182 protein-coding genes, 4 tRNA genes and 2 pseudogenes (1 of these 188 running past the window's edge) are annotated in these 198,000 nt (G+C 57.1%); 133 read left to right on the top strand and 55 right to left on the bottom strand.

All coding sequences use genetic code 11. The annotated features are described in order from the left end of the window. Positions 1–139: 139 nt before the first annotated feature. From LKR43_RS07030 to rpoD, 6 genes are all read right to left on the bottom strand, one after another. Positions 140–568 (bottom strand): very short patch repair endonuclease, encoded by a 429-nt coding sequence (locus tag LKR43_RS07030; RefSeq protein ID WP_255675995.1) that lies wholly within the window; start codon positions 566–568, stop codon positions 140–142. 61 nt (positions 569–629) lie between these two features. After that, positions 630–2,426 carry an AIPR family protein gene (locus LKR43_RS07025; RefSeq protein ID WP_227683311.1) on the bottom strand — a complete coding sequence of 599 codons (1,797 nt, stop codon included), beginning with the start codon at positions 2,424–2,426 and terminating at the stop codon, positions 630–632. A gap of 2 nt (positions 2,427–2,428) precedes the next feature. Then, on the bottom strand, positions 2,429–3,451 hold the full coding sequence (locus tag LKR43_RS07020) for a PD-(D/E)XK motif protein (RefSeq protein ID WP_227683309.1): 1,023 nt from the start codon (positions 3,449–3,451) through the stop codon (positions 2,429–2,431). After that, entirely contained in the window at positions 3,435–6,293 is a 2,859-nt protein-coding gene (locus LKR43_RS07015) for a Z1 domain-containing protein (protein ID WP_227683308.1), read from the bottom strand. Before LKR43_RS07015 ends, LKR43_RS07020 begins: the two co-directional genes overlap by 17 nt. A gap of 3 nt (positions 6,294–6,296) precedes the next feature. Continuing rightward, positions 6,297–7,763, bottom strand: coding sequence for an ATP-binding protein (locus LKR43_RS07010; RefSeq protein ID WP_227683307.1), 1,467 nt, complete (start codon positions 7,761–7,763; stop codon positions 6,297–6,299). Positions 7,764–7,831: 68 nt separating this feature from the next. Beyond that, positions 7,832–10,447, bottom strand: coding sequence for an RNA polymerase sigma factor RpoD (gene rpoD / locus LKR43_RS07005; protein WP_227683306.1), 2,616 nt, complete (start codon positions 10,445–10,447; stop codon positions 7,832–7,834). 323 nt (positions 10,448–10,770) lie between these two features. On the opposite strand from rpoD, the gene LKR43_RS07000 reads away from it, so the two are divergent. Then, positions 10,771–12,348 (top strand): DNA cytosine methyltransferase, encoded by a 1,578-nt coding sequence (locus LKR43_RS07000; protein WP_227683305.1) that lies wholly within the window; start codon positions 10,771–10,773, stop codon positions 12,346–12,348. Between the two features lie 108 nt (positions 12,349–12,456). Here LKR43_RS07000 and gyrB read toward each other — a convergent pair whose 3' ends face one another. The 3 genes from gyrB to dnaA form a co-directional block, all read right to left on the bottom strand. Further along, complete coding sequence (gene gyrB, locus LKR43_RS06995; protein ID WP_227683303.1) at positions 12,457–14,907, bottom strand: DNA topoisomerase (ATP-hydrolyzing) subunit B; 2,451 nt, start codon at positions 14,905–14,907, stop codon at positions 12,457–12,459. Positions 14,908–15,000: 93 nt separating this feature from the next. Then, positions 15,001–16,110: a DNA polymerase III subunit beta gene (gene dnaN, locus LKR43_RS06990; protein ID WP_227683302.1), complete on the bottom strand. Its 1,110-nt coding sequence runs from the start codon at positions 16,108–16,110 to the stop codon at positions 15,001–15,003. 2 nt (positions 16,111–16,112) lie between these two features. Further along, positions 16,113–17,522: a chromosomal replication initiator protein DnaA gene (gene dnaA / locus LKR43_RS06985; protein ID WP_227683300.1), complete on the bottom strand. Its 1,410-nt coding sequence runs from the start codon at positions 17,520–17,522 to the stop codon at positions 16,113–16,115. Positions 17,523–17,746: 224 nt separating this feature from the next. On the opposite strand from dnaA, the gene rpmH reads away from it, so the two are divergent. The 10 genes from rpmH (at position 17,747) to LKR43_RS06935 (ending at position 26,782) form a co-directional block, all read left to right on the top strand. Further along, positions 17,747–17,881 carry a 50S ribosomal protein L34 gene (gene rpmH / locus LKR43_RS06980; protein ID WP_013744005.1) on the top strand — a complete coding sequence of 45 codons (135 nt, stop codon included), beginning with the start codon at positions 17,747–17,749 and terminating at the stop codon, positions 17,879–17,881. Positions 17,882–17,913: 32 nt separating this feature from the next. Next, positions 17,914–18,300 (top strand): ribonuclease P protein component, encoded by a 387-nt coding sequence (locus tag LKR43_RS06975; protein ID WP_227683299.1) that lies wholly within the window; start codon positions 17,914–17,916, stop codon positions 18,298–18,300. Next, positions 18,297–18,536, top strand: coding sequence for a membrane protein insertion efficiency factor YidD (gene yidD / locus LKR43_RS06970; protein ID WP_227683297.1), 240 nt, complete (start codon positions 18,297–18,299; stop codon positions 18,534–18,536). The genes LKR43_RS06975 and yidD overlap by 4 nt, the downstream gene beginning before the upstream one ends. Before the next feature lie 122 nt (positions 18,537–18,658). Next, positions 18,659–20,356: a membrane protein insertase YidC gene (gene yidC, locus LKR43_RS06965; protein WP_227683295.1), complete on the top strand. Its 1,698-nt coding sequence runs from the start codon at positions 18,659–18,661 to the stop codon at positions 20,354–20,356. Positions 20,357–20,528: 172 nt separating this feature from the next. Next, the gene (locus LKR43_RS06960; RefSeq protein ID WP_227683293.1) at positions 20,529–21,731 is read left to right on the top strand and encodes an ABC transporter substrate-binding protein; all 1,203 of its coding nucleotides are present in this window, start codon (positions 20,529–20,531) and stop codon (positions 21,729–21,731) included. A gap of 52 nt (positions 21,732–21,783) precedes the next feature. Next, complete coding sequence (locus tag LKR43_RS06955; RefSeq protein ID WP_227683292.1) at positions 21,784–22,707, top strand: branched-chain amino acid ABC transporter permease; 924 nt, start codon at positions 21,784–21,786, stop codon at positions 22,705–22,707. Positions 22,708–22,721: 14 nt separating this feature from the next. Beyond that, positions 22,722–23,720, top strand: a complete 999-nt coding sequence (locus tag LKR43_RS06950; protein ID WP_227683290.1) for a branched-chain amino acid ABC transporter permease — start codon at positions 22,722–22,724, stop codon at positions 23,718–23,720. Then, the gene (locus LKR43_RS06945; protein WP_227683288.1) at positions 23,717–24,460 is read left to right on the top strand and encodes an ABC transporter ATP-binding protein; all 744 of its coding nucleotides are present in this window, start codon (positions 23,717–23,719) and stop codon (positions 24,458–24,460) included. Before LKR43_RS06950 ends, LKR43_RS06945 begins: the two co-directional genes overlap by 4 nt. Then, a complete protein-coding gene (locus tag LKR43_RS06940) occupies positions 24,457–25,170 on the top strand; it encodes an ABC transporter ATP-binding protein (RefSeq protein WP_227683287.1) in 714 nt (237 codons plus the stop codon). The genes LKR43_RS06945 and LKR43_RS06940 overlap by 4 nt, the downstream gene beginning before the upstream one ends. Before the next feature lie 172 nt (positions 25,171–25,342). Continuing rightward, positions 25,343–26,782, top strand: coding sequence for a catalase (locus LKR43_RS06935; RefSeq protein WP_227683286.1), 1,440 nt, complete (start codon positions 25,343–25,345; stop codon positions 26,780–26,782). A gap of 25 nt (positions 26,783–26,807) precedes the next feature. On the opposite strand, the gene LKR43_RS06930 is transcribed toward LKR43_RS06935, so the two are convergent. From LKR43_RS06930 to LKR43_RS06915, 4 genes are all read right to left on the bottom strand, one after another. Then, a complete protein-coding gene (locus LKR43_RS06930; RefSeq protein WP_227683285.1) occupies positions 26,808–27,743 on the bottom strand; it encodes a succinylglutamate desuccinylase/aspartoacylase family protein in 936 nt (311 codons plus the stop codon). Between the two features lie 29 nt (positions 27,744–27,772). Continuing rightward, complete coding sequence (locus tag LKR43_RS06925) at positions 27,773–28,759, bottom strand: tripartite tricarboxylate transporter substrate binding protein (protein WP_227683284.1); 987 nt, start codon at positions 28,757–28,759, stop codon at positions 27,773–27,775. A 129-nt stretch (positions 28,760–28,888) separates the two neighbouring features. Beyond that, positions 28,889–29,797: a LysR family transcriptional regulator gene (locus LKR43_RS06920; protein ID WP_227683283.1), complete on the bottom strand. Its 909-nt coding sequence runs from the start codon at positions 29,795–29,797 to the stop codon at positions 28,889–28,891. A gap of 24 nt (positions 29,798–29,821) precedes the next feature. Beyond that, positions 29,822–30,118: a YciI family protein gene (locus tag LKR43_RS06915; protein ID WP_227683281.1), complete on the bottom strand. Its 297-nt coding sequence runs from the start codon at positions 30,116–30,118 to the stop codon at positions 29,822–29,824. Positions 30,119–30,198: 80 nt separating this feature from the next. On the opposite strand from LKR43_RS06915, the gene mnmE reads away from it, so the two are divergent. Beyond that, positions 30,199–31,563 (top strand): tRNA uridine-5-carboxymethylaminomethyl(34) synthesis GTPase MnmE, encoded by a 1,365-nt coding sequence (gene mnmE, locus LKR43_RS06910; RefSeq protein WP_370632077.1) that lies wholly within the window; start codon positions 30,199–30,201, stop codon positions 31,561–31,563. Between the two features lie 93 nt (positions 31,564–31,656). Then, complete coding sequence (locus LKR43_RS06905) at positions 31,657–32,700, top strand: virulence RhuM family protein (protein WP_227683279.1); 1,044 nt, start codon at positions 31,657–31,659, stop codon at positions 32,698–32,700. 31 nt (positions 32,701–32,731) lie between these two features. On the opposite strand, the gene LKR43_RS16195 is transcribed toward LKR43_RS06905, so the two are convergent. Further along, positions 32,732–32,866 (bottom strand): hypothetical protein, encoded by a 135-nt coding sequence (locus LKR43_RS16195; protein WP_255675984.1) that lies wholly within the window; start codon positions 32,864–32,866, stop codon positions 32,732–32,734. Between the two features lie 174 nt (positions 32,867–33,040). Between LKR43_RS16195 and LKR43_RS06900 the strand changes: the two genes are divergently transcribed. After that, complete coding sequence (locus LKR43_RS06900; protein WP_370632076.1) at positions 33,041–33,829, top strand: haloacid dehalogenase type II; 789 nt, start codon at positions 33,041–33,043, stop codon at positions 33,827–33,829. A 13-nt stretch (positions 33,830–33,842) separates the two neighbouring features. Here LKR43_RS06900 and LKR43_RS06895 read toward each other — a convergent pair whose 3' ends face one another. Continuing rightward, on the bottom strand, positions 33,843–34,472 hold the full coding sequence (locus LKR43_RS06895; protein ID WP_227683277.1) for a pyridoxamine 5'-phosphate oxidase family protein: 630 nt from the start codon (positions 34,470–34,472) through the stop codon (positions 33,843–33,845). Positions 34,473–34,663: 191 nt separating this feature from the next. Here LKR43_RS06895 and LKR43_RS06890 point away from each other — a divergent pair, with 191 nt between their 5' ends. The 4 genes from LKR43_RS06890 to LKR43_RS06875 all read left to right on the top strand — a co-directional run bounded on the left by LKR43_RS06890 (position 34,664) and on the right by LKR43_RS06875 (position 39,204). Further along, entirely contained in the window at positions 34,664–35,716 is a 1,053-nt protein-coding gene (locus LKR43_RS06890) for an ABC transporter ATP-binding protein (protein ID WP_227683276.1), read from the top strand. 13 nt (positions 35,717–35,729) lie between these two features. Continuing rightward, on the top strand, positions 35,730–37,436 hold the full coding sequence (locus tag LKR43_RS06885) for an iron ABC transporter permease (protein WP_227683275.1): 1,707 nt from the start codon (positions 35,730–35,732) through the stop codon (positions 37,434–37,436). A 25-nt stretch (positions 37,437–37,461) separates the two neighbouring features. Further along, positions 37,462–38,466, top strand: coding sequence for an extracellular solute-binding protein (locus tag LKR43_RS06880; RefSeq protein WP_227683273.1), 1,005 nt, complete (start codon positions 37,462–37,464; stop codon positions 38,464–38,466). A 195-nt stretch (positions 38,467–38,661) separates the two neighbouring features. Beyond that, positions 38,662–39,204, top strand: a complete 543-nt coding sequence (locus tag LKR43_RS06875) for a ferritin-like domain-containing protein (RefSeq protein ID WP_227683271.1) — start codon at positions 38,662–38,664, stop codon at positions 39,202–39,204. 86 nt (positions 39,205–39,290) lie between these two features. Here the strand turns inward: LKR43_RS06875 and LKR43_RS06870 are convergent, their stop codons facing one another. Then, positions 39,291–39,608: a type II toxin-antitoxin system RelE/ParE family toxin gene (locus LKR43_RS06870; RefSeq protein WP_227683269.1), complete on the bottom strand. Its 318-nt coding sequence runs from the start codon at positions 39,606–39,608 to the stop codon at positions 39,291–39,293. 308 nt (positions 39,609–39,916) lie between these two features. Here LKR43_RS06870 and LKR43_RS06865 point away from each other — a divergent pair, with 308 nt between their 5' ends. Further along, entirely contained in the window at positions 39,917–40,195 is a 279-nt protein-coding gene (locus tag LKR43_RS06865) for a hypothetical protein (protein WP_227683267.1), read from the top strand. 243 nt (positions 40,196–40,438) lie between these two features. Here the strand turns inward: LKR43_RS06865 and LKR43_RS06860 are convergent, their stop codons facing one another. Continuing rightward, the gene (locus LKR43_RS06860; protein WP_227683265.1) at positions 40,439–41,608 is read right to left on the bottom strand and encodes a methionine aminotransferase; all 1,170 of its coding nucleotides are present in this window, start codon (positions 41,606–41,608) and stop codon (positions 40,439–40,441) included. A 294-nt stretch (positions 41,609–41,902) separates the two neighbouring features. On the opposite strand from LKR43_RS06860, the gene LKR43_RS06855 reads away from it, so the two are divergent. The 19 genes from LKR43_RS06855 to rpoC all read left to right on the top strand — a co-directional run bounded on the left by LKR43_RS06855 (position 41,903) and on the right by rpoC (position 62,268). Further along, positions 41,903–42,109, top strand: a complete 207-nt coding sequence (locus tag LKR43_RS06855; protein WP_227683264.1) for a cold-shock protein — start codon at positions 41,903–41,905, stop codon at positions 42,107–42,109. A gap of 485 nt (positions 42,110–42,594) precedes the next feature. Continuing rightward, entirely contained in the window at positions 42,595–44,511 is a 1,917-nt protein-coding gene (mnmG, locus tag LKR43_RS06850) for a tRNA uridine-5-carboxymethylaminomethyl(34) synthesis enzyme MnmG (RefSeq protein WP_227683333.1), read from the top strand. Beyond that, entirely contained in the window at positions 44,511–45,182 is a 672-nt protein-coding gene (rsmG, locus tag LKR43_RS06845; protein ID WP_227683263.1) for a 16S rRNA (guanine(527)-N(7))-methyltransferase RsmG, read from the top strand. Before mnmG ends, rsmG begins: the two co-directional genes overlap by 1 nt. Positions 45,183–45,190: 8 nt before the next feature. Beyond that, positions 45,191–45,997 (top strand): ParA family protein, encoded by an 807-nt coding sequence (locus tag LKR43_RS06840; protein WP_227683262.1) that lies wholly within the window; start codon positions 45,191–45,193, stop codon positions 45,995–45,997. A gap of 22 nt (positions 45,998–46,019) precedes the next feature. Then, a complete protein-coding gene (locus LKR43_RS06835; RefSeq protein ID WP_227683261.1) occupies positions 46,020–46,937 on the top strand; it encodes a ParB/RepB/Spo0J family partition protein in 918 nt (305 codons plus the stop codon). 179 nt (positions 46,938–47,116) lie between these two features. Next, positions 47,117–48,427 (top strand): short-chain fatty acid transporter, encoded by a 1,311-nt coding sequence (locus LKR43_RS06830; RefSeq protein WP_227683260.1) that lies wholly within the window; start codon positions 47,117–47,119, stop codon positions 48,425–48,427. A 121-nt stretch (positions 48,428–48,548) separates the two neighbouring features. Further along, a tRNA-Tyr gene (locus tag LKR43_RS06825) sits at positions 48,549–48,635 on the top strand. 113 nt (positions 48,636–48,748) lie between these two features. Continuing rightward, positions 48,749–48,822 (top strand) — tRNA-Gly (locus tag LKR43_RS06820). A 50-nt stretch (positions 48,823–48,872) separates the two neighbouring features. Then, a tRNA-Thr gene (locus LKR43_RS06815) sits at positions 48,873–48,947 on the top strand. 48 nt (positions 48,948–48,995) lie between these two features. Continuing rightward, entirely contained in the window at positions 48,996–50,189 is a 1,194-nt protein-coding gene (tuf, locus tag LKR43_RS06810) for an elongation factor Tu (protein WP_227683234.1), read from the top strand. 87 nt (positions 50,190–50,276) lie between these two features. Next, positions 50,277–50,352, top strand: a tRNA-Trp gene (locus tag LKR43_RS06805). Between the two features lie 45 nt (positions 50,353–50,397). After that, positions 50,398–50,778, top strand: coding sequence for a preprotein translocase subunit SecE (gene secE, locus LKR43_RS06800; protein WP_227683258.1), 381 nt, complete (start codon positions 50,398–50,400; stop codon positions 50,776–50,778). A gap of 9 nt (positions 50,779–50,787) precedes the next feature. Beyond that, positions 50,788–51,321, top strand: coding sequence for a transcription termination/antitermination protein NusG (gene nusG / locus LKR43_RS06795; protein WP_227683257.1), 534 nt, complete (start codon positions 50,788–50,790; stop codon positions 51,319–51,321). A 67-nt stretch (positions 51,322–51,388) separates the two neighbouring features. Then, a complete protein-coding gene (gene rplK, locus LKR43_RS06790; protein ID WP_227683256.1) occupies positions 51,389–51,820 on the top strand; it encodes a 50S ribosomal protein L11 in 432 nt (143 codons plus the stop codon). 2 nt (positions 51,821–51,822) lie between these two features. Continuing rightward, the gene (gene rplA / locus LKR43_RS06785) at positions 51,823–52,518 is read left to right on the top strand and encodes a 50S ribosomal protein L1 (protein WP_227683255.1); all 696 of its coding nucleotides are present in this window, start codon (positions 51,823–51,825) and stop codon (positions 52,516–52,518) included. Between the two features lie 249 nt (positions 52,519–52,767). Continuing rightward, positions 52,768–53,292, top strand: coding sequence for a 50S ribosomal protein L10 (rplJ, locus tag LKR43_RS06780; RefSeq protein ID WP_227683254.1), 525 nt, complete (start codon positions 52,768–52,770; stop codon positions 53,290–53,292). A 72-nt stretch (positions 53,293–53,364) separates the two neighbouring features. Next, positions 53,365–53,748 (top strand): 50S ribosomal protein L7/L12, encoded by a 384-nt coding sequence (rplL, locus tag LKR43_RS06775; RefSeq protein WP_227683253.1) that lies wholly within the window; start codon positions 53,365–53,367, stop codon positions 53,746–53,748. A 160-nt stretch (positions 53,749–53,908) separates the two neighbouring features. Continuing rightward, positions 53,909–58,021, top strand: a complete 4,113-nt coding sequence (gene rpoB / locus LKR43_RS06770) for a DNA-directed RNA polymerase subunit beta (protein WP_227683252.1) — start codon at positions 53,909–53,911, stop codon at positions 58,019–58,021. Continuing rightward, positions 58,021–62,268 carry a DNA-directed RNA polymerase subunit beta' gene (gene rpoC / locus LKR43_RS06765; RefSeq protein WP_227683251.1) on the top strand — a complete coding sequence of 1,416 codons (4,248 nt, stop codon included), beginning with the start codon at positions 58,021–58,023 and terminating at the stop codon, positions 62,266–62,268. The genes rpoB and rpoC overlap by 1 nt, the downstream gene beginning before the upstream one ends. A 93-nt stretch (positions 62,269–62,361) precedes the next feature. Here rpoC and LKR43_RS06760 read toward each other — a convergent pair whose 3' ends face one another. The 4 genes from LKR43_RS06760 to LKR43_RS06745 form a co-directional block, all read right to left on the bottom strand. Continuing rightward, positions 62,362–64,293: a CHASE2 and HATPase_c domain-containing protein gene (locus tag LKR43_RS06760; protein WP_227683249.1), complete on the bottom strand. Its 1,932-nt coding sequence runs from the start codon at positions 64,291–64,293 to the stop codon at positions 62,362–62,364. A gap of 22 nt (positions 64,294–64,315) precedes the next feature. Further along, entirely contained in the window at positions 64,316–65,422 is a 1,107-nt protein-coding gene (locus LKR43_RS06755) for a FecR domain-containing protein (RefSeq protein ID WP_227683248.1), read from the bottom strand. Continuing rightward, positions 65,419–66,123 (bottom strand): response regulator transcription factor, encoded by a 705-nt coding sequence (locus tag LKR43_RS06750; protein ID WP_227683247.1) that lies wholly within the window; start codon positions 66,121–66,123, stop codon positions 65,419–65,421. Before LKR43_RS06750 ends, LKR43_RS06755 begins: the two co-directional genes overlap by 4 nt. A gap of 82 nt (positions 66,124–66,205) precedes the next feature. Then, positions 66,206–67,147 carry a LysR substrate-binding domain-containing protein gene (locus LKR43_RS06745; RefSeq protein WP_227683246.1) on the bottom strand — a complete coding sequence of 314 codons (942 nt, stop codon included), beginning with the start codon at positions 67,145–67,147 and terminating at the stop codon, positions 66,206–66,208. A gap of 168 nt (positions 67,148–67,315) precedes the next feature. Between LKR43_RS06745 and LKR43_RS06740 the strand changes: the two genes are divergently transcribed. The 10 genes from LKR43_RS06740 (at position 67,316) to rpsJ (ending at position 76,863) form a co-directional block, all read left to right on the top strand. Beyond that, positions 67,316–68,464 carry a muconate/chloromuconate family cycloisomerase gene (locus LKR43_RS06740; RefSeq protein WP_305080622.1) on the top strand — a complete coding sequence of 383 codons (1,149 nt, stop codon included), beginning with the start codon at positions 67,316–67,318 and terminating at the stop codon, positions 68,462–68,464. Positions 68,465–68,609: 145 nt separating this feature from the next. After that, on the top strand, positions 68,610–69,638 hold the full coding sequence (locus LKR43_RS06735) for a tripartite tricarboxylate transporter substrate binding protein (RefSeq protein WP_227683245.1): 1,029 nt from the start codon (positions 68,610–68,612) through the stop codon (positions 69,636–69,638). Positions 69,639–69,738: 100 nt separating this feature from the next. Continuing rightward, complete coding sequence (gene catA / locus LKR43_RS06730; RefSeq protein ID WP_227683244.1) at positions 69,739–70,677, top strand: catechol 1,2-dioxygenase; 939 nt, start codon at positions 69,739–69,741, stop codon at positions 70,675–70,677. 14 nt (positions 70,678–70,691) lie between these two features. Next, positions 70,692–71,495 (top strand): 3-oxoadipate enol-lactonase, encoded by an 804-nt coding sequence (gene pcaD, locus LKR43_RS06725; RefSeq protein ID WP_227683242.1) that lies wholly within the window; start codon positions 70,692–70,694, stop codon positions 71,493–71,495. A 53-nt stretch (positions 71,496–71,548) separates the two neighbouring features. Beyond that, positions 71,549–71,824 (top strand): muconolactone Delta-isomerase, encoded by a 276-nt coding sequence (catC, locus tag LKR43_RS06720; protein WP_227683240.1) that lies wholly within the window; start codon positions 71,549–71,551, stop codon positions 71,822–71,824. A gap of 296 nt (positions 71,825–72,120) precedes the next feature. After that, a complete protein-coding gene (rpsL, locus tag LKR43_RS06715) occupies positions 72,121–72,498 on the top strand; it encodes a 30S ribosomal protein S12 (protein WP_041682771.1) in 378 nt (125 codons plus the stop codon). 137 nt (positions 72,499–72,635) lie between these two features. Beyond that, positions 72,636–73,106, top strand: coding sequence for a 30S ribosomal protein S7 (rpsG, locus tag LKR43_RS06710; protein WP_227683238.1), 471 nt, complete (start codon positions 72,636–72,638; stop codon positions 73,104–73,106). Between the two features lie 15 nt (positions 73,107–73,121). Continuing rightward, positions 73,122–75,224, top strand: a complete 2,103-nt coding sequence (fusA, locus tag LKR43_RS06705; RefSeq protein ID WP_227683236.1) for an elongation factor G — start codon at positions 73,122–73,124, stop codon at positions 75,222–75,224. 74 nt (positions 75,225–75,298) lie between these two features. Then, a complete protein-coding gene (tuf, locus tag LKR43_RS06700) occupies positions 75,299–76,492 on the top strand; it encodes an elongation factor Tu (protein WP_227683234.1) in 1,194 nt (397 codons plus the stop codon). Positions 76,493–76,551: 59 nt separating this feature from the next. Continuing rightward, entirely contained in the window at positions 76,552–76,863 is a 312-nt protein-coding gene (gene rpsJ / locus LKR43_RS06695) for a 30S ribosomal protein S10 (RefSeq protein WP_013743964.1), read from the top strand. Between the two features lie 81 nt (positions 76,864–76,944). Here rpsJ and LKR43_RS06690 read toward each other — a convergent pair whose 3' ends face one another. Continuing rightward, complete coding sequence (locus LKR43_RS06690) at positions 76,945–78,141, bottom strand: MFS transporter (RefSeq protein WP_227683233.1); 1,197 nt, start codon at positions 78,139–78,141, stop codon at positions 76,945–76,947. Positions 78,142–78,309: 168 nt separating this feature from the next. On the opposite strand from LKR43_RS06690, the pseudogene LKR43_RS16295 reads away from it, so the two are divergent. The 13 genes and pseudogenes from LKR43_RS16295 to rpsQ form a co-directional block, all read left to right on the top strand. Then, positions 78,310–79,260, top strand: a pseudogene (locus LKR43_RS16295) (ABC transporter substrate-binding protein); the annotation flags it as partial. A 150-nt stretch (positions 79,261–79,410) separates the two neighbouring features. Then, positions 79,411–80,274: an ABC transporter permease gene (locus tag LKR43_RS16290; protein WP_370632080.1), complete on the top strand. Its 864-nt coding sequence runs from the start codon at positions 79,411–79,413 to the stop codon at positions 80,272–80,274. Continuing rightward, the gene (locus LKR43_RS06680; RefSeq protein ID WP_227683231.1) at positions 80,274–81,101 is read left to right on the top strand and encodes a betaine/proline/choline family ABC transporter ATP-binding protein; all 828 of its coding nucleotides are present in this window, start codon (positions 80,274–80,276) and stop codon (positions 81,099–81,101) included. The genes LKR43_RS16290 and LKR43_RS06680 overlap by 1 nt, the downstream gene beginning before the upstream one ends. A 312-nt stretch (positions 81,102–81,413) precedes the next feature. Continuing rightward, entirely contained in the window at positions 81,414–82,103 is a 690-nt protein-coding gene (rplC, locus tag LKR43_RS06675) for a 50S ribosomal protein L3 (RefSeq protein WP_227683230.1), read from the top strand. Between the two features lie 2 nt (positions 82,104–82,105). Continuing rightward, positions 82,106–82,726 carry a 50S ribosomal protein L4 gene (gene rplD, locus LKR43_RS06670; RefSeq protein WP_227683229.1) on the top strand — a complete coding sequence of 207 codons (621 nt, stop codon included), beginning with the start codon at positions 82,106–82,108 and terminating at the stop codon, positions 82,724–82,726. After that, the gene (gene rplW / locus LKR43_RS06665) at positions 82,723–83,019 is read left to right on the top strand and encodes a 50S ribosomal protein L23 (RefSeq protein ID WP_180030374.1); all 297 of its coding nucleotides are present in this window, start codon (positions 82,723–82,725) and stop codon (positions 83,017–83,019) included. Before rplD ends, rplW begins: the two co-directional genes overlap by 4 nt. After that, positions 83,019–83,846, top strand: a complete 828-nt coding sequence (rplB, locus tag LKR43_RS06660) for a 50S ribosomal protein L2 (protein WP_227683228.1) — start codon at positions 83,019–83,021, stop codon at positions 83,844–83,846. The genes rplW and rplB overlap by 1 nt, the downstream gene beginning before the upstream one ends. 12 nt (positions 83,847–83,858) lie before the next feature. After that, complete coding sequence (gene rpsS, locus LKR43_RS06655; RefSeq protein WP_013743956.1) at positions 83,859–84,134, top strand: 30S ribosomal protein S19; 276 nt, start codon at positions 83,859–83,861, stop codon at positions 84,132–84,134. Positions 84,135–84,137: 3 nt separating this feature from the next. Continuing rightward, on the top strand, positions 84,138–84,467 hold the full coding sequence (gene rplV, locus LKR43_RS06650; protein WP_227683226.1) for a 50S ribosomal protein L22: 330 nt from the start codon (positions 84,138–84,140) through the stop codon (positions 84,465–84,467). A gap of 9 nt (positions 84,468–84,476) precedes the next feature. Then, positions 84,477–85,283 carry a 30S ribosomal protein S3 gene (rpsC, locus tag LKR43_RS06645; RefSeq protein ID WP_227683224.1) on the top strand — a complete coding sequence of 269 codons (807 nt, stop codon included), beginning with the start codon at positions 84,477–84,479 and terminating at the stop codon, positions 85,281–85,283. Between the two features lie 2 nt (positions 85,284–85,285). Beyond that, positions 85,286–85,702: a 50S ribosomal protein L16 gene (gene rplP, locus LKR43_RS06640; RefSeq protein ID WP_180030370.1), complete on the top strand. Its 417-nt coding sequence runs from the start codon at positions 85,286–85,288 to the stop codon at positions 85,700–85,702. Between the two features lie 9 nt (positions 85,703–85,711). Further along, complete coding sequence (rpmC, locus tag LKR43_RS06635) at positions 85,712–85,903, top strand: 50S ribosomal protein L29 (RefSeq protein WP_227683222.1); 192 nt, start codon at positions 85,712–85,714, stop codon at positions 85,901–85,903. A gap of 1 nt (position 85,904) precedes the next feature. Continuing rightward, entirely contained in the window at positions 85,905–86,186 is a 282-nt protein-coding gene (gene rpsQ, locus LKR43_RS06630; RefSeq protein WP_227683221.1) for a 30S ribosomal protein S17, read from the top strand. A gap of 94 nt (positions 86,187–86,280) precedes the next feature. Here rpsQ and LKR43_RS06625 read toward each other — a convergent pair whose 3' ends face one another. The 3 genes from LKR43_RS06625 to LKR43_RS06615 form a co-directional block, all read right to left on the bottom strand. Further along, entirely contained in the window at positions 86,281–87,960 is a 1,680-nt protein-coding gene (locus LKR43_RS06625) for an AMP-binding protein (RefSeq protein WP_227683220.1), read from the bottom strand. 106 nt (positions 87,961–88,066) lie between these two features. Then, on the bottom strand, positions 88,067–89,383 hold the full coding sequence (locus tag LKR43_RS06620) for an OmpP1/FadL family transporter (RefSeq protein WP_370632075.1): 1,317 nt from the start codon (positions 89,381–89,383) through the stop codon (positions 88,067–88,069). Between the two features lie 62 nt (positions 89,384–89,445). Next, a complete protein-coding gene (locus LKR43_RS06615) occupies positions 89,446–90,873 on the bottom strand; it encodes an NAD-dependent succinate-semialdehyde dehydrogenase (RefSeq protein ID WP_227683219.1) in 1,428 nt (475 codons plus the stop codon). 609 nt (positions 90,874–91,482) lie between these two features. On the opposite strand from LKR43_RS06615, the gene galU reads away from it, so the two are divergent. The 29 genes from galU (at position 91,483) to dsbD (ending at position 118,061) form a co-directional block, all read left to right on the top strand. Then, the gene (gene galU / locus LKR43_RS06610) at positions 91,483–92,319 is read left to right on the top strand and encodes a UTP--glucose-1-phosphate uridylyltransferase GalU (protein WP_227683218.1); all 837 of its coding nucleotides are present in this window, start codon (positions 91,483–91,485) and stop codon (positions 92,317–92,319) included. A 47-nt stretch (positions 92,320–92,366) separates the two neighbouring features. Continuing rightward, complete coding sequence (gene bcsD / locus LKR43_RS06605; protein WP_227683216.1) at positions 92,367–92,822, top strand: cellulose biosynthesis protein BcsD; 456 nt, start codon at positions 92,367–92,369, stop codon at positions 92,820–92,822. 48 nt (positions 92,823–92,870) lie between these two features. Then, positions 92,871–93,350, top strand: coding sequence for a BcsR/BcsP family cellulose biosynthesis protein (gene bcsR / locus LKR43_RS06600; RefSeq protein ID WP_227683214.1), 480 nt, complete (start codon positions 92,871–92,873; stop codon positions 93,348–93,350). Next, the gene (bcsQ, locus tag LKR43_RS06595; protein WP_227683212.1) at positions 93,347–94,102 is read left to right on the top strand and encodes a cellulose biosynthesis protein BcsQ; all 756 of its coding nucleotides are present in this window, start codon (positions 93,347–93,349) and stop codon (positions 94,100–94,102) included. The genes bcsR and bcsQ overlap by 4 nt, the downstream gene beginning before the upstream one ends. Positions 94,103–94,115: 13 nt before the next feature. Continuing rightward, on the top strand, positions 94,116–96,326 hold the full coding sequence (gene bcsA, locus LKR43_RS06590; protein ID WP_227683210.1) for a UDP-forming cellulose synthase catalytic subunit: 2,211 nt from the start codon (positions 94,116–94,118) through the stop codon (positions 96,324–96,326). Further along, the gene (gene bcsB, locus LKR43_RS06585) at positions 96,326–98,572 is read left to right on the top strand and encodes a cellulose biosynthesis cyclic di-GMP-binding regulatory protein BcsB (RefSeq protein WP_227683327.1); all 2,247 of its coding nucleotides are present in this window, start codon (positions 96,326–96,328) and stop codon (positions 98,570–98,572) included. The genes bcsA and bcsB (LKR43_RS06585) overlap by 1 nt, the downstream gene beginning before the upstream one ends. Before the next feature lie 28 nt (positions 98,573–98,600). Further along, entirely contained in the window at positions 98,601–100,913 is a 2,313-nt protein-coding gene (bcsB, locus tag LKR43_RS06580) for a cellulose biosynthesis cyclic di-GMP-binding regulatory protein BcsB (protein WP_227683209.1), read from the top strand. Then, positions 100,910–102,088, top strand: coding sequence for a cellulose synthase complex periplasmic endoglucanase BcsZ (gene bcsZ, locus LKR43_RS06575; protein ID WP_227683208.1), 1,179 nt, complete (start codon positions 100,910–100,912; stop codon positions 102,086–102,088). The genes bcsB (LKR43_RS06580) and bcsZ overlap by 4 nt, the downstream gene beginning before the upstream one ends. Next, on the top strand, positions 102,064–106,209 hold the full coding sequence (locus LKR43_RS06570) for a cellulose biosynthesis protein BcsC (protein ID WP_227683207.1): 4,146 nt from the start codon (positions 102,064–102,066) through the stop codon (positions 106,207–106,209). The genes bcsZ and LKR43_RS06570 overlap by 25 nt, the downstream gene beginning before the upstream one ends. Before the next feature lie 404 nt (positions 106,210–106,613). Further along, positions 106,614–106,982, top strand: coding sequence for a 50S ribosomal protein L14 (gene rplN / locus LKR43_RS06565; RefSeq protein ID WP_130010320.1), 369 nt, complete (start codon positions 106,614–106,616; stop codon positions 106,980–106,982). A 10-nt stretch (positions 106,983–106,992) separates the two neighbouring features. Next, a complete protein-coding gene (rplX, locus tag LKR43_RS06560) occupies positions 106,993–107,313 on the top strand; it encodes a 50S ribosomal protein L24 (RefSeq protein WP_227683206.1) in 321 nt (106 codons plus the stop codon). Between the two features lie 12 nt (positions 107,314–107,325). Next, a complete protein-coding gene (gene rplE, locus LKR43_RS06555) occupies positions 107,326–107,865 on the top strand; it encodes a 50S ribosomal protein L5 (RefSeq protein WP_227683205.1) in 540 nt (179 codons plus the stop codon). A gap of 11 nt (positions 107,866–107,876) precedes the next feature. Next, positions 107,877–108,182: a 30S ribosomal protein S14 gene (rpsN, locus tag LKR43_RS06550; protein WP_227683204.1), complete on the top strand. Its 306-nt coding sequence runs from the start codon at positions 107,877–107,879 to the stop codon at positions 108,180–108,182. Between the two features lie 11 nt (positions 108,183–108,193). After that, positions 108,194–108,589 carry a 30S ribosomal protein S8 gene (gene rpsH / locus LKR43_RS06545; protein ID WP_227683202.1) on the top strand — a complete coding sequence of 132 codons (396 nt, stop codon included), beginning with the start codon at positions 108,194–108,196 and terminating at the stop codon, positions 108,587–108,589. Positions 108,590–108,599: 10 nt separating this feature from the next. Continuing rightward, on the top strand, positions 108,600–109,133 hold the full coding sequence (rplF, locus tag LKR43_RS06540; RefSeq protein WP_227683200.1) for a 50S ribosomal protein L6: 534 nt from the start codon (positions 108,600–108,602) through the stop codon (positions 109,131–109,133). A gap of 21 nt (positions 109,134–109,154) precedes the next feature. Beyond that, positions 109,155–109,520, top strand: a complete 366-nt coding sequence (rplR, locus tag LKR43_RS06535) for a 50S ribosomal protein L18 (RefSeq protein WP_227683199.1) — start codon at positions 109,155–109,157, stop codon at positions 109,518–109,520. 15 nt (positions 109,521–109,535) lie between these two features. Beyond that, entirely contained in the window at positions 109,536–110,057 is a 522-nt protein-coding gene (gene rpsE / locus LKR43_RS06530) for a 30S ribosomal protein S5 (RefSeq protein ID WP_227683198.1), read from the top strand. A gap of 3 nt (positions 110,058–110,060) precedes the next feature. Further along, on the top strand, positions 110,061–110,246 hold the full coding sequence (gene rpmD / locus LKR43_RS06525) for a 50S ribosomal protein L30 (RefSeq protein ID WP_227683197.1): 186 nt from the start codon (positions 110,061–110,063) through the stop codon (positions 110,244–110,246). Between the two features lie 11 nt (positions 110,247–110,257). After that, positions 110,258–110,698, top strand: coding sequence for a 50S ribosomal protein L15 (gene rplO / locus LKR43_RS06520; protein WP_227683196.1), 441 nt, complete (start codon positions 110,258–110,260; stop codon positions 110,696–110,698). Positions 110,699–110,707: 9 nt separating this feature from the next. Next, positions 110,708–112,033, top strand: a complete 1,326-nt coding sequence (secY, locus tag LKR43_RS06515; RefSeq protein WP_227683195.1) for a preprotein translocase subunit SecY — start codon at positions 110,708–110,710, stop codon at positions 112,031–112,033. A 6-nt stretch (positions 112,034–112,039) separates the two neighbouring features. Then, positions 112,040–112,258, top strand: a complete 219-nt coding sequence (infA, locus tag LKR43_RS06510; RefSeq protein ID WP_227683194.1) for a translation initiation factor IF-1 — start codon at positions 112,040–112,042, stop codon at positions 112,256–112,258. A gap of 31 nt (positions 112,259–112,289) precedes the next feature. Next, positions 112,290–112,403, top strand: a complete 114-nt coding sequence (rpmJ, locus tag LKR43_RS06505) for a 50S ribosomal protein L36 (protein WP_003805360.1) — start codon at positions 112,290–112,292, stop codon at positions 112,401–112,403. Between the two features lie 32 nt (positions 112,404–112,435). Beyond that, positions 112,436–112,801, top strand: coding sequence for a 30S ribosomal protein S13 (gene rpsM / locus LKR43_RS06500; protein WP_013743935.1), 366 nt, complete (start codon positions 112,436–112,438; stop codon positions 112,799–112,801). Positions 112,802–112,815: 14 nt separating this feature from the next. Continuing rightward, positions 112,816–113,217 carry a 30S ribosomal protein S11 gene (rpsK, locus tag LKR43_RS06495; RefSeq protein ID WP_013743934.1) on the top strand — a complete coding sequence of 134 codons (402 nt, stop codon included), beginning with the start codon at positions 112,816–112,818 and terminating at the stop codon, positions 113,215–113,217. 11 nt (positions 113,218–113,228) lie between these two features. Beyond that, positions 113,229–113,852 (top strand): 30S ribosomal protein S4, encoded by a 624-nt coding sequence (gene rpsD, locus LKR43_RS06490; protein ID WP_227683192.1) that lies wholly within the window; start codon positions 113,229–113,231, stop codon positions 113,850–113,852. A gap of 156 nt (positions 113,853–114,008) precedes the next feature. Then, positions 114,009–114,998 carry a DNA-directed RNA polymerase subunit alpha gene (gene rpoA / locus LKR43_RS06485; protein WP_227683190.1) on the top strand — a complete coding sequence of 330 codons (990 nt, stop codon included), beginning with the start codon at positions 114,009–114,011 and terminating at the stop codon, positions 114,996–114,998. Positions 114,999–115,157: 159 nt separating this feature from the next. Further along, entirely contained in the window at positions 115,158–115,541 is a 384-nt protein-coding gene (gene rplQ / locus LKR43_RS06480; RefSeq protein ID WP_227683188.1) for a 50S ribosomal protein L17, read from the top strand. A 146-nt stretch (positions 115,542–115,687) separates the two neighbouring features. Then, entirely contained in the window at positions 115,688–116,026 is a 339-nt protein-coding gene (gene cutA / locus LKR43_RS06475) for a divalent-cation tolerance protein CutA (RefSeq protein WP_227683186.1), read from the top strand. Positions 116,027–116,099: 73 nt separating this feature from the next. Continuing rightward, entirely contained in the window at positions 116,100–118,061 is a 1,962-nt protein-coding gene (dsbD, locus tag LKR43_RS06470; RefSeq protein ID WP_370632079.1) for a protein-disulfide reductase DsbD, read from the top strand. 908 nt (positions 118,062–118,969) lie between these two features. Here dsbD and LKR43_RS06465 read toward each other — a convergent pair. The 3 genes from LKR43_RS06465 to yihA all read right to left on the bottom strand — a co-directional run bounded on the left by LKR43_RS06465 (position 118,970) and on the right by yihA (position 120,904). Continuing rightward, positions 118,970–119,176, bottom strand: coding sequence for a dodecin (locus tag LKR43_RS06465; protein ID WP_227683183.1), 207 nt, complete (start codon positions 119,174–119,176; stop codon positions 118,970–118,972). Positions 119,177–119,270: 94 nt separating this feature from the next. Then, on the bottom strand, positions 119,271–120,284 hold the full coding sequence (gene hemB / locus LKR43_RS06460; RefSeq protein WP_227683182.1) for a porphobilinogen synthase: 1,014 nt from the start codon (positions 120,282–120,284) through the stop codon (positions 119,271–119,273). Beyond that, positions 120,281–120,904: a ribosome biogenesis GTP-binding protein YihA/YsxC gene (gene yihA, locus LKR43_RS06455; RefSeq protein ID WP_227683180.1), complete on the bottom strand. Its 624-nt coding sequence runs from the start codon at positions 120,902–120,904 to the stop codon at positions 120,281–120,283. Before yihA ends, hemB begins: the two co-directional genes overlap by 4 nt. 153 nt (positions 120,905–121,057) lie before the next feature. Here yihA and LKR43_RS06450 point away from each other — a divergent pair, with 153 nt between their 5' ends. The 3 genes from LKR43_RS06450 (at position 121,058) to ccsB (ending at position 125,275) form a co-directional block, all read left to right on the top strand. After that, positions 121,058–121,759, top strand: coding sequence for a c-type cytochrome (locus LKR43_RS06450; RefSeq protein ID WP_227683326.1), 702 nt, complete (start codon positions 121,058–121,060; stop codon positions 121,757–121,759). Between the two features lie 81 nt (positions 121,760–121,840). Next, complete coding sequence (locus LKR43_RS06445) at positions 121,841–123,904, top strand: cytochrome c biogenesis protein ResB (protein WP_227683178.1); 2,064 nt, start codon at positions 121,841–121,843, stop codon at positions 123,902–123,904. A gap of 12 nt (positions 123,905–123,916) precedes the next feature. Continuing rightward, on the top strand, positions 123,917–125,275 hold the full coding sequence (ccsB, locus tag LKR43_RS06440) for a c-type cytochrome biogenesis protein CcsB (protein ID WP_227683176.1): 1,359 nt from the start codon (positions 123,917–123,919) through the stop codon (positions 125,273–125,275). A gap of 54 nt (positions 125,276–125,329) precedes the next feature. Here the strand turns inward: ccsB and lysA are convergent, their stop codons facing one another. From lysA to LKR43_RS06425, 3 genes are read right to left on the bottom strand one after another with little or no spacing between them, the layout of a single operon-like run. Next, positions 125,330–126,592, bottom strand: coding sequence for a diaminopimelate decarboxylase (gene lysA, locus LKR43_RS06435; RefSeq protein WP_227683175.1), 1,263 nt, complete (start codon positions 126,590–126,592; stop codon positions 125,330–125,332). A gap of 51 nt (positions 126,593–126,643) precedes the next feature. Beyond that, a complete protein-coding gene (locus tag LKR43_RS06430; protein WP_227683173.1) occupies positions 126,644–126,874 on the bottom strand; it encodes a lipoprotein in 231 nt (76 codons plus the stop codon). A 10-nt stretch (positions 126,875–126,884) separates the two neighbouring features. Beyond that, complete coding sequence (locus LKR43_RS06425) at positions 126,885–129,314, bottom strand: penicillin-binding protein 1A (protein ID WP_227683172.1); 2,430 nt, start codon at positions 129,312–129,314, stop codon at positions 126,885–126,887. 115 nt (positions 129,315–129,429) lie between these two features. Between LKR43_RS06425 and LKR43_RS06420 the strand changes: the two genes are divergently transcribed. Genes LKR43_RS06420 through LKR43_RS06410 form a run of 3 tightly spaced genes read left to right on the top strand, consistent with a single transcriptional unit; the run spans position 129,430 to position 132,247 of the window. Then, a complete protein-coding gene (locus LKR43_RS06420) occupies positions 129,430–130,026 on the top strand; it encodes a shikimate kinase (RefSeq protein ID WP_255675982.1) in 597 nt (198 codons plus the stop codon). Next, positions 130,023–131,111 carry a 3-dehydroquinate synthase gene (gene aroB / locus LKR43_RS06415; RefSeq protein ID WP_227683171.1) on the top strand — a complete coding sequence of 363 codons (1,089 nt, stop codon included), beginning with the start codon at positions 130,023–130,025 and terminating at the stop codon, positions 131,109–131,111. The genes LKR43_RS06420 and aroB overlap by 4 nt, the downstream gene beginning before the upstream one ends. 8 nt (positions 131,112–131,119) lie before the next feature. Continuing rightward, positions 131,120–132,247: a deoxyguanosinetriphosphate triphosphohydrolase gene (locus tag LKR43_RS06410; RefSeq protein ID WP_227683170.1), complete on the top strand. Its 1,128-nt coding sequence runs from the start codon at positions 131,120–131,122 to the stop codon at positions 132,245–132,247. A gap of 24 nt (positions 132,248–132,271) precedes the next feature. On the opposite strand, the gene uvrA is transcribed toward LKR43_RS06410, so the two are convergent. Next, positions 132,272–135,118 carry an excinuclease ABC subunit UvrA gene (gene uvrA, locus LKR43_RS06405; protein ID WP_227683169.1) on the bottom strand — a complete coding sequence of 949 codons (2,847 nt, stop codon included), beginning with the start codon at positions 135,116–135,118 and terminating at the stop codon, positions 132,272–132,274. Between the two features lie 159 nt (positions 135,119–135,277). Here uvrA and LKR43_RS06400 point away from each other — a divergent pair, with 159 nt between their 5' ends. Both LKR43_RS06400 and ssb read left to right on the top strand, forming a co-directional pair. Then, positions 135,278–136,486 (top strand): MFS transporter, encoded by a 1,209-nt coding sequence (locus LKR43_RS06400; RefSeq protein WP_227683168.1) that lies wholly within the window; start codon positions 135,278–135,280, stop codon positions 136,484–136,486. A gap of 154 nt (positions 136,487–136,640) precedes the next feature. Beyond that, positions 136,641–137,126 (top strand): single-stranded DNA-binding protein, encoded by a 486-nt coding sequence (gene ssb, locus LKR43_RS06395; protein ID WP_227683166.1) that lies wholly within the window; start codon positions 136,641–136,643, stop codon positions 137,124–137,126. A 9-nt stretch (positions 137,127–137,135) separates the two neighbouring features. Here ssb and LKR43_RS06390 read toward each other — a convergent pair whose 3' ends face one another. Beyond that, complete coding sequence (locus LKR43_RS06390) at positions 137,136–138,758, bottom strand: MFS transporter (RefSeq protein ID WP_227683165.1); 1,623 nt, start codon at positions 138,756–138,758, stop codon at positions 137,136–137,138. 55 nt (positions 138,759–138,813) lie between these two features. Next, the gene (locus LKR43_RS06385) at positions 138,814–139,737 is read right to left on the bottom strand and encodes a LysR family transcriptional regulator (RefSeq protein WP_227683164.1); all 924 of its coding nucleotides are present in this window, start codon (positions 139,735–139,737) and stop codon (positions 138,814–138,816) included. Between the two features lie 117 nt (positions 139,738–139,854). On the opposite strand from LKR43_RS06385, the gene LKR43_RS06380 reads away from it, so the two are divergent. The 6 genes from LKR43_RS06380 to LKR43_RS06355 are packed head-to-tail and all read left to right on the top strand — an operon-like array spanning position 139,855 to position 144,748. Beyond that, on the top strand, positions 139,855–140,853 hold the full coding sequence (locus LKR43_RS06380) for a D-cysteine desulfhydrase (RefSeq protein ID WP_227683163.1): 999 nt from the start codon (positions 139,855–139,857) through the stop codon (positions 140,851–140,853). A 30-nt stretch (positions 140,854–140,883) separates the two neighbouring features. Next, positions 140,884–141,783, top strand: a complete 900-nt coding sequence (locus tag LKR43_RS06375) for an amino acid ABC transporter substrate-binding protein (protein WP_227683162.1) — start codon at positions 140,884–140,886, stop codon at positions 141,781–141,783. A gap of 13 nt (positions 141,784–141,796) precedes the next feature. Then, a complete protein-coding gene (locus LKR43_RS06370) occupies positions 141,797–142,552 on the top strand; it encodes an amino acid ABC transporter permease (protein ID WP_227683160.1) in 756 nt (251 codons plus the stop codon). Further along, entirely contained in the window at positions 142,549–143,238 is a 690-nt protein-coding gene (locus tag LKR43_RS06365; RefSeq protein ID WP_227683159.1) for an amino acid ABC transporter permease, read from the top strand. Before LKR43_RS06370 ends, LKR43_RS06365 begins: the two co-directional genes overlap by 4 nt. A 26-nt stretch (positions 143,239–143,264) precedes the next feature. Next, a complete protein-coding gene (locus LKR43_RS06360) occupies positions 143,265–143,999 on the top strand; it encodes an amino acid ABC transporter ATP-binding protein (RefSeq protein ID WP_227683158.1) in 735 nt (244 codons plus the stop codon). A gap of 26 nt (positions 144,000–144,025) precedes the next feature. Then, positions 144,026–144,748, top strand: a complete 723-nt coding sequence (locus LKR43_RS06355; protein WP_227683157.1) for an aspartate/glutamate racemase family protein — start codon at positions 144,026–144,028, stop codon at positions 144,746–144,748. Here LKR43_RS06355 and LKR43_RS06350 read toward each other — a convergent pair. Further along, on the bottom strand, positions 144,725–145,357 hold the full coding sequence (locus tag LKR43_RS06350; protein WP_227683156.1) for a 2OG-Fe(II) oxygenase: 633 nt from the start codon (positions 145,355–145,357) through the stop codon (positions 144,725–144,727). The two genes, LKR43_RS06355 and LKR43_RS06350, sit on opposite strands and share 24 nt — an antisense overlap. Positions 145,358–145,564: 207 nt before the next feature. Between LKR43_RS06350 and LKR43_RS06345 the strand changes: the two genes are divergently transcribed. The 12 genes from LKR43_RS06345 (at position 145,565) to fghA (ending at position 157,562) form a co-directional block, all read left to right on the top strand. Continuing rightward, a complete protein-coding gene (locus tag LKR43_RS06345; protein WP_227683155.1) occupies positions 145,565–146,623 on the top strand; it encodes an aromatic ring-hydroxylating dioxygenase subunit alpha in 1,059 nt (352 codons plus the stop codon). Between the two features lie 12 nt (positions 146,624–146,635). Beyond that, entirely contained in the window at positions 146,636–146,758 is a 123-nt protein-coding gene (locus tag LKR43_RS16190; RefSeq protein ID WP_255675981.1) for a hypothetical protein, read from the top strand. A 109-nt stretch (positions 146,759–146,867) separates the two neighbouring features. Beyond that, positions 146,868–148,064 (top strand): PLP-dependent aminotransferase family protein, encoded by a 1,197-nt coding sequence (locus LKR43_RS06340; RefSeq protein ID WP_227683154.1) that lies wholly within the window; start codon positions 146,868–146,870, stop codon positions 148,062–148,064. Next, positions 148,065–149,006: a 4-hydroxybenzoate octaprenyltransferase gene (gene ubiA / locus LKR43_RS06335; RefSeq protein WP_227683152.1), complete on the top strand. Its 942-nt coding sequence runs from the start codon at positions 148,065–148,067 to the stop codon at positions 149,004–149,006. Positions 149,007–149,039: 33 nt separating this feature from the next. After that, a complete protein-coding gene (locus LKR43_RS06330; RefSeq protein WP_227683151.1) occupies positions 149,040–150,320 on the top strand; it encodes a putative Na+/H+ antiporter in 1,281 nt (426 codons plus the stop codon). A 179-nt stretch (positions 150,321–150,499) separates the two neighbouring features. Then, complete coding sequence (locus tag LKR43_RS06325) at positions 150,500–150,757, top strand: FmdB family zinc ribbon protein (protein ID WP_227683150.1); 258 nt, start codon at positions 150,500–150,502, stop codon at positions 150,755–150,757. Between the two features lie 20 nt (positions 150,758–150,777). Further along, on the top strand, positions 150,778–151,470 hold the full coding sequence (locus tag LKR43_RS06320; protein ID WP_227683149.1) for a DUF502 domain-containing protein: 693 nt from the start codon (positions 150,778–150,780) through the stop codon (positions 151,468–151,470). Positions 151,471–151,507: 37 nt separating this feature from the next. Further along, complete coding sequence (gene aspS / locus LKR43_RS06315; protein ID WP_227683148.1) at positions 151,508–153,298, top strand: aspartate--tRNA ligase; 1,791 nt, start codon at positions 151,508–151,510, stop codon at positions 153,296–153,298. Between the two features lie 50 nt (positions 153,299–153,348). Then, on the top strand, positions 153,349–154,203 hold the full coding sequence (locus tag LKR43_RS06310; RefSeq protein WP_227683147.1) for an endonuclease/exonuclease/phosphatase family protein: 855 nt from the start codon (positions 153,349–153,351) through the stop codon (positions 154,201–154,203). A gap of 6 nt (positions 154,204–154,209) precedes the next feature. Next, positions 154,210–155,439 carry a cardiolipin synthase ClsB gene (gene clsB, locus LKR43_RS06305; RefSeq protein ID WP_227683145.1) on the top strand — a complete coding sequence of 410 codons (1,230 nt, stop codon included), beginning with the start codon at positions 154,210–154,212 and terminating at the stop codon, positions 155,437–155,439. 147 nt (positions 155,440–155,586) lie between these two features. After that, complete coding sequence (locus LKR43_RS06300; protein WP_227683143.1) at positions 155,587–156,693, top strand: S-(hydroxymethyl)glutathione dehydrogenase/class III alcohol dehydrogenase; 1,107 nt, start codon at positions 155,587–155,589, stop codon at positions 156,691–156,693. Further along, the gene (gene fghA, locus LKR43_RS06295) at positions 156,693–157,562 is read left to right on the top strand and encodes an S-formylglutathione hydrolase (RefSeq protein WP_227683141.1); all 870 of its coding nucleotides are present in this window, start codon (positions 156,693–156,695) and stop codon (positions 157,560–157,562) included. Before LKR43_RS06300 ends, fghA begins: the two co-directional genes overlap by 1 nt. Here fghA and LKR43_RS06290 read toward each other — a convergent pair whose 3' ends face one another. Then, entirely contained in the window at positions 157,563–158,720 is a 1,158-nt protein-coding gene (locus tag LKR43_RS06290; RefSeq protein ID WP_227683139.1) for an ABC transporter substrate-binding protein, read from the bottom strand. 167 nt (positions 158,721–158,887) lie between these two features. On the opposite strand from LKR43_RS06290, the gene rpoH reads away from it, so the two are divergent. Together rpoH and LKR43_RS06280 are read left to right on the top strand one after the other, a co-directional pair. Then, complete coding sequence (gene rpoH, locus LKR43_RS06285; RefSeq protein WP_227683137.1) at positions 158,888–159,769, top strand: RNA polymerase sigma factor RpoH; 882 nt, start codon at positions 158,888–158,890, stop codon at positions 159,767–159,769. 287 nt (positions 159,770–160,056) lie between these two features. Continuing rightward, positions 160,057–162,585 (top strand): cation:proton antiporter, encoded by a 2,529-nt coding sequence (locus LKR43_RS06280; RefSeq protein ID WP_227683135.1) that lies wholly within the window; start codon positions 160,057–160,059, stop codon positions 162,583–162,585. Positions 162,586–162,593: 8 nt separating this feature from the next. Here the strand turns inward: LKR43_RS06280 and LKR43_RS06275 are convergent, their stop codons facing one another. From LKR43_RS06275 to LKR43_RS06255, 5 genes are read right to left on the bottom strand one after another with little or no spacing between them, the layout of a single operon-like run. Next, on the bottom strand, positions 162,594–163,196 hold the full coding sequence (locus LKR43_RS06275) for an SCO family protein (RefSeq protein WP_227683134.1): 603 nt from the start codon (positions 163,194–163,196) through the stop codon (positions 162,594–162,596). A gap of 20 nt (positions 163,197–163,216) precedes the next feature. Then, on the bottom strand, positions 163,217–164,107 hold the full coding sequence (gene cyoE / locus LKR43_RS06270) for a heme o synthase (RefSeq protein WP_227683133.1): 891 nt from the start codon (positions 164,105–164,107) through the stop codon (positions 163,217–163,219). Continuing rightward, on the bottom strand, positions 164,104–165,132 hold the full coding sequence (locus LKR43_RS06265; RefSeq protein WP_227683132.1) for a heme A synthase: 1,029 nt from the start codon (positions 165,130–165,132) through the stop codon (positions 164,104–164,106). Before LKR43_RS06265 ends, cyoE begins: the two co-directional genes overlap by 4 nt. Before the next feature lie 4 nt (positions 165,133–165,136). Further along, entirely contained in the window at positions 165,137–165,730 is a 594-nt protein-coding gene (locus LKR43_RS06260; RefSeq protein ID WP_227683324.1) for a hypothetical protein, read from the bottom strand. Positions 165,731–165,790: 60 nt separating this feature from the next. Continuing rightward, complete coding sequence (locus LKR43_RS06255) at positions 165,791–166,585, bottom strand: SURF1 family protein (protein WP_227683131.1); 795 nt, start codon at positions 166,583–166,585, stop codon at positions 165,791–165,793. A gap of 36 nt (positions 166,586–166,621) precedes the next feature. Here LKR43_RS06255 and LKR43_RS06250 point away from each other — a divergent pair, with 36 nt between their 5' ends. Further along, entirely contained in the window at positions 166,622–166,828 is a 207-nt protein-coding gene (locus LKR43_RS06250; RefSeq protein WP_227683130.1) for a twin transmembrane helix small protein, read from the top strand. Positions 166,829–166,933: 105 nt separating this feature from the next. Here LKR43_RS06250 and LKR43_RS06245 read toward each other — a convergent pair whose 3' ends face one another. The 4 genes from LKR43_RS06245 to coxB all read right to left on the bottom strand — a co-directional run bounded on the left by LKR43_RS06245 (position 166,934) and on the right by coxB (position 171,041). Further along, complete coding sequence (locus tag LKR43_RS06245) at positions 166,934–167,809, bottom strand: cytochrome c oxidase subunit 3 (protein WP_227683129.1); 876 nt, start codon at positions 167,807–167,809, stop codon at positions 166,934–166,936. A 33-nt stretch (positions 167,810–167,842) separates the two neighbouring features. Next, positions 167,843–168,073, bottom strand: a complete 231-nt coding sequence (locus LKR43_RS06240) for a DUF2970 domain-containing protein (protein ID WP_227683128.1) — start codon at positions 168,071–168,073, stop codon at positions 167,843–167,845. A gap of 125 nt (positions 168,074–168,198) precedes the next feature. Beyond that, positions 168,199–169,794 (bottom strand): cytochrome c oxidase subunit I, encoded by a 1,596-nt coding sequence (gene ctaD, locus LKR43_RS06235; protein ID WP_227683126.1) that lies wholly within the window; start codon positions 169,792–169,794, stop codon positions 168,199–168,201. A gap of 86 nt (positions 169,795–169,880) precedes the next feature. Next, the gene (coxB, locus tag LKR43_RS06230) at positions 169,881–171,041 is read right to left on the bottom strand and encodes a cytochrome c oxidase subunit II (RefSeq protein WP_227683125.1); all 1,161 of its coding nucleotides are present in this window, start codon (positions 171,039–171,041) and stop codon (positions 169,881–169,883) included. A gap of 247 nt (positions 171,042–171,288) precedes the next feature. Between coxB and LKR43_RS06225 the strand changes: the two genes are divergently transcribed. The 12 genes from LKR43_RS06225 (at position 171,289) to LKR43_RS06170 (ending at position 184,553) form a co-directional block, all read left to right on the top strand. Next, entirely contained in the window at positions 171,289–172,122 is an 834-nt protein-coding gene (locus LKR43_RS06225; protein ID WP_227683124.1) for a DUF4743 domain-containing protein, read from the top strand. Positions 172,123–172,239: 117 nt separating this feature from the next. Beyond that, positions 172,240–172,995: a PhaM family polyhydroxyalkanoate granule multifunctional regulatory protein gene (locus tag LKR43_RS06220; protein WP_227683123.1), complete on the top strand. Its 756-nt coding sequence runs from the start codon at positions 172,240–172,242 to the stop codon at positions 172,993–172,995. A 77-nt stretch (positions 172,996–173,072) separates the two neighbouring features. Continuing rightward, positions 173,073–174,446, top strand: a complete 1,374-nt coding sequence (gene glmU, locus LKR43_RS06215) for a bifunctional UDP-N-acetylglucosamine diphosphorylase/glucosamine-1-phosphate N-acetyltransferase GlmU (RefSeq protein WP_227683122.1) — start codon at positions 173,073–173,075, stop codon at positions 174,444–174,446. A 6-nt stretch (positions 174,447–174,452) separates the two neighbouring features. Continuing rightward, on the top strand, positions 174,453–175,841 hold the full coding sequence (locus tag LKR43_RS06210) for an MFS transporter (protein ID WP_227683121.1): 1,389 nt from the start codon (positions 174,453–174,455) through the stop codon (positions 175,839–175,841). An 8-nt stretch (positions 175,842–175,849) separates the two neighbouring features. Continuing rightward, positions 175,850–176,911, top strand: coding sequence for a glycosyltransferase family 4 protein (locus LKR43_RS06205; protein ID WP_227683120.1), 1,062 nt, complete (start codon positions 175,850–175,852; stop codon positions 176,909–176,911). Positions 176,912–177,088: 177 nt separating this feature from the next. Continuing rightward, complete coding sequence (locus tag LKR43_RS06200) at positions 177,089–178,291, top strand: ABC transporter substrate-binding protein (RefSeq protein ID WP_227683119.1); 1,203 nt, start codon at positions 177,089–177,091, stop codon at positions 178,289–178,291. Between the two features lie 131 nt (positions 178,292–178,422). Further along, positions 178,423–179,283 (top strand): branched-chain amino acid ABC transporter permease, encoded by an 861-nt coding sequence (locus tag LKR43_RS06195; protein ID WP_227683118.1) that lies wholly within the window; start codon positions 178,423–178,425, stop codon positions 179,281–179,283. Continuing rightward, positions 179,280–180,263, top strand: a complete 984-nt coding sequence (locus tag LKR43_RS06190; protein ID WP_227683117.1) for a branched-chain amino acid ABC transporter permease — start codon at positions 179,280–179,282, stop codon at positions 180,261–180,263. The genes LKR43_RS06195 and LKR43_RS06190 overlap by 4 nt, the downstream gene beginning before the upstream one ends. Continuing rightward, complete coding sequence (locus tag LKR43_RS06185) at positions 180,260–181,024, top strand: ABC transporter ATP-binding protein (protein WP_227683115.1); 765 nt, start codon at positions 180,260–180,262, stop codon at positions 181,022–181,024. The genes LKR43_RS06190 and LKR43_RS06185 overlap by 4 nt, the downstream gene beginning before the upstream one ends. After that, positions 181,024–181,728 (top strand): ABC transporter ATP-binding protein, encoded by a 705-nt coding sequence (locus LKR43_RS06180; RefSeq protein ID WP_227683114.1) that lies wholly within the window; start codon positions 181,024–181,026, stop codon positions 181,726–181,728. Before LKR43_RS06185 ends, LKR43_RS06180 begins: the two co-directional genes overlap by 1 nt. Positions 181,729–181,767: 39 nt before the next feature. Then, positions 181,768–183,027, top strand: coding sequence for a Zn-dependent hydrolase (locus LKR43_RS06175; protein ID WP_227683113.1), 1,260 nt, complete (start codon positions 181,768–181,770; stop codon positions 183,025–183,027). Positions 183,028–183,041: 14 nt separating this feature from the next. Next, positions 183,042–184,553, top strand: coding sequence for a M81 family metallopeptidase (locus LKR43_RS06170; RefSeq protein ID WP_227683112.1), 1,512 nt, complete (start codon positions 183,042–183,044; stop codon positions 184,551–184,553). A gap of 39 nt (positions 184,554–184,592) precedes the next feature. On the opposite strand, the gene LKR43_RS06165 is transcribed toward LKR43_RS06170, so the two are convergent. Next, positions 184,593–185,099 (bottom strand): Lrp/AsnC family transcriptional regulator, encoded by a 507-nt coding sequence (locus LKR43_RS06165; RefSeq protein ID WP_370632074.1) that lies wholly within the window; start codon positions 185,097–185,099, stop codon positions 184,593–184,595. A 140-nt stretch (positions 185,100–185,239) separates the two neighbouring features. Here LKR43_RS06165 and glmS point away from each other — a divergent pair, with 140 nt between their 5' ends. Further along, complete coding sequence (gene glmS / locus LKR43_RS06160) at positions 185,240–187,072, top strand: glutamine--fructose-6-phosphate transaminase (isomerizing) (protein ID WP_227683110.1); 1,833 nt, start codon at positions 185,240–185,242, stop codon at positions 187,070–187,072. Between the two features lie 134 nt (positions 187,073–187,206). Here glmS and LKR43_RS06155 read toward each other — a convergent pair. Further along, positions 187,207–187,341 (bottom strand): annotated as a pseudogene (locus LKR43_RS06155) (type I restriction enzyme endonuclease domain-containing protein); the annotation flags it as partial. 572 nt (positions 187,342–187,913) lie between these two features. After that, the gene (locus tag LKR43_RS16285; RefSeq protein ID WP_227683107.1) at positions 187,914–188,525 is read right to left on the bottom strand and encodes a transposase; all 612 of its coding nucleotides are present in this window, start codon (positions 188,523–188,525) and stop codon (positions 187,914–187,916) included. An 869-nt stretch (positions 188,526–189,394) separates the two neighbouring features. Here LKR43_RS16285 and LKR43_RS06145 point away from each other — a divergent pair. Then, on the top strand, positions 189,395–190,453 hold the full coding sequence (locus tag LKR43_RS06145; protein WP_227683105.1) for a LacI family DNA-binding transcriptional regulator: 1,059 nt from the start codon (positions 189,395–189,397) through the stop codon (positions 190,451–190,453). 13 nt (positions 190,454–190,466) lie between these two features. On the opposite strand, the gene LKR43_RS06140 is transcribed toward LKR43_RS06145, so the two are convergent. The 7 genes in view from LKR43_RS06140 to LKR43_RS06110 are tightly spaced (at most 53 nt apart) and all read right to left on the bottom strand, a layout consistent with a single transcriptional unit that may run on beyond the window. After that, complete coding sequence (locus LKR43_RS06140) at positions 190,467–191,684, bottom strand: CaiB/BaiF CoA-transferase family protein (RefSeq protein WP_227683103.1); 1,218 nt, start codon at positions 191,682–191,684, stop codon at positions 190,467–190,469. A 53-nt stretch (positions 191,685–191,737) separates the two neighbouring features. After that, positions 191,738–192,556: a CoA-transferase subunit beta gene (locus LKR43_RS06135; protein WP_227683102.1), complete on the bottom strand. Its 819-nt coding sequence runs from the start codon at positions 192,554–192,556 to the stop codon at positions 191,738–191,740. Beyond that, positions 192,553–193,455, bottom strand: coding sequence for a CoA-transferase (locus LKR43_RS06130; protein ID WP_227683101.1), 903 nt, complete (start codon positions 193,453–193,455; stop codon positions 192,553–192,555). Before LKR43_RS06130 ends, LKR43_RS06135 begins: the two co-directional genes overlap by 4 nt. 36 nt (positions 193,456–193,491) lie before the next feature. Next, positions 193,492–195,567, bottom strand: a complete 2,076-nt coding sequence (locus tag LKR43_RS06125; RefSeq protein WP_227683100.1) for a 3-hydroxyacyl-CoA dehydrogenase NAD-binding domain-containing protein — start codon at positions 195,565–195,567, stop codon at positions 193,492–193,494. Between the two features lie 2 nt (positions 195,568–195,569). Further along, on the bottom strand, positions 195,570–196,529 hold the full coding sequence (locus LKR43_RS06120) for a 3-hydroxyacyl-CoA dehydrogenase family protein (RefSeq protein WP_227683099.1): 960 nt from the start codon (positions 196,527–196,529) through the stop codon (positions 195,570–195,572). Positions 196,530–196,545: 16 nt separating this feature from the next. Further along, complete coding sequence (locus LKR43_RS06115) at positions 196,546–197,403, bottom strand: ABC transporter permease (protein WP_227683098.1); 858 nt, start codon at positions 197,401–197,403, stop codon at positions 196,546–196,548. After that, on the bottom strand, positions 197,400–198,000 hold the 3' portion of the coding sequence (locus LKR43_RS06110) for an ABC transporter permease (protein ID WP_227683096.1). 356 nt of this gene lie beyond the right edge of the window; only the last 601 of its 957 coding nucleotides appear in the window; its start codon lies off the right edge, out of view; its stop codon occupies positions 197,400–197,402. The genes LKR43_RS06115 and LKR43_RS06110 overlap by 4 nt, the downstream gene beginning before the upstream one ends.

Below are 198,000 nucleotides of genomic sequence, written 5' to 3'. Positions count from 1 at the left end.
ATACCAGAGAAGTAGAGGATTCGCTCATTAAAACAAATGTCCATTTACCAAAAATGAATGGACACTTATCTTGATGAGTTTTACGTGAGAGCGCTAGACGGTAATGGGCGTACGCTTACGCTCGATAATGATCAAGGACCTAATTTTCCAGTATCTGAGATAAAGAAATCTCCCCTGTGGGAGCATCGCCCTCTATCCATTGACTCATTATGCCCCTGAGAGCGGCTAGTGCAGGTTTGCTTCGGGTTGCGCATTCCCAAACCACAAGAACCCTCCACCCGGCAGCTTTCAACGCAGCAAAAACCTCTTGATCTCGCTGGACATTACGGCCCAGCTTCTGGCGCCAGAAGTCCGGATTGCTCGCTGGCAGTCTCGCATACTTGCACTCCAGATGCTGATGCCAGAAGCAGCCATGGACAAAGATTACAATTTTCCTGCCGGACATAACGATATCAGGTGTTCCTGGCAGATCATTTCGATGCAGCCGGTACCGAAAACCATCAGCAAAAAGCAGTTGGCGGACAAGTAGTTCAGGCTTTGTGCTCTTGCCCCGAATGCCCGCCATCATCTTGCTGCGTTGGGCCGAACTAACGATATCAGACACGACTTTTGAAATACTGATGGTTAATCTAACTTAGCTCAGGAATATTATCCCTCACTGGAGAATAGCTGGCAGAGCGAACTGCTTCCCAGCATTCCTGTTTTTTTGCCCACTCAGAAATCATCCTGCCTTCGGCCCCTCGGTGCAGAGCGTCATTAACTCCCGGCGCCCAGGCAGCAATTTGTTCCTTGAACAGCGGTGATATATCCTGTTGGTTCCAGATGCGCTCAAGGACAATACGGTCACCTATCTTCTCTGCCGTCAACGATACGAGGTAAGCAGCCACATTGGCCTGGAAAGCGGGGAACATTGGCCTGACAATGGAATGAGTTTTTTTAAACAGTATGGCCTTTGCAACCATTTCCTTGAACGTAGTTATATCAGGAAGGGAGGCTGGGGGCTGTCCGTCAGACGGAGTGATTGTATCCATATAGCGTTCGAAATTTTTTTGTGCCCCAAGGCTGACAAGATATGGCTTCTTATCCCATGCGGTCAAATATTTGGCCAAATCAGTTTTCGTTATTTTTCGGGCAGGCGGAATTACTTCCGTCCTTAAATGCTTGAGTTTGGAAGGAGTCGTTCCTTCCCTGGCAAGCAGAGTCTTATAGCTGCCCGCTGTACGCTCATAGAACCACCTTCCTACACCGTTCGGGCAATAAGTTCCTTGTGCCAGTTTTTCGATCTCGACATGGTACGGTTTATTAGCAGAAAGGTCGGACTGTTTTACTGCATTCTGGCTGTTGGCATACCTTGAAATGTCGGAAATGAGTGCCTCTTCGGCCACGTCATCCTGAGATCGCAAGATGATGATCTTTGCGGGCACGCGCACTTGCTTCAAATTGATCTCGGGTGACTTCTTTTTAGAGAAATAAATCGATGCTGTTGTCTGGCCACCGTTGACGATCTGCATACCCTTGAGTGAAGCGATACCAGGGCTTCCGTCAGCAGCCCTATTAATACTGGCTTCATCAGCGACTATCACGATGCCGTTGTTGTAGGCCATGAAGCGTGCCGGTGAGTTTTTTAAGGTATCCCTGATCCCCCGATTAACCTTGCCGGTAACGCTTAGAAACGAACGAACATTAGCTTCCAGAAGCCGGGCACCATATTTCTCATAGATGAAGCGCAAAGCTTCTCCTGGTATGACTGTCAGCGCATAGTCGTAGTCTTCATCCTGTGCGGGGACATAAACGCAAGGAAGGGGGCCACCAGCCAGATCATCAAAGTTCACAATGAGCTCATCGCGAGGCTTGCCTTCGGACCAGTGCCTGTGCAACCGCTCAATGTCCATGACTTCCAGCTTGATGGTTTTCCCGCTAATCTCTCTCGTCTTGAATGCCTTCGATTTCGCCTGTCGGTCCGTGACAACATAGATTCTGATTTCATCGATCTCAGGATACCCGCCCTCAATAGTCAGTGCCAACTCATAAGCATCATTGGATTCGTCCATTGTGCGAGCAAGCTTCCCTTCGGCGCATTTCGCCAGGAATCGTAAGCATTGCTCTGCTGCCGTTTTTGTTTCTGTATCTGTCACAGGCGTTATTTGGTCGACGCCATCATAAAGGCTGACGAATAAATCCAGCTGTTCTGCATCTTCAGATAGCGAATAGCCGCTCAGGCGTAAATTCGCATTCCCTACCTTAGCCGAGTAATGGCAGGTTGTGGGTTCATATGTCATACCTATTTCGGCCATATGCTCCATGACCACTTCAGCAAAGACCGTTTCAGGGTAAGGGTACCGCTGATCATCTGTCGTTTCGAGGCGTTCGCTGATCTGGGTTCGTACATCAGCTTGAGTCTGCTGCAGAAATTCTTCGAGTTCCATTATCAAATCATCCCAAGTTCGGTCATGACGCTAGACATGTCAATATTCTGCGACGATATCAGGTCAAGATCGATCTCATAGTGAGCCCTCCTGATTTCATTTGCGATGTTTCCGCGGGTCAACCGAGGAAACCCTTCTGTGATAAGAAGCAGCCTGGTGTCCAAGTGGTTAAACTTCCGTGTGTATCGGTCTTCGGCGCCCGGCAGCAGGCCCGCTCGAAGGAGCTTATCTTCCAGCATGGATTGTGCTGCAGAGTCTCCCCTCAGGCAGTTGTGAACGCTAGCTGCCCGTTCGGGGAGTGTTTCACCATAGGCGGATAATTCAAGCCTGATGCCAGCCAGGAAAATCGGCCTGATCAGCGAATCATCAAGCTGTTCAAGGGATCCAATTTTTGCCGGGAAGGTGCCCATTGCAACGGTGCTTTTCACTTCTATTGCGCCTGTTCCAAAGCTAAAGTCCTGTATACCGTCCAGAGGTCCTTCCCAGCCTTCTACTGCTGTGTTCGCGGGTAGTCCTGCCATTATTAAACTTTGCAGGAAGTAAAGCTCTCCATAAAGACCAACCTCCGCTTCTGGTGAAAGCATATGATCCCGATTCTCGCGCATGAAGTTCTGCCAAGCACGTATACGTGATAGGAAGAGATCGAAGATGCGTTCTTCGTTCACCTTCGGATAGCGCTGAATTGTTGTGATGACATCTGTTGCCATCATAGTGAAAAGCTCGAGGCTGCCACTATCCTCCCTGGAAAGGGCAACCCACGTTCGATCAGCTTCTCTTCCCGACAGTGAGACCTTCCCAACATGAAACCCCCTGCCCTGGGGCAGATTGATGGCAGGTAGTACTCGCATCGTAGTGAAGCCAACCAAGAGCGACTCCTCATTCCCCGGGAAATGCCGCCCGGCCAAGAAGCGGCAGGGCCCGTCAGGTGAAATCGGAATAACCTGCCAGCCACTATTCGCTTCGGTGCCACCAAGGGCGCGCCAAGTCGCGAGGAGTTCCTGGTGATGATTAATTTGCGGACCCATACTCAAGCTCCCAGCCAACATTGTTGATTTTGTATTCCACCTTCAGCCCGGAGTTGCTGCCCGGGAAACTTATACCGAATGCGATGACAGGAGGAGTCCCCTTACGAAACCCTGACATGGCCTTGTCAGGATCCAGTGCATAAATCAGCAATACACCGCGCTCAGGATGGGCTGGTACGTTTTGTGATCCAAAGCCGCGGACTCTGCGGATTGCTGGACCATTCGGAACCTCTGGCCCCTTGCCATCAGAAGCCCTGGCAGGGTCGTTTTTCCACGCTTCTCGTGTCAGTTTGAGCGCCTCTGCCCATGCCGCTTCATCCAGATCTATTGCCTCGTCCCTGGGAGATAGCAGGCGCCCGATAGCATAGCGGTCTTCGAATTGGCCATTGGCTTTCCGCTTCAACATACTGACCGATATACCGTCGACAATCTCGTAGTTTTCACCTTCACCACCACCAACCAGAGCCACAGTCCACTGAGTGAGCTCGTTCCCCGTGGCCATAGACTGTATGAACTCGGCAAGTAATGTGCTATTCACTTTGTGTGCTTCAGGATGAGTTCTGTACGATGAAAGGAACTCCACTATATGAGTGGCGTCGATATTGCTCCAAAGAAAGCCTGTCCAATTTTGCTGGCTACCCAGCCTTTTCCGTGATGGATCCTTCTCAGGTCGGCCCAGGCCGGATAGCAGCTGTTTTGCGGCGTTGAGATTCTGCTGCAGAATCATCTCATCCCGGAAAAGCGACACAGTTTCCAATAGCTGCCCACTAAAGGACAACATCAGGCTCCTGGCCGAACGCATTTTCAATCGTGAGGTCACCATAAGTACCGGATGGGACTGAACCTTCAGGCCATAATCCCGTGGTGTACCGTTGCTCGCTGCCATGAGGTCAAACTCCTCCCGAAGCTCTTCGGCCGCATCAGTAATGTGCTCGAACCACTCACAAAGCTCCGGCGTGGTATACAGCCGGCATAGGTCCAGATATCCTGGCCGATAACCGAACCAGCGCCCCATTTGCATAAGAGTGTCGTACATGCGGGAAGCACGTAGAAAGTAGCTGATGCAAAGACCTTCCAGGGTCAGGCCGCGCGCAAGCTTGTCGCCCCCCACGGCGATAACCTTTAGCCCTACCCCTTTATGATCAGAATAGTCGAGTGCATCCTTGGCCGTACCGTTAATCATTCTGATCTGAACATCGCCGATATTATCTGTGAGGGCCTGCAGCACGTCTTCCCATGCGGGCTCGTGTTGGGATGCTTGATCCGGGGCTATGGTGAGTATGGCTTGTGTAGTGGGGATAAAGTCGTGCTCCCAAACCGTTTGCAGACGCTGAATTATGTCTTCGTGGTCTACCCTGCGCTGGAGCCTCTGCCGTATATGCCTGACATGTTCGTTGACTTGGTCGTGCACATGCTTTTGAACTGAATTAAACCGGGTCACGTGGATGAGCATGGAACTATGATCAGTTCCCTGGCCCCGGATATCGCGCAAGGCGCAAGACAATAGAAAGGCGTCGATGGCCTCTACCAGTGAAGGAGGCAGAGCGGTGCCAACATCGTGAAGCGGCGTATGCGCAACGTTGTGCTTTTGTGGCATCCAGCCACCTCGTCCATCTTCCTTCGAGTAATCAGTCACAGGCCGAACGAGAGGGACGCCGCCCTCACGTCCGTCAGGTCCTGAATGGCCGAAGACTTTTGCCGGACCGATGTAGTTTGATGACGCGGCAAGGTTGATGATGAAAGCAGACGGAAATAAATCGGGCCCTTCTTCACGCGTTGCACCTTTTTCATGAATAAAGATATTTGCAAAAGGTGTTGCCGTATATCCCACATATGAGGCCTTTGAGAAGGAGTTAAGGATCTTCCTGATCCTGCTGTTAATTGCGGTCGGCTGGTGCTCGTCGTCCGGATTGCCTTCGGCATCAAACCACTGCTCCCCCGTATCTACAGACGCGTGATCGGCCTCATCATCAATCAGAAGGAGCGGTAGCCGCGTTACGACCTTTCTGCCGGTCTCGGAATCGTGCGTATCAGCGACATGGTTTCGAATCCAGCGGTACAGCCGCTCCAGCACAGTCTTGTTCTTTTTGACAACAAATAGCCAAGGTCGTTGCTCCGGTGTGATGCCCAGTTTCCTGGCAATAGCGGTGCTGAAATCCCCCTTGTCGGTGCGATTCGTGACATAGTTGGGGCGAATGGCCGGATCGCCATCGATTTCGCCTACACCAATGACCCTGATATCGTCCTGCGCTGGTTTGGTTTCATAGCCAAGGAAGCCCTCATCCAGACGCATCTGTGTCTGAGAACGCAGGTTGTTGTGCAATCCGGCAAGGACAATGATGATCTTGTAGCCAGCGTCTGCTGCCTTGCAAATAAGCCCGGTATAGTTGCCCGTCTTGCCAGACTGTACATGACCAACAACAAGGCCCCGACGGTCCCAGCTCCCATCACGTCTGGGATCCTCCAATTGCTCGAGAATAGTATCTGTAGAGTTGTTAAGGGCGTCAACTGCCGCGGGTGAAAGTTTGCGTTCCAGCCATTCCCGATAGCGCTGCCAATATCGCCAGTCCTGTTTGCGCGCTGATGTCAACCAAGCCACATGGTCGACATCACTTGTCAGGGCAGTATCTTGTCCAGTCCACATACTGAATCGTCGGATGAGCTCATCTGTTACTGCATTTCTGTTCAGTCCTTCCCCCCATTTTGGGTTCATGCTTATGACCAACGAGATCTTCTCGGCGATCAAACTGGTTGTGACATCGGAGCGATCTTCATGGTCCAGCAAAAGCTCCTGCACAAATTTAATGACCTTTTGGCTATGAGTGTCTGCAGTTATTGTCATGACTCAATCGTTGTAGTGTTCTTCGGGGTTGTCCGGGAGAGCGTGCACTATTTCAGGATAATTATCGAAAGGCTCAGTCGTCAGCAGCAGCTCGCGTGCGCGATGAGGCGACACTCCCTTTCGAAGCACCATATTTCGATATAGGACCTGGAGCACCTTAAGTACTTCGGCAGCGGGTTCTTCCGCAAATCCTGTGCGGGGAGTTTCCCGGGCTTCGGCGGTATCCAGCCAGATCCTTTGAACAGGGATTGTTTCTTCCAGGATGCGCAGCATGGAGACTATGTTCGTTTTTAGAGGGCCGGCGTCCTCAAGTACCGATTTGATAGCGGGGTGATTGTGTTCAACTCTGTACCGAATACCGCCATTAAAGTGTTCGGCGCGCCAAGCCTCGACGATAGTCTTGCCTCCTCCAACTGCTACTGCCTTTCCGCGATGCGCAAAAACACGTCTTGCACGTTCCCTAGTGTCTTCGGCAAGCCGGGTCAATTGCATGCGAAGCGCTACGGGAGGCCTTGCCGTTGACTTTCGAATATCAATCTTCCAATCTGAATCCGCAGTATTTGGAATGTCCAGCCTGATTCTTGCGAGACGATGCGCTTCTTCTTTGGTCCACGAACGTCCTCGGCCAAGACCAAGCCAGCTACCCGCCAGCAACAGGCGCTCATTTCTGTAAACGTAGAAGCCCTGCTGGGCAGTCCAGCCGTCCGGGCCTGCGGCTGCTTCATGAACTCCCGGGTCCAGCCGGTCCTTGTGAGGAAGCACGTGGCCCTGCGCTTCCACCTCCCCGCCGGCCGTAACGAATGTGGCTATAGGTGAGGACCAAGTGGCCGGGTGTGCAGTCAGAAAGGGATCCCACGGCCTGACCGGGCGGCCATTAATGGTCAGTGAGAGTTTTGGTTGGGGGCTGGTCAGAAAACGATGGAACACCATCGCAAGATGCCGTTCCACCTTATCAATCAGATCGAGAAAGTCCTGTTCACGAAAACCGGGGGTAATGATCCGGTCGTTTAGCTCCCAGATGACTAAGGTTCCGTGCTCTTTATTGCTAAGCGCTTGCAGAAGATGTTCGGAGCCTTTTCCAGGCCCTTCCAGCAGATACCAGCCATCATCTTCGCTGGATGCAAGTATGTCCAGATCCCAACGAAGACACTCGATCCGCCCTTCTTTGCAACTGGCGACGGTCAGCCTGCGGCATTGTGAAAAGGATGCGGTTTTCAGGCCAAGGCCAAACCGACCCAAATCGGAAGGATTGCGCGCATCCAGCGGACTTTTTTCACCCAGCCGCATGGCGAGATCCAGTTCGATCTCATTCATTCCTGCACCATCGTCGAGAATGGTAATGGTACTCAACGGCCCATCCCAGGAAAAATGAAGATCCACATACCTTCCGTTCGCTGCGATACTGTTGTCGACAATGTCCGCAAGTGCAGTTGCGGTTGAATAACCCAAGCCTCGCAGGGCCTCGATCATGGCTCCAGCCTTCGGAGGGGCGTGTCTCATACGCTCAGAGCTAGTTGGAGTATCGTCATCTTTCACGTTCAGTCGCCCTCAAAGTATTCCTTAAGATAATCCGCCCGGCTCGGATGGCGTAGCTTCCTTAAGGATTTTGCTTCGATCTGGCGGATGCGCTCACGGGTAACGTCGAACTGATTGCCAATCTCCTCCAAAGTCATGCCATCGCAGTCAATACCGAAACGCAGGCATAGAACTTTGTTTTCTCGAGGCTTTAGGCTCGAAAGTACTTCTCGGACGATATGCTCGAACTGTTTGATCTCGACTGAATCATAAGGGGATGGCACAACGAACCCTATTTCTTGTGTGTAGGCAATGAGATCAGACTCCTTACTGTTCTCAATCACTTGATCCAATGGTATCGCCTCCATATCTGCTTTCAGGATCTTGTGAATTTTTTCCTCCGACATTTCCATCCGTATCGCCAAGGAGAAAAGGTCCGCGTCCACACCAGTTTTCTCGAAAATCTCACGACGAATTTGATCCATCTTGTTGATGGATTCAACCATGTGGACCGGAAGTCGAACAGTCCGTGCCTGGTCTGCAATTGCGCGGGTGATTGCTTGCCGTATCCACCAGGTTGCGTAAGTTGAAAACTTGAAGCCGCGACGGTACTCAAATTTGTCCACCGCCTTCATCAGCCCAATACTACCTTCCTGAATCAGGTCTGTAATTTGCAAGCCGCGATTGCCGTATTTTCTGGCGATAGAAAATACCAGACGGAGGTTGGCAACTGTCATTTCATGTTTGGCCTTGCGGACCTTGGCCTCGCTGACAGCCATACGTTTACCGATAGCCTTCAAGTCCTTTATGGGTAACATCATGTCGTGCTGCAATTCGACAAGCTTCTGTTGTGCCTCCAGGATCGCAACGGTGTATTGCATCAGGCTATCTGAGTAACTGCCTCCAGCGACGATCTCCTTATTGACCCACCCAAGACTCGTTTCATTGCCCAGGAACGCGTTGATGAAGTACTTGCTGGGCATACCGGCATGATCTACGCAGAGTACCTTGACCGCGCGTTCCTGAATGCCCACCTCGGTCATCTTGGCTCGAATGGTTTCTGCCAAGGAGTCAACCATTTTTGCCGCGAAACGTATGCCGATCAATTCGGCCTGGATAGCTTTATGCGCCTCCATATAGGCTGAAGACTGGGTCCCCTCGGATTCGAAAACCACCCGCATCTTATTGAACCAGAACTCAACTGTTTCAAATTTTTTAAGGGACTTTACGCACAGTTCTTCCAACTGCTTGCTCGTCATTCCGCCGGTTGGACCAACATCATCCTCCGTAATCACACCTGAGCCCGCGTAGTCCTCGCCGTTTTCGTCGATCAAACCATCAATGATGTCATCAATTTGGGCGGATCCGTCTCGTACCCGACTCATGTGCGCCAATATCTCGCTGATCGTGGCTGGGCACGCGGCAATAGCCATCACCATGTCTTTGAGACCCTCTTCGATGCGCTGGGCAATAGCGATCTCAGCTTCAGCAGTCAACAGATCATGAGCATTAACTTCCTTCAGGAATAACCATAACGGTTCGTTGTCCTGTCGGGATAGTTCTCCATAAAAAGATAGGGCTTCTTCAGCCGCTGATTCCAGCTCCCCATTCTGATCATTCGGAATGTCGGTTGTCTCGGACCATTCCCAATGCTCATCGGTGACGAGAATACCTAGGTCACCAAGCAGATTGAGAAGATGTATTTCCGGTAAGGCATCCCTCTCCTCGGATAGCCTTAAGGTGAGGTCTACAAAGGACTGTCGCGATACAGCGCCATATTTCATCCCTCTCAGGATAAAGTGACGGAAGGACTCTGAGATTTCCAGATCGAAATTTCGACGACTTTTTTTGCCATCCGGAAGGTCAATATCAATGTCAGACCAGTCTTCATAGTCATCTATAAGTATGTGATCTGATATCTGACTCTGCAGTTGTATGGCCTCGTTCTCGCAAGCTTCACTTGTCAGGGGAAGAGGCAAATCCTCGTCAGGCTCCCATCCCGAAAGGTCGAGAATTTCTTCATCTGGGAGGGCTGGCATGCTAACCGGTACAGGACTGGGCGCCGGTCTCCCAATAACTTCACCATTTGCGGTTGATAAAGCCGGTTCGTAAATCGCGCCAATGAATTGAAGGCCTTTGATTGACTGAGCCGCTGGAGCTTCATGATGGACCGCATGTGAAAGAGCCTGATTTGTCATTTCAACCGGAGACCAAACCGGCTCGAAACTGCTATTTGATATTTCAGCAGTCCGAAGGACTCCGGCTAACAGAGTCGGCTCCGATAGCGTTCCAACCGCTGGGGAATCCTGTATTTCCTGAGTGGCCAGCGCCGAAGCGATGTGCTCCCTTATTAGTGCAGTAACACCGGCATTGTTGGTGCTCTTCGCCACTGAAAGAGCATCCTCACCGTTTCTATCGCAAACGTGAGGGTCTGCACCTGATTCCAGCAAAAATTGGCATATGTGTGCATGCCCATGAAAGGCAGCCAGAATCAATGGCGTGCGTCCTTCACTATCGGTAGCATTTACGCTCATTCCTTGTTTGATACGTAATCGCACCACGGGCAGGACACCTGCCCGTATAGCCAACTTAAGCAAATGGGGTAGGGGTTTGTTATCAGAGTCGGGGCTATAACTCACACTTCCCTCCCTCTCAACAGGTTTCCAGAAGATGGGCCGGTGCTACAAACCACGGCAGCAACTCATCAAATTGGTGGCCGTTTCGCTGGCTCCTGTAAGTTGGCACATCCCATTTAGTATGCATGGACAGAACTAACCCGCCTTGGGGTTGAATCTATTGCTGGTGGCATTATCGTATCAGGTTGACACAAACAGTGAGTTTTTGCCAAATTTGGATTTCAGCTATATGCTGTCGTCCAGACAAAGCCACTGTTCATTCCGCTGAGATTGGCCTGGTATACTCCGAGACTGGCGCAAGCCTTTTCCCGATAAGTTGAAGAATAATGAAGCAGCCTGAGCCCATACCTGTAATAGACCTTTTTGCAGGCCCTGGGGGGCTGGGCGAGGGGTTCTCCTCAATTATGGGCCGCGATAACCGTAGTAGGTTCGAAGTCCGTGTATCCATAGAAAAGGAAGCCATTGCTCATCGCACTTTGTCCCTGAGAGCGCTGTATCGGGCCTTGTGCAAAAAGCATGTTCCTGATTGCTACTACGACTACGTATCGGGCAGAATTTCGCGTGATCAGCTGTTCGAGCATCCAGATGTTCCCGAGGAGGCCCGGGTTGCTGCGCTGGAAGCACACTGTGCGGAGTTGGGTGGAACACCTGATGCAGAGATTGACGGACTGATCGAACGCGCCCTGGGAAACTCTTCCGAATGGGTGCTAATCGGTGGGCCGCCATGCCAAGCCTATTCGATGGCCGGACGGTCAAGAATGAGACTGGGAAACCCTAAGAAATTTGAACGGGATAAAAGGCATCTTCTATACGAGCAGTATCTGCGTATTCTGAGAGATTTTGGGCCCTCAATATTCGTAATGGAGAATGTGAAGGGTATCCTGACGTCACGCCTAGGGGGGGCGTTCATATTTGAGCGAATACTCTCGGATTTGAGTGACCCCGGGAATGGACTTCATTATCAGATTCGGTCATTCGTAACTGATGGTTCGGATTTGGCACCTCTGGATTACCTGATTGAGTCAGAAGCTTATGGCCTGCCTCAGGCCAGGCATCGTGTCATCCTCTTCGGTATTCGCTCTGATGTAGTCGAAGCCGGATCTGACCTGCTGAAGGAAGACGGGCGCTTACTATTGAAGGCACCAGGTTCAAAAGTGACGGTCGATCAAGCGTTAGCAGGTATGCCGCCGCTGCGCAGCAGGCTTTCAAAAGAAGATGACAGCCATGAGTTGTGGCTATCGGCTTTAAAGAATGCCAAGCAAGGCCTGAAAACGTGGCGCCATCCCGACCGGCATGATATTGAGCAGAGGATGAGCCAGGCATATGCTGAGGCCTGGAATCATCAATCCTTTGGCGGACTATTTGTTGCAGGCGCACCAGATTTTTCCACAATGCCCGACGCCTTACGTGAGTGGCTGGAAGATCCAAGGCTGCCCGGGGTGCTTCAGCATGAAACTCGAAAGCACATGCGCTCGGATCTTGAGCGATACCTGTTTGCATCATGCTATGCGAAGGTAACGGGACGATCTCCTAAGCTGGATGACTTTCCGCCCAGGCTTTTGCCCATGCACGGCAATGTACTTGACGAGAACATTCCCTTTAAGGACCGATTCAGGGTCCAGCGAGGGGATGACCCTTCGACCACTATCGTGTCGCATATTGCGAAGGATGGTCATTACTATATTCATCCTGAACCTTCTCAGTGCCGGAGCCTGACTGTAAGGGAGGCGGCACGCCTGCAGACGTTTCCGGATAATTACTATTTTGAAGGAAACCGGACGGAGCAGTATTGGCAAGTCGGAAACGCTGTGCCGCCACTTCTGGCGCGGCAGATTGCCGAGATTGTTCTGGATCTGCTTGATTCGGTCCGTTGCCAGCAGCGCAAGCATTTGGCTTTCGGTTGAACAAACTCAGATCGCCAACCGAAAAAGAAAAGGCTACCTCGCGGCAGCCTTTTCAGTTACATCTAAACGATCTGGGAAAAATCTAAGTGTTCGCGGGATCCTACACCCCTAAACGTCAATATTCCCCGCCTGCAGCGCATGCAGCTCAATAAACGCCCTGCGTGGTTCAACGTTGTCGCCCATTAGCGTGGTAAAGATCTCGTCGGCTGCGATGGCGTCTTCGATCTGTACGCGCAACAGACGGCGTGCGGAAGGATCCATGGTGGTTTCCCAGAGCTGGTCGGGGTTCATTTCACCCAGGCCTTTGTAGCGCTGCTTGCTGATGCTGCGGTCGGCTTCGCCGCGCAGCCATTGCATGGCTTCGCGGAAGTCGGAAATGTATTTCTCCTTGCGCTTGTCGCCTTCGCCGCGCACGATACGGGCGCCCGGTTCCATCAGGCCGATAAAGGTTTGTGCTGCCTTGGCCAGAATGGCATAGTCGGCGCCGCGCACGAATCCGCGGTCGAATATGCTTACCCGCACATTGCCGTGATGCATGCGGTTCAGTACCAGGCGCCAGGCGTCGCCGTCTTCATTTGCCTCGACGTTCACCGAAACACCATTGGGTACGGCAGGATCATCAATGGCTTCGAACAGGCGCTGTGCGGAAGCGGCGGCGTGCTCGGCATCGGTCAGGTTGATTTCCACGCCTTCAGCCATGGCTGACAGGGCTTCCATATCAAGACTGCGGGAAAGCCGGTTGATGACCGAGTCGGCCATGATGTACTGGCGTGCCAGTTCTCCCAGCGCCTCGCCGCTGATGGGCTCGGCACCTTCCTTGACGTACAGCGCCGCATCTTTCAATGCGACCTGCAGCATGAACTGGGCCTCTTCGGCGTCGTCTTTCAGATAGCGCTCTTCACGGCCGACCTTAACCTTGTACAAGGGCGGCTGGGCAATGTATACGTGACCACGCTCGACCAGCTCGGGCATCTGGCGATACAGCAGCGTCAGCAGCAGTGTGCGGATGTGTGCGCCGTCAACGTCGGCGTCGGTCATGATGATGATGCGGTGGTAGCGCAGCTTGTCGATGTTGAAGTCGGGCCCTATGCTGGTACCCAGGGCGGTGATCAGCGTGGTGATCTGTTCGCTGGATATCAGGCGGTCAAAGCGGGCTTTTTCCACGTTCAGCACTTTGCCGCGCAAGGGCAGAATGGCCTGGAATTTGCGGTCGCGACCCTGTTTGGCCGAGCCGCCGGCGGAGTCACCCTCGACGATATAAATTTCGCACAGCGCAGGGTCTTTTTCCTGGCAGTCGGCCAGTTTGCCGGGCAGGCCGGCACCTTCAAGCACGCTCTTGCGACGCGTCATTTCGCGCGCCTTGCGGGCGGCATCGCGGGCACGCGCAGCCTCGATCACCTTGTTGCACAGGGCTTTTGCATCGTTGGGGTTTTCAAGCAGCCAGGTTTCCAGTGTGCGGGCAACGGCCTCTTCGACAGCCGGGCGCACTTCACTGGACACCAGCTTGTCTTTGGTCTGGCTGCTGAACTTGGGCTCGGGCACCTTTACCGAAAGCACGCAGGCCAGGCCTTCGCGCATGTCGTCGCCGGTAGTGTCGACCTTGGCTTTTTTGGCCAGTTCGTTATCGGCAATGTACTTGTTCAGCACACGCGTCATGGCTGCGCGCAGGCCGGTAAGGTGGGTACCGCCGTCGCGCTGGGGAATGTTGTTGGTGAAGCACAGTACGGTTTCGCTGTAGCTATCGTTCCATTGCATGGCCACGTCGACGCCGATGGTTGCATCACCCACAACGGATTCCGTGCTGACTGAAAATACGTTCGAGTGCAGCACGGTTTTGCTGCGGTTGATGTATTCGACAAAGCCTTTGACGCCACCCAGGAAGGCGAAGTTTTCTTCTTTGTCGTTGCGCTCGTCAACCAGGCGGATCTTCACGCCATTGTTCAGGAATGACAGCTCGCGCAGGCGCTTGGCCAGCAGATCATAGTGGTATTCGATGTTCTCGAAGATCTGGTCATCGGCCAGAAACTGTACGCGCGTACCCGAGACATCAGTGGTGCCGGTAACGGCCAGGGGTTCGACACGCTCGCCGCGCCGGAACTCCATTTCGTGCACTTGTCCGTTGCGGGAAATGGTCAGGCGCAGCCATTCCGACAACGCGTTGACGCAGGATACCCCCACGCCATGCAGACCACCCGAAACCTTGTAGGAGTTGTGATCAAACTTACCGCCGGCATGCAGCTCGGTCATGACGATCTCGGCCGCGCTGCGCCCGAACTCGTCGTCCTTGTGAATGTCGGTGGGAATGCCGCGCCCGTTGTCGCTGACCGAGATGCTGTTGTCGGCATGTATGGTGACGACGATATCGTCGCAGTAGCCGGCCAATGCCTCGTCGATGGCGTTATCAACGACTTCGAAAACCATATGATGCAGGCCGGTTCCGTCGGAGGTGTCGCCAATGTACATGCCGGGACGCTTGCGTACAGCCTCGAGCCCCTTGAGCATTTTGATGGAATCCGCACCGTAACCCGGTGCGGCGACATTCGTGGTTTGATCTGACATAGTTTATGAAAACCTTATTTACGCCTTGCGGCTATTGAAGCGCCCGGACCGGCACGCCCGGGGGCACTTCGTTCAACGAGACATTGCAGATGCTTAGATCCGCATCGGCATGACCACGTATTTGAACTGGTCGTCTTCGGGTGACGTAATCAACGCCGAAGCATTGACATCCGGCTGCACCGACCACTGTATGGTCTCGGTCTTGACGTTGGCCAGTACGTCGAGCAGGTAGCTGACGTTAAAGCCTACGTCCAGCGGCTCATGCGCGTAGTCGATATCGATCTCTTCCTGTGCCTCTTCCTGCTCGGCGTTGGTCGAGGATATTTTCAGCTGGTTATCAGACAGCTGCAGGCGCACGCCCTTGAGCTTGTCGGTGGTAAGAATCGCAGCGCGCTGCAGGCTGCCCTGCAAGGTCTCGCGATTCACGGAAAAGTGACGGGTGTAGTTGCTTGGAATGACACGAGTGAAATCGGGAAACTTGCCCTCGACCAGCTTGGACACCAATTCGACGTCGTCGAAGCGGAAACGAATCTGGCCAGTCGCCACATCGATGGAAACCGGCTCATCGATATCGCCAAGCAGGCGCTGCATTTCAAGCACGGTCTTGCGTGGCACGATCACGTCGTGCTTTTCAGTTATGCCTTCTACGGCTGTGCCACTGTGAGCCAGACGGTGCCCGTCGGTTGCCACGGCGCGCACAAAGCCCGGTTCAAATACAAACAGCAGGCCATTCAGGTAATAACGTATATCTTGCTGGGCCATCGCAAAGTGCACCATGTTGAACAGGTGCTTCAGCGTTTTTTGCGTCAGCGAGAACGAGACATCCCATTTCTCGGGCTGGGCCAGGGTGGGGTACTCGGAAGCAGGCAGTGTTTGCAGTGCGAAGCGACTTTTGCCCGCCTGCACCGACAGCTTGGAGCTGGCCAGACCCAGCTTGACGTCGCCCGTGTCGGGCAGGGCACGCAGGATATCCACCAGCTTGCGGGCAGCAACAGTTGTCGACTCGTTGTCGTCGCCCACGCCAAACTCGGCGTGGGTGGTGATTTGAACCTCGAGGTCGGTCGCAATGAATGCCACGCCGTTGCCTTCTTTACGCAACAGGATGTTGGCAAGTATGGGCAGCGTGTTTCTTCGTTCGACGATGCCCGCTACAGTCGATAACGGTTTCAGCAATGCATCACGAGTCGCTTGTACGAGTTGCATGGTTATCCTTTTAAGGTTTGTTCTAATACGTGTAATGCGTGGTTGAGCTCGGTCTGCTTGGATCGCGCGTCGGAAATTTTACGCACGGCATGCAGCACGGTAGTGTGATCCCGACCGCCGAACAAGTCGCCGATTTCGGGCAGGCTTTTTTGCGTCAGTTCCTTGGCTAGATACATGGCCACCTGCCGCGGCATTGCAATGTTGGCCGGCCGGCGCTTGGAATACATGTCGGCCACCTTGATCTTATAGAAGTCGGCCACCGTCTTCTGGATGTTTTCGACCGTGATCTGTCCGTTGGACACCGACAGCAGATCTTTCAAGGCATCTTTGCAGACGTCTACCGTCAGCACTTCGCGCCCATGGAAGCGGGCGTAGGCCGACACCTTACGCAAGGCGCCTTCAAGCTCGCGTACGTTGCTGCGCAGATGCTTGGCAATGAAGAAGGCCACTTCCTCGGGCATGGCAACGCCTTCGGTTTGCGCCTTGTGCAGCAAAATGGCAACCCGCATTTCCAGCTCGGGCGGTTCGATGGCAACCGTCAGGCCCGAATCAAATCGCGAAATCAGCCGGCTGTCGATATTGGCCAGCTCTTTGGGATAGGTGTCAGACGTAATGATGATCTGCTTGCGCTGGGCCACCATGGCTTCGAACGCATAGAAGAATTCTTCCTGAGTGCGGTTCTTGCCGGCAAAAAATTGTATGTCGTCGATCAGCAGCAAATCGAGCGAATGGTAATAGCGCTTGAACTCGTCGAACGCCTTGCGCTGATAGGCCTTGACCACGTCGGAGACGTACTGGTCGGCATGCACGTAACGCACACGCGTTCCGTTGCCATTGGCCAGCAAGGTGTTGCCTATGGCATGTATAAGATGGGTCTTGCCCAGCCCGACGCCCCCATAAAGGAAAAGGGGGTTGTATGAAATGCCTGGGTTCTCGGCAACCTGCAGCGCCGCAGCACGCGCCAGCTGGTTGGCTTTGCCCGTAACAAAGTTTTGGAAGGTCAGTTCGGTATTCAGCCGGGAGCGGTCTTGTACCTGCTCGACCACCGCATTCGATACCAGCGCGGCCGCAGTTGCGGGAGCGGCGCCGCCAGCGGCGACAGGCGCAGGTTGTGGCGCACCGGGGCGCGCAGGGGCGGCCGCACGTGTTGCGCCGGCGCCACCTGCCGCAGTGGCCAGCTCAAACGACACTTGCACCGGCCGCTTGTACCATTCGGTAGCCAGGGCTTCTATTTTGTGCGAGAAATTCTTGCGGACCCAATCAAGCTTGAAGCGATTGGGCGCAGAGACGCGCAGTACCGCCTGCGTGTCGTCGAACGCAATGGGCACCAATGGGCGTATCCAGGCACTTATTTGCTGCGGGGGTAGGTCCTGCTCCAGTTGCTGGACGCAGGTCTGCCAAAAATCTTTCATGTCCACCACTTCTGTAAACCTCGATTCTACCCTGTTGAGGCCATAGTTATCCACAGGCAGGACACGTTGACCACCCGGTATTTATGCTAAGCATTTGACTAAACACTGAAAATTTGATGAAATGGCGGGCTGTACACCGAATTTTCAATACCAATAACTCGCAGCCGCGGCTTTTTATGTGGCTGGCCTTAGGGTTGTTGGCAGCTCTTTTATTTGGATTATCCATGAAACGCACTTTTCAACCTTCAGTTACTCGCCGCAAGCGCACCCACGGTTTTCGCATTCGCATGAAGACCCGTGGCGGTCGTGCCGTGATCAACGCACGCCGCGCTAAAGGCCGTAAGCAGCTGGCTGTTTAAGCCCGCCGCTTAGTGTCCGGCCGGCTGGCCCCATGGTGGGTGAAACAGCCTCAACGCGAGCCACGTTTCCTGCTGCGGCCCGCTTGCACCGCCCCTCGGAATATGCTCTGGCCCTTAAAGGCCGGCGCCTTGCCAGAGGGGCTTTATTTGTTGTAACGACGCCTCGCGGCGATTCCGGCGCGCAGATTGCCCAAGCCCGTCTGGGCTTGATCATTGCCAAACGCTTTGCGGCGCAATCTGTAACCCGCAATGCCATCAAGCGCGTCATACGCGAGGCTTTTCGCAACAGGCGTCAGGTATTGCCGCCACGTGACCTGGTGTTCAGGTTGCACTCCAAGGTTGGCCCGGTCAGTCTTACTGTGCTGAAAAAGCAAGTACGCAACGAGGTCGACCAGTTACTGGACAAGGCCATGCAATGATTAAATCGCTGCTTATCGCCCCCATCCGGTTCTATCAGTATGTTTTAAGCCCGTGGGTGGGCAGGAGCTGCCGCTTTACACCTACGTGCTCGCAGTACGCTATTGAAGCCATAGAAATTCACGGAGCCCTGAAGGGCTTATGGTTGGCCACTCGCCGCATCGCGCGCTGTCAGCCGTGGTGCCAGGGCGGATACGACCCGGTCCCCGAATCCGACCACTCCCACCGGCACACCTGAGCTTGCCGTGGAGCAATCAATTCGGGCTTGCTCTTTGTTATCAATCCACGCTCATCTGATATTCAGCTGGGCTACGTTAAACTGTCGGGCCTTTGCTCGGCTTTAACTCAAAAACAGGCGCTATGGATATCCGACGCACCGTCCTCTGGATGATTTTCTCTCTTTCGCTCTTGCTGCTATGGAATAACTGGCAAGTGCATAACGGCAAACCCTCTTTGTTTGGTGCCAGCTCCAGCGCCACACAAACGGCTGAAGCCCCCCAGGCAGCGCCCGCACCAGCGGCTGACCCCAGCGTCCCCAGTGGCACCGCAACGGCCAGTAGCAGTGCGCCTTCGGGCACCGAAACCGTGCCGGGCAGCAGTACCCCTGCTCCGTCCGCCACCTCGCAGAAAGTTAATATCAAGACCGATGTCTATGATCTGACCTTCGACACCATGGGTGCGCAGCTGGTCAAGGCCGAACTGGTCAAGTACACCGCACCGGGCAACAAGGATCAGCCCATGATCCTGCTCGATAACACTGCTAACTACACTTATCTTGCACAAACCGGCGTCATCGGGGCGCCCAACGGGCAAAGCTATCCCAACCATCTGACCCCCTTCAGCCTGGTTTCATCTGAAACCAGCCTGACCGGTGACAGCCTGGACGTGGTTTTCGAAGCCCAGGCCGACGGCGTGAAGGTAGTCAAAACCTTTACCCTGCACAAGGGCAGCTACGATATCGACGTCAAGCACGATATCTACAACCTGGGCACGCAAGCCATTACGCCCTCGCTGTATTTGCAGCTGGTACGCGACGGCAATGATCCGTCCGACTCGTCCTCGTTCTACAGCACCTTTACCGGCCCCGCCCTGTATTCGGCGGAAGACAAGTTCCAGAAAGTTTCCTTCTCGGATATCGACAAGGGCAAGGCCAGCTACACCAAGCAGGCCGATAATGGCTGGATAGGTATGGTCCAGCACTACTTTGCTTCTGCCTGGGTACCCGCACAAGGCACGGTACGCCACAACGAAACCTTGCGCCTGTCCGACAATCTGTACGCCATACGCAGCATCGAAAGCGCCGGCACGATTGAACCCGGCCAGAACACCAGCGTCGCCGCAAATCTGTGGGTAGGCCCTCAAGACCAGAAAGCCATGGCCGAAGTGGCTCCTGGCCTTGATCTGGTTGTCGACTACGGCTGGCTGACCATCATCGCCAAGCCTCTGTTCAAGATCATGACGTGGCTGCATGCCATTCTGGGCAACTGGGGCTGGACCATCGTTGCGCTAACACTGTTGATCAAGCTGGTCTTCTACCCGCTGTCGGCCGCCAGCTATCGGTCCATGGCCAAGATGAAGCAGGTCACTCCCAGGTTGCAGGCCTTGCGTGAAAAGTTTGGCGACGACAAGGCCAAGCTGAACGCGGCCATGATGGAAATGTATCGAACCGAAAAAATCAACCCCTTGGGTGGCTGCCTGCCCATGGTGGTTCAGATTCCGGTGTTCATTTCGCTGTACTGGGTTCTGCTGGGCAGTGTTGAAATGCGCGGTGCGCCCTGGATACTCTGGATCCAGGACTTGTCGGTACGCGATCCCTGGTTCATTTTGCCGGCAGTCATGATGGCCACCATGTTCCTGCAGATCAAGCTGAACCCCACACCGCCTGATCCCACCCAGGCCAAGATCATGATGATCATGCCTTTGGTCTTCGGTGGCATGATGTTCTTCTTCCCGGCCGGTCTGGTGCTTTACTGGTGCGTGAACAACGCCGTATCGATCGCCCAGCAGCGCTACATCATGTACAAGCTCGACAAGGAAACGGCAGCAGCAAAACGCTGATTGCTTTTCCACCCCGGTAACGGTAAAACGTTACCTGGAAGGCGCACCCAGTCTGTATGCCCGGACTGGCTGCGCCTTTTCTTATGCCCATTGGGTATTTCCCGATGGCCAAGGCCCAAAGCCTAATGTAACTTTCAAGGCTGCCGCTTTGTCAAAAATAACCGGAGACAACATGAACCTCGTTAACCCACCTGCAAGGCGTCGCCGCTTCCTGCGCCCGGCCCTGGCCGCTACGGCTCTATGCGGCATCCTTGGCGCCACTACGGGCTTTGCACAAGAACCCGTCAAGATCGGCTTCATCGGCACTCTGTCCGGCCCGGGTGGAGCTCTGGGTCAGGATCAATACGATGCGTTCATGCTGGCTGTCGAGCAAAATGGCGGCAAACTGGGCGGTGTACCAGTCGAGGTTGTCCGTGAAGATGACCAGCTCAAGCCCGACCTCGGCGTACAGGCAGCCACCAAGCTGCTCAAGAGCGAAAACGTTGACTTCATCACCGGAGTCACATTTTCGAACGTCATGATGGCTATTCATAAGCCCATCACCGACGCCAAAGTCTTCTTCATAGGCTCCAACGCCGGCCCCGCACCCATAGCCGGCAAACAGTGCTCGCCCTATTACTTCTCCACTTCGTGGGACAACGACATGCTGCACGAAGCGGGCGGTCAGTTGGCCAGCGATCTGGGCTACAAGAACATGTATGTCATGGCCGCCAATTATCAGGCCGGCCGTGATGCTGTGTCTGGTTTCAAGCGCGACTACACCGGCAACGTCATCGACGAGGTCTATACCCAGGTCAACCAGCCCGACTACTCGGCGGAAATTGCACAGCTGCAGGCCTCTGAGCCCGACGCTGTCTATGTGTTTTATCCCGGTGGCATGGGCGTAAACTTCGTCAAGCAATACCGGCAGGCCGGCCTGCTGGGCAAGCTTCCCCTGATCTCGGTCTCTACCATCGACGGATCAACACTGCCCGCACTCAAGTCCCTGGCCGTCGGCGCCATTACCAGCGCCCCCTATGCGCCCAATATCGACAACGCCCAGAACAAGCAGTTTGTTGAAGCATTCGTCAAGGCCTACAAACGGCAACCTTCGATGTACGCCGCCCAGTCTTACGACGCAGCCAATCTGATTGCCTCGGCCCTGAAGAAAGTCGACGGCAAACTCGACAACAAGGAAGCCGTTCTGGCCGCACTGAAAGCTGCCGACTTTGACTCGGTTCGTGGCAGCTTCAAGTTTGCCAGCAACCAGTTCCCCGACGCACCGTTTTATCGCGTAGACGTTGTCGAAGGTCCCGACGGCGCCGAACTTCAGGCCAAGACGCCCATCGTCATCAAGACTCGCGCAAACTTCCACGAGCAGTGCCCCATGAAATAACGCCTTGCGGCCAGCCGCAAGGCTGGCCGGTCAAGATGTGCCGGAGGGCGCTTTGAGTCTCAATCTTTTTATCATTCAGTCGCTGAATGGCCTGCAGCTGGGCATTTTGCTGTTTCTGATGGCTGCCGGCCTGACACTCGTCTTCGGCATCATGAGCTTCGTCAATCTGGCCCATGGATCCATGTACATGATGGGCGCTTTCTTCGCCGCCTCCCTGTACAGCCATACCGGCTCTTTCCTGCTGGCTGCCGTATTGCTGGTTCCCGCCATGATGGCGCTGGGGCTGGCGGTGGAATGGGTGGCGCTGCGCAAGCTCTACCAGCGTGACCACCTTGATCAGGTGCTGGCCACCTTCGGCCTGATTCTTTTCTTCAATGAAATTGCGCGCATGATCTGGGGGCCATCGCCCTATTACATGGACGTGCCCGAGTTCCTGCTGGGCTCCGTCAGCCTGTTCGGCATCGTCAATTATCCGGCATACCGGCTTGTGATCATCGTATCGGGTTTGCTCATCGCCCTGGGCTGTTATCTGCTCATACACCGTACCCGCGTTGGTATGCTGATACGCGCGGGTGCCACCAACCGGACCATGGTCGGTGCACTGGGCGTGAATATCGCACTACTCAATTCCCTGCTGTTTGCGCTGGGCGCGGTCCTGGCCGGCCTGGCCGGCCTGCTGGCCGGGCCCATCATGTCGGTACAGGCCGGCATGGGCGAGCCCGTACTCATCCTTACCATGGTGGTCATCGTCATAGGCGGCATAGGCTCGATACGCGGCGCCTTCTACGCGGCGCTTATCGTCGGCATCGTCGACACGCTGGGGCGCACACTGCTGCCCACGCTGCTGCGCAGTTTTCTTGAGCGCAGCAGCGCCGATATTGCCGGACCAGCACTCGCTTCCATGATGATTTACCTGCTCATGGCGCTGGTGCTGGCCATCAAGCCCAAGGGACTTTTCCCGGTACATAACTCCTGAAACAAGCACACTACATGCAAGCCTCTCCAGCTCTCGCGCACAAATGGTCAGCGAGCAACATGATCAACATCGTGTTGCTGATCATGCTCGCGCTGGTACCCCTGTATGCGCGCAGCGTGACTGACCCGTTCATCGTCACGCTGGCCAGCCGCATCGTGATTTTTGCCATTGCCGCCCTCTCGCTTAACCTGATACTGGGCTATGGCGGCCTGGTCAGCTTCGGACACGCACTCTATCTGGGCCTGGGCGTGTACTCGGCCACCATACTGAGCTTTCACGGGGTAGACAACGGTTGGCTGCAGCTGTTGACCACACTGCTTGTCTGCGGTCTGGTCGGTCTGCTTACCGGCAGCATCGCCCTGCGCACCAGCGGCATTTCCTTCATCATGATCACGCTGGCCTTTGCTCAAATGTTTTATTTTCTGTTTGTCAGCTTGAGTCAGTATGGCGGCGATGACGGGCTGCGGCTGGCCAGCGGCAGCAACTTCAACGGCATTCTGCTGACTGACGCCCGCACCCTGTATTTCGTTGCTCTGGTGCTGCTGTGTCTGAGCCTTTATGCATGCCATCGGCTGGTTCATTCACGTTTTGGTGTAGTGATCCGCGCCACCAAAAGCAACGAGCCGCGCATGCGGGCCCTGGGCTATTCCACCTATCACTATCGACTGGTGATGTATGTTATTTCGGCCAGTCTGTGCGGAGTGGCAGGGCTGCTCTACGCCAACCTGACTCAATTCGGCTCACCGTCATATATGTCCTGGACCACCTCGGGCGAGCTGATAGTCATGGTCATGCTGGGCGGCATAGGCACCTTGTTCGGCCCCTTGCTCGGGGCATTGGCCATGATACTGACCGAAGAAGGCCTCAAGGCACTGACTGAACACTGGATGGCGCTGTTCGGACCGCTGCTGGTCATCATCATCATCAAGAGCAGGCTGGGTATCGCAGGAATTCTGCAGGCCCTGGATCAGCGACGCGGCAGTCCGGCAAACCACAAGCAGGAGTCCGCATGAGCCTGCTGCAAGTACGGCAACTGGTCAAGCGCTACGGCGGCCTGACAGCCACCGATCACTTTGATTTCGACGTGAACGACGGCGAAATTCATGCCATTATCGGCCCCAATGGCGCGGGCAAAAGTACCCTGATTGCCCAATTGGCCGGCGAAGTACGGCCCGATGCCGGCGAAATCATCTTCGATGGACAAGACATCTCGGGCGAACGGGTGGAACAGCGTGCCCGGCGCGGCATTGCCCGTTCATACCAGATCACGTCCGTCTTTCCGGAGTTTTCCGCCCTGCAGAATGTCATGCTGACCGTGCAGGCGCACCAGGGGCACAGCTTCCGGTTCTGGACACCGACCTCACAGCAGGCTTCCCTGACCGGGCCCGCCATGCGTGCGCTTGAGCGTGTGGGCCTTGAACACCGCATGCATGTGCCGGCGGCCGACATGGCGCACGGCGAGCAACGTCAGCTTGAACTGGCCATGGTGCTTGCAGGCCGGCCCAGATTACTGCTGCTTGATGAACCGATGGCGGGCATGAGCCAGGCCGAGTCCACGCAAATGACCAGCTTGCTGCTCAGCCTCAAGGGAGAGTACGGCATCATTCTGGTCGAACACGATATGGACGCCGTGTTCACGCTGGCCGACCGCATTACCGTGCTGGTCTACGGCCGCAGCATTGCCTGCGGCACGCCGGACCAGATTCGTGCCAATCCTGATGTCCGCGCAGCCTACCTGGGAGACGACGCATGAGCACACCCCTGCTTGAGGTGCGCGACATCCAGGCCAGCTATGGCCCGAGCCAGGCCTTGTTCGGCATGAGCTTTACGGTGTCGAGCGGCCAATTCGTTACCCTGCTCGGCCGCAATGGCATGGGCAAATCAAGCAGCGTCAAGGTCATCATGGGCCTGCTGCAGCCCTCGGGTGGAAGCATCTGGCTGAACGGACGCAACATGACCGGACAGCCCTCGCACAAGATTGCCCGCGCAGGCGTGGGTCTGGTTCCGGAAGGGCGACAGATATTTCCGAATCTCAGCGTGCGTGAAAACCTGATCGCCACCGCACACAATCGACATGCCTCGGCTTCACCCTGGACGCTGCAGAGAATTTTCGAACTTTTCCCTCGCCTGGCCGAACGGTCAGGCAACCTGGGATCAAATCTTTCGGGCGGCGAACAGCAGATGCTGGCCATAGGCCGGGCACTCATGACCAATCCGGGGCTGCTGATACTGGACGAGGCAACAGAAGGACTGGCACCACTCATCCGTGCCGAGATCTGGCAATGCCTGGCCAACCTGAAGTCACTGGGGCTGACCATCATCTGCATAGACAAGAACCTGAACTCCATGCTTGAGCTGGCCGACCACCATCATATTGTCGAGAAAGGCCGCGTAGTCTGGTCTGGCAGTTCAGCCGAACTTAACGCGCAACGCTCACAGCTTCATGCGTATCTGGGTGTTTAGCGGTTTAACATCGTTCCTGGCAATGAAATAGTTTAAATCTATTGATATAAGTTAATTAATTAACTTTACTATGTAGCAATCGCTGGCTAGACTGCATTATGAATCAGGACAAAGCGCCACTTTACGCGGCGTCCTGTATCTGCCGTATTTATTGCACATTCAGGAGGATCAGATGAAAAAGCTTACTACCGCTGCAGGTGCCCCGGTTGTCGACAACCAGAATATTCAAACTGCCGGTCCACGCGGGCCAGCCCTGCTGCAAGACGTCTGGCTAATGGAAAAACTGGCCCACTTCGATCGTGAAGTCATTCCCGAGCGCCGCATGCACGCAAAAGGCTCGGGTGCTTATGGCACCTTTACCGTTACCCACGACATCACCCAATACACACGCGCCAAGGTCTTCTCGGAAGTGGGCAAGCAAACGCCGGTGTTTGCACGGTTTTCCACCGTCGCCGGTGAACGCGGCGCCGCCGACGCCGAGCGCGACATCCGCGGCATCGCCATGAAGTTCTACACCGAAGAAGGCAACTGGGACCTGGTGGGCAACAACACGCCCGTCTTCTTCTTTCGCGACCCCCTGAAGTTTCCCGACCTGAACCATGCGGTCAAGCGCGATCCACGCACGGGCATGCGCAGCGCGCAGAACAACTGGGAATTCTGGACCGGCCTGCCCGAAGCCCTGCATCAGGTCACCATCGTCATGAGCGATCGCGGCATTCCCGCAGGCTTTCGCAACATGCACCTGTTCGGCAGCCATACGTTCAGCTTCATCAATGCCGATAACGAACGCTTCTGGGTGAAGTTCACCTTCAAGACCCAGCAAGGCATCAGGAACCTGACCGATGAACAGGCTTGTGACCTGGTCGGCCGCGATCGCGAAAGCTCGCAGCGTGACCTGTACGAAGCGATCGAACGCCAGGACTTCCCCCGCTGGACGGCCTATGTACAGATCATGCCCGAAAAGGATGCCGGCTCTTATCACCTGAATCCCTTCGACCTGACCAAAGTCTGGCCTCACGCAGACTACCCCCTGATCGAAGTTGGTGTACTTGAATTGAACCGCAATCCGGAGAACTTCTTTGCCGAAGTCGAACAGGCGGCCTTCACACCCGCCAACGTGGTGCCCGGCATCAGCTTCTCGCCCGACAAAATGCTGCAGGCCCGCCTGTTTTCGTATGGCGACGCCCAACGCTATCGCCTGGGTGTGAACCACCATCAGATTCCCGTCAATGCACCCAAGTGCCCCTTCCATAGCTTCCACCGCGATGGCGCCATGCGTGTAGACGGCAACCACGGCGGCATTACCGGCAACGAACCCAACACCCAGGGCGAATGGCAGGAACAGCCCGATTACCGCGAACCACCGCTGTCCATAGAAGGCGCGGCTGATCACTGGAATCATCGGGAAGATACCGACTATTTCTCGCAGCCCGGGGATCTATTCCGCCTGATGAATGATGAGCAAAAGCAGGTGCTGTTCGACAACACTGCACGTGCAATCGCGGGCGTATCCAAAGATGTACAGGAACGCCATATCAACCACTGCACACAGGCCGATCCGGCTTACGGTGCAGGGGTCGCGGCGGCCATCAAGGCGCTGGAAAACGCATAAGTCTTGATGGCCTTGGCCAAAGAGCTCAGTACTCTTTGGCCAGCCGCACTACTGTTACCCCTGGCCTCAACTGGCGCAGTGACGGCATGATCAGGGTGCAACGGTCGTAAGGCGTTGTGATGGGCAGGTCATCGGCCCAGCCTATCACATCGCCCTTCTTTTCCAGGATTTCCAGACCTTGCCAGTCATGGGAAAACCTCACATTCATCGATGGAGCCACAACCGCCTGCGTAACTTCCAGAACACGCTGCGCATCAGGATCAGGCAACAGCCACCCCGATGAAATCATCTCTGCAGCAACAAGGTCACAATCGCGCAACATGCGCGCAACCATATCAAGCGCAACCTGCCGGGATGCAGGATCACCGTGATAACCACATTCGATCAGCAATGCGCAAGCATCGTCCTTCGGATCACCAAAGCGCCCGTAATCCCGCATACGCGTACCATCTTTATGGCCTGCATCCACAATCACATGCTCAGGTGCCCCCAGCCGGCGCGCAAGCTCGATATTGCGGGGTAGCAGACCCGTCAGCAGAAGAGGCTTGCCGGGCTCATGCATGGAATGCAGATCCAGCAGCATATCGGCCCGTTTGACCCAGGGCAGCAATTCTGCGGCCCGGCGACGCTCCTTGTTGCTTCCGGAAGCAAGCCTGTCATCAAGCCAGACCCGATTCAGGTCTTCATCGACATATCGGCTTGCATCGGGCCGCTGCAGATCGAACTGGTCGTAACCTTCAAGATTGCAGAAAGCCAGGATCAATACGCCTTTTTGAGGACGCAACCCACTTTCAAGCAAATCCTTCAGAGCCCAGGCACCACATAATTCGTTCCCATGAATCAGAGAACTGATCATAAGTGTCGGACCGGGCACACCCGAGTCGAAACACCAGACTCCTGGAGTGCCCGTATTGCCCTGACGTTCTTGTGTCAGATCTGGATAAGGAAGATCAAAACTCATGTTTTACCTTGTGGGCAGGACGTTTCAGCTTATTGGCGTTCTATCTTTGCCAGCTTCACCAGACGGGCATATTTTTCGGTTTCCGCCACCTGGAATTTGCCTGCATCCATGCCTGGCTTGTACAAAGTGGCGCCACTGGCTTCCAGCTTCTTGCGGAACTCATCATCGTTTTGCAGCACATCGTCGAGAGCCGCCTTTAATTTCGCCGCGACGTCGTCAGGCAAACCAGCCGGGCCATACAGGCCAAACCACACGTTGATATCCACATTTTCAAAACCGGGAAATTCGGCCAGGGCAGGCATATCAGGTGCAGCAGGCGAACGCTGGGCCTCGGTAACGCCCAACGCCACAACCTTGCCGGACTTTACATGCGGCAAACCTGAAGACATCACGAAAATGCCATAGTTGAGCTGACCACTGACCAGATCGGTCAGCAATGGTGCCACGCCCCGGTAAGGAATATGTGCGGCACTGGTTCCTGTGGATTCGTTGATCATCTCACCGGCCAGATGCAGTGCCGTTCCTATCCCTGATGAACCAAAGGTATAGTCACCCGCCTTGCCGGCCTTGAGCTTTTCAAGGTACTGCGCAGCAGTTTCCACGCCGGTTTCCCTGGAAGCAACCAGCATCATGGGCTGGGCCGCGATCATGCCCACAGGCGTAAAGTCTTTCAGGCCATCGTAGTTCACGGCACTGTTGATCATGCCGGCGATCACCATTTCGTTCGTGGCACCAACCAGCAAGGTGTAGCCATCAGGCTTTGCGCGCGCAACCTTGCCGGCACCTATGGTGCCGCCGGCGCCACCCAGATTCTCTATCACGACGCTTTGGCCCAGACGCTCTGACAGCGCCTCGCCCAGTACACGTGCCGTCAGGTCTACACTGCCGCCAGCCGGATAACCTACGACTATGCTTATGGCCTTGGACGGATAATCTGCTGCCTGCGCGGGCGCCCCCAGAAGAAAGCCAGTCGCCATCAGGGTAGCCAACGCACCGCGTTTGAATAAATGCTTCATGGGATGTCTCCGGATCATTGTTCTTGAACCGATCTTCCATGACCGGTTTCCTGACAGTATTCTGGCCAAGCCGGCAACCAGGTATGTGCCATTTTAGCACATGATTGTGCTAAATTGATTCTAACCAGCTCACCGCTGCGCTATCGCCTTCCATACGGCTTCGGCCACATCGGAAAGCTGGCTGCGCGAGCGATACAGGCGCACCTCAAAGCCTATTTGCTCGCTGCGGCCTCCAAGCACCATCAGGCTGCCACGCCTGCAGTCTGCAGCAACCATAGACCACGGAAGCCAGGCTATGCCCAGTCCGTTGGCAACCGTGCCATGCACGGCATCAAGGGAATCACAGCGTATCGACGGAACCAAAGGGTAAGGCATGGTTTCTATACGATCGCCTGCAATGCGGCCCATGGCCAACCCTCTGGAATATGAAATCAGTGGCAGTGATCCACCCTCTGTATTCAGCGAGTAGCGCGGCTTTCCTTGAGCTGAAACCTGGCACACCGGGACAAGCTTGTCGGTAGCCAGCGTCATGTGCTGATACAGGTCGGGATGCAACTCCACAGACAGCGCTGGATGCTCATAACAGATCAGGAAATCGGCCTTGCCTTGGGCCAGACGGGCCGACATATCGGCCATCTGGCCAGTGGCAAGATCAACTTGTGTCGTTGATGCAAGTACGGCAGGCCGGCTTTTACGCAAACGCGCGACCCAATCGGCAACAAGAGTGCGTCCCAGGCTGCGCCCGGTAGCAATACGTAGAATTCCGGAAGCCTCGTTGTCCGGGCCTGAAATCTGGTGGCGAACACGCTGAAGCTGCTCCACCACCTGATATGCTGTCTTGAGCAAGGCTTCGCCCTGCTCGGTCAACACGACGGGGATTTGATTGCGATCGACCAGCGCAACGCCTGCCCACGTTTCCAGCGCACGAATACGGCGCCCGAAAGCCGGGTGGGTAACATGACGCGCTTCAGCAGCCCGCACAAAGCTGCCTGCCCTGGCCAGCGCGATGAAGTCTTCAAGCAGTTTCAGCTGCAGCATGGCTTGATGGCGAAATTCCGGAACTTACAGGTAGGATTCCCCGTTCAGATAGGCTTTGCGCCAACGGGTAATCACCATGCGTTCGAACAGGCCACCCACAGCGAACGGGTCGGCATTGACGAAGTCTTCTGCCTGGGCACGGGTTTCAAGATCAACAATATATACACTACCGGTACCGCCGCTTCCATCGTCCTCTAGCTTGGCACCGCAAGCCAGCAGCAAGGATTTGTTCTCTTCCAGAAAATCCAGATGCTTGGCCCTCAAGGCCTGACGCAGTTCCTGAGAGTCTGGTTTATCGAAGGTTTCTATAAGAAAAGGCATGGTGTCTCCTGGTTCAAGATAAACTGTTCATGCCGAATATTAGTACGCTTTCCTTTTCTCATGCCCGGTATCTTATGAACATGTATTCCCACGTCCCCATTGTTGCCATAGCCACGGCCCCCGGGCGGGGTGGCATAGGCGTTGTGCGCGTATCAGGAAGCAACCTGGAACCCTTGGTGGATCGTTTGTTCAACACACCAATCAAAACGCGGCACGCCCATTACCTGCCCTTCAACGATGAGCACGGCAACCCCATCGATGCCGGCATCGTTCTTTTTTTCAAGGGCCCGCACTCATACACTGGCGAAGACGTGCTGGAACTGCAAGGTCACGGTGGGCCCGCCGTTTTGCGCAGGCTGCTGGCCCGCTGTCTTGAAGTCGGCAAAGACCTGGGCATACGCCATGCCGAGCCGGGCGAGTTCACACACAGGGCCTTTCTGAACGAGCGTCTGGACCTTGCCCAGGCCGAAGCCGTAGCCGACCTGATCGACGCATCGTCCGAAGCCGCTGCGCGCAGCGCCATGGCTTCGCTCAGCGGCGCCTTCTCCGATCAGGTCAATGCACTGGGCGATCGCATAGTGCACCTGCGCATGCTGGTCGAAGCCACACTCGATTTTCCGGAAGAAGAGATAGATTTTCTGGAAAAATACCAGGCAAGAACCACACTGCAAGCCATACGCGACGACCTGCAGCAACTTACCGCGCAGGCCAGACAAGGCATGATACTGCGTGAAGGACTGCATGTTGTGCTGGCCGGGCAACCTAACGTGGGCAAGTCCAGCCTGCTCAATGCATTGGCCGGAGATGACGTCGCCATCGTCACACCAATCGCCGGCACCACCCGCGACAAGGTCATACAGCAAATTCATATACAAGGGGTACCCTTGCATATTGTCGATACCGCCGGCCTGCGCGAAACCGACGACACAGTCGAAAGCATAGGTATTGCAAGGACCTGGGCCGAAATCGAAAAAGCCAATGTGATCATTCATCTGCAGGACGCCCGTTCTGCGCGCGATGAGCTTGACACGGCCATCACGCAGCGCTTGCCGGCACGCACTCCGGTACTGAAGGTGTACAACAAAATAGACCTGCTGCCCGACAACCAGCTGGAACCCGGCCTGCACCAGGAACTTGTTCTGGGCATATCGGCCAAGACAGGCCTTGGGCTTGATACGTTGCGTCAGAAGCTGCTGGATATCGCAGGCTGGAACCCTGGTACCGAATCCCCCTGGCTGGCTCGTGAGCGTCACCTGAAGGCTCTTGAGAACGCTGGCGAGCATCTTGCACTCGCCGATCAGCACGCCAGCCAGAATGATCAGGTTCTGGATCTGTTCGCGGAAGAGCTGCGGCTTGCACACGAAGAGCTATGCCTGATTACCGGACAATTCACCAGCGATGATTTGCTGGGGGAAATATTTTCCAGTTTCTGTATTGGGAAGTGATGTGGGGTTCAGGGCAGGTGTAACCGACCAGAGTTATCGCCCCGGTGGTAAAGCATGCCTGTTCAACGTACAGACCACGTGGAGATGCTTGGTATGAATGGCAAAAAACTGATCCGCAACAGCACCGCCGAGTTTCTGATCTTCACTGGCCAGGCCGGCGAGCAGAGCATCGAAGCCCGCTACGAGGACGAGACCCTGTGGCTGTCGCAGAAGCTGATGGCTGAACTGTTCGGGGTGGATGTGCGCACCGTCAGCGAACACCTGAAGAACATTTTTGCCAGTCATGAGCTCGCACCTGAGGCAACTATCCGGAAATTCCGGATAGTTCAGCAGGAGGGTCAGCGGGAGGTCTCCCGGGCGGTGGATTTCTACAACCTCGACGCCATCATTTCTGTCGGCTATCGGGTCAACTCCATACGCGCAACGCAGTTCCGCCAATGGGCGACCGGTGTCCTGCGTGAGTTCGCCATCAAGGGCTATGTGCTGGATCGTCAGCGTATGGAAAACGGCAGCTTCCTTGGCGAGGACTACTTCGAGCGACTGCTGGCAGAAATCCGCGAAATCCGCCTCAGCGAGCGACGCTTCTACCAGAAGATCACCGACATCTATTCCACCAGCGTGGACTACAACAAGGACGCACCGACCACCAAGGCCTTCTTCGCCAAAGTACAGAACAAACTGCATTACGCCATCCACGGTCATACCGCTGCAGAGTTGATCCGTAAGCGGGCCGATAGCAGCAAGTCACATATGGGGCTGACTTCCTGGGCGAATGCGCCCGAAGGCAAGATTCTGAAAACCGACGTAGCCGTGGCCAAAAGCTACCTGACCAAGGAAGAGTTGGATTCATTGGGTCGTATCGTCAACGCCTATTTGGAACTTGCTGAGGATCGTGCTCGCCGCAAGATTCCCATGACCATGGAAGACTGGTCCAAGCGGCTGGACGCCTTCCTCGAATTTGATGACCGGGAAGTGCTACAGAGCAGCGGCAAGATCTCTGCAAAACTTGCCCAGACGCATGCGGAAAGTGAATTTGAGAAGTACAGAATTGTGCAGGACCGCCTGTTTGAAAGCGATTTTGACAAAGCAGTGAAAAAACTGGCGGCCGGTGAGCCAAACACCAGAGATGATGGATAATCGTCGTCTTCTAGGCATGCTTCGACGAAGGTCAGCAGGTCGCGGTGCAATGGCCATACATGTCGAAATGCTGCCAAGCCGTCGTCAGGCCCAAGGCCACAGCCGCCGCAACGTCGGGATACTCGTCCAAATACCACTCGGCATCAAACAGATTTTTCAGGGACACTTATACTCTCCATATCAGCTTCGATTACATGCGCGGATTCAACCTGACGGCAGCGCCCATGAAAAAAAGCAGATAGTACAGAGCAATAATTACAGAAAAATGTATGAAGAAAATGGAGCACGGCATTCACAGCTCGACTGGCCGAATCGCCTGAATCGCTGCTTGTATGTGCTAATGCGCGAATTTCATTATTATCTCCTGACATACTGTGACCTTATTCTTGCGCCAGAAGACCAGGAGAGATTTTTTATGCAGGATGTCCGTGCTTTAGTGTTTGATGTTTTCGGAACCGTTGTGGATTGGCGAAATGGTGTCGCGCGCCAGGCCGCCAATTTTCTGGCAAAAAACGATGTGCCTATGGAGCCTACCGAGTTCGCCGATGCGTGGCGCCGGCGCTACCAGCCTGCCATGGAGGCGGTTCGCAGTGGCCAGCGCCCTTTTGTACGCCTGGATATATTGCACCGGGAAAACCTCGAGGCCGTTCTGACCGAGGCGGGTGTCGACGTTGCAGCCATAGACCCGCAGGAGCTGGCCGAACTTAACCTGGCCTGGCACAGGCTGGACCCGTGGCCGGATGTGCTGTCGGGCCTGGCCCGGCTCAAAGACCGCTTCATTATTGCGCCATTATCGAACGGCAACATCATTCTCATGCTCGATATGGCTCGCCGGGCCGGCATTCCATGGCATACCATCCTGGGCGCTGAAGTCGTACAGGCTTATAAACCGGCACCTGCAGCCTATCTGCGAACGGTCGACCTGCTGGCCATGCGGCCTGAACAGGTTTGCATGGTTGCTGCCCATAACAATGATCTGGCCGCCGCACGAGCCTGCGGCCTAAAGACTACATTTGTGCTCAGGCCTACCGAGCATGGCGCGTCGCAAACCACCGATTTGCATCCCGAGCAAGACTGGGAGGTGACGGTGGACAGCTTTGAGGCCTTGGCGGATGCGCTGGGCGCCTAGGCCCCAAGCCAACTCAATACATGGTCTTTTGCACGCGCTCGGGCAAGTCGGAGTCGTATTTTTCCCCGTCGATCTCCGCATTGCTCAGCGTCTCCAGGATGGTTCCGGTACTTGGCAATGAAGTGCGTGCCACATGCAGCGTTGGATCCCAAAGTCGCGACCGCAGCACGGCGCGCGAACATTGAAAAAACACTTTCCTGGCCTTGATGATCAGTACGGTCGAGGGCAGCTTGCCCTGCAACGAAAACTGCGCCAGCAACGTCGGGTCGGTGGAAATGGTTGCCTCGCCATTAATTCGCAGTGTTTCACCTACGCCGGGTATAAGGAAAATCAGTGCCACCCTTGGGTCATGAATAATATTGCGCAGGCTGTCTATCCGATTATTTCCCCGCCTGTCGGCAAGCATCAGGGTTTCTTCGTCGCAAACGCGCACAAAGCCCGCCGGATCCCCTCTGGGTGAAGCGTCAAGCCCTTCGGGGCCGTTGGTCGCCAGAACGACAAAGGGTGAGGCCTCGACCAGCTTTCTGTAATAAGGATGAATGTAATCCACCTCTTTCTTGAGGGAGGCCGCGGCGGGAGCGCCATAGAGCGCCTCAAGGGCCTGCAGATCGGTAATGCTATGGGCTGTACTTAGTTCACTCAAGGTATTAATCCATACTTAGATGTCTTGGTTCTACCTGCCGGGCTTGCGCCCTTTCCCTGCGTCAGTGACGCCACGCGCCATCATAGGGACTGTTTCCCAGGGTATCAACCCACGTCAACCAGCCCGACGTAACAAACCCGCAACAATAGGTTATGCTTTGCATAATTTCAATGTTCTCGACGCCGAAAAGCATGGCAAGAATAACTATAGAAAACGTCACAAAACGATACGGCGACGTCACCATTATCGACCGGCTCAGTCTGGCTATCGAGCACGGTGAGTTCTTCACTTTATTGGGGCCCAGCGGCTGTGGCAAAACGACACTACTGCGCATGATTGCCGGCTTCATCATTCCCAGCGAAGGACGCCTGCTGCTGGACGACGAGGACATCACCCGACTGCCCGCACACAAGCGGGAAACGGGCATGGTCTTTCAGGACTACGCCCTCTTTCCCGACAAGACCGTGTTCGACAACGTGGCTTACGGGCTGCGCGTACGCCGTTTTTCCAATCAGCAGATCAAGGAAAAGGTCGGACAGATGCTAGAACGGGTTGGCCTGGGGCACCTGCCTACACGCTACCCCGGCGAACTCTCGGGTGGCCAGCGCCAGCGGGTTGCCCTGGCCCGCGCCCTGATCATCGAGCCACGCGTGCTGCTCATGGACGAACCGCTATCCAATCTGGATGCCAAGCTGCGCATACAGATGCGCGATGTCATTCGCCAGCTGCAGCAGGAATCCAAAATCACGGCGATATTTGTAACGCATGATCAGGAAGAAGCGCTATCCATGTCCGACCGGATTGCCCTGTTGCGACAAGGCAAGATAGATCAGCTCGATACGCCCGAAGGCCTGTATGCCCGACCGGGCACATCGTACGCGGCAGATTTCATCGGGGCCGCCAATCTTGTCAAAGTGCTGTCCCAGCAAACCCACGATCACAGCGTGCTGGTTGACATTCCGGGCGGGCGTATCAGCGTGTCTGCTCCAACACCAGGGCCTGAAGCCTGCCTGGCCGCCCGTCCTGAACATATCGGCGTGCACAGCGACAATAGCCAGCCCGGTCGTATCCCTGCAACCGTGGTGTTCAGGCGCTATCTTGGCTTCAAGGCAACTTATGCGCTTGAGCTGGCCGACGGCTCCACCATCAATGCGGATATACCGGCCGCACACGATGCGGCCTACGCACCGGGAAGCCAGGTGTTCCTGAGTTTCAGTCAAGCCTGTCGGCTGGTCGCCGCCTAAGCCGGGGTTACGCATGTTCGCCAAAACCGGCCCGAGCACCTCCCACATGCCTGCCTGGTGGCCGGCTATGTCGTTCGCTTCGCGATCACCCTGGTTGCTGCCTGCCACGTTCTGCTTGCTGCTATTGTTCGCGCTGGTCGTGTGGCCGTTGGTCTCGCTGTTTTACCAGAGCGCACTTGACCCGCAGACGGGGCAGTACAGCCTGGACGGATTCAGACAGTTTTTCGGGAGCCCGCGCTATACCACCGCCTTCACCAATACGGTGATACTGGGTGCTGCATCGACCGCCGGCGCGCTGCTGCTCGGCGCGCCGCTGGCGTATATTGTTGCGCGCTATGATTTTCCAGGCAAACCTGTGGTTGCGCTGCTGCCTCTGGCCACTATCATCCTGCCCGATATTGTGGTCTCACAAGCCTGGCTGATGCTGTTGGGCAACAACGGCATTGTGCGGCATGCCCTGGAAGGCGTGGGCATAGACCTGCCCTCGTTCTATGGCTGGTTCGGCATGATCTACACGCTCATTCTGAATGACTACACCTATGTCTATATAGGCATGCTGGCGGCCCTGAAGGCAATCGACGGCTCCATCGAAGAGGCGGCCGTGAATCTGGGTGCAAGCAATCTGCGCCGCGCGCTTACGGTCACACTTCCGGTGTTGATGCCGGCATTGCTGGTCAATGCCATGATCGTATTCACGCTGGCTGTAGATAATTTTTCCATACCCATGATTCTGGGCGGCAGGATAGACGTACTGTCTTCACTGACCTACACCACCTTCCTCTCGGAAATGGGCGGCAGTCCGCTCATGCAAAGCGTGCTGGCGGTCGTCTCTGTCGTGCTGGTCGGCTGCGTGCTGTTCGTTCAGAAACGTGTGGTCGAGCGCAAGACTTACCAGATGTACCAGGGTCGCGCCCCGAAGGCCATCCGGGCGCGTGGCCTGGCATCCGTGCTGCTGGCCGGCTGGGCCGTGCTTTTTGTGGCGTTCTCTATGATACCGGCAGTCATCGTGCTTGTTGGCGCCTTCACCAAAGCACGCGGGCCGGTAATGCAATACGGTACATGGACACTCGAAAACATGGAGCGCGCCCTGCGCACGGCACCTGAGCCCATCATCAACTCGCTCATGCTTGCCAGCGTCGCCGCAATCGCCGGCACCTGTTTCGCCACCGTGGCCAGCTACCTCATCGTCAAGAAAAAGATGTGGACGGTATCCGTGCTGGACTACGTGGTCATGCTGCCCCTTGCCATATCGGGCACGGTGCTTGGCATTGCGCTGATCCAGACTTACAACAGCGGCATGATCATCTTGACGGGCACATGGGTCATCATGGTGGCTGCACTGTTCGTTCGCAAAGTCCCTTTCTCCATACGTTCGGCTTCCGCCTCGCTGTACAGCATTCCCGATTCCATCGAAGAAGCCTCCATTAATCTGGGCGTGTCGCCCATTGCCAGCTTCTTCAAGGTCGTGCTTCCCTTGATGAAGCCCGCCATTCTTGGCGCGGCTATTCTCATGTGGGTCACTTCGCTGGCCGAAATTTCCGCCACCATTGTGTTGTATTACGGCGGCATGGAAACCATGCCCATCCAGATGTTCCGCCAGATCGATGCAGGCTATCTGGCACGGGCATCGGCCTACGGCGTGATACTGATGATCGTCATTATCGTGCCCATCTACCTGGCCGTGCGCTTTCTCAAGCTCGACCTGTTCTCAAATCGATAGATAAAACCACCACCGGAGAAGCCTCATGATCAGTCATACACAATACAAGACAAAACTGGCCGCTGTGCTGGGAAGCGCCTCACTATTCCTGGGCTCGGCCGCACTGGCCGACGATGTCGTGATGTACACATCGAACAACGTCCAGACAATTGACACCGCCATCGACATCGCACGCGAAAAAGCACCTGGCCTTGCCATTCAGAAGGTGACTTCCGGCACGGGTGCGCTCATGAAGCGCATAGAAGCCGAGGCGGCAAACCCTTTGGGTGATGTGGTCTGGGGTGCCGGCTTCGGCACCATGGCGGCATTCAAGCAGAACTTTCAGCCCTACGACTCGGCCGAAGTAAAAGGTTTGGACCAGCGCTTTATCGGGCCAGACAACCTTTGGGCGGGCAGCAACGTGCACGTCATGATCATCATGATCAACGAAAAACAGCTCAAGGATATTCCTGCTCCCAAAAGCTGGGCTGATCTTTTCGACCCGAAATGGAAAGGCAAACTCATCGTCGGCGACCCGGCCACCTCGGGCAGCACCTACGACCAGATGTACGGCATTTATCAGCTATTCGGCCAGGACGGCTTTGATAAGCTGGTCGCCAACGCCGACATTTCCAAGAGCTCGGGCCAAATCTATAAAAGCGTAGCCAACGGAGAATACGCCGCAGGCATCACGATGGAATATGCCGCCTATGCTTACATCGCCGGCGGCCAGAAAGAGATACGCATTATTTATCCCGAGGAAGGCGCATTCGCGGCGCCAGAGGCGGTAGCCATCATCAAGAACCCCAAGAATGGCGACAAGGCTGCGCAGCAACTCTATGATGTGCTGCTATCCAAAGAAGTTCAGGAAGCTGAACTCACTGACAACTTCCGTCGTCCCAGCCGCGCCGACATTGATGTTGCTGCGCTCACCGAGTTGCCCAACCTGAAAGACATCAAGGTCGAAGCCACCGATCCGCTCAAGGCTGCGGCGGATTACGACAAAATCATTGGTGCCTGGAAGCAGGCCATGGAAAAGGCCGGGAAATAAGCGGTTCCAGGAGCAAGAAAACCAGGTAGGCCTGCTGGCAGGAAGCTGGCTGAAGCCCCGCCACACACCTGAGTCCTTGACTGCATTTCGCGTAGTGTTTGGGCCCCCTTCCTGGAAGGGGGCTTATTCATTTCAGGCATCCAACTTGCTGGCATAGCTTCAAGCACGGCATCCCGCCGTCACTCAGGAGCCATTATGCCAGTCAAGACTTTAGAAGACCTTTTCATACACGAACTATCGGATATCTATAGCGCCGAGAAGCAACTCACCAAGGCTTTGCCACGGTTGGCCCGTGCCGCCCAGAACCCCGACCTGCAAACCGCATTTACCACGCATCTGGAAGAAACCCATGGGCAGGTAGAAAGAATCGATCAGATCGTCGAACTCCGAAATCTGAAACTGAAACGGATCAAGTGCGCGGCCATGGAAGGACTGGTCGAGGAAGGCAAAGAGGTTATTGAAGAAATCGAGAAGGGTCCCGTACGGGATGCAGCCCTGATCGGCGGCGCCCAGAAGGTTGAACATTACGAAATTGCCAGTTACGGAACGCTATGCGAAATTGGCAAGCAGCTGGGCTATACCGACGCGGTGAAGCTGCTCAAGGAGACGTTGGCAGAGGAAAAGGCCACCGACGAAAAACTGACCTTATTGGCGGAAAGCGGCGCGAACGCCAAGGCGGCCGCAATTGCCGGATCCACCCCATTTAGTAACCCATTTGCACCCATTCAGGCAAACTAACCGCCATCGACGCACTCCACGCTACGCCATACATAGCCATCAAGAGATACACCCGTGTTTTGCATGCGTCTTGGACACAGCCGCACTCAAAGACCAAAGTCCTCTCGCAAGCGCCCAATCTGGTGCATCTTCTCATGCAGCATGGTCACGATACCGATGTCACCGTTCGAGAGGCGGCGCCAATAAACAAAGTGCCGCTCATAACGGAAGAAATAGCCATCAATGCCGAACGTGGCCGGTATAGTGCGGGATACTGTCTGATGTGTGGCAATGCCCTCAAATGCCTCAAATAAACCCCTGATGTAGCGCTCGGCCTGTTGCGCACCCCAACGCTTATGCATATAGCGGTAAATGTCGTCCAGCCGCCAGGATGCTTCCTGAACGCGTATCTGTGCCTTGACCATAACGGCAATCAGATCCGGTTACGTGCGATAACGTCTGCTGCCGTCAAGGGCTGGTATGACGACTCTGGCGCCGCCCAAGCGTGGGTGAGTTCAGCCTTGAGCCGCTCGAATGTAGCCGCTTCCCTGGTTGCTTTGTCACGACGAATGAGGTCCCGTACATACTCGCTGACGTTCTCGTACTCGCCTTGCTAACCCACATTCTCGGCAACGAATTCGCTCAGAGGACCACTAAGGCGCACTGTCATGGTGGTGGTGTTTGTGCGGATCATGCAACCAATAGCACGCCCGCAACCATCCGGAAATTCCGGATGGAACTCAACTTCGCATTCACGTTCGCCCCAGGCGAAAAGCGGGCGAACGCCCGTAATTCCCCCATTTTCGGTTTTAATTACAAATTATTACACTTTAATTTTTCATCAGATCCAGGCGATCAGCCTGTGGATAACTACTGGGGCGAGCAATTGTGCACAGGCTGTGGATCAAGCAAGGATAACTGCCTGGTTCACCCAAGCCCAAAAAGTTATCCGAAATCCATCCTTGAGCTAAACACGACTTGCGCACCTCAAAAAAAAGCTGCAACGTCATGAAAAATAAAAGGGTTTTGCACTTATTCCAGTTATCCACAGACACCCATTATTATTAGTCTTTATATATAGAAAAGATAAACAACAACAAAACATTTTCATCGTTCCAGCCAGCAACCCCCCTCTTTTTTCAGAGATGTATACTTCGCTCACTCCAAAAACACATGCCGTTTTTTTAAAAAAAGCGATGCTGCGTCTTTTGGAGCGCACATCGCTTTGATCGAACAGTTACAGGGGATGAATGACTTAAATGGCAGCCAGTTTTTCGATAGCGGTATCCAGCGTTTCGTCTCGTTTGGCAAAACAGAACCGGATCAGATTGTGATTTGACTCAGGTGCATCTGGTTGCTTGTAAAAGGCTGATACGGGAATTACGCCTATACCTTTTTCAGTAGTCAACCAACGCGAAAACTCAGCTTCCGGCAAGCTTGATATCTGACTGTAATCAGCCATCAGGAAGAACGTACCTTCGCTGTGCATAGGAATGAATTTTGACTTGGCCAGACCGTTCAACAGGCGATCGCGCTTTTGCTGATAAAAAGCCGGCAGGCGCAAATAGGCATCTTTGTTCTCCATGTAGCTGGCCAGGGCAACTTGCATGGGGGAATTCACGGTAAAAACGTTGAACTGATGAACTTTGCGGATTTCTGCGGAAATGGCAGCAGGTGCGCAGCAATAACCGATTTTCCAGCCGGTGGCGCTGTAGGTTTTGCCAAAGGAAGACACCACAATGGAATGATCTGCCAACAAAGGACGACGAGCAACACTTTGATGGGCCTGTCCATCGTAGACCAGATGTTCGTATACCTCGTCAGACAGCAACAAGATGCCTGTGTCTTGCACGATGCTTTCCAGACTGTCCAGGTCTTCTTCGGTCAGATTGATCCCGGTAGGGTTATGGGGAAAATTCAGGATCAGCATACGGGTTTTGGCGGTGATTGCATCGCGGATCCTTTGCCAATCAACCTGGTAGCGTGGTGTTTCAGACGTAGGTGCCTGCATGGGCACAATGACTGGTTTGCCGCCAACTAGCTCGATGACTGGTATGTACAAGTCGTAAAAGGGTTCGATAACAATCACTTCATCGCCGGTCTTAACAAAGGCCAGAATACCGGCCATAAGTGCTTCGCTGGCACCGCTGGTTACCGTAATTTCTGTATTTGGATCGTATTTATGCCCATACAATTCCTGCACTTTCAATGAAATTTGCTGACGAAGTGCGGGAACTCCTGCCATAGGTGGATATTGGTTATGGCCGTCTTTCATGGCTTTGGTAACCAGATCAAGCAGAACATCATCAGGCGAAAAATCGGGAAATCCTTGCCCTAGATTGATGGCTTTATGATCAGTTGCTAACTGGCTCATTATTGTGAAAATAGTGGTACCTACATTCGGCAGTTTTGATTCAAATTTCATGGTCAGTATTTTGGTCGACAGTTGATGTTCAGATAAACAGTGGCAGCCTTTAGTGCGTTAATGCTGCAATAATGTTGCTTGACGGAAAAAAACCACACTGGGGTTAACTATCATTTGATAAAGCGACATTGCATGGTTATGCTCCTATGTGCAGTCAAATCAAGCAGTACGTTTTGTTCGTGATGGGTAGTCAGTAAGCCTTGGATATATGTTCCTGGGTGGCGTGATCGTCTGAATTCGTGGCAGCGTCCTTGATTAATTGCATTTTTGTTTATTTTTAGGACGCAATAGATCATGGCTCAGACGGGCAAAGTTAAATGGTTCAATGCCGATAAAGGCTTCGGTTTCATAACACCTGACGCTGGCGGCACTGACGTGTTCGCACATTTCTCGGCAATCGAAGGGCGCGGCTACCGCAGCCTGACGGAAGGCCAAGAAGTTGAGTTTGAAGTTAATGACGGCCCCAAGGGCCCTCAGGCAGCAGAGATACGCCCTCTGTAATACCTGTCCAGCAAGTGCGTTGCTAACTGCGCACGAATTCAAACGCCCTGGCCACAAGCCTGGGCGTTTTTCTTTTGTGCGTCCCACACGTTTCATCATTATTGAAGGCATTGTCAGATTGTTGCCCCGGCATGTGTGCTTCGCCCATGCACTGTGTTGAGTACAGAAAAGTTATTAAGTACTTATTCTACCGTTTATCCACAGCTTTACTAACAGCCGGAAAGTTCCAAGTAAATCACAGCGTAGTAAGCACTGCACCGTACTTATATTCTTAGACGTATTTAGTGTGCCGCGGCAGATTGGCGTGATTGACTTGAATAAGTTCTGGAATATTTATCCAGGTGCTTATCCACAGAGATATCCCCAATTTCGAAGAAGTGTTCCACGTGGAACATAACCGGCTACAACTGCGGCTGTTCCACGTGAAACAACGCTAAATTCGAGAAGTATAATAATGACTTAGGCCTTTTAGCTTGAGCAAAGAAATGTTCTATCCAGATGTTTACGATGTGATCGTCGTCGGTGGCGGGCACGCCGGAACCGAGGCTGCACTCGCTGCCGCCCGCAGCGGTGCACGGACGCTGCTGTTAACCCATAATATGGAAACCTTGGGCCAGATGTCCTGCAATCCTTCCATCGGAGGGATAGGTAAAGGTCATCTGGTAAAGGAAGTTGATGCGCTGGGCGGAGCCATGGCGTACGCGACTGACCAGGCGGGAATTCAGTTCCGAATCTTGAACCGTTCCAAAGGTCCGGCCGTAAGGGCCACGCGCGCGCAAGCGGATCGTTCGCTATACCGTAGTGCGATTCGCATGACACTGCAGAATCAACCTAACCTGACTATATTCCAGCAGTCAGTTGAAGATCTGATTCTGGAAGGTGATCGTGTCGTTGGTGCGGTAACGCAAATTGGTCTTAAGTTTCGTGGCTTAACGGTGGTTCTGACTGCCGGCACGTTCCTGAATGGTTTGATTCACGTGGGACTGGATAATTATTCTGCGGGCCGTGCTGGTGATCCACCAGCCATAAGCCTGGGCCAGAGGCTGAAAGAGCTTAAGCTTCCACAAGGCCGATTGAAAACCGGAACGCCTCCAAGGATAGATGCACGCACCATAGACTTCGGTAAAACAGAAGTTCAAGCGGGCGATCTGGATCCTATTCCCGTGTTTTCTTATATGGGCAAAGAGTCGATGCATCCACGGCAGTTGCCATGCTGGATTACTCATACGAATGAAAGAACGCATGACATTATCCGGTCTGGTCTTGATCGCTCGCCGATGTACAGCGATAGCGGGACTATTGAAGGTATAGGCCCAAGATATTGTCCTTCTATTGAGGACAAGATTCATCGCTTTGCAGATAAGTCCAGCCATCAGATCTTTCTTGAACCGGAAGGCTTAACAACTCAAGAGATTTATCCAAACGGGGTGTCGACAAGCCTACCTTTCGATATTCAGCTTGCTTTGGTCAGAACTCTGCCGGGTCTGGAAAACGCAGTTATCATGCGCCCGGGCTATGCAATTGAGTATGACTACTTTGATCCACGTGAACTCAGTTCTACGCTGGAAACCAGGGCCATAAAAGGTTTGTTCTTTGCAGGGCAGATCAATGGTACGACAGGCTACGAAGAAGCGGCTGCTCAGGGATTGCTGGCGGGTATCAATGCGGCCAGGCAATCAAAAGGGCTTGAAGGCTGGTGCCCGAAGCGCAACGAGGCATATTTGGGAGTGTTGGTTGACGACCTGATCACCCGAGGGGTCACAGAGCCCTATCGTATGTTTACATCACGGGCGGAGTATCGACTTAGTTTGCGTGAAGATAACGCGGATATGCGACTGACCGAGATAGGCAGGAAGCTGGGTCTGGTAGATGATCAGCGGTGGGACGCATTCAGCCGGAAACGTGACGATGTTTCACGTGAAACAGAACGATTGAAATCTACATGGATTAATCCTAAGACCCTGGCGCACCATACAGCGGAAGCGTTGTTTGGTAAGCAGCTGGAAAAAGAGTATTCCTTGTACAGTTTATTGAAGAGACCCCAGGTTAGTTATAAGGCTCTCATGGATTTGCACAAGGAAGATGGATCGCTTGTGGCTGGCCCGGGCCTGCAAGATCCAGTGTCTGCTGAACAGGTCGAAATACAGATAAAGTACGCGGGATACGTTGCCAAGCAGCAGGAAGAAATTGACCGGCAGATGGAGCAGGAATCTCAAGTGATTCCATCAGATATTGATTACGATGCCATTACCAGTTTATCAATAGAAGTTCGGCAGCGCCTTAAAGTGAGCAAGCCAGAAACTGTTGGCCAGGCAAGCCGCATTTCAGGTATTACTCCGGCGGCGGTATCCTTGCTGCTTATACATTTAAAAAGATTACAGTACAGGAAGAAAGCAGCGTAATGGCGAATGAGCAATTCAGGGCGCGTTTGCAGCAGGCAGGGGACATTTTGGGCCTGGAACTCAGTGCCCAACAGATCGACACACTTTTAGCCTATCTGGATCAACTGCAACGTTGGAACAAAACGTATAATCTGACGGCGCTGCGCGACCCCGAGCAAATGCTCGTACAGCACATCATAGACAGTCTTTCAGTTGTTAAGCCCCTGGCTAATATACTGTATAAAAACACAGTATCAGGTCGCACGATAGTTGATGTAGGCTCGGGCGCTGGCTTGCCGGGCGTTGTACTTGCCACCACACAAGAGCAGTGGCAAGTGCATTGCATTGATGCTGTAGAAAAGAAAATGGCCTTTGTCCGGCAAATGTGTGGTGTGTTGCGGCTGCGTAATTTGCACGCGCATCACGATCGTGTAGAAAGCATGCCCCTGTTCCAGGCAGATGTTGTCATATCAAGGGCTTTTGCTTCGCTGGCTGATTTTGCAACCCTGGCTGGCCGGCATGTAGCGCCCGATGGGCACCTGGTGGCCATGAAGGGGCGCGAACCGACAGACGAAGCTGAGGATTTGCAGCAAAATACACAGTGGCGTATCACTCATATCGAAACGCTGCCCGTACCTGAATTGAATGCCCAGCGTTGTCTGGTCTGGATGAGTCGTCAAGGAAGTCTATGAGCCCCAGTATGTCCACCGCCAATGTCTTCTGTATTGCCAACCAGAAGGGCGGCGTAGGTAAAACCACGACTGCCATTAATCTGGCGGCGGCTTTGGCTGCCATGCGCAAGCGGGTACTGCTGATTGATCTCGATCCGCAAGGTAATGCCACCATGGGTAGTGGCGTGGATAAGAATCAGGCTGAAAAAAACCTCTATCAAGTGCTTATTGGCGACACTACCATAGCCGAAGCCAAAGTTCGCTCTGAATCGGGTGGCTACGATGTCTTGCCAGCGAACCGTGAGCTCTCTGGTGCCGAGATTGATCTGATTCAAATGGAGGACCGCGAGCAACAGCTCAAGCAAGCCATCAACCAGGTTTCCGACGACTACGACTTCATCCTGATTGATTGCCCGCCTACCTTGTCATTGCTTACGCTTAACGGCCTGGCATCGGCGCATGGGGTGATCATACCTATGCAATGCGAGTACTTTGCCCTGGAAGGCCTTTCAGACCTGGTCAACACCATCAAACGGGTACATCGCAATATCAATCCTGATTTGCAGCTTATAGGCTTGTTGCGTGTGATGTTCGACACCCGCGTTACTCTTCAGCAACAGGTATCGGCGCAAATAGAAACGCATTTTGGCGACAAGGTATTCAAAACCGTCATCCCGCGAAATGTGCGGCTGGCCGAGGCACCCAGCCACGGGCTGCCCGGTATTGTGTACGACAAGAATTCGCGTGGCGCAAAAGCCTATGTCGAGTTTGGCGATGAACTGATCAAGCGCATCAAGAAAGAGGCCTTGCGTCAGCAGGCACGCCCACGCATTTAACGGATAAGGAAAGGAATCAATCATGGCAACCCGTAAACCCAAAGGTCTGGGCCGTGGTCTTGACGCATTGCTTGGTGAAGATGCACGGGCGATCGACGATCTGGGCCAGCCCGACCTGCAGACCAAGCTGCCGTCCACTCTGAAGGTAGGGCTGCTGCGTGCCGGCAAGTATCAGCCGCGTACACGCATGGACGAAGGGGCTCTGAACGAGCTGGCCGAGTCCATCCGCAGTCAGGGCGTCATGCAGCCAATTCTGGTGCGGCCCCTTGATGGCAAGGATAAGGGCAATTACGAGATCATCGCAGGTGAACGACGGTTCCGTGCCGCCAAGATCGCTGGTCTGTCAGAAGTGCCGGTGCTGGTAAAAGAAGTCGCTGACGAAAATGCTGCTGTCATGGCTCTTATAGAGAACATACAGCGCGAAGATCTGAATCCCCTGGAAGAGGCCCAAGGAGTCAGGCGCCTGCTTGACGAGTTCGGGCTCACACACGACCAGGCTGCGCAGGCCATAGGTCGCTCACGTCCGGCCACCAGCAATCTGCTGCGCTTGTTGAACCTGGCCGGCCCTGTACAAACCATGCTGCTCGCGGGTGATATCGACATGGGTCACGCCCGCGCTTTGCTGGCAACTGATGCAGCCACGCAAATCCTGCTGGCCAATGAAGTGATTGCCAGGCGTTTGTCTGTACGAGAAACGGAAAAGCTGGTTAGCCGCTCGGTGCAGGCCGAAGACAAGGCCGTTCTGCCGCGACGCCAGGGCAGTGCCCAAAATGGCGATGCAAAACGGCTGGAAGAGGCGCTGTCTGATTACCTGGGTACCCGGGTAAGTCTGAAGATCGGTAGCAAGAACAAAGGGCAGCTGCAAATAGACTTCCACGGCTGGGACCACTTGAACGCTTTGCTGGAGCGACAGGGCCTGGCCAAACTACTTGACGCTTGAAACCTGCCTGTTTGATGTATATCAATAAAATTAGGAAGTTTTAGGCAGAATTAGTCGTACTTGTCAAAAAAGCAAGGGTAAACCCCAACAGGGTTTGCCCTTGCTTTTTGCTTCTGCGTGCTAGCATTTCGAGCTGCGTCATTTACTCGTCTATAGACCAACAGGATCAAAAAAACAAAATGTTCAAAGCACTTAGTCGCTCATCAGTGAAGCTGGTGGAGCGCTATCTCCCCGACCCGTATATTTTTGTTGTTCTGCTTACGCTGATTGCCGGTGTTGCCGCGGTACTGGTAGAAAGCAAGACGCCCATGCAAGTGGTCACCATGTGGGGTGACGGCTTCTGGGGTCTGCTCAGTTTCACCATGCAGATGGTGCTTGTGCTGGTTGCCGGCTACATGATGGCCAGCACGCCTCTGGTCAAGCGCATCCTGCAAAGCCTGGCGAAGCTCGCCAAGACCCCGGGCGGAGCCATCATACTGGTGACAGTCGTTGCCCTGGTTGCAAACTGGATCAACTGGGGCTTCGGCCTTGTGGTCAGTGCCCTGTTCGCCAAGCAACTGGCGCGTACCGTAAGGGTGGACTACCGCTTGCTGGTCGCCAGTGCGTATTCCGGCTTTATCGTCTGGCATGGTGGCCTGGCGGGCTCCATACCCCTGACCATCGCCACTGAAGGTCACTTTCAAGCAGACAAGATAGGCATTATTCCAACTGCCGACACCATTTTTTCTACCTACAACATCATCATCGTACTGGCCATGCTGGTACTGGTGCCCCTGGTCAACAGGCTGATGCTGCCGGACGAAAAAGACAGCGTATACGTTGAGCAAAGCAAACTGGAAGATACCGCTGTCGTTGTCGAGAAAGACGATCGCCCGGCGGCCCGCCTTGAAAACAGCAAGGTACTGGCCATGCTGATCGGCGTAGCCGGCCTGGCCTATATGTTCGATTTCTACGTTGTTCGTGGCGGCGGACTCAATCTGAACATCATCAACTTCACCTTCCTGTTTCTGGCCATTATTTTGCATGGCAATGCGCGTAATCTGCTCAACAGCCTGGACGAAGCGATCAAGGGCGCCGCGGGCATTGTGATTCAGTTTCCTTTCTACGCCGGCATCATGGCCATCATCATGCACTCGGGCCTGGCAGCCAGCCTGTCCGACTGGATGACTTCTTTTGCCAGCGCCGACAGCCTGCCTTTCTGGACCTTCATGAGTGCGGGTATTGTTAATATTTTCATTCCTTCGGGTGGTGGCCAGTGGGCGGTACAGAGCCCGGTCGTTATTTCAGCAGCTCAGGCACTGGGCGCCGACATGCCACGCGTGGCGATGGCCGTTGCCTGGGGTGACGCCTGGACCAACCTGTTGCAGCCGTTCTGGGCACTGCCTGTTCTGGCGATCGCAGGGCTTAAGGCCAAGGACATCATGGGCTACTGCCTTATACAGCTGTTCGTGACTGGCGTGATCGTATCTATCGGCCTGACCTGGTTCTAAACGCAACAAGATGCAGGTCCGGTCGGTTAAATAACAACGCCGGACTTGAATCATTTAAATAAAACGCAAATAGGTATTTGACAGGGCGTTTAAAACCCTGCATAATTCGGAGTTCGCTTTTGGTGGGATGCCCGAGTGGTTAAAGGGGGCAGACTGTAAATCTGTTGACCTTGCGTCTACGTTGGTTCGAATCCAACTCCCACCACCAGCACTTTATCGTGCGCGTTGCTGCCACTACCAGGGTTAGTCAGGCAACGCGCTTTTGCGGTAAGGCGCATGCAGTCAGGCAGCACGGCAGCAGCGCAGGTGAAACGAATCTTCGCGGGTGTAGCTCAATGGTAGAGCAACAGCCTTCCAAGCTGATGATGAGGGTTCGATTCCCTTCACCCGCTCCAGTAACGATTTTTTGAATTTTGCCCCAAAAGGCAGAAAGCAATTAAAAGTTGCCCATGTGGCTCAGTGGTAGAGCACTCCCTTGGTAAGGGAGAGGTCACGCGTTCGATCCGCGTCATGGGCACCAAAACTTTATTTTATTTACAGCTCTATTCCATAGTCAGGAGTGTCAGCCATGGCAAAAGGTAAGTTTGAACGGACCAAACCGCACGTAAACGTAGGTACGATCGGGCACGTTGACCACGGCAAGACCACGCTTACAGCGGCAATTACAACTGTGTTGGCCAAGGCATTTGGCTCGGGCGAAGCCAAGGGCTACGACCAGATCGACGCAGCGCCTGAAGAAAAGGCTCGCGGTATCACGATCAACACTTCGCACGTTGAGTACGAAACGGCGACGCGTCACTACGCGCACGTTGACTGCCCGGGCCACGCTGACTATGTCAAGAACATGATCACGGGTGCTGCGCAAATGGACGGCGCGATTCTGGTGTGCTCGGCTGCAGACGGCCCCATGCCCCAAACCCGTGAGCACATTCTGCTCTCGCGTCAGGTTGGCGTGCCTTACATCATCGTGTTCCTGAACAAGGCAGACATGGTCGATGACGAAGAGCTGCTGGAGCTGGTCGAAATGGAAGTGCGCGAGCTGCTCTCGAAGTACGACTTCCCCGGCGACGATACCCCTGTGATCAAGGGTTCGGCCAAGCTGGCGCTCGAAGGCGACGAAGGTCCTCTGGGTAAAGAAGCCATCATGAAGCTGGCTGAAGCCCTGGACAGCTACATCCCCACTCCCGAGCGCGCTGTAGACGGCACGTTCCTGATGCCTGTTGAAGACGTGTTCTCGATCTCGGGTCGCGGTACAGTGGTTACCGGCCGTATCGAGCGTGGCGTGGTCAAGGTTGGTGAGGAAATCGAGATCGTTGGTATCAAGGATACGGTCAAGACCACCTGCACGGGCGTTGAAATGTTCCGCAAGCTGCTCGATCAGGGCGAGGCAGGCGATAACGTCGGTATCTTGCTGCGCGGCACCAAGCGTGAAGACGTCGAGCGTGGTCAAGTGTTGGCCAAGCCCGGTTCGATCAACCCGCACACCGAGTTCTCGGCCGAGGTGTACATTCTGTCCAAAGACGAAGGTGGCCGTCACACGCCGTTCTTCCAGGGCTATCGTCCTCAGTTCTACTTCCGTACCACCGACGTAACCGGTACGATCGAACTGCCGGCCGACAAGGAAATGGTATTGCCTGGTGATAACGTGTCGATGAAGGTCAGCCTGATCGCCCCGATCGCCATGGAAGAAGGTCTGCGCTTCGCTATCCGCGAAGGTGGCCGTACCGTCGGTGCAGGCGTCGTCGCCAGCATCATCAAGTAATAATCATGTAGCAGGCGCAATGCGCCTGTCTGCATTGAAAAGTCGTAAAGGCGATGGCTCCGGCAGGCGTCATCGCTTTCAGGGTCTAGGGGTATAGCTCAATTGGCAGAGCGTCGGTCTCCAAAACCGAAGGTTGTAGGTTCGATTCCTACTGCCCCTGCCACACAGTCACATCGAAGCCGCACAAAGTGGCGTCAAATGCCGGAATATGTCGAAAAGCAACGTAGAAACCGTTAGCAGCACCGTAGATCGCGTTAAGCTGGGTCTGGCAGTGCTTGTTATCGTGGCCGGCATAGTCGGTTATTCCATGCTTGAAGGTCAGCCGGCAGCCGCCCGTGTAGGCCTGTTTATCGGCAGCCTGGTTATAGCTGCCGTCATCGCCTGGTTCAGCGAGCCCGGTCGCCGCACACTTGGTTTTGGGCGTGATGCCTATAACGAAGTGAAGCGCGTGGTCTGGCCAACCCGCAAAGAAACCACACAAATGACGGGTATCGTCTTTGTGTTCGTGATCGTAATGGGTATCTTGCTGTGGGTGGTCGACAAGGTCCTGGAAGGGGTCATTTACGGCTTGCTGTTAGGCTGGAGCTAAAGGACACACATGAGCAAGCGTTGGTATGTCGTCCACGTTTATTCCGGTATGGAAAAAAGCGTGCATAAGGCGCTCGTCGAGCGCATAGAGCGCGCAGGGCTTGAAACATCCTTCGGCCAGATTCTGGTGCCCTCCGAAGAAGTCGTCGAAGTCAAGGGTGGCAAGAAGTCCATCTCCGAACGACGCATTTTCCCGGGCTACGTGCTGGTCGAGATGGATCTCACCGACGAAACCTGGCACCTGGTCAAGAATACCAACCGGGTAACCGGCTTTCTGGGTGGTTCGGGTAACCGTCCCGCCCCGATTTCCGAGCGTGAAGTTGAAAAAATTCTTTCGCAAATGGAAGAGGGTGTCGAGAAACCGAAACCCAAAATTCTCTTCGAAGTGGGCGAAATGGTTCGCGTCAAAGAGGGTCCGTTTGCAGACTTCAACGGCAACGTCGAAGAAGTCAACTACGAGAAAAGCAAGGTGCGTGTCTCGGTCACCATTTTTGGCCGCGCAACACCTGTAGAACTCGATTTTGGTCAGGTTGAAAAAACCTGAATTTCTAACCCCGGGGAGCTGCACGCGTCTGTCGCGTGTTGGCGTTTGAACCCGTAAGGAGCTAAGCATGGCGAAGAAAATCGTCGGCTTTATCAAGCTGCAAGTACCAGCTGGTAAGGCTAATCCCTCACCCCCCATCGGTCCGGCGCTGGGTCAGCGCGGTCTGAACATCATGGAATTCTGCAAGGCGTTCAACGCCCAAACCCAAGGCCTTGAGCCGGGTTTGCCAATTCCTGTGGTCATTACCGCCTACGCAGACAAGAGCTTCACCTTCATCATGAAGACTCCGCCTGCCGCCATCCTGATCAAAAAGGCCAGCGGTGTGCAGAAGGGCTCGGCTCGTCCTAACCTCGACAAAGTCGGTGTTTTGACACGTGCGCAAGCTGAAGAAATCGCAAAGACCAAGTCGCCTGACTTGACCGCTGCCGACCTTGACGCCGCGGTACGCACGATCGCTGGTAGCGCTCGCAGCATGGGCATTACGGTTGAAGGGGTATAAGCATGGCTAAGTTGAGCAAGCGCGCGGCCGCCGTTGCCGCCAAGATCGATCGCAACAAGTTCTATCCTATTGCCGAGGCCCTGGCCCTGGTCAAGGAAACAGCTACCGCCAAGTTCGATGAGTCCATCGACGTAGCCGTACAGCTGGGTATCGACCCCAAGAAATCCGACCAACTGGTTCGTGGTTCGGTTGTGTTGCCTGCCGGTACGGGTAAATCGGTGCGTGTCGCCGTATTCGCCCAGGGCGAAAAAGCCGAAGCCGCCAAGGCTGCCGGCGCCGACATCGTCGGTATGGAAGACCTGGCCGACACCATCAAAGGTGGCCAGATCGACTTCGACATCCTGATCGCTTCGCCCGATACCATGCGTATCGTTGGTGCCCTGGGTCAGGTGCTTGGTCCCCGTGGCCTGATGCCCAACCCCAAGGTTGGTACAGTTACGCCCGACGTCGCCACGGCAGTCAAGAATGCCAAGGCTGGTCAGGTTCAGTACCGCACCGACAAGGCTGGCATCATTCACGCCACCATTGGCCGCGCCTCTTTCGGCGTGGAACAGTTGCAAACCAACCTGGCTGCACTGGTAGACGCCCTGAACAAGGCCCGTCCTGCCGCCGCCAAGGGTGTGTATCTGCGCAAGCTGGCCGTTTCGTCCACGATGGGCGGCGGTGCACGCGTAGAAATAGCTTCTCTGGCAGCCTGATAGCTGTCGGAACAGAACTTTGGGCTGTGCCTGTGCAAGCAGGCATTGCTGTCAAAGACCGCTGGAGCCGAACCGTCAGCGTAGCAATACGCCCAGGCAAGGTTTAATTTCAGTCTGAAGGCAGACTGATTCCAGCGCAGACGGCGTCCCATGGAAGAATTCTTGTTGTACTAAGAACTCGACCAGGTGCGCCGCATTCGGTAGACGCAAGGGACCCTCCCGCGCGTCATTTGATGGAGTGTTCAAACCGTGAGTCTCAATCGTCAAGAGAAAGCGGTAGTAATCGAAGAAGTCTCTGCAGAAGTAGCAAAGGCACAATCGGTCATTATCGCTGAGTACCGTGGTCTGGACGTCGCCTCTATTACCGTATTGCGCAAGACTGCGCGTGAGTCGGGTGTGTATCTGCGTGTTCTCAAGAACACGCTGGTCCGTCGCGCCATTGCTGGAACTCCCTTCGAGGAGCTCGCAGCACAACTGACCGGTCCGCTGATGTATGCAGTCAGCACTGACCCGGTTGCGGCGGCAAAAGTACTTTCCGGTTTCGCAAAGACCAACGATAAGCTGGCTATCAAAGGCGGGGCATTGCCCAACAGCCTGCTGAGCCAGGACGGCGTGAAGGCTTTGGCCACCATGCCTTCCCGCGAAGAGTTGCTTTCGAAACTTATGGGTACGATGCAAGCCCCCGTCACGCAATTTGTGCGTACGCTCAACGAAGTTCCAACCAAGTTCGCACGCGGCCTCGCAGCTGTGCGCGATCAAAAAGAGGCAGCGTAAGCCGCCTCCAGGAATTTCGTCGAATAGAGCGACACCCAACCCTGGCATTTATAAATATTTGGAGTTCTTAAAATGGCATTAAGCAAAGCAGAAATCCTTGACGCTATCGCTAGCATGACCGTGCTCGAATTGTCCGAGCTGATCAAGGAAATGGAAGAAAAATTTGGCGTGTCGGCTGCTGCCGCCGCTGTGGCTGTGGCTGCTCCCGCTGCTGGCGGCGCTGCTGGTGGCGCTGCTGAAGAGCAAACCGAGTTCAACGTTGTGTTGGCTGAAGTTGGCGCGAACAAAGTCAGCGTTATTAAGGCTGTCCGTGAAATCACCGGTCTGGGCTTGAAAGAAGCCAAGGACCTGGTTGACGGCGCTCCCAAGGCTGTCAAGGAAGGCCTGTCGAAAGCCGACGCCGAAGCTGCTCAGAAGAAGCTTGAAGAAGCTGGCGCAAAAGTCGAACTCAAATAAGACTTTTTCGTCTGCCCGGGAAGGCGTAAGGCCCTCCCGGGCTTTTGCGTTTCCAGAAAACCCGCGATTCGGTAGCGGTTATTTCGCCGAGTCGGGCTTTCTGGAGTCGTAAACCAGGGCCGTGGTTGACGGCCCATGTAACCCTCGAGTCGGAGTGCTCATGCCTTATTCGTATACCGAAAAAAAGCGCATACGCAAGAGCTTCGCCAAGCGTGAAGACGTCCAGGACGTCCCTTACCTTTTGGCGACTCAACTGCAATCATTTAAAACTTTTCTGCAGGCGGATACTACACCGTCGAAACGCAAAGATGAAGGCCTGCAAGCGGCTTTCACATCAATTTTCCCCATAGTCAGCCACAATCAGATGGCCCGCCTCGAGTTCGTCAGCTACGTTCTCGGCGAGCCGGTTTTTGACGTTAAAGAGTGCCAGCTGCGCGGTTTGACCTACGCATCGCCTTTACGTGCCAAGGTCCGCCTGGTGCTCATGGACCGCGAGGTCAGCAAGCCCACGGTCAAGGAAGTCAAGGAACAGGAAGTGTACATGGGCGAAATTCCGCTCATGACCAACAACGGTTCTTTCGTCATCAATGGCACCGAGCGTGTCATCGTATCGCAGTTGCACCGTTCGCCTGGCGTATTCTTCGAGCACGATCGGGGTAAAACCCACAGCTCGGGCAAGCTGCTGTTCTCTGCCCGCGTGATTCCTTACCGCGGTTCATGGCTGGATTTCGAGTTCGACCCGAAAGACATTCTGTTCTTCCGTGTCGACCGCCGCCGGAAAATGCCCGTTTCCATCCTGCTCAAGGCTATAGGCATGACGCCCGAAGCCATCCTGGCTTACTTCTCTGATTTCGACAACTTCGAAATCCTGAACGAAGGCGGCATGCTGGAATTCGTGCCCGAGCGCTGGAAAGGCGAAGTTGCCCATTTCGATATTACCGATCGCTCCGGCACGATTATCGTCGAAAAAGACAAGCGTATCAATGCCAAGCACCTGCGTGACCTGACCAACGCCAAGGTCGAGCGTATCTCGGTGCCCGAAGACTACCTGTTGGGCCGTGTCCTGGCCAAGGGTCTGGTCAATCCGGAAACCGGCGAAGTCATTGCCAACGCCAACGACGAAATCACCGAAACCATATTGGCCGACATCCGTGCTGCCAATATCCGTGAAATCCAGACCCTGTACATCAACGATCTGGATCGCGGTGGCTATATTTCGCAAACCCTGCGCACCGACGAAACTGCCGACCAGATGGCTGCTCGCGTGGCTATCTATCGCATGATGCGTCCTGGTGAGCCTCCCACCGAAGATGCTGTCGAAGCACTGTTCCAGCGCCTGTTCTACAGCGAAGAGGCGTACGATCTGTCGCGCGTGGGCCGCATGAAGGTAAACAGCCGTCTGGGCCGTGGTGAAGACATCACCGGTCCCATGACGCTGACCGACGAAGACATTCTTGAAACCATCAAGGTGCTGGTCGAGCTGCGCAACGGTCGCGGACAAATCGACGACATCGATCACCTGGGCAATCGCCGCGTGCGTTGTGTTGGCGAACTGGCCGAGAACCAGTTCCGTGCCGGCCTGGTGCGTGTAGAGCGTGCAGTCAAGGAACGTCTGGGTCAGGCCGAGACCGAAAACCTCATGCCGCATGACCTGATCAACTCCAAGCCTATTTCGGCTGCCATCAAGGAGTTCTTCGGTTCCAGCCAGCTGTCGCAGTTCATGGACCAGACCAACCCCTTGTCCGAAATCACGCACAAGCGTCGCGTATCGGCATTGGGCCCAGGCGGTCTGACGCGCGAACGCGCCGGCTTCGAGGTGCGCGACGTTCATCCGACTCACTACGGCCGTGTTTGCCCGATCGAAACACCGGAAGGTCCGAACATCGGTCTGATCAACTCCATGGCTTTGTATGCCCGTCTGAACGAGTATGGCTTTCTTGAAACGCCATACCGCAAGATCATCGACGGCAAAGTCAGCGATCAGATCGACTACCTGTCGGCTATCGAAGAAAGCAACCACGTCATTGCCCAGGCTAACGCCGAGCTTGACGATGAAGGCCGCTTTGTCGATGACCTGGTCGCCTGCCGTCAGGCTGGTGAAACCATGCTGACCGCGCCGTCCAACGTGCACTACATGGACGTTGCTCCGTCGCAGATCGTTTCCGTGGCCGCTTCGCTGATTCCGTTCCTCGAGCACGACGACGCCAACCGGGCCCTGATGGGTGCGAACATGCAGCGCCAGGCCGTGCCTTGCCTGCGTCCCGAAAAGCCGTTGGTCGGTACGGGTATCGAGCGTACGGTTGCCGTTGACTCGGGCACCACGGTTCAGGCCATACGTGGCGGTATCGTTGATCAGGTTGATGCAGAACGCGTGGTTATTCGCGTCAACGACGATGAAAACGTTGCTGGCGAAGTGGGTGTAGACATCTACAACCTGACCAAATACACACGTTCGAACCAGAACACCAACATCAACCAGCGTCCTATCGTCAAACGTGGCGATCACGTCGCTCGTGGTGACGTTCTGGCTGACGGCGCATCGACCGACCTGGGCGAACTGGCCCTGGGTCAGAACATGTTGATCGCGTTCATGCCCTGGAACGGTTATAACTTCGAAGACTCGATCCTGATCTCCGAGAAGATCGTGGCCGACGATCGCTATACCTCGATACATATCGAAGAGCTGACCGTCGTTGCACGTGATACCAAGCTGGGCGCAGAAGAAATCACCCGCGACATCAGCAATCTGGCTGAAACCCAGCTCAATCGTCTGGACGATTCCGGCATTGTCTATATCGGCGCCGAAGTGCGTGCCGACGACGTGCTGGTCGGCAAGGTAACGCCCAAAGGCGAAACCCAGCTGACTCCGGAAGAAAAGCTGCTGCGCGCCATCTTCGGCGAGAAAGCCTCCGACGTTAAAGACACATCGCTGCGCGTGCCTTCGGGCATGGTCGGTACCGTTATCGACGTTCAAGTCTTCACGCGTGAAGGCATCGAGCGCGACAAGCGTGCACAGTCCATCATCGACGACGAGCTGCGCCGCTATCGCCAGGACCTCAACGATCAGCTGCGTATTGTTGAAGGCGATACCTTCGATCGTATCGGCAAGTTCCTGGTCGGCAAAACCGTTAATGGCGGTCCGCGCAAGCTGGCCAAGGGTACGGCACTCGATAAGGCCTACCTGACCGACCTCGACTCCTGGCAGTGGTTCGACATTCGCCTGGCCGACGAAGAGCATGCTGTCGTGCTGGAACAGGCCAAGGAATCGCTGGAACAGAAGCGCCATCAGTTTGATCTGGCCTTTGAAGAAAAGCGCAAGAAGCTGACGCAAGGCGACGAGCTGCCTCCTGGCGTGCTCAAGATGATCAAGGTCTACCTGGCCGTCAAGCGTCGCTTGCAGCCTGGTGACAAGATGGCCGGCCGTCACGGTAACAAGGGTGTGGTTTCGCGCATTACGCCAGTCGAAGACATGCCGCACATGGCCGACGGTACACCCGCCGACATCGTGCTGAACCCACTGGGCGTTCCTTCCCGGATGAACGTCGGGCAGGTGCTTGAAGTTCACCTGGGTTGGGCTGCCAAAGGCGTGGGCTATCGTATTGCCGACATGCTCGAGGAAGAAAAGAATGTGCAGGTTGCTGACATTCGTGCCTACCTTGAAAAGGTCTACAACAGTGCAGGCGCCTCCGCTCACATCGAGCAGCTTACCGACGATGAAGTCATGGAAATGGCTCGCAATCTGAAGAACGGCGTGCCTCTGGCAACGCCCGTATTCGACGGTGCGACCGAGCAGGAAATCGGCAAGATGCTCGAACTGGCTTATCCCGATGACATCGCCAAGCGCTTGAACCTGACTGATTCGCGTACGCAGGCATGGCTGATCGACGGCCGTACCGGCGAGCAGTTCGAGCGTCCGGTCACCATCGGCTATATGCACTACCTGAAACTGCATCACCTGGTTGACGACAAGATGCACGCTCGTTCGACGGGGCCATACTCGCTCGTTACGCAGCAACCGCTGGGTGGTAAAGCCCAGTTCGGTGGTCAGCGTTTTGGTGAGATGGAAGTCTGGGCCCTGGAAGCCTACGGTGCTTCGTATACCTTGCAGGAAATGCTCACCGTCAAATCCGACGACATTTCCGGCCGTACCAAGGTTTACGAAAACATCGTCAAGGGCGACCACGTCATCGATGCAGGCATGCCCGAGTCGTTCAACGTTCTGGTCAAAGAAATTAGATCCCTGTCCCTGGACATGGATTTGGAGCGTAAATAATGAAAGCGCTACTCGATCTATTCAAACAAGTCTCGCAAGACGAGCAATTCGATGCCATCAAGATTGGTATCGCATCGCCTGAAAAAGTCCGGTCGTGGTCATACGGTGAAGTTCGCAAGCCCGAGACCATCAACTACCGTACCTTCAAGCCCGAGCGTGATGGTCTGTTCTGCGCCAAGATCTTTGGCCCGATCAAAGACTATGAATGCCTTTGCGGAAAGTACAAGCGCCTGAAGCATCGTGGCGTCATCTGCGAAAAGTGCGGTGTTGAAGTCACGGTAAGCAAGGTTCGTCGCGAACGCATGGGCCATATCGAACTGGCCAGCCCCGTTGCGCACATCTGGTTCCTCAAGAGCCTGCCGTCGCGTCTGGGCATGGTGCTCGACATGACTCTGCGCGATATCGAACGCGTACTGTACTTTGAGGCATGGTGCGTCATTGAGCCTGGCATGACTCCGCTCAAGCGCGGTCAGATCATGTCCGACGACGACTTCCTGGCCAAGACCGAAGAGTACGGCGACGATTTCCACGCCCTGATGGGTGCGGAAGCCGTGCGCGAACTGCTGCGCACCATCGATATCGATCGCGATGTCGAAACCTTGCGCGCCGAACTCAAGGCTACCGGGTCAGACGCCAAAATCAAGAAAATTTCCAAGCGCCTTAAGGTGCTGGAAGGGTTCCAGAAGTCGGGCATCAAGCCCGAGTGGATGGTCATGGAAGTGCTGCCTGTGCTGCCTCCCGATCTGCGTCCGCTGGTGCCGCTTGATGGTGGCCGATTCGCCACCTCCGATCTGAACGATCTGTATCGCCGCGTCATCAACCGCAACAACCGTCTGAAGCGTCTGCTCGAGCTGAAGGCGCCCGATATCATCTTGCGCAACGAAAAGCGTATGCTGCAGGAATCGGTTGACTCGCTGCTCGATAACGGACGTCGTGGCAAGGCCATGACGGGCGCCAACAAGCGCCAGCTCAAATCGCTTGCCGACATGATCAAGGGCAAGAGCGGTCGCTTCCGTCAGAACCTGCTGGGTAAACGCGTCGACTACTCCGGCCGTTCGGTTATTGTGGTGGGTCCACAGCTCAAGCTGCATCAGTGCGGTCTGCCCAAGCTCATGGCGCTGGAACTGTTCAAGCCCTTCATCTTCAACCGTCTTGAAATGATGGGCCTGGCCACGACGATCAAGGCCGCCAAGAAGCTGGTAGAAGGCCAGGAGCCTGTGGTCTGGGATATTCTCGAGGAAGTCATCCGCGAACATCCCGTCATGCTCAACCGTGCGCCTACGCTGCACCGACTGGGTATTCAGGCATTTGAGCCGGTACTCATCGAAGGTAAGGCCATTCAGTTGCACCCGCTGGTTTGTGCCGCGTTCAACGCCGACTTCGACGGTGACCAGATGGCCGTCCACGTGCCCCTGTCGCTCGAAGCGCAGCTGGAAGCGCGCACCCTGATGCTGGCATCGAACAACGTGTTGTTCCCCGCCAACGGCGAGCCGTCCATCGTGCCGTCGCAGGATATCGTGCTGGGTCTTTACTACACCACACGCGAGCGCATCAACGGCAAGGGCGAAGGCTTGTTCTTCATGGATCTGGCCGAAGTTCAGCGCGCCTACGACAACCGTGAAGTCGAGCTGCAAAGCCGTGTCACCGTCCGTCTGAACGAATACGAAAAAGACGAACAAGGCGAATGGCAGCCCAAGCTCAAGCGGTTCGAAACCACGGTTGGCCGCGCCTTGCTGTCCGAGATCCTACCCAAGGGCCTGCCGTTCTCGGTGCTGAACCGTCCGCTGAAAAAGAAAGAGATTTCGCGCCTCATCAACCAGTCCTTCCGTCGTTGCGGTCTGCGTGCCACGGTGATCTTCGCCGACAAGCTGATGCAATCGGGTTTCAAGCTGGCAACGCGCGGCGGTATTTCCATCGCCATGGGCGACATGCTGATCCCGTCGGTCAAGGAAGACATCCTTGCCCAGGCCAGCGCTGAAGTCAAAGAGATCGACAAGCAATACTCGTCGGGTCTGGTGACGTCCCAGGAACGTTATAACAACGTGGTTGATATCTGGGGCAAGGCCGGCGACAAGGTCGGCAAGGCCATGATGGAACAGCTGGCGACCGAACCTGTGATCAATCGTCACGGCGAGGAAGTCCGCCAGGAGTCCTTCAACTCGATCTACATGATGGCTGACTCGGGTGCCCGGGGTTCTGCAGCACAGATTCGCCAGTTGGCCGGTATGCGTGGTCTGATGGCCAAGCCTGACGGCTCGATTATCGAAACGCCTATTACCGCAAACTTCCGTGAAGGTCTGAACGTGCTTCAGTACTTCATCTCGACTCACGGCGCGCGTAAAGGTCTGGCTGATACCGCATTGAAGACGGCTAACTCGGGTTACCTGACCCGTCGTCTGGTAGACGTGACCCAGGATCTGGTCATTACCGAGACCGATTGCGGCACGACCCGTGGTTATTCCATGAAAGCCCTGCTCGAAGGCGGCGAGGTCATCGAACCCCTGCGCGATCGTATTCTGGGCCGCGTGGCGGCGGTTGATATCATCAACCCCGAAACGCAGGAAACCGCTGTTGCCGCCGGCACGCTGCTGGATGAAGATACCGTTGAATTCATCGACAGCATCGGCGTCGACGAAGTCAAGGTTCGTACCCCCCTCACGTGCGAAACACGTCATGGCCTGTGCGCACACTGCTATGGTCGCGACCTGGGTCGTGGCTCTCTGGTCAACCAGGGTGAAGCGGTCGGTGTTATTGCCGCCCAGTCCATCGGTGAACCGGGTACACAGCTGACGATGCGTACCTTCCACATCGGTGGTGCTGCTTCGCGTGCCGCCATGGCGAGCTCGGTTGAGACCAAGTCGGCAGGTAGCGTGGGCTTTGCCATCGGTTTGCGTTATGTCACCAACGCCAAGGGCGAACGCGTGGCCATTTCCCGTTCGGGTGAAATCGTTATTTTTGACGATGCACGCCGCGAACGCGAACGTCACAAGATTCCCTATGGCGCCACGATTGCCGTGGGTGATGGCGATGCCGTCAAGGCCGGTCAGCGACTGGCAAGCTGGGATCCTCTGACCCGTCCGATCGTTTCCGAGTACGCAGGCCAGGTTCGCTTCGAGAACATCGAAGAGGGCGTGACCGTTGCCAAGCAGCTGGACGAAGTAACCGGTCTGTCGACGCTGGTGGTCATTACACCCAAGACGCGCGGTGGCAAGGTCATGATGCGTCCGCAGATCAAACTGGTCAACGAAGCGGGTGAAGACGTCAAGATCGCTGGTACCGATCACTCGGTCAACATCTCGTTCCCGGTTGGCGCACTGATTACCGTGCGTGACAGTCAACAGGTTACTGTGGGTGAAGTGCTGGCACGTATTCCGCAAGAATCCCAGAAGACCCGCGACATTACCGGTGGTCTGCCGCGAGTTGCCGAGCTGTTTGAAGCACGTTCGCCCAAAGATGCCGGCATGCTGGCTGATGTCACGGGTACGGTTTCCTTCGGTAAAGACACCAAGGGTAAACAGCGTCTGGTCATTACCGACCTGGAAGGCGTGAGCCATGAGTTCCTGATTCCCAAAGAGAAACAGGTGCTGGTACACGACGGCCAGGTAGTGAACAAGGGCGAGATGATTGTGGACGGTCCGTCCGATCCGCATGACATCCTGCGTTTGCAGGGCATCGAGCGCCTGGCCAGCTACGTGGTTAACGAGGTTCAGGACGTTTATCGTCTGCAAGGCGTGAAGATCAACGACAAGCACATTGAAGTAATCGTGCGTCAGATGCTGCGTCGCGTGACCATCACCGATGCAGGCGATACCAGCTTCATTACCGGTGAACAGGTCGAGCGTTCCGAGCTGCTTAACGAGAACGATCGCATGGACGCCGAAGGCAAGATTCCGGCTACATACGACAACGTACTGCTGGGTATTACCAAGGCTTCGCTGTCTACCGATTCGTTCATCTCGGCGGCTTCCTTCCAGGAAACCACCCGGGTTCTGACCGAAGCAGCCATCATGGGCAAACGCGACGATTTGCGTGGCCTGAAGGAAAACGTCATTGTCGGACGCCTGATTCCCGCAGGTACCGGCATGTCGTACCACACGGCACGCAAAGACAAAGAGGCTCACGAGGCTGCCGAACGTCAAGCCGCCCGTGCACAGGCCAACCCCTTCGAGGACGCGCCTGCTGCCGAGATCGTGGAATCGCACGACGCTCCTGAAACCGATGAGTCGGCAGGGAACACCGAGGAGTAATCCCGCGTAGTCCCAATAAAAACGCCAGGCACTTTGCCTGGCGTTTTTTATTTGCTCAACGGTTACGCTGTTTGGCGGGACGGAACGGCTGGCTCAGGCAGACGCGGGTAAGCTGATGCGGAAAGTGCTGCCCAGGCCTTCCTGGCTCTGCACGTCAAGGGTCCCGCCATGGCGCCTGACCACCGTCTGTACAAACGCCAGGCCCAGGCCTGCGCCTGCCGGATTGTCGGGCTGATCGTCATGGAAGCGGGTAAAGGGCGTGAAGAGCGTGCGCTGCTGTGCAGCGTTCATGCCACGGCCCTGGTCCTGTATGGTCAGTACCCACACGCCAGGGCCAGGCGAGAGGCTGCAGCGGATCAGCGTATCGGCCGGACTGTATTTGATGGCATTGTCCAGCAGGTTGCGACAGACCCGCCGAAGCAAAGAGGGGTTGCCCTGTATCCAGGCAGGTTCCTCGGGTTCTTCGAACTGTATGAGCAAATGCTGCTGTCTGGCCTGGGCCCACAGGTCATCGCAGCATTGCGCGAGCAACTCGACCAGATCCATGCGCTGGGGAGACAGGACCATACCCTCGGCGCGGGCAAGTTGTACGAACCCGTCCACCAGCTCCAGTGTCTGGTTTGCGTAGGCGTCGACCCGCCGCAGCAGCTCCGGCTCGGATAATGCCGTGCCGGTCGCCTTTTGCAACTGCGTCAGAGCCAGAATCGAATTTTGCGGGGCCCGCATATCGTGGGATAAAAAGCGCAAGGTTTCCTCGCGCTTTTCGTGCGCCCTGCGCAACTGACTGATGGCCCCGTGCAATTGCGTTACGCGGCTGGAAAGGGAGCCGTCTCGCTCGGTCGATTCGTGGTCGGTGTATGCGCCATCAAGGCCGTGCCGCTCGGTCTGCAAGGCCTGCAACTCGTGGTCAATATGCTGCAGCGCTGCTTCCTGGCTGCGCCAGCTCCAGACGGGATAGGCCAGCGCCACTCCTATGATGCTGGCGGTAAGCGGCACCCAGACCTGTGCCTGACGCAACAATAGCCAGCTGCCTGCAAAAACAAGCGTCAGTGTGACGAGCGTGGCCAGGAAGGATTGACGTGGTGACAAGCGTCGCAGCACCATGCACACCAGCAACACCGGCAGGCAGGCAAGCACTGCGCTCAGCCACGGAGCAGGCGTGCGTATCCAGTGATCTCCGATGGCGTTCTGCAAGCCGTTAGCCAGAATTTCAACGCCGGACATGGCCTCGCCATCCCGGCTCAGCGGCGTGGGAAAGGCGTCGCCAAGCCCGGAGCCCCAGGAGCCCACCAATACATATTTTCCTTTGAAGGTCTCGGGTGGTATGTTGCCGTTGAGCACCTGCACGTAGGGGTAAAGGGTGAAATGCCCGGGGTTCCCGGCATAGGAAATCAGCAAGGGCCCCGTATGGTTTTTTATGGGCAACAGGCTGTCCCGGGCGCCGGCCACCGTCAGCATGGCACTGATGAAATGTTGGTGCGGAACAGGCTCTGCATTGTCGAACAGGCGTAGCGAACGGATCACCCCATCCTTGTCGGGAAAGATGTTGATGTAGCCTTGGGCCGCCGCGGCTTGTCCCAGTGGCGCCAGAGGCCTTACGACCTCGCCATGCGCCTGGATTACCTGCGGCAATACGACACGTCCGTGCCTGCTTATGGCCTGGGCAAGAATGGCATCATCATCGGGATAAGCCGGGTTCACATCGCTAAGCAGAAAATCCAGTCCAACCACACGGGCCTGTTGCAGCTTGTCCAGCAGTGCGCCGTGTACGGCCCTGCGCCACGGCCAGTAGCCCATCTGGTTGATGCTGTTGTCATCAATGGCGATGATGACGATATCGTCATTGTCGATGGCATGGGCAGTGGCGCCCAGCATCTTGTCGTAAAAGGCATGATCCAGCCGCGTCAATCCCAGCGGGTTACTGAAAAATGCCAGACCCAGGACCAGTACCGCCATGCCGATCGTGACCAGCAACCACTCTGTACGGACCCGCTTTTCCAGATTGCCCCAAAAGCCAATGTCCATTTCGCGGGCCGGCCCGGGCATCTCAGTAATCCGTGAGTGTCACAAGCAAGTCGTAGGAGGTCGATACCGGCATGCCGTTCGACGATATCAGGACAGCCCGGCCCAGGAAGGGTTGCATTGCATCGGCGCCATTCAGGCCATCGGCATCTATGCCGCGTACCTTGACGTAGTAGGTGCCCGCGCCCGGAGCGCGAAACGTCACTGGTGGCGCATCAAAACGCTGGCTGGAGAAAATCCGGGTACCTGCCGGATCGCCGGCTACCTGAACCTGATACGACACAGCGCCGGGCAGGGGCGCAAATGCGACTTGCCATCCTGCGCCGCCGCGCTCGGGAGCGGCAAGTGTGGGTGCCGGCAGCAGCTTTCTTACCGGTTGAAGTTGGCCGCCGGCATTCACCGCAGCGCCCTGACCTTGACGCAGGCGAGTGGATTCGGCCTGTTGTGAGTTCAGGCCTGCAACGCCTTCCAGCACTTCGCTTTGCGAGCCTTGCGGATTGACGTGTACACGCAATTGCGTGCCTCGCACGCCTGTGATGCTGACCGGAGTGCGGATTTCAAAGCGGCCTACACCCGTGCCTTGCGGTGCGACCTTTGATTCCAGGGATCCGTCATTCAGGGTAGAGATGGTGTCCGTCAGGCCCGTGCCCTTGAACGCGCGCAAGCGCTCCAGTTGCAATGTGGAGCTGGGTGGCACCGTCAGGGCGCTCCCATCGGCCAGCGTCAGGGTGACAAAACCAGTATCCTGGGTTGTTACTGAGTCGCCTTCCTGCAGCACGTCGTCGACCGCAAGCCGCTGTGTGCCGTTGGCGGCTGTTCCGTGTACGTGGGTAACACGCGCCTGTGCCGGTTGTTCGGGTATCAGCGCGAAGGGAATCCGGAGCTCAAGTCCTATGGGCAGCAATGTGGGGTCGGCTATCGCATTGAGGGTCTGCAACGTGCGCCAGTTTTCGCTGTTGTCGGTATAGCGTTCGGACAGCACGATGAGGGTATCGTCCTTCATGATGCGATGAACGAAATTTTCGCCTTGGGCGCCCGAGGGCTGTGCTGGGACGATTGCAGCAAACAGGCTGGTGGTCAGTGCAAAGGCGAGCAGGGCGTAGTGACGCAAGGTGGTATGGATGCGATTCATGAGTCGGAGGTTTCGGCAACCAGCTCCAGGCGATAACCCAGGGCATACGAAGAGCTCAGGCGGATGCCGTTTTCGGGCCGCAGATTCAATTTTCGGCGGATGTTGGAAAGGTGGGTATCAAGCGTACGCGAGGTGGGGGGTATGTCACGGTTCCATATCGCGTGGCTGAGCACGTCGCGGGAAAACAGCCGGCCCGGATTACGAAACAGGAGCAAGGCCAGTTCGTATTCCTTGGGTGCAAGATCAGCCTTCACGCCATTCAGTGTGATGTTTGCTGTGCCCGGATCGATCTCGTAGGCGCCGCAAGTGAACACAGATTCCTGCAGTGGTTCCGACTTATGCCGGCGCAGCAGGGCTTCAGTGCGGGCGATCAGCTCGCCTTTGCGCACGGGCTTGCCCATATAGTCATCAGCCCCCGCCTGTAGCCCCTGGATCAGATCCTCTTCCAGAGTACGGTTGGTGACCAGCATGACGGGGATGGTATAGCCCAGCTTGGCCCGGACCCAGCGGACGATGTCCAGCCCGTTGATATCGGGAAGCTCCCAATCAATCAGCAGCAAGTCATAGGGTGTTTCGCGCTGTAGCGCGGCCAACAATGCATTGCCAGTGGGAAAGACCGTGCATTCATGGCCGGCAGAAGCCAGAATTTCTTGTAAGAGTTGACCCTGGGCAAGGTCATCTTCGGCGGACGCTATATTCATGGGACAGCTCGGCTCGTGTAGGGCAGCAGACTGCCAACAATATAAATAACCCCGCTATCGTACAACGCTTTATGCTGCAGGATCATTTATGCTGGTTTTCACTGAGCCTGGATGAGAATGGTTCTGGATCCAGCCATGACGGCTTTTCTGCCTGCAATTCATTTATAAGCTGCAATGTGGCATCGATATACCAGGAGCTGTCATTTGCGCGATGGCTGAGTATCACCGGAGAGGTGGCGCGCTCGCCCTCAATGGGTCGATAGACCAGGTCGTTGCGGAACCGGGCTGCTGCCGGAATGACGCATACGCCCACTTCCGAAGCCACCAGCCCGACGGCCGCCTGAAGTTCGCGTACCTCGTGGATGTGTCCCGGCTGTATGCCGTAATCGTGCAACAGATTAAGCACCTGATCCGCAAAGCTGGGTCGCGGCTCTTTGGGGTAAACAATAAGTGGCAGCCCGTTCAGGGCGGCAAATGGCAGGGGGCCGGTTTCAGCGGCGAGCGCGTAGCCGGGAGGAATCGCAAGAGCCAGGCGCTCTTCGTACAGAACAATGCGCGATACGGAGCGATCATTGATTCTGAGCCGGCCGAAGCCTATGTCTATGCGTCCTGCTTTCAGTGCTGCAATCTGCTGCATGGTCGTCAGTTCCAGCAACTGGAAGTCGATGTGGGGATAAGCCTGACGCAGCTTGCGCGTGAGCAGGGGCAACAGGCCATATAGAGTAGAGGCCACGAAACCAATGGATAGTTGCTCGCGCTGGCCCAGGCCAACCTGTATGGTGGCCGCCTTCATTTGTTCTACCCGGTGCAGTACCTGTAATGCCTGCTCGTAAAAGACGCGGCCCGCTTCCGTGATCTGCAGCGGGCGGCTGTCACGCGCCAGCAGCTGCACGCCAAGCTCGCCTTCAAGTAGCTGAATCTGCCGGCTTAATGGTGGTTGGGCGATATGCAGCTGTTCGGCCGCCCGCGTGAAGCTGCGGGCATTGGCGACGGCGACGAAATATCGGATTTGCCGCAATTCCATGAGCGAGTCCTGACAGGATGATGGACTAAGGGTAAACCATTATTCTTGTTTGTTTGCGCTTGTAAGTGCTTGATTTTCCTGCATGTGGCACAAGATTATACCTAATAGGTATGCATCCAGACCTATTTGGTGTTGGATATAACGTACGGCTGACATTCTAATTTGGTCATGCAAAATCAACTTTCTCCCATGATCGCGCGCGATAGCGTGAAGATAGAGCGGGTCGAAACGCTGTTGCTCGACCTGCCGACCATACGTCCACATCAGCTTTCCATGGCCACCATGAATGGCCAGACCTTGATGCTGGTTCGCATTTATTGTTCTGACGGCACAGTCGGGATTGGCGAAGGTACGACCATAGGCGGGCTGGCCTACGGTGCGGAATCGCCCGAAGGCATGAAGCTGGCAATCGATACCTATTTTGCCCCTGTACTGATCGGCGCCGATGCGAATCGCGTGCAGGCACTGATGGCACGGCTGGATCAAGGCATCCGGGACAACCGGTTTGCCAAGTGCGCAGTGGAAACGGCCTTGTATGACGCGCTTGGCCATCGTACGGGCCTACCGGTGTCAGAGCTGCTGGGTGGTCGCCTGCGGGACAGCCTCCCGGTAGCCTGGACGCTGGCTTCGGGCGATACGGCAAAAGATATCGCCGAAGCCGAGGCCATGCTGGCGCAGCAGCGCCATCGTATCTTCAAGCTGAAGATAGGCAAGCGTGCCGTCGCCGACGATGTTGCCCACGTCGCCGCCATCAAGAAGGCGTTGGGCGACCGGGCTGCGGTTCGCGTCGATGTAAACATGGCCTGGAGCGAGTTTGATGCACGCTACGGGCTGGCAGGGCTTGCCGATGCCGGCTGTGAGCTGGCCGAACAGCCGGTGGCCAGTGCCGAAGCACTGGCCAGGCTGACCGGCAAACATGCCATTGCCGTCATGGCCGATGAGTCGCTGGTGGGTCCCGCCTCTGCATTCGCGCTGGCCCGTGCCGGCGCGGCCGATGTGTTTGCCATCAAGATCGAGCAGTCCGGCGGACTGCAAGCCGCCCAGAGAGTTGCCGCAATTGCCGACGCCGCCAATATTCAGCTGTACGGTGGCACCATGCTTGAAGGCGCAGTGGGTACGATGGCATCCGCCCACGTGTTTTCTACCTTCCGCGAGTTGCACTGGGGCACGGAATTGTTCGGTCCCCTGCTGCTGACCGAAGAGATTCTGCAGGAACCGTTGTCTTACCAGAATTTCGAGCTGGCCCTGCCCACCACGCCTGGCCTGGGTATTGCGCTTGACGAAGAGCGGGTGCAATTTTTCCGCCGTGACAAGTAAGGCGGGTGAGGCGCGAGGACTTGTTCAGAGCTTCCTTGGCCGACGAATCGGGCACACGCCGCTGCGTGCCAGCCCACCGGAGATAGCCCCGAATTGTTCGGAGTTCCCGGGACAGAAACAAACAAAGATCACAGGAGATTTATCGATGCAGATTCGCCTAGTTTCATCATTCGGCGGCAAGCTTGCCGCCACCCTGTCCAAAACCGGCCTGGCTGCGGCTGGCCTGGCCCTGGCGTTGACCGGCGCGCCTGTTGCCGCACAAGACAGCGTCGCGAACTATCCTGAACGTACCATTTCCTGGATAGTGCCCTTCCCGCCCGGGGGTGCCATGGATGCCATCGCACGCGTGCTTAGCGAAAACATGAGCAAAGAGCTTGGGCAAAGCATCGTGGTGGAAAACAAGTCCGGCGCAGGCGGCAACATCGGTGCCAACCATGTCGTGAAGGCCAAGCCCGATGGCTACACCATCATGATTGCTGCCAACGGCATGGCGGTGAATCCCTTTTTGTACTCTCATCTGACTTATGATCCCATTAAGGATTTCGCGCCGATTTCGCTGCTGGCCGCTGTGCCGAACATTCTGGTGACCCAGGCCGACCGGACTGACGTCAACTCGCTGCAAGACGTAATTCGCCAGGTCAAGGAAGAGCCAGGCAAGTACACCTACGCATCGGCAGGCGTGGGCACCTCCATTCATCTGGCCGGAGCGCTTTTCACCTATACCGGCGGGCTGGACATGCTGCATGTGCCCTATAAGGGCAGCGGTCCGGCCGTTGCTGATCTAATGGGCGGTCAGGTCGACTATATGTTTGACAGCATTACCTCGGCCAAGCCGCACATTGAATCGGGCAAGCTCAAGGCACTCGCGGTGACCACCAAGACACGCTCATCGACGCTGCCCGACCTTCCCACCGTGGCGGAAAGCGGCCTGGAAGGCTATGAGCTTACTCCGTGGTTCGCCACATTCGCACCAGCCGGCACTCCTCCGGAGATTATCGCCAAGCTGAACAGTGCGATGCTCAAGGCGATGGATACCGACAGGGTCAAAGAAATATTTGCGACCATAGGTGCAGAGTACATAGGCAGTTCGCCCGAGGAACTGGCAAGCTATCTGGCTGCCGAAACAGAGAAATGGGGCAAGATCATCGAAGCCACCGGCATCTCGGTGGAGTGATTCCCGGAGCAGCCTGCTCCATGTTGCCATTAACCAGCCGGTCATCGGATGCTTGCAGTTCTTCCATGGCCGCTCATCTTTATCTGACCAAGGAGACACCATGAGTGTCAAAATATTTGAAACTCCAGAAGTCCAGGACTTTCTGAAGCTGGCCTGTGGCCTGGAAAACCCGGCCGGTAACCCCCGCGCCAAACAAATCGTTCATCGTATCGTTTCCGACCTTTTCAAGGCGATCGACGATCTGAACATCACGTCCGACGAATACTGGGCTGCCGTTGCCTATCTGAACCGCCTCGGCACGAGCAATGAGGCAGGATTGCTGTCGCCCGGCCTGGGGTTTGACCGCTATATGGACATGCGCATGGACGCCGAAGACGAGGCGCTGGGGGTGGATACCGGTACTCCCCGCACCATCGAGGGGCCTTTGTATGTATCAGGTGCACCGGTCGAACATGGCTATGCCCGCCTGGACGATGGCAGCGATGCCGACGGCCACACGCTGGTCATGCACGGCATAGTGCGTGGTGCCGACGGGGCGCCGTTGCCTGGCGCCAAGGTGGAAGTCTGGCACTGCAATACCAAGGGTTTTTATTCCCATTTTGACCCCACAGGCGAACAAGCGCCCTTCAACATGCGCCGTACCATCATCGCCGACGCAGAGGGGCGCTACCGCTTCCGCAGCATCGTTCCGCATGGCTACGGTTGCCCGCCTGACGGCCCGACCCAGGCTCTGCTGAATCTGCTGGGTCGTCATGGCAATCGCCCCGCTCACATTCACTTCTTCGTCAGCGCCGACGGCCATCGCAAGCTGACCACACAGATCAATATTGACGGTGACCCGCTGCTGAACGATGATTTCGCGTATGCTACCCGCGAAGGGCTGGTACCGGCAGTCGTTGAACGTACCGACGAGGCCAGCATCAAGGCCAATGGCCTGACCGGTCCGTTTGCCGAAATTGAATTTGATCTGAAGCTCAGCGCGCTGGTCGATGGCGAGGACAACCAGATCGTAGACCGCCCGCGTCTGGTGGGCGCCTGATCAGAAGGGCTCTTATGACCAATACCTATTCCCTGCAAACCCGTAATGGCGCGTTCCGCGTTGCTGTCGATGGCCTCGCCGACGGACCGGTGTTGCTGTTCAGCAACTCGCTGGGCACGACACTGGAGATGTGGGAAGGGCAGCTGGCGGCTTTCGGATCCACGCACCGGGTTGTAGGCTACGACTCGCGTGGCCATGGTGGCAGTCCGGCTCCGGCAGGCCCTTATAGTTTCAACCAGCTGGGCGCGGACGTGTTGGGCATTATGGATGCGCTGGGCATAGAGCGCGCCTTTTTCTGCGGCATTTCCATGGGCGGGCACACCGGCTTGTGGCTGGGTGTGCATGCCCCGGAACGTTTTGCCGGAATTGCCGTGTGCAATAGCGCCGCAAAGATAGGTACCGGGCAGGCCTGGGAGGAAAGGGCCGGTATGGTGCGCCAGGGGGGCGTGGCAGCCATGAAGGAAATGGCCGCATCCGCACCGCAGCGCTGGTTCACGCCCGATTTCGTCCAGGCCCGGCCCGATGTCGTCGCTGCGGCCCAGGACATGATCGCCGGCATCGACCCTGAAGGGTATGCCGCCTGCTGCGACGCCTTGGGCCTGTCTGACCTGCGCCCCGAGCAGGGCCGGATCACCGTACCGACCCTGCTGTTGGCGGGTGAGTCGGATCCGGTCACCACGGTGGCTGATGCCCAGGCCATGCATGAAGCGATTGCCGGCTCGTCGCTGGCATCCGTTCCCGCTTCGCATCTTTCCAATCTCGAGGCGCCGCAGGCGTTCAATCAGGCGCTGGCCCGATTCATCAGTCCGCTGGCCTGAGCGTCTGGCGGGCGGCAGGGCCGTCCGCCTTCTCACTTTTTCAGGAGTTCTCCATGTTGTTCATGGTTCATATGGTCGTCAATATTCCCGATAGCCTGCCGGCAGAAGAAGCTGCCCGTATCAAGGCCGAGGAAAAACAATACTCGCAGGATCTGCAGCGTTCGGGAACGTGGCCGCATATCTGGCGTGTCGTGGGCGAGTACGCCAACATCAGTATCTTCGATGTCGAAAGTAACGACGAACTGCACGATGTTCTCAGCAAACTGCCGCTGTTCCCCTACATGAGCATCAAAGTCACGCCGCTGGCCAAGCACCCGTCGGCCATCTGAAATACCGGCCCTGTTCAGGGCTTGCACTTTAGCTAAAAATCTGATTGACCTTGCGCCAGTTGCCGTGATAACATGGCGGGCTTACTCGAAGTGCGTGCTTGCCACACGTAACCAGTAAGGTCATGCAAAACCCGCTCTTTTACGTTCAATCGTGGCTGTGGCGGTTATTGCGTAAACCGCCTTTCCAACCCAAGCCTGCAGCGCAGGCCGGCCAAGAGGCGTATTCATTCAATACGTTCATCTGGGTGCCGCCCGGCACAAGATTCGTAACGTAAACAACAGGATGCGTAAAGGTTATGCCAACCATTAGTCAACTCGTGCGCAAGCCGCGCGAAGTCTCCCGCGAGAGCAGCAAGAGCCCCGCGCTCGAAAACTGCCCGCAGCGGCGTGGTGTTTGCACACGTGTGTACACCACTACTCCCAAAAAACCTAACTCGGCTTTGCGTAAAGTCGCCAAGGTTCGTCTGACCAACGGTTTCGAAGTTATTTCGTACATCGGTGGTGAAGGCCACAACCTGCAGGAACACTCGGTCGTTCTTGTACGTGGTGGTCGTGTAAAAGACTTGCCTGGTGTGCGTTACCACATCGTGCGCGGTTCGCTCGACTTGCAAGGTGTTAAAGACCGCAAGCAGTCGCGTTCCAAGTACGGCGCAAAACGCCCCAAGAAAGCTTAAGTTTTTCCATAGTCCAGCCCGTCTGGTCGTATCAGTGCAGCCGTGGGCGCAGGCCCATAGCATGTAAGTGATCATTCAAATGAATGGTCGTGGCCGTGTAAAAGCGGTTCAACTGAACTGTCACAAGGAAGTTAAAAATGCCTCGTCGTCGCGAAGTTCCCAAACGTGAAATTCTCCCCGATCCAAAGTTTGGCAGCGTAGAGCTCGCCAAATTCATGAACGTTGTTATGTTGTCTGGTAAAAAAGCCGTTGCAGAACGCATTGTTTACGGTGCTTTCGACCAGATTCAGGCTAAAACTGGCAAAGAGCCCATCGAGGTGTTCAACACCGCGATTAACAACATCAAGCCTGTCGTTGAAGTGAAAAGCCGCCGTGTCGGTGGTGCGAACTATCAAGTGCCGGTTGAAGTGCGCCCTGTGCGCCGCCTGGCCCTTGCCATGCGCTGGTTGCGTGAAGCAGCCAAGAAGCGTGGCGAGAAATCGATGGATCTGCGCCTGGCCGGTGAGTTGCTTGACGCCTCCGAAGGCCGCGGTGGAGCAATGAAGAAGCGTGAAGACACGCACAAGATGGCCGAGGCTAACAAAGCATTCAGCCATTTCCGCTGGTAATCTAAGGACACTATCATGGCCCGCAAAACCCCAATCGAGCGCTATCGCAACATTGGTATCTCTGCGCACATCGATGCAGGGAAAACCACCACCACCGAGCGCATTCTGTTTTATACCGGCGTCAACCACAAGATTGGCGAAACCCATGAAGGCTCCGCCACCATGGACTGGATGGAGCAGGAACAAGAGCGTGGCATCACCATTACCTCGGCTGCAACCACTGCTTTCTGGCGTGGCATGGCCGGCGACCGTCCCGAGCATCGCATCAACATCATCGATACCCCGGGACACGTCGACTTCACTATCGAAGTAGAACGCTCCATGCGCGTCCTCGACGGCGCCTGCATGGTGTATTGCGCTGTGGGTGGCGTTCAGCCCCAGTCGGAAACCGTATGGCGTCAGGCCAACAAGTACGGTGTGCCCCGTCTGGCGTTCATCAACAAGATGGACCGCACCGGCGCGAACTTCTTCAAGGTATATGACCAGCTCAAGCTGCGTCTGAAGGCCAATCCTGTGCCTATCGTGATCCCGATCGGGGCAGAAGACACCTTCACCGGCGTTGTCGACCTGGTCCGCATGAAGGGCATCATCTGGGATGAAGCCAGCCAAGGCACCAAGTTCGAATACGTTGACATTCCTGCCGAACTGGTCGACTCCGCCAACGAATGGCGCGAAAAGCTGGTCGAAGCGGCTGCCGAAGCCAACGAAGAGCTCATGAACAAATACCTGGAAACAGGCGAGCTCACCGAAGCTGAAATCAACCTGGGTCTGCGCACCCGCACCATTGCTGGCGAAATCCAGCCCATGTTGTGCGGTACCGCATTCAAGAACAAGGGCGTGCAGCGCATGCTCGACGCGGTTCTTGACTACCTGCCTTCGCCTATCGATATTCCTCCTGTTGAGGGTGTGGACGACGACGGCAACACCATCAGCCTGCCGGCTGACGATGAAGCCAAGTTCTCCGCCCTGGCATTCAAGCTCATGAGCGATCCGTTCGTTGGTCAGCTGACCTTCGTGCGCGTTTACTCGGGTGTTCTACACGCCGGTGAAACGGTGTACAACCCCATCAAGAGCAAGAAAGAGCGTATCGGCCGTATCCTCCAGATGCACGCCAACAACCGTGCTGAAATCAAGGAAGTTCTGGCTGGTGACATCGCCGCTGTTGTGGGCCTGAAAGACGTAACCACGGGTGAAACCCTGTGCGACGTCGGCCAGCACATCCTGCTCGAAAAAATGGAGTTCCCCGAGCCCGTGATTTCGCAGGCTGTCGAGCCCAAGACCAAGGCTGACCAGGAAAAAATGGGTATTGCGCTTTCGCGCCTGGCCCAGGAAGATCCTTCGTTCCGCGTACGCAGCGACGAAGAGTCCGGCCAAACCATTATTTCCGGTATGGGCGAGCTTCACCTCGAAGTGCTGGTTGACCGCATGCGTCGTGAGTTCGGTGTTGAAGCCAACGTGGGCAAACCCCAGGTGGCTTACCGCGAAACCATTCGCAAGACTTGCGAAGAAATCGAAGGCAAGTTCGTCAAGCAATCCGGTGGTCGTGGTCAGTACGGTCACGTGGTGCTCAAGCTTGAGCCCATGGAGCCGGGCGGTGGCTACGAATTCGTCGACGCCATCAAGGGCGGTGTGGTTCCTCGCGAATACATCCCCGCAGTCGACAAGGGCATTCAGGAAACCCTGCCTGCCGGTGTTGTTGCAGGCTATCCGGTCGTAGACGTCAAGGTCACTCTGTTCTTCGGTTCGTACCACGACGTCGACTCGAACGAAAACGCCTTCCGTATGGCTGCCTCCATGGCATTCAAAGACGGTATGCGCAAGGCCAGCCCTGTGCTGCTCGAGCCCATGATGGCTGTTGAGGTTGAAACACCGGAAGACTATGCCGGTACGGTCATGGGCGATCTGTCCTCCCGTCGCGGCATGGTCCAGGGTATGGACGACATCGTCGGCGGTGGCAAGATCATCAAGGCTGAAGTACCTCTGGCCGAAATGTTCGGCTACTCCACAAACCTGCGTTCACAAACGCAAGGTCGCGCAACGTACACTATGGAGTTCAAGCACTACGCCGAAGCTCCGAAGAACGTTGCTGATGAAGTCATCAGCGCGCGCGGCAAGTAATTAACCAGTTCCTGCCTGCAGGTTTGCAGGCAGGTAAATTTTTTGTTTCCTTGAAAACATTGATGGGATAAATCATGGCAAAAGGTAAGTTTGAACGGACCAAACCGCACGTAAACGTAGGTACGATCGGGCACGTTGACCACGGCAAGACCACGCTTACAGCGGCAATTACAACTGTGTTGGCCAAGGCATTTGGCTCGGGCGAAGCCAAGGGCTACGACCAGATCGACGCAGCGCCTGAAGAAAAGGCTCGCGGTATCACGATCAACACTTCGCACGTTGAGTACGAAACGGCGACGCGTCACTACGCGCACGTTGACTGCCCGGGCCACGCTGACTATGTCAAGAACATGATCACGGGTGCTGCGCAAATGGACGGCGCGATTCTGGTGTGCTCGGCTGCAGACGGCCCCATGCCCCAAACCCGTGAGCACATTCTGCTCTCGCGTCAGGTTGGCGTGCCTTACATCATCGTGTTCCTGAACAAGGCAGACATGGTCGATGACGAAGAGCTGCTGGAGCTGGTCGAAATGGAAGTGCGCGAGCTGCTCTCGAAGTACGACTTCCCCGGCGACGATACCCCTGTGATCAAGGGTTCGGCCAAGCTGGCGCTCGAAGGCGACGAAGGTCCTCTGGGTAAAGAAGCCATCATGAAGCTGGCTGAAGCCCTGGACAGCTACATCCCCACTCCCGAGCGCGCTGTAGACGGCACGTTCCTGATGCCTGTTGAAGACGTGTTCTCGATCTCGGGTCGCGGTACAGTGGTTACCGGCCGTATCGAGCGTGGCGTGGTCAAGGTTGGTGAGGAAATCGAGATCGTTGGTATCAAGGATACGGTCAAGACCACCTGCACGGGCGTTGAAATGTTCCGCAAGCTGCTCGATCAGGGCGAGGCAGGCGATAACGTCGGTATCTTGCTGCGCGGCACCAAGCGTGAAGACGTCGAGCGTGGTCAAGTGTTGGCCAAGCCCGGTTCGATCAACCCGCACACCGAGTTCTCGGCCGAGGTGTACATTCTGTCCAAAGACGAAGGTGGCCGTCACACGCCGTTCTTCCAGGGCTATCGTCCTCAGTTCTACTTCCGTACCACCGACGTAACCGGTACGATCGAACTGCCGGCCGACAAGGAAATGGTATTGCCTGGTGATAACGTGTCGATGAAGGTCAGCCTGATCGCCCCGATCGCCATGGAAGAAGGTCTGCGCTTCGCTATCCGCGAAGGTGGCCGTACCGTCGGTGCAGGCGTCGTCGCCAGCATCATCAAGTAATAATACTTGCCCAGGCAGAGGGCATATTGCCCCCTGCCTCTCGTTCTTTAGGAATTCCCATGAAAAACCAGAAAATCCGCATCCGTCTCAAAGCTTTCGACTATAAGCTGATCGATCAATCGGCCGCCGAAATCGTCGAAACTGCCAAGCGCACGGGCGCGGTTGTGCGTGGTCCCGTACCGCTGCCAACTCGCATTCGCCGCTACGATGTACTGCGTTCGCCTCACGTGAACAAGACATCGCGCGACCAGTTCGAGATGCGTACTCACCAGCGCCTCATGGACATCGTTGATCCCACCGATAAAACCGTCGACGCTCTGATGCGCCTGGACCTGCCCGCAGGTGTAGACGTAGAAATCGCATTGCAATAAGCTTTGCGGCTGCGCTCTAGGGCGCAAGTAAAGAACGCCATGCTTCAAGCATGGCGTTTTGCATTTCCGGCACAGACTTACTTAACTGCCGCGCTTCTTTACCGGACTGCAGAGCAGGACGAACAAGGCCAGCAGGCAGAACAGGCCGCCGGCATAAAAGGTCGCTGCCGCGCCCAAGGTATCCCACAGCAGTCCCGCAGCCAGGCTGGCCAGCAGCATTGCAAGTCCGGTGACCAGGCTGAAGCAGCCAAAGGCCGTGCCACGCAAGTCCGACGGGCATGTATCGGCCACCATGGCAGCCAGCAGGCCTTGCGTCATGCCCATGTGCAGGCCCCAGAGCATGACCCCCGGAATGACCACCATCCAGTGATTGCCTGATGCGAGCACTATGTCTGCCGCGCCCAGGGTCAACAGGCCGAGCATCAGCAGACCCCGGTGGCTCATGCGATCCGAGAGCCAGCCGAACGGGTAGGCGCTGAGCGAATACACCATCGCCATGGCCACCATAACCAATGGCACCATCGCCAGCGGCATGCCGCCTTGTTCAGCGCGCAAGACCAGAAAAGCCTCGCTGAATCTGGCCAGTGTGAATATCCCGCCTATGGCTACCACCCACCAGTAGGCCGGTCCGAGGCGACGCAGATTCTCACGGCGTATGGGATTGGAGCGTTTGTTGGCATTCAGGCTGGCGGGTTCGCGTAGACCGACCATCAACAGAATCACCGAGGCAAAGGCCGGTATGACAGCAACCCAGAATATCGCGCGAAAGTCATTGGCCCAGAGCACCATCAGACCCACTGCCAGCAGGGGGCCCAGAAAGGCGCCCATGGTGTCGAGCGACTGCCTTAACCCGAAGGCTGCACCGCGGATCTCCGGAGGTGTCAGATCGGCGACCAGTGCGTCGCGGGGCGCGCCCCGAATCCCTTTGCCCACACGATCGAGCAATCTTGCGGTGAGTACTAGGCCGGCCCCCGGGGCGACGGCGAACAAGGGTTTGGTCAGCGCACCAAGCCCGTAGCCCAGCACGGCCAGAAATTTGCGCTTGCCCAGGTAGTCACTGAGCACACCCGAAAACACCTTGATAATCAGCGCTGTTGATTCGGCCAGGCCTTCGATCAGTCCGATCACCAGCGCGCTTGCCCCAAGGGTGGTCACCATGAACAGCGGCAGCAGGCTGTGCACCATCTCTGAAGAAATATCCATCAGCAGGCTGACAAATCCCAGGATCCATACGCCGGTGGGAATCCTTAGTGATTTTTGACGGTGATGGCTGGGCATGCAGCAGGCTTTTTTGACAGAGGTTAGGCCGTGCACGAGGCTGGCCGGGAGCGGGTCATAGAATACCTTAGTCTGGACGCATGCACGCATGATGAAGTAAGCTTTTGTGGCAGCCCCGGGGTATTCGCCCCGGGTGCCGGCGCGCATACACAACGGAGGCTGATCCGGATGAAGAAACTGTTAGCTGCGCTGGGTGTTGTGCTTGCATGCCTGATCCTGGTCATGCCGGCAGCAGCCAGGGCCCAGGCGGCAACGTGCAACGACGGACAGCCCATCAAGCTAGCTGACTTAAGTTGGGAAAGCGCATCGTTCACCACGCATGTGGTCAGCACGCTGCTTGAGGCAGGCTATGGCTGCACCACCCAGATCGTACCCGGCACATCGGCGGCCGTTGAGTCTGCCCTGGTGCAGAACGACCTGCAAATTATCGCGGAGATATGGTCGGGGCGTTCAGAGATCATAGAAAACGCCATACAGCAGGGCCAGGTAGACATAGTCGGCGACACGCTCGCCGGCGGCGCGGAACAGGGCTGGTATGTGCCCGATTACCTGGTACACGGCGATCCCGAACGGGGTATAGAAGCCAAGGCGCCCGACCTGAAAAGCTGGCGTGACCTGCCAAAATACAGCGCATTGTTCACCGATCCCGAAGAGCCCGGAAAAGGCCGCTTTTTGAACTGCCCTTCAGGCTGGGTCTGCGAGAAGACCAACAGCCGGCTGTTGCAACTGCATGGCCTTGAGGAAGACTACACCAACTTCAGGGCGGGCACGGGCGCTGCCCTGGATGCCGCAATCAGCTCCGCCTACGATCGGGGCCAGCCCATACTTTTCTACTACTGGCAGCCCGCCGGGCTGATGGCCAAGTACAAATTCCATAAGATAGAGCAAGATCCCTTCAATCAGCAGTGCTGGGACACCATCGTCAGTGGTGAGGGCGAGCTTTGCTCATCAGACTTCCTGCTGGCCCGGTTGGCTGTGGCAGTGTCGGCACCTTTTGCCGAACAGAACCCGGACCTGGTGGCCTTCCTGAAGAAATTGCAGTTCCAGCCCGAGCTGCTGAATCGCATGATCCTCGAGATGACTGAAACTCGTGCAAGTGGTGAAGACATGGCAGCCCGCTTCCTGCGCGAGCATCCCGAAGTCTGGCATGCCTGGTTACCCGCCGCTGCCGTGCAGCAGGTCAATACCCGTCTTGGCATCACTACAACAACTGAAAGCGCGGGCGCACAGCCTGCTGCCGAACAGGTCACAGCATCAGCCGGACATAACATCTTCCCAGACTGGTCGGTGGCCGCATTTGTGAATCAGCAGCTGATGGACGTGGTCAAGAACTACGGTGGCTTCTTCAGGCAAGCCAGCAGCTTTATGCTGACCACGCTGCTGTTGCCCGTAGAGCGCTTGCTGCAAGCCGTTCCACCGTGGGCGTTTCTGTTGCTTGTTGCGGCACTTTCCTGGCATGCGACCCGTAAGCCGATAGCAACCGTACTGTATGTGGTCTGCCTGTATCTGATTGGCGCCGTGGGTTTGTGGGACAAGCTGATACAAACCTTTGCGCTCGTTCTGGTTTCCACCCTGGTCTCCATTATTCTGGGCGTGCCCATAGGCATCATTGCCGCGCGTAGCCGTTGGCTGCGCCGTGTGCTGACGCCAGTGCTCGATGTGATGCAGACGCTGCCCAGCTTTGTTTACCTGATCCCCGTCCTCATGCTGTTCGGATTGGGTAAGGTGCCCGCGCTGTTCGCCACCATTATTTATGCCGTACCTCCTTTGATCCGGTTGACGATCCTGGGATTGAGGCAGGTTGACCGCGATGTCATGGAGGCGGCCCAGGCCTTTGGCGTGACACGCTGGCAGATGCTGATCCGGGTCACCTTGCCTCTGGCGCGGCCCAGCATCATGGCCGGCATCAACCAGACCACCATGATGGCTCTGGCCATGGTCGTGGTCGCATCGATGATTGGCGCGCGTGGCCTGGGCGAAGATGTGCTGGCCGGCATACAAACCCTGGATGTGGGCCGCGGCCTGCAGGCTGGTGTGGCCATTGTCATTCTGGCCATCGTGATAGACCGGATTACCCAGGCTTATGGCCAGCCGCGCCGGCGCCGGCGCGTACCCCTGCAAGAGAAGCTCTGATGACGGACGTAAAAATCGAAATACGCGATGTCTACAAGGTATTTGGCCCGCGCGAAGGCGGGCCTCAGGAGGCCAGGGCAGTCGAACTGCTGCGCCAGGGCGCGGATAAAGCCAGTGTACAGGCCGATACCGGATGCAACGTGGGCCTGGCCGGCGTCAGTGCAAAACTGCCGGGTGGGCAGATATCCTGCATCATGGGCCTGTCGGGATCAGGCAAATCCACCTTGGTCCGGCACCTGAACCGGCTGATTGATCCATCGGCCGGCAAGATTCTGGTTGACGGCGATAACATCCTTGACCTGAGCATGCCCGAACTGCGCCAGTTGCGCCGGCATCGCATCAGTATGGTGTTTCAGAACTTCGGCCTGCTGCCCCACATCAACGTAATTGATAATGTTGCATTTGGCCTGAGCGTGCGCGGCGAAGGCCAGTCACAGGCTCGCAAGACAGCGCGTACCTGGCTGGAAAGAGTGGGCCTGTTTGAGTATGAAAAAAACTACCCGGACGAGTTGTCGGGGGGTATGCGTCAAAGGGTGGGACTGGCACGTGCTTTGGCCATTGATGCCGATGTGCTGCTTATGGATGAAGCCTTCTCGGCGCTGGATCCGCTTATTCGCTACGACATGCAGGACCAGCTGCTGGCCTTGCAGCAGCGCCTGCAGAAAACCATAGTGTTCATTACCCACGATATCGATGAAGCACTGCGTCTGGGCCAGAATATCGTCATATTGCGGGACGGAAAAGTCGAGCAGGTAGGCAGTCCCGACGATATCCGTAACCATCCCGCCAACGAGTATGTGGAAAGGTTTGTGGTGCGGCGCGGGTAACCTGCACCAGGCCTCGCCGGCCCGTACTGTTGCATTCCCGCCATCGTGCGCGCGAATTCCGGGTTAATCCCCATAGTCGACTTGCAAGCTGTGGCCTAGTCATGCTAAAGTGCTAAGCTTGACCAAAAAATTTGGTGGGCTACGCAATTGTTGTGTAGAAACCCCAGGTATGGCAAACCCGCTATGGGCAAGCCTGCAACGGTTTTGGTTAAGAACAGGTATCAGGAAATCGTGTGCGCGTAGGCTGTAAGTAAACAAGTTATGCGTACTGTAATTAGCCCCGACCAATCGCAGTCGGGAATGGAGAAAACGATGTCGAACTCGACACCTACACCCGCCGCTCATCGGCTGGGACTTGTGGGGCGTAAGGTCGGCATGACCCGTATTTTCACCGAGGAAGGCGAGTCCATCCCGGTAACAGTACTGGACGTGTCGAATAATCGCGTTACCCAAGTCAAGTCGCCAGAAATCGATGGCTATGCGGCCGTGCAAGTTGCCTACGGTACACGTCGCGCTACCCGCGTGACCAAGCCTCAGGCCGGGCACTACGCAAAAGCCGGCGCAGAAGCCGGCAGCATCCTGAAAGAATTCCGTCTCGACCCCGCCAAAGCCGCTGAATTCACAGCCGGCGCTGTCGTGGCCGTAGAAAGCGTCTTCGAAGCAGGTCAGAAGGTTGACGTAACTGGCACAACCATTGGTAAAGGCTTTGCCGGTACCATCAAGCGCCACCATTTCAATGGTCAGCGCAACTCCCACGGTAACTCGCTGTCGCACCGCGTGCCTGGTTCCATTGGTATGGCCCAGGATCCCGGTCGTGTGTTCCCCGGCAAGAAAATGTCGGGCCACCTGGGTGATGTTACCCGTACCGTCCAAAACCTCGACATCGTACGTGTCGACGCAGAACGCGGTTTGTTGCTGGTCAAGGGCGCTGTCCCCGGCCACAAGAATTCCGATGTTGTCGTGCGTCCGGCCATCAAGATGTCGGCCAAGAAAGGAGCCTAATCATGGAACTCAAGCTCCTGAATGACCAAGGTCAATCTTCCGCTACGGTAGCCGCACCCGACACCATTTTCGGTCGCGACTTCAACGAAGCGCTTGTGCACCAGATCGTTGTTGCTTTCCAGGCCAATGCCCGCAGCGGCAACCGTGCCCAGAAAGGTCGCGATACGGTCAAGCACAGCACCAAAAAGCCATGGCGCCAAAAAGGCACCGGCCGCGCCCGTTCGGGTATGACTTCCTCGCCCATCTGGCGTGGGGGTGGCCGTGCGTTCCCGAATTCGCCCGACGAGAACTTCTCGCAAAAGGTCAACAAGAAAATGTATCGTGCCGGTCTGCGTGCGATCCTTTCCCAGTTGGCTCGTGAGGACCGCATCGCCGTGGTCGATACTTTCGTCCTCGACGCACCCAAGACCAAGCTGGCTGCCAACAAGCTCAAAGGCATGGGCCTGGAATCGGTACTCATCATTACCGATGTGCTCGACGAAAACGTTTATCTCGCTACGCGCAACCTGCCGCACGTTGCCGTGGTCGAACCGCGTTATGCCGACCCGCTGTCGTTGATCCACTACAAGAAAGTGCTGATCACCAAGCCGGCTATCGCTCAACTCGAGGAGATGTTGGGATGAACGCCGAACGCTTACTGCAAGTTATCCTGGCTCCCATCGTGACTGAAAAAGCCACGTTCGTAGCCGAAAAAAATCAGCAAATCGCTTTCCGCGTAGCGGCTGACGCTACGAAGCCCGAAATCAAGGCTGCTGTCGAACTCCTTTTCAAAGTCGAAGTCGAGTCCGTCCAGGTTTTGAACCGTAAAGGCAAAGAAAAGCGCTTTGGCCGTTTCATGGGTCGCCGCCGTAACGAGCGCAAGGCATACGTCTCGCTCAAAGACGGTCAGGAACTCGACTTTTCAGAGGTGAACTAATGGCACTCGTAAAAGTCAAGCCAACTTCGGCGGGCCGCCGTGGCATGATCAAGGTCGTCAGCCCTGATCTGCACAAAGGCGCACCGTTCGCAGCTCTGCTCGAAAAGAAAAAACGTGGTTCTGGCCGTAACAACAATGGCCACATCACTGTTCGCCATCGTGGTGGCGGTCACAAGCAGCACTACCGTCTGGTTGATTTCCGTCGCAACAAAGACGGCATCCCTGCCAAGGTAGAGCGTCTTGAATACGATCCTAACCGTACTGCGCACATTGCACTGTTGTGCTACGCAGACGGCGAGCGTCGTTACATCATCGCTCCCCGTGGTCTGGAAGTAGGCGCAACGCTGCTGTCTGGTCAGGATGCTCCCATCCGCGCCGGCAACACCCTGCCTATCCGCAACATTCCCGTGGGTTCCACCATCCACTGCATCGAAATGCTTCCGGGCAAGGGTGCACAGATGGCTCGCTCCGCCGGTGCTTCGGCTGTCCTGCTGGCTCGTGAAGGTACATACGCTCAGGTGCGCTTGCGCTCTGGCGAAGTCCGTCGCGTTCACATCGACTGCCGCGCCACTATCGGCGAAGTCGGAAACGAAGAACACAGCTTGCGTCAAATCGGTAAAGCCGGTGCCATGCGCTGGCGCGGTGTACGTCCTACCGTTCGTGGTGTTGCCATGAACCCGGTCGATCACCCGCACGGTGGTGGCGAAGGCCGTACTGGCGAAGGTCGCGAACCGGTCAGCCCATGGGGCACGCCGGCCAAGGGCTATCGTACCCGTAGTAACAAGCGCACAGACAATATGATTGTCTCGCGCCGCAAGCGCAAGTAAGGGGCGAACAACATGTCACGTTCGATCAAAAAAGGCCCATTCGTCGATGCGCATCTGATCAAGAAGGTCGATGCAGCTGTCGAAGAAAAGGGCAAAAAGCCGATCAAAACCTGGTCGCGCCGTTCAACCATCCTGCCCGAGTTCATTGGGCTGACAATTGCTGTGCACAATGGCCGCCAGCACGTTCCCGTTTATATCAACGAGAACATGGTCGGTCACAAGCTCGGCGAGTTCGCGCTGACCCGTACGTTCAAGGGCCACGCAGCGGACAAAAAGTCCAAGAGGTAAGTGATGGAAACTACAGCAATCATCCGTGGAGTCCATATCTCGGCCCAGAAAACCCGTATTGTTGCGGATCTTATCCGTGGCAAGTCGGTTGCGCAGGCGCTGAATATCCTGACCTTCACACCCAAAAAGGCCGCGGGCATCCTCAAGAAAGCGCTTGAGTCCGCGATCGCCAACGCCGAGCACAACGACGGCGCCGATATCGACGAACTCAAAGTCACCACCGTATATGTTGACAAGGGCCAATCGATGAAGCGTTTTTCCGCACGTGCAAAAGGCCGCGGTAACCGTATCGAGAAGCAGACTTGCCACATTGTGGTCAAAGTCGGAGCTTAAGGAGTCACAATGGGACAGAAAATTCACCCGATTGGGTTCCGCCTCGCGGTCAACCGCAACTGGAGCTCGCGCTGGTACGCCGACGATAAAGCCTTTGGCGGCATGCTCGCCGAAGACATTCGTGTACGCGAATACCTGAAGAAAAAACTGAAAAGCGCTTCCGTTGGTCGCGTGGTCATCGAGCGTCCTGCCAAGAACGCCCGCATTACGGTTTACTCGGCTCGTCCTGGTGTCGTAATCGGCAAACGCGGCGAAGACATCGAAAGCCTGAAGGCCGACTTGCAGCGTCTGATGGGCGTGCCTGTGCACGTCAACATCGAAGAAATCCGCAAGCCCGAAACCGACGCTCAGCTGGTTGCCGATTCCATCGCGCAACAGCTTGAAAAACGCATCCAGTTCCGCCGCGCCATGAAACGCGCCATGCAGAACGCAATGCGTCTGGGTGCCCAAGGCATCAAGATCATGAGCTCGGGCCGTTTGAACGGTATCGAAATTGCCCGTACCGAATGGTACCGCGAAGGTCGTGTGCCCCTGCACACCCTGCGCGCCAACATCGACTACGGCACTTCCGAAGCCCAAACTACCTACGGCATTATCGGTATCAAAGTCTGGGTCTACAAGGGCGACATGCTGCCTAACGGCGAGTTGCCTCCTGAAACTGCTGCTCCTCGTGACGAAGAGCGCCGTCCGCGTCGTGCGCCCCGTGGCGACCGTCCTGACAGCCGTCGTCCCGGTGGTGGTCGCGGTCGTGGAGCCCCTCGTAAAGACGCCGCGCCAGCTAATGCTGCTGCCGCACCGGCGCCTGAAGGAGAATAAACATGCTGCAACCTTCACGCAGAAAATATCGCAAAGAGCACAAGGGCCGCAATACCGGTCTGGCCACTCGCGGTGCGCAAGTATCGTTCGGCGAGTTCGGTCTGAAAGCCACGGGTCGTGGCCGTCTGACCGCACGCCAGATCGAAGCTGCACGTCGTGCGATCAACCGTCATATCAAACGTGGCGGCCGTATCTGGATCCGCATCTTCCCCGATAAGCCGATTTCGCAGAAACCTGCCGAAGTCCGTATGGGTAAAGGTAAAGGTAATCCGGAATACTGGGTCGCAGAAATTCAACCCGGCAAGGTGCTCTATGAAATGGAAGGTGTAAGCGAAGAGCTTGCACGCGAAGCTTTCCGCCTGGCCGCCGCTAAGTTGCCAATCGCCACGACATTCGTGTCGCGCCACATTGGTGCTTAAGGAGATCTCATGAAAGCCAGCGAACTCCGTTCCAAAGATGCTACCGAGCTCAGCAAAGAGCTCGAAAGCCTGCTGAAGGCACAATTCAACCTGCGTATGCAGCGTGCCACCCAGCAGCTTTCCAATACCAGTCAGCTCGGCAAGGTCCGTCGCGATATCGCACGCGTCCGCACCGTTATGGCTGAGAACGCAGGAAAGTAAAATGAGCGAAACTCAAAATACACAACCCGCCAAGCGCCAACGTACCCTCATTGGCCAGGTCGTAAGCAACAAGATGGACAAAACCGTCGTGGTTCGCGTTGAGCGCCGCGTCAAGCACCCCATCTTTGGCAAAATCATCGTACGCTCGAACAAGTACAAAGCGCATGATGAAACCAACCAGTACAACGAAGGTGATACGGTTGAAATCGCAGAAGGTCGTCCGATCTCCCGCGACAAATCGTGGACTGTTGTGCGTTTGCTTGAAGCCGCACGCGTTATCTAACGCCTAAGCTCAGGTCGGCCGCCGTCAGGCGGCAGACTGCAAAAGCCCCTGGATACAGCACATTTGCTGCCCAGGGGCTTTTTATTGGCCCGCTTTAACCCTTGTCGCCGGCCTCGTCCCTTAGTTCGCGCCGCAATATCTTGCCCACATTGCTGCGTGGCAGGTCTTTGCGGAACTCAACTGATTTGGGGGCTTTGTAGCCTGTCAGCTTGCTGCGGCAGAATTTGATCAGCTCTTCTTCGGTAACCGTGTCGTTTTTGCGGATGACGTAAAGCTTGACGACTTCGCCGGAGTGTTCATCGGGTACGCCTATGGCCGCCACCTCGCGCACATCGGGGTGTTCCATGGCAACGGCTTCAACTTCGTTCGGATACACGTTGAATCCCGAGACCAGGATCATGTCTTTCTTGCGATCCTGAATGAACACATAGCCTTTGTCATTGATATAGCCAATGTCGCCGGTCATGAGAAAACCATCGGGGTAAAAGGTTTTTTTGGTTTCTTCGGGCCGGTTCCAGTAGCCCGGTGTGACCTGCGGCCCGCGCACCGAAATCTCGCCGCTTTCGCCTTGCGGGAGATCCTGGCCGGCGTCGTTGCGTATGGAGATCTCTGTAGACGAAATGGGCAGGCCGATAGAGCCGTTGAATGCTGTTTTATCAAGCGGGTTGATGGTGACCGCCGGTGAGGTTTCAGTGAGCCCATAGGCTTGTGAAATGGGGATGCCGGTAACCTGAAGCCAATGCTTGGCGACGGTTTCCTGCACCGCCATGCCACCGCCCAGAGCCAGGTTCAGTGAGCTGAAATCCAGCCTGGAAAAATCCGGATGATTCAGCAAGGCGTTGAACAGGGTGTTGACACCGGTAATGGCTGTGAACTTGTGCTTGCTCAGGCTTTTGATCACCGCTGGCATATCGCGTGGATTAAGAATGAGCAGATTGCTGGCGCCCAGCTTGATGAAGATCAGGCAGTTGGCCGTCAGCGCGAAGATATGATACAGCGGCAGCGCGGTAACCACGAGTTCACGTGGCCCATCCAGGGCAGCATCGACCCAGGCGTGCGCCTGGCATACGTTGGACACCATATTCCCGTGCGTCAGCATGGCGCCTTTGGCGACACCCGTGGTGCCGCCGGTATATTGCAGCAATGCCAGATCCTTGTGAGACAACTCGGGACGCGTATATTTTGCACGCCGGCCTGACTCGAGTACGTGCTTCAGGCTGTGGGTGGCGGGCAGCGAGTAAGGCGGTATCAGCTTTTTGACGTGCCGTACGACCAGATTGGTGATTGCCCCCTTTATGGTTCCCAGCATGTCACCCACCGATGTGGTGATGATGGTCTTGATTGCCGTATTCGGTAGTGCCTTTTCAAGGGTATGGGCGAAGTTTTCGGCAATGACTATGGTTTGGGCACCCGAGTCCTGCAGCTGGTGCTCAAGTTCGCCGGGCGTATAGAGCGGGTTGGTGTTGACCACGACCGCTCCGGCCCGCAGTACGCCAAACAGGCATATGGGGTACTGCAGCAGATTGGGCATCATCAGCGCGACTCTGTCGCCCTTGCCTATGCCCTGGCCCTGCAGCCAGGCCGCAAAATGACGGGAGTGCTCATCGAGCTCGGCATAGGTCAGCTTCACCCCCATGCTTATATAGGCCACATTCTGTGCGAACTGCGCGCAGCTTTCCTCGAACATGGCCATGAGCGAATCGTATTTGGCCGCTTCGTCGGTAATGTCTGCGGGTATCCCGGGAGGATAGTGGTCCAGCCAGATAGGTTCCATAGTGTGCGCCCTTCAATAACACCGTTACGCTAGCTGAGATGATACTCAGCCTTATGGTAGCACCCGTTATGCTTTCAAGGACGAAAACTGGTGTCGGGTGCAGGCGTCAAAAACGATGTGACACCTGCAAGCCAAGTATATTGGCATTGGATGAATAGTCGCCGCGCACGGTTCCCTTGCTTGCATCGGTATCGTTGGCGATGGATGTGTTCCTGATGAACAGGTGGGCGTAACCGATGTCGATGGTGGTGCGGTCATTGAAGTTGTACTGTGTGCCTATCGATACCCAATAGCGATCGTTGTCGGGCAAAGATGTGGGCCGGTATTTGCTGCTATCGACTGGTGACTGATCCCATGCAACCCCGCCTTTCAGGGTCCATTGACGATTCAGCCGGTAGTTCGCTCCCAGCGCAACACGCCAGGTATCACGAAAGCGCAGGTCCAGTTCGTCGTCGAATACCGGGTTGCCGTTGTCTATCTTCAATGACTGGATGCTGCTCCAGCCAGTCCATGAAATATCGGCCAACAGTTGCCATTTGCTGTTCAGGTCGTGGACGACGCTGAAAATTGCAGTGTCGGGCAACTCGACCGTGGCGTTTGCATCGAAATGGACAGGAATCGGGACGGGTGTCGTGTTATCGATATTGGTATCGCCGCTGGCATTGATCTTCATGCTGGATCGATACGACAGGCCTATGCGGGTGGCGGGAGTGAGTTGATAGATCAAGCCCAGATTCCAGCCCCAGGCATCGCCGTTCATCTTTACTTGCGCCTCCATGTCGGGTGCACCCAGCAGCGTAGGCGCAAGCGGATGGGACATGCCGCCGGGCAATCGGGTGATCAGGCCGGCAGCCGGGCTGTTGCGCCTGTAGTTGGCGTCGAGTCGCATCCAGTTGATCCCGGCACCAACAGACAATTGCTCGTTCACCTTGTACGCGATCGAGGGGTTCAGATTAATACTTTTGATCTTGAACTTCTTGGAGTGATAGCGCCCGACCCAGCCCTCGTCGTACTCCGTCATCAGCCCGAAGGGCGCCCCTACGCCCAACCCGACGAACCAGTTCGGATTGAGCTCCCATGACACGTAGGCGTTGGGCACCAGCCCCAACGAGCCGGCATCGCCGCCGTTGTTCGATCCCAGAGGAAGGCCGCCCGGTCCTGTGCTGCCGTCATCATCAAACCTGAAAGATGGCTTGATGCCGATCAGGCCGCCCGAGACGTTCACGCCCGGCAGCCGCGTCATCCCTGCCGGATTGAAGTAAATGGTACTGGCGTTCTCGGCAATGGCGGCTGAACCTGCGTAAGAATTGCCGATACCGCTGGCATTTTGTTCAAGCAGCTGAAAGCCCGCTGCCTGGGCTCCACCCATGCCCAGGCCAAGGGTAATGATTGGAACCAGACGCAAAGAACATGTTGTTTTCATTAGGCACCTCCTGCAGGACGCGCCAGCAAGTTTTGTGCCTGGTGTGGATCATTGCATATGGACTATACGTGAGTCACGAATTTGGTTACCAGATAGCCGTCAAAGGTTTCTGTACCGCCTTCGCTGCCTATGCCGCTGTCTTTGACGCCGCCGAAGGGGGTTTCCGGCAGGGCGCTGCCAAAGTGGTTGATATTGACCATACCCGATTCGATGCCGTTGGACACCTTGGTGGCCGTTTGCAGCGAATTGGTGAAAACATAGGACGACAGGCCGAAGGGTAACGAGTTGGCTCGCTTGATGACGTCGTCAGTGTCGGAAAAGCGTACCAGGGGGGCGATGGGACCAAAGGGTTCTTCGGTCATCAGCATGGCGTCTTCGGGTAAGTCGGTAACCACGGTTGGCGAGAAGAAATGGCCCTTGCGGTCGAGGGCTTCTCCTCCCAGCACCACTTTGCCGCCGCGCTGCAGGGCATTGTCGACGAACTTCTGCATGGTCGGGACACGACGCGCGTGAGCAAGCGGGCCCATTTGCGTGTCGGGATCAAGGCCATCGCCCACCTTTACGGTTTTGAGGGTATTGACGAAGCCCTCGAGGAACTGGTCGTAGACCTTGTCGTGAATATAAAAGCGGGTGGGCGAGACGCAGACCTGGCCGGCGTTGCGCACCTTGAAGCGGGCCAGTTGCTTGGCGGCGCGGTCGATGTCGGCATCGTCGAAAACCAGCACGGGAGAATGGCCGCCCAATTCCATGGTGACGCGTTTCATGTGGGCGCCTGCAAGCGATGCCAGCTGCTTCCCCACCGGTACCGAACCGGTGAACGATACCTTGCGCACGATGGGTGAACGAATGAGGTAGTCAGAGACCTCGGCGGGTACACCCCAGACGATGTTGAGTACGCCAGGAGGCAGGCCGGCGTCGTGGAACATGCGGGCAATCGCCATCACCGCGCTGGGCGCGTCTTCGGGCCCCTTCAGGATGATGGTGCAGCCGGCACCAATGGCAGCACAGATCTTGCGTATGGCCTGGTTATAGGGAAAGTTCCAGGGCGTGAACGCGGCGCACACGCCTATGGGCTCGCGCAGCACCATTTGCCTGACTTCGGGTGAGCGCGGCAAAATCACGCGGCCATAGATGCGCCGGCATTCTTCGGCATGCCAGTCGGCGTGGTCGGCGCACGACATGATTTCGCCTACCGACTCAGCCAGAGGCTTGCCTTGATCCAGTGTCATGTTGCGGCCGATTTCCTGGGCGCGTTCACGAGAAAGCTGTCCGACCTTGCGCAGGATTTCGGAGCGCTGCATGGGTGAGCTGTGCCGCCATGACTCAAACGCGCGGGCGGCCGCGGCCAGGGCACGGTCAAGGTCGGCCGTGGTGGCATGTGGCAGCTGGCCCAGTTCTTCCAGCGTGGCGGGGTTGGTGATCTGGTCGGTTTTGCGACCTCCACCATCTATGAATTCGCCGTCTATATAAAGTGCCAGTGTTTCGTACATGGAAAAGTCTCGTCAGGGGTGGGAAATGGGCCGGCAGTCATCTGTTTGCAGGGGCTGCTCTGTTATAGCACGCACCCGACAACAAAAAGAAGTTGCACGACAGCAACATTTTGTGCGCTTATGACAAATGTTTGAATTTTGCCATTTACAGACGAAATGCCTGTCAATACTGGCTGTTCGTGATTCTTGCGGAAAAATTAACACTTCCTGTCATTTTGACGGCGAAAATATTATGTAAAAGTACGGTAATTCATAGCCTTATCTGAAATTAATCGATACAATTCCAGCAACTCCAAAAAATGCATTTTTAAATCTGCACTCAGGGGTTTGGGTAGGGCGCCTCAGGCGCCATGCCGTGCATTTCAAGATGCAAGGTTATGCCTTAAGAATATGGGCCAGAAGTCCATAGCTCCGCCTTGCCACTTATGAGCGAGCTTTTACGTGAGATTCTCCGTCAAGGCCCAGTTCCTGCCATTCAAAAAAATAAAACTGCGCCCGGTGGCGCGTTCGACCGTGCCCGGTACGGCAGTGCATATACCGGTGGGCACGGGTAGCAGACGCCTGGCAATGTCGCACCTAAGCGTGAACCCCTTTTCCTGTAATAGTTTAATGAAGCCAATACGTAAGGCCGTTTTTCCCGTGGCGGGCCTGGGAACGCGTTTCCTGCCGGCCACGAAGGCCATGCCCAAAGAAATGTTGCCCATTGTCGACAAGCCGCTGGTTCAATATGCGGTCGAAGAGGCCGTTGCCGCGGGCATTACCGAATTAATATTTGTCACCGGTCGGAACAAGCGTTCCATCGAAGATCACTTCGACCGTTTGCCCGAGCTCGAGGCCGAGCTGCAAGCCAAGAACAAGCAGGCTTTGCTCGAGGCCGTAAACAGCATCATTCCTTCCACCGTAACTTGCATATATACCCGTCAGGCCGTGCCCATGGGTCTGGGGCATGCCGTACTGTGCGCCGCTCCTATCGTAGGCAACGAGCCCTTTGCGGTGTTGCTGGCCGATGACCTGATCGATTCCGATGTGCCGGCGACACGACAATTGGTCGAGGCTGCACATCGTCACGATGGCAGTGTCCTGGCCCTGCAGAACATTGAACGTGAGCACAGTTCGCGCTACGGCATTGTGGCCGGCAAGGTGACGGGCGGCTCCTGCATGCAAATAGAGGCCATCGTTGAAAAGCCTGCGCCGGCCGATGCGCCGAGCACACAGGCCGTGGTGGGCAGGTATGTGCTGGAGCCCGAAATCTTTGATTGCCTGCGTGCTACGCCCCGAGGGGTGGCTGGTGAAATTCAGCTCACCGATGGCATTGCAAGATTGTTGCACCAGCGCAAGGTTTACGGCTGTGAATACGCCGGTACCCGCTATGACTGCGGTAGCAAAGAAGGATTCTTCCGCGCCACTGTTGAGTTAGGACGCAAATATCACGGTCTGATTGCATAAATTGACCACATCACATTAATAATCAAAGGCTTAACAAGAGGGCTTTCATGCAGAACAAGGTTGTCGATTACTTGAGCAGTCAGTTGCACTGCGAGCAATGGGCTTTTTTTCTGGAAGCGCTGTCAGACGAATTGCTGCATCAGATTTCCACCCAGGACATGCGCATGCTGGCGCGCAATGCCGGCCTGAGGGCCGGCCGTGCCATGCCTCTGCCGGCTTGTGACTCGCTCGACAAGCTTGAAGCGGCGGCCAATGAGCATTGGGCCAAGCTGGGATGGGGCCTGGTGACCTTTGAGGAACAAAGTGGTCATCTGATGGTAGAGCACATGCTTGCACCCCTGAAGGCCACGCTGGGAGCCGAGTCCATGAAATGGGCGGCTGGTTTTCTCGAAGGGGTCTACCAGGAGTGGTTCCTGTTGCTGGGTGCCGGCAATGAGCTGCAGGTTACGCAGGTGGGCCCGGTAGACGAGTATGGCGGACTTAAGTATCGCCTCGGGCGATAGATAAAGCAGGTTTCCACCCTGTTTTTTATGGTGTTAAGGATAAACGTAATGGCTAGTTCACCCGACATAGCAAAGCTGTTCAAATCTTTTAATAACGATCAGGCTGATCGCTACCAAGAGATTGTTGACCACGACCGCAAGAGTGCGTCGCAAGCGCGCTGGCCGATACTGACTGAAATCAAGATCGGCCAGCGGCAAGCTGATCCTGCGCCTGTGCGCAGCCAGGCCATCCAGGAAGTTGAGCAACAGCCAAAAAGCGCATCCTTGCCCGCCTTTCAGTTTTTGCGAGTGCAGGATCCGGCGATCGAATCAGCCCGTGGTCATGTACAGGCAGCAGAGCCCGATCAGGCTCCTGCGTCACCGGCAGACCGCCCCTCAGGCAGCGAGCGCGGTCTGCAGGCATTGTTCAAGCGTATCGGACAGTCGTCGCAGGTTGAACAGCCAGTCGCGCAACCCGCTCCGTCTTCCGGATCAGACAGTCGCCCCGGACAAATGTCATCGCTGTTTCAGCGTCTGCGCCGCTCATGAAAGTCGTTGCCGTTGTATCGGCCAAGGGTGGGGTCGGAAAAAGTACGGTCAGCGCAAACCTGAGCGCTGCCCTGCAGGCCCAGGGTTACCCTGTCATTGCCGTAGACCTCGATCCGCAAAACGGATTGCGCTATCACTTTTCCCTGCATCAATCCACCGGGCTCGGGCTGTCCGGCACGATCCATGGCACTCCCTTGAGCGACATCATTCGTCCCACCGAGGCGGGGGTCGCACTCCTTCCGTACGGCGAGTGCACCGAGCAGGAGCGACAGGACTTTGAGGCCGAGCTCCGGCACAACAAGCGCTGGCTGAGCGAAAAGCTGCACGGCATGTCGCTGGCAGATGATGTCATGGTGGTCATCGATACCCCTCCTGGGCCGTCGGTGTACTTGTCGCAAGCCCTGACGGCCGCATCGCTGGCCGTAGTCGTTGTGCTGCCCGATGCCGGGTCGTACGCCACCTTGCCGCAGATGCGCTCGCTTATCGAGACTTATTGTCTGGGCCGGCCCGATTTCATTGACTACGGCTTGCTGATCAACCAGGTCGAACAGGCGCATCAGTTGGGTAAAGACATTACGCAGGTTTTGCGTACTACGTTCGATGAGCGTGTAGTGGGCCTGGTGCATACGGATCAGGCGCTCAGCGAGGCCCTGGCCTATGGCCAGAACATCTTCCAGTATCGCTCATACAGCGAAGGCGCACGTGACATGCAGGCTTGTGGTCAGTGGGTCCTGCGCAGGCTCGGGCTTTAAGAAGGAGTGAGCGGTGTCTGAAGTTCAGAGTTCTGCAAGCGGTGCAAGGGTGGAAAGGCTCTCGGAAAAGTTTGCCCGCTGGCTGGTCAGCCTGCCGCTATGGAATTACCGCATCATCCGCATACTCACGATGCTGCTGGCGGCGGGTCTGTTTGTGGTCGTCGTGACGGCGCCGCTCGATCTTGCTTATCAGGCGCTGTTTGCACTGGTGAGCTTTGGTGCGGCCATCATTCTTGGCCGCCTGTCTCAGGGGCGATTGGTGACACTGGTGCTGGTGACCATATCCGTCGTGGCCTCATTGCGATATATGTACTGGCGCGTTACGTCCACCCTGGGATTCGAAACCTGGCTCGACATAGGCTTTGGCTACGGTTTGCTCCTGGCTGAAATCTACGCCCTGACCGTACTTCTGGCCAGCTATTTTCAGTCGGCCTGGCCTTTGCAGCGTCAGCCCATCATGATGCCGCAAGATCTCGCCAGCTGGCCGACAATAGACATCTATATCCCGACCTACAACGAATCCCTGAGCGTGGTCAGGCAAACGGTGTTTGCCGCGCTTGCCCAGGACTGGCCAGCCGAAAAACTCAATGTGTATGTTCTGGACGACGGCCGACGCGATGATTTTCGCGATTTCTGCGCTTCGGTGGGCGTGGGGTATCTGACCCGCCCCGATAACAAGCATGCCAAGGCCGGCAACATCAATGCCGCCCTGCCCCGTACCAACGGGGAATATATCGTCATCTTCGATTGCGATCACGTACCTACGCGCTCGTTTCTGCAGATCAGCGTGGGCTGGTTCCTGAAGGATCCCAAGCTCGCCATGTTGCAGACGCCGCACGTATTCTTTTCGCCCGATCCCCTGGAAAAGAACCTGGATGTATTCCAGCAGGTGCCTAATGAAGGACGCTTGTTCTATGGCCTGACCCAGGACGGCAACGACCTGTGGAACGCAACCTTTTTCTGCGGTTCGTGTGCGGTATTGCGTCGTGAGCCGCTGCTGGATGTGGGCGGCGTAGCGGTGGAAAGCGTTACGGAAGATGCCCTGACGGCCTTGAAGATGAACCGCAAGGGTTATAACACCGCCTATCTTGCCATCCCGCTGGCAGCCGGCCTGGCAACCGAAAGTCTTTCCAGGCACATTGGCCAGCGCATACGCTGGGCCCGGGGCATGGCCCAGATTCTTCGCAGTCACAATCCTTTGCTGGGCAAAGGGCTGAGCCTTAGCCAGCGCATTTGTTACGTCAGTGCAGGCCTGCATTTCTTCTACGGACTGCCGCGGCTGGTTTTCCTGACAGCGCCTTTGGCCTACCTGTTCTTTGGTGCACGGGTGTTCGAGGCTTCCGCGTTGATGATTGCCGCCTACGCATTGCCGCACATCGTTCATGCCTACATGACCAACACCCGGGTGCAAGGGAAATTCCGCCATTCCTTCTGGAATGAAGTGTATGAGTCGGTACTGGCCTGGTACATCATGCGGCCGACCCTGGCTACCCTGGTTGCACCCAACAGTGCGACGTTCAACGTTACGGCAAAAGGCGGGACGATAGAAAAATCGTTTTTCGACTGGACCTTATCCCGGCCTTACATTATTTTGCTGGTATTGAACCTGATCGGAATGAGCATAGGGGCCTGGCAGGTCGTGACCAATATGAATGACAGCGGGCTGGTATTCACCGCCCTGATGAATATGGTCTGGACGATGCACAATATCGTCATCTGCAGCGCCAGCGTCGCCGTGGCGGGTGAACAGCGCCAGGTTCGCGCTTCGCCGCGAGTCGATGCCGAACTGCAGGCAACCCTGCACCTGCCAGGGGGCTATGGCATGGCGTGTACCACCAGTGATTTTTCTCAGGACGGACTGGGCATTTCGCTGCCCGCTCCAGTGCCGCTGGCGGTGGGCGACACGTTGCAGGTTGCCATCTTCCGTGACCAGGTCGAAGCGCTCTTTCCGGTGCAGGTGGTATTTGTCAGTGATACCAGGCTGGGCTTGCGCTTCCTTGACCTGAGTCTGGCGCAGCAGGTTGAGCTGGCACAGCTGACCTTCGCCCGGGCCGATATCTGGGCCGACTTCTGGGTCGAGGGAGAGCCGGATTCGCCGCTGGGGGCCAGCCGCCATATCGCCAAGGTTGCGGTGCGTGGCTTCAAGGTGCTGGTGCGTGAGAGTCTCATGGTGTTGGTGGGGCGCCGGCGCACTACCGGCAAGACACAAGAGGCGGCATCGTGATGCTGGCTTTCATGTGGCGAACCGTACTGGCCGTCATCTTCGCAGGGCTTGGCCTGGCCGGTTTCAGCGCAAGCAGTCATGCAGTCGATGCCAGCGGGGTGGCGTTGAGCCGACCCTGGGGCGAACGCTCCTATTCTGTCACGCTCGAACAGCTGGCCCCGGCGTCCAGCATAGAACTGCGGGGTGTCGATGACACGCGCGGAATATATTTCGGCCTGCGTTCGGATGAACAGGTAAAACGTCTGCGTCTTGAGCTGGCCTACCAGTATTCCAGCAAACTGATAGAGTCGCTGTCGCACCTGAATGTGATTCTTAATGGTGAAGTCGTTGACACCATCATGCTGGCCGAGCAGCCGCAAGGTGGCTCGACGGTATTGCAGCACATAAGCGAACTGCCCTTAGGATTTTTGCAGCGTCACAACCAGCTTGAGATTCAGCTGGTGTCGCATTACACCCTGGCATGCGAGAATCCAGTGCACCCTGACCTGTGGGCCGATATTGATCGCGGCAGCCGCTTGCTGTTTGATGTGGATCCGGTCGTGCTGCCGAATGAACTTGGGCTTTTGCCGGCACCGTTCTTCGACACAGCTGACGTTCGCAGGCTTAAGCTGCCATTCGTGGTGGCCGGTGCCAGCGATGCAAAATTACAGGCTGCCGGCGTGGTCGCTTCCTGGCTGGGCGCTCTGTCCGGATTCCGGGGCGTTGACTTTTCGGCGCGCATGTCTGCATTACCTGATTCGGGACATGCCGTGGTCGTGCTGAGTGGCGCCGACTCGCTGCCTGGCCTGAGTCTTCCTGCGATTCAGGGGCCCACGGTTGCCATGGTCCCCAACCCCCGTGATTCATCCGGCAAACTGCTGTTGATTACCGGGAGAAATGACGCTGAAATCAAAACGGCGGCGGCAGGCCTTGCGCTGGGTGCGGAGGCGCTTTCGGGGCCGGTTGCGACGTTAGGAAAGGTCGATTATCAACCCCGCAAGCCGTATGACGCGCCCAATTGGCTGCCGACAGACCGGCCGGTGCAGTTGGGCGAGCTCTTGCCGGCAAACAGGTTTACCGTAGCCGGTCGGGACCCCTGGCCCATTACCCTGCGGCTAAGAGTGCCGCCGGATCTATCGCGCTGGCGCGTGGATTACGTCCCTCTGGATCTGAAATATCGCTACGTAAGCTATGGATTGCCCGAAGATTCCTCTTTGAGCATGCAGATCAATGGCAGCGAGGTGTGGCGTACCGACCTGATCACCAAACCTGACACCGTCTTTAATCGCATCATCGATAAAAAAGACGGCATCATGCATGAACAGGTGAGGATACCGGCCTATAGCTTTGCCTCGGATGCGAGCCTGGAGTTCAAGTTCCGCTACCCGACCACAGCAGAACAAGACTGTACGGGCGCGCTGGTCGATACGCGTCGCAGTGCCATTGATCCTGAGTCCACAATAGACTTGACCGGCATGTTGCACCACATGGCCATGCCGAATCTGGGTGCATTTCGCAGCGCCGGCTTCCCATTCACTCGCATGGCCGATCTATCCGAGACAGTCGTGGTACTGCCGCCTGCCGCCGGCGATACAAGCCTGGCAGCCTATCTGAATGTGATGGGTCGTATCGGTGAGTCCACGGCTTACCCGGCGCTGGGCCTGACGGTCTCCCGGCGTCCTGAAGCAAACATGCTGGAAGACAAGGATGTGCTCATCTTCAGCGTGAATGGCTCTACACCCTTGCTCAAGGAATGGGCGGCGCACCTGCCGGTGGCGACGGGTGTGTCGCAGCCTGAGCGCTCCACTGCTGCTTTCTGGAGCATAGGTGGGTTCCTCGACCGATTGTCCTCGTTTCTGCAAATTGAATCGGGGGCGTCGGGCACGCTGCTGTCACCGTCCACAACCTTGATGGCGGGTTTTGAATCACCCGTGAGCAAAGGTCGCAGTGTTGTCGTGCTGAGCGGGGCATCCGACGCGAGTCTGATGCAGGCCATCGATTTCATGGCCGGCAACCAGGAGCAGGGCTTGAATATCCAGGGGGGCGCAGTCGTTCTTACTGGCGGGCGCATGGAAAGTGTTTCCGACGAAAAAGCCTATTACGTCGGCGAGCTGGGGCCATTTCGCTCCATGCAGTTTTTCTTCTCGGAACGCCCCATCGTTCTGGTTTTTTTCTACATGTTGGGCGCGCTGTTGATGGGTGTCCTATTCTTCCTTAGTTTACGGGCCCGTGCCCGGCAACGCTTGCGTAGCGACGAGTCTGAATAGATCTCTATTCATTCAAAAGAGACAGCAAATGAAAATTTCCGATAAGCCCGCTCGCCCAGTTTGGTCCACCGTGTTCACCGCCTTGCTTATGGTGGGCGCGCTGGGTAGCGTACATGCTCAAACCGCAGGTCCTGGCGCCGTTCCGGATTCCGTTGCGTTGTCCGTTGAGCCCCCAGCAAAGGCCCGTGAAACCCGGTCGGATTATGTCTGGACACTGGAGGATCTGGGTGCACGCCGGCCTTTTCGCCTGAATGGTGTTGATACGAGTGACCGCAGCTATTTTGATATCCGCGCCGATGAAGTGGTGAACCGGGCACAGCTCACGCTGGGCTATACCTATTCGCCTTCCCTGATCACCGAGCTTTCGCACATCAATGTACTGTTGAATGAAGTGGTTGCCATGACGCTGCCTGTACCCAAGGCGAGTGCGGGCAAGTTTCAGGAGCAACGCATAGATTTGCCGGCTCCGCTGGTCACGGAGTTCAATGAACTCGAGGTGCAGTTCATCGGGCATTACACCCTTGAATGCGAGGATCCCCTGCATTCAAGCTTGTGGGCCAACATCAGTAATCAGAGCACGCTGGAGCTATCGGTGGATCGCCTCGTGCTGCCCAACGACCTGGCCATACTGCCCCGGCCGTTTTTCGATCAGCGCGACAGGCGCCGGCTGGAATTGCCTTTCGTCTTCACCCGGGCAGATGCCGGCACATTGGAGTCGGCCGGTATCATGGCCTCGTGGTTCGGTGCCCTTGCATCGTACCGGGGCGCGAGTTTTCCGGTGAGTCTGAACGGGAATCTGCCCGAGAAAGGCAATGCCATCGTATTCGTGTCTGGTAACAACCCGGAAATTCCGGGGTTGGCGCCAACACACCTGTCCGGGCCTGCGGTTAAGATCGTGCCCAACCCAAAAGACCAATATGGCAAGCTGCTGGTGGTTATGGGGCGCGACCATGCCGAGTTAAAGCGCGCGGCCCAGGCGCTGGTGCTGGGCCAGAATGCCTTGTCCGGTTCGACGGCAACGATTACCGGTGTAACCGAACTGGAACCCCGCAAGCCTTACGATGCACCCAACTGGTTGCGTACAGACCGGCCAGTCAAGTTTGGCGAGCTGGTTCCGCCCCAGGCCCTGGAAGCGGTTGGCTACGGTGCACAGCCCGTACGCATCCCCTTGCGCATGCCGCCGGATTTATTCGGCTGGCGTTCCAAAGCCGTACCAATAGACTTGCGCTATACCTACTCGCCTCAGATAGGTGTGGTGGACTCGACCCTGATTTTCGATGTCAACGAACAGTTCCAGCGCTCCTTCCCCTTGCTGTCCGTCGCGCAATTGAAGACATTGGGTCAGAAAGAGGTTGGTGTCTTCAACGACGTGATGCCGGCCCGTGCCAGGCTGCAGGTACCTCTCGAGCGTCTGATGCGTCGTTCGGAACTGCAATACCGCTACATGTATGACTACATCAAGGAAGGGCATTGCCGTGATGTGATCATCGACAACGTTCGCGGCACGATCGATCCCGAGTCAACCATAGATTTGCGAGGCTATCCGCATTTCATGCCAATGCCGGACCTTGCTGCGTTCAGTGAGACGGGCTTTCCGTTCACCCGTATGGCCGACCTTTCAGAAACGGCCGTCGTGCTGGGCTCCAGCCCGGCCATGGAAGACATCAGCACTTATCTCACGCTCTTGGGCCGTTTCGGCGAGTCCACCGGCTACCCTGCAACAGCGGTGTCGGTTGCATTGGGTCAGGGCGGGCTGGCGCTGGCTGACAAGGATCTGGTCATTATTGCCTCCGGCGATCAGTCCTGGCTTAGCCAGTACGACGAGCGACTGCCTGCGGTATTGCAGGAAGCCAGAAAGCGGTTCACGACGTCCGACCTGCAATACAAGTCGCGAGACTGGATCACTCCGGACCCTCGCGAAGTGAATCGACCCGTGCGGGCGGAGGTGGCGTACAGCAGCGATGGGGCCAACGCCATTTTTGCCGGCTTTGAGTCGGGCTTGCAGCCAGGCAGGAGCATAGTCCTTATTGCCGCCGGCGATGCTGCCTCGCAAATGCTCGCAGGACAAGCACTGCTGGGCGGTGAGGGCTATGAAGGTCGTATCCAGGGCAGTCTGGTTGCGGTCCACGGCAAGCAGATCAGTCCTTTGGTGGCGGATCAGACCTATACCGTCGGGTATCTTGACCCCTGGAGGCGTCTGGAATGGACGCTGGTCAAATACTGGCCCGGCATGCCGCCGCTGCGCAACGTGGCAATCGTGCTTGGCCTCATTTTGGGTATTGCACTGTTGCTGGCAATCAGTCGCTGGCTGCGTCGCCGCAAGCCGGAGCGCGCCAAATGAGGCAACTGGTGTTATTGGGTGCGCTGGTGGCCTCGTTGCTGCTGTCTGGTCCGGCATTGGCCGCTGAAACCTGCAAGCGCTCGGAATGGCCTTTGTGGGATTTGTTTCGCCAGCATTTCGTGGAAGAAAGCGGACGAGTGATCGATCCTACCACCACGGAGAAACACAGCACGTCTGAAGGGCAGTCCTATGGCATGTTCTTTGCCCTGGTTACCGGCGATCAGCCGACTTTCGACAAGCTGTGGCGCTGGTCGATAAACAATCTGGGCGAGGGCGATCTGTCCAAACGCCTGCCTGCGTGGCAGTGGGGCCAGGCCAAGGATGGAAGCTGGGGTGTGCTGGATGACAATTCCGCTTCCGACGCCGACTTATGGTTTGCGTATGTCCTGCTCGAAGCCGGCCGATTGTGGGATCGGGCCGACTACACGCAATCGGCTCATGACCTGCTGGAGCTGGTGGAGCAACAGGAGATGCAAGACCTGCCCGCCCTGGGCATGATGTTGCTGCCAGGCAAGCACGGCTTTGCCCACAAGGACAACTGGCGTTTGAATCCCAGCTACTTGCCTGTGCCTTTGCTGCGGCGTCTTGAGCTGGAGTTTGCTGATGGACCCTGGGCCGCAATTGCCCGCAATACGGTCAAGATGCTGGCGCGTGTCACACCGCACGGCCTGGCTCCTGACTGGACGGTCTATCAGATCAACGAAAACGGAAAAGCCTCTTTTGCGGTTGATCCCGACAAAGGGGCTGCAGGCAGCTATGACGCGATACGAAATTATATGTGGGCAGGCATGACGCCCATGGCCGACCCCCTTTTTCGCGCAGCGATGATTTCCCTGGACGGCATGGTGGCGCTGACGCGTGACGCAGGCGTGCCTCCGGAGTCCGTCGACACACAAACGGGTGAGGCGCAGGGCGAAGGGCCGTACGGATTTTCTGCGGCGTTGCTGCCTTATCTCAAGGCGGCAAACGAGCCCGAGCTGGTACAACGGCAAAAGCAGCGTGTCGAAGCGCTGCTGCGCGAGAATCTTGCCAATAAAGACGCAACACCTGTTTATTACGATTTTGTATTGAGTCTGTTTGGAATGGGCTCGCTGGATGAATACTACAGTTTCCGCCAGGACGGAACACTATCCTTACCGTGGGAGAAGGCATGTCTCGATATCACAGCAAAATAATTTCGGGATTACTGATTGCCCTGCTGCACTCATCAGGCTGGGCGCAAGCTGATGCAAGCAAGACGTTGATTGAACAAGGCAAATTCTGGCAGGATCGCTACGACTCCAAGCGTGCCGCCGAAGCCTGGAACAAACTGCTTCTGATCGATCCCACCAGCGCCGAAGCCTGGTATGGCCTGGCCACGCTGGATATCCGGGTGATGCGTCTGGATAGCGCAAGGGCCTATCTGGAGAAGCTGCGCACGACGCATCCGAACAGCCCGCTTATTGCACGACTCGAGCAAGATCTGTTGCTGAGTACCGGCAGCAAGGTTGCTGCGCTGGAGCAGGCTCGTCAGGAAGCCGCTACCGGCGAACTGGATGCGGCTGTCGGCAAGTATCAGGAAGCCTTGCAGGGAACCACGCCGCAAGGGGCGCTCGGACGCGAGTACTACACGTCGCTGGGCTACACCGAGGATGGCCTGCAAGAGGCAATTGCGGGCTTGCGCCGCCTGGCCCAGGCGTCGCCCGGTGACAAGGCAACGGCATTGGCGCTGGCCAGGCATTTGGCCCGTAACCCGGCCACCCGCAGCGAAGGCATACGGAGTCTGGCTACGTTGGCTGCTGACCCGGAAGTCGGAAACGAAGCCGCCAAAAGCTGGCGTGAAGCGCTGGTGTGGCTGGGCCCACCCAGCCCGGCGCAGCGATCCTTGTTTCAGGATTATCTGAAGCGCAATCCCAACGATGTTGCCATCAGGCAGCAGCTCGATCAAGGCATCGCACAATCAAAGGCGCTGGCTGCTGCCAAGGCCCCTCGTCCGGTCGTGCCGTGGCGTGAGCGCACTGATTCCGCCATGAAGCTCATTGATAGCGGCTACCTGGCCCAGGCCGAGGCCGAGTTGCAGGCTGTTCTGGCCGAACATCCGAACGACAGCGAAGCGTTGGGCGGAATGGGCATCATTCGGATGCGTCAGAAAAACTGGGACGAGGCCAAGGCATTTCTGACCCGCGCCAGCAAGGGCAATCCTTCCGGCTGGCGCAATTCACTGAATACCGTGGGTTATTGGGCGGCGATAGATCAGGCCAATACCATGCGGCGTGCCGGCGATGTGGCTGGCGCACGCAAAGCACTGGGCAATGCCAAAAAGCTGGCACCCAAAGAAGTGGCCGCAGATGTGCTGCTGGCCGACATGCTGGCTGATGAAGGTAAATTTGATCAGGCGGAAAAGGCCTATCGCAACGTACTGCGCCGTCAGCCCGGAGACTCCGAGGCCACGCGGGGCCTGGTAACTGTGCTGGCCCAGAACAACAAGCCCGACGAAGCACGCAAGATCGTGCAGGGAATGTCGCCGGCCGCCCTGGAAAAGGCGGGTGGCCTGACGCGCATGCGTGGTCTGTACGCCGCCGGGCTGGCCAAGTCCGCCCTCGAGGCTGGCAATTATGCATCGGCACAGACGTCGCTGGAAGAGGCCTTGCAAAGCGATCCGTCCAACCCGTGGGTAAGGCTGGAGCTGGCCCGGCTGTACAAGCGTAATGGTTACACCAAAGAGGCCGACGGGCTGATGCAGGGCATTCTGGTGTCGAGTCCGAACGATGTCGAGTCCTTGCATGCCATGGCCGTCTATGCAAGCGAAAGACAAGACTGGGCGGCCGTCTATAACGCTCTGGAGCAGATTCCGCAACAGCAGCGCACGACGGCCATGTCCGAACTTTATCAGACAGCAACACAGCATCTGTACATCAAGCAGGCGGTTCAGCTTGCCGGCCAGGGGCGTCGCGGTGAAGCGGTCAGCATATTGATGCATATACAGGCCAACAGCGGATCCGACCTGAGCATGATGGGTGCGCTGGCCGAGGCTTATGCCGACATTGGCGACCCGGGCCGTGCGCTTGCCCTGTTGCGTCCCTTGCGCGCCGATGGCAAGGCCCAGAGCATAGACGGCTCACTTTTATATGCGGGTGTCCTGCTCAAAACCAATCAGATGGTCGAAGCTGCAGGACTGATCCGCTATCTTGAAAGCCAGGCCCTGACGCCCGGCCAGCGTGCCAGCCTGGATGACCTGTCATCCGGCTTCCTCGTGAAGCAGGCCGATACTCTGCGCGAGCGCGGTGACCTGGTCGCAGCCTACGACACCCTTGCTCCGGTATTGCAAAGAAATCCGAACAACCTCGATGCTGTTGGCGCGCTGGCGCGTATGTATACGGCGGCAGGGGAAGGCGAACAGGCCCTGGGCCTTTACGAGAGGCTGCTGCTTGCCAACCCGGATAGCGCCCAATTGCACCTGAGTGCAGCGCAGGCTGCGCAACAGGTGAAGCATCACGGCTATGCTCTGAAAGAGGCAGAAATCGCCGTATCTCTGGCGCCGGCAGATCCCGATATTCTGGCGGGTGCGGCACGTGTTTATCGCAGTCAGGGCAAGACCAAAGATGCCAAACGCCTGCTCGAGACGGCCTTGTCGTTGCAAGGCGGGCAAGGTGCCGTTGCTCCTGCCATGGCGGTGGCCGGCAATGCAACAGGCTCGCTCAATCCCTTCGTGGGCATGCCGGGACAAAAAAGCGTGTCTGCGCTTGATGCTCCCGTTCCCTACAACACGCTGGTTCCCACTACACCGTTGCTGGGCGGTGCGTCCGCCTACGCTGCGGTGCCGTACCCGGTTCCGAGTGCCAGCCTGCCGCAGGGGGTTGCGGCCGTGTCGGCCGCTTATGCACCCATGCCAATGCCGGTGCCTGGTGCGGCTGCATCGGTAGTGCCGGCTGGTGTGCCGGCTCCGGTTACGCCGGCCAGCAGCTACCTGGCTGGACCGGGCGCGCCCGTGGCAGCGGCAGTTCCGGCTCCGATGTCTGGACAGTATCCGGCGCAATACCCGTCGCAGTATCCGCCACCGCAGTTTGCTGCGGCTCGCGGTGTGGCGCCTGTAGCACCAGGGACTTCATCCATCGCACGAGAGCTGGCCGAATTGCAGCAAGAGCGCAGCGGAACAGTCACCATAGGTACACAGGTCAGGGCCAGGTCAGGCGATCCTGGCATGAGCAAGCTGACAGACACCCAGGTACCTCTGGAAATCAAGATTCCGGCGGGCGACGGCAAGTTCACCTTCAACACGACCCCGGTCGTGCTCAGTGCAGGAGCCCTGGATTCCGACCTGTACTCGCGTGCAGCATTCGGCGGCGGACCGGCCGTGATGACCCAGCCCGGGCCCGACAGCAATCGCGCGAGCGGTATTGGCCTGTCGGTGGGCTACGAAACGCAGGGCCTGACACTGGATGCGGGTGTTACACCGCTGGGCTTCCCCTACCGGACCTTTACCGGGGGCGCCATGTTCGAAGGCACAATCGATGAAATGCGCACGGTATCGTACCGGCTGGACTTGTCCCGCCGTCCGGTCACCGACAGCCTGACATCGTTTGCCGGCAGCGAGGATCCGCGCACGGGCATGCAGTGGGGCGGCGTAACAGCCACCGGTGCGCGCCTTACCGTGGCCAAAGACTGGGGCAGCGAAGGTATTTACGGAACGGCCGCCTGGCATGGCCTGCGTGGCAACAACGTAGCCGATAACCATCGGACCGAGTTCAATGCGGGCGCTTACTTCCGTCTGGTCGATGAGCTTGACAGCAAGCTCATGATGGGGCTGAACCTGAACGCCACGTTCTTCAATAAAAACCAGGGGTTCTTTACCTATGGCCACGGTGGCTATTTCAGCCCCAAGAGCTTCTATGCCCTGAATCTGCCGATAACCTGGGCCCAGCGTAGCGACAAGCTGACCTACCGCATAGACGGTACCCTGGGTGTGCAGCACTTCAAGCAGAGCGATGCCGACATGTTCCCGACCGATGCCGGCCTGCAGGCCGCCGCGGTCGATTGGCTCTCGGGCTCGACGGCGCCTGAGCTCGCCGGAATCAGCAACGGTATCTATAAGGGTGAAAGCAAGACCGGGCTTGGCTACAACATTCGTGCGTCGGCCGAGTACCGGTTCACACCGAACCTGGTCCTGGGCGCCACACTGGGTGCCGACAACGCCTCCGACTACGACCAGTGGGCCGGCGGTTTATACCTGCGCTACTACTTCGAGCCGCAAAATGGCCTGATGGATATGCCGGTCCAGCCGTACAGCTCGCCTTACGGGGTAACTTATGGACGTTGATGAAAAAAGACAGCAGAAAATGCTTTGGGGTGAAATTTTGTGCTTTAGCCACAAGTTCCCCCTAAAGCTCTTGCAATTTAATCGTTACTCAGATATCATTTAGAGCTTGCCTATTTTGAATGGTGGCAAGCCGCCCGAAGTTGCTTTGGGAAGGCTGGCAAGTCAAGCTAGTAAACCCAGGTTCATGCCTGGTGAGTTTGCAAGCACAGGTTTACCAGGCAAAAAGCAGGCAAAACGTAAGTTTAAAAGCAGCAAAAATACCCATACTTATTGAATAAGTATGAGTGTTCTAGCAGATTTCAACCCAGGGCCGGGTGTTGTACCGGGCCTGACGGGACCAAAACTGGTTGTGTGGTGTTACCCGAACAGGTATCTCACGCGTCTAAGTTGGAACAGGAAAAATCATGATCCAAATGCAGACCACGCTCAATGTGGCCGACAACACTGGCGCACGTTCCATCATGTGCATCAAGGTGTTGGGCGGTTCGAAGCGCCGTTATGCCGCTATCGGTGACATTATCAAGGTTAGTGTCAAAGATGCAGCGCCGCGCGGCCGCGTCAAGAAGGGCGAAATTTATAACGCAGTAGTGGTTCGTACCGCTAAAGGCGTACGTCGCAAAGACGGTTCGCTGATCAAGTTCGGCGGCAATGCCGCTGTGCTGCTCAACGCCAAACTGGAACCCATCGGCACCCGTATCTTCGGACCTGTAACGCGCGAACTGCGTACAGAGAAGTTCATGAAGATCGTGTCCCTGGCTCCAGAAGTGCTGTAAGGAGCCCATCATGGAAAAAATCCGTAAAGGCGACGAGGTCATCGTATTGACCGGTCGCGACAAAAAACGCCGCGGCACCGTGTTGCAGCGCGTTGATGCCGACCACGTTCTGGTCGAAGGCATCAATGTTGTCAAGAAGCACGTCAAGGGTAACCCCATGGCGGGCACGCAAGGCGGCATCATCGACAAGACCATGCCCATCCACATTTCCAATGTGGCCATTTTCAATCCCGAGAGCGGCAAGGCCGATCGCGTTGGTGTGAAAGTGGTAGATGGCAGCAAGGTCCGTGTATTCCGTTCCAGCGGCGCTGTCGTTGGCGCCAAGGCTTAAGGGGCGAAGAACATGGCTCGTTTACAAGAGTTTTACCGCAGTAAGGTTGTGGCCGACCTGCAAGCCAAGTTTGGCTACAAAAGCATCATGGAAGTGCCGCGCATCACCAAGATCACCCTGAACATGGGTGTGTCCGAAGCTGTTGCCGACAAGAAAGTCATCGAGCACGCTGTCTCTGACTTGACCAAGATCGCAGGCCAAAAGCCGGTTGTCACCAAAACACGTAAGGCTATCGCAGGTTTCAAAATCCGCGAAGACTATCCTATCGGTTGCATGGTCACCCTGCGTGGCCGCCGCATGTACGAATTCCTTGACCGCTTGGTCGCAGTGGCTCTGCCGCGTGTGCGCGACTTCCGTGGTATTTCGGGTCGTGCATTCGATGGACGTGGCAACTACAACGTCGGGGTTAAAGAGCAAATCATTTTCCCTGAAATCGAATACGACAAAATCGACGCCGTACGTGGGATGAACATCAGCATCATCACTACAGCCAAGACTGACGACGAAGCCAAGGCACTGCTTTCCGCCTTCAGCTTCCCGTTTCGCAATTAAGGGGCGATGACGTGGCAAAACTTTCACTCATCAATCGCGACATCAAACGCGCCAAGCTGGCAGAAAAATTTGCACCCAAGCGTGCCGCACTGAAAGCCATCATCGACGACCAGTCAAAGTCCGATGAAGAGCGCTATCAGGCCCGCCTGCAGTTGCAACAACTGCCGCGCAATGCAAACCCGACCCGTCAACGCAATCGTTGCGTCGTCACCGGTCGTCCGCGCGGTGTTTATAGCAAGTTCGGTCTAACTCGTCACAAATTGCGCGAAATGGCAATGCGCGGCGAAGTGCCCGGCATGACCAAAGCCAGCTGGTAGGAGAAATACACATGAGCATGAGCGATCCCATCGCCGACATGTTGACCCGTGTGCGTAACGCACAACAAGTCAACAAGACGTCGGTAAGCATGCCCTCCTCGAAGCTTAAGGTAGCTATTGCTGCCGTGCTGAAAGACGAAGGCTATATCGACAGTTTCCAGATCGTGGGCGACAAGGCCAAGCCTGTCCTCGAGATCACCCTTAAATACTACGCTGGCCGTCCGGTCATCGAGCGTATCGACCGCGTGTCCCGTCCCGGGCTGCGCATCTACAAGGGCAGCAAGACCATCCCTCAGGTTATGAATGGTCTGGGCGTTGCCATTGTGTCGACTCCGCGCGGTGTCATGACCGATCGCAAAGCACGCGCCAATGGCGTGGGCGGCGAAGTGCTGTGCTACGTGGCATAAGGAGAATCACATGTCACGTATTGCTAAGTACCCCGTTCCCGTACCTCAAGGCGTAGAAGCTACGATCAGCGCGGGTCAAATTTCCGTCAAGGGTCCTCTGGGCTCCCTGACACAAGAGCTGACGGGCGACGTTGTCGTTCGCCAGGAAGACGGCCAACTGACATTTGCTGTTGCCAACGATTCCCGCCAGGCCAAGGCCATGTCGGGTACAGTGCGCGCATTGGTTGCCAATATGGTAACTGGCGTCAGCAAAGGCTTCGAGCGTCGTTTGAATCTGGTTGGCGTGGGTTTCCGCGCTCAGGTTCAAGGCGAGGCCCTGAAGTTGCAGCTTGGTTTCTCACACGACATCGTTCACAGCATGCCCGCCGGCATCAAGGTCGAGTGCCCCACTCAAACCGAGATCGTCATCAAGGGTGCCAACAAGCAGGTCGTTGGTCAGGTGGCAGCTGAGATTCGTGCTTACCGCGAACCCGAACCCTACAAGGGCAAGGGTGTGCGTTACGCCGATGAACGCGTCATCATGAAAGAAACCAAGAAGAAATAAGCGCGCAGGCAAGGACGAATTATGGACAAGAAAATCTCCCGTTTGCGTCGTGCTGTTGCGACTCGTCGGAAAATCTCGGAGCTGCGTGTACATCGCCTCTCGATTTACCGCTCGAATCTGCACATTTACGCAAATATTATTTCGCCGGAAGGCGATCGTGTGCTCGTCAGCGCTTCCACGCTCGAGCCCGAAGTGCGCAAAGAGCTCGCTAGCCAGAATGTCAACGGCGGTAACGTTGCCGCTGCCGGCGTGGTCGGCAAGCGCGTAGCCGAAAAAGCAAAAGCTGCCGGTATCGAGCTGGTTGCCTTTGATCGTTCGGGCTTCCGTTATCATGGCCGCGTCAAAGCGTTGGCCGACGCCGCGCGTGAAGCCGGCCTGAAGTTCTAAGCAAGGAATTGTCAAATGGCTAAAGCACAAGGCAGGCAAGCCGCCGAAAAAGAAAACGACGACGGCTTGCGTGAAAAAATGATTGCGGTCAACCGCGTCAGCAAAGTGGTCAAGGGTGGTCGCACCATGAGCTTTGCTGCCTTGACCGTAGTGGGTGATGGCGATGGTCGTATCGGCATGGGCAAAGGAAAAGCCCGTGAAGTACCCGTCGCTGTACAGAAAGCAATGGAACAGGCGCGCCGCGGTCTGGTCAAGGTATCGCTCAAGAACGGTACCCTGCATCACACCGTCGTTGGCAAGCACGGAGCCTCTACCGTTCTCATTTCGCCAGCAGCAGAAGGTACCGGTGTTATTGCCGGCGGCCCGATGCGCGCTATTTTCGAAGTGATGGGCGTTCGTAACGTGGTTGCAAAGAGCCTCGGCTCCAGCAATCCTTACAACCTGGTCCGCGCAACGCTTAACGGCTTGCGTGCCTGCTCGACTCCTGCCGAAGTAGCTGCCAAGCGCGGCAAGTCGGTAGAAGAAATTCTGGGGTAAGTCATGGCACAGAAGCAAATCAAAGTTACTCTCGTGCGCTCTGTAATCGGCACCAAAGCAGACCACCGCGCAACCGTGCGTGGTCTGGGCCTGGGTCGCATTAACAGCAGCCGTGTGTTGGTCGATACGCCCGAGGTGCGTGGGATGATCCGTAAAGTGGATTACCTCGTTACCGTCTCGGAAGCCTGAAAGGAATCGGGATGTCAGAAACTCAACTTAATACGCTATCGCCGGCAGAAGGCAGCAAACATGCTCGCCGCCGTGTTGGTCGTGGCATAGGCTCGGGCCTGGGTAAAACCGGTGGCCGTGGCCATAAAGGACAAAAATCGCGTACCGGCGGTTTCCATAAAGTCGGCTTTGAAGGCGGTCAAATGCCTTTGCAACGCCGCTTGCCCAAGCGTGGTTTCACGCCTTTGGGTCAGCACCTGTTCGCCGAAGTGCGTCTGTCCGACCTCGAGCGTCTGCCTGTCGATGAAGTCGACGTGCAAGTCCTCAAGCAGGCAGGCGTGGTGGGCCAGGCCGTTCGTTACGCCAAGGTCATCAAGTCCGGCGAACTGACGCGCAAGGTTGCACTCAAGGGCATTGCAGCAACGGCCGGCGCTCGCGCCGCAATCGAAGCTGCCGGCGGTTCGCTGGCTTAAGGGGCAACGGTGGCTAAAGCTCAGGCACAGAGTAAGACAGGGCCCAAATACGGCGACTTGAAACGCCGTATTGTGTTCCTGATTCTCGCCTTGGTGGTCTATCGTCTGGGAACTCACGTTCCCGTTCCGGGCATCAATCCTGATGCGCTGGCCGACATGTTCCAACAGAACCAGAGCGGTATTCTGGGTCTGTTCAACATGTTCTCCGGTGGCGCACTCGAGCGTTTTTCAGTCTTCGCGCTGGGCATCATGCCCTACATTTCCGCATCCATCATCATGCAACTGATGGCGGTGGTGGTACCGACACTGGAAGCGATCAAAAAGGAAGGTGAGTCGGGTCGTCGCAAGATTACCCAGTACACCCGCTACGGCACGGTGTTCCTGGCCCTGATACAGGCTGTGGGTATTTCGGTTGCGCTTGAATCCCAGCCAGGTCTGATCATTGATCCGGGCATGTTGTTCCGCTTTACCACCGTAGTTACGCTGGTAACCGGCACGATGTTCCTGATGTGGTTGGGCGAGCAGATTACCGAGCGTGGTTTGGGCAATGGTATATCCATACTGATTTTCGCCGGTATTGTTGCTGGCTTGCCCAGTGCGCTGGCTGGAATGCTCGACCTGGTCCGTACGGACAGCATGTCGGTATTGTCGGCACTGTTCATATTCGTGATGGTTATCGCTGTTACCTACTTTGTGGTGTTTGTCGAACGCGGTCAGCGCCGCGTTACCGTCAACTACGCAAAGCGTCAGGTCGGCAACAAGATTTATGGCGGGCAAAGTTCACACTTGCCGCTGAAGCTGAACATGTCCGGGGTCATTCCTCCCATCTTCGCTTCGTCCATCATCTTGCTGCCCGCCACGGTGACCAGCTGGTTCTCCAGTAATCCGAATATGCGCTGGCTGGGCGATCTGGCTGCCGTGCTGTCGCCCGGACAACCGCTATACATTACGTTGTATTCCGCCGCTATTATTTTCTTTTGCTTCTTTTATACAGCGTTGGTATTCAATAGTCGTGAAACCGCAGATAATCTGAAGAAAAGTGGTGCATTCGTTCCGGGTATCCGGCCAGGTGACCAGACCGCTCGCTATATCGACAAGATACTGATGAGACTGACCCTGGCAGGCGCCTTGTATATAACGCTGGTATGTTTGTTGCCAGAACTTATGCAGGCACGCTGGAATGTACCGTTTTACTTTGGTGGCACATCGCTGCTGATTATCGTGGTGGTTACCATGGACTTCATGGCCCAGGCGCAAGCCTACATGATGTCTCATCAATACGACTCGTTGCTCAAGAAGGCGAACTTCAAGGGTACCGGGCTGCCCATGCGGTAAAAAGATATGGCAAAGGACGACGTCATACAAATGCAAGGAGAGGTTCTCGAGAACCTTCCCAACGCAACTTTTCGCATCAAACTCGAGAACGGCCACGTAGTGCTGGGCCATATATCAGGCAAGATGCGTATGCATTACATCCGGATTCTGCCGGGTGACAAGGTCACAGTGGAGCTCACGCCCTATGACCTGTCGCGTGCCAGAATTGTTTTCCGCTCTAAATAAGCGGCCGGTTACAGGAAACTAGGAGTCAACCATGAAGGTAATGGCATCGGTAAAGCGGATCTGCCGCAACTGCAAGATCATTAAACGTCACGGCGTGGTGCGCGTCATCTGCACCGACCCACGTCACAAGCAGCGTCAAGGCTAAGCCTGGCGCAACGGATTTAACAAGGAACAGTCATGGCCCGTATTGCTGGCATCAACATTCCGCCGCATCAACACGCCGAAATCGGTCTTACCGCGATTTTTGGTATTGGTCGCACTCGCGCTCGCAAAATCTGCGAATCCGCTGGTATCGAGCTTTCCAAAAAGGTCAAGGATCTGACCGACGCTGAACTCGAGCGTATCCGCGAACACGTTGGTGTGTTCACGGTTGAAGGTGATTTGCGTCGCGAAGTACAACTTTCGATCAAACGTTTGATCGACTTGGGAACTTATCGGGGCATGCGCCACAAGCGTGGCTTGCCCGTACGTGGTCAACGTACCCGTACCAACGCCCGCACCCGCAAGGGGCCGCGCCGCGCTGCTGCTTCCCTGAAGAAATAATCGAGGAATAGAAGATGGCGAAAGCTTCCAACAGCGGCGCATCGCGCGTACGCAAAAAAATCAAGAAGAGCGTTTCGGACGGCATTGCGCACGTTCACGCGTCCTTCAACAACACGATCATCACCATTACCGATCGTCAGGGCAATGCCTTGTCCTGGGCAACCTCGGGTGGTGCAGGTTTCAAGGGCTCGCGTAAGTCCACACCGTTTGCCGCCCAGGTGGCAGCCGAGTCGGCAGGTCGCGTAGCGTTGGAATATGGCATCAAAACACTAGAAGTTCGCATCAAAGGGCCCGGCCCCGGCCGTGAGTCGTCCGTGCGTGCACTGAATGCGCTGGGTATCAAAATCTCCAGCATCTCAGACATCACGCCCGTGCCGCATAACGGCTGCCGTCCGCCCAAGCGTCGTCGCATCTAAGGGGAAGCATCTTGGCACGTTATATTGGACCTAAATGCAAACTCTCGCGTCGCGAGGGTACAGATTTGTTCTTGAAGAGCGCTCGTCGCTCACTCGACTCGAAATGCAAAATCGAGTCCAAACCCGGTCAGCACGGCCGTACATCGGGTGCTCGCACCTCCGATTACGGTGTGCAGCTGCGCGAGAAGCAAAAGCTCAAGCGCATGTACGGTGTTCTGGAAAAGCAATTCCGCAAGTATTTTGCTGAAGCTGAGCGTCGCCGTGGCAACACAGGCGAGACCCTGATTCAGTTGCTGGAATCGCGTCTGGACAACGTCGTTTACCGTATGGGTTTTGGCTCCACTCGCGCCGAAGCACGTCAGCTGGTTAACCACCGTGCTATCGAGCTGAACGGCCGTACCGCCGACATCGCTTCCATGCTGGTCAAGGCTGGTGACGTCATCTCGATTCGTGAAAAGGCCAAGGCTCAGCTGCGTATTCGTGAGTCGCTTGATCTGGCCACCGGCCAGGGCTTGCCCCAGTGGGTTGAAGTCGACGCAAGCAAGCTCACCGGTACGTTCAAGCAAGCTCCTGATCGCGCTGATGTCGCCCGTGACGTCAACGAATCGATGGTTGTCGAGCTGTACTCGCGCTAATCGCAGTATTGCAGTAACTCCGCTTATCGCCCACTTTTCCGGCCTGGTCCGGAAAGTGGGCTTTGCGGTTCATTCACCGGTTTGCCACGTCGGTTTACTGGTCAGTCCGTCAGCCTTATCGGTGTAACGAGCCGAGGGTATTGAAAAGGAATACACATGCTGTCTCAAGGTTTTCTGAAACCCCGTTCGATCGAAGTCGAACCTGTAGGCAAGAATCACGCACGCGTCGTGATGGAGCCGTTCGAGCGTGGCTATGGCCACACCCTGGGCAACGCCCTGCGCCGCATTTTGCTTTCGTCCATGACCGGCTACGCGCCGACCGAAATCCAGATGACCGGCGTGGTTCACGAGTACTCCACCGTTGCGGGTGTTCGGGAAGACGTGGTTGATATCCTTCTGAACCTGAAAGGCGTGGTGTTCAAGCTGCATAACCGCGAAGAAGTGACTCTGGTGCTGCGCAAGCAGGGCGCCGGCGAAGTGCTGGCCAGCGACATTGAATTGCCGCACGATGTTGAAATCATCAACCCCGATCACGTTATCGCGACCCTGACCGACGCCGGCAAGCTCGAAATGCAGATCAAGGTTGAGCAAGGTCGTGGCTATGTGCCCGGTAACGTCCGTGCCTTGTCGGATGATCGTACCCACACCATCGGTCGTATTTTGCTCGACGCCTCGTACAGCCCTGTGCGTCGTGTCAGCTACGCCGTAGAAAGCGCCCGTGTTGAACAGCGCACTGACCTCGACAAGCTGGTGCTCGATATCGAAACCAATGGCGTGCTGTCGCCCGAAGAAGCTGTTCGTCAATCGGCCCGCATCCTGATGGACCAAATCTCGGTATTCGCTGCCCTGGAAGGCGCCGGCGATGCATACGACGATACCCCGTCGCGTGCTGCTCAGCAGATCGATCCCGTGCTGCTGCGCCCGGTCGACGATCTGGAACTGACTGTACGTTCGGCCAACTGCCTGAAAGCCGAAAACATCTACTACATCGGCGATCTCATCCAGCGCACCGAAAACGAGCTGCTCAAGACTCCGAACCTGGGCCGCAAGTCGCTTAACGAAATCAAGGAAGTTCTTGCCGCACGCGGCCTGACTCTGGGCATGAAGCTCGAGAGCTGGCCACCTCTGGGTCTGGAACGTCCCTGAACGCAGTAAGCGGGCCGCCCCCGGGCAGCCCGCAGTAACCAGGACCAGGCACTGAAAATGTGCTAAAGTCTCGCCCTCACCCGGACCGCAGCCTGGCTGATAGAAGATCCGGTTAACCGGCAGGATTGCCTGCCAATTTAGATTCATAAGGAAAACATCATGCGTCATCGCAGTGGATTGCGTAAACTCAATCGCACCAGTAGTCACCGTCTTGCCATGTTCCGCAACATGGCCGTTTCCCTGATTACTCACGAAGCCATCAAAACCACTTTGCCTAAAGCCAAAGAACTGCGTCGCGTTGTCGAGCCGCTGATCACATTGGGCAAAGAGCCTACCCTGGCCAACAAGCGCCTGGCTTTTGCCCGTCTGCGCGATCGCGATGCAGTGGTCAAGCTGTTTGCCGAAATCGGCCCTCGCTACAAAGAGCGTAACGGCGGCTACACCCGCGTCCTGAAAATGGGCTTCCGTCAGGGTGACAATGCTCCAATGGCATTCATGGAATTGGTTGACCGTCCTGAGGTCGAAGAAGTCGAAGCCGAATAAATATTCCGGCATCATCATGAAAACGGGCTCAGGCCCGTTTTTTAATGCCTGTTGCCCGGGCCGGGGCACTTGCGCGAGCGCAAGGCGGGATGGGAGCGTCCGGGGTAAAATCGTTTGCCTTCAGTTACTTGGAAAAGGTCCTGCCCGTGACTTCCTTATACGCCGACCACGATGTAGTGGTCATACTCAGCAACGCCCCCGATATGCTGCTCGCCAAGCGAATTGCGCATGTGCTGGTTGAAGAGCATCTGGCCGCCTGTGTGAACCTTGGCGTTGCCGGCTTGTCTATGTACATGTGGCAGGGAGAGCTTGAAGGCGCCGAAGAAGTTCCCCTGACCATCAAGACCACGGGATCGCGGGCTCAGGAACTCATCGAACGACTGATGAGCCTGCACCCCTACGAAGTCCCGGAAGTGCTCGTGCTGCCCGTTCTGGGCGGTTCTGTCAGCTACCTGGAATGGGTTCGTGCGCAAGTACAGGGTTAAAGGAAAGTTCATGCAGTACATGCCGCGAAGCTACAACACGACACCGGTCGCAACGACGGATGGCCTGATCGGAATGGCCACGTCCACGCGGCGCGTGTTCCTGATCGTGGCGGCGCTTTTCAGCGTACTGCTGGCAGTCCTTTTGCTGCAGCCGGCCACTGCGCAGGCTGAAGAAGAGTTTCTTGATCCGGAAGTCGCGTTTGTCATGTCGGCGGCAAGCTCGATGCCTGATACGCTGGACATCCATTTCCAGATCGCCCCCAAGTATTACATGTACCGCGAACGGTTCGAGTTCGCCGTCGAGCCACAGCCCTCTGCATCGGCAGTGGGCCAGCCGGTTTATCCTGCCGGCATCGTCAAGTACGACCCGACCTTTGACAAGGACCTCGAGGTTTATTATGACCAGGTCACGGTCCGTTTGCCCCTGACGCAAGGTACGGGGCAACCCTTTACCATTGCCGTGACGAGTCAGGGCTGTGCCGATGCGGGGCTGTGCTATCCGCCCATGACCAAGGAAATCCGGCTGACGCCGGTGGCGGGTGGTTATCAGGCTCAGGGGCAGTACGTGGCAGCCAGCGTTCCTGCACCGCGCTCACAGGCCGAGCTTGCCGCGATTGCCGCACAGAATAGTCAGGCCGGCATGGGCAGCGCCCTGAAGCTCGGTGATACCGGATTCGCATCCTATCTGGCCAGCGCCGGCTGGGTGGAAATTATTCTCCCGTCCTTGTTGCTGGGACTGCTGTTGTCGTTCACGCCGTGTGTACTGCCCATGGTTCCCATACTGCTTGCCATACTGGCCGGCAACGCGGGCGAGCAGAAGCAGGTGTCGCGCTGGCGAGGATTATCCCTGGCCGCGATGTTCGTACTGGGTATGTCGCTGGTCTATACCGCGCTGGGCATTGCCGCAGGCCTGATCGGAGCCAGCCTGGCCAACTGGTTGCAGACTCCCTGGGTATTGTCTGTGTTCGCCATAATGCTGGCCGTGCTGGCACTGGCGATGTTCGACCTGTTTACCGTGCAGGCTCCTGCGGCCATGCAGTCCGCACTTAATCATCGCCTGGCACGTTTGCCTGGCGGGCGCTATGGCGGCGTTTTCCTTATGGGCATGGTGTCGGCATTGATCGTGGGGCCTTGCGTGGCGGCGCCGCTGGCGGGTGTGCTGCTGTTCATTTCACAAACGGGGGACCTGGTCCTGGGTGGAACGGCCCTGTTTGCCATGGCCTGGGGCGAAGGCCTGCTGCTGCTGGCGGTTGGCGCTACATCGGGTGTGTTGCTGCCCAAGGCAGGCCCGTGGATGAATGGCATCAAGCGATTGTTTGGCGTTTTGCTGCTGGCAACCGCCTGGTGGATGGTCAACTCCATCCTGCCGGCCTGGCTCATGTTGCTGGGCTGGGCCGTGCTGGCCCTGTGGAGCGCGGCCATGATGGGTGCATTCGAGGCGGTGCCGGCCGGTGCGGGAGCGGGCCGATATCTGAACAAGGCGGTGGGTCTGTTGCTGGCGCTATGGGCTGTAATCCTGATTGTGGGTATGGCGGCCGGTGGTCGCGAGCTGCTTCGCCCGCTCGCACCTTTTGCTGCGCCAGCGGTGGTTGGCGGCAGTGTGCCGGCTGGTCTGGATCCTGATGGGGTCAAGAAGCAGTTCACTCAGGTTCGTTCGGTTGCCGAGCTGGATAATCTGCTGGCGAATACCAATCGACCGGTCATGCTGGATTTTTATGCAGACTGGTGTGTGTCGTGCCTGGAGATGGAGAAATTCACATTTACTGATCCGGGGGTGGCGGCGCAGATGTCGCAGTTGCTGCTGGTGCAGGCTGATGTGACCAGGAATACGGACGATGACAGGGCTTTGCTGAAGCGCTTCAATCTGTTCGGGCCTCCGGGAATTATTTTCTTTGACCGGAATGGTCAGCAATTGGCGGATGCACGGGTGGTGGGGTTCAAGAATGCCCGCGATTTCGGTGCGGTGCTGGACAGGGTGTTATCGGGTGGCAGGTCGTCTGCGCTGGGTAGTTTGCTGTTGAGTGATGCCAAGTAATTGTGGAATTGTCTGGGGATATTGATATTTCCCTGTTCAACGAAAGCATTTGGAGTTTGACGGGGTTTTCGGGTTCTAAAGAAAGCCATGCGTATCAGGGGCCGTTCCGGCTTCACGCGCTACGTCCCTGGCTGCGCCTCGCGCACGCCCATTCATGGCGCAATGGCGAGGTGTTCGCGGATGGACATTACCCCCGTTCTAAATAAAGGCATATGTGGCTGGGGCCACTCCGGCTTCACGCGCCACGACCCCGGCTGTGCCGGGGTTTCCCGTTCAATTCACGCTGCCCGGAGCGATCGCAGAACTCGCGCCGTCGGGCCGGTGGCCCGAAAACCGGCGCTCACACAACTGCGATCTTGCCTCTCCGGTCAGCGTGAATTGAACGGCGTGCGCGAGGCGCCTACGCAGCCCCAGCCACACATGCCTTTTTAGAATGGTGAATATCCGAAGGGAAATCGCCACGGTTGGCGCGGTGCCGTGAATCCGTAAACAGTGTCACGCGCCAACCAACTGCCCCAAATAGGCCGCTGCCCCACAAAAAGTACCGTTGACCGCTGGTGTTTCATGGTGTGGTGTGGGTGTCTGGGCCGGGCTGGGCGATGTTTGAGCAAGCCGCAGCGGGGGGCAGGCGGCGGGGCGCAAGAGGGCCTGCTGTTTGAGTCATCCATCAGCCCACAGGCGGCTGATGGATGGCGAGTTCAGGCCCGACCCCGCCGAATGGCGCCTGCAAGGGTACCCCCGGCAGGGGGCGCAGCGATCGGAGCACAGTCCGGCCCAGACACCCACACCATGCAAGCAACCAGTCAACGGTACAAACATCGCGACCGCGTCGCAAGCAACCAGTCAACGGTACAAAAATAGCAAACGGCCCAAAAGAAACCGGTGAACGGTACAAAGCCGGCAACCGCCTACTCCAACGTAAACCCTGCGTCTATGGTCACTTGCCAGTGCGCCACCTTCCCGTCGATAACGTGGCCCCGCGTTTCGGTTACCGTAAACCACTGAATATTGCGCACCGTTTCATTGGCCTTCTGTAGCGCAGTATTGACCGCGTCTTCAATCCCGACAGTCGACGAACCTGTCAGTGCCAAATGCTTGTAAACATGATTACTCATACGTCGCTCCTAAAGGCAGGGATGGTTCCCCGTTAATAAACCCTTGGTAAAGCAAGATACATGCCCGCATCGACAGGACGCCTGAGAGAGGTGCTTATTTCTCCTTCAGCAACTTGGCGGCGGCCACCGCAAAATAAGTCAGAATCCCGTCGCCGCCTGCGCGCTTGAATGCGAGCAGCGATTCCATCATTACTTTGTCATGATCCAGCCAGCCATTTGCTGCGGCAGCTTTGATCATCGCGTATTCCCCGCTGACCTGATACGCATAGGTCGGCATACCGAAGGCATCCTTCACATCACGCAGAACATCGAGGTAGGGCAGGCCGGGCTTGACCATCACCATGTCGGCGCCTTCACGGATGTCGGCTGCCACTTCACGCAAGGCTTCTTCGCGGTTGGCCGGATCCATCTGGTAGGTGGATTTGTTTGACTTGCCCAGGTTGGCGGCCGATCCGACTGCATCACGGAACGGGCCATAGAAAGCGCTGGCATACTTGGCCGAATACGCCATGATCCGTGTGTAGATGAACTGGTCGGCCTCGAGCGCCATGCGTATGGCGCCGATACGGCCATCCATCATGTCGCTGGGTGCGACGATGTCGACGCCGGCATGTGCCTGTACCAGCGCCTGGCGTACCAGCATCTCGACGGTGGGTTGATTCAGTACATAACCGTCTTCGTCGATGATGCCGTCTTGCCCGTGGCTGGTGTAAGGGTCAAGGGCAACATCGGTCAGTATGCCCAGTTCGGGAAAGCGTTGCTTGAGCGAGGCTACAACTCGGGGCACCAGCCCTTCCGGGTTGGCGGCCTCGGCGCCGTCGGGCGTTTTCAGGCCGGGATCAATGACTGGAAACAGTGCCAACACCGGAATACCCAGGCTGACGCATTCTTCGGCGGCCTCGAGCAGTGTATCGGGGGAATAGCGCACGACTCCTGGCATGGAAGGCACTGGTTCACGCACGCCCCGGCCTTCCATGACGAAAACGGGATAGATCAGATCGTTGGTCGTCAGTACATTTTCACGCACCAGCCGGCGGGAAAAATCGTCGCGGCGATTGCGGCGCAGGCGGGTCGAGGGGAAGTTGCTGAAAGGAAGAAAAGAAGTCATGGCACTACCTTTGGGGAAATCCAGTTTTCAATTTGAGCGGTTGCCGTGTCCAGACCCAGGCGGTGGGTGGCTGAAAACGGCATGGCATTCAGGGCTCCGATATCGGCAAGCTGCTTCTTGACTGCCTGGACGGCCTTGATGCGCTGACCATAAGGGAATTTGTCGGCCTTGGTCAACAAAGCCAGTACGGGCGTGCCGGTTGGGGCTATCCAGTCGGCCAGGCGACGATCGAGTTCGGTGACGCCACGGCGTATGTCAATCAGCATGACGATGCCGGCCAGCGATGATCGGGTGCGCAGGTATCCGCCAAGGACGTCGGCCCACTCTTCACGCGCCTCGCGTGCAACGGAAGCGTAGCCGTAGCCGGGCAAGTCGACCAGGAAGCCCAGGAACGCACCCTGTTCGACCGGATCGGGGATGCCGAACAGGTTGATCAGGCGGGTGCGGCCTGGCGTTTTACTGGAAAAGGCCAGGCGACGCTGGTTGGTCAGCACATTGATGGCTGACGATTTGCCCGAATTTGATCGGCCGACAAAACAGACTTCAGCCGTTGTGGGCGGCGGCAGCTGGTCAAGGCGTGCGGCCGAAACGGTGAATGAAGCGCGATGTAAAATGGACACAATGATTACCTGGTACGGTTAATTTAACTGCTATTGTATAATCGCAGGTTTGAAACAGTTGCGCCATTTCTTCCAGGGGCTGCTTTGGGTAGAAGTGGCATGTCACAGTGGTGTCTATCGCACCCGGATCGAATAGCGATCGTCGAGGTCTTCATGAAGCTTATGCTTTCCAGAATCGTAATTGCCAGCGGCCTGCTGCTGGGGTCTTCCGTAGTTTCATTAGCACATGCTGCGGACGTGGCCGTTGCCAAGCCCGATGCCGCCAAAGGCGAGCAGCTATACACTAACGGCGATATGGCACGCGGCATTTTGGCCTGTGCCAGCTGTCACGGAGCCGCGGGCAATAGCATTATTCCCGTCAACCCTAACCTGGCCAGCCAGCCCCACGAATACCTGGCCAAGCAACTGGTCGACTTTGCTCCAAAAGACGAAAACTCCAAACCGGCTCGTGGCGGCCCCAACGGTGCACCGTCGGTCATGGCTCCCTTTGCTTCGGCCCTTACGCCTGAAGACCGGCAAAATATTGCTTATTACCTGTCGCAGCAGCCTCTCGACATGAAAACGGCTGGTACGGCTACCAACGAAGCCACCATGGAGCGTGGTCAGCTGATCTGGCGCGGTGGTCTGCCCGATCGCAAGGTTCCTGCCTGTGCGGGCTGTCACTCCCCCAACGGAGCAGGCGTCCCCGGCACCTATCCTCGCCTGGCCGGCCAGCATCCCAGCTATCTTGCCGATCAGCTCAAGCTTTTCCGCAGCAACGACCGTGCCAACAACACAGTCATGCACGAAATCGCCGATCGCATGTCCGATGCCGACATCGCTGCAGTAGCTGATTACGCTGCAGGCTTGCGCTAAAGTCAGTACGACTTGCCGCGGCAACGCACTGTGGCAAGCAGTTAAAATAAAGGGGACGCTGTTGCCAGCATCCCCTTTTTTATGAAGATTTCACCTGTGAAAACTGCCACATCCACCCGCCGTCTGGGCGCTGATGTCGTTGAGCTGCTGGGCTCAATGCGCTTTGCCGTCAGCCTGCTGATGTTCATATGCGTGGCCAGCCTGATTGGTACGGTGCTGCAGCAAAATCAGGCATCCAACGGCTATATCGATCAGTTCGGGCCATTCTGGTTTGCGGTCTTCGACAAATTCTCCATCTGGCATATTTACAACAGCTGGTGGTTTTTGCTGATCATGGCCTTCCTGGTGGTGTCGACGTCGATTTGCCTGCTGCGCAACGCGCCCAAAATGGTGCGCGACATGCAGTCCTTCCGCGAATACGTGCGTGCCAGCAGCCTGCGCTCCTTCCACCACCGGGTCGAAACCGTGGCGCCGCTTGCACCGGCCGCCAGTCTTGCACGTGTGCAGGAATGGTTGGGGAAGCAGGGGTATAAATACAAGGTCAGGCAAGATGGCGACAGCGTTATGCTGGCGGCCAAGAAGGGTAGCGCGAATCGGCTGGGCTATATTTTTGCCCATGCTGCCATTGTTGTGATCTGTGTCGGCGGCCTGCTCGACAGCGAATTGCCGGTGCGTCTTCAGGTATGGCTGGGCGGCAAGCAACCCATTACCGAAAACATGCTGATTTCCCAGGTGCCTGATACCGGGCGCCTGTCGCCGCGTAATCCCAGCTTCAGGGCCAATATGCTGGTACCGGAAGGTGCACAAAGCAGCAGCGGCATAATTGCGGTCGACGAAGGAGTGCTGGTTCAGCCTTTGCCTTTCACCCTGAAGCTGAACAAGTTCATCGTTGATTATTATTCAACGGGCATGCCCAGCAGCTTCAAGAGCGAAGTCGAGATTACCGATCCTGAAACCGGCCACAAGTTCAGCCAGACCATAGAAGTGAACGAGCCTTTGCGCTATAAGGGCGTCACCGTCTACCAGTCCAGCTTTGATGATGGCGGCAGTACCGTGCAGCTGGTCGGCTACCCATTGGCAGGTGCCTCGGCCGCACCCTTTGATCTCAAGGGAACGATTGGAGACAGTGTCGATATCACCGCCACCGGTAGTGGCCAGCCCATACCCCTGAATATCGAATTTTCCGGCCTGCGCGTGATCAACGTAGAGAATTTGTCCGGTGATGTCGAGCCCCAGCCCAAGGCTGTCATTGATCATGTGGCGGCGGTAACCGGTAGTGCCGCGGGTGCCAAGAATGAGCATTTGCAGAATGTCGGCCCCAGCGTGCAGTACCGCATCATTGGCGAAGACGGCCAGGCACACGAGTTCACCAACTATATGCTGCCCATGGTACTGGACGGCAGTCCCGTCTTTCTGGTCGGGGTGCGTAAATCCGAAGCCGAACCCTATCGTTATATCCGGATTCCTGCCGATGCCGACAGCTCGGTAGTGGAATTCATGAAGTTGCGTGCGGCGCTTGCCCAGCCTGCCCTGGTGCGGGAAGCTGCGGCGCGATTTGCGCAAAAGAATGCCAACGCTTCGTCGATGCCTGCCCCCATGCTTGAAAAGGCAGCCCAGGGAGCACTCGAGACCTTTTACCGCCAGGGATTCAACGGCATCATCGAGAAAGTCCCCGAGGCTGATCGCGAAAAAGTACTGGGCTTTGCCGTGCCTATGATTCAGCTGACATTGACCGAGCTGCGTGACATCGTGCGTGAACGTTCTGGTTTGGCTGCGGTCAAATATGATGGTCCGGACGGTGTTAAGGCCGAACAATGGGTGCAGATGTCGCTGCTGGCTTTGGCCAACCTGCCTGATTATCCGGCACCGGTATTCCTGACACTGAAAAGCTTCGACCAGCTTGAAGCCAGCGTGTTCCAGATAGCTCGAAGCCCTGGCAAGAATACTGTTTATCTGGGCAGTCTGTTTTTGGTTATTGGCGTTTTCTCCATGTTTTACATTCGTGACCGTAGAATCTGGGTATGGATCAAACCGCATGCCGATGGCAGCGAATTGCTTGCCGCCATGACATCACAGCGGCGTACACTTGATTTCAATCACGAGTTCGATCGCTTCAAAGAGGCGTTCAAACGCCTTGCTACGTAAAAAGGTCTACCTATGAGCGACTCCATTCTTTCGTCGGGCGCACCGATGTGGCAAGAAGCCATGACCGCCAGTGGCGATTCGCGAGGCCATCGGGGCAAGCCCGACTGGACAGACATCGCATTTTTCCTTCTTCTGGCGGTGGGTGCCGGCTTTGCCCTGACTCAGTTCAGTGCCAGCATGGACTACTACGAGAAGCTCATACTTTGCGGGGCAGTGCTGGGGCTCAGCTGGATGGCGTGGCTGTGGCGCCCTTTGCGCACCCTCATGATTGCCGCCGGCCTGAGCGCCCTGTTCGCAATCTGGCTATATAGCGGTGGCAACGGGCTTGGGCAAGGAGACATTACGCGCTCCGAGAACGTTTTCTTCCTGAAGTATCTGTTTTCTTCGCAATCGGCCATCTTGTGGATGTGCTCGCTGTTTGTGCTGGCCATGGTGTGCTACTGGATCGGTTTCGTCAGCAGCACGGCTGCGTGGCTGGGTACGGTACTGACCTGGGGGGCCGTCTATGCCGGTGTGACCGGCATGCTGGTACGCTGGCGTGAAGGGCACTTGCTGGGGCCCGACATCGGGCATATTCCCGTCAGTAATCTGTATGAAGTATTCGTGCTGTTCGCACTGATCACAGCCCTGTTCTACCTTTACTATGAACGACGCTATGCTACCCGCGCGCTGGGTGGATTCGTGCTGCTGGTGATCAGTTCGGCCGTGGTGTTCTTGCTTTGGTATTCGTTCACACGCGAAGCCTTCCAGATCCAGCCGCTGGTACCGGCCCTGAAAAGTTGGTGGATGAAACTGCACGTGCCCGCCAATTTCATAGGCTACGGTACCTTCTCGCTGTCTGCCATGGTGGGCTTTGCCTACCTGGTCAAGGAAAATGGCCAAACGCGCTCGCTGGCCAAACTGGTACCGCTCTTCGTACTGGGTGCGGTGCTGTGCGCGGAACCCATGATCTTTGGTTCGCGTGAACTGTCGGCAACCTGGATGCTTTATTTCGGCCTGGGTGCGATTATCGTCGGTACCATTCTGGCCTTCCGTGGTCCTATTGCCAACAAGCTGCCTTCGCTCGAAATCCTCGACGACATCATGTATCGGGCGATTGCCGTGGGCTTTGCCTTTTTTACCGTTGCCACGATTCTGGGTGCCTTGTGGGCTGCCGATGCCTGGGGTACATACTGGCAATGGGATCCCAAGGAAACCTGGGCGCTGATCGTCTGGCTGAATTATGCAGCCTGGCTGCACATGCGGCTCATGAAGGGCCTGCGTGGCACCATGGCCGCATACTGGGCCCTTGTTGGCCTGGTGATCACCAGCTTTGCCTTCCTGGGTGTGAATATGTTCCTGTCCGGCCTGCATTCCTACGGCGAGCTGTAAAAAGGCTGCAGAACAGGCAAAAAAATACCGGGTCAAGGCCCGGTATTTTTTTGCTTACTTCAGGACGGTTTCGCTGGAATACAGACTTTCCAGTGCTTCGCGGGGCCGCACCAGGTGGGCCGTAGCGCCGTCAACAATGACTTCGGCAGCGCGAGGGCGTGTGTTGTATTGGCTGGCCATGGTGAACGCATAGGCGCCCGCCGACATGACCGCCAGCAGATCGCCTTGTTGCAGGGCCAGTTTGCGGTCGCGTGCCAGCCAGTCGCCGCTTTCACAGATGGGGCCTACGATATCGTAGACACTGCTTTCTTCCTGGCGCGGCTGGACTGCTTCCACGCTGTGCCATGCATCGTAAAGCGTGGGGCGCACCAGATCGTTCATGGCGGCGTCGACGATAGCGAAATTCTTGGCCTCGTTGTGCTTAAGATATTCGACCCGGGTAAGCAGCACACCGGCATTGCCTACCAGTGAACGACCAGGTTCCAGAACAATTTGCAGCGACTCGAGTTGATGTTGCCTGAGCACCTTGAAGACCTGATCCAGCAGATCGCTGGGCGTCAGCGGTTTTTCATCGGTGTAGCGTATGCCTATGCCACCGCCCAGGTCCAGGTGCTTCAGGTGTATGCCATGGCTGGCCAGTGTCTTGATCAGGGCAATCAGTTTGTCCAGAGCGTCAAGATAGGGGCTGACTTCGGTGATCTGGGAGCCGATATGGCAGTCCAGACCCACGATGTTCAGGCCGGGCAGGGTGGCGGCATGCTGGTACACCTGCACAGCCTTTTCAATGGCAATGCCGAACTTGTTTTCTTTCAGGCCGGTGGAAATATAAGGGTGGGTCTTGGCATCAACGTCGGGATTGACGCGCAGCGATACGGGTGCGACCTTGCCCATTGCCTGTGCCACCTCGGACAGGCGTGTCAGCTCGGCTTCCGATTCAACGTTGAAGCATTTCACGCCGGCTTCCAGGGCGGCTTTCATTTCCCAGACTTGTTTGCCAACACCCGAGAAGACCACTTTGGCCGGGTCGGCGCCGACGGCCAGTACACGGGCCAGCTCACCGCCCGATACGATATCGAAGCCCGAGCCCAGGTTCTTGAACTCGTTGAGCACCGCCAGGTTGGAATTGGCCTTCATGCCGTAGCACACCAGTACGTCACGACCTTCGCTGGCGATCCGGTAGGCTTCCCAGGCATCGCGCAGAGCCTGGCGCGAATAGACATACAGGGGCGTGTCGTAGGTGTCGGCCAGTTCGGCCAGCGAGAGATCTTCGGCGTGGAGCACGCCATTATTGAACTTGAAATGTGGAGCGACAGTCATCGTGGATGGCTTGATAGTAGAGGTTGCGGGCCGGGTGCCCAATACCTGATTTTACTGGACGGCGCCGGATGCCGCCGATGGGGGCCCTCCGGGCAGGACGGCGGTGTCGTCTGCCGGCAGCGAGGATGGTGTGGGGGGCGTGGTGAGCTCGGCGTCGGGCTCAGGAGGCGGCGGCATATACAGCGGTCCCTTGTAGCCACAAGCCGCCAGCATGGCGGCCAAAGACAGGCCTGCCATCAGGCGAATGGCGGTTTTGCAGTGGGTATCAAGGCGCGGTTGCATATAGGTCCAATTAAAACGGGATGTTAGGCGGCTGCTCGCGTTGCGCTCCGCCGCCGGTCAGCTGATTGAGCAAGTCGCCTATGCTGTCGAGACCGCCGCCGTCGACGGGAACGTCCTGGGGCGATGGCAGGCCGACGCGTGCGATGGCCTGGCCGGGCGGGAACTCGTCGAAGTAGAACTCGCCGTCAATCTTGCTCAGGCCGTTGGGCAGAGGACCAGGCGGGGTCTGGGGCTGATCTTTCAGGGCTGCGCGCATGTAGTCGAGCCAGATGGGCAGCGATGCGCCGCCCCCGGTTTCGCTGGAGCCCAGCGAGCGTGGGCGGTCGTAGCCCATCCAGACCACACCCACAAGCTTGGGCGTGAACCCGGCAAACCAGGCGTCGTGCGAATCATTGGTTGTTCCGGTTTTACCACCGATGTCGTTGCGCTTGAGTTCGCGATGGACGCGGGCGCCTGTACCAGATGTGGCCACACCGCGCATCAGGTCATTCATAACGTACACGGTGCGTGGGTCGATGGCCCTGGCGGCAGCGTCACCTGCAATGACGGGTTTGGACTGCATGATGACTTTGCCGGTGCTGTCGGTCACGTGGTCGATCAGGTACGGCGGTACGCGATAGCCGCCGTTGGCAAATACGGCGTAGGCACCCGCCAGCTGCAGCGGTGTGACGCTGCCTGCGCCAAGGGCGAGCGGCAGTACGGCGGGCTGACGCTCACGATCAAAACCGAAGCGGGTGACATAATCTTGCACATATTTTGGCCCCACCGCCTGCATGATGCGGATGGAGACCATGTTCTTGGACTTGTACAGCCCCTGGCGCAGCGTCAGCATGGGCTCGTACTTGCTGCCGTAGTTTTTCGGCGTCCAGGCCTTGGAGCCCGTTTGGGCTGCAGTCAGCACGAAAGGCTCATCGGATATCTGCGTGGCCGGTGTCAGGCCACGCTCGAGGGCTGATGCATAAATGAAGGGCTTGAAGGCCGAACCCGGTTGACGCCATGCCTGGGTAACACGGTTGAACTTGCCTTCTTCAAAATCAAAGCCTCCGACCAGGGCCTTGATCGCGCCGTCCTGGGGACGCAACGAAACAAATGCCGCCTGAACCTCAGGCATGTTGATGACTTCCCAGTGATCGTTATATTGGTGCAGGTAAACCACGGATCCGCGCGAAATGCGCACGTCGTCCTTGGCGCCTTTGACCAGACCGCGGGCGACAATTTTCAGTGCGTTCTTGTCGGTGACGTCGATGATTTCCGTGGATGAACGGGCAACTGTTATTTTGCTTGGGCTGGCCGAGAGCACTACGCCCGTGAGCAAGTCGCCTTCATCGGGGTATTTTTCCTGCAAGTCATCGAGCAAGGTGTCGAGCTGGGCCGGGTTGTTTTCTATGCCCTCGGGCAGTGCCAGGGTTTCTTCGGGCCCGGGATAGCGCGCCCGCCGCGTGTAATCGAGAATACCGCTGCGTACCGCCTGGTATGCAGCTTCCTGGTCTTTGGAGTGGACGGTGGTGTAGATGTTGAAGCCGCGCGAATAAATGTTGTCTTGATAGACACTGTACAGAAGTTGCCGTGCCAGTTCGGCGACGTATTCACCGTGGATGGCATAGCCGCCCGAAGGTGTACCCGGGGCTGATTTCAGGACGATTTCCTGTGCTTTGGCTTGCTCGTATTCGGCGTCGTTCAGATAACCCAGACTATGCATGCGGCCCAGCACATATAGCTGGCGTGTTTTGGCGCGCTCGAAGTTGGCAATGGGATTGAAGCGCGACGGTGCCTTGGGAATGCCTGCCAGCATGGCGGCTTCGGCTGGCGTGATGTCGCCCAGTTGCTTGCCGAAATAAGTGCGTGAGGCCGCAGCAAACCCGTAGGCCCGATGACCCAGGAAGATCTGGTTCATGTACAGGTCCAGGATCTGGTCTTTGGTCAGGGTGGCTTCGATCTTGAAGGTAAGCAGCAGTTCGTAGAACTTGCGGGTATAGGTTTTCTCGGACGACAGGTAGAAATTACGCGCTACCTGCATGGTAATAGTGCTGGCGCCCTGCGTCTTGGACATATTGGCCAGGTTGGCCAACACAGCCCGGGCAACCCCTGCCCAGTCTATCCCGCCATGCTGATAAAAACGGTCGTCTTCGGCTGATAAAATGGCCGACTTCATGACATCGGGGATTTCATGAAAACGCAGCACGTTGCGTCGCTCTTCGCCAAATTCGCCGATCAGGACCTTATCTGATGTGTAAATACGCAAGGGAACGCGCGGACGATAGTCGATCATCGCGCTCAGGTCCGGCAGGTTGGGCCAGGCCAGGGCAAGCGCCAGCGAACCGAGCAGCGCGCCGCACAGACCCAGGCCGGCAACGAAGATGCCGGCTTTCAGGATAAAGCGACCTATCCAGGAGCCTGGCGCACTGGAATTGTTTTTTGAGGAATTGGTAGAGGAACTCATTAGGGGCGATTTTAAGTCTAAGCGTGATCAGACTATGATTTGCGCATCAGGTTTATGTAACCGTGTAATGCAGTGTAGCGGTGTATGCTCGAGTTGCAAGTGGGATAATACACAAATGAATGATTCTTTACCTTTCGAGCCGGACCCGCCATTTAATAAAGAGCAATCAAATGCCAGAGTGTTGCCATATGACACGCCGGTTTTCCTGATCGGCATGATGGGGGCGGGCAAGACGACCATAGGTCGTCACCTGGCCCGTGCAACAGGGCGAGAATTTCTCGACCTTGATCACGAGCTTGAGGCACGTTGTGGGGTCAGGGTAGCATTGATCTTCGACATAGAAGGCGAGGAAGGGTTCCGTAAACGTGAATCATTAGCCCTGGATGAGTGTACGCAACGGCCTGGCATCGTACTGGCCACCGGAGGCGGCGCAGTGCTGGCAGACGAAAACCAGCGTTATCTTAAAGAGCGCGGCGTGGTCGTATACTTGCGTGCAACGGCTGAAGAGCTGTTTCGCCGCGTGGCGCGGGATCGCAACCGCCCCCTGCTGCAAACAGCCGATCCGCAGGGCCGTATCCGTGAGTTGCTGGAACAGCGCGAACCCATATACGAAAGCCTGGCCGACTTGATTCTTGAAACAGGCAGCGCGCCGGCTACCCAGATTGTGCGCGTGCTTGTTTCCAGGCTGCAACAATACAAGGTGCAATCATGACGACTGTGCAGGTTACGACACCCGGGGGAGATTACCCCATTCATATCGGGGCCGGTCGCCTCGACAGCCTGGGGCAGGTCATCCCCGCTGATGCTACCGCGATTGCGCTGGTCAGTAATGGTACGGTCGCCCCGCATTATCGTGAGCGTGCCGAAAAAGCGCTGGCGGCAACCGGAAAACGCGTCGTCTATATCGAGCTCCCCGACGGTGAAGCCTATAAAGACTGGCAGACCTTGAATCTGATCTTCGACGGCTTGTTACAAAATCGCCTCGATCGCAAGGCCGTATTGGTCGCATTGGGTGGTGGCGTCATCGGTGATATGGTCGGTTTTGCCGCGGCTAGCTACATGCGTGGTATCCGTTTCGTACAAGTACCGACAACCTTGCTGGCCCAGGTTGATTCATCGGTAGGTGGCAAAACTGCCATCAATCATCCGCTGGGCAAGAATATGGTCGGTGCGTTTTACCAGCCTATCGCTGTCGAGATCGACATTGACGTGCTGTCCACGTTGCCCGAACGCGAAGTCTCGGCGGGCCTGGCGGAAGTCATCAAGTATGGCCTGATCATCGATGCCGATTTTTTTGTCTGGTGCGAGCAGAATGTGCAAGCCTTGCGTGCGCTTGATCGCCAGGCCATTACCTATGCCATCCAGCGTTCATGCGAGCTCAAGGCTTATGTCGTGTCGCAAGATGAGCGCGAATCGGGCTTGCGGGCCATTCTGAATCTGGGTCATACATTCGGTCATGCCATTGAGTCCGGCCTGGGCTATGGAGCCTGGCTGCACGGCGAGGCCGTTGGCTGCGGCATGGTGCAGGCGGCCGAGCTTTCAGTGCTCACGCATGATTTCCCGATTGAAGATGTTGCGCGTGTACGGGCTTTGGTGCGGGCCATAGGCTGTCCCGTACAGGCACCCGACCTGGGTGAGGAACAGTGGTTGAGCCACATGCAGGTCGACAAGAAAACCGAGGGCGGCCAGCTGCGCTTTGTCCTGTTGTCAGCCATAGGCAAGGCCCTGTGCGAGGGCGTGCCGGCTCAGGCGCTGCAACAGGTTCTGGAAAAAACCGCGGTTCCGGCGCAGGTGTAAGGACAGCAATGGTTCAGCTTGCGCCTTATGCCTGTGACCCTGAGCGCACACGGGGGCGCCGGCATCCCGAGGCGCCGCCTGTAGGGCGCAATGCGTTTCAGCGCGATCGTGATCGCATCATCCATTGCAATGCCTTCAGGCTGCTTGAGTACAAGACACAGGTTTTTGTGAATCACGAGGGTGATCTGTTCCGCACGCGGCTGACGCACAGCATAGAAGTTGCGCAGATTGCCCGAACGCTGGCGCGCAACCTGCGCCTGCACGAAGATCTGACCGAGGCTATTTCACTGGCGCATGATCTGGGCCATACGCCGTTTGGTCACGCCGGCCAGGATGAGCTCAATGCCTGCATGCGCGAGTTTGCACCCGATGCAGGCGGCTTCGAACACAATCTGCAGAGTTTGCGTGTCGTTGACGAGCTGGAAGAGCGTTATGCCGGATTTAACGGCCTGAACCTGTGCTTCGAGAGCCGTGAAGGCATACTCAAACATTGCTCGGTCCGGCATGCGCGCTTGCTGGGCGAAGTGGGGGAACGCTTCCTGGCCCGCACGCAGCCTTCACTCGAGGCGCAAATTGCCAACCTGGCCGATGAAATCGCATACAACAATCATGACATTGACGACGGTTTGCGTTCCGGGCTGATCAGCATAGGGCAGCTTCAGGAGCTGGAAATCTTTGCCACGCACCATGCCCAGGTCAAGCGCAAGTACCCCGGTATCGAGAACAAGCGGCTGGTTGCTGAAATCATACGCACCATGATCAATACCCTGGTGGTCGATCTGACCGAAACGACGCAGGCCAATATCCGGCATCATCAGCCGGCCGGCGTAGATGAAGTGCGGGCCTGCCCGCCACTGGCCGCGTTCTCGCCATCGATGCGCAGCCAGGCCAATGAGCTTAAAAGCTTTCTGCTTGAAAACCTGTACCGTCATTACCAGGTCATGCGCATGACATCGAAAGCACGCACCATAGTGCGGGATCTGTTTCTGGCGTTCCTGCGCGATCCACGGCTGCTGGCCAAGGCACACAGGCGTGACGATGATGTGGAGCAGGCCCGCGCCATTTCAGACTATATCGCAGGCATGACCGACCGCTACGCCATCCGCGAGCATGGCCTGCTGTTCCGCATGGATTAAAGCAGCCCCACCCCAGGGGCCCTCTTATTTGGACAGCAGCGGCTTCAGATAGCGGCCTGTATAGCTGGCGGGAGTTGCGGCGATATCTTCCGGGGTGCCCTGGGCAACGATCTGGCCGCCGCCGCTGCCGCCTTCCGGGCCCATATCGATGAGCCAGTCGGCGGTCTTGATGACATCCAGGTTGTGTTCGATGATGACCACCGTATTGCCGCCTTCGACCAGTTTGCGCAGTACATCCAGCAGCAGGGCAATGTCCTGGAAATGCAGGCCGGTGGTGGGTTCATCCAGTATGTATAAGGTACGCCCTGTGCTGCGTTTGGACAGTTCCAGCGATAATTTGACGCGCTGGGCTTCGCCTCCGGACAGTGTGGTGGCGCTTTGCCCCAGGCGCAGATACGACAAACCCACATCCATCAAGGTATGCAGTTTGCGCGACACGGTGGGCACCGCGTCGAAATAGGTCAGGGCCTGCTCGACGGTCAGATCCAGCACTTCGCTGATGCTGCGGCCACGATAGCGTATTTCCAGCGTTTCCCGGTTATAGCGCTTGCCGCCACACACATCGCAGGGCACATACATATCGGGCAGGAAGTGCATTTCGACCTTGACCACGCCATCGCCCTGGCAGGCCTCGCAGCGGCCGCCTTTCACGTTGAATGAAAAACGACCCGGGTCATAGCCCCGCGTGCGCGATTCGGTCACGCCGGCAAACAGCTCGCGTATGGGTGTGAACATCCCCGTATAGGTGGCCGGGTTGCTGCGCGGCGTGCGTCCGATGGGGCTTTGGTCGACGTTGATGATCTTGTCGAAATGCTCCAGGCCTTCGATGCTGTCGTAAGGAGCAGGCTCGGTTTGTGCGCGATGGAGTTTTTGCGCCACGACGGTGGCCAGTGTGTCGTTGATGAGCGTGGATTTCCCCGAGCCCGACACGCCGGTGATGCATACCAGCCGTCCCGACGGAATGGACAGGTCAACGGACTTCAGATTGTTGCCACGGCACCCTTTCAGCTCGAGCCGGGGCAGGTCGGGCGTGACCGGACGTCGGGTCGGGATGGTGATGCGCCTGCTGCCGCTCAGGTATTGGCCGGTCAGCGACTGAGCGTTGGTAGCCAGCTCTGCCGGCGTGCCATGGGCGACGATGCGCCCGCCATGCTCACCCGCGCCCGGACCCATGTCGAGCACAAAATCGGCAGACCGGATCATGTCTTCATCGTGTTCGACCACTATCACGCTGTTGCCCAGGTCGCGCAGATGCTGCAAGGTCTGGATCAGCCGGTCGTTATCGCGCTGGTGCAGTCCTATCGATGGTTCGTCCAATACATACATGACGCCGGTCAGGCCTGATCCGATCTGGCTGGCCAGGCGAATACGCTGTGCCTCGCCGCCCGAGATGGTATCTGCGCTGCGGTCCAGCGACAGATAGCTGAGTCCTACATTGTTCAGGAACTGCAGTCGAGCCTCGATCTCGCGTACGATGCGGTCGGCAATTTCCTTCTTTGCGCCAGTCAGGGCGAGTTCCTGAAACCAGCTCAGGCAGGCCGCCAGCGAGAGCGCCTCGACTTCAAAAATGGCGCGACCCTTTTGCTCGCCCTTGCCAGGTTCGTTGCCGATCAGCACATGCCGTGCCTCGGTGCGCAGCCGCGATCCGTGGCAGTCCGGACAGGTCTTGGTGTGGCGGTACTTGCCCAGCTCTTCGCGCACAGCGCTGGAGTCGGTTTCACGCCAGCGCCGCTCCAAATTGGGAATGATCCCTTCGAACGTATGTTTTTTGACCGTGGTACGGCCTTTCTCGTTCAGATACAGGAACGAGATTTCTTCATCGCCGGAGCCGAACAGCACCCGCTCGCGAACTTCAGGGGACAAGGCTTCAAACGGCGTTTCTATATCAAATTCGTAGTGAGCAGCCAGACTGGTCAGCAGCGTGTGCGTAAAGGCATTGCGCCGGTCCCAGCCATTAATGGCACCGCTGGCCAGGCTCAGTTCAGGAAAGGCGACAACGCGTTTGGGGTCGAAGAAGTCCACGCAGCCCAGGCCGTCGCAGCTGGGGCAGGCGCCCACGGGGTTGTTGAAGCTGAACAGGCGCGGCTCAAGCTCTGTAAGGCTGTGGTGGCATACCGGACAGGCATAACGGCTGGAAAATGCATGCTCTTCATCCGTGTCCATGTTCAGGGCAATGACCCGGCCGTCGGCGAGATTAAGTGCGGTCTCGAAGCTTTCCGCCAGGCGTTGCTTGCTTTCCGGTTTGACCCGCAGGCGGTCTACCACCACATCAAAATCGTGCTTGCCCGTCTTTTTCAAAGGTTCCAGCGTATCGATGCTGACCATTTCACCATTGACGCGCAAGCGTACAAAGCCCTGAGCCTGCAGGCTTGCACACTCGTCCTCGAAGCTGCCCTTGCGGGAACGGGCCAGCGGGGCCAGGATGGCCAGCCGGGTGTCAGGGGCCCAGCCCATGACCTTGTCCACCATCTGGCTGACGCTTTGAGCCTGCAGCGGCAGGCTGTGTTCCGGGCAGTAAGGCGTACCGACCCGAGCGTACAATAGCCGTAAATAATCGTGGATCTCAGTAATCGTTCCCACCGTCGAACGCGGGTTGTGGCCTGCGGATTTCTGTTCTATGGATATGGCCGGCGACAAGCCCTCGATCAGATCGACATCCGGTTTGTCCATCAGCTGCAGAAACTGTCGGGCATAGGCAGACAGGCTTTCCACATAACGCCGTTGGCCCTCGGCATACAGTGTGTCAAAGGCCAGCGATGATTTCCCCGAGCCAGACAGCCCCGTTACCACGACCAGCTTGTGGCGTGGCAAATCAATGGAAATGTTTTTAAGATTATGCGTTCGGGCGCCCCGGATGCGTATCGCTTCCATAGCTTGTGTCGACTGTGAGTTTTCCTGGGCCTTTCAAAGGCCAACTTGCTACTATAACGCGCAGCCCGTTTCCATGCGCTGACCGATTATCCGCAACTTGCGATAATACGGAACCCGCTAGGGGGAACCCGCAAGGGCCTTTTAACCGACCGAGTTTTTATGAGTACTCCTGCAGCACGTCCAGGTCCATCGACCAGAGCCAAGTTAAAGCTGACCGCCATAGAAAGGCGTGCCAGCGTTACCCTGGCGCTGCTTTTCGCCTCGCGCATGCTGGGCCTGTTCCTGCTGACCCCCGTTTTTGCCGTCGCCGCCCAGACACTGCCCGGTGGCAATGATGCTGCACGCGTCGGGCTTGCACTGGGTGCCTATGGCCTGACCCAGGCGTTCATGCAGATTCCGTTGGGTATGGCTTCCGATCGCTGGGGGCGCCGTCCCATCATTGTTTTTGGCATGCTGCTGTTCATCGTGGGCGGGGTGATTTGTGCCCTGGCCGAGAACGTTAACTGGGTCATCGCAGGTCGTGTTATCCAGGGTCTGGGTGCCGTGTCGGCGGCCATTACGGCCTGGGTGGCTGATGCCACCCGTCCCGAGGTACGCACGCGTGCCATGGCCATGGTCGGCGGCTCCATCGGCATATCGTTTGCCGTGTCGCTGGTGCTTTCGCCCGTGCTGGTGGGCGAGTTCGGGTTGTCTGGCCTGTTCTGGGCCATCAGCCTGCTGGGATTCGTCTGCCTGTTGATCGCCTGCTTCGTCGTGCCTTCCGTGCCACAGGCCAAGGTGCCCATCGTCCAGGCCCGACCGCGCGATGTACTGGGGCACATCGATTTGTTGCGTCTGAATTTCGGTGTCTTCTGCCTGCATTTCATTCTGATGGCTCTGTTCATCGTTATGCCCGGTTTGCTGGCCAGGTTGGGGCAATACGATTCGGCCAATCTTTGGGAAGTCTATCTGCCTGTTATCCTGCTGTCCTTCGTGCTGATGGTGCCGGCCGTGTTCTACACGGAAACGCGGCGCGTGCACAAGGTGGCGCTCGAGGCGGCTGTGGCAGGTCTGGTGGTTGTCCTGGCGCTGATGCCGCTGGCCAGCAGCAGCTTCTTTGCCACGGTTGCGATGCTGGTGGGATTCTTCATCTCTTTCAATATTCTTGAAGCCTTGCAGCCATCACTGGTTTCGCGGGTGGCGCCCCCGGAATTCAAAGGGCTGGCGCTGGGCTTTTACAACACGGCGCAGTCGCTTGGCGTGTTCCTGGGAGGCGTTATGGGGGGCATACTGGCCGCCATGGAGCGACCCTCTGCCGTATTTCTGCTGGCCTCGGCCCTAGCCTTTGTGTGGTTCCTGACAGCACGGGGTTTCAAGGACCAGACCTGAGCTTCGGCTGCAACTGATTGCCCATGGAGCCCGTCCGGTCCGGCGACTGAATGGGCACTTTCGTGTCTTCGCGCTTCTACGGTGTTCGGTAGCAGCGCCGGAATTAATCGTCGATAATGACGCTAATGTAAATTTTCAAGTTAAAGGTATTGTCATGGCCTCAGTCAACAAAGTTATTCTCGTCGGCAATCTGGGAAGAGACCCAGAAGTGCGCTACAGCCCCGATGGCGCAGCCATTTGCAATGTGTCGATTGCCACGACCAGCACCTGGAAAGACAAGGCCACGGGTGAAAAACGCGAAGAAACCGAATGGCATCGCGTGGTTTTCTACAACCGTCTGGCCGAAATTGCCGGCGAATACCTGAAGAAAGGCCGCTCGGTCTACGTTGAAGGCCGCCTGAAAACCCGCAAATGGCAAGACAAAGACACCGGTGCCGATCGCTACAGCACCGATATTGTTGCCGACCAGATGCAAATGCTGGGTGGTCGCGATTCCGACGCCGGCATGGGTGGCGGTAACGAATACAACCAGGCACCGGCCCAGCAACGCAGCCAGCGCCCGGCCCAGCCGCGCCCGGCAGCACCCCAGGCATCGCCTGCGGCCAATCTGGCCGATATGGACGACGATATTCCGTTCTAAGATCGCTGCTTACGGAATTTCCGTATGCGTTTTCAGGGGGGTGTCGTCGCGTACCGGCACGGTCTGGCGTTCTATCATGCGGTGTACATGGGGAGGCCTTTCGCCACGATGCAGGGCCAGCAGCTGGTCGAAAACCTCGCCGTCAGCCTGGGTGCGCCGCTGATGATGGCGCACGTATTCCACCCAGGTCGGCACATGATAGCTTTCCGACCAGATTCTCGGATTTTCCAGGTCGCGCAGCAATGACCACTGCCGCGCGCCGTCGCGCAGGCGTATGCGCCTGCGCTGCGCCATCAGGGCCAGGAATGCGGTTACGTCCTGCTGGGCAATTTCGTAGTCCACCATAATCATGATGGGGCCGCTGCGCGGCCGCAAATCCAGTTGCAGATCGGGCTCGTTGAACCTGTCCAGCGGGTCAAGGCTGAGCTTGCTGAACTCGGGCAGTACATAGCGCAGCCCTACTGCCGCACCGCCGACCATGACTGCACCGGCCAGAATCAGTGCGCTGTCGGTTCCATGCGCCTCGGCCACGACACCCCAGATAGCACTTCCGGCAGTCATGCCGCCGAAGGTGGCTGTTTGATACAGCGCCAGGGCGCGTCCGACTACCCAGCGTGGGGTAGACAGCTGTACCGTTACGTTGAACAGCGACAGCGTCATGACCCAGCAGGCACCCGCTGGCAGTACCGCCAGGCAACTGATCCACAGCTGACGGCTGAATGCCAGGGCAATGACGCTGAGCGCGAAAACCAGGAATGTGCCGCGCACGATGGTTTCGTTGGCCCATTTGGCACGTACGCGTGCATTGAGTAACGCACCGCCTATGGCGCCAGCGCCAAAGCAACCCAGAATAATGCCGTAGGAAAAAGCCCCGCCGGTTACGAGGTCGCGCGTGACCAGGGGCAGCAATGCCAGAACCGATACGGCTGTCAGCCCGAACAGAAAGCTGCGGAACATGACCTTGAGCAGATTCGGCGACATCGCGATGTAGCGTAATCCTACCGACATGGCGCTGCCGAAGCCTTCGCGCGGGAGCGCGCTGGGCTTGTGCTCCGGCTTCCAGCGTTTCAGGGCCCTGATGAGTGCGAAATAGCTGACGGCGTTTACGGCAAAGGCGAAGGCTGCGCCTGCCATGGCAACGATCATGCCGCCTACCGCCGGCCCGATGCTGCGCATGAGGTTGTAGCTCATGCTGTTCAGCGTAACGGCGCCGGGTAGTTCATCGCGGGGAACCAGGTCACCCATTGAAGCCTGCCACGATGGGTTGTGCAAGGCGGTTCCGCAGCCTATAAGAAAGGTAAAGCACAGGAGCAGCCAGGGGGTAATCAGGCCGGCGAAGGCAAAGACGGCCAGTGCGGCTGACACCACCATCATCAGTGTCTGGGCCACAAGCATGATGTGGCGGCGGTTGAAGTTGTCGGCCAGCGCCCCGGCAGCCAGCGAGAAAACCATGATTGGCAGGGTGGTCGATGCCTGAACCAGGGCGACCATGTCGTTTGACGCTGAAATGCTGGTCATCATCCAGCCCGCACCAACTATCTGAACCAGGCCTCCCAGGTTGGACACCAGGGTGGCCAACCATAAGGCGCGAAAATTGGCGTGTTGCAAGGGGGCTAAGGGAGAAGTGCTCATTTTTCTTATTGCATCGGGTTTGTGACGCAGGGCTCTATTAGACCAGAGTCTGATTTCAGAGGCGCAAGTTTTCACCCTTGTTCCTCTGCAGCAAATGCCACAGCCGGTCTACGGTTTGCGGGTGTGTGGGACAGGCGCTGCGATACAAACCCAGTTCCAGCGTTACCGATTTCAGGCCGTCGTCTTCGACCACCATAAGGCTGCCGGAGTCGAGTTCGCGCTGCACCAGGCCTTCGGGCAGCCAGGCCATGCCCAACCCGGCCATTACCATTTCCTTGATGCCGGCCAGGAAGACGGATTCGTGGACAACCTCCGCCGGCTGGTGTCGGAGCAGTGCACCCAGGCAATGCTTGTACATGATGCGGCCCAAAAAGCTGTCGGGCGGGTAGGCCAGCAGTTTCAGGGTTTTGTCGGGATCGGGGTGATGCATGGGCGTATGCACGCTGGTCAGGGCACTGACCGGAATCAGCGTTTCGGTGCCCATGTACAGGCGGCTGGCATCGGGTATGAGATTCAGCAACAGTTCGGTGTGCTCTTCCATGCACAGCAGCAGATCGGCCTGTTTGCGCATGAATAAGGTGACGCATTCGTCGCGGTTTTCAGAGCGAACATTGAATTCCAGTTGTGCATCGGGCTCTTGTGCAATGAGCTGCAGCAATGCTGGCAGCCGCGTCATGGTCAATGAGTGCTGGGTAACCAGTTCGATGCGGCCAATGCCCTGGTGCTCGGTTCGTATGCGGGATCGTAGCTGGTGCATATCATGTTGCAGTGCCCGAAACTCGGGAATATGGCGTTCGGCGATGGCAGACAGGCGCATGGGCTGGCTGCGCCGGTCGATCAGCTCGACACCCAGCCAGGCTTCCAGCAATTGAATGCGGCGTGAAAAGGCTGGCTGGGTAATGTTGCGCAAAACGGCCGCGCGCGAAAACGTACCCGCATCAACCAAAGTCAGCAAATCCTCTATCCAGGCCAGCTTCATGTGAACTCCCGGTTCGCTATGCAAAAATTGCATAAGGTTCTAAGAATATAGTATTGGGCAAACGGCAACGCTATCGGTACGATCCATAATGAAACAGACACTTTTGGAGCCCAAGCAATGCATCTTGCCGCCTATCCCCGAGTTCGACTCGGGCATTTTCCAACGCCACTGGAGTTCATGCCCAACCTGACCCGGCATCTGGGCGGCCCGAATCTGTATATCAAGCGCGATGACTGCACCGGCCTTGCCACAGGCGGCAATAAAACTCGCAAGCTGGAATTTCTCGTGGCGCAGGCGCTTGAAGAAGGGGCAGACACCCTGATCACGCAAGGTGCGGTGCAGTCCAATCATGCCCGGCAAACCGTTGCCGCAGCGGCGCGGGTGGGCCTGCAATGCAAGATATTGCTTGAACAGCGTGTTACCGATGCAAGCGAAGAGTACGAAGAGTCAGGCAACGTCCTGCTTGATCGCCTGCTTGGCGGAGAAATTGTCGGACGGTATCCGGCGGGCACCGACATGCAGCAGGAAATGGAAAAGCTGGCCGCCGAGTTGCGTAGTGCCGGCCGCAAGCCCTACGTCATTCCGGGGGGCGGTTCCAACCCGGTGGGCGCCCTGGGTTATGTGGGTTGTGCGCAGGAACTGTTGAATCAGTCTTTCGAAACCGGCGTGCGTATTGACCATGTTGTGCATGCAACCGGCAGCACCGGTACTCAGGCCGGTCTGGTTGTTGGTTTGCGTGCCAGCAATAGTGGCATACCCGTATATGGCGTCAGCGTACGTGCGCCTCGCGAAAAACAAGAGGAAAATGTTTGGAAATTGGTGCAGGCTACGGTAGATTACATGGGGCTTCCCGCCTCGTCGGTTGAACGTGCCGACGTGGTGGCAAATTCCGACTATGTTGGCGAGGGTTATGGCTTGCCCACCGACAGCATGATCGAAGCCTTGCGACTGACGGCTGAACTGGAAGCCATTTTGCTCGATCCGGTTTATTCGGGCAAAGGTATGGCTGGCTTGATTGCCCTGATTCGTTCGGGGCATTTCAAGAAGGATGAAAACGTGGTATTTGTGCATACTGGCGGCGCGGTAGGCCTGTACGGGTATCGCCAGCTATTCTAGAAAAATCAGATACACCCAGGAGACAAACCTATGAAAACAGCAACCATTACCTTGTTTACCGCCTTGGCCGTTGCGGCAACCGCCCCGGTTTATGCCGACGGCCGGCTTGAAAAGATCAAATCCAGTGGTGAAATCGCCCTGGGCCATCGCGATGCTTCCATCCCCTTTTCCTATCTCGACGACAATCAGAAGCCCATCGGTTATTCCATGGACATCTGTCAGAATATCGTCGAGGCCGTCAAGACCAAGCTGGGCATGGACAGCATCAACGTCAAGCTGGTGCCGGTCACCTCTTCCACCCGCATACCCCTGCTGGCCAACGGCACAGTTGACCTGAACTGCGGTTCGTCCACCAACACCAAAGAGCGCCAGGCCCAGGTTACCTTCGCGCCCACCACTTTCGTGACCGCCACCCGTTTTGTGGCCAAGAAGTCGTCCAACATCAACAATCTTGAAGACCTCAAGGGCAAGACCGTTATTTCAACGGCGGGCACCAGCAATATACGCTGGGCAACCGGTGCCAACGACCAGCAAAACCTGGGCATGAACATCATTCCCGCCAAAGACCACGCCGAGGCCTTCCTTACCGTTAACAACGGACGCGCCGCTGCCTTCTTCATGGATGACATCCTGCTGGCCGGTCTGGTTGCCACATCGCGCGACCCGAGCGAATGGATGATCAGCAAAGATGCCTACACCGTAGAGCCCTATGCCATTATGGAACCCAAGGATGATCCTGAGTTCAAGAAGGTGGTCGACGACACCATCAAGGGCATGATGAAAGATGGTTCGCTGGCCGAGCTCTACAAGAAATGGTTCGAGTCGCCCATTCCGCCCAAGGATGTCAATTTGAACTGGCCCATGAGCGATCAGCTCAAGAAAGTGGTGGCCAATCCTACCGATTCGTACGATCCGGAAATGTATAAGTAAGTAGCCAACCAGCATGAATTACAACTGGAACTGGCTGGTATTTTTCGATGAGGCTCCCGGCGGTTTCACCTATCTAGAGACACTGCTGGGGGGCTTGGCCTGGACAATAGGAACCGCCGCACTTTCCTGGATGCTCGCGCTTGGCATGGGCACCCTGGTTGGTGTGGCGCGTACCATCAGCATGCCCTGGGCCAGACGCCTGGGTACGGCGTACGTCGAGCTGTTTCGCAACGTGCCGCTGTTGGTGCAGATGTTTCTTTGGTATTTCGTTATGCCAGAGGTCGTGCCACGCAGCCTGGGCGATGCCATCAAGCAGATCGCACCGCCGTGGGGCATCTTCATTCCGGCAGTACTGTGCCTGGGGTTCTACACGTCGTCGCGCGTGGCCGAGCAGGTCAGGGCGGGCATAGAATCCCTACCGCCGGGCCAGCGCATGGCAGCTACCGCCCTGGGTCTGGAAACGACACAGGTATATCGCTATGTGCTCTTGCCCAGCTCATTTCGCATTATCTTGCCGCCGCTTACTTCAGAACTGCTTAACCTCATTAAAAACACATCGGTTGCTTTCACCATAGGCCTGTTCGAGCTGGTTGGTGCGGCGCGATCCATGCAGGAGTTCAGCTTCCAGGTTTTTGAAACCTTTGCGCTGGCCACACTGTTTTATCTGATCCTGAATCTGATCGTCGTCAGCGGCATGCGATTGCTCGAGCGGCGCCTGGCGGTGCCAGGCTTCATTGGCCCGGTAAAGGTCCAGAAGGAGGCGTCATGAGCGAGTTTGATTTTGACGTCATCCAGCGCTCATGGGTCTATCTGTTCCGTGACGGCATGGTGTTTACGCTCAAGCTCACAATCATGTCGGCGCTGGGTGGCCTGATATTGGGTACTTTGCTGGCCATGTGTCGCCTGTCGGGCATCAAGCCTCTGGCCTGGGCGGCCGGCACATACGTGAATCTGTTGCGCGCCTTGCCACTGATTCTGGTTATTTTCTGGTTTTATTTTCTGGTGCCTTATATTGGCGCCTGGCTGACCGGAGCCTCACGGCCTGTGGCGGTCGGAGGCTTTACTTCGGCACTGGTCACCTTCACCTTGTTCGAGGCAGCCTATTTTTGTGAAATCATGCGTGCCGGCATCCAGTCGGTGCCGCGCGGGCAGCTGGCTGCGGGTTATGCGCTGGGGCTGAGCTACTGGCAAGTGATGGGCAAGGTGGTGTTGCCGCAGGCATTTCGCAACATGACCCCCATTTTGCTGACGCAAACCATAGTCCTCTTTCAGGACACGTCCCTGGTGTATGTGCTTTCCCTGACCGATTTCCTGGGTGCGGCGGTCAAGGTGGCGCAGCGCGATGGCCGTCTGATTGAAATGTATATATTTGTGGCGCTGGTCTATTTCATCATGAGCTATGCTGCGTCGTTGCTGGTGCGTTACCTGCGCCAGCGTACCAGCATAGTTCGCTAGACAGCCATGATGCACCAGGAGATTGAATGATAGAACTCAAGCACGTCAGCAAGTGGTACGGTACCACGCAGGTGCTGGACGATTGCAGCACACAGGTGGCCAGCGGCGAAGTCGTTGTGGTGTGCGGCCCGTCCGGGTCGGGTAAGTCCACGCTGATCAAGACGGTCAATGGGCTGGAGCCTTTTCAGAAAGGCGAGATTTTCGTAGACGGCGTGTCGGTGGGTGCCCCTGATACCAATCTGCCCAAGCTGCGCGCGCGCATAGGCATGGTGTTCCAGAGCTTCGAGCTTTTCCCGCATTTGTCAGTGAATCAGAATCTTGAGCTGGCACAGGTGAAGGTTCTGGGGCGCAGCGTTGCCGAGGCGCATGCGCGAGCTGAAAAACTGCTCGATCGGGTTGGCCTGCGTGCACATCAAAACAAGTTCCCCGGCCAGCTGTCTGGCGGGCAGCAACAGCGTGTGGCAATTGCACGAGCGCTGGCCATGGATCCCATTGCCATGCTGTTCGATGAGCCTACATCGGCACTTGATCCGGAAATGGTCAACGAGGTGCTGGATGTCATGGTTGACCTTGCCCGCGACGGTATGACCATGATGGTGGTTACCCATGAAATGGGCTTTGCCCGCAAGGTGGCTGACCGCGTCGTGTTCATGGATGCCGGAAAGATCGTCGAAGACTGTACCAACGAAGAGTTCTTCGGCAATATGGAAGCGCGCTCCGAACGTGCACAGCAATTCCTGTCCAAGATTCTGCACCATTAACCTCTGAATTTTCCGATTGCACAGCCATGCCCGATACTGAATTTGCCGGCCGTTTCCTCGGAGTGCTGGGCGGTATGGGGCCGATGGCCAGTGCCGTGTTCATGGTTCGTCTTACGGCCCTGACCAATGCCGACAGCGACCAGCATCATGTGCCCACCATACTCTGGAGCGATCCGCGCATACCCGATCGTCCGGCTGGCCATGCAGGTACAGGCGCCGACCCTTTCCCCTGGATGCTCAATGGGGTTCGCCACATGGAGCGGGCCGGTGCGGGGGCGATAGCCATTCCGTGCAATACCGCTCACTTGTGGTACGAGCAGCTCGCCGCCAGCACCTCATTGAAGGTGCTGCATATTGTGCGTTCAGTCATTGATGACCTGCGGCGCAGCGGTATTACCCGAGGGCGCATAGGCCTGCTCGGTACGGCTACCACCCTGAGTTCGGGCCTGTATCAGCGTGAGCTCGAGGCTTGCGGCTACGACAGTATGCTGCTCGAGGCCGATGAGTTGCTGCGCTATTGCGCCGAAGCGATCAGGCTGGTGAAGCTTAATCAGGCCGAAGCCGCTCTGGATCCTGCTGCACACTGCGTGCAGCTGCTGCGCCAGCGTGGAGCCGACGCAGTAATTCTGGGCTGTACCGAACTGCCCCTGGCTTTGCCTCCACTTGCGCGGCCGGCCCAGGGTGTCGCGGTGGTGGACTCCATCGATGCCCTGGCCCTGGCAGCGCTAGAGTGGCATCACGGATCCTGAGGGTGGCATATCGGTGCGAAACCAGCCTGTAAGGCTGCAGCGTGTCTGCGAACAAGGCAGGACCTCGTGTGGGAACAGGTCGCTACGAAACAGCACCAGTCGGCCTGGCTGGGGCAGTATCCGCTGAATTTCCTGGTTTTCGTCCTCCGGGGCGTACAGGCATAATTCACCGCCATCAGAGTCCGTCCATTGGGGATTCAAGTACAACACCAATGATATTTTGCGGTGGCGTTGTGTCTGGTGCTGGTCCAGATGTTTCTTGTAGCCCTGGCCTGTCTGATAACGCGCGAAATGGAATTCGGCACTGTTCAGCCCGGCATAGAGCTGGCGGTTCAGCTCATGTTGCAAGCTTGTGGACCAGGACAAAAAATTGCTGCCGGCCTCGGATGTCGTTGCCGCATCTATCCAGCAAATGGTGTCGCCGCGGATGGCGGGGTTCAGCAGGTGGCTGGCGCCACGCCCTATGCAGGCTTGCTGGAAGTTGCCACTGGCCCAGGCTGTGGCTGATTGTGTATAAAGATTGTGTCGTAGCGTTGCGTCAATGGTCTGGTCGCAAACAACCCAGCCCTGGTTTGCCAGGGTGTCGATAAGGTGATCAGTGGACGCCATGGCGCACCACAAAGATAAAACGGTGCAATGATTTCATAGTGTGGGCATTCCGAAGTTTGTTGTCGGGAGACAGTGCTGAAAAATGGGTGCGCGATTATAAATCAGCCAGGTCCCTGATTGCCATAAATGCGTGCCTGTTCTGATCGGCCAGGCGAATGGACTATCATTTGCCTGGTGTGAAGAATCAAGTATTGCTAAGGAGTATTCATGTTTCTGAAGAACGCCTGGTATGTGGCGGCGACTGATCATGAGCTGGGCCGCCATTTGCACGCGGCCAGAATATTGGGCGAAGACATCGTGCTGTACCGCGCCCAGGATGGCGGCGTGGTGGCGCTGGAAGATGCCTGTCCGCACCGCAAGCTGCCCTTGTCCATGGGCAGGTTAAAGGGTGACGAGGTTGAATGCGGCTACCACGGCCTGGTTTTCGACTGTACCGGTGCCTGTACGCACGCGCCCGGCATGGGCAGCCCGCCCAAGGCAGCCGTGGTGCGCAGTTATCCGGTGGCCGAACGTTACGGCCTGATCTGGATCTGGATGGGTGATCCGGCAGTTGCCGACCCGGACGACATCATCAAGGTCGAGCACTGGGGTGACCCTGCCTGGGGATTGAATCAGGGCGACGCCATGCTGGTCCATTGCAATTACCTGTACCTGACCGATAACCTGCTTGATCCCTCGCATGTTTCCTGGGTGCATCAAACGTCGTTCGGCAGTGCCTCGCTAATAGGCGAGCGCCTGCACACACAGGTCAACGATGACGGTGTGGTGGTGTCGCGCTGGATGCGCAATGTAGAAGTGGCGCCTTTCTATGCCAAGTTCGTCAAATTCAACGGAAACTGTGATCGCAAGCAGCAGTACGAAGTTCGCGTGCCGGCTCATGCGGTGATCCGGGCTGTTTTCACGCCGGCGGGCACGGCGTCCGACACTGAACCCTTCCATCCCGACGTGTTCCTGATGGATTCTTATAATTTCCTGACGCCGGTTGATGAAAACACCACCCGGTATTTCTGGTTCCAGATGCGCAACTTCAGTCCGGATGACGCCTCGGTTTCCAGGCAGTTCGCCGAGGACGTGCGAAGTGCCTTCGAGGAAGACCGTGTGGTGCTCGAAGCGGTGCATCAGGGTATGGCCAAAGATCCTTCAAAAATGAATCTGCCTCAAGATGCCGGCCCTTTGCGTTTCCGTCAGAAAATGCAGGTGCTGATCGAGGCTGAACGAGCAACCGGGCAGGCAACCGCACAGGTGGTAGCGGCCAAGGCACTTTAAAAGGAAGCGGTGATGACGACGGGCGAATGGATAGTGGTGGGCATCTTTGTGGTGGGGCTGGGATGCTCGCTTTCGTTGTTCTGGTGGTTGCTGCGCCAGGTCAAGCGCGACAGCCGCCGTGACAAGCAAGGCTGAACCATCACCGGCTGCGCGCGGCCACCGCATTCATTGGTGGTTTGACGTCTATTGCGGTAACCTATAACGTTACTTCTTTTTGCTCTTTACCGGACATCTTTTCAGAATCATGGATTCGTACAGCCTTCCTTATACTTTTTCACAGCGTGCTCAGAAACTTACCAGCTCCACCATACGCGAGATTCTGAAAGTTACCGAACGTCCCGAGATCATTTCGTTTGCGGGCGGCCTGCCTTCGCCCAAAGGTTTTCCGGTAGAGGTCATCAATCAGGCCTTTGATCGTGTGCTGCAGCAGAGCGGCAAGTCTGCGCTGCAGTACGGCCCCACCGAAGGGTATGCCCCCCTGCGCGCCTGGGTAGCTCAAGACCTGAGCCACGACGGCGCCGACGTGTCGCCAGATGAAGTCCTGATCGTATCGGGTTCGCAGCAGGCGCTCGATATGCTGGGCAAGCTGTTTATCGATCCGGGCAGCAATGTGCTGGTCGAGGCGCCCAGCTACCTGGGCGCATTGCAGTCGTTTTCAATGTATGAACCGAATTATGTCGGGGTGCCAACCGACGAAGGCGGCCTGATCCCCGAGGAACTGACCGCCGAGCGTGCCGCCGGCGCCCGTTTCATCTATGCCTTGCCTAATTTCCAGAATCCCACCGGGCTGACACTCAGCCTTGAGCGTCGTCAGGCGTTGGTGGAGCGCTGTGCGGCCTTGCAGGTGCCCGTCATCGAAGACGATCCCTATGGCGAGCTGCGTTACGCCGGTCAGGCTCAGCCCGGCTTGCTGGGTCTGGGGCGCAAGGCGGGGGCAACCGTTATACGCCTGGGTACGTTTTCCAAGGTGCTGGCTCCGGGCCTGCGTCTGGGCTACATCGTTGCACCCAAGCCGATCATATCGAAGCTGGTACAAATCAAGCAGGCAACTGATCTGCATACGGCCACGCTTACGCAAATGGCCGTCTACGAGGTCATTAAAGACGGTTTCCTGGCCACGCATTTGCCCAAGGTGCGCGATCTTTACAAAGAGCAGTGCGGCTATATGCTCGATGCCATGGACCAGCATTTCCCGGATACGGTCACCTGGACGCGTCCGGAAGGCGGCATGTTCATTTGGGTGACGCTGCCGGCGCACATCGATGGCACCAGGCTGCTGGCACGGGCCATCGAGCAGAATGTTGCCTTCGTTCCCGGAGAACCGTTCTATACCGGGCCCAACGCCAAGGCCAACACACTGCGCCTCAGCTTTGTCACCGTTTCCGAAGAAAAAATCCGCGAAGGTATTGCCGTCCTGGGCAAGCTCATCAAGGAAAGCTGAATGGCAGGTCCGCAATTTCCCGAGAGGGCGCCGGGAACGCCGGACCTGGCAGACATGCGCCCGGATGACTGGGTTGCACGTTGGCTGCCGTCTTCGTGGGGACCTTATGCGCGACTGTGCCGCCTTGACCGGCCGGTTGGTACCTGGCTGACACTGCTGCCGTGCCTGGCCGCCCTGGTCCAGGCCGCTGATGGCTGGCCCACCCTGTTCCGCCTTTTCATCTTCTCGCTCGGCGCATTATTGATGCGCGGCATAGGATGCTGCTTTAACGACATCTTCGATCGCGATATCGACCAGAAAGTCGAGCGCACGCGCTTCCGGCCACTGACCAGCGGTCAGCTGAGTCTGAAGAACGCCTTGTGGTTTGTGCTGGCGCAACTCGCGGTGTGTGCGCTGCTGCTGTTCGCGCTGAATGAATACAGCCGCTGGCTGGCTGTCGCGCTGGTGCCCATCGTTATTGTGTACCCGCTGTGCAAACGGTTTACTTATTGGCCACAGGTGGTGCTGGGCATCGGCTTCAATTGGGGTATGCTGATGGCCTGGTCCGACACGCAAAACGTTGTGCCGCCAGGCGCGATTGCGATGTGGCTGGGGGCGGTGCTGTGGCAGGTGGGCTATGACTCCATCTATGCCTATGTAGACGTGCGCGACGATATCAAGCTGGGCTTGCGTTCGACAGCACTGCGTTTTGCCGACAAGGGCAAGATCTGGATTAGCGGTTTTTATGTGGCCACCGTCGCCTTGTGGCTGTATGGTGGTATGTCCATGGGCATGGACTGGCCTTATTATGTGGTCATGGCCGTGATCGCGGGGCACTTCATCTGGCAGATGTCTGTGTTCAGTCTGTCCAGGCCGGATCGCAACTTTATGCTGTTTCGCGCCAATATGGCGGTGGGCGTATTGCTGGTCGCCGCTGCGCTCGCAGGCACGGTGCTGCAGTAATTTATACCAATCTAATTAATAAGAAGGACGGGGATGACGAGCTTTATGGAATATCTTGCAACTGCGCTGTTTGCAATTGCGATTGTGCACACATTTTCGGTGCCGGTATTTGCTCGCCTGGCCAATCGCGGCGGAGCCCATGCGGGCTTATGGCATTTGCTCTCCGAGGTCGAGGCGGTGTTTGGTGTCTGGGCCTGCGTGTTGCTGGCCTGCATGGCCCTGGTTTCCGGTGTGGGCGATGCCGTTGCCTATATCGACACACGCAACTTTACCGAACCCGCCTTTGTGTTTGTGATTATGGTGGTGGCAGCCAGCAGGCCCATTATCGAGCTCGTCAACATGGCCGTGCGCCTGATCGCCCGGGTCTTGCCGCTGCGCAATGAGCTGGCCATGTTCTTCGTCATCATGTCCTTTGTGCCTTTGGCCGGCTCCTTTATTACCGAGCCGGCTGCCATGACGCTGGCGGCCCTGCTGCTGCGCGACACGTATTTCGGTCGCCACGGCCAGGACGGCTTCAAGTACATGACACTGGGTGTGCTGTTCGTGAACATCTCCATAGGCGGGGTGCTGACCGCCTACGCTGCACCGCCGGTACTGATGGTGGCACAAACCTTTAACTGGGATACCGCCTATATGTCCACGCACTTTGGCTGGCGTGCGGCTGTGGCCGTGTGCATCAACGCCGGTGTGCTGACCTTCCTGTGCCGCACCCACTTGCTGGACGGCAGCATAGGCGGACACCCTGACGCGGACGATGCCCCGGTACGCCCTGCTGTACCGTGGGTGGTCATCGCCATTCATACCGTGTTCCTGGTCGGCGTCGTAGTGTCGGCGCATCACCCCATCATTTTCCTGGGCTTCCTGATGCTTTTCATCGGCTACGCCCATGCCTACAAGCGCCATCAAAACCCGCTGCTTATCCGTGAAGGCCTGATGGTGGGCTTCTTCCTGGCGGGTCTGGTCGTGCTGGGCGGATTGCAGAAGTGGTGGCTTCAAGATCTGCTTGCCGGCCTGTCACCCACGGTGCTGTACTGGGGAGCTACCGCCCTGACTGCGGTAACTGACAACGCCGCCCTGACTTATCTGGGTTCGCTGGTTGAAGGCACCAGCGAGCAATGGCGCTACATGCTGGTTGCCGGTGCGGTAACCGGTGGCGGTCTTACCGTTATTGCCAATGCGCCCAACCCCGCGGGCTTTTCCATACTCAAGGGCAGCTTCCCCGATGGCGCGATTTCGCCGCTGAAGCTGCTGCTTTCGGCAGTCGTTCCCACCCTGGTCGCAGCCTTCATGTTCCTGTTGCCCAAGTCTTTCTAAAACGGGGTGCCGCAAGCCTGTCCGGGCCGAGTTTGGCCCGGAAAGGCTCCAGACCGCAGCATCAGCCAAAACCGGCTAAAATCGATAGGTTTTGCTGGTGCAGCGCGTTTTGTCCTGCTTGCCCGATGGCTTGCTGGCTGCACCCTGTGTTCCTTGGTTTTATTTGCTTGGGTGTTCTCGTGCCTATTTATGCTTACAAGTGCAGCGCCTGCGGCCATGCCCAGGACGTTCTGCAGAAGATGTCCGATCCCGTCCTGACTGTGTGCCCGGAATGTGGCGCCAGTGCCTACGAAAAACAGGTCACTGCTGCGGGTTTCCAGCTTAAAGGTTCGGGCTGGTATGTGACAGACTTCCGTAATGGCGGCGGCAACGCGTCAGCTGCTGCTCCGGCCGCAGCACCGGCCGCGCCAGCTGCCGGCAGTACCTCGTCGACCTGATACGCCTGCCCGGGCGCACCATGCGTTTCTTCAAGCGATACTTCGTCACCGGCCTGCTGATCTGGATACCCCTGGTCATTACGGTCTGGGTGATTGCGCTGTTGATTGGTACGCTGGAAAGCGTCGTACCGGCCTTCCTGTCGTCGCAGTCCTTGTTTGGCCTGCAGATTCCGGGTTTTCAGCTGTTGCTGGTATTGCTGGTGGTGTTCCTGACGGGAATGTTTGCCGCAAACTTTATCGGCCAGGCTCTGGTCGACCGATGGGAACAACTGCTGGGTCGCATACCACTGGTCCGGTCGATTTATAATTCGGTCAAGCAAGTCAGTGATACCGTCCTGGCCCCAGATGGTCAGGCTTTCCGTGAGGCTGTTCTGGTTCAGTATCCCCGGCAGGGTGCCTGGACTATCGCGTTTCTTACCGGCGTTCCCGGCGGCGAGATTGCGGAAAGGCTGAACGGTGATTTTGTCAGTGTCTACGTACCCACGACACCCAATCCAACATCAGGTTTTTTCCTGATGATGCCGCGCCAGGACATACAAGTACTCAATATGACGGTCGATGCCGCCCTCAAGTATATTGTGTCGATGGGGGTGGTGGCTCCGCCTTCCGTCAAGGGTCTGCAGGCGGGGCACGAGGCGGCGTCGGTGCTCGATGCGGCGCGTCGTATTGACCAGGCTGAAAATGAAAAGGGCCGAAAGAACGGCCAGGCGTGATTTTTAACTTAAAGAATTTTATACGGAGTAATCCTTGATGCGTACCTGCTATACCGGCGAGGTCAGTAAAGAATATCTTGACCAGACAGTGACTTTGTTCGGTTGGGTTCATCGTCGTCGCGACCATGGCGGCGTGATCTTCATCGACTTGCGCGATCGTGCCGGCCTGGCACAGATCGTGGTTGATCCCGATAACGTCAAGGCTTTTTCCACCGCTGAAAGCATACGCAATGAATTCTGCGTACGTGTAACCGGCCTGGTGCGCCTGCGCCCTGAAGGCACCAGCAATCCTGATCTGAAATCCGGCGAAATCGAGATCTTGTGCCGCGAAATCGAAGTGCTGAATGCCTCGGTTACGCCGCCTTTCCAGCTCGACGACGACAATCTCTCGGAAACCACCCGCCTGACGCATCGCGTGCTCGACCTGCGTCGTCCGCAGATGCAGCAGAACCTCATGTTGCGCTACCGTGTGTCCATCGAAGTGCGCAAGTACCTCGACAGCCTGGGCTTTATCGATATCGAAACCCCTATGCTGACCAAGAGCACTCCCGAGGGTGCACGCGACTACCTGGTGCCTTCGCGCGTGAACGACGGGCAGTTTTTTGCCTTGCCGCAGTCTCCCCAGCTGTTCAAGCAAATGCTGATGGTCTCTGGCTTCGACCGCTACTATCAGATCACGAAATGCTTCCGGGACGAAGACTTGCGCGCCGACCGCCAGCCTGAGTTCACCCAGATCGATTGCGAAACATCCTTCCTGAACGAAGAACAGATTCGCGAGATTTTCGAGAACATGATCCGTCATGTTTTCGGTACTGTACAAGACGTTCAATTGCCGGCAGCCTTTCCTGTGATGGCCTGGGAAGAAGCCATGCGCCGCTATGGTTCCGACAAGCCCGACCTGCGCGTCAAGCTCGAGTTCGTCGACGTTGGCGATCTCATGCAGGATGTCGAGTTCAAGGTGTTTTCCGCGCCTGCCAATGATCCGGGCAGCCGCGTCGTGGCGCTGCGCGTACCCGGCGGTGCAAGCATGCCACGCAGCGAGATCGACGCCTACACCAAGTTTGTTGCCATTTACGGTGCCAAGGGCCTGGCCTACATCAAGGTCAACGACGTGGCGGCCATACCCGAAGGCCTGCAATCACCCATCGTCAAGAACATCAGCGTCGATGTCCTTGCCAAGGTCATGGAGCGTACCGGTGCGCAAAGCGGTGATCTGATCTTCTTTGGCGCAGACAAGGCCAAAGTGGTCAATGACGCCATTGGCGCCTTGCGCGTCAAGATTGGTCATAGCGAATTCGGTCAGCAGGGCGGTTTGTTCGAGGCTGGCTGGAAGCCTTTGTGGGTGGTCGATTTCCCCATGTTCGAGTACGACGAGGAAGAAGGGCGCTATTTTGCAGCCCACCACCCTTTCACCAGCCCCAAAGACGGTCACGAAGACCTGCTCGAAACGGATCCTGCCAAGGCCCTGGCCAAGGCGTACGATCTGGTGCTGAACGGCTGGGAGATCGGCGGTGGCTCGGTGCGCATACACCGCGCCGACATCCAGACCAAGGTGTTCCAGGCACTGAATATCGACGCCGAAGAAGCTCGTGCCAAGTTCGGCTTCCTGCTTGATGCGCTGCAATACGGTGCGCCTCCGCATGGTGGTGTGGCCTTTGGCCTTGATCGCCTGGTTACCATGATGGCCAAGGCTGAATCCATACGCGATGTTATTGCTTTCCCCAAAACCCAGCGTGCCCAGTGCCTGCTTACGCAAGCCCCCTCGGCCGTCGACGAGAAGCAATTGCGCGAGCTGCATATCCGGCTGCGCAATACGGAAGTAAAGTAGTACATTGTAGTAATTGGTTATCTGCGGCAGGCAATGCACGGAGGGAACGGGTGTCAGTAATCCGGGTCGTCAGTTACAACATTCATAAAGGCATGTCCGCGACGGGCGGCCGCGAATCGTTGTCTGACTTAAGGCTCGGCCTATACGGCCTGCACCCCGACTTGCTCTTTCTGCAGGAAGTTCAGGGGCGCAACCAGCAGCGCCTCAGTCTCGATACGCAACACGAGTACCTGGCGGCGGCACTGAACATGCATGCCGCTTATGGCTGCAATGCCGTGCGTCCGCATACAGACCACGGCAATGCACTGTTGTCGCGCTATCCCATACTCGAGCACGAAAACCAGGACATCTCCGATCACAGGCTTGAGCAGCGTGGGCTCCTGCATGCGCTGATCGACGTGCAGGGCGTACCGGTGCACTGCTTGGTGGTTCATCTGGGTCTGTTTGCGGGAGGGCGCTCACGGCAGGTCGCCGCACTGGTCGAACGCATCAGCCGCCTGGTGCCTGAAAGCGAGCCCATGCTGATCGCGGGTGACTTCAATGACTGGAGCAACCGGCTGGCGCCCTTGTTCGTGCAGCAGCTGGGCCTGTACGAAGTCTTTGCCATTGCGCCTCATCACGATCCCAGTCCCCGTCTGCTGCGTCATTCGGTCAAGCGGCTGCGTAATACCCTGCGCGGCATGCCGCAGACGCCACTGGCCACAAAAGTACACGAACTGGGTATCAATGGTGCCGCGCGCATGACGCCACCGCCCCGGACATTTCCTGCGGCATTCCCCTGGCTGCGGCTCGATCGCATCTATCAGCGAGGGTTTGCGGTGCGTAAGGCGCGTGTTTTGCAAGGCGTGCCCTGGAAGCAGATTTCCGATCATGCGCCGATTTATGCCGAGCTTGAGTTGCCGTGACCGTATATGAAAGCCAAAGACCTGCGCCTGAAGTGGCACGATGGCAATCAGATCGAGCTTTTACATAACGGCGAGGCTTTCTTTCCTGCCTTATGCAAGGCCATCGATGCCGCCCGCCACACGGTTCATCTGGAAACTTATATTTTCAACCTTGACCAGACCGGTCAGAAGGTCCTGGATCATCTGCGCCAGGCTTGTGAGCGCGATGTAAAGGTAAGAGTGGTCCTTGACGGGTTCGGCAGTCAGGATTACGTTCAGGATGTCTGCAGGCAGCTGGCCGATATGGGGGCACAGTTCAGGGTCTATCGACCCGAGCCCTCGGGCTTGCGCGCCATCCGGTTCAATTTGCGACGTCTGCGGCGGTTGCACCGGAAAGTAACGACGGTGGACAATGCCGTGGCGTTCGTGGGCGGCATCAATATCCTGGATGACTACGTTGATGTGCCCGACGACGGGCAAGGACCGCGTCCGCGTTTTGATTTTGCCGTCAGTTTGCGCGGGCCCATTGTTGATGATGCATCCCGGGCCCAGCGTATCCTTTGGCTGCGCATGGCCTGGCGCAGGCGCGACGATTGGGCGGCGTTTTACCGGCGCGTGAAGAACATCAGGCAATGGATGCAGTCACGGCGCAAGGAGAAGCAGCCTGTCTTCCCTTCAGGACGGCGGGCAAGCCTGGTACTGCGCGACAACATACGGCTGCGCCAGTCGATCGAAGATGTGTATCTGAAGACGGTCGCGCAGGCACAGGCCGAAGTGTTGATTGCCAACGCCTACTTTTTCCCCAGACGGCGTCTGCTCAAGGCGCTGGAGCGGGCGGCCGGGCGGGGTGTACGGGTGCGGCTGCTGCTGCAGGGGCGCGTGGAGTACGCCATGCAGTACCGGGCATCACGCTACTTGTATTGCAAGCTGCTCGATGACGGAATAGAGCTATACGAATACACCGCCAGTTATCTGCATGCCAAGGTGGCCGTCATGGATGACTGTGCCACGGTGGGCTCATCGAATCTCGATCCTTTCAGTCTGTTGCTTGCCCGCGAGGCGAACGTCTGTGTGCGAGATGCTGATTTTGCCGCAGAGCTGGCCCGGACGCTTGAGGCAGAAATCCAGGCCAATGCACAGCGGGTAACCGAAGCAAGCCTGGAGCGGCGTGGCTGGCTGGGGCGCTGGGCCGACGCCTGCTCGTATTACCTGCTGCGTTTCGGAGTGGCTCTGACGGGCAGAGGGTCAGAGTACTGAAGGTTGGGTGCAAATTCTGCTCAACGTCGCCCATTTCCGGAACATCGTCGCTTTTTTTCGTTTAACATCTCGGCAATGGATGTTGCCCACCCGTTGTGACGATGGTGGCAAGTGCCATGGTTTGCAAACAGTCATCAGGAGCAGGTTATGAAAACGAGAGCGGCTATTGCCTGGAAGGCAGGCGCACCACTGACTATCGAAGATGTCGAGCTGGCCGGCCCCAAGGCGGGCGAAGTGTTGGTCGAAATCAAGGCAACCGGGATTTGCCATACCGATTACTACACCCTGTCGGGCGCTGATCCTGAAGGGATTTTCCCCTCGATACTGGGCCACGAGGGTGCCGGTGTTGTGCTGGAGGCAGGCTCGGGCGTGACCTCGCTCAAGGCGGGCGATCACGTCATCCCTTTGTATACGCCCGAATGCCGCCAGTGCAAATCGTGCCTGTCGCGCAAAACCAATCTGTGCACAGCCATACGCGCCACGCAGGGCAAGGGTTTGATGCCCGATGGCACCTCGCGTTTCACTGTGGGCGGCAAACCTGTGCATCACTATATGGGCACGTCCACGTTCTCCAATCATATCGTGGTCCCGGAAATCGCATTGGCCAAGATACGCAGTGACGCACCCTTTGACAAGGTCTGCTACATAGGTTGCGGCGTGACCACGGGTATAGGGGCCGTGCTGTTCACCGCCAAAGTCGAGGCGGGTACGAATGTGGTGGTGTTCGGCCTGGGCGGCATAGGGCTTAACGTCATACAGGGCGCCAAAATGGTGGGCGCCGACAAGATTATCGGTGTAGACCTGAATCCCGAACGCGAAGCCATGGCGCGCAAGTTCGGCATGACACACTTTATCAACCCGAACGATGTTGAAAATGTCGTTGACCACATCATTCAGCTGACCGACGGCGGCGCCGATTATTCTTTCGAGTGCATAGGCAATACCAAAGTCATGCGCCAGGCCCTGGAATGCTGTCACCGCGGCTGGGGCCAGTCCATTATTATCGGTGTCGCCGAAGCGGGCGCCGAAATTGCCACCCGGCCCTTCCAGCTGGTTACCGGGCGCGAATGGAAAGGCTCGGCATTTGGCGGCGCGCGCGGGCGTACCGATGTACCAAAAATCGTTGACTGGTACATGGACGGCAAGATCAACATTGACGACCTCATCACCCACAAGCTGTCGCTCGATCAGATCAACGATGGTTTCGATCTCATGAAGCGCGGCGAGTCGATTCGCTCGGTTGTGGTGTACTGATGACCAGTCCCAAGCCCAACGAGCTGGAGCTGCTCAGCGAGCACCGCTGCTTTGACGGTGTTCAACGCTACTACCGGCATCAATCCGAAGCCATAGGCTTGCCTATGCGTTTTTCGGTGTTCATTCCGCAGCAGGCGAGCGAAGGGCGGGTTCCTGCCCTGTTTTACCTGGCGGGCCTGACATGCACTGAAGAAACCTTCATGATCAAGGGCGGTGCCCAGCGTCTGGCGGCCCAGCATGGTCTGATGCTGGTGGCCCCCGATACCAGCCCACGCGGCGCCGACATTCCCGGCGAGGATGACAGCTGGGATTTCGGCACCGGTGCCGGTTTTTACCTGGACGCCACGCAAGAACCCTGGAGCCGGCACTACCGCATGGAAAGCTATGTGGCCGACGAGCTGTTTGAAATAGCTACTACCGTTTTGCCGGGGCAGGCAGCCTGCGTGGGAATTTTCGGCCACTCCATGGGTGGGCATGGCGCGCTGGTATTGGCGCAGAAGCATTCCGACAAATTCCAGTCGGTATCGGCCTTTGCGCCGATAGCCGCTCCCGTGCGCTGCCCCTGGGGTGAAAAGGCGTTTTCAGGTTATCTGGGATCCGACCGGCAGGCCTGGACCGAACACGACGCCTCGCTGTTGATGGAAAAATCACAAAATCCATTTCCGCGAGGCATATTGATAGACCAGGGGCTGGCCGACGGCTTTCTGGCCGAGCAATTGCATCCCGAAGCTTTCGAGGCCGCCTGCGCCCATGCCGGGCAACCATTGGTGCTGCGCCGGCACGAGGGCTATGACCACGGCTATTACTTTATTTCCACCTTCATGCAGGATCACATCGATTTCCACGCAGAACGCCTGCGTGGAGGGTGATCATTTCAGAAGGCGCCACTGACCGTCTTTTACCGTGATCATCTCGCGGCCGCGTTCATCGAAGCCGCTGTGATCCTCGGGGCTCATGTTATAGACGCCCTGAGTGGCAACCAGCTCTTTGGTTTGTTCCAGCGCGTCGCGCAGCGCACTGCGAAACTCCTTGGTGCCGGGCTCGGCCGTTTTGGCGGCTACCGGAATGGCCTGCTCTAGCAGCAGGCCGGCATCGAATACGTTGGCGCCAAAGGTGGCGGGCGTTTCACCGTACTTTTCCTTGTAGCGATCGATGTAGTCCTGGGCAATCTTCTTGGCCGGGTTGCTGTCGTCGATTTCAGGCAACACCAGCATCAGGCTGGCTGCCAGCACGGTGCCTTCCGCCGCCGGGCCGGCTTGCTTCAGAAACGCCGGTAGTGCGGCGCCGTGGGTTTGATAGAAGGTGCCCTTGTAGCCTTGTTTGGCCAGCGTGGTCTGGGGCAGCGCGGCGGCCGTGCCGGTACCGGCAATCAATACGGCATCAGGACGGGCTGACAGCACCTTGAGTGCCTGGCCGGTAACCGAGCTGTCGGAGCGCTGGTAACGCTCGACGGCCACGATCCGGATATTTTTCTGCTGGGCCAGCGCGGTGAATACCTTGAGCCAGTTTTCGCCGTAGGCGTCGTTAAAACCGATGAAGCCGGCGGTCTGGACGCCCGTGCGGCTCATGTGCTGAACCAGCGCCTTGGCAATGATGTCATCGTTCTGGGTGGTTTTGAACACCCATTTTTTTTCGGGCGTCATGGGCAGCACGACCGCTGCGGTGCCTACGGGGGCAAGCATGGGCGTACCCGATTCCGCCATGAACTGTATGACGCTCATGGCATTGGGCGAGCCGGTCGGGCCGATCAGGGCGTCGATCTTTTCCTCGCTAAGCAGCTTTTTAACGGTGGTGACAGTCTGCGTGGGGTCGCTGGCGTCGTCCAGGGAGATATATTCCACGCTCAGGTCGCTAATTTGGGTCGGCAGCAGCGGAACGGTGTTTTTTTGCGGAATGCCAACCATGGCGGTGGGGCCGGTGGCCGAGGTGAGGACGCCTATTTTTACCTGAGCATAGCCCGGGGCGGCCGATACCAGGCCAATGGCGGCAAACAGGGCGGCGGAAATCGGGAATTTTCTGAATGACATGGCAGGGTCTCGGGAAAAGAGAGGAATAGAGTAGTGATTGTGAACTTTTAAGCGGAAAAATGATCTTACTGTATATTCGGAATTTAAATTTATCCGGTATTAGCACTCAGCGTCATAGAGTGCTAATATTACGTGGTAAGCACCGTTCCAGGAGGACTGCTAGTTCGATGACTCAAAGTTCGCAATCTTTGGCCCTGTCCGGCAACCAGCTGGCCATGGCAATTTCCAACCCGGGTGCGCTAGGCACGATCGAGGCCTATATCAGCGCCGTCAATCGCCTGCCCATGCTTACCCAGGAAGAAGAAACGAACCTGGGTAAACGGCTGCGCGATCAAGACGACCTTGACGCCGCCCGTCAATTGATTACCTCGCATCTGCGTCTGGTGGTTTCCATCGCACGCCAGTATCTGGGCTATGGCCTGGCTCACGCTGACTTGATCCAGGAAGGCAATGTCGGTCTCATGAAAGCGGTCAAGCGATTCGATCCCGACCGCGGTGTACGGCTGGTGTCGTTTGCCGTGCACTGGATCAAGGCCGAAATCCACGAATACATTGTGCGCAACTGGCGTCTGGTCAAGGTCGCCACGACCAAAGCGCAGCGCAAACTGTTTTTCAACCTGCGCCGTATGCGCCCCGATGGTCAGACTCTGGCTCCCGAGCAGGTCGATGATATCGCACGCGAACTCAATGTGCGTCCTGAAGACGTCTCTGAAATGGAAGTGCGCATGTCCGGTCGCGAGATGGCCCTTGAAGCCAACGATGACGAAGACAGCTACGCGCCCATCTCTTATTTGTCCGACGACGAGCAGCAAGAGCCTTCGCGCATACTCGAGCGCCGTGCCTACGATGCCTTGCAAAGCACAGGGCTCACCGATGCGCTCGACAGGCTGGATGAACGCTCGCGCCGTATCGTTCAGGCACGTTGGCTGCAAGACGAAGGCGGAGCAACCTTGCACGAACTGGCCGCCGAATATGGCATATCCGCCGAGCGCGTTCGTCAGATCGAAGCTGCGGCATTCAAAAAGCTGCGTGTAACGCTGGCTGGTTAAGGCCCGGCAGCCCGCACGGGCTGCTGACAAATTCTTTTACACCTTCAATTGCCGGCGGCCGAACTTATTCGCACGCTGCCTGACTAAACAAGTGAACCATGCGTCTGCCCACGATGCGCGAGGCATGGTTTCAGCGTCCGCTTCGGCTTCTCCTCTTCCCCTCCCTTTTGAAGCGGATGTTTTTATGGGACACCTGTAGGTGTCCCGTTTTTTTATAGATGTAAAAGGCAAAAAAGCGATATCCTTGGATCTCCATTTAATGGCAGTCGGGGAAGGATCCCACAACAATGCAGATAGGACACCTGGTTTTTGGTCTGGCCGGCTTGCTGGCGCTGGTGTCGTTCATGCCGCCGCTGGCAGGTCGCCTGCGCTTGCCCTATTCGGTGCTGCTGGCCATAGTTGGTTTTGTGCTCGGCCTGATTATTCATGTACACGGCTGGGCGCCTCTGGTCGTATCCGACTTCCTCGATTCGCTGCAAGACTTCGAGGTTTCATCAGAAACCTTTTTATTTGTCTTTCTGCCCATATTGCTCTTCGAGACCGCTCTGGCTATCAATGTGCGTCGCCTGCTCGACGACATAGGCCCCATACTGATGATGGCCATCGTGGCGGTGGTGGTTTGTACCATTGCCGTTGGTTTTTCCATCAGTGCGGTATCGGGCTATAGCCTGGCCGTATGCCTGATGCTGGGCGCCATCGTGGCCACGACCGACCCCGTGGCCGTGGTGGGGGTGTTTCGTGAAGTGGGGGCACCCAAACGCCTGACCACGCTGGTTGAAGGTGAGTCGCTGTTCAATGATGCCGCATCGATCGCCCTTTATTCGGTATTGCTGACCGTCCTGGCGGGCGGGGGTACTTTGTCGACTGGAAAGGTGTTCTACAGCTTTATATTCAGCTTTATCGGTGGTGGTGCAGCGGGCTTCCTGATGGGGCGCCTGGCCTGCAGTCTGTTCATCTGGCTACGTGGCTGGCCCACTGCTGAAATTACCCTGACCGTGGCGGTCGCTTATCTTACCTTCTATATTTCAGAGCATTATCTGGGCGTTTCAGGGGTGGTGGCTACGGTTATTGCCGGACTGGTCGTGGGCTCCAGCGGCCGTACCCGCATGTCGCCTGCCACCTTCGAGCAATTGGCCGGCTCATGGTCCCAGTTTGGATTCTGGGCCAACTCCCTGATCTTCATCTTTGCAGCCATGTTGATACCACGCATGATGGTAGACATTACCTGGATGCAGATCTTGCTGGTGTTGCTGCTGTTTGCCGTGACACTGCTGGCCCGCGCCCTGATGGTTTTCGGCGTGTTGCCACTGCTGGGCCTGACCCGTTTTGGTACGTCGGTCAGTCCGGCCTATCGTGTGGTGATGTGGTGGGGCGGGCTGCGGGGGGCGGTCTCACTGGCACTCGCGCTGGCGGTTACCGAACAGCATAATGTTCCCTACGAGACGCGCCAGTTCATTGCCGTTGCGACCACGGGTTTTGTGCTGATGACCTTATTCGTCAATGGCGTCAGCCTGCGAAAACTGATCAGCCACCTGAGGCTGAACCAACTGACCCCGTTCGAGCGAACCTTGCGTAATCAGGCCGTTGTCGTGGCTCTGGAAGAACTGCGTGGAAAAGCGGATGAAATCGCCGACTATGACCATATCGGTTCGGATGCCCGGGCAAAGGTACAGTCGGTATTCGATGCCACGCTGGCCAGTGTCGATGGGGGAGAACTGGCTCAGCTCTCTTTGGATGAAAAGGTATCCATGGGCCTGGCGGTCATCGCAGCACGCGAAGAAGAGCTGTTTTTCGATACGCTGAAGGCGCAAGTGGTTGACTGGCGCACTGCCGAATCCCTGCTGGCCAGGGCAGAGCGCCTGAGCGATGCAGTGCGTGCAGGGGGCCTGAACGGCTTTAAATCGGCCATTGCCGCCGATCTGCGCTATTCCACGGGCTTCCGGCTGTCATTAAGGCTGCACTATCTCTTTGGTTTTCAGGTCTGGCTCAGAAGCGAGCTCTCCAAACGGTTCACCAATCTGATGTGCAAGCGTTCGGTGGCGCAGCAATTGATACGTTTTGCTGAAAAGGAACTGCAGCCCTTGCTGGGCGCAGAGGCGACCGGCATTATTATCGACGCCCACAAGCACAGGCTGGAGCTGCTGCAAAACGCCTTGCAGGCCATGGATCTGCAATACCCCGTTTTTGCGCAATGGCTCCAGGAAGCCTATCTGGGACGCATGGCCCGGGCGTTGGAACGCATACGCTATCGTGACATGTTGTCCCAATCGCTGATCACTGGCGAGATGTATGCCGATCTGGTGAAACAGATCGATCTGCGCTGGAATCACGTACAGAAGCATCCCCCTCTGGATATCGCCATGAGCGCCAGGGGGCTGGTGGGGCATGTTCAGCTGTTCGAGGATTTGTCGCCCGAAGCATTGGCGGCCATCAGCAAGCTGCTCAAGCCGCGTCTTGCCGTTCCCAATCAGCAAATCAGCATGCGCATAGGGCGCAGCCGGGCAATGTATTTTGTCGCTTCCGGGGCGGTTACCCTGCACTTGCCAGATGGCACGGCGGTGGAGTTGGGAACGGGTGAAATGTTTGGCGAAATGGCCTTGCTGACCAATACCGATTTCGAGGCCAATGTGACTTCGCTGGGTTATAGCCGGCTGCTCATGCTGCTCGAGAAAGATTTGAACACCTTGCTCGACAGGGATCCCGCGCTAAGAGAGAAAGTTGAAACCATAGCCCGGCAGCGATTGCGCGCCCTGACCGTCTGGCAGGAGTTCGAGTCGGGCGAGCGCCAGCACGAACCCTTGCCTGATCTGAAATAAACGCCTGTTTACAGCAACTGCCGGATGTCGCTGGCGATGTCGTCGGCCGAGGCGTTGCCGCTGATCAGGGCCCGTGCCTCGCCTTCAGCGTCGATCAGGTAGAACGACGAAGCGTGGTCCATGGTGTACTGGTCAGGGGTCGGGCCCGGCGCCTTGGCGTAGTAGGCCTTGAACGACTTGGCAGTGGTGCTCAGTTGTTCCGGCGTACCGGTCAGGCCGACGAAGCGGGGATCGAAGGCCGATACGTAAGCCGACAGAATTTCAGGCGTATCTCGTTCCGGGTCCACGCTGATCATCAGCACCTGCACCTTGTCGGCATCTTCGCCCAGCAATTCCATGGTTTGAGCCAGTTCGGCCATGGCAGTGGGGCAAACGTCGGGGCATTGGGTAAAGCCGAAAAATACCAGTACGACCTTGCCTTTGTAGCTGGCCAGTGTGCGTTCCTGGCCGCTGCCGTCGACCATGACCATTTCCTGGCCCAGCTTGGTGCCGGTGATGTCGGAGCCGGTGAAAGTCAGCTCTTCTTTGCCGCATGCGCTCAGCATGGGCACAAGGCCGACCATGGCCGCAACAGACAGTACGGTACGACGTTTGCTTGAAAACACAGACATAAGATTTCCGGAAAATAGGATCAGAGCAACTGGATCCAGTGATCGATCAGGAGGGCGCCAAAAAGCAGGGCCAGGTACAAGATCGAGAAGCGGAACAGCTTGCGCGAGAGTTCGTCGGAATAGGCTTTATACAAGCGCCAGGAATACACAACGAACATCCCGCTGAGCGCTATCGCCGCACACAGGTAAAACAGGCCGCTCATGCGCACCACATAAGGCAGCAGTGTGGCGGCAAACAGGACGAAACTGTACAGCAGTATATGCAGGCGGGTGAACTGCTTGCCGTGCGTGACAGGCAGCATGGGTAGGCCGGCCTTGGCGTAATCATTGTTGCGATACAGCGCCAGCGCCCAGAAATGAGGGGGAGTCCAGATGAATATGATCAGGACCAGCACCCAGGATTCGGCTGGTACGGCATTGGCCACGGCGGCCCAGCCCAAAGCAGGCGGCATGGCACCCGACAGACCACCGATCACGATATTCTGCGGTGTCAGGGGTTTCAGGATGACGGTATAGATAATGGCATAGCCGACAAAGGTGGCAAAGGTCAGCCACATGGTCAGCGGATTAACCAAGTGATACAGCACCACCATGCCCAGACCTCCCAGCAGGCCCGACAACAAGATCACCTGGGTATTGCTGATGGTGCCACGAGCCGTGCCGCGTCGTGCCGTGCGCAGCATGCGTGCATCGATTTCCTGTTCGATAAGGCAATTCACGGCGAAGGCCGCCGCTGCCAGCAGCCAGATACCAGCGGTGGCGGCTACGACTATGCCCAGGTCAGGCAACCCGGGGCTGGCCAGAAACATGCCAATGACAGCGCAGAACACCGCCAGTTGGGTGACGCGCGGCTTGGTGAGTACCAGATACTGCCGGAAAATACTCTGAGTGGGAGCGGAAATGGATGTCATGCCGGTATTTTAGTCGGTTGTGCGCCGGAAAGGCGCAGTACCAGTGTGACGCTGGCCAGTACCAGGCCGGCGGCGCCGCCATTATGCAACACGGCGATCAACAAGGGCCACTGAAAGAAGATCGTGGTCAGGCCGGTCAGCAGCTGTGCCACCAACAGGAGCAGCATGAGCTGCACCGGTCCTTCCAGGCCCGGGATACGACGCAGCTTCCAGCCCAATACGCCCAGATAGGCAAATACCAGAAAGGCAAAGTTGCGATGGGTCCAGTGTATGGCGGTCAGCGCGTACTGGGAAATCATCTCGCCCGATGGCAGCATGCCCAGACCGCGTATCAGAGAATAGCCGCCTTCGAAATCCATCTGTGGAACCCACTGTCCGTGGCAAGTAGGGAAGTCCATGCACGCCAGTGCCGCGTAATTGGTACTGACCCAGCCGCCCAGGGCGATCTGTGTAAAGAGTAGCGCCAGACCACCCGCCATCCATGGCAGCCATTTCCTGGCTTGTACCGGTACGACGGCATGCGTTTTCTCACGTGCGGCCAGCCATGTCATGAGGGCCAGCAAGGTCATGCCGCCCAACAGATGGGTCGTGACGACGATGGGCATCAGCTGGTGGGTAACGGTCCAGGCGCCAAATGCGCCCTGAACGCAGACGGCCACGAGTGTCACGATGGCCAGGCGCGGCGTATGGCCCAGTTCCCGGCGGTAGCGCCAGGCCATGTAGACGATACCTATGATCATAAGACCCAGCAGCGAACCTACGTAGCGGTGGATCATTTCTATCCAGGCCTTGGAGAAGCTGACTGCGCCATATGGCATGGCCTGCAGTGCTTCTTCGATGTGGCTGCTGGCCCCTATGGGCGTGATCTTGCCGTAGCAGCCTGGCCAGTCGGGGCATCCCAGTCCGGAATCCGTCAGGCGCACAAAAGCGCCGAACATAATCAGGTCAAGCGTCAGAAACCAGGTCATGAACACCAGTTTCCGATAGCGCGCCATCATGCGCTGTGTTGCGGTCTTCAGACTCATCTGGCTAGCCTATGCGTGAGTTGCGCAACAGCTTGCGGATGTCGTCACGAACCTCTGTTGGTTCCGCGTTGGCGGGGAATTGCATCATCAGGTTGCCCAGCGGATCTATGATCCACATGGGCGCACGCAGCGCAGCCTCACGTCCGGCGGCGTCGGCCTGCGGGGCAAGGTAGGCAGCAAGCTGTGCGGGGTCAGCCCGCAATATATGCGTGCCCTTGTAGGCTTCCATGACCTGCTCCGGAATTTCCTCGTCGTCGGTGACGAACCATACGCGTGTCAGGCGCTCGACCTCTTTACCCTGGCTGGCGTGGGAATTGCGCAAAATAAACAGCTTCCTGACACAAGACTCGGGGCAGGCCGCGCTGTCGGCGGTGACCAGTATCCATTTTCCGTCCAGGCTGGCCAGATCAAAAGGCTGACCGTCCAGCGTACGCAAAGACAGGGCGGCTGCATCAGGCAAGGGGCGCTGCGGCTGTATGAGCGTGCCGTAGTTGTTGTGGTCGGTCGGTCGCAGGCCCAGTGCGGGCACATAATAAGCAAGCAGTGCAAAGACCACGGGTGCCAGGCACATGACCACAATCAGGTACAACGGCCACATGGAGCGGGGGCGACGTGTCTGACTGGGTGTGACGGGAGTATTGCTGACCACGAAAGTTCCTTAAAAAGTTTTTGACTTGCCACGGCGGCGCAATGCGCGCCAGATGATGACCAGGCACGCCACGATCGCAATGGTGGCGAAACCAAACCATTGCAGGGCATAACCCTTGTTTTTGTCGGCGTCCAGAGAGGGCTCGGGCCACTCGCGCAGCAGGGAGGCTCCTGATACATGCCCGTTGTGCGCCATCACGGCATCGGCAGTCTGTGCCAAGACTATGGGTATGAATTTTAAGCCAGTTGCGGCTGCGTAATCGCTCAGCGCCAGATTCTGCACGCGGGGCAGCGGCTGCTCGGGATCGGGCAGATGTGCCGGTAACCGGGTGGCGCTGTCAAGTTCGTACAGCCGCGGCACTCTGGCCAATAGTTCGCCGGTAATAATCAGTTCGCCCTGTGGTGCCGGAACAGGTGGCAAGGGTTGTTCCATTGATGCCGGACGCTGCAGCCATCCGCGCAGCACCAGCACGGCGGTATCCGGGGTGCCCGTCAGGATCAGCGGGGTGGCCACCCAGTAGCCGGGACGGCCCTGATGGTTTCTGTTCTCGATCAACACGGTCAGATCATGCTGCCATACACCCTGCGCACTGGCGGGGCGCCATGCGGTGAGTTCCTGCGCCGGCGTTTCGGGAGTGACATGCAGGGGCGGACTGTTGCGCCCGGTATCGATTTCCTGCTTGATGGCAATGCGCTGGGCGGCACGATCCAGCTGCCAGTTACCCAGCGATATGCATACGCCCGCCACGATGCCCAGCAAAAGCAGGGCAAGCAATGTGCGATAAATGGTGTGGGGGCGTGCCATGTCTGTAAAATTGTAGGTTTAACCGGAGGCCAAACAATGCGTTATATCGTGATCCTAGCGTTCCTGGGAATTATAGGAAGCTTGGCGTCGGCGCTGATATACCTTATGCGTGACAAGGGGGGCACCAACCGTACCGTCAATGCCCTGACGGTACGCATAGGTTTGTCGATAGCCCTGTTTCTGTTTGTGCTGTTCGCCCATCACATGGGCTGGATACAAAGCACCGGAATTATCGCCCGCTGAACGGGTGCGGCGCCAAGGCCCATATAAAAAGAGCCCCCTTTCAGGGGGCTGCGCCGCCATGTTGCAGTAACCATGGGGCGCCGTTCGTGCTGATGCAGTACAGCCTTAGAACCAGTAGACGAACAGGTACAGGCCCAGCCAGACCACGTCAACAAAGTGCCAGTACCAGGCTGCGCCTTCGAAACCAAAGTGGTGGTCAGCCGTGAAGTGGCCACGAATCAACCTGAACAAAATAACGGTCAGGAAGGTAGCACCCAGGATGACGTGAAAGCCGTGGAAGCCGGTCAGCATGTAGAACAGCGCGCCGTAAGCACCCGAGTCGAAGCGCAGATTCAGGTCTTGGTAGGCGTGGTGATATTCGTAAGCCTGGCAAGCCACAAAAGTGAAGCCCAGGATCACGGTGGCAGCCAGCCAGAAGATGGCCTTGCCGCGATGGCTTGCACGCAGGGCGTGGTGGGAAATGGTCAGGGTCAGGCCGGAAGTCAGCAGCAGTGCCGTGTTGATGGTGGGCAGCCAGAAGGGGCCTACCGTTTTGAATTCGGGCACGACGCCTGCAGGTCCAAGGTTGGGCCAGGTGCCGGTGAAGTTAGGCCACAGCAGATTCTGGTGATCAAGATCGCTCAGCCAGGGAGTGGTTACTTCGCGGGCATACCAGAGCGAGCCGAAAAAGGCTGCAAAGAACATGACTTCGGAAAAAATGAACCAGGCCATGCTCCAGCGATAGGAGTGATCGACCCGCTGGCTGTTCATGCCGCTTTCGGATTCGCGGATGGCATCGCCAAACCAGCCGTACAGCACGACAAACAGACAAAGTATGCCGGCAATGAAAAGCCAGAAACCGGCTTCATAGCTGTTGATCCAAAGCGCGGCGCCCAGCAGTGTCATGAGCAAGGAAATACTTGCTCGTACGGGATGGACTGATTCGGCGGGCACGTAGTAGTAAGGTGCCTCTTTGCCCTGAGCCATGTGTCCTGCACTCATGGTGTTCTCCTGCGAATTATTGAATAGAAAATATTATTGGTTTGTGAAATAGCCAATGAACCAACGAGCCGCCAGGACCAGGCCCACTACAAACAACAACGTTGCAATCAGGCCGGCGATGATCAGGTGGACCGGATTGAGGTTGTTGATGTCTTCGGTATAACCCTTGCCCTTGCGTACTCCGAAGAACCCCCAGGCCACCGCTTTCATTGTTTGAAAGAAATTCAGTTTTCGGCGTGAGAGGTCTTTGATGTCGGTGGTCATTACGTTATCCGCCCAGTGACCCGCCACGCCAGAAGGTCCAGGCAATGACTGCGATCACGACAATCAGCAGTGCGATACCTGTGTTGCGATTCTTCCGGCGTTGTTCGGGTGTCATGTGCGTTGCCTTATTTGACGACTGGGGGCGTTACAAAAGTATGGAAAGGTGCAGGCGAAGGCACAGACCATTCCAGACCCGTAGCGCCTTCCCATGGCTTGGCGGGAGCCGGTTCGCCGCGACCATTCCAGGCCCTGAGTGTCAGGAACAGAAAGATCAGTTGCGAGAAGCCGAAGAAGAAGGCGCCTATGGTGGCGATTTCGTTGAAATCGGTGAACTGGGCAGCGTAATCAGCGTAACGACGTGGCATACCGGCCAGCCCCAGGAAGTGCATGGGGAAGAAGGTGATGTTGAACGAGATCATGCTGGTCCAGAAGTGCCATTTGCCCAGCTTTTCGCTGTACATGCGGCCTGTCCATTTGGGCAGCCAGTAGTAGGCGCCCGAGTACATGCCGAAAAGCGAGCCGGCAACCATCACGTAGTGGAAGTGGGCAATCACGTAGTAGGTGTCGTGAACGGCGATATCGATAGGTGCCACGGCCAGGATGAGGCCGGTAAAGCCGCCTATGGTGAACACGAAGATAAAGCCGATGGCGAACAGCATGGGCGTTTCGAAGGTCATGGACCCGCGCCACATGGTGGCAACCCAGTTAAATACCTTGACCCCTGTGGGAATGGAAATGAGCATGGTTGCGTACATGAAGTACAGCTGACCGGTTACCGGCATGCCCGTGGCGAACATGTGGTGAGCCCAGACCAGGAAGGACAGGATGGCGATAGCGGCAGTGGCGTACACCATGGATGCGTAGCCGAACAGCTGCTTGCGCGAAAAGGCGGGTACAACAGCCGACACAATACCGAAGGCCGGCAGAATCATGACGTAGACTTCGGGGTGGCCGAAGAACCAGAACACGTGCTGATACAGGACCGGGTCACCGCCGGCAGCGGCGTTAAAGAAGGAGGTACCAAAGTGGCGATCGGTCAGCAGCATGGTGACCGCAGCGGCCAGCACCGGCATGATGGCGATCAGCAGGTAGGCAGTGATGAGCCAGGTCCAGCAGAACAACGGCATTTTCATCAGGGTCATGCCCGGTGCGCGCATGTTCAGGATGGTAACGACGATGTTGATGGCGCCCATGATGGACGATGCACCCAGAATGTGCACGGCAAAGATGTTGAAGTCCATGCCCGGACCCATTTGCAGCGACAGCGGTGCGTACATGGTCCAGCCGGCTGCGTTCGCGCCGCCGGGTACAAAGAACGATACCGTGAACAGAATGGCACCAATGGGCAACAGCCAGAAGCTGAAGTTGTTCATGCGGGCGAATGCCATGTCGGATGCGCCGATCTGCAGCGGGATCATCCAGTTGGCGAAGCCCACGAACGCCGGCATGATGGCGCCGAAAATCATGATCAGGCCGTGCATGGTGGTGAACTGATTGAACAGCTCGGGCTGGAAGAACTGCAAGCCCGGCGAGAACAATTCAGTACGCAGCAGCAAAGCCAGCACGCCGCCTTCCAGCAACATGCAGAACGAAAAGATCAGGTACATCGTACCGATGTCTTTGTGGTTGGTGGCAAACAGCCAACGGCGCCAGCCGTGCGGTTTGTGGTCGTGATCGTCGTGGCCGTGGCCTGAGACGTGATCGGCAGTAACACTGCTCATTGTGGACTCCTTCCTACTTATCCGGGATGACGCCTGGCACCATCCCGGCAAGAAACATTCAAATTTGTTTTACACGTGCTATCGGCTTAACGCAAGGCTTTGACGTCGGCCGGCAGGACTACCGGGTCTTTACCCTTGCCTGCATTGCCCCAGGCGTTGCGGGTGTAGGTAATGACTGCTGCGATTTCTACGTCGTTCAGTTGGTCGCGGAAGGCCGCCATGGCGGTTCCCGGATGGCCATTAAGCACGGTAAGAATCTGGTCTTTCATAGGGCCGAGTACGTATTTCTCGGAGCCATCGAGCGCAGGGAAGGTGCCTGGAAGGCCCTGACCGTTAGCCTGGTGGCAAGCCACGCAGTTGGCGGTGTAGACGGTGTTGCCGCGGGCGACAAGTTCGTCTTTGGTCCATTCTTTGTTGGGATCGTCGGCCAGTGCAGCCAGGGCTTTCTGCTTGTCTGCCGCCCACTTGTCGTAGTCTTCCTGAGATACGACATTGACCACGATGGGCATGAAGGCGTGATCCTTGCCACAGAGTTCGGCGCACTGACCACGGTACACACCGATTTCTTCAGCACGGAACCAGGTGTCGCGCAGGAAGCCGGGCATGGCGTCTTGCTTGACACCGAACTGGGGAATCATCCACGAGTGAATGACGTCGTTCGAGGTCAGTACCAGGCGTACCTTTTTATTGACGGGTACGACCATTTCATTGTCGACTTCGAGCAGATAGGTGTCGCTGCGTGGTTCGGTACCGTCGATCTGGGCGCGGGGGGTGGACAGGTTGGACAGGAACTTTACGCCCTTGGCCGTGCCGTCGATGTATTCGTAGCCCCATTTCCATTGATAGCCGGTGACCTTGATGGTCAGGTCGGAACTGGAAGTGTCTTTCATGGCGACCACGGTGCGTGTGGCCGGCAGGGCCATGCCGATAACGATAAGGAAGGGAATGACCGTCCAGGCGATTTCAACGCCGACGTGCTCGTGGAATTTCGCGGGGACTGCGCCGCGCGATTTGCGGTGCATGATGATGGAGTAGAACATGACCCCGAAGACGCCCACGAAAATGACGGCACAGATAATGAGCATCATCCAGTGAATCCAGACGATGTCTTGCTGTATCTGCGTCACCCCCTCGTGGAGGTTGAGCTGATTAACTCTGGGGCCTCCGGGCATATCCTTTATTTGTGCACTGGCTACGCCTGCCATGAGCAATGCGCCAGTGCCCAGTAACCCTCTCAACTTCTTCATGCTGACCTCGAAATACGACGCGCTCTAACCAAACGTTGATTCTGATCAAACAAATGTATCGAAAGAACGCCGAATGAGCACACAATTATTGGACGGCAGGCTTAAAATGACAAAGCCAGAACTACCTGCTCGAATTTACTTAAAGACCGCAGAATTATAGCGAACTAGAGCTGACTGTGGGCTGGCTCTGCGCTGATACCCATGAAAAACCGGGCATGGGCGGGCATGCTTACACTACAATTATTGCATGAAAGAAGCACACGCCAGCGCGTTGGTGCCCGTCGTCCAGACCCGTTACCAACAACTAATCAGAAGAATTCAACACTTGCCGCCCAGCGGCTCGCGGCCCTTGACCGTGTCCGGTCGCGTTGCCGGCTGGGTCACCGCCAGGGCCGCCGGACACCTGCATGGGCTGCCGGGCGTGCATATCGAAGATGAAGCGGTTCATATCACCGCGGCGCCCAGCCAGCGCATGTCGCTGAACGCCGTATTGGCAAGGCTGGCGCTCTCTTTGAAGGATACCGGCTGTCTGCGCAGCTGGCGCAATGAGCTGCTCGACGTAATAGGAGAAGGCCGCCGATTGGGTGCGATTGAACGCGCCGCGGTGCGGCCGCTGGGGCTGCTGACCAAGGCCGTGCATCTGAATGCCTGGTCCCCCGATGGTCGCCTGTGGGTCGCCAGGCGCGCGCTCAGCAAGTCAACCGACCCGGACAAATGGGACACTCTCGTGGGCGGTCTGGCTGTCGCGGGGGAAAGCCTGGATAATTCCTTGTTGCGGGAAAGCAACGAGGAGGCGGGACTGGAGCCTCAAGACCTTGAAAAGCGCTCTCCGCTGCGCATTATCTTGCGCATGCATCGGCGCTTGCCCGAAGGCTATCAGGTCGAAGATGTGCTGGTCAGTGACTGCGTATTGGCCGAAACCGTGGTGCCAAAGAATCTTGATGGTGAAGTCAGTGAGATCCGTCTGGCCGATATGGCCGAAATCCGTGAACTGCTGGAAACCGATGCCTTCACGCGCGAGGCCGAACTGGTTGTGCTCGAGGGCCTGCAAAAACGAATTGAACAAGGCCTTATCGTCTAGTTTTCCGGTTGTAGTGGCTGAATTAGACGAATGTGTGGCTTGGGTTTAAGCTAGTGGCCTGCCCGTTAGCGCTTTCCGTCAGTTCACCCCTCAAACGATAGTGCCCAAGGAGCCGACATGGCCAATCAAGCTAATAATCCCTTTGTACTGCCCGGTTTTGGACAAGGCGGTGACATGGCCCGGAACCCCATGATGGCCAGCATGGAAATGATGCGCCAGGCCTGGCAAGGGCTGGCCACCGGCGGCGGGTTTGAACATTCCGCCCTGACACCGCCCATGTCCATTGAAGATCTGGACCGCCGCATCAGCGACCTGCGGGCGGTTGAAAACTGGCTGCGCATGAATTTATCCATGCTTTCCAGCACCATACAGGGGCTGGAGGTACAAAGGGCTACCATCATGACCCTGCAGTCCTTCGCGGCCAGCTCGGGAGTGTCGGCCGGCGCGACCCCGGGACCTTCTCCGCTTGATGTGGTGCTGGGCATCAAGCCAGGCCAGGCTGCAGCACCTGCACCAACACCCAAGGACCCTGCGCCCGAGCCATCAGCCCCCCCGGCAGCCGAATCGCCTGAACAAAAGGCCGACCCGGCAATTGACATGTCAGCCGCACAAGGTTGGTGGGATATGCTGCAGAAGCAGTTCGATGCACTGGCTGCGGCGACTGCGGCTACGTTACAAAATGCAGAGGCGGCTCGCCCGACCTCCGAGGCCGCGGCCGAGCATGCCAAATCCAGCTCTACCATGGGAAGTGCGCCCGGCAAGACCGCCAGGAAATCAGCGCGTAGCACCAGTACGGCACGCCCGGCCAGGAAAGTTGCCCGCAAGACCGCATCACGCAAGCGTACGCGCTCATCAAGCGATACAGATAGTTAAAATAAGTCGCCAGCGGCCGCGTGTGGCCTCCTGTTTCCGGGTATTCTGACCGTTTTAGTGACTACTCAAGTATTTTCATGCTCAATATTGTGATTCTGGCTGCCGGCCTTGGTAAGCGCATGCAGTCCAACCTTCCCAAAGTATTGCATCCGCTGGCGGGAAAACCCATGCTGGCGCATGTGCTTGATAATGCACGCGCCCTTGATCCCAAACGCATCATCGTCGTGGTAGGGCACGGCGCCGACCGCGTCAAGCAGGCTTTTTCAGACCAGGCCGATATCGAATTCGCCTTGCAAAGCCCGCAGCACGGCACGGGCCATGCCGTTCAGCAAGCAGTGCCTGCATTGCTCGAAGGCGACGGAGCAGACGACGTTACCCTGGTGCTTTATGGCGATGTGCCGCTGGTTCAGTCAGCCACCTTGCAGGGCTTGTTGCAGGCCCGCGCGGGCGGGATGGCCGTGCTGACCGAAAAACTGGCCGACCCCACCGGCTACGGGCGTATCGTGCGTAACGAGCATAACCAGGTCGTACGGATAGTCGAGCATAAAGATGCCACCGAGCAGGAACATGCCATCAACGAGGTCAACACCGGTATTCTGGCTGCACCGACCGCCAAACTGAAAGACTGGCTGACACGCATAGACAACAACAATGCCCAGGGCGAGTACTACCTTACCGATGTAGTTGGCCTGTCCGTCCACGACGGTGTGCCGGTTCATGCAGCACATCCCGGCCATGGCTGGGAAACCCTTGGGGTCAACAGTCGAGTGCAGCAGGCCCAGCTCGAACGCAGCTGGCAGCAAGAGCAGGCTCGCCGGCTGCTCGAGCAGGGCGTCACCCTGGCCGACCCGGCACGCTTTGACCTGCGCGGTTCCCTGACTTGCGGGCGCGATGTATTCATTGATGTGGGTTGTGTCTTCGAGGGCAAGGTAGAGCTTGCCGACGGCGTTCGCGTCGGGCCGCATTGCGTTCTTAAAGATGCCGTTATTGCCAGCGGCACACACATCGAGGCCTTCAGCCATATCCAGGATGCACAGGTAGGCGACGATGCGCGCATCGGGCCCTACGCGCGCTTGCGCCCGGGCGCGCAGATCGGTGCCCAGGCCCATGTCGGCAATTTTGTCGAAATCAAGAAAAGCGTGCTGGGCCAAGGTTCCAAAGCCAATCATCTGGCCTATATTGGCGACGCCCAGATCGGCGCCCGGGTCAATGTCGGTGCCGGCACCATCACCTGCAACTACGATGGCGTCAACAAGTGGCTGACTGTAATCGAAGATGACGCCTTTATCGGTTCGGATACCCAACTGGTTGCACCCGTACGGGTAGGCCAGGGCGCCACGCTGGGCGCGGGCACCACGCTGACCCGCGATGCGCCGGCCGGCAAGCTGACCATATCCCGTCCTCAGCAAAAAACCATAGAAGGCTGGACCCGGCCCGTCAAGAAATCCTAGAGTGTCATGAGTACAGGCGCTGAATCCGGGGGTCAGTCCGACTTGCCTGACGGCCTGGAGGCTCCCCGGCGCCATTGGGCTGCCGCTACCCTGATGCTTGCACTGACCATTGCTGTGCTCGATGCCAGCATGGTCAATGTGGCGTTGCCGGCGATTGCCCGGGAGCTGGGCATAGCGCCCGGGCAGATCGTCTGGATTGTGATTGCCTATAGCCTGGTTGTCGTCGTCTCCCTTTTGCCGTTGTCAGCGGTGGCGGAGCGCATCGGGTTTCGGCGCATGTTTGCCATAGGCCTGACGCTGTTCATGGTCTCGTCTATCGGTTCGGCGTCGGCGGGGGGGCTGCTCAGCCTGACCATTTCGCGCATGATGCAAGGGCTGGGCGGTGCCATGCTGATGTGCCTGTTCGGCGGGCTGGTGCGCAATATCTATCCCAACCGCAAATTGGGAGTAGGCCTGAGCCTGAATGCCATGACGGTCGGCATCATGGCCGTGCTGGGCCCGACTGCCGGCGCCTTCCTCTTGCAGATGACCTCATGGCACTGGATATTCCTGCTGACCATTCCGTTATGCCTGCTGGCCTATGCAGGCATACGTTTTCTTCCGGATGTGCCGCGCAGCAAGAGCCGTTTCGACTGGACGGCCTGCGCGCTCAGCGTGCCGGTGTTTGGCTTGTCCATCTTTGGTCTGGATGCGCTGGTCAGGGCGCCGACGCTGGCGGCCTTGTGCCTGTTGTCGGCCGGCCTGGTCGGCTGGGTGCTGGTCAGGCGCTCGCTTGGGCAGGCCGCGCCCCTGGTGCCTGTCGATTTGTTGCGTATTACGCCCATTGCTTACGCCGTGGGGGCTTCGGTGTTTTCCTTTGCCGCGCAAATGGCTGCGTTTGTCGCCGTTCCCTTTTACTTTCAGCATACCCTGGGCTATTCCTATGCCGACGTTGGCGTGCTGCTGGGGGCCTGGTCGATTGGCGTTGCCGTCATGGCACCGGTCGCCGGCTACCTGTCGGGCCGCTATGCCGTTGCCGTGTTGTGCGGCATTGGTGCGGGAGTCATGGCCCTGGGCCTGCTGGGCGTGCTTCTGTTGTCGATCCAGGCAAGCTTTCTGTGGTTCATATTGGTTATGCTGGCGGGCGGGACGGGCTTTGGCTTCTTCCAGACGCCCAATAATCGGGCGATGCTGGCAGGCGCGCCCAGGTACCGCAGCGGCGCCGCCGGTGGCATGCAGGCCACCACACGCGTATTTGGCCAAACCCTGGGTACGACGCTGGTGGGGCTCTCTTTCAATCTGGCCGGGCCTAACGGCGCCAGGCTGGGGCTGGGTGCCGCGATGGCCTGTGCGTTGATCGCTCTCATCATCAACATCGTGCGCCATCGCAATCCGGTTGCGGACCTGGAACTTTGAGTGATGCCATGAAGATTTTGCAACTGAACCTGGAGCGAGGCTGGCGTGGCGGTGAGCGGCAGACCATGTACTGCATGCGCCAGTTTCGCGCGGAAGGGCATGACGTTGCCCTGATGGCACGGCCGGGCGGACAACTGGCCAAGGCGGCCCGGTCAGAGGGATTCGAAGTGTATGAGCCGGCCGGCCTGATGGCGCGGCTTGGTTTCCTGGCCCGGACAGCCAGGCAATTCGACATTATTCATGCGCAAACGGCCAACACCATTACCTGGGCGGGCCTGACGCGCTGGCTGCACAAGCGGCCGGTTGTTTTTTCGCGGCGTACCGATTTTCGCGTTCGCAACGATACCAAGATTCGTCTGAAGTGGCGTTGTATAGACTTGTTTGTGGCCATCAGCGAATCGGCAGCGGCAGAGCCGAGACGCCTGGGTTTCAAGCCTGTCATCATCCGCAGTGCCATCGAGCCGGCCGTGATTGATCAGCACCGCGTCCAGCGCTTCCTGAATGAATGGCCGCTTCAAGGCAAACGCGTGATTGCCACGTCGGCGGCCCTGGTAGAGGGCAAAGACCCGCTGACCATGATTGCCGCAGTGCACGACCTGGCCCAGGTGCGCGATGACTTTGTCTTTGTTCATTTCGGTGGAGGCGGTAATGCCGAGCAGGCTGCGCGGGCGCGTGTGGCAGAGCTGGGGCTGGAAAACACCTACCTGTTTGCGGGATTTCAGGAAGACATCGAGAGCCTGTACAGTGTGATGGATGTTTTCGCCATGAGCTCGGTGGACGAGGCGCTGGGCAGCAGCGTGCTGGATGCTTTTCTGCAGCGGGTACCTGTTGTGTCCACCGATGCCGGCGGCCTTAAGGAAAGTCTGGCCCAGGACCGCGGCATATTGTGCAGGGTAGGTGACCACAAAGCCCTGGCGGCCGGCATGCAGCGTCTGCTGGACGATACGGCGTTTCGTACAGAGGCTGTGGAGCACGCCTACGCCTATGTGCGTCGGGAGCATGATGTCGAGCGCATGGGGCGCCGCTATTTGCAGGAATTCGAAAGGCTGAGGGGTTCTGCACAGCTTTGATCAGGGGCCAGTACAGTTTTTTGAAATATAACTGTACGATTATTTTAGATCTTCTTATCTGTATATTTTCACCCTATTGCAGTTCTGCTAGGATTTGTGCGCAGTTATAGACAAATACTTGGCCATCAAATAGCTGGCTGACCAGCATTCATAACGATTAGAACGCCCGGAGACATTATGAACAGACGTGACCTGCTGAAAGTGGGCGGCCTTGCGGCGCTGACCACTCCTTTTGCCATCAAAACGGCCTTTGCCGCTGAAGAACCCATTATTTTTGGTGCGCCCAATCCCATGTCGGGGCCGTTTGCCGCGAATGGCAAATTTGCCGAAATGGGCATGCAGCTGTTTGTCGAGCAAAACAAAACCCTTATCGGGCGGCCTGTGTCGTACAAGGTGCTCGACACCCAGGGCAAGCCCGCGACGGCCGTTAGGCAAGTACAAGACCTGTTCGAGCAGGAAAAAGCCCGTTTCTTCTCGGGCGGCATTTTGTCGTCGGAAGCGCTGGCCATGGGCAAAAGCCTGGAGAAGCAGGGCGGTATTCTGGTCACCACGGCGGGCGCCGACGAAATCACCGGATCCGACTGCAACCGCGCCATGTTCCGCTGGTCGGTTCCTACCTACGGGGCCGTGCGCGAAACGGTCGGGCCGCTGATCAAACTGCATCCCGATGCCAAGCGTTGGTACACCATTACGCCACAGTATGTGTTTGGCGAGGGTCTGCTTACCGCCACCAAGGATATCCTCAAGGAAAACAACCTCGAGCACGTGGGCAATAGCTACCATTCCCTCGATGAGCGCGAGTTCAGCGGCTACCTGACCAACGCCATGGCAGCCAAGCCCGATGTCCTGGTGCTGCTGAACTTTGGTTCGCAAAGCTCGGAAACCTTGCGCCAGGCGGTCAGCTTCGGCATGAAGACCAACACCGTCATTCTGGTGGCCTGGGCTTCGGGGCTCGAGCAGTTCGAGTCGCTGGGTGCCGACCTGTGCCAGGACGTCTACTTCGGCGTTCAGTACTGGCACACCATTGATTCGCCGCTTAACAAGCAGCTGGTCGAGCAAACGCGCGCCAAGTTCAATATCAATCCCAATTACAGCCTTGCGGGGGCCTACATCATCACCAAGATGATGGCCGACGGTATCGTCAAGGCCAATTCCGCCGATCCGGCCAAGGTCATCGAGGCCATGGAGGGCGCGGAATACGACGGGCTGACGGGTAAGGAAACCATTCGCAAGGCCGACCATCAGGTGATCAAGAATTACTATCTGCTCAAGGGCAAGGCCAAGTCCGCCATGAAAGATCAGGACGACTACGCCGAGCTTCTGCACGGCGGGCAATCGTTCCTGTCACCCCAGGAAGCCGGCTGCAAAATGTCGGCCTGATGGCAACCACGGCGGTCTGCTTACGCCGGCCGCCGGCAGTTTGGCTTTTTTTAACCGTCCAACATAACTGATAGTTCTCCTCCCCGATTTGCACGCATGCAGCCGGGCGGCAGAGCGGGGGGTTCCTGCCGATGAATTTATATTTGTTGCAGGTCATTAACGGCATAGGCATAGGAATGATTTACTTCCTGCTTGCCGTGGGTCTTTCCATCGTGTTCGGCCTGTTGCGCTTCGTGAACTTCGCGCACGGCGCCTTCTATCTGCTGGGCGCTTATGCGTGTTACCAGCTTATTCAGCTTGGCCTGAGCTTCTGGGTTGTGCTTTTCATTGGGCCCATTCTGGTTGGGCTGTGCGCATGGGGCGTCGAGCGCTTGCTCTTGCGTCGCATCTACGATCTGCCACACGAATTCCATATCCTGTTCACACTGGGCCTGGCCTGGGGCATACAGGAACTGGTCATTCTGTACTGGGGGCCGGTCGGTGTGAACGTACCTCCGCCAGATTCGCTCAAGGGCGTGATCATGTGGGGCTCCTTTATTTATCCCAAATACCGGGTGTTCCTGATTGCCATTTCCGCCGTGCTGGCCGTGGCCATCTGGCTGTTGCTCGAACGTACACGCCTGGGCAGCATCGTGCGCGCTGGCAGTGAATCGGCCGAAATGGTCACGCTGCTGCGCTTCAATGTCTACAAGGTGTTTGGCCTGACCTTTGCGCTGGGTGCCGCCACGGCGGGCCTGGCCGGCGTCCTGGCGGCGCCCTTGCGCGGTGTAGAGCCCTTTATGGGCATAGAAGCGCTGGCAGTGGCTTTTGTGGTCGTGGTGGTGGGCGGCATGGGCAGCTTCAGCGGCGCATTGCTGGGCGGGCTTTTGGTTGGCATCGTACAAAGCCTCATGAGCACGCTTTGGCCGCAAGGCGCCAGTCTGATGATCTATGTGGCGATGGCGCTGGTGCTGCTGCTTCGACCTGACGGCCTGATGGGGAGAAGCCAATGACCATCATAAAAAACAATCGCTATCTATTGATGGCCGTGGCCGGTGTGCTGTTGTTGCCGGTTTTCCTGGAGTCGGGATCACTGGCTTCAGAAGTCCTGATCTTTGCGCTGGCGGCGCTGGGTTGCAATTTGCTGCTGGGCTATGCGGGTTTGCTGTCTTTTGGCCAGGGTATTTTCTTTGGCGTGGGCAGCTATGCCTTGGGCATATTGCTGACCCGCACCGGCATTCCCATGCCAATGGTGCTGCTTGCTGCCATTGCGATCGGCGCCATCGTGGCCGGCATGGTGGGTTGGCTGGCCATACGTCAGAAGGGTGTTTATTTCGTGATGCTGACACTGGCGCTTACGCAGATGTTCTACTTCATTGCGTATTCCACGCCAGAGTGGACGGGCGGTGATAACGGCTTGCTGGATATCCCCAGCCTGCCTTTGTCGATCTTGGGCTACGAACTCTTTCCCAACCAGACGGCCTGGCAATACTACAGTTTTGTGGCCGTGCTTTTCATCATCGCCTATTGGGCCGTGCAGCGTGTGGTGGATTCCATTTTCGGGCGCACGCTGCTGGCCATACGCGACAACCCCGATCGCGCCACGGCGCTGGGCTACAACATCAAGTATTTCAGGCTGACCGCGTTCATGATTTCGGGCGGGCTGACCGCGTTGGCGGGCGCGTTGTACGCCATGATGACAGGCATCGCGCCCCTGACCAGCCTGAGCTACCACATGAGTGAAGTCATTCTTCTTGTGACTGTGCTGGGCGGAACCGGGAGCCTGATTGCTTCCTTGCTGGGCGCCGCCTTCTACGTGATCGTATCCGACTGGCTTTCGCAGCTGTGGCCGCGCTGGCTGCTGGTGTTCGGCTTGCTGCTGATGGCCATCAGCCTGTACATGCAGGGTGGCTTATGGGGCGCATTGAAACTGCTGGCCGAGCGTTACCGGCCTGCAGGCAAGACGAAAGAAGATGCGAAGGAGCCGTCATGACACAGCCTATTCTTGATGCAAAAGGCGTCGTCAAACGCTATGGGAAATTCGTGGCGGTGTCCGGAGTGGACCTGCGCGTAATGCCCAACACCATACATTCGGTGATAGGCCCCAACGGCGCCGGCAAGACGACCTTGTTTCACTCACTGACCGGTACGGTTCCCCTGACAGCGGGCACCATACTGCTGAATGGTGAAGAAGTGGGCAAGTTGCCCGACCACGAACGTGTCCAGCGGGGCATGGCCAGGTCATTTCAGGTGACTTCGCTGTTTCCCAGCCTGACCGTGCGCGAGAACCTGCGCATTGCGGCCCAGGGCATACAGCCGGGCAAGGCGCTGCATTTCTGGTCGGCCGCGTTGCTGCACAATGCACACGATGAATTGATTCGTTCCATACTCGACAGGCTGGAACTGAGCCATTGCGTGAACCGTACCAGCAGCCAGCTTTCACATGGTCAACAGCGCCGGCTGGAAGTCGGTATGGCGCTGGCAGCCAAGCCCAAGATCATCTTCCTGGACGAGCCGACATCGGGCATGGGCATTGACGACATCGATGCCATGAAAGCCATCATCCATGGTCTGCGTGAAGACCTGACCGTGGTGCTGATCGAACACAATATGGGCATCGTCATGGATATCTCCGATACCATCACGGTGATGCAGTTGGGCAAGGTGCTGGTGGAAGGCGCGCCCGATCAGGTCAAGGGTGATACGCGTGTGCGCGAAGCGTATCTGGGCAACATGATTACCGGAGGTGCCTGATGCTGCTTACCGTCGAGAACATAGATGCCTATTATGGGCTGAGCCATGTCATTCAGGGTGTATCGCTGCAGGTAGACAAGGGCGAGCTGGTTTGCTTGCTGGGGCGTAATGGCGCCGGTAAATCCACCACCCTGAAGAGCATTATGGGCATCGTGCCCGCCAAACAGGGCCGGATCACCTTCAACGGCGCCGACATCACGGCACTGCCTACTTACAAGGTTGCCGATCACGATATTTGCTTCGTGCCCGAGCACCGCGGCATATTCCGCCTGCTGACGGTAGAAGAAAACCTGAAGCTGGCGGCGCACAAGAAGTCACGCTGGTCGCTTGCAGATATCTACACCATTTTCCCAAGACTGCGCGAACGGCGCAATAACGGCGGCGGGCAACTGTCGGGTGGCGAACAGCAAATGCTGGCCATAGGCCGGGCACTGATGAACGCACCGCAACTGCTTATACTGGATGAGCCCGTGGAAGGTCTGGCGCCGGTCATCGTGGAAGAGATCGTCGCTCAGCTCAAGCTTATCAAGGAAAGTGGCATTGCCATATTGCTGGTTGAGCAGAACCTCGAGGTTTGCACTCAACTGGCCGACAGGCACTACATTCTGGAAAGCGGGCGTATTGTCTATCATGACAGCAACGAGGCCTTCGCGGCCGACACGCTCGTCAAGGATAAATATCTGGGCGTTGGCGTCTCTGAATAAGACGCCTGCCCTTTGCATAGCATACCGAGGTCATTGATTATGGAAACCGCTACCCTGAACACCGAATTGCAAATTAACTCTCAGCGCTTGTGGGATTCGCTGATGTCGCTGGCTGAAATCGGCGCCACGCCTAAAGGCGGTGTGTGCCGTCTGGCCCTTACCGATCTCGACAAACAGGGCCGCGACTTGTTCGTGCAATGGGCCGAACAAGCCGGCTGCACGGTGCGCGTGGATCAGATCGGCAATATATTTGCACGCCGCGACGGCCTGGACAACAGCTTGCCGCCGGTCATGACCGGCAGCCATATCGATACCCAGCCGACCGGCGGGAAATTCGACGGCAACTACGGTGTACTGGCCGGCCTGGAAGTCATACGGCGCCTGAACGATGACAACATACAAACCCAGGCCCCGCTGGAAGTCGTGGTCTGGACCAACGAAGAGGGTTCACGCTTCGTACCCGTCATGATGGGATCCGGTGTGTTTGCCGGTGCCTTTGGTCTGGAAGAAACACTGACGCAAACCGATACCGAAGGCAAAAGTGTAGGCGATGAGCTGGCAAGAATCGGCTATGCAGGCGAAACACCCAGCGCCCATTTCCCGGTCAAGGCCTACTTCGAGGCCCACATCGAGCAGGGTCCGGTACTCGAGGCAGCCGAGACCGTGATCGGCGTTGTCACGGGCGCATTGGGCCAGCGCTGGTACGACGTGGTAGTGACCGGCATGGAAGCCCATGCCGGCCCGACACCCATGGAGTTGCGCCACGATGCGCTGCTGGCCGCCTCCCGACTGATACAGGGCATCAACCAGATTGCGCTGGACCATGCACCGCACGCACGCTCCACCGTGGGCTGGATAGACTCTTACCCCAACTCACGCAACGTCATACCGGGCACCGTCAAGTTCAGCGTAGACTTGCGTGCCGCGTCCGATGATGTCCTGAACGCCATGGATGCTGCCGTACAGGCACTGTGCGCCGACCTGAAGGGCGAGGGCCGTGTAGACGTGGCGATCAAGCAAGTGGTTTACTTTCCGCCACAGCCTTTTCACCAGGAACAGGTCGATGCAGTGCGCCAGGCCAGCCAGGCGCTGGGGCTTTCGCACCTGGACATCGTCAGTGGCGCGGGCCATGATGCCGTATACATGGCGCGGGTTACCCCCACCGCCATGATATTCGTGCCGTGCAAAGACGGCATCAGCCATAACGAGATCGAAGACGCCAAACAAGAGCATCTGCAAGCCGGGTGCAATGTGTTGTTGCAGGCGATGCTGCAGCAAGCCGGCGTTGCAGCCCGCTGACGGAAGTACGTTTAATGAAACTGTTAATTGCCCGCCTTAACCACGAAACCAATACCTTTTCGCCCGTACCGACCATGCTGGCCGATTTCGGCATCCGGGGCCCCGACTACGATGAGCAGGCCTACGCCGCCAACAAAGGCGTGCGTACGGCCATGGGTGCCTTCATAGATCTGGCCGAAGGTGTGGGTGCACAGATCGTCACTCCCTTGTCGGCCGCAGCCAATCCCAGCGGTCGGGTCGATGCGCAGGCGTATCACAGCATGTGTCAGCGCATACTTGATGCGGCGCCGGGTTGTGATGCCATGATGCTGGACCTGCATGGCGCCATGGCGGTGGAAGACTCTGATGACGGTGAAGGCGACTTGCTTGAACGTTTGCGTGCCTTATGCCCCGACACACCCATTACCGTGGCGTTGGACTTGCATGGCAACGTTACACGGAAAATGATGGATAACGCCGACATTGTTGTCGGCTTCAAGACTTATCCTCACATCGACATGTACGAAGCAGGGCAGCTGGCGGGCCAATTGTTGCTGCAGAAAATGGCCGGCCAGATCAGCACCGCGGTAGCCTGGCGGCGCCTGCCCCTGATGACCCATACGCTGAAAAGCTCAACCCAGTCGCCCGCCATGAAGGCCGCCGTCGGCAAGGCCATACAGCTGGAAGAGCAGGGCGTCGTGCATGCTGCCACGATTATGGCCGGATTTGCCCTGGCCGATATTCCTGCCCCCTGCATCAGTGTGATCGTGGTGGGCAAGGATCAGGCTTCGGCACAGCAGGCGGCCGACACACTGGCTGAAGGCATCTGGGCCGATCGCGACGGCTACGTGTATGAAAGCCCGTCGCTGGCCGATTCAATACGCGCGGCCAAGCAGATGGCCGCGCAAGCAGGTATCGCACAGCCTGAATGCGGCAATGCCGACGGCCCTGTGCTGCTGCTGGATCACAGCGACAACTGCATGTCGGGGGGAACCTGCGACACCATGGAAGTGCTGCAGGAAGCCATGGCGCAAGGCCTGGACAATATCGCCGTCGGGCCCTTGTGCGACCCCCAGGCAGTAGACGAAATGTTCAAGGCCGGAGAAGGCGCTGCCATGACCATCGCGTTAGGCAATAAAAGGCCATTGACTACCCTGGGCATAGAAAAAACACCTGTCACGCTCAGCGGAACGGTAGTGCGCCTTAGCCCGGGAGAGTATGTGATTACCGGGCCAACCTATCGCGGCATGAAATGCAGCATGGGCCGTACTGCCCTGTTCGACACCGGTAGCGTACAGATCGTGGTCACGGAAAGAACGCATGAACCCTGGGACCTGGGTGTGTTTGACTGCGTGGGCGTTGATCCCGCCAGCAAAGACTTCCTGCTGCTTAAGTCGCGCATGTACTGTCGCCCTGTATTTTTTCCCATTGCCAAAGGCTATGTCGAATGCGACAGCAAGGGGGTAACCAGTTCAAATTACGACTTGTTCCCCTTCAGGAACCTGCAGCGGCCAGTGTATCCGCTGGACCCTGACACCACATTCTAAGGCGGCCCCGTGCTACGGGGCCGATGGATTCAGGTCATTCTAAGCCGTGCGTTGCGCAGGCAGCACCGTGCGCGTTTCAAACTTGCTTCGATGAATTGAAAAGAAGCTGCGCACATTGCGCACATTGGCGTGCGACGTGAACATTTCATGCGCCATGGCGTGATAGGCCGGCATATCGGCCACCTGCGCCACCACAATAAAATCCGGCCCCGGCGAGACCCGATAGCATTGCAGCACGGCGGGAGCCTGACTGATGGCGGCCTCGAACGCATCGAGGTGTTCCGCCGTTTGAATATCGAGCGTGATTTCAATAATGGCAGTCAGGCTGTTGGCTACTTTCTGCGGATTCAGTATGGCCACCTGCTTTTCGATCACGCCCGCTTCCACCAGCCGACGCACACGACGCAAACACGTCGGTGCCGATGCGTGCACGCGCTGGGCAAGCTCCTGGTTGGTCAGGGCGCAGTCTGTCTGGATCTGTTCCAGAATGCGTAAATCGAGATCGTCGAACGTAAGCTGGCTGTCTGGAGTATTCATATATTTCATATTATCATCATTAATGAAATATATTGTCGACATAAAAAGTCACAGAAATATTAATTCAAATATATAAAAAATAAGAAATCATATTTCTTTAAAGCTTAAGCACAATACACGGGTTACTTAAATAACTGGAGTACCAGATTATGTGCGGAATAGTTGGCGCCGTTGCGCAACGGGACATCACCCCCATTTTGCTCGAAGGCCTGCAGCGCCTTGAGTACCGCGGCTATGACTCCTGCGGCGTTGCCGTGCATGCCGATGGTGAACTGCGGCGTGCGCGCAGTACCGAGCGCGTTGCCGAACTGGCCGAACAGGTTCGCAAGGACAGCATCAGCGGCTTTACCGGCATCGCTCATACCCGCTGGGCTACCCACGGTGCACCCGCCACCCACAATGCCCATCCGCATTTTTCCGGGCAAGGCAAGAGCAACGCACGCATTGCACTGGTGCATAACGGCATTATCGAAAACCACGACGAACTGCGCGCCGAATTGCAGGCGGCCGGCTATGTATTCGAAAGCCAGACCGACACCGAGGTCATCGCCCACCTGGTTGACCACCTGTACAGCAGCGACCTTTTCGAAGCCGTGCAGCAGGCAAGCCGCCGCCTGATCGGCGCCTACGCCATCGCCGTATTCTGCCGCGACGAACCCCATCGTGTCGTGGGGGCGCGCCACGGTTCCCCCCTGGTCGTGGGCCGCGGCAACAACGAAAATTTCCTGGCATCCGATGCCCTCGCGCTGGCCGGCACAACCGACCAGATCATCTACCTGGAAGACGGCGATGTAGTCGACCTGCAGCTGAACCGCGTCTGGATAGTCGACCAGGCCGGGCAGGAAATCCAGCGTGAAGTGCACACAGTTCAAGTGCATACCGGTGCCGCCGAACTCGGCCCCTATCGCCACTACATGCAAAAGGAAATCTTCGAGCAACCTCGTGCCGTTGGCGACACCCTGCAGGATATCGAAAGCATCACTCCCGAACTCTTTGGCGACGGCGCCTACAAAGTGTTCAAGGAAATTGACAACGTATTGATACTGGCCTGCGGCACCAGTTACTACGCGGGCCTGACAGCCAAGTACTGGCTGGAATCCATCGCCAAGCTGCCCACCAACGTTGAAATCGCCAGCGAATACCGCTACCGCGACAGCGTGCCCAATCCACGATCATTGGTGGTTACCATTTCCCAGTCGGGCGAAACCGCCGACACACTGGCCGCGCTGAAGCACGCCCGCAGCCTGGGCATGGCGCATACGCTTACCATCTGCAATGTGGCCACCAGCGCCATGGTGCGCGAATGTGCGCTTAATTACATTACCCGGGCCGGCGTAGAAATCGGTGTGGCCTCGACCAAGGCCTTTACCACCCAGCTGACCGCGCTATGCCTGCTGACACTGGCCCTGGCACAAACCAAAGGCCAGCTAAGCGACGAGCGCGAAACAGAGATGCTTAAATCATTGCGCCACCTGCCGGTAGCCATCGGCGCCGTACTGGCGCTGGAGCCGCAGATCATGGCCTGGGCCGACCGCTTTGCCAGCAAGGAAAACGCCCTGTTCCTGGGCCGTGGCATGCATTACCCCATTGCCCTGGAAGGCGCGCTGAAGCTGAAGGAAATCAGCTATATCCATGCCGAAGCCTACCCCGCAGGCGAACTCAAGCACGGCCCGCTGGCGCTGGTGACCGAAGCCATGCCGGTGGTGACCATTGCGCCGCGCGATGAACTGCTGGAAAAGCTGAAATCGAACATGCAGGAAGTGCATGCGCGCGGCGGCGAACTCTATGTGTTTGCCGACGCCGACACCAAGATCGTGAGCAGCGACGGCATACACGTGATTCGCATGCCGGAAAACTACGGGAAGCTGTCACCGATACTGCACACGATTCCGTTGCAACTGCTGGCGTATCACACCGCGTGCGCACGGGGGACTGATGTGGACAAGCCCAGGAATCTGGCCAAGAGCGTGACGGTGGAGTAGGGGGAGTCTTTGCTAGTGTTGTCTGAAGCGAAGAAATAAAGTCTGTCGAGAGGGAATAAAGTCTGTCGATTTTCACAGAAACGCTCCAGAACGAAGGAAGATGCTCTGAAGGGTGACAATAAAAAAAGAATGCCTTAGAGCGGATTCCAGTCTTCTCCGAGCTTTTCTGCTTGTTGTAAGACGAGTTCGATCGCTGCTTCCGCCATATCAGGCGGGTATTTGTATTTGCGCAGAATACGCTTGACCATCAAACGCAGGCTGGCGCGTACGGGAATCGCGCCGGTATGATTTTTTGACAAAAAAATCCCTACGGTGCTTGACAGCACCGATATTCATTAGCATGATGTGTATAGGTCTCTACGCCTAAATGCACATGCTAAAAGTTAGCTGCCGGCCATTGGCAGCTAACTTTTGTGCGATTCCTGTAAAAAGCTATGTTTTCGACATGTGCTTCTCCCCTTTATGCTCGAAGAGCCTTGGTTTCCATACAGAGTCGGCTATATCCTATACCTAAAACGCAATAGATAATAGCCCCTTTGTTCTCGTAACTTATTGATAATAAACAGAAAAAATGTATTGTTAGGATGAATTCAATCTTCTGAATGATTCCTCAGGCGCAGTGCATCCTGTGCTTAGCGTTGGTTGCGCGCGTGCAGTCTTCGTCTCTTGAACTGGACGTGGCTGGTGGTGGTTTATGAATTTGGTAGTGCATATGTAGTAGTAAGAGAAAGTTGTTTACCTTCTTACTAGCCTACAGATCCGGTTCCTCAGATAGCAATCTTCGTGGGTACCTAGTTTGGAATTTCTGACGAACGCGTTGCTTTAGCCGACTCGAAGGTAACTAGAATAGCGATGAAAACAGGGGACTATCCCGACGTCTCTGGGCTTTTTTAGCCTCTTCCTCTGCTTGGTACTTCAAGCGCCTCTTTTCTGTCTTCTCGCGCTGGTACCGGAAAAGGAATTCATTTTGGTCTGGTCTTTTGAAAAACTTATCGCGAGCCCATTGTGTGAAAGAACTCGTTTCATGGGAAGTACAGCGACCTTCCGAAAAGTATTCATTAAGCACAACGATTAATTCAATCTGGCGGGCTGCCGTTTTTCGAGTGACGTCAATTTCAGCTGCTAAACTCCCAGCCCCTATGGTGCGTATGGTCAAGGGGCCAAAGTGCGTCAAGCAGTACAGCCACTTGGAAAGTGGCATGCGGGAACTGTCTAGTATGGTGTCGCCTCGCACGCTAAACACATACGGATTGCCGGCGCCGCCTAGAAGTTCTGTTACGTGTGGTGTAGGACAGCGATAAAAGCCAGGTTGGCCCTTTCGCTTCTCTTTATATAACCGTTCTCCACCACATCGCGGGCACCTGACCTGCCTATTAGGCCAGCGATAGGCCTCCAAGATGGACCGTGCTTTGTTCTCTGGGTAGTCCCTCAGGAATTGTTTGATGGAAGTCATGACACCGAAACTTACCTTGTGAAAACCAGTACGGTGAATAGCTAAACTGACGCCCTTCTAATTGTCAAGCCGCTATCTGCACTCGATTAATCTCTTGATTACGGCTTCGCAGAACATAAAACACCTCCCGCGCGATGTAGCGCTTCAAGCACCTCAAGACTTCCAATTTGGATAGGCCTTGCCCGGTGCGCTTCACCATACAGATGACACGATGAGAGTGACCTCGTATCGCAATGTCTTCAAAGACGTCTCAACGCCGGTTGAAATTTAACCCATCGGAGCTGCGGACAAAATCTTGGACTACCTACGAGTAGTTCATGTATTCATATGCATATGAAGACCGACTGCGAGCCGTCAAGCGTGACCACAAGCTGGGGCGGCGGTTGAGTGCGGCACCTGCGTCCGCTGGGATATTCGGCCAAGAGTTCACTTAAGGCGTGGTGTGCTAAATTTGCAGATAGGCAGGACCTACGAACGGGGCAGCGGCGTGAAAAGTGGCAATACAACGAAGAGCAGAAACGTCGGTCAGCGTGGAACAAGGCTACGTTTGATTCACGCGATTCGATGCCAAGGCTATCTAATTCGCGAGACACTGCGCGCCTCGATGTGGAAGTTACGTCTCGAATTCGCCCATACGATCGCCGGGAGCAGTTCTGCTAGCGTCCCGCGCTCGCGCGGTGTTGAATTTCGTTTGCCATATTGCGCTTCCTCTATCCTTAAATGGTAATACCATTTGCTCGGAATGCGCAATTTCGCTCAGGACATGGGGCTAACGTTCTTTATAGGGCTGCGGGCGTGTAAAATACTGCCTCACAAACGATTTTATTTTGGCCTGCCTTCAATGGCAGACACTTCGCCGTGGCAACATTATGAGGAACAACAATAGAGCCCGCCCTACGTTGCGCGACGTGGCCAAAGCATGCGGTGTTGCGCCCTCGACTGTGTCGAACGCACTTGCCGACAAAGCCGTCGTCAAGCCCGAAACGAAGGCGCTGATCCGCAAGATCGCCCATGAGCTGGGCTATCGGGTTTCACCGCTTGCCAGTGGTTTGCGCACGGGCAAGACGCGGTCTATTGCGATGATCGTGTCTGATATCACCAACCCCTTCCACGGCGAAGTGGTGCGGGGTGCCGAAGACGCGTTGATCGAACGCGATTACCATCTATACATCGCCAATACCGACGGCAGTCGCGGCCGGCAAAGTCAGTACATCCAACACTTTATCGACCGTCAGGTCGACGGCGTGATTCTGATGAGTTACGCGTCAAACGATGAAGACATCCAGGCGTTGGTGCGCGCACACGTGCCCACGGTGCTGCTGGTACGGCGCCAGGATACGGTGGAACAGGATTTCTCGGGCATTGAGAACGAACACAGTGTGCATTCGGTGCTCGAATTCCTCACGTCGTTGGGCCACCAACGCATTGGCTTCATCGGTGGGCCTGCATCATCGAGCGGCGCCCGTGAAAGATTGAATGCGTACCGCAGTTTCATGCAGAAGCACGCGGGGCACGCTGACCCGGCGCTCGAAGAAAGCGGCGAATACTCCATCGATTCCGGCCACCAGTCAACCTACCGGCTGTTGCGCCAGAATCCGCGCCCTACGGCAGTATTGGTGTCGGAAGACATGACCGCGTACGGGGTCTTGATGGCGGCGTCAGAGATGGGCATCAAAGTGCCCGAGGAACTGTCGATCGTGGGGTGGGATGACCTGTTTGCATCGCGGCTTCCTCAGATCAATCTCACCACCATGCGCGTGCCGAAGCGACAGCTGGGCGCCAATGCGGCCAAGCTACTGCTTCAGCGCATGGCTAATCCTTCTGCCGACGTTGAAACCCTGCTCGTGCGGCCGGCACTGGTGGTGCGATCCACCACCGGCCGCGCGCCGCAAGAAGAACAAGCGGTGAACGCGGCCTCTCAGGAGTGAGAGCGCCGCTCGCTCACCCTTCCTTTACGGTGTCGCGGTCGGCGGCATCGATCACTTCACTGTCGATCAGCGACTGAATCGTCGTGTCGGTGTAGTTCAGCCACGACGAGAGCACCTCGTGGGTGTCTTGCCCCAATTCCGGCAGAGGCCGATCCACTTTGAGTGGTGTGTCCGAAAGCCGGATGGTGACGCCTTGCATGGGTACCTTGCCAACGCGGGGGTGATCCACTTCCACAATCTGCCCGCGGTGCTTCAACTGCGGATTCGTGACGACGTCGTCAATGGTGGCAACCTTCGCGCACGGCAGGTCGGCGGCCTGCAATGTAGCTAGTACCTCTTCCGTGCCCCGTGCGCCGATCCAGTCGGCTGCGATCTTTTCCACTTCGGCGGCGTTATCGATTCGGGCGGCGAATGAGCCGTAGCGCGGGTCTTCCAGCAAATCGGGCCGACCAATGGCTTGGGCGAAGCGTGGGAACATGGTTCCTGCGGTGATATACACCCAATCGTTGTCGGCGGTGAGATAGCTGGCCGTGGGCGGGCCGTAGCGGTCGCGGTTGCCACGGCGGGTCATGCGGTTGCCCATCAGCATGCGCTCAGGAATGGCCGTGAGCAACAGCGACACGGCGCTGTCGAGCAGAGCGACGTCCACCACCTGGCCCTTCCCGGTGCGATGGCGCGCCTGCAAGGCGCCCAGGATGCCTACGGTGGCATAGCTCGCGGTCACGTAATCGCAGATATAGGTACCGATTACGCTAGGCGGGCCGTCGGGGTCGCCCGTTAGATCCATGAGGCCGCTACTGGCTTGCGCAATAACGTCAAAGCAAGGCCGCTCGGCGAATGGGCCGTCTTGGCCGAAGCCCGAAATACGGGCCATGATGAGCCGCGGGTTCAGGGAGTGCAGGGTTTCCCAATCGCAGCCCATTTTCTCCATGGTGCCGGGGCGGAAGTTCTCGATCAGGACATCGGCTTCTTTAACGAGTTCGCGAAGCAGGGCCTGGCCCTCGGGCTTACGCAACTCAATGGGCAGGCTCTTCTTATTCCGGTTGTACACCATGGAATAAAGGCTATTGCCGCCCAGCGCAGGCTCGTAACTGCGCACGAGTTCGCCGCTACCCGGCTTTTCAATCTTGATCACTTCCGCGCCCATGTCGCCCAGCATCATGGCGCAGTACGGGCCCGAAATGAATCGGGAAAGATCGAGAACTCGCAGCCCTTCTAAGGCTCCAGACATACTATTTACCTCTTCATTTTTTCAGGTCGACTCAACACACGCACTGCGGCGACTCAACTGGTCGGCAACAGCAGCCCGTACGGGTCGACTTCGTTACGCAGGAGCTCCAACTCTTCTGCGCTGGGTAGCGGGGTGACCGGCACGTCGTTCAACGGCCCCAGATCAAACCCGGTGCTCTCGCGCAGGTCGTCGATGGAAACGCCTGGGTGGATGGATTTCACACGCATGCGCCCGACGTCTTTGTCGAAGTCGAAAATGCATTTGGGCGTGAAGACCAGCTCAGGGCCGCCCGACTCGATGCCCAGTTCGCGGCGCCCTTCCAGGCCACCGGGGTAGCCCACGCCGGAAATAAAGTCGACTTTCTCAACGAAGCGGCGGGCGTCGTGGTTGGCCATCATGATGTACTCACGGCCAAAGAGCGTCATGTGCTCGGGCTGCAGTACTGGGCCGATGAGCCGCACCTTGGGGCTGTGGTAATCGCCGATACACACGCTGTTGATGTTGCCGTACTGGTCAACTTGGGCACCGCTGGCGAAACCGAAATCGATATCGCCGCGCTTGATGGCCCAGGGGTGGTTCGGGAATCCGCGCGACTGCGCTTCGCATTCCAGGTCGCGCAGCTCTTCGTCGAACTCGGAGTTGGGCAGGGAAGTGAGTTGGCGCAGATTGGGGTTGTGCACCCACCCGGCCAGCATGATGGTGAGGCTGGGGGCGTGCGTGAGCCGCGCCAGTTGGGCGGCGGCCAGCGGAATCGACGTGGCGAAACGCGCTGCGCCGTCGCCGGTTGTAAGGCCCGTGAAGCCCAGTTCGCCTTCCTGCAGGTCATGGGCGAGGGCCACGGTGATGATCTCGTAAAGGTTGGCTTCTCTCATAACGCAATATCCATTTTCCGAAGGCTCAGCAGGGTCTCTAGGCCGATCTTGTCGAGGTACTCGATATGGCTTTCAACGCCATACACGTACTCATCGAGGTACTGGCGGAACGTTTCCGGCGACTTGGCCGCTTCCAGATAGTGCTTCACGTGGGCATCGTCGCCCCCGTATACACCCAGCATCGACGTGGGGTGAGCGCCCCAAGGCGCTTCCACCACGGCAGTGGTGCGATACGACGGAATCTCTACCAGGTGAGGATGCTTACGTATCTTCTGTGTAGATACGATCTTCTCGACGGTGACAATCACTTTGTCGCAACTGCGTGCCAGAGTGATATCGAGGCTTTGCGGCGTGAGTCGGCGTGAAGGCACGAGCACATTGCCGTACTCGTCGCCCAAGGTGGCATGAATCACCACCACGTCGGGGTCGGCCGGCGGCACCGCCCAGGCCTTCTTGCCGGTGAGCGGGCAGTTGAAGGGCTTGATGTCGGGGTTGATGCGCAGCAGATCGTTTCCGCCCAGGAAATAGGCGGGCCAAAAGGAAAAGTTCTCCTGGCTGGCACGGAAGCGATCCATGCTCAGGATCTCGGGGTAGTCCATGATCTCGAGCTCGCCCGCTTCCACAGCGCGGCGGAAGTTGGGCGCAAGCCCGAACTTCTCGAAGCCCACGTAAGAGGTCTCGACGCGCTTCAGGCACCCTGCCCCGGTCAGGATATCGACATCATTGCCGTTCACGATGCCGACAACGGTGAGGTCTTTCTTCTTCTGGCGAATCAGCTCATACACGAAGGCCATGGGGTGTTGGTAAACCCCGAAGCCGCCGACGGCAAGGCGGTCGCCGTCTTGAACCAGCGCTGCGGCTTCCTTCAGGCTAATCAGTTTGGATTGACGTTTCTTCACATTCACATTGAGTCTCGCTTTCTGTAAGAGGGGCGCTTAGGCCGGCAGGTCGCGCCTGGAAAGTGCGTGTACGGACAAGCCTTCATCCGCCAGCGCCCGTAACAAGTGGGCCGGTTCAAACGCCGGGTCGCCCAGCTCTGCAGCCAGCTTCTCCATCTTTGCGCACAGCGTCTTGAGCCCCATCTGCTCGGCATAGAACATTGGCCCGCCTGTCGAGCGCGGCCAGCCATAGCCGTGGATCAGCGTCACGTCGATGTCATCGGCGTGGCAGGCCATGCCTTCTTCCAACAGACGGAAGCCTTCGTTAATCACGGGCAGCAGCGTGCGGTCGAGAATTTCTTCTTCCGACAGCTCGCGGCGCTGTACGCCCTGCTGTTCCGACACCTTTTCGATCAATGCGGTGATCTCGGGGTCGTCGACCGGCTTGCGGGAACCCGGCTCGTAGCGGTAGTAGCCCGCTTGCGTTTTCTGGCCATAACGGCCTAGTGCGCAGATAGCGTCGGCCACCGGGAAGACTTGCCCGCGCGACTGGCGCACGTTCTGCGCGACATCGAGACCGGCCATGTCATTCACGGCCAGGGGCCCCATGGGGAAGCCGAAGCGGGTGAGTGCGTCGTCGATCGGGCGCGGCAGCGCACCATCGAGCAACAGACGGTCGACCTGCTGCGAGCGCTTGCCGATCATGCGGTTGCCCACGAACCCGTCGCAGACGCCCACCACCACACCGATCTTCTTCATGCGACGGGTGAGGTCGAGTGCCTGGGCGAGTGTGCTGAGGCTGGTCTTTTCCCCACGAATCACTTCCACCAAACGCATGATGTGCGCGGGGCTGAAGAAATGCATGCCCACGACGTCGGCGGGGCGGCCTGACGCGGCAGCGATTTCGTTCAGGTCGAGCGTAGAGGTGTTGCTGGCCAGTACCGCACCGGGGCGAGCATGACGGCCCAGTTGCTGGAAGATGTCCTTCTTCACCGCCATGCTTTCGAAAACGGCTTCGATCACGACATCGGCGGGCGCTACAGCGGCAATATCCACCGCTGTGGTCAGTCGCTGCATGCGCGCTGTTTTCTCTTCCTCAGTCAGCGTGCCCTTGTCGATGGCACGTTGATACTGGCCGGCGACGCCTTGCACGGCCTTGCCGGCTGCAGTCTCGTCGACATCGATGAGGGTGACGTTGAGGCCGGCATCGAGCAACGACATGGCGATACCCCGCCCCATCATTCCTCCGCCCACGATGGCTACCGTGGCAGCCGGCTCGAAATCGGCTTGAGTGCTGGCCGGCAGCTTACCCACGCGCCGCTCAGCAAAGAAAACATGACGCATCGCTTGCGACTGAGCGCCTTCCTGCAGCTTGGCGAAGAGCTCGCGCTCGAGTGCCAGCCCCACTTCGAGCGGGCCGTCGACGGCAGCCCGCACGGCCTGCACGCAAGCATCGATGGCCTCTTGACCGCGATGGCGCTTCAGTAGACGCGCCGCTTCTTGATCGAAGGCTTCCCGTTCTTGTGCTGAAAGCGTAATCGGGGCGTTCGCTCGTGATGGCACGGTTTGCGAGCTCTTACCGAGCGCCACTGCGGCGGGAATCAGCTCGCCCTGCGCGATCTGGTCGATGAGCCCGAGCTCGAGTGCACGCTTAGCGGGAATCTCTTCACCTGAGCAAATCGCCTTCAGTGCCTCGACCGGGCCGATGAGACGCGGCAGGCGTTGGGTGCCCCCTACTGCCGGCAATAGACCCAGCTTGGATTCCGGCAGGGCATAGCGCGACGAGGCCGTGCCCACGCGCAGGTGGCAGCCCAGGGCCAGCTCCAACCCGCCGCCCAGCGCACGACCGGAAATGGCCGCGATCACGGGGCGGTCGCATTGCTCGATGGTTTCGATCAGGCTGGCGATTGAAGGCGGCTGTGCGGGGCGCGTGAACTCGGTGATGTCGGCGCCGGCGCTGAAGAAGCGCTCGCTGCCGGTGACCACGAGTGCGACAAGGCTGCGATCGTTTTCGAACGCCTCGAGCGCGTCTTTCAAACCTTGGCGCGCCGCCTGATTCAAAGCATTGACGGGCGCATGATTGATCGTGGCAACAAGAACGCGATCGATCGTCTGTTGAGTAACGGTGGTCATGACTACACACTCCTTCCTGTCGTGACCACGGAGGCGCAGGCGTTCAGCACCGAGAGCAGCCGCTCGTCGCGACGTCGTGACACTTCGTGCACGCTCATGCCCCCGTAATCGTAGAATCCCTTGCCCGTTTTCACACCGAGATTGCCGTTCTCGACCCGCTCGAGCAGCGTGCGCGGCGCGAGATCGACCGGTGCATCAACGAACTTGGCATTCTTGAAATTCTGGGCGCTCAGATCGAGCCCCGTGAAGTCGTAACGCTGCATGACGCCCAAGACCATCATGCGCGGCGCCAGACTGGCTTTAACCGCCTGATCGATGCCTTCGGCAGTGATGTAGCCGTTGTCGATCAAGTAAAAGGCTTCCCGGCCCAGGGCGCGCAGCAGCCGGTTGATGACGAACCCGGGCACGTAGCGGTCGAGCTTCACGGCGGTCTTGCCCAAGTCGGTAAGCAGCCGCTCGGCCGACTCAATGTGCTGCGACTCGGTGGTGGGGCCGGGCACCAGTTCCACGAGCGGCAGGATGTGCGCCGGGGCGAACCAGTGTGCGATTAGCAACCGGCTCTGTAGTTCGGTGGGTGCCAGTTCGAAGACGTCAAGCGACGAGGTATTGCTCCAGACCACCGCATCGGCGGGCGCCAGTTGGGCCAGCTGATTGAAGATGTCTGTCTTGATGGCGGGCGATTCGCTGGCCGCTTCGACTACGATGTCGGCATTGGCCAGGCTCGCTTCCAAGTCAGGCGAGAGCGCGATGCGCTGCTGCAAGGCATCAGTCTGTTCCAGAGTCAGTTGCCCGCTTTCTATAAACACCTCGGCGATCTTGCGTAGGCTTTCGCTGGCCGAGTCGAGGCGTTCCTGAGAGATGTCGTACAAGGCGACGGCATGACCGCCCGCCGCGAAGGCGTGGGCGATTCCGGTGCCCATCAGGCCTGCGCCGATAATCGTGATCTGTAGTGGGGAATTCATTTCAGCTGCCATTTCTTCAACGTCTGTCAGAGGTGGGGTCGAGCAATACGCGCAGCGATTCGCCCAACGCATTGAAGGCCAGCGCTGCGCTCAGAATCGCGAGGCCGGGCGGATAGATCTGCCACGGAGAAATCTCCATGTAGTTGTAGGCGCGGGCCAGCATCCCGCCCCAGCTGGCGGCCGGCGGCTGTACGCCCAGGCCCAGGAAGCTGAGGCTCGCTTCCGCCAGCAGTGCCGCCGCCAACAGCAGCGTGATCTGCACAATGACCGGGTGGATGATGTTCGGCAGGATATGGGTCCATAGCAGCCGAACATGGCCGGCACCGGCGCAACGGGCGGCCTCGACATACTGTTCGTTCTTCACCACCAGGGTCTGGGCGCGCACGAGGCGGGCCAAAATGGGCGAGAACACCAGGCCGATGGCAAACATGGCGTTCACCAGATTGATGCCCAGCGCCCCGGTTACACCGATGGCCAGCACAATGGCCGGGAAGGAGAGCAGCGTGTCAATAACGCGGCCCACCAGGTCGTCGAGCCGGCCGCCGATATAGCCGGCGAACAGGCCCACCGGCAGGCCGATGACCACGGCCACGCCCACGGCGAATAGGCTGCCGAATACGCTGGCCGGTGCGCCGTAGATCAGGCGGCTGAGAATATCGCGGCCCACGTCATCGGTGCCGAGCCAGTGCGCGCCACCGGGTGGTACCAGCACCTGGCTATAGTCTTGCTCGATGGGCGAGTACGGGGCCACGAAGGGGGCCAGCACCGCCAGCGCGGTCAGGCCCAGCAGATACGCCAGGCTCACGAGGGCCCGTTTGTCGGAGAGGATGCGCCGCCACAGATTGCGCCGCGGTCGTATGGCTTTGACGTTCATTGACGTAGGGTCCGGGGATCGATGATGGTGTAAAGGATGTCGATAACGAGGTTGATGACCAGAACCAGAATCACCATGGCGAGCACCACCCCCTGCACAACAGGGAAGTCTTTGGCCACCGCGCCTTGTACGACGAGGCTGCCGATGCCCGGTATGGCGAACACCGCCTCGATGACTACGGTGGCGCCCAGCAGGCGGTTCACCAGCAGGCCCATCACGGTCAACAGGGTCACACCGATGTTTTTCAGGCCGTGCAGGTAGATGATGCGGAAGGTCGACAAGCCCTTGGCGCGCAAGGTGCGCACGTACTGCGAGGCCAGCACTTCGCTCAACGCGCTGCGGGTTTGCCGCGCAATCTCGGCCGTGCCGCTGGCGGCGAGCGCCATCGACGGCAACAAGGTGTGGTACAGCGCCGAGATCGGGTCATCGGTAAAGAGCACCGCTCCCGTGGCCGGAAACCATTGCCGGTTCAGGGCAAAGCCGGTGATCAGCAACATGGCCAGCCAGAAGTTCGGAACTGCAATACCGACCGATGAGAAACCCATGATCGTGGTGTCGAGCGGCGTGCGTGCGCGGGTGGCCGCCATCACGCCGAGC

The organism is Pusillimonas sp. MFBS29 (assembly GCF_020687695.1).
Taxonomy (GTDB): domain Bacteria; phylum Pseudomonadota; class Gammaproteobacteria; order Burkholderiales; family Burkholderiaceae_B; genus Pusillimonas_C.
The sequence above is the reverse complement of the archived record's forward strand: the minus strand, read 5'-3'. Positions and strand labels throughout refer to the sequence as shown.

Coding starts and splice junctions, on each gene's coding strand:
- LKR43_RS06735 (WP_227683245.1), top strand. CDS start 68,610: ATGCAGATTCGCCTAGTTTCATCATTCGGCGGCAAGCTTGCCGCCACC.
- LKR43_RS06375 (WP_227683162.1), top strand. CDS start 140,884: ATGAAAACAGCAACCATTACCTTGTTTACCGCCTTGGCCGTTGCGGCA.
- rpmD (WP_227683197.1), top strand. CDS start 110,061: ATGGCACAGAAGCAAATCAAAGTTACTCTCGTGCGCTCTGTAATCGGC.
- LKR43_RS06750 (WP_227683247.1), bottom strand. CDS start 66,123: ATGAATATAGCGTCCGCCGAAGATGACCTTGCCCAGGGTCAACTCTTA.
- LKR43_RS06975 (WP_227683299.1), top strand. CDS start 17,914: ATGGTGGGTGAAACAGCCTCAACGCGAGCCACGTTTCCTGCTGCGGCC.
- rpmC (WP_227683222.1), top strand. CDS start 85,712: ATGAAAGCCAGCGAACTCCGTTCCAAAGATGCTACCGAGCTCAGCAAA.
- uvrA (WP_227683169.1), bottom strand. CDS start 135,118: ATGGAAGCGATACGCATCCGGGGCGCCCGAACGCATAATCTTAAAAAC.
- secE (WP_227683258.1), top strand. CDS start 50,398: ATGTCGAAAAGCAACGTAGAAACCGTTAGCAGCACCGTAGATCGCGTT.
- LKR43_RS06170 (WP_227683112.1), top strand. CDS start 183,042: ATGAAACTGTTAATTGCCCGCCTTAACCACGAAACCAATACCTTTTCG.
- rplL (WP_227683253.1), top strand. CDS start 53,365: ATGGCATTAAGCAAAGCAGAAATCCTTGACGCTATCGCTAGCATGACC.
- LKR43_RS06200 (WP_227683119.1), top strand. CDS start 177,089: ATGAACAGACGTGACCTGCTGAAAGTGGGCGGCCTTGCGGCGCTGACC.
- LKR43_RS06620 (WP_370632075.1), bottom strand. CDS start 89,383: ATGAAAACAACATGTTCTTTGCGTCTGGTTCCAATCATTACCCTTGGC.
- LKR43_RS06570 (WP_227683207.1), top strand. CDS start 102,064: ATGTCTCGATATCACAGCAAAATAATTTCGGGATTACTGATTGCCCTG.
- rplE (WP_227683205.1), top strand. CDS start 107,326: ATGGCTCGTTTACAAGAGTTTTACCGCAGTAAGGTTGTGGCCGACCTG.
- LKR43_RS06385 (WP_227683164.1), bottom strand. CDS start 139,737: ATGAAGCTGGCCTGGATAGAGGATTTGCTGACTTTGGTTGATGCGGGT.
- LKR43_RS06345 (WP_227683155.1), top strand. CDS start 145,565: ATGTTTCTGAAGAACGCCTGGTATGTGGCGGCGACTGATCATGAGCTG.
- rplP (WP_180030370.1), top strand. CDS start 85,286: ATGCTGCAACCTTCACGCAGAAAATATCGCAAAGAGCACAAGGGCCGC.
- bcsD (WP_227683216.1), top strand. CDS start 92,367: ATGCAGAACAAGGTTGTCGATTACTTGAGCAGTCAGTTGCACTGCGAG.
- rplQ (WP_227683188.1), top strand. CDS start 115,158: ATGCGTCATCGCAGTGGATTGCGTAAACTCAATCGCACCAGTAGTCAC.
- LKR43_RS06920 (WP_227683283.1), bottom strand. CDS start 29,797: ATGCTGCAGCTGAAACTGCTTGAAGACTTCATCGCGCTGGCCAGGGCA.
- LKR43_RS06360 (WP_227683158.1), top strand. CDS start 143,265: ATGATAGAACTCAAGCACGTCAGCAAGTGGTACGGTACCACGCAGGTG.
- LKR43_RS06915 (WP_227683281.1), bottom strand. CDS start 30,118: ATGCCTTTTCTTATAGAAACCTTCGATAAACCAGACTCTCAGGAACTG.
- rplB (WP_227683228.1), top strand. CDS start 83,019: ATGGCACTCGTAAAAGTCAAGCCAACTTCGGCGGGCCGCCGTGGCATG.
- LKR43_RS06880 (WP_227683273.1), top strand. CDS start 37,462: ATGATCAGTCATACACAATACAAGACAAAACTGGCCGCTGTGCTGGGA.
- LKR43_RS07020 (WP_227683309.1), bottom strand. CDS start 3,451: ATGGGTCCGCAAATTAATCATCACCAGGAACTCCTCGCGACTTGGCGC.
- LKR43_RS06255 (WP_227683131.1), bottom strand. CDS start 166,585: ATGGCACGCCCCCACACCATTTATCGCACATTGCTTGCCCTGCTTTTG.
- LKR43_RS06175 (WP_227683113.1), top strand. CDS start 181,768: ATGGAAACCGCTACCCTGAACACCGAATTGCAAATTAACTCTCAGCGC.
- LKR43_RS06380 (WP_227683163.1), top strand. CDS start 139,855: ATGCATCTTGCCGCCTATCCCCGAGTTCGACTCGGGCATTTTCCAACG.
- LKR43_RS06830 (WP_227683260.1), top strand. CDS start 47,117: ATGTTCAAAGCACTTAGTCGCTCATCAGTGAAGCTGGTGGAGCGCTAT.
- clsB (WP_227683145.1), top strand. CDS start 154,210: ATGAAAGCCAAAGACCTGCGCCTGAAGTGGCACGATGGCAATCAGATC.
- rpsG (WP_227683238.1), top strand. CDS start 72,636: ATGCCTCGTCGTCGCGAAGTTCCCAAACGTGAAATTCTCCCCGATCCA.
- catA (WP_227683244.1), top strand. CDS start 69,739: ATGAGTGTCAAAATATTTGAAACTCCAGAAGTCCAGGACTTTCTGAAG.
- LKR43_RS06355 (WP_227683157.1), top strand. CDS start 144,026: ATGCCCGATACTGAATTTGCCGGCCGTTTCCTCGGAGTGCTGGGCGGT.
- rpoH (WP_227683137.1), top strand. CDS start 158,888: ATGACTCAAAGTTCGCAATCTTTGGCCCTGTCCGGCAACCAGCTGGCC.
- rplR (WP_227683199.1), top strand. CDS start 109,155: ATGGACAAGAAAATCTCCCGTTTGCGTCGTGCTGTTGCGACTCGTCGG.
- cyoE (WP_227683133.1), bottom strand. CDS start 164,107: ATGACATCCATTTCCGCTCCCACTCAGAGTATTTTCCGGCAGTATCTG.
- rplV (WP_227683226.1), top strand. CDS start 84,138: ATGGAAACTACAGCAATCATCCGTGGAGTCCATATCTCGGCCCAGAAA.
- tuf (WP_227683234.1), top strand. CDS start 75,299: ATGGCAAAAGGTAAGTTTGAACGGACCAAACCGCACGTAAACGTAGGT.
- ctaD (WP_227683126.1), bottom strand. CDS start 169,794: ATGAGCAGTGTTACTGCCGATCACGTCTCAGGCCACGGCCACGACGAT.
- LKR43_RS06900 (WP_370632076.1), top strand. CDS start 33,041: ATGCGCGAATTTCATTATTATCTCCTGACATACTGTGACCTTATTCTT.
- LKR43_RS06690 (WP_227683233.1), bottom strand. CDS start 78,141: ATGCCCAGCCATCACCGTCAAAAATCACTAAGGATTCCCACCGGCGTA.
- rplW (WP_180030374.1), top strand. CDS start 82,723: ATGAACGCCGAACGCTTACTGCAAGTTATCCTGGCTCCCATCGTGACT.
- LKR43_RS07015 (WP_227683308.1), bottom strand. CDS start 6,293: ATGACAATAACTGCAGACACTCATAGCCAAAAGGTCATTAAATTTGTG.
- dsbD (WP_370632079.1), top strand. CDS start 116,100: ATGGCCACGTCCACGCGGCGCGTGTTCCTGATCGTGGCGGCGCTTTTC.
- LKR43_RS07000 (WP_227683305.1), top strand. CDS start 10,771: ATGAAGCAGCCTGAGCCCATACCTGTAATAGACCTTTTTGCAGGCCCT.
- LKR43_RS06890 (WP_227683276.1), top strand. CDS start 34,664: ATGGCAAGAATAACTATAGAAAACGTCACAAAACGATACGGCGACGTC.
- LKR43_RS16190 (WP_255675981.1), top strand. CDS start 146,636: ATGACGACGGGCGAATGGATAGTGGTGGGCATCTTTGTGGTGGGGCTG.
- bcsB (WP_227683327.1), top strand. CDS start 96,326: ATGCTGGCTTTCATGTGGCGAACCGTACTGGCCGTCATCTTCGCAGGG.
- LKR43_RS06680 (WP_227683231.1), top strand. CDS start 80,274: ATGACGGACGTAAAAATCGAAATACGCGATGTCTACAAGGTATTTGGC.
- LKR43_RS06195 (WP_227683118.1), top strand. CDS start 178,423: ATGAATTTATATTTGTTGCAGGTCATTAACGGCATAGGCATAGGAATG.
- rpmH (WP_013744005.1), top strand. CDS start 17,747: ATGAAACGCACTTTTCAACCTTCAGTTACTCGCCGCAAGCGCACCCAC.
- LKR43_RS06220 (WP_227683123.1), top strand. CDS start 172,240: ATGGCCAATCAAGCTAATAATCCCTTTGTACTGCCCGGTTTTGGACAA.
- aroB (WP_227683171.1), top strand. CDS start 130,023: ATGACGACTGTGCAGGTTACGACACCCGGGGGAGATTACCCCATTCAT.
- rpsM (WP_013743935.1), top strand. CDS start 112,436: ATGGCCCGTATTGCTGGCATCAACATTCCGCCGCATCAACACGCCGAA.
- bcsZ (WP_227683208.1), top strand. CDS start 100,910: ATGAGGCAACTGGTGTTATTGGGTGCGCTGGTGGCCTCGTTGCTGCTG.
- mnmE (WP_370632077.1), top strand. CDS start 30,199: ATGTATTCCCACGTCCCCATTGTTGCCATAGCCACGGCCCCCGGGCGG.
- rpsQ (WP_227683221.1), top strand. CDS start 85,905: ATGAGCGAAACTCAAAATACACAACCCGCCAAGCGCCAACGTACCCTC.
- LKR43_RS06320 (WP_227683149.1), top strand. CDS start 150,778: ATGCGTTTCTTCAAGCGATACTTCGTCACCGGCCTGCTGATCTGGATA.
- LKR43_RS06835 (WP_227683261.1), top strand. CDS start 46,020: ATGGCAACCCGTAAACCCAAAGGTCTGGGCCGTGGTCTTGACGCATTG.
- ccsB (WP_227683176.1), top strand. CDS start 123,917: ATGAGCGACTCCATTCTTTCGTCGGGCGCACCGATGTGGCAAGAAGCC.
- yidD (WP_227683297.1), top strand. CDS start 18,297: ATGATTAAATCGCTGCTTATCGCCCCCATCCGGTTCTATCAGTATGTT.
- rpsL (WP_041682771.1), top strand. CDS start 72,121: ATGCCAACCATTAGTCAACTCGTGCGCAAGCCGCGCGAAGTCTCCCGC.
- LKR43_RS06760 (WP_227683249.1), bottom strand. CDS start 64,293: ATGGACATTGGCTTTTGGGGCAATCTGGAAAAGCGGGTCCGTACAGAG.
- lysA (WP_227683175.1), bottom strand. CDS start 126,592: ATGACTGTCGCTCCACATTTCAAGTTCAATAATGGCGTGCTCCACGCC.
- rpsJ (WP_013743964.1), top strand. CDS start 76,552: ATGAAAAACCAGAAAATCCGCATCCGTCTCAAAGCTTTCGACTATAAG.
- LKR43_RS06930 (WP_227683285.1), bottom strand. CDS start 27,743: ATGAGTTTTGATCTTCCTTATCCAGATCTGACACAAGAACGTCAGGGC.
- pcaD (WP_227683242.1), top strand. CDS start 70,692: ATGACCAATACCTATTCCCTGCAAACCCGTAATGGCGCGTTCCGCGTT.
- LKR43_RS06840 (WP_227683262.1), top strand. CDS start 45,191: ATGTCCACCGCCAATGTCTTCTGTATTGCCAACCAGAAGGGCGGCGTA.
- LKR43_RS06125 (WP_227683100.1), bottom strand. CDS start 195,567: ATGACCACCGTTACTCAACAGACGATCGATCGCGTTCTTGTTGCCACG.
- LKR43_RS06280 (WP_227683135.1), top strand. CDS start 160,057: ATGCAGATAGGACACCTGGTTTTTGGTCTGGCCGGCTTGCTGGCGCTG.
- LKR43_RS06400 (WP_227683168.1), top strand. CDS start 135,278: ATGAGTACTCCTGCAGCACGTCCAGGTCCATCGACCAGAGCCAAGTTA.
- LKR43_RS07030 (WP_255675995.1), bottom strand. CDS start 568: ATGATGGCGGGCATTCGGGGCAAGAGCACAAAGCCTGAACTACTTGTC.
- rpsE (WP_227683198.1), top strand. CDS start 109,536: ATGGCTAAAGCACAAGGCAGGCAAGCCGCCGAAAAAGAAAACGACGAC.
- LKR43_RS06425 (WP_227683172.1), bottom strand. CDS start 129,314: ATGAGTTCCTCTACCAATTCCTCAAAAAACAATTCCAGTGCGCCAGGC.
- LKR43_RS06185 (WP_227683115.1), top strand. CDS start 180,260: ATGACACAGCCTATTCTTGATGCAAAAGGCGTCGTCAAACGCTATGGG.
- LKR43_RS06855 (WP_227683264.1), top strand. CDS start 41,903: ATGGCTCAGACGGGCAAAGTTAAATGGTTCAATGCCGATAAAGGCTTC.
- LKR43_RS06940 (WP_227683287.1), top strand. CDS start 24,457: ATGAGCACACCCCTGCTTGAGGTGCGCGACATCCAGGCCAGCTATGGC.
- dnaN (WP_227683302.1), bottom strand. CDS start 16,110: ATGCAACTCGTACAAGCGACTCGTGATGCATTGCTGAAACCGTTATCG.
- LKR43_RS06935 (WP_227683286.1), top strand. CDS start 25,343: ATGAAAAAGCTTACTACCGCTGCAGGTGCCCCGGTTGTCGACAACCAG.
- LKR43_RS06865 (WP_227683267.1), top strand. CDS start 39,917: ATGGAACTCAACTTCGCATTCACGTTCGCCCCAGGCGAAAAGCGGGCG.
- rplC (WP_227683230.1), top strand. CDS start 81,414: ATGTCGAACTCGACACCTACACCCGCCGCTCATCGGCTGGGACTTGTG.
- LKR43_RS07010 (WP_227683307.1), bottom strand. CDS start 7,763: ATGATCGAGGCCCTGCGAGGCTTGGGTTATTCAACCGCAACTGCACTT.
- rpsK (WP_013743934.1), top strand. CDS start 112,816: ATGGCGAAAGCTTCCAACAGCGGCGCATCGCGCGTACGCAAAAAAATC.
- LKR43_RS06365 (WP_227683159.1), top strand. CDS start 142,549: ATGAGCGAGTTTGATTTTGACGTCATCCAGCGCTCATGGGTCTATCTG.
- rpsS (WP_013743956.1), top strand. CDS start 83,859: ATGTCACGTTCGATCAAAAAAGGCCCATTCGTCGATGCGCATCTGATC.
- LKR43_RS06615 (WP_227683219.1), bottom strand. CDS start 90,873: ATGTACGAAACACTGGCACTTTATATAGACGGCGAATTCATAGATGGT.
- rplK (WP_227683256.1), top strand. CDS start 51,389: ATGGCGAAGAAAATCGTCGGCTTTATCAAGCTGCAAGTACCAGCTGGT.
- gyrB (WP_227683303.1), bottom strand. CDS start 14,907: ATGTCAGATCAAACCACGAATGTCGCCGCACCGGGTTACGGTGCGGAT.
- mnmG (WP_227683333.1), top strand. CDS start 42,595: ATGTTCTATCCAGATGTTTACGATGTGATCGTCGTCGGTGGCGGGCAC.
- LKR43_RS06755 (WP_227683248.1), bottom strand. CDS start 65,422: ATGAATCGCATCCATACCACCTTGCGTCACTACGCCCTGCTCGCCTTT.
- catC (WP_227683240.1), top strand. CDS start 71,549: ATGTTGTTCATGGTTCATATGGTCGTCAATATTCCCGATAGCCTGCCG.
- LKR43_RS06225 (WP_227683124.1), top strand. CDS start 171,289: ATGAAAGAAGCACACGCCAGCGCGTTGGTGCCCGTCGTCCAGACCCGT.
- glmU (WP_227683122.1), top strand. CDS start 173,073: ATGCTCAATATTGTGATTCTGGCTGCCGGCCTTGGTAAGCGCATGCAG.
- LKR43_RS06410 (WP_227683170.1), top strand. CDS start 131,120: ATGGTTCAGCTTGCGCCTTATGCCTGTGACCCTGAGCGCACACGGGGG.
- LKR43_RS06205 (WP_227683120.1), top strand. CDS start 175,850: ATGAAGATTTTGCAACTGAACCTGGAGCGAGGCTGGCGTGGCGGTGAG.
- LKR43_RS06140 (WP_227683103.1), bottom strand. CDS start 191,684: ATGTCTGGAGCCTTAGAAGGGCTGCGAGTTCTCGATCTTTCCCGATTC.
- dnaA (WP_227683300.1), bottom strand. CDS start 17,522: ATGAAAGATTTTTGGCAGACCTGCGTCCAGCAACTGGAGCAGGACCTA.
- LKR43_RS06350 (WP_227683156.1), bottom strand. CDS start 145,357: ATGGCGTCCACTGATCACCTTATCGACACCCTGGCAAACCAGGGCTGG.
- LKR43_RS06190 (WP_227683117.1), top strand. CDS start 179,280: ATGACCATCATAAAAAACAATCGCTATCTATTGATGGCCGTGGCCGGT.
- rplX (WP_227683206.1), top strand. CDS start 106,993: ATGGAAAAAATCCGTAAAGGCGACGAGGTCATCGTATTGACCGGTCGC.
- LKR43_RS06430 (WP_227683173.1), bottom strand. CDS start 126,874: ATGCAACCGCGCCTTGATACCCACTGCAAAACCGCCATTCGCCTGATG.
- ssb (WP_227683166.1), top strand. CDS start 136,641: ATGGCCTCAGTCAACAAAGTTATTCTCGTCGGCAATCTGGGAAGAGAC.
- LKR43_RS06265 (WP_227683132.1), bottom strand. CDS start 165,132: ATGAGTCTGAAGACCGCAACACAGCGCATGATGGCGCGCTATCGGAAA.
- LKR43_RS06745 (WP_227683246.1), bottom strand. CDS start 67,147: ATGGAATTGCGGCAAATCCGATATTTCGTCGCCGTCGCCAATGCCCGC.
- hemB (WP_227683182.1), bottom strand. CDS start 120,284: ATGACTTCTTTTCTTCCTTTCAGCAACTTCCCCTCGACCCGCCTGCGC.
- bcsQ (WP_227683212.1), top strand. CDS start 93,347: ATGAAAGTCGTTGCCGTTGTATCGGCCAAGGGTGGGGTCGGAAAAAGT.
- LKR43_RS07025 (WP_227683311.1), bottom strand. CDS start 2,426: ATGGAACTCGAAGAATTTCTGCAGCAGACTCAAGCTGATGTACGAACC.
- LKR43_RS06450 (WP_227683326.1), top strand. CDS start 121,058: ATGAAGCTTATGCTTTCCAGAATCGTAATTGCCAGCGGCCTGCTGCTG.
- coxB (WP_227683125.1), bottom strand. CDS start 171,041: ATGAAGAAGTTGAGAGGGTTACTGGGCACTGGCGCATTGCTCATGGCA.
- rpsC (WP_227683224.1), top strand. CDS start 84,477: ATGGGACAGAAAATTCACCCGATTGGGTTCCGCCTCGCGGTCAACCGC.
- rplA (WP_227683255.1), top strand. CDS start 51,823: ATGGCTAAGTTGAGCAAGCGCGCGGCCGCCGTTGCCGCCAAGATCGAT.
- LKR43_RS06870 (WP_227683269.1), bottom strand. CDS start 39,608: ATGGTCAAGGCACAGATACGCGTTCAGGAAGCATCCTGGCGGCTGGAC.
- LKR43_RS06945 (WP_227683288.1), top strand. CDS start 23,717: ATGAGCCTGCTGCAAGTACGGCAACTGGTCAAGCGCTACGGCGGCCTG.
- bcsB (WP_227683209.1), top strand. CDS start 98,601: ATGAAAATTTCCGATAAGCCCGCTCGCCCAGTTTGGTCCACCGTGTTC.
- LKR43_RS06260 (WP_227683324.1), bottom strand. CDS start 165,730: ATGTGGCCGTTGTACCTGATTGTGGTCATGTGCCTGGCACCCGTGGTC.
- LKR43_RS06370 (WP_227683160.1), top strand. CDS start 141,797: ATGAATTACAACTGGAACTGGCTGGTATTTTTCGATGAGGCTCCCGGC.
- LKR43_RS06885 (WP_227683275.1), top strand. CDS start 35,730: ATGTTCGCCAAAACCGGCCCGAGCACCTCCCACATGCCTGCCTGGTGG.
- bcsR (WP_227683214.1), top strand. CDS start 92,871: ATGGCTAGTTCACCCGACATAGCAAAGCTGTTCAAATCTTTTAATAAC.
- LKR43_RS06420 (WP_255675982.1), top strand. CDS start 129,430: ATGAATGATTCTTTACCTTTCGAGCCGGACCCGCCATTTAATAAAGAG.
- fghA (WP_227683141.1), top strand. CDS start 156,693: ATGACCAGTCCCAAGCCCAACGAGCTGGAGCTGCTCAGCGAGCACCGC.
- LKR43_RS06300 (WP_227683143.1), top strand. CDS start 155,587: ATGAAAACGAGAGCGGCTATTGCCTGGAAGGCAGGCGCACCACTGACT.
- LKR43_RS06740 (WP_305080622.1), top strand. CDS start 67,316: ATGCAAAATCAACTTTCTCCCATGATCGCGCGCGATAGCGTGAAGATA.
- rpoB (WP_227683252.1), top strand. CDS start 53,909: ATGCCTTATTCGTATACCGAAAAAAAGCGCATACGCAAGAGCTTCGCC.
- LKR43_RS06950 (WP_227683290.1), top strand. CDS start 22,722: ATGCAAGCCTCTCCAGCTCTCGCGCACAAATGGTCAGCGAGCAACATG.
- rpoA (WP_227683190.1), top strand. CDS start 114,009: ATGCTGTCTCAAGGTTTTCTGAAACCCCGTTCGATCGAAGTCGAACCT.
- tuf (WP_227683234.1), top strand. CDS start 48,996: ATGGCAAAAGGTAAGTTTGAACGGACCAAACCGCACGTAAACGTAGGT.
- yidC (WP_227683295.1), top strand. CDS start 18,659: ATGGATATCCGACGCACCGTCCTCTGGATGATTTTCTCTCTTTCGCTC.
- LKR43_RS06145 (WP_227683105.1), top strand. CDS start 189,395: ATGAGGAACAACAATAGAGCCCGCCCTACGTTGCGCGACGTGGCCAAA.
- LKR43_RS06445 (WP_227683178.1), top strand. CDS start 121,841: ATGAAGATTTCACCTGTGAAAACTGCCACATCCACCCGCCGTCTGGGC.
- rsmG (WP_227683263.1), top strand. CDS start 44,511: ATGGCGAATGAGCAATTCAGGGCGCGTTTGCAGCAGGCAGGGGACATT.
- LKR43_RS06330 (WP_227683151.1), top strand. CDS start 149,040: ATGACGAGCTTTATGGAATATCTTGCAACTGCGCTGTTTGCAATTGCG.
- LKR43_RS06925 (WP_227683284.1), bottom strand. CDS start 28,759: ATGAAGCATTTATTCAAACGCGGTGCGTTGGCTACCCTGATGGCGACT.
- LKR43_RS06120 (WP_227683099.1), bottom strand. CDS start 196,529: ATGAATTCCCCACTACAGATCACGATTATCGGCGCAGGCCTGATGGGC.
- rplD (WP_227683229.1), top strand. CDS start 82,106: ATGGAACTCAAGCTCCTGAATGACCAAGGTCAATCTTCCGCTACGGTA.
- rpmJ (WP_003805360.1), top strand. CDS start 112,290: ATGAAGGTAATGGCATCGGTAAAGCGGATCTGCCGCAACTGCAAGATC.
- rplO (WP_227683196.1), top strand. CDS start 110,258: ATGTCAGAAACTCAACTTAATACGCTATCGCCGGCAGAAGGCAGCAAA.
- rpsH (WP_227683202.1), top strand. CDS start 108,194: ATGAGCATGAGCGATCCCATCGCCGACATGTTGACCCGTGTGCGTAAC.
- LKR43_RS06210 (WP_227683121.1), top strand. CDS start 174,453: ATGAGTACAGGCGCTGAATCCGGGGGTCAGTCCGACTTGCCTGACGGC.
- infA (WP_227683194.1), top strand. CDS start 112,040: ATGGCAAAGGACGACGTCATACAAATGCAAGGAGAGGTTCTCGAGAAC.
- galU (WP_227683218.1), top strand. CDS start 91,483: ATGAAGCCAATACGTAAGGCCGTTTTTCCCGTGGCGGGCCTGGGAACG.
- LKR43_RS06165 (WP_370632074.1), bottom strand. CDS start 185,099: ATGAAATATATGAATACTCCAGACAGCCAGCTTACGTTCGACGATCTC.
- LKR43_RS06250 (WP_227683130.1), top strand. CDS start 166,622: ATGCGTTATATCGTGATCCTAGCGTTCCTGGGAATTATAGGAAGCTTG.
- rplN (WP_130010320.1), top strand. CDS start 106,614: ATGATCCAAATGCAGACCACGCTCAATGTGGCCGACAACACTGGCGCA.
- LKR43_RS06290 (WP_227683139.1), bottom strand. CDS start 158,720: ATGTCATTCAGAAAATTCCCGATTTCCGCCGCCCTGTTTGCCGCCATT.
- LKR43_RS06860 (WP_227683265.1), bottom strand. CDS start 41,608: ATGAAATTTGAATCAAAACTGCCGAATGTAGGTACCACTATTTTCACA.
- LKR43_RS06905 (WP_227683279.1), top strand. CDS start 31,657: ATGAATGGCAAAAAACTGATCCGCAACAGCACCGCCGAGTTTCTGATC.
- LKR43_RS06135 (WP_227683102.1), bottom strand. CDS start 192,556: ATGAGAGAAGCCAACCTTTACGAGATCATCACCGTGGCCCTCGCCCAT.
- LKR43_RS06240 (WP_227683128.1), bottom strand. CDS start 168,073: ATGACCACCGACATCAAAGACCTCTCACGCCGAAAACTGAATTTCTTT.
- LKR43_RS06390 (WP_227683165.1), bottom strand. CDS start 138,758: ATGAGCACTTCTCCCTTAGCCCCCTTGCAACACGCCAATTTTCGCGCC.
- aspS (WP_227683148.1), top strand. CDS start 151,508: ATGCGTACCTGCTATACCGGCGAGGTCAGTAAAGAATATCTTGACCAG.
- rplF (WP_227683200.1), top strand. CDS start 108,600: ATGTCACGTATTGCTAAGTACCCCGTTCCCGTACCTCAAGGCGTAGAA.
- LKR43_RS06465 (WP_227683183.1), bottom strand. CDS start 119,176: ATGAGTAATCATGTTTACAAGCATTTGGCACTGACAGGTTCGTCGACT.
- rpoC (WP_227683251.1), top strand. CDS start 58,021: ATGAAAGCGCTACTCGATCTATTCAAACAAGTCTCGCAAGACGAGCAA.
- fusA (WP_227683236.1), top strand. CDS start 73,122: ATGGCCCGCAAAACCCCAATCGAGCGCTATCGCAACATTGGTATCTCT.
- LKR43_RS06960 (WP_227683293.1), top strand. CDS start 20,529: ATGAACCTCGTTAACCCACCTGCAAGGCGTCGCCGCTTCCTGCGCCCG.
- nusG (WP_227683257.1), top strand. CDS start 50,788: ATGAGCAAGCGTTGGTATGTCGTCCACGTTTATTCCGGTATGGAAAAA.
- LKR43_RS16285 (WP_227683107.1), bottom strand. CDS start 188,525: ATGACTTCCATCAAACAATTCCTGAGGGACTACCCAGAGAACAAAGCA.
- LKR43_RS06875 (WP_227683271.1), top strand. CDS start 38,662: ATGCCAGTCAAGACTTTAGAAGACCTTTTCATACACGAACTATCGGAT.
- LKR43_RS06625 (WP_227683220.1), bottom strand. CDS start 87,960: ATGGAACCTATCTGGCTGGACCACTATCCTCCCGGGATACCCGCAGAC.
- ubiA (WP_227683152.1), top strand. CDS start 148,065: ATGGCAGGTCCGCAATTTCCCGAGAGGGCGCCGGGAACGCCGGACCTG.
- LKR43_RS06245 (WP_227683129.1), bottom strand. CDS start 167,809: ATGAGTGCAGGACACATGGCTCAGGGCAAAGAGGCACCTTACTACTAC.
- LKR43_RS06115 (WP_227683098.1), bottom strand. CDS start 197,403: ATGAACGTCAAAGCCATACGACCGCGGCGCAATCTGTGGCGGCGCATC.
- glmS (WP_227683110.1), top strand. CDS start 185,240: ATGTGCGGAATAGTTGGCGCCGTTGCGCAACGGGACATCACCCCCATT.
- LKR43_RS06275 (WP_227683134.1), bottom strand. CDS start 163,196: ATGTCTGTGTTTTCAAGCAAACGTCGTACCGTACTGTCTGTTGCGGCC.
- LKR43_RS06180 (WP_227683114.1), top strand. CDS start 181,024: ATGCTGCTTACCGTCGAGAACATAGATGCCTATTATGGGCTGAGCCAT.
- LKR43_RS06340 (WP_227683154.1), top strand. CDS start 146,868: ATGGATTCGTACAGCCTTCCTTATACTTTTTCACAGCGTGCTCAGAAA.